This is a genomic window from Microbulbifer sp. A4B17 (assembly GCF_003076275.1).
Taxonomy (GTDB): domain Bacteria; phylum Pseudomonadota; class Gammaproteobacteria; order Pseudomonadales; family Cellvibrionaceae; genus Microbulbifer.
Genome location: NZ_CP029064.1, coordinates 115,344 through 346,029 on the forward strand (window position 1 = coordinate 115,344; position 230,686 = coordinate 346,029).

General features: G+C 49.8%; 205 protein-coding genes, 2 tRNA genes and 1 riboswitch (2 of these 208 only partly in view). Of the genes, 133 read left to right on the top strand and 74 right to left on the bottom strand.

What is annotated here, in order from left to right:
- The 3 genes from BTJ40_RS00540 to BTJ40_RS00550 form a co-directional block, all read right to left on the bottom strand.
- Positions 1-408 carry the 5' portion of a TldD/PmbA family protein gene (locus BTJ40_RS00540; RefSeq protein ID WP_108731289.1) on the bottom strand. It extends 1,224 nt beyond the left edge of the window, so 408 of the gene's 1,632 nt are visible here — the first part of the coding sequence; it begins with the start codon at positions 406-408; its stop codon lies beyond the left edge, outside the window.
- Between the two features lie 196 nt (positions 409-604).
- Positions 605-2,017 (bottom strand): nicotinate phosphoribosyltransferase, encoded by a 1,413-nt coding sequence (locus BTJ40_RS00545; protein ID WP_108731290.1) that lies wholly within the window; start codon positions 2,015-2,017, stop codon positions 605-607.
- 369 nt (positions 2,018-2,386) lie between these two features.
- Positions 2,387-2,587, bottom strand: coding sequence for a hypothetical protein (locus BTJ40_RS00550; RefSeq protein ID WP_108731291.1), 201 nt, complete (start codon positions 2,585-2,587; stop codon positions 2,387-2,389).
- Between the two features lie 149 nt (positions 2,588-2,736).
- On the opposite strand from BTJ40_RS00550, the gene BTJ40_RS00555 reads away from it, so the two are divergent.
- The 7 genes from BTJ40_RS00555 to BTJ40_RS00585 all read left to right on the top strand — a co-directional run bounded on the left by BTJ40_RS00555 (position 2,737) and on the right by BTJ40_RS00585 (position 8,661).
- Positions 2,737-3,399, top strand: a complete 663-nt coding sequence (locus BTJ40_RS00555) for a PspA/IM30 family protein (RefSeq protein WP_108731292.1) — start codon at positions 2,737-2,739, stop codon at positions 3,397-3,399.
- The gene (locus tag BTJ40_RS00560; protein WP_108731293.1) at positions 3,399-4,052 is read left to right on the top strand and encodes a YqiJ family protein; all 654 of its coding nucleotides are present in this window, start codon (positions 3,399-3,401) and stop codon (positions 4,050-4,052) included. Before BTJ40_RS00555 ends, BTJ40_RS00560 begins: the two co-directional genes overlap by 1 nt.
- A complete protein-coding gene (locus BTJ40_RS00565; RefSeq protein WP_192879366.1) occupies positions 4,053-5,762 on the top strand; it encodes a flotillin family protein in 1,710 nt (569 codons plus the stop codon).
- A gap of 126 nt (positions 5,763-5,888) precedes the next feature.
- The gene (locus BTJ40_RS00570) at positions 5,889-6,452 is read left to right on the top strand and encodes a hypothetical protein (RefSeq protein WP_108731294.1); all 564 of its coding nucleotides are present in this window, start codon (positions 5,889-5,891) and stop codon (positions 6,450-6,452) included.
- A 419-nt stretch (positions 6,453-6,871) separates the two neighbouring features.
- Complete coding sequence (locus BTJ40_RS00575) at positions 6,872-7,240, top strand: hypothetical protein (protein WP_202862845.1); 369 nt, start codon at positions 6,872-6,874, stop codon at positions 7,238-7,240.
- A gap of 141 nt (positions 7,241-7,381) precedes the next feature.
- The gene (locus BTJ40_RS00580) at positions 7,382-8,335 is read left to right on the top strand and encodes a DnaJ C-terminal domain-containing protein (protein ID WP_108731295.1); all 954 of its coding nucleotides are present in this window, start codon (positions 7,382-7,384) and stop codon (positions 8,333-8,335) included.
- Between the two features lie 5 nt (positions 8,336-8,340).
- Positions 8,341-8,661 carry a chaperone modulator CbpM gene (locus BTJ40_RS00585; protein WP_108735113.1) on the top strand — a complete coding sequence of 107 codons (321 nt, stop codon included), beginning with the start codon at positions 8,341-8,343 and terminating at the stop codon, positions 8,659-8,661.
- A gap of 6 nt (positions 8,662-8,667) precedes the next feature.
- On the opposite strand, the gene BTJ40_RS00590 is transcribed toward BTJ40_RS00585, so the two are convergent.
- The gene (locus BTJ40_RS00590) at positions 8,668-9,654 is read right to left on the bottom strand and encodes a glycerophosphodiester phosphodiesterase family protein (RefSeq protein WP_108731296.1); all 987 of its coding nucleotides are present in this window, start codon (positions 9,652-9,654) and stop codon (positions 8,668-8,670) included.
- A 139-nt stretch (positions 9,655-9,793) separates the two neighbouring features.
- A complete protein-coding gene (locus tag BTJ40_RS00595; protein WP_108731297.1) occupies positions 9,794-10,774 on the bottom strand; it encodes a calcium/sodium antiporter in 981 nt (326 codons plus the stop codon).
- A 348-nt stretch (positions 10,775-11,122) separates the two neighbouring features.
- Between BTJ40_RS00595 and BTJ40_RS00600 the strand changes: the two genes are divergently transcribed.
- From BTJ40_RS00600 to BTJ40_RS00645, 10 genes are all read left to right on the top strand, one after another.
- Complete coding sequence (locus tag BTJ40_RS00600; protein WP_108731298.1) at positions 11,123-11,374, top strand: hypothetical protein; 252 nt, start codon at positions 11,123-11,125, stop codon at positions 11,372-11,374.
- Positions 11,375-11,647: 273 nt separating this feature from the next.
- The gene (gene hppD, locus BTJ40_RS00605) at positions 11,648-12,727 is read left to right on the top strand and encodes a 4-hydroxyphenylpyruvate dioxygenase (RefSeq protein ID WP_108731299.1); all 1,080 of its coding nucleotides are present in this window, start codon (positions 11,648-11,650) and stop codon (positions 12,725-12,727) included.
- Between the two features lie 14 nt (positions 12,728-12,741).
- Positions 12,742-13,302, top strand: coding sequence for a VOC family protein (locus tag BTJ40_RS00610; protein WP_108731300.1), 561 nt, complete (start codon positions 12,742-12,744; stop codon positions 13,300-13,302).
- The gene (locus BTJ40_RS00615) at positions 13,299-14,306 is read left to right on the top strand and encodes a fumarylacetoacetate hydrolase family protein (RefSeq protein WP_108731301.1); all 1,008 of its coding nucleotides are present in this window, start codon (positions 13,299-13,301) and stop codon (positions 14,304-14,306) included. Before BTJ40_RS00610 ends, BTJ40_RS00615 begins: the two co-directional genes overlap by 4 nt.
- 548 nt (positions 14,307-14,854) lie before the next feature.
- Positions 14,855-15,640: a YopT-type cysteine protease domain-containing protein gene (locus BTJ40_RS00620; RefSeq protein ID WP_157953841.1), complete on the top strand. Its 786-nt coding sequence runs from the start codon at positions 14,855-14,857 to the stop codon at positions 15,638-15,640.
- An 885-nt stretch (positions 15,641-16,525) separates the two neighbouring features.
- Positions 16,526-17,263 carry a YopT-type cysteine protease domain-containing protein gene (locus BTJ40_RS00625; protein ID WP_157953842.1) on the top strand — a complete coding sequence of 246 codons (738 nt, stop codon included), beginning with the start codon at positions 16,526-16,528 and terminating at the stop codon, positions 17,261-17,263.
- A gap of 208 nt (positions 17,264-17,471) precedes the next feature.
- Entirely contained in the window at positions 17,472-19,256 is a 1,785-nt protein-coding gene (locus BTJ40_RS00630; RefSeq protein ID WP_108735114.1) for a DUF885 family protein, read from the top strand.
- Positions 19,257-19,639: 383 nt separating this feature from the next.
- Positions 19,640-20,683 carry a DUF5700 domain-containing putative Zn-dependent protease gene (locus tag BTJ40_RS00635; RefSeq protein WP_157953843.1) on the top strand — a complete coding sequence of 348 codons (1,044 nt, stop codon included), beginning with the start codon at positions 19,640-19,642 and terminating at the stop codon, positions 20,681-20,683.
- 302 nt (positions 20,684-20,985) lie between these two features.
- Complete coding sequence (locus BTJ40_RS00640) at positions 20,986-21,969, top strand: glycosyltransferase family A protein (RefSeq protein ID WP_108731305.1); 984 nt, start codon at positions 20,986-20,988, stop codon at positions 21,967-21,969.
- Positions 21,966-23,195 (top strand): glycosyltransferase family A protein, encoded by a 1,230-nt coding sequence (locus tag BTJ40_RS00645; protein WP_157953844.1) that lies wholly within the window; start codon positions 21,966-21,968, stop codon positions 23,193-23,195. Before BTJ40_RS00640 ends, BTJ40_RS00645 begins: the two co-directional genes overlap by 4 nt.
- A 97-nt stretch (positions 23,196-23,292) precedes the next feature.
- Here the strand turns inward: BTJ40_RS00645 and BTJ40_RS00650 are convergent, their stop codons facing one another.
- From BTJ40_RS00650 to rtcR, 3 genes are all read right to left on the bottom strand, one after another.
- Positions 23,293-24,066 carry a TSUP family transporter gene (locus tag BTJ40_RS00650; RefSeq protein WP_108731307.1) on the bottom strand — a complete coding sequence of 258 codons (774 nt, stop codon included), beginning with the start codon at positions 24,064-24,066 and terminating at the stop codon, positions 23,293-23,295.
- An 88-nt stretch (positions 24,067-24,154) separates the two neighbouring features.
- Positions 24,155-25,645: a C13 family peptidase gene (locus BTJ40_RS00655; RefSeq protein WP_108731308.1), complete on the bottom strand. Its 1,491-nt coding sequence runs from the start codon at positions 25,643-25,645 to the stop codon at positions 24,155-24,157.
- A 60-nt stretch (positions 25,646-25,705) separates the two neighbouring features.
- Positions 25,706-27,304, bottom strand: a complete 1,599-nt coding sequence (gene rtcR / locus BTJ40_RS00660; protein ID WP_108731309.1) for an RNA repair transcriptional activator RtcR — start codon at positions 27,302-27,304, stop codon at positions 25,706-25,708.
- 219 nt (positions 27,305-27,523) lie between these two features.
- On the opposite strand from rtcR, the gene BTJ40_RS00665 reads away from it, so the two are divergent.
- The 5 genes from BTJ40_RS00665 (at position 27,524) to BTJ40_RS00690 (ending at position 34,015) form a co-directional block, all read left to right on the top strand.
- Complete coding sequence (locus BTJ40_RS00665; protein ID WP_108731310.1) at positions 27,524-28,753, top strand: RtcB family protein; 1,230 nt, start codon at positions 27,524-27,526, stop codon at positions 28,751-28,753.
- 189 nt (positions 28,754-28,942) lie between these two features.
- Positions 28,943-29,014, top strand: a tRNA-Ser gene (locus BTJ40_RS00670).
- 357 nt (positions 29,015-29,371) lie between these two features.
- On the top strand, positions 29,372-30,544 hold the full coding sequence (locus BTJ40_RS00675; RefSeq protein WP_238152098.1) for a slipin family protein: 1,173 nt from the start codon (positions 29,372-29,374) through the stop codon (positions 30,542-30,544).
- Positions 30,545-30,724: 180 nt separating this feature from the next.
- Positions 30,725-30,943 (top strand): hypothetical protein, encoded by a 219-nt coding sequence (locus BTJ40_RS00685; RefSeq protein ID WP_108731313.1) that lies wholly within the window; start codon positions 30,725-30,727, stop codon positions 30,941-30,943.
- A 291-nt stretch (positions 30,944-31,234) separates the two neighbouring features.
- Positions 31,235-34,015, top strand: a complete 2,781-nt coding sequence (locus BTJ40_RS00690; RefSeq protein WP_192879367.1) for a S8 family serine peptidase — start codon at positions 31,235-31,237, stop codon at positions 34,013-34,015.
- Positions 34,016-34,716: 701 nt separating this feature from the next.
- On the opposite strand, the gene BTJ40_RS00695 is transcribed toward BTJ40_RS00690, so the two are convergent.
- Entirely contained in the window at positions 34,717-35,160 is a 444-nt protein-coding gene (locus BTJ40_RS00695) for an SRPBCC domain-containing protein (protein ID WP_108731315.1), read from the bottom strand.
- Between the two features lie 390 nt (positions 35,161-35,550).
- Here BTJ40_RS00695 and BTJ40_RS00700 point away from each other — a divergent pair, with 390 nt between their 5' ends.
- A complete protein-coding gene (locus BTJ40_RS00700; RefSeq protein ID WP_108731316.1) occupies positions 35,551-36,750 on the top strand; it encodes an alginate export family protein in 1,200 nt (399 codons plus the stop codon).
- Positions 36,751-36,863: 113 nt separating this feature from the next.
- Here the strand turns inward: BTJ40_RS00700 and BTJ40_RS00705 are convergent, their stop codons facing one another.
- Positions 36,864-37,541, bottom strand: coding sequence for a CHRD domain-containing protein (locus tag BTJ40_RS00705; RefSeq protein WP_108731317.1), 678 nt, complete (start codon positions 37,539-37,541; stop codon positions 36,864-36,866).
- 346 nt (positions 37,542-37,887) lie between these two features.
- A complete protein-coding gene (locus BTJ40_RS00710) occupies positions 37,888-39,738 on the bottom strand; it encodes a histidine kinase (RefSeq protein WP_108731318.1) in 1,851 nt (616 codons plus the stop codon).
- Between the two features lie 320 nt (positions 39,739-40,058).
- On the opposite strand from BTJ40_RS00710, the gene BTJ40_RS00715 reads away from it, so the two are divergent.
- Genes BTJ40_RS00715 through can form a run of 6 tightly spaced genes read left to right on the top strand, consistent with a single transcriptional unit; the run spans position 40,059 to position 48,338 of the window.
- On the top strand, positions 40,059-43,811 hold the full coding sequence (locus BTJ40_RS00715) for a nitrate reductase subunit alpha (protein WP_108731319.1): 3,753 nt from the start codon (positions 40,059-40,061) through the stop codon (positions 43,809-43,811).
- Positions 43,812-43,813: 2 nt separating this feature from the next.
- Positions 43,814-45,361, top strand: a complete 1,548-nt coding sequence (gene narH, locus BTJ40_RS00720; protein ID WP_108731320.1) for a nitrate reductase subunit beta — start codon at positions 43,814-43,816, stop codon at positions 45,359-45,361.
- Between the two features lie 19 nt (positions 45,362-45,380).
- Positions 45,381-46,115, top strand: coding sequence for a nitrate reductase molybdenum cofactor assembly chaperone (narJ, locus tag BTJ40_RS00725; RefSeq protein ID WP_108731321.1), 735 nt, complete (start codon positions 45,381-45,383; stop codon positions 46,113-46,115).
- A 4-nt stretch (positions 46,116-46,119) separates the two neighbouring features.
- On the top strand, positions 46,120-46,809 hold the full coding sequence (gene narI, locus BTJ40_RS00730; RefSeq protein WP_108731322.1) for a respiratory nitrate reductase subunit gamma: 690 nt from the start codon (positions 46,120-46,122) through the stop codon (positions 46,807-46,809).
- 55 nt (positions 46,810-46,864) lie between these two features.
- On the top strand, positions 46,865-47,689 hold the full coding sequence (locus BTJ40_RS00735; RefSeq protein ID WP_108731323.1) for a peptidylprolyl isomerase: 825 nt from the start codon (positions 46,865-46,867) through the stop codon (positions 47,687-47,689).
- A 1-nt stretch (position 47,690) separates the two neighbouring features.
- On the top strand, positions 47,691-48,338 hold the full coding sequence (can, locus tag BTJ40_RS00740) for a carbonate dehydratase (protein WP_108731324.1): 648 nt from the start codon (positions 47,691-47,693) through the stop codon (positions 48,336-48,338).
- 71 nt (positions 48,339-48,409) lie between these two features.
- On the opposite strand, the gene BTJ40_RS00745 is transcribed toward can, so the two are convergent.
- The 16 genes from BTJ40_RS00745 to BTJ40_RS00830 form a co-directional block, all read right to left on the bottom strand.
- Complete coding sequence (locus BTJ40_RS00745) at positions 48,410-48,751, bottom strand: hypothetical protein (RefSeq protein WP_157953845.1); 342 nt, start codon at positions 48,749-48,751, stop codon at positions 48,410-48,412.
- Between the two features lie 105 nt (positions 48,752-48,856).
- On the bottom strand, positions 48,857-49,411 hold the full coding sequence (locus BTJ40_RS00750) for a hypothetical protein (RefSeq protein ID WP_157953846.1): 555 nt from the start codon (positions 49,409-49,411) through the stop codon (positions 48,857-48,859).
- Positions 49,412-50,053: 642 nt separating this feature from the next.
- Positions 50,054-50,383, bottom strand: coding sequence for an energy transducer TonB (locus tag BTJ40_RS00755; RefSeq protein WP_108731327.1), 330 nt, complete (start codon positions 50,381-50,383; stop codon positions 50,054-50,056).
- A 95-nt stretch (positions 50,384-50,478) separates the two neighbouring features.
- The gene (locus BTJ40_RS00760; protein WP_108731328.1) at positions 50,479-50,841 is read right to left on the bottom strand and encodes a hypothetical protein; all 363 of its coding nucleotides are present in this window, start codon (positions 50,839-50,841) and stop codon (positions 50,479-50,481) included.
- Positions 50,842-51,369: 528 nt separating this feature from the next.
- Entirely contained in the window at positions 51,370-52,050 is a 681-nt protein-coding gene (locus BTJ40_RS00765) for an outer membrane beta-barrel protein (RefSeq protein ID WP_108731329.1), read from the bottom strand.
- A 216-nt stretch (positions 52,051-52,266) separates the two neighbouring features.
- Entirely contained in the window at positions 52,267-52,755 is a 489-nt protein-coding gene (locus tag BTJ40_RS00770) for an HD domain-containing protein (protein ID WP_108731330.1), read from the bottom strand.
- Positions 52,756-53,049: 294 nt separating this feature from the next.
- The gene (locus tag BTJ40_RS00775; RefSeq protein WP_108731331.1) at positions 53,050-54,228 is read right to left on the bottom strand and encodes an alpha/beta hydrolase; all 1,179 of its coding nucleotides are present in this window, start codon (positions 54,226-54,228) and stop codon (positions 53,050-53,052) included.
- A 406-nt stretch (positions 54,229-54,634) separates the two neighbouring features.
- A complete protein-coding gene (locus BTJ40_RS22995; protein WP_108735115.1) occupies positions 54,635-54,826 on the bottom strand; it encodes an MBL fold metallo-hydrolase in 192 nt (63 codons plus the stop codon).
- Between the two features lie 23 nt (positions 54,827-54,849).
- Entirely contained in the window at positions 54,850-55,239 is a 390-nt protein-coding gene (locus tag BTJ40_RS00790) for a VOC family protein (RefSeq protein ID WP_108731333.1), read from the bottom strand.
- Between the two features lie 82 nt (positions 55,240-55,321).
- Positions 55,322-55,600 carry a class I SAM-dependent methyltransferase gene (locus BTJ40_RS22650; RefSeq protein ID WP_238152099.1) on the bottom strand — a complete coding sequence of 93 codons (279 nt, stop codon included), beginning with the start codon at positions 55,598-55,600 and terminating at the stop codon, positions 55,322-55,324.
- A gap of 211 nt (positions 55,601-55,811) precedes the next feature.
- The gene (locus BTJ40_RS00800; protein ID WP_108731334.1) at positions 55,812-56,075 is read right to left on the bottom strand and encodes a hypothetical protein; all 264 of its coding nucleotides are present in this window, start codon (positions 56,073-56,075) and stop codon (positions 55,812-55,814) included.
- Between the two features lie 823 nt (positions 56,076-56,898).
- Positions 56,899-57,297, bottom strand: a complete 399-nt coding sequence (locus tag BTJ40_RS00805) for a nuclear transport factor 2 family protein (RefSeq protein ID WP_108731335.1) — start codon at positions 57,295-57,297, stop codon at positions 56,899-56,901.
- A 421-nt stretch (positions 57,298-57,718) separates the two neighbouring features.
- Positions 57,719-58,210 (bottom strand): GNAT family N-acetyltransferase, encoded by a 492-nt coding sequence (locus BTJ40_RS00815; protein ID WP_108731337.1) that lies wholly within the window; start codon positions 58,208-58,210, stop codon positions 57,719-57,721.
- 254 nt (positions 58,211-58,464) lie between these two features.
- The gene (locus tag BTJ40_RS00820) at positions 58,465-58,977 is read right to left on the bottom strand and encodes a hypothetical protein (RefSeq protein WP_108731338.1); all 513 of its coding nucleotides are present in this window, start codon (positions 58,975-58,977) and stop codon (positions 58,465-58,467) included.
- Between the two features lie 434 nt (positions 58,978-59,411).
- Positions 59,412-59,936 (bottom strand): hypothetical protein, encoded by a 525-nt coding sequence (locus BTJ40_RS00825; RefSeq protein ID WP_108731339.1) that lies wholly within the window; start codon positions 59,934-59,936, stop codon positions 59,412-59,414.
- A gap of 37 nt (positions 59,937-59,973) precedes the next feature.
- Entirely contained in the window at positions 59,974-60,309 is a 336-nt protein-coding gene (locus tag BTJ40_RS00830; protein WP_108731340.1) for a hypothetical protein, read from the bottom strand.
- 240 nt (positions 60,310-60,549) lie between these two features.
- Between BTJ40_RS00830 and BTJ40_RS00835 the strand changes: the two genes are divergently transcribed.
- Together BTJ40_RS00835 and BTJ40_RS00840 are read left to right on the top strand one after the other, a co-directional pair.
- Positions 60,550-61,266, top strand: a complete 717-nt coding sequence (locus tag BTJ40_RS00835; protein WP_157953847.1) for an AHH domain-containing protein — start codon at positions 60,550-60,552, stop codon at positions 61,264-61,266.
- A gap of 32 nt (positions 61,267-61,298) precedes the next feature.
- A complete protein-coding gene (locus BTJ40_RS00840; protein ID WP_157953848.1) occupies positions 61,299-61,838 on the top strand; it encodes a hypothetical protein in 540 nt (179 codons plus the stop codon).
- A 205-nt stretch (positions 61,839-62,043) separates the two neighbouring features.
- Here the strand turns inward: BTJ40_RS00840 and BTJ40_RS00845 are convergent, their stop codons facing one another.
- Both BTJ40_RS00845 and BTJ40_RS00850 read right to left on the bottom strand, forming a co-directional pair.
- Positions 62,044-62,502, bottom strand: coding sequence for a hypothetical protein (locus tag BTJ40_RS00845; RefSeq protein WP_108731343.1), 459 nt, complete (start codon positions 62,500-62,502; stop codon positions 62,044-62,046).
- A gap of 126 nt (positions 62,503-62,628) precedes the next feature.
- A complete protein-coding gene (locus tag BTJ40_RS00850; RefSeq protein WP_108731344.1) occupies positions 62,629-63,471 on the bottom strand; it encodes a hypothetical protein in 843 nt (280 codons plus the stop codon).
- 731 nt (positions 63,472-64,202) lie between these two features.
- Here BTJ40_RS00850 and csrA point away from each other — a divergent pair.
- Entirely contained in the window at positions 64,203-64,385 is a 183-nt protein-coding gene (gene csrA, locus BTJ40_RS00855) for a carbon storage regulator CsrA (RefSeq protein WP_108731345.1), read from the top strand.
- 113 nt (positions 64,386-64,498) lie between these two features.
- Here the strand turns inward: csrA and BTJ40_RS00860 are convergent, their stop codons facing one another.
- From BTJ40_RS00860 to BTJ40_RS00885, 6 genes are all read right to left on the bottom strand, one after another.
- Positions 64,499-65,599 carry a hypothetical protein gene (locus BTJ40_RS00860; RefSeq protein ID WP_108731346.1) on the bottom strand — a complete coding sequence of 367 codons (1,101 nt, stop codon included), beginning with the start codon at positions 65,597-65,599 and terminating at the stop codon, positions 64,499-64,501.
- Complete coding sequence (locus tag BTJ40_RS00865; RefSeq protein WP_108731347.1) at positions 65,599-66,222, bottom strand: pancortin-3; 624 nt, start codon at positions 66,220-66,222, stop codon at positions 65,599-65,601. Before BTJ40_RS00865 ends, BTJ40_RS00860 begins: the two co-directional genes overlap by 1 nt.
- A gap of 150 nt (positions 66,223-66,372) precedes the next feature.
- On the bottom strand, positions 66,373-66,975 hold the full coding sequence (locus tag BTJ40_RS00870; protein WP_108735116.1) for a hypothetical protein: 603 nt from the start codon (positions 66,973-66,975) through the stop codon (positions 66,373-66,375).
- Positions 66,976-66,983: 8 nt separating this feature from the next.
- The gene (locus BTJ40_RS00875; protein WP_108731348.1) at positions 66,984-67,406 is read right to left on the bottom strand and encodes a mCpol domain-containing protein; all 423 of its coding nucleotides are present in this window, start codon (positions 67,404-67,406) and stop codon (positions 66,984-66,986) included.
- A gap of 342 nt (positions 67,407-67,748) precedes the next feature.
- The gene (locus tag BTJ40_RS00880) at positions 67,749-69,521 is read right to left on the bottom strand and encodes a bifunctional protein-serine/threonine kinase/phosphatase (RefSeq protein ID WP_108731349.1); all 1,773 of its coding nucleotides are present in this window, start codon (positions 69,519-69,521) and stop codon (positions 67,749-67,751) included.
- 101 nt (positions 69,522-69,622) lie between these two features.
- Entirely contained in the window at positions 69,623-71,098 is a 1,476-nt protein-coding gene (locus tag BTJ40_RS00885) for a NarK family nitrate/nitrite MFS transporter (protein ID WP_108731350.1), read from the bottom strand.
- Positions 71,099-71,501: 403 nt separating this feature from the next.
- Here BTJ40_RS00885 and BTJ40_RS00890 point away from each other — a divergent pair, with 403 nt between their 5' ends.
- The 11 genes from BTJ40_RS00890 (at position 71,502) to BTJ40_RS00940 (ending at position 80,482) form a co-directional block, all read left to right on the top strand.
- Complete coding sequence (locus BTJ40_RS00890) at positions 71,502-72,812, top strand: nitrate/nitrite transporter (RefSeq protein WP_238152100.1); 1,311 nt, start codon at positions 71,502-71,504, stop codon at positions 72,810-72,812.
- A gap of 143 nt (positions 72,813-72,955) precedes the next feature.
- Positions 72,956-74,164: an alginate export family protein gene (locus BTJ40_RS00895; protein WP_108731352.1), complete on the top strand. Its 1,209-nt coding sequence runs from the start codon at positions 72,956-72,958 to the stop codon at positions 74,162-74,164.
- Between the two features lie 196 nt (positions 74,165-74,360).
- Positions 74,361-74,511: riboswitch (molybdenum cofactor riboswitch) on the top strand.
- The gene (moaA, locus tag BTJ40_RS00900; RefSeq protein WP_108731353.1) at positions 74,500-75,477 is read left to right on the top strand and encodes a GTP 3',8-cyclase MoaA; all 978 of its coding nucleotides are present in this window, start codon (positions 74,500-74,502) and stop codon (positions 75,475-75,477) included. Its footprint overlaps the riboswitch before it by 12 nt.
- Positions 75,478-75,481: 4 nt before the next feature.
- Positions 75,482-76,081 carry a molybdenum cofactor guanylyltransferase gene (locus tag BTJ40_RS00905; RefSeq protein ID WP_108731354.1) on the top strand — a complete coding sequence of 200 codons (600 nt, stop codon included), beginning with the start codon at positions 75,482-75,484 and terminating at the stop codon, positions 76,079-76,081.
- Between the two features lie 2 nt (positions 76,082-76,083).
- A complete protein-coding gene (gene moaB / locus BTJ40_RS00910; RefSeq protein ID WP_108731355.1) occupies positions 76,084-76,626 on the top strand; it encodes a molybdenum cofactor biosynthesis protein B in 543 nt (180 codons plus the stop codon).
- Positions 76,627-76,629: 3 nt separating this feature from the next.
- Complete coding sequence (gene moaC, locus BTJ40_RS00915; RefSeq protein WP_108731356.1) at positions 76,630-77,121, top strand: cyclic pyranopterin monophosphate synthase MoaC; 492 nt, start codon at positions 76,630-76,632, stop codon at positions 77,119-77,121.
- 21 nt (positions 77,122-77,142) lie between these two features.
- Positions 77,143-77,388, top strand: coding sequence for a molybdopterin converting factor subunit 1 (gene moaD, locus BTJ40_RS00920; protein WP_108731357.1), 246 nt, complete (start codon positions 77,143-77,145; stop codon positions 77,386-77,388).
- Between the two features lie 10 nt (positions 77,389-77,398).
- A complete protein-coding gene (moaE, locus tag BTJ40_RS00925; protein WP_108731358.1) occupies positions 77,399-77,878 on the top strand; it encodes a molybdopterin synthase catalytic subunit MoaE in 480 nt (159 codons plus the stop codon).
- The gene (gene modA / locus BTJ40_RS00930) at positions 77,863-78,645 is read left to right on the top strand and encodes a molybdate ABC transporter substrate-binding protein (protein WP_108731359.1); all 783 of its coding nucleotides are present in this window, start codon (positions 77,863-77,865) and stop codon (positions 78,643-78,645) included. Before moaE ends, modA begins: the two co-directional genes overlap by 16 nt.
- Entirely contained in the window at positions 78,642-79,364 is a 723-nt protein-coding gene (gene modB, locus BTJ40_RS00935; protein ID WP_108731360.1) for a molybdate ABC transporter permease subunit, read from the top strand. Before modA ends, modB begins: the two co-directional genes overlap by 4 nt.
- Complete coding sequence (locus tag BTJ40_RS00940) at positions 79,364-80,482, top strand: ATP-binding cassette domain-containing protein (protein WP_108731361.1); 1,119 nt, start codon at positions 79,364-79,366, stop codon at positions 80,480-80,482. The genes modB and BTJ40_RS00940 overlap by 1 nt, the downstream gene beginning before the upstream one ends.
- Positions 80,483-80,738: 256 nt before the next feature.
- On the opposite strand, the gene BTJ40_RS00945 is transcribed toward BTJ40_RS00940, so the two are convergent.
- Positions 80,739-82,352 (bottom strand): MFS transporter, encoded by a 1,614-nt coding sequence (locus tag BTJ40_RS00945; RefSeq protein WP_108731362.1) that lies wholly within the window; start codon positions 82,350-82,352, stop codon positions 80,739-80,741.
- A gap of 198 nt (positions 82,353-82,550) precedes the next feature.
- Here BTJ40_RS00945 and narL point away from each other — a divergent pair, with 198 nt between their 5' ends.
- The 7 genes from narL (at position 82,551) to BTJ40_RS00980 (ending at position 93,358) form a co-directional block, all read left to right on the top strand.
- Positions 82,551-83,216, top strand: coding sequence for a two-component system response regulator NarL (narL, locus tag BTJ40_RS00950; protein WP_108731363.1), 666 nt, complete (start codon positions 82,551-82,553; stop codon positions 83,214-83,216).
- 41 nt (positions 83,217-83,257) lie between these two features.
- Positions 83,258-84,499: a molybdopterin molybdotransferase MoeA gene (gene moeA / locus BTJ40_RS00955; RefSeq protein ID WP_192879368.1), complete on the top strand. Its 1,242-nt coding sequence runs from the start codon at positions 83,258-83,260 to the stop codon at positions 84,497-84,499.
- Positions 84,500-85,135: 636 nt separating this feature from the next.
- Positions 85,136-85,327 (top strand): helix-turn-helix domain-containing protein, encoded by a 192-nt coding sequence (locus tag BTJ40_RS00960; protein WP_108735118.1) that lies wholly within the window; start codon positions 85,136-85,138, stop codon positions 85,325-85,327.
- Positions 85,324-88,095, top strand: a complete 2,772-nt coding sequence (locus BTJ40_RS00965; RefSeq protein ID WP_108731364.1) for a class I SAM-dependent DNA methyltransferase — start codon at positions 85,324-85,326, stop codon at positions 88,093-88,095. The genes BTJ40_RS00960 and BTJ40_RS00965 overlap by 4 nt, the downstream gene beginning before the upstream one ends.
- Positions 88,088-89,395, top strand: a complete 1,308-nt coding sequence (locus tag BTJ40_RS00970; protein WP_108731365.1) for a restriction endonuclease subunit S — start codon at positions 88,088-88,090, stop codon at positions 89,393-89,395. The genes BTJ40_RS00965 and BTJ40_RS00970 overlap by 8 nt, the downstream gene beginning before the upstream one ends.
- On the top strand, positions 89,388-92,651 hold the full coding sequence (locus BTJ40_RS00975) for a type I restriction endonuclease subunit R (protein ID WP_108731366.1): 3,264 nt from the start codon (positions 89,388-89,390) through the stop codon (positions 92,649-92,651). Before BTJ40_RS00970 ends, BTJ40_RS00975 begins: the two co-directional genes overlap by 8 nt.
- Positions 92,648-93,358 carry a M48 family metallopeptidase gene (locus BTJ40_RS00980; protein WP_238152101.1) on the top strand — a complete coding sequence of 237 codons (711 nt, stop codon included), beginning with the start codon at positions 92,648-92,650 and terminating at the stop codon, positions 93,356-93,358. Before BTJ40_RS00975 ends, BTJ40_RS00980 begins: the two co-directional genes overlap by 4 nt.
- 542 nt (positions 93,359-93,900) lie before the next feature.
- Here the strand turns inward: BTJ40_RS00980 and BTJ40_RS00985 are convergent.
- Positions 93,901-93,977 (bottom strand) — tRNA-Arg (locus BTJ40_RS00985).
- A 191-nt stretch (positions 93,978-94,168) separates the two neighbouring features.
- On the opposite strand from BTJ40_RS00985, the gene BTJ40_RS00990 reads away from it, so the two are divergent.
- On the top strand, positions 94,169-94,594 hold the full coding sequence (locus tag BTJ40_RS00990; RefSeq protein WP_108731367.1) for a cytochrome c5 family protein: 426 nt from the start codon (positions 94,169-94,171) through the stop codon (positions 94,592-94,594).
- A gap of 91 nt (positions 94,595-94,685) precedes the next feature.
- Here the strand turns inward: BTJ40_RS00990 and rep are convergent, their stop codons facing one another.
- Complete coding sequence (gene rep, locus BTJ40_RS00995; protein ID WP_108731368.1) at positions 94,686-96,719, bottom strand: DNA helicase Rep; 2,034 nt, start codon at positions 96,717-96,719, stop codon at positions 94,686-94,688.
- Positions 96,720-96,872: 153 nt separating this feature from the next.
- Between rep and BTJ40_RS01000 the strand changes: the two genes are divergently transcribed.
- The 6 genes from BTJ40_RS01000 (at position 96,873) to bla (ending at position 100,614) form a co-directional block, all read left to right on the top strand.
- Positions 96,873-97,091, top strand: coding sequence for a DUF3565 domain-containing protein (locus tag BTJ40_RS01000; protein ID WP_108731369.1), 219 nt, complete (start codon positions 96,873-96,875; stop codon positions 97,089-97,091).
- Between the two features lie 2 nt (positions 97,092-97,093).
- The gene (locus BTJ40_RS01005; protein WP_108731370.1) at positions 97,094-97,546 is read left to right on the top strand and encodes a YaiI/YqxD family protein; all 453 of its coding nucleotides are present in this window, start codon (positions 97,094-97,096) and stop codon (positions 97,544-97,546) included.
- Between the two features lie 17 nt (positions 97,547-97,563).
- Positions 97,564-98,067, top strand: a complete 504-nt coding sequence (locus BTJ40_RS01010) for a GNAT family N-acetyltransferase (RefSeq protein WP_108731371.1) — start codon at positions 97,564-97,566, stop codon at positions 98,065-98,067.
- A gap of 10 nt (positions 98,068-98,077) precedes the next feature.
- A complete protein-coding gene (locus BTJ40_RS01015; protein WP_108731372.1) occupies positions 98,078-98,635 on the top strand; it encodes a GNAT family N-acetyltransferase in 558 nt (185 codons plus the stop codon).
- A 146-nt stretch (positions 98,636-98,781) separates the two neighbouring features.
- Complete coding sequence (locus tag BTJ40_RS01020; protein ID WP_108731373.1) at positions 98,782-99,732, top strand: alpha/beta hydrolase; 951 nt, start codon at positions 98,782-98,784, stop codon at positions 99,730-99,732.
- 15 nt (positions 99,733-99,747) lie between these two features.
- On the top strand, positions 99,748-100,614 hold the full coding sequence (gene bla, locus BTJ40_RS01025) for a subclass B3 metallo-beta-lactamase (RefSeq protein WP_369974277.1): 867 nt from the start codon (positions 99,748-99,750) through the stop codon (positions 100,612-100,614).
- Positions 100,615-100,645: 31 nt separating this feature from the next.
- Here bla and BTJ40_RS01030 read toward each other — a convergent pair whose 3' ends face one another.
- From BTJ40_RS01030 to BTJ40_RS01040, 3 genes are read right to left on the bottom strand one after another with little or no spacing between them, the layout of a single operon-like run.
- Complete coding sequence (locus BTJ40_RS01030) at positions 100,646-100,843, bottom strand: hypothetical protein (RefSeq protein WP_108731375.1); 198 nt, start codon at positions 100,841-100,843, stop codon at positions 100,646-100,648.
- On the bottom strand, positions 100,840-101,283 hold the full coding sequence (locus tag BTJ40_RS01035; protein ID WP_108731376.1) for a MarR family winged helix-turn-helix transcriptional regulator: 444 nt from the start codon (positions 101,281-101,283) through the stop codon (positions 100,840-100,842). Before BTJ40_RS01035 ends, BTJ40_RS01030 begins: the two co-directional genes overlap by 4 nt.
- 6 nt (positions 101,284-101,289) lie before the next feature.
- Entirely contained in the window at positions 101,290-101,577 is a 288-nt protein-coding gene (locus BTJ40_RS01040; RefSeq protein WP_108731377.1) for a putative quinol monooxygenase, read from the bottom strand.
- Positions 101,578-101,844: 267 nt separating this feature from the next.
- On the opposite strand from BTJ40_RS01040, the gene BTJ40_RS01045 reads away from it, so the two are divergent.
- A complete protein-coding gene (locus tag BTJ40_RS01045) occupies positions 101,845-102,582 on the top strand; it encodes a YopT-type cysteine protease domain-containing protein (RefSeq protein WP_157953849.1) in 738 nt (245 codons plus the stop codon).
- A gap of 111 nt (positions 102,583-102,693) precedes the next feature.
- On the opposite strand, the gene BTJ40_RS01050 is transcribed toward BTJ40_RS01045, so the two are convergent.
- The gene (locus tag BTJ40_RS01050; RefSeq protein ID WP_108731379.1) at positions 102,694-104,184 is read right to left on the bottom strand and encodes a YifB family Mg chelatase-like AAA ATPase; all 1,491 of its coding nucleotides are present in this window, start codon (positions 104,182-104,184) and stop codon (positions 102,694-102,696) included.
- Between the two features lie 29 nt (positions 104,185-104,213).
- Positions 104,214-104,456: an accessory factor UbiK family protein gene (locus tag BTJ40_RS01055; protein WP_108735120.1), complete on the bottom strand. Its 243-nt coding sequence runs from the start codon at positions 104,454-104,456 to the stop codon at positions 104,214-104,216.
- A gap of 426 nt (positions 104,457-104,882) precedes the next feature.
- On the opposite strand from BTJ40_RS01055, the gene BTJ40_RS01060 reads away from it, so the two are divergent.
- From BTJ40_RS01060 to BTJ40_RS01080, 5 genes are all read left to right on the top strand, one after another.
- Positions 104,883-105,608, top strand: coding sequence for a TorF family putative porin (locus BTJ40_RS01060; RefSeq protein WP_108731380.1), 726 nt, complete (start codon positions 104,883-104,885; stop codon positions 105,606-105,608).
- Positions 105,609-105,661: 53 nt separating this feature from the next.
- The gene (locus tag BTJ40_RS01065; RefSeq protein ID WP_108731381.1) at positions 105,662-106,000 is read left to right on the top strand and encodes a P-II family nitrogen regulator; all 339 of its coding nucleotides are present in this window, start codon (positions 105,662-105,664) and stop codon (positions 105,998-106,000) included.
- Between the two features lie 54 nt (positions 106,001-106,054).
- Positions 106,055-107,314 carry an ammonium transporter gene (locus BTJ40_RS01070; protein ID WP_108731382.1) on the top strand — a complete coding sequence of 420 codons (1,260 nt, stop codon included), beginning with the start codon at positions 106,055-106,057 and terminating at the stop codon, positions 107,312-107,314.
- 87 nt (positions 107,315-107,401) lie between these two features.
- Positions 107,402-107,740: a P-II family nitrogen regulator gene (locus BTJ40_RS01075; RefSeq protein WP_108731383.1), complete on the top strand. Its 339-nt coding sequence runs from the start codon at positions 107,402-107,404 to the stop codon at positions 107,738-107,740.
- Between the two features lie 415 nt (positions 107,741-108,155).
- Positions 108,156-108,380 (top strand): hypothetical protein, encoded by a 225-nt coding sequence (locus BTJ40_RS01080; protein WP_108731384.1) that lies wholly within the window; start codon positions 108,156-108,158, stop codon positions 108,378-108,380.
- Positions 108,381-108,467: 87 nt separating this feature from the next.
- Here BTJ40_RS01080 and BTJ40_RS01085 read toward each other — a convergent pair whose 3' ends face one another.
- The 4 genes from BTJ40_RS01085 to BTJ40_RS01100 all read right to left on the bottom strand — a co-directional run bounded on the left by BTJ40_RS01085 (position 108,468) and on the right by BTJ40_RS01100 (position 111,864).
- Positions 108,468-109,205, bottom strand: a complete 738-nt coding sequence (locus BTJ40_RS01085) for a DUF484 family protein (protein WP_108731385.1) — start codon at positions 109,203-109,205, stop codon at positions 108,468-108,470.
- 119 nt (positions 109,206-109,324) lie between these two features.
- Positions 109,325-110,155 (bottom strand): diaminopimelate epimerase, encoded by an 831-nt coding sequence (gene dapF / locus BTJ40_RS01090; RefSeq protein WP_108731386.1) that lies wholly within the window; start codon positions 110,153-110,155, stop codon positions 109,325-109,327.
- Positions 110,156-110,248: 93 nt separating this feature from the next.
- Positions 110,249-111,502 (bottom strand): diaminopimelate decarboxylase, encoded by a 1,254-nt coding sequence (lysA, locus tag BTJ40_RS01095; protein ID WP_108731387.1) that lies wholly within the window; start codon positions 111,500-111,502, stop codon positions 110,249-110,251.
- An 11-nt stretch (positions 111,503-111,513) separates the two neighbouring features.
- On the bottom strand, positions 111,514-111,864 hold the full coding sequence (locus BTJ40_RS01100; RefSeq protein ID WP_108731388.1) for a lipoprotein: 351 nt from the start codon (positions 111,862-111,864) through the stop codon (positions 111,514-111,516).
- Positions 111,865-111,971: 107 nt separating this feature from the next.
- Between BTJ40_RS01100 and cyaY the strand changes: the two genes are divergently transcribed.
- A complete protein-coding gene (cyaY, locus tag BTJ40_RS01105) occupies positions 111,972-112,298 on the top strand; it encodes an iron donor protein CyaY (RefSeq protein WP_108731389.1) in 327 nt (108 codons plus the stop codon).
- On the opposite strand, the gene argH is transcribed toward cyaY, so the two are convergent.
- Positions 112,295-113,719: an argininosuccinate lyase gene (argH, locus tag BTJ40_RS01110; RefSeq protein ID WP_108731390.1), complete on the bottom strand. Its 1,425-nt coding sequence runs from the start codon at positions 113,717-113,719 to the stop codon at positions 112,295-112,297. The two genes, cyaY and argH, sit on opposite strands and share 4 nt — an antisense overlap.
- A gap of 89 nt (positions 113,720-113,808) precedes the next feature.
- Between argH and BTJ40_RS01115 the strand changes: the two genes are divergently transcribed.
- Positions 113,809-114,966, top strand: coding sequence for a sensor histidine kinase (locus tag BTJ40_RS01115; protein WP_108731391.1), 1,158 nt, complete (start codon positions 113,809-113,811; stop codon positions 114,964-114,966).
- Positions 114,963-115,709, top strand: coding sequence for a LytTR family DNA-binding domain-containing protein (locus BTJ40_RS01120; protein ID WP_108731392.1), 747 nt, complete (start codon positions 114,963-114,965; stop codon positions 115,707-115,709). Before BTJ40_RS01115 ends, BTJ40_RS01120 begins: the two co-directional genes overlap by 4 nt.
- A gap of 71 nt (positions 115,710-115,780) precedes the next feature.
- On the opposite strand, the gene BTJ40_RS01130 is transcribed toward BTJ40_RS01120, so the two are convergent.
- The 3 genes from BTJ40_RS01130 to BTJ40_RS01140 all read right to left on the bottom strand — a co-directional run bounded on the left by BTJ40_RS01130 (position 115,781) and on the right by BTJ40_RS01140 (position 118,572).
- The gene (locus BTJ40_RS01130; RefSeq protein ID WP_108731393.1) at positions 115,781-116,089 is read right to left on the bottom strand and encodes an SDR family NAD(P)-dependent oxidoreductase; all 309 of its coding nucleotides are present in this window, start codon (positions 116,087-116,089) and stop codon (positions 115,781-115,783) included.
- A 236-nt stretch (positions 116,090-116,325) separates the two neighbouring features.
- A complete protein-coding gene (locus BTJ40_RS01135) occupies positions 116,326-117,477 on the bottom strand; it encodes a PilT/PilU family type 4a pilus ATPase (protein WP_108731394.1) in 1,152 nt (383 codons plus the stop codon).
- A gap of 60 nt (positions 117,478-117,537) precedes the next feature.
- Positions 117,538-118,572 carry a type IV pilus twitching motility protein PilT gene (locus tag BTJ40_RS01140; RefSeq protein WP_108731395.1) on the bottom strand — a complete coding sequence of 345 codons (1,035 nt, stop codon included), beginning with the start codon at positions 118,570-118,572 and terminating at the stop codon, positions 117,538-117,540.
- Positions 118,573-118,641: 69 nt separating this feature from the next.
- Between BTJ40_RS01140 and BTJ40_RS01145 the strand changes: the two genes are divergently transcribed.
- From BTJ40_RS01145 to BTJ40_RS01225, 17 genes are all read left to right on the top strand, one after another.
- The gene (locus tag BTJ40_RS01145) at positions 118,642-119,346 is read left to right on the top strand and encodes a YggS family pyridoxal phosphate-dependent enzyme (RefSeq protein ID WP_108731396.1); all 705 of its coding nucleotides are present in this window, start codon (positions 118,642-118,644) and stop codon (positions 119,344-119,346) included.
- A gap of 37 nt (positions 119,347-119,383) precedes the next feature.
- A complete protein-coding gene (locus BTJ40_RS01150) occupies positions 119,384-119,671 on the top strand; it encodes a hypothetical protein (RefSeq protein WP_157953851.1) in 288 nt (95 codons plus the stop codon).
- Between the two features lie 320 nt (positions 119,672-119,991).
- Positions 119,992-120,867 (top strand): pyrroline-5-carboxylate reductase, encoded by an 876-nt coding sequence (gene proC, locus BTJ40_RS01155; protein ID WP_369974266.1) that lies wholly within the window; start codon positions 119,992-119,994, stop codon positions 120,865-120,867.
- Positions 120,868-120,932: 65 nt separating this feature from the next.
- Entirely contained in the window at positions 120,933-121,541 is a 609-nt protein-coding gene (locus BTJ40_RS01160) for a YggT family protein (RefSeq protein WP_108731398.1), read from the top strand.
- 172 nt (positions 121,542-121,713) lie between these two features.
- On the top strand, positions 121,714-123,681 hold the full coding sequence (locus tag BTJ40_RS01165) for a dynamin family protein (protein ID WP_108731399.1): 1,968 nt from the start codon (positions 121,714-121,716) through the stop codon (positions 123,679-123,681).
- Positions 123,682-123,852: 171 nt separating this feature from the next.
- A complete protein-coding gene (locus tag BTJ40_RS01170; protein WP_108731400.1) occupies positions 123,853-125,055 on the top strand; it encodes a homoserine O-acetyltransferase in 1,203 nt (400 codons plus the stop codon).
- Positions 125,055-125,645: a methionine biosynthesis protein MetW gene (gene metW, locus BTJ40_RS01175; RefSeq protein WP_108731401.1), complete on the top strand. Its 591-nt coding sequence runs from the start codon at positions 125,055-125,057 to the stop codon at positions 125,643-125,645. The genes BTJ40_RS01170 and metW overlap by 1 nt, the downstream gene beginning before the upstream one ends.
- A gap of 139 nt (positions 125,646-125,784) precedes the next feature.
- Entirely contained in the window at positions 125,785-126,234 is a 450-nt protein-coding gene (locus BTJ40_RS01180) for a DUF4426 domain-containing protein (protein ID WP_108731402.1), read from the top strand.
- Positions 126,235-126,328: 94 nt separating this feature from the next.
- Complete coding sequence (gene rdgB, locus BTJ40_RS01185; protein ID WP_108731403.1) at positions 126,329-126,946, top strand: RdgB/HAM1 family non-canonical purine NTP pyrophosphatase; 618 nt, start codon at positions 126,329-126,331, stop codon at positions 126,944-126,946.
- A complete protein-coding gene (gene hemW / locus BTJ40_RS01190) occupies positions 126,930-128,153 on the top strand; it encodes a radical SAM family heme chaperone HemW (protein ID WP_108731404.1) in 1,224 nt (407 codons plus the stop codon). The genes rdgB and hemW overlap by 17 nt, the downstream gene beginning before the upstream one ends.
- A 148-nt stretch (positions 128,154-128,301) precedes the next feature.
- Positions 128,302-128,631 carry a thioredoxin TrxA gene (gene trxA, locus BTJ40_RS01195; RefSeq protein WP_108731405.1) on the top strand — a complete coding sequence of 110 codons (330 nt, stop codon included), beginning with the start codon at positions 128,302-128,304 and terminating at the stop codon, positions 128,629-128,631.
- A 365-nt stretch (positions 128,632-128,996) separates the two neighbouring features.
- Entirely contained in the window at positions 128,997-130,256 is a 1,260-nt protein-coding gene (rho, locus tag BTJ40_RS01200) for a transcription termination factor Rho (protein WP_108731406.1), read from the top strand.
- A 270-nt stretch (positions 130,257-130,526) separates the two neighbouring features.
- The gene (locus BTJ40_RS01205) at positions 130,527-130,796 is read left to right on the top strand and encodes an RNA-binding protein (RefSeq protein ID WP_108731407.1); all 270 of its coding nucleotides are present in this window, start codon (positions 130,527-130,529) and stop codon (positions 130,794-130,796) included.
- A 156-nt stretch (positions 130,797-130,952) separates the two neighbouring features.
- The gene (ubiD, locus tag BTJ40_RS01210; RefSeq protein WP_108731408.1) at positions 130,953-132,419 is read left to right on the top strand and encodes a 4-hydroxy-3-polyprenylbenzoate decarboxylase; all 1,467 of its coding nucleotides are present in this window, start codon (positions 130,953-130,955) and stop codon (positions 132,417-132,419) included.
- 184 nt (positions 132,420-132,603) lie between these two features.
- Positions 132,604-133,824: a serine hydrolase gene (locus BTJ40_RS01215; protein WP_108731409.1), complete on the top strand. Its 1,221-nt coding sequence runs from the start codon at positions 132,604-132,606 to the stop codon at positions 133,822-133,824.
- 86 nt (positions 133,825-133,910) lie between these two features.
- Complete coding sequence (locus BTJ40_RS01220) at positions 133,911-134,414, top strand: hypothetical protein (protein ID WP_157953852.1); 504 nt, start codon at positions 133,911-133,913, stop codon at positions 134,412-134,414.
- A 307-nt stretch (positions 134,415-134,721) separates the two neighbouring features.
- Entirely contained in the window at positions 134,722-135,051 is a 330-nt protein-coding gene (locus tag BTJ40_RS01225; RefSeq protein ID WP_108731411.1) for a hypothetical protein, read from the top strand.
- A 179-nt stretch (positions 135,052-135,230) separates the two neighbouring features.
- Here the strand turns inward: BTJ40_RS01225 and BTJ40_RS01230 are convergent, their stop codons facing one another.
- The 9 genes from BTJ40_RS01230 to gshB all read right to left on the bottom strand — a co-directional run bounded on the left by BTJ40_RS01230 (position 135,231) and on the right by gshB (position 143,837).
- Positions 135,231-136,292 carry an alpha/beta fold hydrolase gene (locus BTJ40_RS01230; protein ID WP_108731412.1) on the bottom strand — a complete coding sequence of 354 codons (1,062 nt, stop codon included), beginning with the start codon at positions 136,290-136,292 and terminating at the stop codon, positions 135,231-135,233.
- A gap of 59 nt (positions 136,293-136,351) precedes the next feature.
- Entirely contained in the window at positions 136,352-137,602 is a 1,251-nt protein-coding gene (locus BTJ40_RS01235) for a heme biosynthesis HemY N-terminal domain-containing protein (protein ID WP_108731413.1), read from the bottom strand.
- Positions 137,599-138,918 (bottom strand): uroporphyrinogen-III C-methyltransferase, encoded by a 1,320-nt coding sequence (locus BTJ40_RS01240; RefSeq protein WP_108731414.1) that lies wholly within the window; start codon positions 138,916-138,918, stop codon positions 137,599-137,601. The genes BTJ40_RS01235 and BTJ40_RS01240 overlap by 4 nt, the downstream gene beginning before the upstream one ends.
- Positions 138,919-139,038: 120 nt before the next feature.
- Positions 139,039-139,821, bottom strand: a complete 783-nt coding sequence (locus BTJ40_RS01245; protein WP_108731415.1) for a uroporphyrinogen-III synthase — start codon at positions 139,819-139,821, stop codon at positions 139,039-139,041.
- A gap of 1 nt (position 139,822) precedes the next feature.
- The gene (gene hemC / locus BTJ40_RS01250) at positions 139,823-140,740 is read right to left on the bottom strand and encodes a hydroxymethylbilane synthase (protein ID WP_108731416.1); all 918 of its coding nucleotides are present in this window, start codon (positions 140,738-140,740) and stop codon (positions 139,823-139,825) included.
- A 77-nt stretch (positions 140,741-140,817) separates the two neighbouring features.
- On the bottom strand, positions 140,818-141,240 hold the full coding sequence (gene ruvX / locus BTJ40_RS01255) for a Holliday junction resolvase RuvX (RefSeq protein ID WP_108731417.1): 423 nt from the start codon (positions 141,238-141,240) through the stop codon (positions 140,818-140,820).
- A 20-nt stretch (positions 141,241-141,260) separates the two neighbouring features.
- On the bottom strand, positions 141,261-141,845 hold the full coding sequence (locus BTJ40_RS01260) for a YqgE/AlgH family protein (protein ID WP_108731418.1): 585 nt from the start codon (positions 141,843-141,845) through the stop codon (positions 141,261-141,263).
- A 34-nt stretch (positions 141,846-141,879) separates the two neighbouring features.
- On the bottom strand, positions 141,880-142,788 hold the full coding sequence (locus BTJ40_RS01265) for an energy transducer TonB (RefSeq protein WP_108731419.1): 909 nt from the start codon (positions 142,786-142,788) through the stop codon (positions 141,880-141,882).
- Positions 142,789-142,880: 92 nt separating this feature from the next.
- Positions 142,881-143,837, bottom strand: coding sequence for a glutathione synthase (gshB, locus tag BTJ40_RS01270; protein WP_108731420.1), 957 nt, complete (start codon positions 143,835-143,837; stop codon positions 142,881-142,883).
- Positions 143,838-144,188: 351 nt separating this feature from the next.
- On the opposite strand from gshB, the gene pilG reads away from it, so the two are divergent.
- From pilG to BTJ40_RS01300, 6 genes are all read left to right on the top strand, one after another.
- A complete protein-coding gene (pilG, locus tag BTJ40_RS01275) occupies positions 144,189-144,584 on the top strand; it encodes a twitching motility response regulator PilG (RefSeq protein WP_020413651.1) in 396 nt (131 codons plus the stop codon).
- A gap of 236 nt (positions 144,585-144,820) precedes the next feature.
- Positions 144,821-145,183: a twitching motility response regulator PilH gene (pilH, locus tag BTJ40_RS01280; RefSeq protein ID WP_108731421.1), complete on the top strand. Its 363-nt coding sequence runs from the start codon at positions 144,821-144,823 to the stop codon at positions 145,181-145,183.
- Between the two features lie 16 nt (positions 145,184-145,199).
- Complete coding sequence (locus tag BTJ40_RS01285) at positions 145,200-145,739, top strand: chemotaxis protein CheW (protein ID WP_108731422.1); 540 nt, start codon at positions 145,200-145,202, stop codon at positions 145,737-145,739.
- Between the two features lie 160 nt (positions 145,740-145,899).
- A complete protein-coding gene (locus BTJ40_RS01290) occupies positions 145,900-148,041 on the top strand; it encodes a methyl-accepting chemotaxis protein (RefSeq protein ID WP_108731423.1) in 2,142 nt (713 codons plus the stop codon).
- Positions 148,042-148,203: 162 nt separating this feature from the next.
- Entirely contained in the window at positions 148,204-154,437 is a 6,234-nt protein-coding gene (locus BTJ40_RS01295; RefSeq protein ID WP_108731424.1) for an Hpt domain-containing protein, read from the top strand.
- Between the two features lie 34 nt (positions 154,438-154,471).
- On the top strand, positions 154,472-154,951 hold the full coding sequence (locus tag BTJ40_RS01300; protein WP_108731425.1) for a chemotaxis protein CheW: 480 nt from the start codon (positions 154,472-154,474) through the stop codon (positions 154,949-154,951).
- A 63-nt stretch (positions 154,952-155,014) separates the two neighbouring features.
- Here the strand turns inward: BTJ40_RS01300 and BTJ40_RS01305 are convergent, their stop codons facing one another.
- Positions 155,015-157,675 carry a penicillin-binding protein 1A gene (locus BTJ40_RS01305; protein ID WP_108731426.1) on the bottom strand — a complete coding sequence of 887 codons (2,661 nt, stop codon included), beginning with the start codon at positions 157,673-157,675 and terminating at the stop codon, positions 155,015-155,017.
- Positions 157,676-157,823: 148 nt separating this feature from the next.
- On the opposite strand from BTJ40_RS01305, the gene BTJ40_RS01310 reads away from it, so the two are divergent.
- From BTJ40_RS01310 to BTJ40_RS01360, 11 genes are all read left to right on the top strand, one after another.
- Positions 157,824-158,900 (top strand): pilus assembly protein PilM, encoded by a 1,077-nt coding sequence (locus BTJ40_RS01310; RefSeq protein WP_108731427.1) that lies wholly within the window; start codon positions 157,824-157,826, stop codon positions 158,898-158,900.
- A gap of 1 nt (position 158,901) precedes the next feature.
- Positions 158,902-159,477, top strand: coding sequence for a PilN domain-containing protein (locus BTJ40_RS01315; RefSeq protein WP_108731428.1), 576 nt, complete (start codon positions 158,902-158,904; stop codon positions 159,475-159,477).
- A 12-nt stretch (positions 159,478-159,489) separates the two neighbouring features.
- Entirely contained in the window at positions 159,490-160,107 is a 618-nt protein-coding gene (locus BTJ40_RS01320) for a type 4a pilus biogenesis protein PilO (RefSeq protein ID WP_108731429.1), read from the top strand.
- A complete protein-coding gene (locus tag BTJ40_RS01325; protein ID WP_108731430.1) occupies positions 160,104-160,634 on the top strand; it encodes a pilus assembly protein PilP in 531 nt (176 codons plus the stop codon). Before BTJ40_RS01320 ends, BTJ40_RS01325 begins: the two co-directional genes overlap by 4 nt.
- Positions 160,634-162,811 carry a type IV pilus secretin PilQ gene (gene pilQ / locus BTJ40_RS01330; RefSeq protein WP_108731431.1) on the top strand — a complete coding sequence of 726 codons (2,178 nt, stop codon included), beginning with the start codon at positions 160,634-160,636 and terminating at the stop codon, positions 162,809-162,811. The genes BTJ40_RS01325 and pilQ overlap by 1 nt, the downstream gene beginning before the upstream one ends.
- Complete coding sequence (aroK, locus tag BTJ40_RS01335) at positions 162,811-163,332, top strand: shikimate kinase AroK (protein ID WP_108735122.1); 522 nt, start codon at positions 162,811-162,813, stop codon at positions 163,330-163,332. Before pilQ ends, aroK begins: the two co-directional genes overlap by 1 nt.
- A gap of 67 nt (positions 163,333-163,399) precedes the next feature.
- Positions 163,400-164,485 (top strand): 3-dehydroquinate synthase, encoded by a 1,086-nt coding sequence (gene aroB, locus BTJ40_RS01340; protein ID WP_108731432.1) that lies wholly within the window; start codon positions 163,400-163,402, stop codon positions 164,483-164,485.
- Positions 164,486-164,826: 341 nt separating this feature from the next.
- Complete coding sequence (gltB, locus tag BTJ40_RS01345; RefSeq protein WP_108731433.1) at positions 164,827-169,275, top strand: glutamate synthase large subunit; 4,449 nt, start codon at positions 164,827-164,829, stop codon at positions 169,273-169,275.
- Positions 169,276-169,295: 20 nt separating this feature from the next.
- Positions 169,296-170,714 (top strand): FAD-dependent oxidoreductase, encoded by a 1,419-nt coding sequence (locus tag BTJ40_RS01350; protein ID WP_108731434.1) that lies wholly within the window; start codon positions 169,296-169,298, stop codon positions 170,712-170,714.
- A 160-nt stretch (positions 170,715-170,874) separates the two neighbouring features.
- Positions 170,875-171,954 carry a uroporphyrinogen decarboxylase gene (hemE, locus tag BTJ40_RS01355; protein WP_108731435.1) on the top strand — a complete coding sequence of 360 codons (1,080 nt, stop codon included), beginning with the start codon at positions 170,875-170,877 and terminating at the stop codon, positions 171,952-171,954.
- Between the two features lie 170 nt (positions 171,955-172,124).
- Entirely contained in the window at positions 172,125-173,477 is a 1,353-nt protein-coding gene (locus BTJ40_RS01360) for an HD-GYP domain-containing protein (RefSeq protein WP_108731436.1), read from the top strand.
- Positions 173,478-173,530: 53 nt separating this feature from the next.
- Here the strand turns inward: BTJ40_RS01360 and asd are convergent, their stop codons facing one another.
- The 3 genes from asd to rsgA are packed head-to-tail and all read right to left on the bottom strand — an operon-like array spanning position 173,531 to position 176,251.
- Positions 173,531-174,394, bottom strand: coding sequence for an archaetidylserine decarboxylase (gene asd, locus BTJ40_RS01365; protein ID WP_108731437.1), 864 nt, complete (start codon positions 174,392-174,394; stop codon positions 173,531-173,533).
- A gap of 25 nt (positions 174,395-174,419) precedes the next feature.
- A complete protein-coding gene (locus BTJ40_RS01370; protein WP_108731438.1) occupies positions 174,420-175,214 on the bottom strand; it encodes a sulfurtransferase in 795 nt (264 codons plus the stop codon).
- The gene (gene rsgA / locus BTJ40_RS01375; protein ID WP_108731439.1) at positions 175,211-176,251 is read right to left on the bottom strand and encodes a small ribosomal subunit biogenesis GTPase RsgA; all 1,041 of its coding nucleotides are present in this window, start codon (positions 176,249-176,251) and stop codon (positions 175,211-175,213) included. The genes BTJ40_RS01370 and rsgA overlap by 4 nt, the downstream gene beginning before the upstream one ends.
- Before the next feature lie 86 nt (positions 176,252-176,337).
- Here rsgA and orn point away from each other — a divergent pair, with 86 nt between their 5' ends.
- Positions 176,338-176,877 carry an oligoribonuclease gene (gene orn / locus BTJ40_RS01380; RefSeq protein WP_108731440.1) on the top strand — a complete coding sequence of 180 codons (540 nt, stop codon included), beginning with the start codon at positions 176,338-176,340 and terminating at the stop codon, positions 176,875-176,877.
- Between the two features lie 13 nt (positions 176,878-176,890).
- Here the strand turns inward: orn and queG are convergent, their stop codons facing one another.
- Positions 176,891-178,000, bottom strand: coding sequence for a tRNA epoxyqueuosine(34) reductase QueG (gene queG, locus BTJ40_RS01385; RefSeq protein WP_108731441.1), 1,110 nt, complete (start codon positions 177,998-178,000; stop codon positions 176,891-176,893).
- 134 nt (positions 178,001-178,134) lie between these two features.
- On the opposite strand from queG, the gene BTJ40_RS01390 reads away from it, so the two are divergent.
- From BTJ40_RS01390 to BTJ40_RS01450, 13 genes are all read left to right on the top strand, one after another.
- Positions 178,135-179,616: an NAD(P)H-hydrate dehydratase gene (locus tag BTJ40_RS01390; protein WP_108731442.1), complete on the top strand. Its 1,482-nt coding sequence runs from the start codon at positions 178,135-178,137 to the stop codon at positions 179,614-179,616.
- A complete protein-coding gene (gene tsaE / locus BTJ40_RS01395; RefSeq protein ID WP_108731443.1) occupies positions 179,616-180,110 on the top strand; it encodes a tRNA (adenosine(37)-N6)-threonylcarbamoyltransferase complex ATPase subunit type 1 TsaE in 495 nt (164 codons plus the stop codon). Before BTJ40_RS01390 ends, tsaE begins: the two co-directional genes overlap by 1 nt.
- A gap of 55 nt (positions 180,111-180,165) precedes the next feature.
- Positions 180,166-181,476, top strand: coding sequence for an N-acetylmuramoyl-L-alanine amidase (locus BTJ40_RS01400; RefSeq protein ID WP_108731444.1), 1,311 nt, complete (start codon positions 180,166-180,168; stop codon positions 181,474-181,476).
- Between the two features lie 45 nt (positions 181,477-181,521).
- Positions 181,522-183,408: a DNA mismatch repair endonuclease MutL gene (gene mutL / locus BTJ40_RS01405; RefSeq protein ID WP_108731445.1), complete on the top strand. Its 1,887-nt coding sequence runs from the start codon at positions 181,522-181,524 to the stop codon at positions 183,406-183,408.
- 70 nt (positions 183,409-183,478) lie between these two features.
- Positions 183,479-184,402, top strand: coding sequence for a tRNA (adenosine(37)-N6)-dimethylallyltransferase MiaA (gene miaA, locus BTJ40_RS01410; protein ID WP_238152197.1), 924 nt, complete (start codon positions 183,479-183,481; stop codon positions 184,400-184,402).
- Between the two features lie 191 nt (positions 184,403-184,593).
- A complete protein-coding gene (gene hfq / locus BTJ40_RS01415; RefSeq protein WP_020413623.1) occupies positions 184,594-184,878 on the top strand; it encodes an RNA chaperone Hfq in 285 nt (94 codons plus the stop codon).
- Between the two features lie 131 nt (positions 184,879-185,009).
- Positions 185,010-186,320 carry a ribosome rescue GTPase HflX gene (gene hflX / locus BTJ40_RS01420; RefSeq protein WP_108731447.1) on the top strand — a complete coding sequence of 437 codons (1,311 nt, stop codon included), beginning with the start codon at positions 185,010-185,012 and terminating at the stop codon, positions 186,318-186,320.
- A 186-nt stretch (positions 186,321-186,506) separates the two neighbouring features.
- Positions 186,507-187,658, top strand: coding sequence for an FtsH protease activity modulator HflK (gene hflK / locus BTJ40_RS01425; RefSeq protein ID WP_108731448.1), 1,152 nt, complete (start codon positions 186,507-186,509; stop codon positions 187,656-187,658).
- An 11-nt stretch (positions 187,659-187,669) separates the two neighbouring features.
- Positions 187,670-188,542, top strand: coding sequence for a protease modulator HflC (gene hflC / locus BTJ40_RS01430; RefSeq protein WP_108731449.1), 873 nt, complete (start codon positions 187,670-187,672; stop codon positions 188,540-188,542).
- Between the two features lie 198 nt (positions 188,543-188,740).
- On the top strand, positions 188,741-189,934 hold the full coding sequence (locus BTJ40_RS01435) for an ATP phosphoribosyltransferase regulatory subunit (protein WP_108731450.1): 1,194 nt from the start codon (positions 188,741-188,743) through the stop codon (positions 189,932-189,934).
- 112 nt (positions 189,935-190,046) lie between these two features.
- Positions 190,047-191,369 (top strand): adenylosuccinate synthase, encoded by a 1,323-nt coding sequence (locus tag BTJ40_RS01440; protein ID WP_108731451.1) that lies wholly within the window; start codon positions 190,047-190,049, stop codon positions 191,367-191,369.
- 141 nt (positions 191,370-191,510) lie between these two features.
- The gene (locus BTJ40_RS01445) at positions 191,511-192,164 is read left to right on the top strand and encodes a hemolysin III family protein (protein WP_108731452.1); all 654 of its coding nucleotides are present in this window, start codon (positions 191,511-191,513) and stop codon (positions 192,162-192,164) included.
- 178 nt (positions 192,165-192,342) lie between these two features.
- Positions 192,343-193,563 (top strand): lytic murein transglycosylase, encoded by a 1,221-nt coding sequence (locus BTJ40_RS01450; RefSeq protein ID WP_108731453.1) that lies wholly within the window; start codon positions 192,343-192,345, stop codon positions 193,561-193,563.
- Position 193,564: 1 nt separating this feature from the next.
- Here the strand turns inward: BTJ40_RS01450 and BTJ40_RS01455 are convergent, their stop codons facing one another.
- The 3 genes from BTJ40_RS01455 to BTJ40_RS01465 all read right to left on the bottom strand — a co-directional run bounded on the left by BTJ40_RS01455 (position 193,565) and on the right by BTJ40_RS01465 (position 198,640).
- Positions 193,565-194,587 (bottom strand): succinylglutamate desuccinylase/aspartoacylase family protein, encoded by a 1,023-nt coding sequence (locus BTJ40_RS01455; protein ID WP_108731454.1) that lies wholly within the window; start codon positions 194,585-194,587, stop codon positions 193,565-193,567.
- A gap of 93 nt (positions 194,588-194,680) precedes the next feature.
- The gene (locus tag BTJ40_RS01460) at positions 194,681-197,752 is read right to left on the bottom strand and encodes a DUF6531 domain-containing protein (RefSeq protein WP_108731455.1); all 3,072 of its coding nucleotides are present in this window, start codon (positions 197,750-197,752) and stop codon (positions 194,681-194,683) included.
- A gap of 24 nt (positions 197,753-197,776) precedes the next feature.
- A complete protein-coding gene (locus tag BTJ40_RS01465; RefSeq protein WP_108731456.1) occupies positions 197,777-198,640 on the bottom strand; it encodes a Stp1/IreP family PP2C-type Ser/Thr phosphatase in 864 nt (287 codons plus the stop codon).
- Between the two features lie 190 nt (positions 198,641-198,830).
- Here BTJ40_RS01465 and BTJ40_RS01470 point away from each other — a divergent pair, with 190 nt between their 5' ends.
- The 18 genes from BTJ40_RS01470 to tssH all read left to right on the top strand — a co-directional run bounded on the left by BTJ40_RS01470 (position 198,831) and on the right by tssH (position 223,136).
- On the top strand, positions 198,831-199,550 hold the full coding sequence (locus tag BTJ40_RS01470; RefSeq protein WP_108731457.1) for a transposase: 720 nt from the start codon (positions 198,831-198,833) through the stop codon (positions 199,548-199,550).
- 81 nt (positions 199,551-199,631) lie between these two features.
- Positions 199,632-201,128 carry a type VI secretion system contractile sheath domain-containing protein gene (locus tag BTJ40_RS01475; protein WP_108731458.1) on the top strand — a complete coding sequence of 499 codons (1,497 nt, stop codon included), beginning with the start codon at positions 199,632-199,634 and terminating at the stop codon, positions 201,126-201,128.
- Positions 201,129-201,217: 89 nt separating this feature from the next.
- Positions 201,218-203,008 (top strand): type VI secretion system-associated FHA domain protein TagH, encoded by a 1,791-nt coding sequence (gene tagH / locus BTJ40_RS01480; RefSeq protein WP_108731459.1) that lies wholly within the window; start codon positions 201,218-201,220, stop codon positions 203,006-203,008.
- Entirely contained in the window at positions 202,986-203,645 is a 660-nt protein-coding gene (gene tssJ, locus BTJ40_RS01485) for a type VI secretion system lipoprotein TssJ (protein WP_108731460.1), read from the top strand. Before tagH ends, tssJ begins: the two co-directional genes overlap by 23 nt.
- A 75-nt stretch (positions 203,646-203,720) precedes the next feature.
- Positions 203,721-205,058: a type VI secretion system baseplate subunit TssK gene (tssK, locus tag BTJ40_RS01490; protein ID WP_108731461.1), complete on the top strand. Its 1,338-nt coding sequence runs from the start codon at positions 203,721-203,723 to the stop codon at positions 205,056-205,058.
- A gap of 1 nt (position 205,059) precedes the next feature.
- A complete protein-coding gene (gene icmH, locus BTJ40_RS01495; RefSeq protein WP_108731462.1) occupies positions 205,060-205,923 on the top strand; it encodes a type IVB secretion system protein IcmH/DotU in 864 nt (287 codons plus the stop codon).
- Positions 205,924-205,980: 57 nt separating this feature from the next.
- Positions 205,981-209,523 (top strand): type VI secretion system membrane subunit TssM, encoded by a 3,543-nt coding sequence (gene tssM, locus BTJ40_RS01500; RefSeq protein WP_108735123.1) that lies wholly within the window; start codon positions 205,981-205,983, stop codon positions 209,521-209,523.
- A 14-nt stretch (positions 209,524-209,537) separates the two neighbouring features.
- Positions 209,538-210,215, top strand: a complete 678-nt coding sequence (gene tagF / locus BTJ40_RS01505) for a type VI secretion system-associated protein TagF (RefSeq protein ID WP_108731463.1) — start codon at positions 209,538-209,540, stop codon at positions 210,213-210,215.
- An 18-nt stretch (positions 210,216-210,233) separates the two neighbouring features.
- Positions 210,234-210,959: a SapC family protein gene (locus BTJ40_RS01510; protein WP_157953854.1), complete on the top strand. Its 726-nt coding sequence runs from the start codon at positions 210,234-210,236 to the stop codon at positions 210,957-210,959.
- Positions 210,960-211,113: 154 nt separating this feature from the next.
- Positions 211,114-211,884: a hypothetical protein gene (locus tag BTJ40_RS01515; RefSeq protein ID WP_108731465.1), complete on the top strand. Its 771-nt coding sequence runs from the start codon at positions 211,114-211,116 to the stop codon at positions 211,882-211,884.
- A gap of 178 nt (positions 211,885-212,062) precedes the next feature.
- The gene (tssA, locus tag BTJ40_RS01520) at positions 212,063-213,355 is read left to right on the top strand and encodes a type VI secretion system protein TssA (RefSeq protein ID WP_108731466.1); all 1,293 of its coding nucleotides are present in this window, start codon (positions 212,063-212,065) and stop codon (positions 213,353-213,355) included.
- A 44-nt stretch (positions 213,356-213,399) separates the two neighbouring features.
- Positions 213,400-213,921, top strand: a complete 522-nt coding sequence (gene tssB / locus BTJ40_RS01525; protein WP_108731467.1) for a type VI secretion system contractile sheath small subunit — start codon at positions 213,400-213,402, stop codon at positions 213,919-213,921.
- Complete coding sequence (gene tssC, locus BTJ40_RS01530) at positions 213,918-215,405, top strand: type VI secretion system contractile sheath large subunit (RefSeq protein ID WP_108731468.1); 1,488 nt, start codon at positions 213,918-213,920, stop codon at positions 215,403-215,405. Before tssB ends, tssC (BTJ40_RS01530) begins: the two co-directional genes overlap by 4 nt.
- A gap of 109 nt (positions 215,406-215,514) precedes the next feature.
- Positions 215,515-217,029, top strand: a complete 1,515-nt coding sequence (gene tssC, locus BTJ40_RS01535) for a type VI secretion system contractile sheath large subunit (RefSeq protein WP_238152102.1) — start codon at positions 215,515-215,517, stop codon at positions 217,027-217,029.
- 5 nt (positions 217,030-217,034) lie between these two features.
- Positions 217,035-217,508, top strand: a complete 474-nt coding sequence (gene tssE / locus BTJ40_RS01540) for a type VI secretion system baseplate subunit TssE (protein WP_108731469.1) — start codon at positions 217,035-217,037, stop codon at positions 217,506-217,508.
- Positions 217,508-219,337 (top strand): type VI secretion system baseplate subunit TssF, encoded by a 1,830-nt coding sequence (gene tssF / locus BTJ40_RS01545; protein ID WP_108731470.1) that lies wholly within the window; start codon positions 217,508-217,510, stop codon positions 219,335-219,337. The genes tssE and tssF overlap by 1 nt, the downstream gene beginning before the upstream one ends.
- A complete protein-coding gene (tssG, locus tag BTJ40_RS01550) occupies positions 219,301-220,431 on the top strand; it encodes a type VI secretion system baseplate subunit TssG (RefSeq protein ID WP_108731471.1) in 1,131 nt (376 codons plus the stop codon). The genes tssF and tssG overlap by 37 nt, the downstream gene beginning before the upstream one ends.
- Before the next feature lie 41 nt (positions 220,432-220,472).
- Positions 220,473-223,136, top strand: a complete 2,664-nt coding sequence (gene tssH / locus BTJ40_RS01555) for a type VI secretion system ATPase TssH (RefSeq protein ID WP_192879369.1) — start codon at positions 220,473-220,475, stop codon at positions 223,134-223,136.
- Positions 223,137-223,250: 114 nt separating this feature from the next.
- Here the strand turns inward: tssH and BTJ40_RS01560 are convergent, their stop codons facing one another.
- The 6 genes from BTJ40_RS01560 to BTJ40_RS01585 all read right to left on the bottom strand — a co-directional run bounded on the left by BTJ40_RS01560 (position 223,251) and on the right by BTJ40_RS01585 (position 228,571).
- Positions 223,251-224,420, bottom strand: a complete 1,170-nt coding sequence (locus BTJ40_RS01560; RefSeq protein ID WP_108731472.1) for a lipase family protein — start codon at positions 224,418-224,420, stop codon at positions 223,251-223,253.
- A gap of 225 nt (positions 224,421-224,645) precedes the next feature.
- On the bottom strand, positions 224,646-225,119 hold the full coding sequence (locus BTJ40_RS01565) for a DUF6795 domain-containing protein (RefSeq protein WP_157953855.1): 474 nt from the start codon (positions 225,117-225,119) through the stop codon (positions 224,646-224,648).
- Positions 225,120-225,121: 2 nt separating this feature from the next.
- Complete coding sequence (locus tag BTJ40_RS01570) at positions 225,122-225,415, bottom strand: PAAR domain-containing protein (RefSeq protein WP_108731474.1); 294 nt, start codon at positions 225,413-225,415, stop codon at positions 225,122-225,124.
- A 3-nt stretch (positions 225,416-225,418) separates the two neighbouring features.
- Positions 225,419-225,997: a hypothetical protein gene (locus BTJ40_RS01575; RefSeq protein WP_108731475.1), complete on the bottom strand. Its 579-nt coding sequence runs from the start codon at positions 225,995-225,997 to the stop codon at positions 225,419-225,421.
- Positions 225,998-226,010: 13 nt separating this feature from the next.
- The gene (locus BTJ40_RS01580) at positions 226,011-227,918 is read right to left on the bottom strand and encodes a type VI secretion system Vgr family protein (RefSeq protein WP_108731476.1); all 1,908 of its coding nucleotides are present in this window, start codon (positions 227,916-227,918) and stop codon (positions 226,011-226,013) included.
- Between the two features lie 164 nt (positions 227,919-228,082).
- The gene (locus BTJ40_RS01585; protein ID WP_108731477.1) at positions 228,083-228,571 is read right to left on the bottom strand and encodes a type VI secretion system tube protein Hcp; all 489 of its coding nucleotides are present in this window, start codon (positions 228,569-228,571) and stop codon (positions 228,083-228,085) included.
- Positions 228,572-229,159: 588 nt separating this feature from the next.
- On the opposite strand from BTJ40_RS01585, the gene BTJ40_RS01590 reads away from it, so the two are divergent.
- Positions 229,160-230,686, top strand: the 5' portion of a protein-coding gene (locus tag BTJ40_RS01590; RefSeq protein WP_192879370.1) for a bifunctional serine/threonine-protein kinase/formylglycine-generating enzyme family protein. 1,089 nt of this gene lie beyond the right edge of the window; only the first 1,527 of its 2,616 coding nucleotides appear in the window; it begins with the start codon at positions 229,160-229,162; its stop codon lies beyond the right edge, outside the window.

Here is a 230,686-nt window from a genome sequence, read left to right on the forward strand (position 1 = left end):
ACGCACGGGCTCAGTTTGGTACTTCGCATTGGCCTTAGCTACGGCAACTGCTTGGCGCGCGGCAAGGGCAACGCCATCCGCTGTAAGGTCGTTGGTGGCGGCGAAGCCCCAGGTACCATTGGCAATCACACGAATACCTGCGCCAAGGGATTCTGTGTTGACGATATTCTCCACGTTGGTTTCGCGGGTCATAACGTACTGGTTTAGATAGCGGCCGATACGTACATCGGTATAACTGGCCCCGGCCTTGCGCGCCGTATTCAGGACTACATCCGCAAGATGTCTTTTATGGGAGCTGTGCATGCCCTCATTGAGCAGCTGCTCGGCACTGACCTGAATGCCCTGTAGAGGCAACAAAATACCACTGGAGCCGACACCGGCGATCTTGAGGAATTTTCTTCTTTCCATTGGCTACCTTTACCCCGCCAAAGCACAAATATTCTCTGGGGGTGTTTATTGTTATTGCTACTGACGCTTATGGCTTTGTGTGCACGGAGGTCAGAATTTGGGTATCCACAACTAACAGGTCCAACATGGATTTGTAAAGTAGTTGCTCGATAAAGTGAAGCTTGGTAGGGGTAAGTTGTTATCGCTTGGGAGAGGCTCAAATGGCGGCGTTCCTACGAACCTCGTCGAAAGTAATATCTTTCAAAAGAATACCATCACGATAAACGGGTTTTAGAAGGCTAGTGTCTTGTTTCAGTTCACTCTGCTTTAGAGTTTGGAACGAACCGTCACTTTTGCGAATTAGTGCAAGGCGGCCGCCTTTAGATTTTTTTTCTGGTCCGGTTCTTGGATCTTTGAAAATATCGTACCAAGTACCATTGATACAAATGGCACTGGCTTTCATAGCGAAGCCAATCAGATCCCGATCAACTTTTTGAAGTAATCCTCCGCCCATACCAAAGGTAAGGTTTTCAGTGCTTTGTTTGTTTTCTTTCATTGCTTGCAGAATTTTGGGGATTGTAAAGCGGGTAATGCCGTCACCTTGTATAACCCGAATAAAGGGAGGCAACACTCGATAGCCTTTTTTATTTATTTCAGATCCAAAGATTCTCATCAACCGCTCTACTGTATCTACTACAATCTTCTCTGGGTCACCAGAGTCAGGTCTGATTACCAGTGTTCCGCCACTGTGAATAATCTGGTTCTTTAATTTTTTGCCCCAGATATTCTCTATAGCATTCCATAAGTCGTAACTATCACTGACAACTGCAACAGTTTTCTTGTTTCCAGAAAATTGATTCAGAATATTGAGATAAGCTTCTTCTTCATTTTCCTGTCCCCAGGCGATAATTGTGCTGTGCTCAGCTGCTGGAATGGAGAACCCTGGCCTAGTTGCGCTGTAGAATTTATTTGCGGCTAGTATGCCTGAAATCGTATCGGTTCCTTTAAAATTGACTAGGTGGGCCATTCCTCCCAGCATTGCAGTTTCCAGGCTACTGGCCCCCCTTGCACCAAAATCATGCAACCGAAGTTCCAGATTATTCTGACTGTCTGCCGTTTCGAATAAATATTTTGAGATGATTTTCTTAATTTCGCGGCTCTGTGTAGCAACGGTGGATGGATACCAGATACTACGTAAAAGTGCAGTCTCAATATAAGTGGTAAGCCAAAAGCAGGTGGGACAAGTATTTACTACCTGGGCCATGACATTTTTCACCGGTATAACTTGGCCTTCCTCTACTGCTGTAATTTCAATGGGCAAGAATCCTTTATGGCTGCTAACAATATGAGTCCACCCATCACGATTAAATGGTAATCCGTGAGATTTTAATATGTCTTCTGCCTCATCAACTTGATAGGTACAGACAGGAACACTTAAGTATTGTTTGATAAATGCCTGTAAACCGAAAAACATGGCAGCACTAAACTCACCACCACGACATTCAATATAACTACTGATATGAGATGTTCCTGGAGGATACTGAAGATAATGGCTGGTTTTATAGCTATCGACATTTAGTATTGGATTTCCCGATAATTGAAAAGGCGTATTAGAACTCTGTGTGTTCATATTTTGAAACCGAATATTGGCGTCTATTTTATGCCGTCACTTGCATTCTGTTATAGCGTGTCATTGCTTTTTGACTTGTAAACTAGCCACAATAATAAATTTTTTAAAAGCTATAACTTTCACTTTAGTAAAAGATAAAAGTAAGAGAGTTTATTTTAGGAGCTTCTCGCTTACTCAAATTATTGACCTTATGCGTTGGTATGTGTACATTTGTCTACATGGCAGGTAAAGGAACGGCATGCTCAATTAAACCCAGTAAAGTTCGGCGTGTTTATCGGCTGATGACTAGGCCTACCTGATGTCAATTGTCCGCAGTGGCACTGTCACACAAAGTGAAAAAAGACGTAGATGGTAGCTGTGACAAGAAGCTCAACTGAGTAAAATAATCTTCCCAGTCATATATTTCTTTCGCAGAACTATTTCTTCTAACAGCTCATTGTCTGGAAGAGCGTCATCACAGCTTATTAATAGAGGTGCATTGGAGTGGCTCGCCGAGAGTGCTGCAATGATACATTTCAGCATTACTTTTAACACGTTGCGATATATTCGATAAACATCTTCTGCAGGCATGTTGATGCCCTCCAGGGAAAATCAGTCATGCGATTGCGGCAGAGGAAATCACGAAGTATCCATCAAGAGATAGTGGAGAGCTTCGACATAGCTTGGCGTTGGCAGCTACTGACTAGATAGTGTTTTCTAATAGGAAAAGGGGATAGCTTATGAGTGAAGGGTTTATTAAGCGTATATCGCGCTTAATCTCTGTGTCTGCCAGTGCAGTAGTGGAATCAGTTGAAGCAGCTACCCCAAAATCGGTAATGGAGCAGGCGATTAGGGATGTAGATGATGCAATTGCAGATGTGCGAGACCAGTTGGGTAAAGTTGAGGCCTCCAGGTACATTAATAGCAGAGCATTAAACGAGGAGAATACCCGCCACAATAGGCTGGCTAAACAAATTGATATTGCCGTGCAAGAGAAACGCGATGATTTAGCTGAAGCAGCTATTGCTAAGCAAATGGATATTGAAGTCCAGCTACCAGTTTTGGAAAGAGCTGTTCGTGAAAATGATAGGGAAATACAAGAACTCAGCTCTTACATTCTTGCTTTACAGGGAAAGAAGCGTGAAATGCGTGAACAGCTGCAGGAATATATTGAAGTAAATAAAGACCTGAAACGTAGTGCTGTTGATGAAAGATATAGTACGAATGGAGATACGGCAGCTCAGGTGGAGCAAGCTTTAGAAATATTTAATCAGGCACATGTGAATACTGCTATATCTGCATTGGATTCCGGAATAGACGCCAGCAAATTGGCGGAGCTTGAGGAAATTGCACGTAGTAATCTTGTGAAAGAACGTTTGGCAAAAATTAAGTCGGGGGGCTGATGATATTTTTATTACAAGATCAAAATCTGATCTTCACTGGTGCGCTGCTTTTAATGTTTATGATAGCGCTCCTTGAAGGTGTGATGACATTGATTGGTGTTGGTATCTCAGATCTACTGGATAATCTCATGCCAGATTTTGATGTTGATGTACCAGACACAGGATTGTCGGGTGGGTTGACTAAGCTGCTGGGATGGTTGCGTTTTGGAGAAGTACCTGCGCTTATCCTATTAGTGACTTTTTTGGTTAGCTTCGGTGTAACGGGCCTGTTACTCCAAATGCTCGTTGAGTCTATCCTTGGGTATTTAGTACCGGGTGGTTTGCTTGCTGTAGCAGTTTTTTTCCTGGCGCTACCCCAGGTACGTTTTGTCGGAAATATTCTGCGGCGTTTTGCTGTGGGCGATGAGTCAGAAGCGGTTGAGAGAAACTCCTTCGTAGGTCGTATTGCGATTATTACGATCGGAAAAGCAGAAGCCGGTTCACCGGCAGAGGCACGTTTTAGTGATGAATACGGTACTACACATTATGTGATGGTGGAGCCGGATAAAAGTGAAGTATTTAATCAGGGGGATAAGGTGTTACTGGTGGAAGAGCTGGGAGCACATTTTCGAGTAACTCGCCCCAGCAGCATACATCTTATGGAGACAAATTAAATGGAGAATCCAGCAGTGATAGGAAATCTTCCCGTTGTGGTATTTATTGCCGGCGCCGTATTAGTTGCCTTGATAGTTATTGGAACTATTTTTGCTCGCCTGTATACCCGGGCCTCAAAAGAACGCTCTTTTGTTCGTACCGGTATGGGGGGACAAAAAGTCATAATGAATGGTGGTGCATTGGTACTACCGGTTTTGCATGAAATTATCCCGGTCAACATGAACACTTTGCGCCTTGCGGTTTCCCGCAAGGAGCACCAGGCACTGATCACCAAGGATCGTATGCGTGTTGATGTGCTTGCCGAATTTTACCTACGTGTAAAGCCGGATGTAGATGCTATAGCCAATGCTGCGCAAACTTTGGGCCTGCGTACTTTAGATCCCGAAGCATTAAAAGAAATGATTGAGGGTAAATTTGTCGACGCCTTGCGCTCTGTGGCGGCTGAAATGGAAATGGCTGAGTTGCACGAGCAGCGCAGTCAGTTTGTACAAAAAGTCCAGCAGGTGGTTTCTGAGGACCTATTGAAAAATGGTTTAGAACTTGAGGCTGTATCCTTGACTGGCTTGGATCAAACTCATAAAGAGTTTTTCAATCAGGATAATGTGTTTGATGCCGAAGGCCTTGCCAGTATGACCCGCTCTATTGAGGCGCGTCGTAAGGAAGTCAACGATGTTGAGCAGGAAACAATGGTACAGATCGAGAAGAAAAATCTCGAAGCTGAACGCCAGAAGTTAGAGATTGATAAAGAGAAACGCTATGCACATCTGGAGCAGCAGCGCGAGCTGGAAAATCGCGAAGCCGCACAGAAGGCAGATATTGCCCGCGAACTCGCTGAGCAGGAGCGCGCTGCTCGCAAGGCTGAGATTGAAGCCCAGCGTGAAGTGAGCCAGTCCCAAATTGCCGCAGAGCAGGCAACTAAATTATTGGAGATTGAAAAAGAGCGCCGTCTGAAAGAGCAGGAAATTGAGGGTGAGCGTATTCTTGATGAGCAGCGTATTTCCAAAGAAAAATCTGTAGAGATTGCTGAGCAGGAGCGTGCCATTGCTGTTGCGGAGAAGTCCAAAGAGCAATCCCTGGCTGATCAGCAGGCAAACGTGGCTCGGGCAGAAGCGGTAAAGGCCGAGGAGCAGGTACGCACTGCTAAGGATGTTGAAGTTGCCGAACGTGATAAGCGCATTGAAATTATTGAAGCGCAAAAAGTTGCAGAGCGTCAGGCCACCGGTATTAAGGTAATGGCGGATGCAGAGAAGTCTGCTGCAGAGGATAAAGCAGAAGCACTGCGCCTACAGGCTTCTGCAGAAGCTGAAGCCATTCGTATTAAAGTTGAAGCAGACCGTGAGAAATACGCGGTGGATGCTGAAGGTCAGCGCCTCATGAATGAAGCCTACAACAGCTTGAATGAGGCTCAGATTGCCCTGAAGAAGGTGATCAGCCTACACGAAAATTTACCCAATATTATCCGTGAGAGCGTCAAGCCTATGGAAAGCATTGAGGGAATGAAAATTATTTCTGTTGAAGGCTTGAGTGGTGTTGATGGTCGGGCAAGCAGCGGTATTTTAGATGGTGAAACTGAAACCAAAGGACAAAGCTTGCCGGAAGCACTGGTAGGTAGTGCCCTTAAGCATCGGGCCATGGCTCCATTGGTAGATTCTTTGTTAAAAGAAGCTGGAGTCGGCGATTTGTGCAAGACCACTGAGATTGAAAATTAACGTAACTTGAACTTTGTAAAATAGAGTTTATAAGTACTTTATTATTTGTTTATATAGAAATAAATAATTCCCTTAACCCGGATCTAAATATGCAGACCCGGGTTAATTGTTTTAAAGGTGAAATATATGAAGCGCTGTACCAGCTGTAAAAATGGCGTTCTTAAGTCAGGATTTATCGAAGAGTTATTTCGTGCGTATACTTGTTCTTCCTGTGAGGGTAACTGGATTCTTATTGAAGATTACCTAAGTTGGAAAATACAAAATCCTGAATACAAATTTTCAGAAGATGTTAGTAATCTTAATGATGTGATTGCCGAAGATACTAAGCGAGCTATCTTGTGCCCGGTGTCTGGCTCCATAATGCAAAAGATAAAAATTATAGCTAGTAGTGAGCATCGTATTGATTACAGCACTGTTGTCGGTGGAGTTTGGTTAGATAAAGGCGAATGGGATCTGCTGAAACTTGAAGGACTTGCTGGCTCACTTAACTTTTTAGTTACTCATGAATGGCAGAAAAAAATAAGAGAAAGCAAGGCTCATGAAACTTTCTCTGAAAGGTATAGAAGTAAATTTGGTGATGAGCTTTATGGAAAAGTAAAGGAAGTAAGAAAATGGCTGTATGAAGAAGCGCAAAGGATCGATATTTTGGCGTATTTAAATGCAGAAGATCCTTACTCTGCTGAAAGATAAATACTAATAGATGTCAAGTTTTTGCAGGGGGGGATTAGATTCCTTAGGTAATAAATACAGCAGAACCTATATGCTTATTATGTTTCAATAGATTTAAGGTAAGTGATAAGTTCTTTATTTTTCTGTCTCCAAATACTCATTTTTATTATCGATATTATTCTAATAATGCTTGTTGTTAGGGTTGTTTCAGATGTCTCCTGTTTGAACTTATTTATTCTTTTTTGTGTAGTGTTAGGCGCTGTTTATAGCGTTTGATATTAATAAATAATAATCGCCTGAAATTGAAGGTTGGTTCATGTTGTTTTTTTAATTTTCATTTTTTTGTTATGGGAAGCACTTATTGGCGGTGTTAACATCTCTGGTGTTGTTGATTGTTTTGTGAGTGCCAATAAATACATAATATTTTTAAGGTGATATACATGAACATCAAAAAATTATTAATAATATTTTCTTTGCTAGTAGGTCCGGTAGTTACACAGCCTGCTTTTTCTGCAGACTTGGAATGCACAATTTATGTTAAGTCTGGGGGATTTGAATTCGGCAATGGGACAAATTTTTGTGGTGGTTTTGATTTCAGTTTTGGATCATCGACTTCTGGAAACTGGGAAATAACAAATATTACAAAGTCTATAGATTATGTGAACTGGATTGAGGGTTGCAGTTCTGGGTTGTCTTGTTCTGTGACCGTGCGTGCTTATGCTTCAAATCCGGCTGAAGTGTATATTCACTATACAGATGGATCTATTGAGTATCTGACTGGCTCAATGACTTATGAGACAGGTTATTAACCTCTCATATTGGCGCCGTTTATTCGAACGGCGCCAATATATTTTTTTCAGTTAAAATCTTGAATTTCAAATAATATTTTTGCCCGCTATATCGCTATAAATATATGGCGAATATCCCCGTCATCGGCTTTTATTAAAGCCATGGAATACAAGGACTATTACAAAATACTCGGCCTGGATCGTGGTGCAGATCAGGCTCAGGTTAAGCGTGCCTATCGAAAGTTGGCGCGCAAATATCATCCCGATGTCAGTAAAGAAGAGGGCGCTGAAGAGCACTTTAAAGAAGTTAATGAAGCTTATGAGGTTCTAAAAGACCCGGAGAAACGAGCTGCTTACGATCAGCTTGGTAGTGGCTTTCAGTCTGGGCAGGATTTCCGGCCACCACCTAACTGGGATCAGGGCTTTGAGTTCCATGGTGGTGGATACACCGAAGCTGATCCGGAGGCTTTTAGTGACTTCTTTGAGAGCCTGTTTGGGCGCGGCGGCTTCCGCCAAACTTATGGGCACGGACAACGCCGTTCCTATAGTGCTCAAGGGGAAAATACCTATGCCCGCATCACCATAGACTTGGAAGACAGTTATCGTGGCGGCACGCGCCAAGTGACCTTAAAGCACTCAGTGTTGGGGGCAGATGGCCGGCCTCAATTACGTGAGCGAACACTTAATATTAAAATTCCCAAAGGGATCACAGAGGGACAACAGATCCGTTTGGCCGGGCAAGGCGAGCCAGGTATTGGTGAAGGTAAGCCCGGTGATCTCTACCTGGAAATTGCTTTTAATCCCCATCCCCTTTTCCATACAGAAGGTAAAACCGTTTACCTGGACCTGCCTTTGGCGCCCTGGGAGATAACACTCGGGGCCAAGGTTCAGGTGCCTACTCCCGATGGCCCCCTTAAAGTGACAATTCCAGCCAACAGTACAAATGGTAAAAAGCTGCGCCTCAAGGGCCGTGGTGTCCCGGCAAAGCAGCCAGGTGATTTGTATATAGTGATGCAAACAGTAACACCGCCGGCGACTAGCGATAAGGAGCGAGATGCATATCGTCAGTTTGGTGATGCATTCAACTTCAATCCGCGCCAGTCCATGGGAGGATAATTGTGATGCCTAAAAAGGTTGAACAGCTTAGCGGTGTTCTCCTGGATGAAGAGAGTGAGTTAACCCTGAGTGAGTTGTGTCGGGCCTGTGGTGTGCCGGCGGAGCGGATTATTGCGTTGGTAGAAGAGGGGGTTATCGAGCCGCGCAGCAGGGAACTGCAATGGCGCTTCAGTGGTATTTGTGTACGTAGAGTACGTCGAGTATATAGCCTGGAGCGAGATTTAGGGGTAAATCTTGCCGGCGCTGCACTGGCAATAGAGTTGCTGGATGAGATAGAGCGTCTTCAGGCGCATCTGGCACGGCTGGAGAAAGGTCGGAAACGCTAACACTATCTACTGCTTTCCTTGCAGGTATGGGCCAATAACCTCAATCTTCTCAATCCAAATAGCCCCGCTGTAACCTTTGGGTAGAAAACTGAGTTCTTCAGGTGTGTAAATACCAGGCAAGCCTCGCTTGCCATTTTTATTGTCTACTGCCATCACTAAGCTATTGGCTTTGGCTACTCGTTCAGAGTAACGATTGGGCCAACCCCACAAAGCCCATCGCCAGGTATTGGGTGCAATAACAATGCTGTTGCGGCAAGCCTCGGGAAAGTAACCGCTCCAACCGAACAGTAAATATCGCAGAGCACATTGTTTGGCACTTGTCTTGCTGAAGGCCAATGCACTTGGCCGCAATTGCCGTATCCTTTTAATTGGACGATCGCCACCGTAGACCATTAGCCGGGAATTAATAGGCAATTGGTGTTGGCGAAGATAGTTATCCAGTCGATCTGCTTCTGTTGGATTATTACTCTTAATATTGATCAGAAACTGCTTACCGGGAAAGTGCAGCGAAACCTCTTTTAAAGTGGGAAGTAAGCCCACTCCTTGGCCACGAAAGGGAAATGTCTTGCCGCCATCAAAGGTATAGCCGTAACCAATATCCAGCTTCTTTAAATCCTCTATGGATTGTTCCCGGGTGACGCCTTTCCCGTTCGTGCGACAGTCAAGGGTCCAATCGTGAAACACCGCGAAGTCACCATCAGTGGTGGGGTGAATATCGATTTCGACAATGTCCGCACCATGGGAAAAGGCGGCCTCCATAGAGGGAATAGTATTTTCCAGGTAGCGGTGTTCCGGGGGATATATGTGAACTGCTGTGCAGTCGTCACGACCCAAATTATCGCGATTATAAGTTTGATAGACACCGCGATGAGAAATCAGGATGGGCTGGCCTTGGGGGGGCGGTGCCAGCCAGGAGGCATTAAGTAGGTAAATAGCACCGAGACCGAACAGAGTAAGCAATGCGCTGATTTTGATAATGGCGCTTCTTTTCATTTGGCTTCCCTGCCACTTTTGCCTGAAAGTGATGCCAATATTAGCGGGTTTAGGGACAGAGAACCGGGCGCTGATAAGGTGAATTATGGCGAATTCGGACGGTGGGTCTGGGGTGGTGCACCCCCCCCCAAAAAAATTATCAGAGTGCGGCTTTGGTAATGGTTCCCACCAGGTAGCCGGTATATACGAGGTAGGCCAATAACAGGGCGGCTCCCTCCCAGCGATTGATCCGGCCCTGCCCTTTGAAGCCGTAGGCAAAAATAAACAGGGCAATTGTGAGGCCCAGAACCATCGGCCAGTCGCGGGACAGCACCTCGTGGGGTACGTTGGCCATGGGAGCAATGGTGCCGGCAATGCCAACTACCGCCAGAAGATTAAACATATTGGAGCCGACAACGTTGCCGATGGCGATATCGTGCTCTCCTTTTCGGGCCGCCACTAAGGTTGCGGCAAGCTCCGGCAGTGAGGTTCCCAGGGCAACAATAGTCAGGCCTATCACCAGATCACTGACCCCCAAAGACTCGGCAATGGTTACTGCTCCCCATACGAGGATTCGGGAGCTGACAATCAATAGCACCAGACCTGCTACCAACCAAAATATGGCAGTTCCGAGTGGCATAGGGTTGTCTTCCAGCTCAGTTTCTACTTCGCCCTCAAGCTGGTCACCTTTATTGCGCATGGCAGAAAAGATACTCCAGCCGATCAAGGCGAAGAAACCGAATAACAGAACAATGCCCTCCCAGCGCTCCAAGCGATCATTCCACAGGAAGGCGCCACTGAGCAGGGTGATCGCCAGCAACAGCGGTAGTTCCTTGCGTACGATTTTTGAATGAACTGAGAGAGGAATCAGCAGCGCACTGAAGCCCAGAATCAGGCCGGTATTAGCGATATTGGAACCGTAGGCATTACCCAGAGCCAGGCCGGGGTTGCCATTCAATGCGGCGATGGCTGATACCACCATCTCTGGGGCGGAAGTGCCGAAGCCGACGATCACCATACCAATTAACAGTGTGGGCATGCCGCAGTGTTTAGCGGTGGCGGCAGCCCCATCCACAAAGCGGTCGGCACTCCAGACCAGCACAATAAAGCCGGCAATGATGGCAAGAGCGGCGAGAAGCATAAGGGTTCCTCAATAAATACATTCCAGCCGGGGTCTTTACCCGACAAACGGGGGCCGATTGTACCGGCTCTGGCAAATACAAAAAGGTATTCAGTTATGTGGATGGGATATCAGGGACAAATTAACGCAAATGTCCCGTCAGTCAGATGGTTTCGCTGCCAGTGTAGGCTACAGTCAATGCATGGCCCGGTAAATCTGCAGGGTGGCAATGGGGTGGCGCGCCCAGTCGCAATATCCCTCAGCTGGTGGAGATGTCGGGTAAATCTACGCGGGTCGCACAAAGCAATGCGCGGCAGATTCCGCGATATCCATGTCACCGGCTGCTAAGCCGGTTATTTAGGAGGCCTTATGAGACTCAAAGCATCAGTTGGGATACTGGCCGCGGCGATGGTTTTGACCCTATCTGCCTGCGAACAGCGCAAGAAAGATGAAGGGATGAACAGCGGTCAAGGGATGGGTGCCACTGAAACAGGTTGCTGCCAGCATGCCGAAAACGCCTGTGCTGGCGATGTGACCAAATCCCAATGCGATCAGATGACCGGTAAATTTCACAAGGATCACATGTGTCATACCGATACCGGTAAATGCGCCCGTAAATAAAGCTGGTTGTGAGGGGTGTGACACAATCTTTGTGACGCACCCTTCTACAATTTGCTCTTCCAGTCCTGTCCAAAGACCCTCTGTCAGCAGGTCACTCCTCAGAGCATTAAAATTAGCAAGTAGTGACTAAAGAACCTCTTGCAGTACCCATTTACTAGCTGATTCAGAGTTTCTTGACATTAGTTACATCTGCAACTAACTTCGTTTGCGCTTTAAATCCACAATCCGCGGCTCTGTTATGAGGTACCGCGATGATAAGAAATGGAGGACCGCATGGCCGACTTATTTGAAAACCCGATGGGACTGAACGGATTCGAATTCGTAGAATTTACTGCGCCGGAAAAAGGCATCCTTGAAACCGTTTTTGCCGCCATGGGCTTTGAGAAAATCGCCCGTCACCGCTCCAAAGATGTCGAGCTGTGGCGCCAGGGTGATATCAATTTTATCACCAACTACGAGCCCAACAGTCACGCCTACTACTACGCTCAGGAACATGGCCCCTCCGCCTGCGGTCTGGCTTTCCGCGTAAAAGATTCCAAATTCGCCTACGAAGAAGCCCTGCGTAAAGGTGCGCAGCCAGTCCATGTGAATACTGGCCCGATGGAGCTGCACCTGCCGGCAATTAAAGGTATTGGCGGCGCGACCCTTTATATGATCGACCGCTACGAAGACGGTGAATCCATCTACGATATTGACTTTATCTGGGAAGAGGGCGCAGAGCGCCGCCCCGAAGGTTGTGGTTTCCACACTCTGGATCACCTTACCCACAACGTGTATCGCGGTCGTATGGATTACTGGGCCAAGTATTACGAAGACCTGTTCAATTTCCGCGAGATTCGTTACTTCGATATCAAAGGCGAATACACCGGCCTGCTGTCCAAGGCGATGACTGCACCGGATGGCAAGATCCGTATTCCGCTGAACGAAGAAGCAGCTGGTGGCGGTGGCCAGATCGAAGAGTTCCTGATGAAGTACAACGGCGAAGGTATCCAGCATATCGCTTTTGCCTGTGACGACTTGATCGCCTGTTGGGATCGCCTGAAAGAGCGCGGCATGGAGTTTATGACTCCGCCGCCGGACACTTACTACGAAATGCTGGAAGAGCGCCTGCCTGGGCACGGTGAACCTACTGAAGAATTCCAGAGCCGTGGCATCCTGCTGGATGGCACCACCGAGGGCGGCCAACCACGCCTGCTGCTACAGATTTTCTCCGCCAATATGCTCGGCCCGGTATTCTTTGAGTTTATCCAGCGCAAGGAAGATGAAGGGTTTGGTGAGGGTAACTTTAAGGCCCTGTTCGAATCCATTGAGCGCGACCAGCTCAAGCGTGGCGTCATTAAAGAAAAGGAATAATAACGGAGGCTTCAATGGGCATTAAGCGCATTCACCACGTGGCGTATCGCTGTAGGGACGCCAAGGAGACAGTGGAATTCTACCGCGATCTTCTCGGCATGGACTTCCAGTTGGCCATTGCCGAAAACGAGGTACCCTCAACCGGTGAGCCGGACCCTTACATGCACGTCTTTATGGATGCGGGTATGGGGAATGTGCTTGCCTTCTTCGAAATCCCCAACTCCCCGGAGATGGGGCGCGATGAGAACACACCCAAATGGGTGCAGCATATCGCTTTCGAAGTGGAGTCCATGGATGAAATGCTTGAGACCAAAGCACGACTGGAAGCGGCCGGGGTCGACGTACTCGGCCCTACCAATCACACTATCTTCCAGTCGATCTACTTCTTCGACCCCAACGGCCATCGTATTGAGCTGGCCGCCAATACCGCCAAGCCTGGTATGCACAAAGAGCTGAAGCGGGTTGCTGAGGATATGTTGGAAGAGTGGTCGCGTACTAAAAAAGCCCCAAGGCACGCCGCCTGGATGCATGGGGAAGAAGAATTTGTGGAAAAAACTGAAGGGGAGGCACAGTGAAGTTAGCGAGCCTTAAATCCGGCCGCGATGGCCAATTGGTTGTTGTTAGCGACGATCTTACCCGTATGGTGCCAGCTGGCGATATTGCCCCCACCATGCAGAGTGCGTTGGACAATTGGGCATCAGTCAGCGGCGAGTTGGAGAAGTTACACGAGCGCCTGCAAAATGGTGAGATTCAAGGGGAAGCCTTTGACCAAACTCTGTGTGCTTCGCCTTTACCGCGCGCATATCACTGGGCCGACGGTAGTGCTTATGTGAATCATGTTGAGCTGGTGCGCAAAGCCCGCGGTGCCGAGGTGCCGGAGAGCTTCTACAGCGATCCGCTCATGTATCAAGGTGGTTCCGATACCTTCCTGGATCCACGCGAGCCGGTAAAGATGCCGCAAAGCAATGGCTTTGGCATCGACTTCGAGGCAGAAATTGCCGTGATCACTGACGATGTCCCTATGGGAGTATCTGCCGAGGATGCACTGTCTCATATCAAGCTGGTGATGCTGGTCAACGATGTGTCCCTGCGCGGTTTGATTCCAGCGGAGCTGGCCAAGGGATTTGGTTTCTACCAGTCCAAACCCTCCAGTGCTTTCTCACCGGTGTGTGTCACTCCCGAGCAGCTGGGTGAAAACTGGCGCGAGGGCAAACTGCACCTGCCATTGCTTTCCCACCTGAACGGCGAGAAGTTTGGCGAGCCCAATGCCGGTGTGGATATGACTTTCCACTTCGGACAATTGGTTGCCCACGCGGCCAGAACCCGTCCTCTTTGTGCAGGCACCATTATTGGCTCTGGAACAGTGTCCAATAAGTTGGATGGCGGCCCCGGTAAGCCTGTTGCAGAGGGTGGTGTTGGTTACAGCTGCATTGCTGAAATTCGCATGATTGAGACCATTCAGAATGGCTCTGCAAGCACGCCATTTATGGACTTTGGAAATACCATCGCCATCGAAATGCTCGATGATCAAGGTCAGTCTATTTTTGGCCGTATTGAACAGATTGTAGAGCAGGCTTAATCAGGTTTTAAAAAACCAACCAAATAATAACTATTATGGTAAAGGTTTGGTTGGTTTTTTAGCATGATGCATAAATGGTCCATTTCAGGAAAACTTTTTTCCGTTTTAGTGATATTAAATAAATATAAATTTTTACCGCTGTAATGGAGCCATGGCTATTTTTATCTGACACAACACCAGCTAACGGTTGCCTTTTTGTACAATTAAAAAACTGGCTGGTTTTGTATATATTCTTAATGCAAATGGTAATTCCTCTCGTTATACGCTAAGGATAAGATTTTCATGTAGGGAATTTATTAAACTATTCCCATTAGCCAAATGTTCTTGGTTAGCCATCCTTTTTTCCTCACTGCAAATCTAATACTAATGCCTCGCCCAAAAATAGTGCCAGAGTCGATTTAATAATTTTTTTTCTTGCCTATTTCTCTGGGTATTTATCTGCTTCAATGCGGTCCAAATTTTTGACGGCGTTCCAAAAACTCCCACGGTTCTCAATAAAAGGATTTTATGAGCGTCTCTTTTACCTAATAAAAATGAGGGATTTAAAAATGCCAATGTGGCTTGATAAGGTTGTTTTGAACCTAACGGCAACGCGTGTTCCAGCGGTGCAACAGTCTGTAATTACATATAATGGAGCGTATATTCCTTTTAGTCAGTGTGAAGATCCAATTTATAGCCATATTACTTCCAATGCCGCTACCTGCGGTGGTATTTGTGAAGCATTAGCAGCATTTTGGATTAAACATCATGCTGACGGGAATGATTTATGGAGCTGGTTAAAACCTGATGGCGTTTTAAATGTAGGTAACTTAAATCAGGTAATGGCGTTACAGCGTCAAGGAATTAATCCGCCTCCTCATCAAAATCAAGATACGGTAACTGAACTTTGGTTACAGGGGCAAAACATATTGCCGGCTAAATATAGTGCATTCCAGTATACGCTTCCAAATGGTCGGGGTGGACGTCAAATTAGAGGCTATAACCAAAATCGAATTTCCACCGGTACGAGTGCTCTATGTAATGCTAATGCTCTGGCGCGAGAAATTATTTTGGATCATGGGGGTGCGCCTCACAGCGATACCCGAAGCGGTAGGAAAACCTCCGGAGTCTATAAAAAAATATCTATTGAAAGTACTGTTTTTGGATTTATGCACACAATGAGTGCTTGGGTAGCGGAAGATATTTCATTCTTTGATCCAAATTTTGGTGAGTTTTATTTTTCAACAAAAACTGATTTTGTTAACTGGTTTACCCAAAGTTTCTGGTTTAGTTCTTCATACGCTTTAGGCTTGAGTGGAGCTTATGAAATCTTCACTTATTCGTCTCGAGCATAATGCTGAAGAGATAAATTATTTTTAGCTTGAGCTCCAATTGACATTTAATTTACGTTATCGTATTTATTATTTTAATTGGGGCTATGTTTCATAGAATATTCTCATACGATTGAGGCAAAAATTACATTTATAGAGTCCATACTCCCGCCGGGTAAAAGGGCAAAGCGGTATTTTATCTCCCAATGTTTTGGTAAGGGAGTTAATTCTCGGCCAGAACCTCCGGTGTTGATTGCTACAAGATAGTATCTCTTGACTGTACTTTTGCCAGGTTTTCAGTGGCGTTGCCAGCGGTAGCAGCACACTACCAGTTTTCCCCTCTCTGCCCTTCCCCCATGGGCGCTCGGCAGCCGGGTCTTCCCCCCGGCTGCCTTTTTTCCGATAGTCACTTTCAGCTGTATCGCCAATTGCTGACGGTGTGACTTTCAATTGCGATTATAGATGTTTCTGTGTTCGCTTGCATTTAAACATATGAACCAGGTGTCATCTATTACAAAAAATAAACGGTTGTAAAGAAGGTAGCTCGCAAAATGAGTATTTTTTTATCCAAAAAATAGTACCAGAGTCAATTTTAAGATAGAGCCTGAACTGACTAGCGCAAGGAGTTGAGTCTAAACCCATGAGGAATTTGTAGTGGCATGGAATGGTGTCCTTGTCGATAAAAAATAGTGCCAGAGTCAAATTAAAATTCGTGCCAGAGCCAATTTAACCTTGCGATTTATTGTGCTGATAAAAAGTGCCAGAGTCGATTTTATAAAAATTTATACACCTATCTGACTTGTAATTTTTCTGTTTCAATTTAACGCATACACCGGAAAGCACTTCTCAGAATTAATTAACTGATCATTGAAAAAGTGTTTTTATTTTCTGAATACAGGAGAAATGGATATGCCGATTTGGTTTGATAAAACAGTACTTGCACTTACCGGAACACGGGTTGGACCTGTTCAGAGATCTGTGGCCCAACACGGCGGCACGCTTCAATATAATTTCAGTCAGTGTTTAGATCCGGTAAAGGCACAGATCACCATACATCAGGATACAGCTGGTGGCGTCTGTGAATCTCTTAGCGCGCACTGGATTAAATTTCACGCAGAGGATGATAGCCTTTGGAATTGGCTCTTTCCCAACGGTGCACTGAGTGAACAGCATCTTTTTCATGTAATGACCCTGCATCAGATTGGTGGAAATGCACCCAATCAAGACCAGGTTTCTGAGGCATGGTTGCAATCTCACAATGTTCTGCCATTGCAAAATAATGGCGGTGTAGGTATCGCTGGGCCAAATGGTCGGCGTCAAATTCACGTTGTTACAGGCCCCCGCTTGGATCAAGGGCAAACTACCATGCGCAACTCTGCGGCGCTTGCCGATGAAATTATTAGAGAGCCGACAAGAAGTGCTGGTTCTTACAAGAAAATCGGTATTTCGGGTAAGGTGGGTGCCCATGCTATGGCAGCCTGGGTTGCAGAGGACGTGCTATTTTTCGACCCAAATTTTGGAGAGTTCTGGTTCCCAACTAAGAACGCATTCCGCAACTGGTTTGTAAACTCCTTCTGGAATACCTCTATGTATGCCATTGGCCTGAGCGGAAGCTATGACGTGCGCTGTTATGCACATGCAACCTGAGTAGCCAATAAACTGCCTTACTGGTGGGTGGATGGAATTCTATTCCTCCACCTATCCTTTGGCGGTATGTTTATCCCGCCGAGCCCCCATCGTCCATCCTTCGTGTATAGTGCTGGCACAAGCTTGCCATCCCTACAGTCTCGTAGGGTAACCAATAGAGCAAGTTCTGTTGTTCTTTTTGGATACCAACAGCACTATGGAGCCCAGGGTGAAACCCAAGAGATCACTTACCTATTACCTAAAGTCCCTAGCGGGGTCGATTATTGCCGCCAGCCTCTTAATACCTTCGGCTTGGGCTGTGACTGCCACTAAAGAGTTACAGGACGTTATTGCCGACCACTGGCAGTACACGCTGAGAGAGGACCCTATTATTGCTGGCAGGGTTGGCGTTTCCGATTATAACCGCGAGTTGCCAAGAGTAACTGCCGAAGATCGAAAGCGTCGTATTAAGGCCGAGAAGGCTTTTATCGTACGCCTAAAAGCTATTGACAAAAGTAAGTTGAGTGCTTCGGATCGTGTTAATAGTGAGCTTCTTTCCTGGGTTCTCGCCAGTTCGATTGAGTCCAAAGAGCTGCTCCTCGATCGAATTCCCCTGAATACCTTCTCGAGTTTTTACACCAGTGCGCTAGAAGCAAATCATGGGTTGGCGATGAGGGATACGGCCGATTATGAAGACTATATCGCTCGCATTGGTCAGTTTGGTCGCTATTTCGATGAAAATATCGCGAATATGCGTGAGGGTATCCGTACAGGTTTTGTCTTGCCAAAAATCGTTGTTCAAGGCATAGCGCCAACCGTTCGAGCCCAGGTATATAAAGATCCCAGTAAGAGCAGTTTATACAAGCCTTTTGCTGAGATGCCGCAAACCATCGCGCCAGATGATCAGAAGCGCCTGCGTGAGCAGGGCTTAGCGGTGATTAAGCAAGTAGCTATTCCCGCATTTGAACGGGTAGCGAATTTCCTTGAGGGCGACTACCTCAAGGCTGCCAGTAAGACGTTGGGTGCTGAGCAGATGCCCGGTGGTAGCGACTACTATCGGCACAATATACGTTACTTCGTCACCTTGGATCTGGACCCTTCAGAGATTCATCGCACAGGTCTTGCTGAAGTGAAGAGAATTCGCGCAGAGATGAAAGCGCTGATTAAGGAGTCCGGCTTTAAAGGGAGCTTTACTGAGTTCACCCAGTTCCTGCGCACAGACCCACAGTTCTATGCCAAAACACCAGAACAATTGCTCAAGGAAACGGCCTATATCTCCAAGCGCATTGACTATGTACTGCCGGAGTTCTTTAACCTGCTGCCGCGCACGCCTTATGGTGTGGTACCAGTTCCCAGTGAAATAGCACCCAACTACACTACGGCTTCATATAATCCAGCGGCCATAGGTGGTACCCGTGGCGGAGCCTACTGGCTGAACACCCACGGGCTGGACCAGCGCCCACTGTATGAGCTGCCAGCTTTGACCTTACATGAGGCTGTGCCAGGTCATCACTTACAGAACGCTCTCTCACAAGAACTGGAGAATGTTCCAGACTTTCGACGTAACCTCTATTTAAGTGCTTATGGAGAGGGTTGGGCCTTGTATTCCGAGCGACTGGGCAAAGAAATGGGACTTTACACGACGCCCTATGAACATTTTGGCCGACTCAGTTATGAAATGTGGCGGGCTGCCCGTTTGGTGATCGATACCGGTATTCACTCCCAGGGGTGGACGCGGCAGCAAGCATTAAACTTCCTTTCCAATAATACGTCACTATCCCCGGCTAATGTGCGTGCGGAGGTCGATCGCTATATTTCCTGGCCGGGCCAGGCACTGTCCTACAAAATGGGTGAAATTAAAATCCGCCAGCTACGTGCCCAGGCGGAAAAAGAACTTGGTGACAAGTTTGATTTGCGAGCGTTTCACGATGCTTTGTTAAGTAACGGTGCTCTGCCTCTATCAATGCTGGAAGAGCAAATGCAGCACTTTATTGAAGAGCAAAAGTCAGCCTAATCCCGCCTCAGACCCCGTTCATAAGCTGTGAGTGGGGTTGTACTATTACAAGATACTCACTGTTTAAGACTAAATTTTACCTAATCTAGAATGTTTTCTTTTCGAATAACTTATACTTGATGTCCTCCTGCCTGGCGGAAAATGCAACATCATTGTCCTTTATTCGAGTGGTGACCTGATAAATAATCAAGATCTAATGATATCTCGAAAAAAATCCAATATTTTTATGTATCTAAGGGGCTTATACATAACTTTAGATATCTTCTCGGATCTTAAAAGTTGCAGTTATTAGGCACAACTCGCAATGAAGTGCTTGAGATATCACGGGGTTATTTAGAGCCCCATTAATTAGACTTGTTTTCTATATTTCTTTGAGGGCCAGAGTGAATAATTTTAAGTGGTTACTTTGTTTAGTTTTATCATTATTAAGTTGCGTAGCTTTGGCATCGCCAAAAGAATCTATTAATATAACAATCGATTTTGAAAGCGCTGAGATGTTAATTGATATTTTATCTGAGAATAAAGTATCTGACCAGCAACTGGAAAAGTTGGTAAATTTGCCGGGTATACAGGCAACAATCTATCAAACTTCAAGGTTTGATAGCAGAGCCAGTGAGAAGTTATTTAGATCAAGTTTAATAGATGCGGTAGAAGGAAAGCCGCTTTTAGATGATCCTTTCAGGTTACAAAAACTTAAAGAGAAGTTGCCTGAAGTAGAAAGTATTATCAGTATTCTTAAAGAAGATCCTCAGCAATATTTAAATGAAATACGTAAGGGAATTGGAGCTTACTCTCCTAAAGACATTTCCTTTGATGCCAATATTTTCATCGTTGTAGGAGGCACTTCTGATGGCTGGGCGAAAGATGGTAATTTCTATATTGCATTGCAGTATTTCAATGGAGATTATGAAGGCCTGCTGACACTTTCAATTCATGAGTTATATCATATTGCTCAATCCAATTTTTATGGAAAAAAAGAAAAACATGGCTCAATCTGTGAAAAAGTCTTAAATGAAACTCGGCTAGAGGGTATAGCGTCTATTGTTGGCTCGCCATTAAATATCGTGGAAGGAAAGAACTATACTGCCTGGTTCCAGAAAAAATTTAATAGGAATTTACAGCGTATAGATGACAATTTTTCACTATTTGAAGTTATATTGTTCCGCGGATGCAATGATCCTGAGATTGACTTTAATAAAATCTATCCTCTAGGGTTTTCTGGAGCATGGGATAGCCCACTTTACTTTGTAGGTTACTATATCGGTAGTGCGATTGAGGAGGCTAAAGGCAGAGAGTTTCTTATTTCAGTTTTAAAGGACTCCCCTTCTACAATGTTTAAAGCCTATATTGACATTTATAAAGATGATAAAAGCAAAAATTTAACAAGATTTGATAAATCGATTGAAGATATTATTTTGGCAATGTAGTGAGTGCTTAATTAGAACTACTGAAATTAGCTATAAGTTAAGTTGGGCGACAAATGATAGTCGCCCAATTCTTTCGTGATATACCTAGATATTCTTATAATTTCCTTCCTGTAGCAAATTATCTATTCATGGAGTTGAAAAAGTGTGTATCGCTGACTACTTTAAGTAGTTAGATGTCTATTCGGATTGATTGTATTCAAATTTATTTGCATAGATGGCGTGTATAAAACAATCTATTAAATATTTTATATGGTTTTAATTAAGGGTTGTAAGTAAAAGCGTTATCTATATAGAGAGCCTATATGCCTGACTGTCAAGTTGGGGTGGTGATACCAACATTTAATGAGCAAGAGAAGATCGTTAATACATTAAGTTCTATTATCAGAGATAATAGAGTTAGTGTGAAAATTTATCTATCCGATGACAATTCCTCCGATGGCACAGTTGCCTCAGCAACTGATTTCCTAAAGAGTAGTAATACCCCACACCAGCTTTTTTTAAATGATTGTGACAGGGGAGCAGGTATCTGTAGAAATCGTGCTCTTGATCAGATAGCAGAACCTCTTATTTTATTCTTTGATGCAGATGATGTAATTATTCCTGGTACGCTGGATAGAGCCGTCGCTATCGCTACGAAAATCGATAGTGACGTTTTGTTGATGGCCTATCAATGTAGATTTCCTGGCGAGAAAATAAATCTCGGGATGGCAGGGGATGACCATTCAATTTTCTATAGATCTCATAATACTTTTGGTAATGGACTATTTTCCGCTTTAGATTTTGATGCCATTCTCCTGTTAACCCCATATCCTTGGAATAAGTTAATTAAAACCAGTTATGCAAAAAGTATATCCCTGAGATTTTCGCCAACACCAGTTCATAATGATGTACTGGCACATTGGAACTTGCTGGTAAACGCCAGAAATCTTGCATTATTTAAATCTCCATTTTGTATTCATTATATTTATTCCACAGAAAGCCGATTATCAAATGTTTCAGATGGCAGACGTACATCTATATTACAGGTTTTTGATGAGCTTGAAGCTTTCTTTAATAAAAATTTAAATGCTAGAGAAAGATTTTATCACTTATATATAAAATTCAAGTTGGGCCTGTTTAACTGGTGTTGTCGAAACCTCTCTGAAGAATATAGAGCTAACTTTAAAGTCAATTTTTCAAGATCTTTTCTATCATTGACCTGTATGGACTACAGGATGCTCTTTGAAAGAGATCCGGATATTGCTAATGCTGTATTGGAATACCGAACATCGGTGGTATGTGTATGATATCAATCGTTGTTGTTTCAAGGGTGGATGACAGCCATCTCAATAATTGCCTGCAAAGCATCGTTCGACAGCAATACAAAGATGTTGAAATTCTTGTCTTAATGTTGTCAGAAAAGCATGAAAGTCAGAGTCGAGTTATTGATTTCTTAAGAATATTACCAAAAATCAGGTTTATTGATATACCAAATACCCCTCAGGTCGACACTCAGTTTATTTTTGAATTTGGAATAAAAAATACGTTTGGAGAGTATATAGTATTTATAGAAGGGAATGACTGTTTTTATCCGAATATACTTGGTAGTTTATACAATGCCATTAAGGGCGAAGATCCCGAAATAGTATTTTCTTATCATAATAGTGATTTTCCTAAATTATCTGGCACCTATAATGATAAGAAGAGGATTGTTTTAGGGAGCAATTCCAAAAATATCAGGAGGTTTTATCGCAGAGACTTTGCCTATGATAAAAAAATATCTGGCTACACTTCGAATTCCTGTGTAAATAGTCATATCTTGCATTGGGTATCCACGCTCAAAGCGAAATCTATATCGATTATTCTTGAAAGTGGATCATATAGTGTGGTTAATCCCAATGATATAAATAATGGGAGCACTTTTCAGAAATTGGTGAATCAATATGATTTTTTATTTGATTATCTAAATAATAACGTCAATTTCTCAGGTTACAAGAGCGATCTATTGGGAAGCTGGTTGGTCTACTTACTCAAGTTGCGACCTGTCTATGGTGATAAAAAAGTAAGTTATTTGGTGGTTAACTCAAACTTTATAAGTAAATATACCGAAAAAGATTTTTTCAGAGTTTCTGCAAACTTGCAAATTGAAAGAAGTGAGCAGAGCCTGCTAAGAGAGTGGTATTCCAATTGCAGTAAAAAGGCGAAGACAGCTAATATTTTTTATACATTATTACCGACCAAGTTATCCCGATATGTTCGCAAAAATGGTGTTAAATACTCAATAAATAAGGTGATTCAGCCTGTTTACTACAGGCTTCCCGATTGGATCAAATCACTTATTGATTTTATAGGAAAAAAATTCAAAGGGAGGGTTTCCAATCGTGAGTTGCTTGAGAAGTTGGAGTACTTGGTTAAGCAAGCTAGATTCGAACAGTATATGTCGATGATTAATGAGGAGCATGAGAAGCAGACATTGAAGCAGCTGGATGAAATCAGGCAGGAACTGACGGAGCTTAGAAAAGAAGTTCATTGACAATCTTTTCTAAAACCTCAGTAAACAATTGTAATTGCCTGCCTGATAAGAATCAGTTCATGAAATGTACAAGCTACTGTAACATTTTTAAATGGAATTAGCTTATCCATCCCATAGAGTGAGCATACTTCATTAACATTCCACTACACATAAGAACCACCAGTGCTCGCAAGTAGCCGGGATTTATTTTAAATAAGAAGTGAGATCCCAGCCATGCACCTATAACCTGCCCAGCCATCATCAAGATGCCTGCTACCCATAAAATTTGCCCAGCAAATAAGAATACAATTAAAGATGCGATGTTGGTGGAAAAATTGAGTGGTTTTGCGTTGGCAGTGGAGGTCAGTAGGTCTTGTCCCCGGCAGGCAACACCTGATAAAGCAAAAAATGACCCTGTCCCGGGACCAAACATACCATCGTAATAGCCAATAAGTGGGATTACTCCATATTGGTATTTCTTGTTTGAGATCTTGGGTTTATCACTACTATGTGTTAGTGATGGAGAAAAAATAAAGTAAATAGCGATAAATAGAAGAACGATAGGGATAATAAATGACAAAACATCAGTATTTATAAATTGCACTGCTATTGTACCCATGGTTGCGCCAATAAAGGCAAATAGCATTAGCTTTTTGATCCTATCCCAACTTATTTTTTTGTTTTTTAACATCATGTAGGTAGCTGTCGCAGTACCAATACTACCTTGCAATTTATTGGTGCCCAAAGCAGCTAGTGGCGGTACTCCACTAAGGATAAGGGCTGGTACGGTTATCAGACCACCACCGCCTGCCAGTGTATCAAGCAGACCTGCAATAATTGCAACGCAAAATAAAACAAATAGTAACTCTATAGAGAAGCTAGCGAACTCCAAGAAGGTATCTCCTTTCGCCCGGAATTAGTGGTAATTTTGTTAAATGCCAACAACAATTTATTGGCCGGTTTTTGCAGGGGTTCCTTATTTAATATGTTGAATTGCTTTCTTGCCACCATATCAGGAAATCCTCCCCTACTGAATATTGGGGCAGGGAGTGACGACTTTTTTTAATTCCTTGTTCCTGCTCCATCTCAGTTACTTTTAACTTGGCGGCTTCAAACCAAGCCTCAGGGTTGTAGACTCCCTGATTGAGGGCTTCACCGTAAAGTGCTGAGCTAAACCAGGTGCGTTCCGAATCATCGCTACACCCAAAGGAGCTGCGATCAGCAGCGGCTGAAGTAAATATGACCCTATTGGGGCTGTTCAGGGTTTCTATCCATTGACCGGAAAAACAGGCTGAAACAATAACCCATTGGTACTGTGCGTTAATATTTTCCAGCCATTGCCGCCCATCTTTCAGTGAGAAATCGTTTAGGGGAATTTCCCCCTCCGCAATTTTGAAATCTCCATTGCGAGCACCATGGCTGACCAGGTGTATCAGAAGTAAATCTTCTTTGGGGGCCATTAACTGATCAATAGCATTGAGGCTTTCCTGGATACTGGTGCGGGTAGCCAGGGGGAAACCGTATCCGCCGCCGTTACTGAGGCGCAGCATACGTTGGTCGATGCTGAAGGCTTCATCAAGGCGCTCCGCTACCCAGTCCAGCTCCCTGGCGAATACTGGTGAGGTGCCATCACCACCTACTAACAGGGTGTAAATATCGCGTACGCCAGGCCTCTGCGAGGGGAGGCTGGCTATGGCATTTCGTAAGCGCTCACTCTCGCTATAGAGACGGGCTTCTGCTTGGGCGCCAGGAATATTCGCCTGTGCGCGCCAGGCGTCTTCGCTGGGGTAATAGATGCCTCCGGAGAAATAGCCAGACTCCTCAGTAGTATTTCCTTCAGCATCCGTACTTATTCGTACACCTTCGCCTTCTGCTTCTCCATAGCGAAAAGTGGCACGGAATACCGTGCCGTCGGGCTGGGTGAGTTCACCTTCGCCGGAGTAGGAGCCGTATTCGAAGCTGCCGGTATAACGATAGCCTTCACTATCCGAATAGCTGCCCTGTATTAAGGTGCCGTATTCAAAGGTGCCTTGGTAAAGGCTTCCATCTTCTTTTGTGAGCTTGCCTTCGCCGTGGAAGCTATAGTTCAAAAACTCGCCGCTGTAAGTTTCGCCATCATTCCAATTAAGGGTACCGTTTTGTAACTCTCCCTCAAGGAATTCCCCCGCCCACTCAGCTTCATCGCAGCTATAGCGGCCTTTGCCATGGAGCTCTCCGTTGAGGAACTCGCCTTCGTAGCTACAGCCATCACTTCCAGTTAACTCACCTTCACCTGTCATGCGACCCTCTCGAAAGTCGCCACGATAATGGCTGCCATTGGGCCATTCGAGCTGACCCGGCCCATGAAACAGGCCGTTAAGCATCTCGCCTTTGTAAACAGAGCCATCTGGCAAGGCGGTACCACCTGCGAACTGGCTTGGTTCACAGGCGCTGAGTAAGAACATAAACGGCGTTAAATAGGTGTATCTCATTCCATGATCCAGCGTCCGGCTTTTGGAATCAGACTAACAAAAAATGATGCCAAGTGGCCTCTATGTTTTATTCAGCTGGTCGAATTTAAGACCGTATTTATCTAAAAGTTGGCGTACCCGGTGTGAGTCGTTGTTGGATTTTTTTGAGGTGCGGCTCACTTGAAATAATTTGCGTCCGGCCTCTGCCATCGAGTTGGATTCTTCACAAACCTGAATTAGCCCAGCAAGTTTGATTTGCTCGTAGTAATCCATCTGTTCGAAGTGGTCGCGGCCCAATAATGCTTCAATACGGGCAAGAGGTAGCGGTGAATCTGTTAGTGGGTTTTGCCATTTAATTCGCAACCTATGGATTTCCTCTTCCACTACCTGAGTCGTGATACGCCCACCGTCGGCGAGGGTACCCATACGCAGGATACTGGCGTTAAGGTCGCGAAAGTTCGCAGACCAGCTGGCCTCGCGGGAGCGCCCAAAACTCAGGTACTTTTCCCGTGCTGCTCTATTAAAGCTGACAAGATGCCCGGATTTCCTGGAGAAAGCCTCCAGCTCAAAATCTATATTGGGTTCCAGGTCTTCAATACGCTCTCGTAGAGAGGGCAGTCGGTAGGTCCACAGATCGATACGGGCGAGCAGGTCCGCGCGAAATTTACCTTCTTGGCAGAGCTGCACCAGATCCCGGTTGGTACCGGCAATCAATTGGAAGTGACTGCTAATTTCCTTATCTGAGCCGAATGGCATAAAGCGTTTGTGCTCAATCGCGCGCAATAGCATGGCTTGTTCATCCAAGCCCAACTCACCGATTTCATCGAGAAACAGCAGGCCTTTATCCGCTTCCATTAGCAAGCCTGGCCGGTGGGTGGTGGCACCGGTATAGGCGCCTTTACGGTGGCCGAACAGGGCGGACATGGCATTCTCGCCGCGCAGGGTGGCGCAGTTAACGGCTACCAGTCCGCCCTCCAGCTTGCCCCGCTGCTTGCGTAGTTCAAAGACACGCTGGGCCAGCTGGGATTTACCTGCCCCTGTGGGACCGGTAATTAGTATGGGGGCGTCGGAGCGAATCGATACCTGCTCCAGCTGCTCGATCATCTGGTTAAAAGCGAGATTGTTGGTCTCGATTCCCCCCTTCAGATAGGTGGTGCCCTCCTGGTGTTCCCTCTGGAAGCGCGAGGCAATCTGGTCGTATTTGGACAGGTCCAAATCGATGATTTGGTATTCGCCCGGCAAGCTACTGTTCTTTCGCGCCGGGGAAGTTTGCAGCAGACGCCCGGGGAAATACCCCGCCTCTGTTAACAGGTACAAGCAGATCTGAGCTACATGAGTACCGGTGGTGATATGCACCAGGTACTGCTCGTCATCCGGCTTGAAGCTATAGGCGCGGGCGAAATCCAGCAGATTGCTATACACGCTCTCGAAATCCCAAGGGTCATTGAAGTTCACCCGGTGGTGGACCACTTCGGTCTCTGGAGAGACCCGCGCAATATCTTCTGTGACCTGGTCGGCCAGGTTTTTTGAGTGGTTGTCGAAGAGGAGCTCCAGCCGATCGATCAATAGATCATCGTGCTGGCACATGGAAATGTTTGGGCGCCACTTATCCCAGCGCTTGTCGCCTTTGCCGCGCCGGTCCTTGCTGGTACCAAGAATACTGATAGCGATTGTCTTCATGCTATCTAAAATATGATTTAACTATCAAAAAAGATAGATATTTATCAATCCCTTGTCTCAAGAAATCTACTAAAAAACCCTGAGATAGAAAATAAATCGTTAAAAAACAATAAGTTATAAGTATTTTTCAGCTGTCTGCAAAAGTTGGCACCCAATTCGCTATATCAATAAATAAATGAAACACATGAATACCAAGCGCGGTTTCAAAAGGAGTGGAAGATGAAACCAATGCCATATGAAGTAATGCAGGCAGGTGGGGTACCGATTAAGTCCTGGACCCTGGGTGTGCCTTTTGAAGATGAAGCCAAAGCGCAGCTCAAAAATATCTCGCAGATGCCATTCGTCCATAAATGGGTCGCGGCGATGCCTGATGTACATCTGGGCAAAGGCGCCACCATTGGCAGCGTGGTCCCAACTCTGGGGGCAGTAATTCCCGCTGCCGTAGGGGTGGATATTGGCTGCGGCATGATGGCGGTTCGCACCAGCCTGACGGCGGCGCAACTGCCGGACAACCTGGCTGGAGTGCGCAGCGCCATCGAGCGCGCAGTGCCCCACGGACGTACTGGCCGACACCGGGGGAGAGGTCGGGATAAGGGGGCCTGGGAGAATCCACCGGACGATGCACTTGCCGGTTGGGTGCCTCTGGCCGCCCAGTTTGAGCTGCTCAAAGAGAGGCACCCGGTATTAAAAAATACTAATAATATCAATCACCTGGGAACGCTTGGCACAGGCAATCACTTTATCGAGATGTGCCTGGATGAACAGGGTAGCGTGTGGTTGATGCTGCATAGTGGCTCCCGGGGAGTGGGAAATCGAATAGGCACTTACTTTATTGAGAAAGCCAAGCGGGATATGGAGCGCTGGCATATCCACTTGCCGGACAGTGACCTGGCTTATTTCCCGGAAGGTACAGAGCACTTTGATGACTATGTGCAGGCGGTGGAGTGGGCGCAGGAGTTTGCCCGTATCAATCGCGAAGTAATGATGGTGCGAACTATCGGCGCGGTGAAGCAGGCCCTGGGGATGGATTTTGAGGCACGGATGGAAGCGGTGAATTGTCACCACAATTACGTTTCCCGCGAGCATCATTACGGCAAAGATGTGCTGGTGACCCGGAAAGGCGCTGTAAGAGCGCGTGCCGGCGAAATGGGTATTATTCCCGGTAGTATGGGGGCCAAGTCATTTATTGTGCGGGGGCTGGGTAACGAAGAAAGCTTCTGTAGCTGTAGCCATGGGGCCGGACGAGTGATGTCCCGTACCAAGGCCAAAAAGCTGGTCTCCCTGGAAGAGCATCGCGCGGCCACCGCCGATGTGGAATGCCGAAAAGACGAGGGTGTGATCGATGAAACCCCATCGGCCTACAAACCTATCGAGAAGGTTATGGCAGCACAGAAAGACCTGGTGGAAATCGTCTACACCCTCAAGCAAGTGGTTTGCGTCAAAGGCTGACGCGTTTTAGGCCAGGGATCGGCCGAACTAAAGCAATTGCCAAAGCATGCAGGTTGCCGGGCGAATTTGCCGGGTTGCCGCAACCGAGTTTGAGGCCTTTAGCCCGTCAGCGGAGCCGGTTCTGAATCCCGGCCCGGCACCACCGCCTATGGCGGCAGGTGTACCCACGGGATAGAAGTTCAAACGACTACTTTGTAGCTCATTTGGTAGAGCAGTCGATAACTTATCGATTTGTAGCAGGTTCGATTCCTGCCAAAGTCCTATCGTTATCCAAACGGCCTGGAAAGAGGCGAGAGCCTGGGGTTCGACTCCCCATTAAAAATCTACCTGGGGTCCGATAGCCTCTCGATACGGTAAATAGGATTTAGCGATTTACTGCGGAGGCACTCTGGCAACTGTGTCGTTAATTGTGGGTCTGCCCTGTGCGATCCAGCGGCAAGATTTACGGTTGTGTCTCCTGGCCAAGGATTTTGGCTGCAGGCTCAGGGGGAGCCATGTGGGGAAAATCGTAATTCCTCTGCCGCTGGGCCCCGCTCGGCACAAACGGTTTACCACCTGTCGCTGGACGGGCCCCACCCTTGCGGCCCATTGGGGTAGCGCAGTATGGAAATGGAATAAATGATAAGAACCATGATATCTCTGTTCAAAATATGGAAGAACGTGGATGTTGCGGATAGCGAGCGAGTGTTGCTATTTCGCCGCAACCGTTTTGAAGGGGTGCTGCCACCTGGCAGCCATCGTATATCCCTATTGTCCGGTGATGTACGGGCAGAAACTTATGATATTACCGATGTGGTATTCGATGAAATCAAAGCCAAATTTTTGTTAAACACCTATGGTGAGATCCTTGGTGAATACCTGCAATCCTATGAATTGTCAGACCATCAAGTGGGATTATTTTACCGGGATAATCACTTGGTCGATATTTTACCACCGGGTACTTTCCGCGCTGTGTGGAAGGGCGGTGAATCCGTGCGGGTGGAAATCGTGGATATCTCTGAGGAATACGCCATCGATAAAAAAGTCCTGGGTCTATTGGGGCGAGGTGTACGTGCTGGACAAATGCGCACTGCCCTTCAGGCGGTAAGCTACAACGAGATTCCCGATGAGCACGTGGGCCTGTTAATGGTCAATGGTAAGTTGGAAAAGGTGCTACAGCCTGGCTGTTATGGCTACTGGAAATACAACCGCTCTATCGAGGTCAAGGTACTGGACTTGCGGTTGAAAACCATCGAAGTCAGCGGCCAGGAAATTCTGACCAAGGATCGGGTCAGCCTGCGTATCAACTTGACCGGTGTTTACAAAATTACCGATGCAAAAAAAGTAGCGCTAAAGCTCAGCGATAGTACAGGTTTTATTTATCGCGAATTGCAGCTGCACTTGCGCGAGGCCGTGGGTACCCAAACTCTGGATAGCCTTCTGGCCGACAAGGACAGGCTGAATATTGTGATTGCGACCGACATCCGTGACAAGCTGGCCAAATATGGTATCGAGCTTACCAGTGTCGGGGTCAAGGATATTATTTTGCCCGGCGATATGAAGATGATCCTCAATCAGGTTGTAGAAGCGCAGAAGGAATCTGAGGCAAACCTAATTAAGCGCCGGGAAGAAACCCAGGCAATGAGATCGCTTCACAATACCGCCAAGCTGATGGATAACAACCCGGTACTGTTGCGCTTGAAAGAACTGGAAGCTCTGGAGCGGGTCAGTACCCGCATCGATAAAATTTCCGTATATGGCGGCCTTGATGGGGTGATGAATGAGTTGGTGAAGTTACGTCCCACTGCATAAATAAAAGATTTGAGCTTTAAGGAATTAGACAGTGATTGAGATAGACGGCGCCCAGTGGGCGGGCGGCGGAGAGATTTTACGGACTTCCCTCACCTTGTCCGTCTGCTTGAAAAAGCTGGTTCGAATTAACAATATTTGCGTGGGGCCGTAAAAAGCCCGTCCTGTTTACGCGCAGTCAAAGTGATTAGCCATGCCGAGGTCGGCGGCGAACCACTGGATGCAGCAGAGATTACTTTTGCTCCAGGAAAGGTGCGTTTCCAGGGGCCAGGTAATTTATTGTCGTTTAGCTTGCACTTTGAAAGGGTGATTGAAGCTTTTGAATTAATGAGTGAGCAGGGTCTGAATGCTGAGCGGATTGTTCAGTGCGGAATATTACTGGTATGGAAATACAACTTCTAGAATTTGGTGACAATGGTGGGTAAGTTTTGGTTGTGTGTCATTAAAGAATTCAAGGGCAAAAAATTAACTTTTCGGTTAAGAAAATATTTAGGTTATTATAGCTTTATCATAAAATCTTTTTGATTATTCCGTCCTAAAGGAGATTTCTGCAAAGAGGCAATGATGTCTTGGTACAAACTTGGTATTTATATTCCAGGCCTGCGAATGTCCTTATTTTGATTTCTCCTTCTGCGACAGTTTTTCAGTTTCTTGATGAACTTTATTACACACTTAAAAAGGGAATGTATAGGAATGAGTGCTAAATTCCTAAAGGTAGCAGTTCCTCTGCTAACTCTGATAACAACGGCATGTGGTGGCGGTGGAAGTGGAGGTGACGGAGGGTCATCTTCATCAGAGGAGAATCAGGCACCAGTAGCAAACTTTTCGTACAGCCAGCCAGATTCGAAATCCCGGTTGATTGTATTTGATGCATCAGAAAGTACCGATGCAGAAAGTACTGAATTACTGTACACGTGGGACTTTGGTGATGGCACCACAGGCGAAGGTGTGCAACCTGAGCATGAATATCAGGAAAATGGTCAATATGAAGTTCGCCTTGTAGTGGACGACCAAACGGGTCTCACCGATGACCAGTCCACTACTCTATCCGTCAGCAGCGGTGACTTTCATGTTTCGGGCCAGGTGTCGATTTTACAGGGTGTATTTGTCGACAGCGATACCAGTGACCCAAACACTGAGTATGTATCTAATGGTTCTATGAAAGAAGCGCAGGAAATTTCAAGTGTTAGTGAGGTAACCGGTTTCCTAACCTACTTGGATGGGAGCTCTTCGGAAGATCAATACGATTTTTACATCGCTAGCTTGGAGGAGGGTCAGGAAATATCCCTCAATATGGAGGAAGGGAGTGATGACCTTGCAGATATTGACCTTTATCTCGTCGATGAATCTGGAGACTTTGTTGATAGTTCCACGGGTTATAGCGATGAAGAGTCTGTAACGGTACCTGAAGATGGGACTTACTACGTGCTCGCTTATGCTTTTGGGGGCACCTCAACTTATCGAATGAGGTTGAATTCAGCCTCATCGGCAACCAGCGCAAGCAAGGGAATCCGGGCTAGTGATAAGTTTGTTGCAGGTCAACTTGTAGGCCGCCTTAAGTCCGATGTTAAAGCTGCTGGTATCAAAACGCTGACTTCGGCTGGTGCGATCAGGGGAGATTCAGGCGCTGATCGGCCCATGTTATTGGATGCAAACCAGGCTGCGACCGGATTTGGTTTGGATAAGTCAACTGGAACAGTCGAAAATTTAACTCGTGTTGGCATAACAATTCCCACTGAAGTACAGCGTAAGCTGGAGACCATTGATACGCTTAAACGTCTTCATGCAAGTGGTCAGTTTGAGTATGTGGAGTTAAACCGTATTCGACATAGCCAGTCGGTGAATGATCCCTTTTACCCGAGTATGTGGCACTACTCACAAATTGCTGTGCAGGACGCATGGACAACGTCTACAGGGGCAGGGGTTATAGTCGCGGTATTGGATACAGGCATTTTATCGGGGCATCCTGATTTGGAGGGCCAGCTGGTATCTGGTTACGACATGGTCAGTGACAGACTAATGGCGGTGGATGGGGATGGTATTGATCCCGACCCGGAAGACCCGGGTGACGATCCGCTCACTACTTCTGACTCCTGGCACGGAACCCATGTAGCGGGCACCATCGCAGCAGCGACTAATAACGGTGTCGGTATTGCCGGAGTAGCCTATGATGCCAAGATTATGCCTGTGCGGGTGCTTGGCTTTGGAGGCGGGACTGATTATGACATCGCGCAAGGAGTGTACTTCGCGGCAGGCCTTGATAATGACTCTGGCACAGTCCCTGACCGCAGGGCAGATGTAATCAATATGAGTCTTGGTGGATCGGGTTATTCCCAGACTCAACAGGACGCCATAAGCGCGGCTCGTGAGGCGGGTGTCATAATAGTTGCAGCTGCCGGTAACTCAGAAGAGGATGCCAGCGATTATTCGCCAGCTGGCCTCGATGGAGTTGTAACAGTGGCCGCCACCCGCGAGGGAGGTGGAGCTGCTTGGTATACCAATTACGGCTCCGTTGTTGACTTGACTGCACCTGGAGGAGAAACAGGGGAGTATGTTGTTGATGGAGGTGTGCTTAGCACTGTCGGGCAAGAAACTGACGATGGTGAAATTGAATTCACCTACGAGTGGATGCAAGGTACCTCTATGGCCGCACCCCATGTGGCCGGCGTTATTGCACTGATGAAAGAAGAGTGGGAGTCCATGACTCCTGACAACTTTGATGAGTTAGTCACAGACTTTAAGGTTTCTTACGGCGAAACACCGGACTCCCTTTACGGTTATGGCGAAATTGATGCAGAGCTTGCCGTCGCCTCGGCAAGGGCCCAGGCAGCTGGCACGACTCAGGCTGGCCGGCTCTATGTTAAGGATGGTCACCAACGTGAGTTGTGGACCCAGACGGAATTGGAGGTAGAGTTGCTCGCCAATACGACTGATGTTTCTGTAGCTGAAATCAGCTCATCGGATTCCTGGTTAACTGCTACCTACCTGGATGACGAGTCAACCGGGCTCGGCAGTTATAGTGTTGTTGTGGACGCAGATAGTCTGGAGGCAGGTCGTTACACAGGTATCCTGAGCTTTACCGCATCTACAGATACCCGCTTTGACTTGTGGATATCGGTGCAGGTTATCACCGAAGATGTAGATTCCGATAATTATGCTGGTGCTGTTTATGTGGAGTTTACAGATATTGAGACTGGTGGAACTGCTGGCCAAGCAACGGCAACTTTCGACGAGGAGAAGGGTGTCTACTACTATACATCGCCGTCACTGGATGCAACCTCAGAGTCCGGTTATGGAGTGATGGCTGGTACAGATATGGATAATGATGGTGTTATCTGCGAAGTTAACGAGCTGTGCCAACGTTTGGAAAGCGACGGTGGTTGGTATCCGGTGATTAGCGGATCTTCTCATGGGGACGTGGATGGCGTAGATATAGAATTGGAGGTGCTGTCGGACACCTTGGAAGACTTGTAATTTAAGGCTCGACATTGCCTGGTTGCGGCAACCCTCGACTCAGTGGAAGGGGTTGCCGTTCAATTTAATAACCTGTTTGCCATCGCTACAATAGCTATAAAACTTAGAGCATAATCGCCCAGGCAAATACCATTTTAACCACAGAGAGCACCAATAAATCGCCCGCTTCTAGTAATCCTTGTCACTTCACTTTACTCATTAATTTATTTTGTGGAATTTCTAAACCAAGAATCAGGTTTCACAATTTAAATTTGCCATTTTTGCATGACAGCTTACATGTAATAGCAAAGGTTGCCATACCTTGTAATCTCACTGTGTTAATTCTCTCATTGTGATTTGGTCCTATTTTTTAATATGCCTAGAAAGCCGCTGAGTAATTCTACGATGCATCTGGCTTTCAGAACGGCTCACAATCCAGATAAATTCTAGGAGGAGAGGCGTGCAAATGGTAGGTACATTGGTACATAGTAGCTCCTCATCCAGAGACACCGGACGCTTCAATTTTGTACCCTGTAAGCACGGGCGAGGTGGCGTAAAATGCCATCAGGAGTTTGGTAGAATTTATCTCTCCCCAAAAGCTCTTTAAAAACAGTAAGTTATATTTAGAGTGTTCCCCGCACCTGTGGGGCTAAACCGGCATCCCCCAATCTTCCGCATACCGCTTCGCTGTATTCCCCGCTTTTGCGGGGTCTGCCAAGTCGCTAGTAACTATTCGGGTTGCCGGTCCCACCCTTGAGATATTCCTGTAGACTTCCGGGCAGGTAGTAGTCCCAGCCGCTTTTACACATGTCCCAGCACTTCATCTCTGGAGACAGGCCAATATGGGTGAAAGTAAGGCGGGTTCCACCGGGTTCACTGGCAAATTCAAATCGGAGAGTACTGCCCTCCCACTCTTTGGGGTCATCGACCTGCTCAGAAACCATAAAAGACTCGATACACTCAAGTTCGATCAGTTTCTGCGGTACCAGGGCTTTGGCGCGGAATACCCAGTAAGACTGGCCGCCAAACCCGGTTTTGGCGGTATCACCCACCGCCAGGAAAGGGCCGCTGGTTGGAGTCCACCACTGGGACATCTTTTCAGCAACTGCCCGGTAAGCTTCTTCCTGGGTGACAGGGCTTAAGAAAGAGGTGGTGTAGTCAGGCATGATTGTCTTCCCTTTTGGTTAACATTGCTGGAGCAAATTTGAATATAACTTTTAGCAGCTGGCGCTACTTTCACAAGCTTGTATCCCCATTAATTTTGTTTGTAAATATGAAAATATTTATGGTTTTTGTTAATAGCCGCCACCTTTTATTTTTTTAACTTTGCTTAATCAATGTTATTTCCCAAAAGAAATTTTCATTCAAAAAGTTTAAAGACTTAGATTGGTAATCTTTCCAAAAGTGAGGCAACAATCTGATGTATATCAATAAATCGCTAGGTACTCCGCCTGCATAATGCATTCGCACTGGGATAACTGCTGTGATCGGGAATGGTTTCGGTCATATTTGTGCAGTTGCCTTCCACCCAAAATATTTTTGCAAAGGAACGGCGAATGAAACAACAGAAATTGTCCACCGTAATCGCGGCCATCATCCTTGGAGTTTCCAGTTATCAGGCAATCGCAGCAGAGAATGAAAGCGCAACATTAACTGACGCTCTCAATTCAGGAGAGGTGGGAGTGAATCTTCGCTACCGGGTAGAGCATGTTGATCAGGACAATATTGATGATGTAGCCGTCGCCTCAACCTTGAGAACCCGGTTGAACTGGACCAGTGGCAGCTACCGTGGTTTTGATGCATTCTTTGAGGTGGATAACATCAGTGAAATCGGTAACGACAATTACAACTCCACGGTAAATGGCAATACTGAGCATCCCGTAGTTGTTGATCCCCAGGGCACTGAGGTAAATCAAGCCTATTTAAAGTACAACGGATTTAACTCCAAAGTAATCGCCGGTCGACAGCGGATTAACCTGGATGGCCAGCGCTTTGTCGGTGGCGTGGGTTGGCGCCAGAATGAACAAACGTACGATGGCTTGCGTTATCAGTTTGGCGGAGAAGGGGAGTTGCAGCTGGATTACAGCTATATCTACAACGTAAACCGCATTTATGGTGAAGATAGTGCTCGCTCGGACCTGGACGGAGATATTCAACTGTTTCATGCCAGCTATCCGCTGGTAGAAGAGCATAAGTTGACCGCCTTCTTCTACAACCTGGACCTGGATAACGCTGTGAACTTTTCAGCGCGTACTTTTGGTGCCGGTTATCGAGGCGATTTTGGCCTGTTTGAAACCCAGCTGAGTTATGCCCGCCAGGAGGATATTGGCAGTAATCTCAGTGATTTTTCCGCGGATTATTACCTTGCGGAAATTGCCGCTCCATTGGGGCCAGTGAAAGGCAAACTGGGCTATGAGGTGTTGGGTTCAGACGATGGTGTTGGTTTTAGTACCCCACTGGCAACACTTCACAAGTTCCAGGGATACACTGATAAGTTTATAGAAACTCCTGCAGATGGTGTTGAGGATTTATATCTCGGTGCCAGCCTGGCGCTTGCCGGTGGTGACTTGGGTATTACTTATCACAGTTTTGAAGCCAATGAAGGTTCAGCGGATTACGGCAGTGAGTGGAATATCAGTTACGGCCATGAATTTAATGAATATTTCTCCGCATTAGTGAAATATGCTACTTACGATGCAGAAGATTACAGTGCAGATACTGATAAATTTTGGTTGATGCTTACAGCCAAATTCTGATTCTTTTGAGTTGGCAATTCGTAAATCGAGTTTGAAAGTGCTGGGCTCTGCTATTTAGGTAGCGGAGCCCAGCGCTGTCTTATCTCATCAGTGAATTTACAAGGAAAGGGAGTTTACTGTTCCATTTTTAAAAGGCCGGATACCTCACCTTTTGGGTCCAGCTGAGTATGTAGGTTAACAAAGACCTTTCCATCCATTAGCCCCTTGCGATAGGGCTCTTCCACCATCCATTTTCCCATAATATATCCACTGGTGCCTTCAGCGCATTTTTTTGCCAAGCCGTGTTTATCCTTGTCAGTTTTAGTCTCGGGCCAGTCGGGGACCATACCGGGGTGAGTGGGCATTCCACAGATGGTTTGGATAATGGGGCCACTGGGCTTACCTGGTTTGCAAATAGGGGGCTCTTGGCCTTGTCCAGTACATTGCATATGGAAATGTGACATTGCCACACCGCCCTTTGATAGATCGCTATAGCCAACCATAAAATTCAGCATATGTGTCTTGTTGTTGTAAGCGCCAATAAAGAAGCCACCTGCATCTTTGGGAGTTTGTGGATTGACTTTTTTACCGAGCATATTTTCATTGGCGGTGGTTAAATCAGATTTAAAAATGGTAAACATCTTGTCATTTCCTGCCTTGGACCAGGCTTTCTCACCACCAGCCCCATGTTTGGCACCTGAGGGATCTTTTTCTTTTTTATTGTGGCTATCGGAAACCGTGAATGCGGAATAGGCCAGCAGAAATACTGCCAACATTAAGAAAGTGGCTCTGGGCAATGAACTCAGTTTCATAAACCTCTCCTCTCTATTAAATCGATATAGTCATTGCTTGATGGAATGGTTGGATGCCGGGCCATCGAGGAGGCTGATATTCACTAATATGAATTGGTGTGAATCACGGGATAGGCCAGCGATATGTACTTGTAGCATATGAGCTAGCTATTGCCCCTTGAGGGTCAATTTAGGAGTCAGTATTTTTGCTGCTGGCTAATTGGGTGAGTGGAATTTGGCATGAGGGGCTGCTTGGGTTTGCCGTTAGATCTGTGAAGATTATTAATAAAGATATTGGCCAGCTTAAAAAATAGGGGCTGCAATTAGTTGCTCACCCCTAATAACTTTTTATGAAGGTTGGGTGCTGTTACCCCACATCCTTCCAAACCAATTCCCGCTCGCGGGCATAGAGGGGAATAAAGTCGAATTGCACTTCGGTGCCCCCTTCATCGCGGCGACGAATATCCAGTTTTCCATTCAAGTTACTGGCGCGCTCCTGCATGATCGACATACCGAAGTGGTTGCGTTTTTCCGGCGCGCTACTGATGCCGATGCCGTTGTCGCGGATGCGCACGTTGAGGGAGTGGTTGTCGGCCTGGGTCAGGCTGATTTGCACCATATCCCCCTGGGAGTGGTACACGGCATTTTGCGAGGCCTCGCGCACCAGTTGAAGCAGATGAATTTCCTCGTGGGGAGTTAACGGCACTTCGTCCAGATGGTAATCCAGCAGGACATTAATCTGTGGGTGCTGTTCGCGGTAAGCGAGAATAGATTGCTCCAGGATACTACGCAGACCGCCTGGGCCTATTTGTAAGCGGAAGGTTGTAAGCAGTTCGCGGAGCTGGCGGTAGGAAGAATCCAGGCCCTCTTTCAGTTCTGTAATAATTTCCTCTACCTTGGACTTATCCACCTGCTCGCTGCGATTAGCGCGATTGAGTCGGGTGACCTGGATTTTCAGGTAGGACAGGGATTGGGCCAGGGAATCGTGCAGCTCGCGGGCGATGATCGCGCGTTCGTCCAACAGGGCAACACGGCGCTCCTGGGCTTCGCGTTCATTGATGGCGATGGCAGCGGTGACGCTGTCGGCAAAGGTGGCCAGGCGCTGTTGTTGCTCTTCATCAAGGCTCTCACCTCGGGGCAGGGTGCAGGTGAGTACACCATAATTGCGCTTGTCCACTTCCAGTGGGAATCGGTACACGCGTTGCTGGTCTTCATCGGAGGGGCCGCAGGTATTCACGCAGATATGGCACTCACTTCCTGTGCACTGGGTATTGCCAAGCCCCTGTACCAGGTGCTCATAGGGCGCCTCGCCCTCCGGGGTCATCAGGCACAGGTCCAGGTTGTCCAGGTCTGCGACATTGGCAAATTCCCCCAGCCACTGGCCCAATTCCGCCCCCGTGAGTGGCCCTTCGCTAATGCGCCGCGCCAAACGGTATTGAAAGTCGAGCGCTTCGTGGCTCTTCTGCAGCTGGGAGGTTTTCAATTCCACGCGGTGGGCGAGGTCCTGGTGCGTCGCGTGGATTTCATCACTCATATAGTTGATGGTACGTGCCAGTACCCCCAGCTCATCCTCGCTGTTAATCTCCAAGCGGTGCTGGTTGAAGTCCCCCTGGGCGATGCTCAAGGAGCGATTGGTGAGTTGCTTAAGAGGTTGCTCCACAGAGCGGTGCAGTATGCACAGAGACAGGTAAACCAGGGTCACAATGGCAAACAGGGAACCCACCTGGACCAAACGCAGCAGGCTTATTTTTTCCTCGGCGATGGTTTGATAATCGAATACCAGGGTATTCACATCGCCGATAAAGGGCTCCAGCCGCTTGGCTAGTTGCAGGGAGTTCATGGCGGTGTGCCCAGCGGCAATGGACTCCAGTAGTGGGCGAATCTCACCCTCCCAGCTTTCGATCACCTTGCGGTAATTGCGCGCCGCGCGCAGGTTATCGCTGGCGGTGAAGTCGGAAATACTGAGTACCCGCGTCAGGCGCGCGGCTACCTCGTCGGCAAGTTCGGTCGTGGCCTCAATGTCTCCGGAGGGAGCGGTAGCGGCGAGTCGGTAGCTCATTGCGCGCAGTGAGCCGGCCAGGTTCACCGCGGCGGCATCGTTTTCGGCGGCATCGGAGATAATATAGGACGCCACCATAGAGCTCAGTGCTACCAGTACGGTGAGCAGCATCAGGGTGCCGATGCGGTAGACGATGGACTGTCGAATTCGGTTCAGCATTTCGGATTCACTTCGCCCTGGGGCGGTTGTGGATGGCTGATCTCTATTGTGCCGTCCATTGGCGCACAAAGTTGTGAGTACCACTAAAGACCGCCAGTTTTGCACATAATTTAACCTGACGCCTGTTTTTTACGCAGAAGCCCTGTTATTGCTGGGGTAGGGCACCACCATAACGGCCCGCTGGCGCTGTTTCCCTACCCATTCGGGGGTAGATCGTCGCTTTTCTACCCCTTTTTGGTCAGGTGATCCTGCCGTCCCCCCCTTTTATATTCCCGTTAAACCGATGCTTTAACCGCATTTCGATGCCCTGGGAGTACCGCATGAGCCATTTCCTGGACCGACTGAAATATCTGAAGAAACAAAAAGAGCCTTTTTCCGGAGGACACGGGGAAAAGACCAACGACGACCGCAGCTGGGAAGACGGTTATCGTCGCCGCTGGCAGTTCGACAAGATCGTGCGCTCCACCCACGGGGTGAATTGCACCGGCTCCTGCAGCTGGAAGATCTACGTTAAAGACGGCCTGGTCACCTGGGAGACCCAGCAGACCGATTACCCGCGCACCCGCCCGGACCTGCCCAACCACGAACCTCGAGGCTGCCCCCGTGGTGCCAGCTACTCCTGGTATATGTACTCGGCCAACCGCCTCAAGTACCCGAAGATCCGCAAACGCCTGGTAAAACTCTGGCGCGAAGCCAAGTTGAGATACAGCGACCCGGTAGAGGCCTGGGCCAGCATTGTCGAGGACCCGGCCAAGGCCAAGTCCTATAAAGAACGCCGGGGAATGGGTGGCTTTGTACGGATCAAATGGGATGAAGCCAATGAGCTGATTGCCGCTGCAAACGTCTACACCACCAAGAATTACGGCCCGGACCGGGTGACCGGCTTCTCGCCGATTCCCGCCATGTCCATGGTGTCCTACGCCGCCGGCGCCCGCTATCTGTCATTGATCGGCGGTAACTGCCTGAGTTTCTACGACTGGTATTGCGACCTGCCGCCCGCCTCTCCACAGATTTGGGGCGAGCAGACCGACGTGCCCGAGTCCGCCGACTGGTACAACTCCAATTACCTGATCGTGTGGGGCTCCAATGTGCCGCAGACCCGTACCCCGGATGCGCACTTCCTCAGCGAGGTGCGTTACAAGGGTGCCAAGACCTGCGTAATCACTTCCGACTACTCAGAGTGTTCCAAGTTTGGCGACACCTGGCTGGCACCTCGCCAGGGTACCGATGCGGCCCTGGCGATGGCCTTCGGCCACGTGATCCTGAAAGAATTCCACGTCGACAAGCCCAGTGCCTACTTCACCGAATATGTGCGCACCACCACCGATATGCCGATGCTGGTGACCCTGGAAGAGCGCGACGGCAAGCTGGTACAGGGCCGCTTCCTGCGCGCCTCCGATCTGGCGGATGACCTCGGCCAGGACAACAACCCGGAGTGGAAGACCATCGCCGTCAACCATGATGGCCAGTTGGTTTCCCCTCAGGGCTCAGTGGGCTATCGATGGGGCGAGCAGGGAAAATGGAATATTGAGCAGCGCGATGGCCTCAGTGGCGAAGAAGTGGAGCTGAAGCTCAGCCTGAAAGACTGCGCTGATGAAATTGCCCAGGTGGCCTTCCCATACTTTGGTGGCCAGACTCACGAACACGACTACTTCCAGCACACCGACCACAGCGATGTGATCGACTACAAGGTGCCGGTGAAGTTTGTGCAGAACAAAGACGGCGAGGTGCTCAAGGTTGCCAGCGTCTACGACCTGACCCTGGCCAACTACGGCGTTGAACACGGCCTCGACGATCCCAACTGTGCCCACAGTTACGACGAAGACAAGCCCTACACACCCGCCTGGCAGGAGAAGATCACTGGCTGTCACCGTGAGAACGTTATCCAGGTAGCGCGCGAGTTCGCCAATACCGCTGACAAGACCCGTGGACGCTCCATGGTGATTGTGGGGGCTGCCCTCAACCACTGGTACCATATGGATATGAACTACCGTGGCCTCATCAATATGTTGATGATGTGCGGTTGTATCGGTCAGAGTGGCGGTGGCTGGGCCCACTATGTGGGGCAGGAAAAGCTGCGCCCGCAAACCGGCTGGACCCCCCTCGCTTTCGGCCTCGACTGGCAGCGTCCGCCGCGCCATATGAACGGCACCTCCTTCTTCTACAACCACGCCAGCCAGTGGCGCTACGAGAAGTTGGAGATGGACGAAGTGGTTTCGCCGTTGGCCGACAAGAGCAAGTGGCAGGCTTCCATTATCGATTACAACAGCCGCGCCGAGCGTATGGGCTGGTTGCCCTCCGCACCGCAGCTGGGTATGAACCCGCTGCAACTGACCAAAGATGCCGCCGCTGCGGGTATGTCCGCCAAGGATTACACCGTACAGCAGCTCAAGCGCGGCGCGCTCAAGTTCGCCAACCAGGACCCGGATAATCCGCAGAACTACCCGCGCAATATGTTCATCTGGCGCTCCAACCTGCTGGGTTCCTCCGGTAAGGGCCACGAGTACATGCTGCGCCACCTGCTCGGCACCAAGCACGGCCTGATGGGTAAGGACCTGGGCGAAGCCGGCGGCAAGAAGCCGGAAGATGTGGCCTGGCACGATACCCCCAGTGAGGGCAAAGTCGATCTGCTGGTGACACTGGACTTCCGTATGTCCACCACCTGTCTCTATTCCGACATCGTGCTGCCAACGGCTACCTGGTATGAGAAGGACGATCTCAATACTTCCGATATGCACCCCTTTATCCACCCGCTCACCAAAGCGGTGGACCCGGCCTGGGAAGCGCGCAGCGACTGGGACATCTTCAAAGGTGTGGCGAAGAAATTCTCCGAGCTCACCGATGGCCACCTGGGGGTGGAGAAGGATTTGGTAACCCTGCCAATCCACCACGATACCCCCACCGAAATCGCCCAGCCCTTTGGGGTGAAGGCCTGGTGGAAGGGCGAGTGCGACCTGATCCCCGGCGTTACTGCGCCGAGCATGATCGAGGTGGAACGCGACTACCCCAACACCTACAACCGCTTTACCTCTATCGGCCCATTGCTGGAAAAACTCGGCAACGGCGGTAAGGGCATCAGCTGGAATACCGATGACGAGGTGGACTTCCTCAAGAAGCTCAACCGCACCTGGAATGATGAAAGCGCCCGCGATGGCCGCGCCCGTATCGACAGCGCCGTAGATGCCGCTGAGATGATCCTGTCACTGGCCCCTGAAACCAACGGCCAGGTAGCGGTGAAGGCCTGGGAAGCCCTGGGCAAGATTACCGGTCGCGATCACACCCATCTGGCCAAGCCCAAGGAAGACGAGAAGATCCGCTTCGCCGATATCGTGGCGCAGCCCCGCAAGATCATCTCCTCACCCACCTGGTCTGGCCTGGAAGATGAGCATGTGAGCTACAACGCCGGCTACACCAATGTGCACGAGATGATTCCCTGGCGCACCATCACTGGCCGCCAGCAGTTCTACCAGGATCACGAGTGGATGCGCGACTTCGGTGAGAACCTGTGTGTGTACAAGCCGCCCATCAACCTGAAAACCGTACAGCCGGTGCTGAACCAGAAGCCCAACGGTAACAAGGAGATCCTGCTGAACTGGATCACCCCGCACCAGAAGTGGGGCATCCACAGCACCTACTCCGACAACCTGCTGATGCTCACCCTGTCTCGCGGTGGCCCCATAGTGTGGATGAGTGAGAACGACGCCAAGCTGGCGGGTATTGAAGACAACGACTGGATCGAAATCTTCAACGTCAACGGCGCCATTGCCGCCCGTGCGGTGGTGTCCCAGCGGGTGCCCGACGGCATGGCCATGATGTACCACGCCCAGGAGCGCATAGTGAATACACCGGGAGCGGAAACCACCGGCACCCGCGGCGGTATCCACAACTCCGTAACCCGCGCGGTGATGAAACCCACCCATATGATCGGCGGCTACGCCCAGCAGTCCTATGGCTTCAACTACTACGGCACTGTCGGCTGTAACCGGGACGAGTTTGTGGTGGTGAGAAAAATGAACAAGGTCGACTGGCTGGATGGCGAAGACGTCAAAGAGCCGACCCGAGAGGAGGTGTAGCAATGAAAGTTAGAGCCCAGATCGGCATGGTGCTGAACCTCGATAAGTGTATCGGCTGCCACACCTGCTCGGTGACCTGTAAAAACGTCTGGACCTCCCGCGAGGGGGTCGAGTACGCCTGGTTCAACAACGTCGAAACCAAACCCGGCGTTGGCTACCCCAAAGAGTGGGAAAACCAGGACAAGTGGAACGGCGGCTGGACCCGCAAAAAAAATGGCAAATTGCAGCCGAAGATCGGCAGCAAGCACCGGGTGCTGGCCAATATTTTCGGCAACCCGGATATGCCGGAAATCGACGACTACTACGAGCCGTTCGACTTCGACTACCAGACCCTGCACAAGGCGCCGGAGCAGAAGCACCAACCGGTGGCCCGCCCGCGCTCGCTGATCAGTGGCGAGCGTATGGAGAAGATCGAGTGGGGGCCCAACTGGGAAGAAATTCTCGGTACCGAATTCGACAAGCGTAAGAAGGACAAGAACTTCGAACAGGTCCAGGCGGATATCTACGGTGAGTTCGAAAACACCTTTATGATGTACCTGCCGCGCCTGTGTGAGCACTGCCTCAATCCCGCTTGTGTGGCCTCTTGCCCAAGTGGCGCCATCTACAAGCGCGAAGAGGATGGCATCGTCCTGATCGACCAGGACAAATGTCGCGGCTGGCGTATGTGCGTATCCGCCTGCCCCTACAAGAAGATCTACTACAACTGGAAAACCGGTAAATCCGAGAAGTGTATCTTCTGCTACCCGCGTATTGAGGCGGGCCAACCAACTATCTGTTCCGAGACCTGTGTAGGCCGTATCCGCTATCTGGGGGTACTGCTGTATGACGCCGACCGCATCGAGGAAGCCGCTGCGGTAGAAGACGAAAAAGCCCTCTACCAGGCCCAGTGCGATATCTTCCTCGACCCCAGCGATCCCAAGGTCCAGGAAGCTGCCCGCGCCGAGGGTATACCCGAAGCCTGGCTCGAAGCTGCGCAGAAATCCCCGGTGTACAAGATGGCCATCGACTGGCAGATCGCCCTGCCGCTGCACCCGGAGTACCGCACCTTGCCCATGGTTTGGTATGTACCGCCGCTGTCTCCGATCCAGAACGCAGTGCAGGCCGGCCAAGTGGAAACCGTCACCGTGGGTCGCGGCGCCGAGATCCCCGATCTCTCCACCCTGCGTATCCCGCTGCAATACCTCGCCAACCTGCTTACCGCCGGCGACGAGAAGCCAGTGGCCCGAGCCCTGGAACGCATGATTGTGATGCGCGCCTATATGCGCGGCATCCATGTGGACGGCATCCAGGAGCGTGAACTGCTGGAAGAGGCGGGCCTGACCGTACAGCAGGTGGAAGAAATGTATCGCTACATGGCCCTGGCCAACTACGAAGACCGCTTCGTGGTGCCCTCCAGCCATAAGGCCTACGCAGAAAACGCCTACGACATGAAGTCCTCCTGTGGTTTCAGCTTCGGCAACGGCTGTAGCACCGGCAACGACAGCACTAACATCTTCGGCGGCAAGCAGCACGCAGTGCGCGAAGTTATACCGGCCAAAGTGGTCGACTGAGGTCGAGGGGAGAATACCGATGAAAGTGTTAAACCTAATTGCCCGCCTTCTGGATTACCCATCCGATGAGCTGGTGGCGCACCTGGATGAACTGACCGGCTGGCTGGCGGAATCTGAAGATCTGGATAAGCCCCTGCGCGATTTGCTGCTGTCATTTATCTCCCATTACGAGCGCATGGATGCGCTCGATTGGCAGAGTGAATACGACGGCCTGTTCGAGCGCGGCCGCGCCGTGTCCCTGCACTTGTTCGAGCATATCCACGGCGAATCCCGCGACCGCGGCCAGGCCATGGTGGACCTGATGAACCGCTACCGGGATGCGGGCCTGGAACTGAATGAGCGCGAACTGCCGGATTACTTACCCACCTACTTAGAGTTCTGCGCCACCCAGGGTGAAGCAGCCTACGGCTGGGTTCACGATATTACCCATGTGATTGCCCTGTTGAGCGCGCGCCTGTCCAAGCGCGAGAGCCCCTATCACCTGTTGATGGATGCGCTCTTACAGATGGCTGGCGTCTTCGTTGATCTGACCGCGCTCAAAGAGGAAGTCGCTAATGAGGAGCGCGACGATACCCCCGAGGCGCTGGACAAGATCTGGGAGGAAGAGGTGGTCAGCTTTACCGGCGCCAACAATTGCGACCAGTCCATAACGCGGCCCAGCGCTGCGCAGCTGCGCGACGGCCAGCCCCTCACCTGGGCCCCCAGTGCCAAAGATGCCGCGCAGAATTCTGCCCAGCCTGCACCACAGGAGTAACAAGATGAACTATCTGAATACGCTGCTCTTCGCCATCTACCCCTTCGTCGCCCTCACGGTATTTCTGGTGGGGAGCCTGATCCGCTACGACCGCGACCAATACACCTGGCGCACCGGCTCCAGTCAGCTACTGGAGCGCAAACAATTGCGTATCGGCAGTTACCTGTTTCATATCGGGGTGATCGCTATTCTCGCGGGCCATTTTGTCGGTCTGCTCACACCCAAAGCGGTGTGGCACTTCCTCGGTATTGAAGCCTCCACCAAGCAGATGATGGCAATGGGGGTCGGTGGTTTCTTCGGGGTGATCTGCTTTATCGGTCTCACCATTCTGATTAAGCGCCGTCTCACCAATCCAAGAGTGCGCGCTACTACTTCCAAAATGGATCTGGCAATTCTGCTGATGCTTTACGCCCAGTTAATCCTCGGCCTGATCAGTATCCTGGTTTCCGCCGGCCATATGGACGGTGCCGAAATGCTCAAACTGATGGCCTGGGCTCAGTCCATAGTCACCCTCGATGGCTCCGCAGCCGCAGCGGCTATCGCCGACGTAAATATCATCTACAAGCTGCATATTTTCCTCGGCATGACCCTGTTCCTGCTGTTCCCTTTCAGCCGCCTGGTACACGTATGGAGTGTTCCGGTGCAGTACTTCCGCCGCAATTACCAGGTAGTGCGCGCCAAAGCCGCGCGTTAATCCCAGCAATCGTTAACCAGGCCCGCCAAGAGCGGGCCTTGTGTGGAGTAGAGTCATGAGTGCATTACTGGCTTCCGACGCCGCCGGGCGCGAATTCGAACTGGCTGAAGCCGTGGCCGTTAACGGCAATGAAATCCCTGCAGACCTGATTTACCAGGAGATGCAATATCAGACCGCCAACTCCCCGCGCCAAGCGATTTACCGCGCCGCACGGGCATTGGTTATCGGTTGGCTGTTACGGGAAAAGGCTGCAGGGCAGGGGCTTTGCGCTGCCGATGAAGACCTGCACAGTGAGGCCTTCGATCACGCCGTTTCAGATCTTTTGAAAGGTGAGTTGCAAGTGAGCCCGGCCAGTGAAGCCGAATGCCGCGCCTATTTCGAAGCCCACCCACATAAATTTCGCTCCGATCCTCTCGCCGAAGTGCGCCATATCCTGATCCCGGCCGCACCGGATGATTCCGAAGCCTGCGCCAAAGCGCGCGCCGCCGCCGAGGATATGCTCAAGCAGATCCGTGCCGATGCCAATCCGCTGCAAGCCTTCGCCCAGTTAGCGCAATCCCACTCCGCCTGTTCCTCCGCCGAAGCCGGCGGCAGCCTCGGCCAAGTGGGGCGCGGTGATACCGTCGCCTCCTTCGAGCGTGCAGTGTTCGAGCAGGGCATTGGTTTGGTAGAGGAACCCGTGGAGACACCCTACGGTGTACACCTGATTTATGTAGAGCAATGCGAACCGGGCCGCCCACTGGAATACGAATATGTCTCGGAGCGAATCGAGGAATACCTGACCGAAAAACGCCGCCGCCAGATGACCAGCGACTACCTGCAAAAAATGGTGCAGGCCGCGCAAATCTCCGGCCTGGATTTATCGGGGGAGGCCCACTGAGGTGGCAGAGATTCGCCAACTGTTCGCACGCAATCGAGCCTGGGCGGAGGATAGGACGGCACAGGACCCGGAGTTTTTCCAACGCCTGAGCCGCCTGCAAGTACCCAAGTATTTATGGATCGGCTGTTCCGATTCCCGCGTGCCCGCCAACGAGATTGTGGGCATGGCACCGGGGGAGTTGTTTGTGCACCGCAATATTGCCAACGTGGTGGTACACACAGACTTTAATTGCCTCTCAGTGCTGCAATACGCGGTAGAAGTGCTTAAGGTTGAACACGTTGTGGTGTGTGGCCATTACGGCTGCGGCGGAGTACAAGCAGCTATGGGCCACAGCGAATGTGGCCTGGTGGATAACTGGCTGCGCCATATCAAGGATGTTTACGCCCGACACCGGCAGGAACTGGAATCCCTCGATAAAGAATCGCGTTCGGCACGATTGTGCGAGTTAAATGTGATGGCACAGGTACAAAACCTGGCCATGACCAAAATAGTCCAGCACGCCTGGGATCGAGGCCAACGCCTCAGCCTGCACGGCTGGATCTACGATATTCGCGATGGCCTGATTAGAGATCTGGGAATGCGGATGGACGACCGTGGCCAGGTACCGGAGATTTATCATGTTTATGGTGAGGTGCAGGAGGAGCGGTGAGATTCTCCTCTCAAGTTCATGGCCTCTAAAATAGTCTTTTGCCTTGGAGGAATTTGAGTAACTGGTTATATCTATTCACTGCCCATGAATTGAATCGCCAAATAGAACCACAGAAAGATTGACGTAAACCCAACAATTGCTCCAGCAAGCTCTTTCAGAAAACGCCACTTTTCAAACTCCACTTTTGATCTATAAAACTTCTTGCCTAAATGCCTAATAAATAGATACAAAACCGCAAATGTGACAAGTGGTCCCAAGACAGCAATAGGCAAGAATAAACTGCCGCTATTCGGGCTGAGAATCAAAATATAGATAGGCAGGGCCGATCCAAGAACCCCGCACCAATACCCCTCTAAAACATAGTAGAGCTGCAACTTCTGCCCACAGTCAGGGCAGAAACCGTACAAGGACATCCTAATTTCGTTACTATTGAATTGTTTACTACATTGATCGCAGATCATTGATATGTAACGCCTACACTAGTATTGCGACCCATTATCAGTCCCTGAAAAGTCAGACTAACCTGCTTGAGGTTGTAAAGCCTGCTCCCCACAGGTTGTTGACACATATCGATCTCCAGCCAAAGTCTGAACTTTAATGTAAGGCTTGGAATTTATAGAAAGGAATTCAATTTTGCCACCACGATTAAGCCAGAGTTGATGTGATATACTTTTTTCTAAATGTTCACCAATATTAAAAAAAGAACCATTTTTTGATATAGCACAGTCTTTTTTAGATATCTTAACGACGGGGTAGTTTTCTCTATACCAAAATTCAACATAGACAAATATCTCACCGTCATCTGACAGTATTCCCTCTGAATATCCATGGTGATCATAGGCTCTAGACCAAACTGGAACAAAATCTGGTCTAGGGAATGGATATTTAAAACCCTCGTAGACAGAAAGCATCCAGTTATCTGTCCAGGGATCTTGGGTAATATGGTCTCTACTTATTAATGCAGTCCATTTCCGGTTTTCTGAAGTAACAATATAGTCTTGCCAATCAGGCGGCTGATCGGCTGATACTTTTATAGAAAGTATTAGCGCTATAAAAAGTATAAAAATTTTCATGAATGGCTTGATAACCTTGTAATTGATGAGCGGAATTATGGTGCGAAGCACCAAAAGTATTAGTAAATACATCACTTACAAATTGGTGTCAGCATTCATCCTTAGCATAAGGGGCAATAATTTATTTAAGCTTTCTTGCTATTGTGACTGGAATTTAACTTCTTAGGATAGTAACACTCTCCTCTCTAAAATAACTACCCTGAGTGCCGTCGTAAAGACCACAGAGAAGCAATTATTACTAACCCACAAAAACCCCAATATATTATTTTACCGCTCAAATCTTCAACATCAACACACTGCCATTTTTCACATTGACGTATTATAAAAACATTTCTCGGATCACGCCAAAAAATGATAGATGCCAATGCTGCAAAAAATACTACTGGGTAGGATCTTACTTTGGGGGTAACCTCGGCCAAGAAGGTCGCAAGCCAAAAAGTGAAGAGTGAGGCTAAGTATAGTTTTAAGTAGCTCTCACCAGACAAAATCAAGCTGGCGATTGTACTGAAAAAAGCACATAGCCCTATAAAGAAGCGGAGCCCACTCAACCTAGATAGCCCGCCATCATCTTTGGTGAATCTGTAACCGTATCTTTTCATAGTTTATATTAACGTACTTGTAAGTGACTTAATCATAAAATGGTCAGCCACTAAATACGAAGCTAATCTTAGTTCTATATTTACACCAACTACCCGACCAGCCGAACTTCCAACTTCTTGCAGCCTTTAAAACAGATCGATCAAAAAATTTATCTGGCACTGCTTCTACAATGTTGATCTCTTCTAACCCTCCATCTGGATTAAGCCAAGCGGTTAGAACTACCCAGCCATCTACAGATCGTCGGTTCTCTCTGATTGGATAACCAGAGTCATATCCGTCAATTCGCTGAAGGTGTTGGGGGCAATTGGTAATTTCTTCAGAATGGCTAAATGTAGCTAAAAAAAGCAATATAAATAATGTAACTGTTCTCATAGCGTAATGATTTTCTCTTACCCTATTGGAATGAAAACGTCCTACTCCAGCATGGTGAAAGGCGTGTTAGCCATTGGAGACAGAAACTTGCTATGCTATCGAACCTCGAAAATATATAGTTTCTTAGGTTCGCCTTCTATTGGGACCCAAACTTCTTTCATGCCTTTAAAATCCAATACTAAATCTGCCTCTTCTAAAATCTTTTGAGCATATAGGGATTCGTCCCAGTAAATTCCACCGCATGCATAGTAATTTGGTGCTTCTTTTTCCGGTATATTTACGGTGAATTCGCCACTATTTGGCCTGCTGATTTCTAATTCATACTCTTTGAATACATTTGCAGAAATAAAATTCTTACCTTCAATTTTCATAATCTTAGGTAGCAAAATTTCTCTCGGCTCTTGAGAAGCACAGCCGCCAATGGTAAGGAAAATAAGAGTTAGGAGTAGACATTTCATTTTTCTTCTTCTTTAGTTTAAGGCTGATGTTAGTAATTGATTAAGATCTAGCTGTTCAATAGTGCCATTTTTTCGAATTTCTATTAACCGCGTTCATTGAAGTCCCACCATGTCACTTTAGCGCCGGCGACAACAACAAACTTTATGTGTTGAGTATCAGATCTATAAAGAAAACTTGTTTGGCAACAGTTATTAGGATTATCTATTGGAGTCAGATGCTTTATTGGCCAACCTTTAGATTCAATATGTTTTACAACAAGCGACTTTTGGAACTCGTAGTCTGTACTGCAAGCTATGGGACTTGAAAAGAGGAATACCCCCCCAACTAGCAACACTCCAAAGCAACTAACAAACATTGATATTTTAAGCAGCTTTTTCATTGATACATATGACCTTTTACTCAGCTGCCCCTAATAAGGAGCAACTCTCTGATAGCTTAGCGTAAAGGGCAAGACAAGGAAATATGTAACTGTCAGATATAAGATCAGCATGCTACCTTCGAACTAACGCATTTAGATGGATAACAAACTAGAAATGATATTGTGCTCCGAGAGAGGCTGAGTAGGATGAATCGGCGGGATCATTTAGAATTCCTTTTATCATAAATCGTGTAGAAGTATTTTTGCTAAGATTATATTGAAGACCCACTCCGTATTGAGGCCGTGTACTTCTATTGCTATCACTATCCTTAGTTATTACGTTGGGGTTGCATGAGACCTCATTTATACAGCCACCTTCTGTTTCATACTGTACTTGAGACTCAGCCTCCCTTGAAATTACTCCTAAATTGCCAATTAAGCTCAAATTGTTGTAGTTTTTAAATGTATATTTTCCTAGTAAATCAATTCGTAGATGTTTAAGTTGAGCCTCACTAACGCCATCTAACAAGCCAATAGTTGAATTAGTAAAATATTCTTTCTCATTTTTACTTTGTGAGTATCCTGCCTCAATTGAAAAACCGGGATAGAACTCATACCCTAAATAAGCTCCCCAGGAACCGTATGACGTAGCTAGTATTTCCGATGATTGATATTGCTGGGAATATCTCATATCGCCGGCTAAAGTCACTGTGTTAATGCTGGTTGTTAGGTTGCCATCAATGGAATCGTACCGATGTTCCAGTCCTACATAAAAGCTACTAGTTGCATAACTTTCTGAAATAGTACCAACTAATAGTATAGATGTAGTCATTAGTTTTAATAAGTTCATATTTTATCCATTTATATGATGCTTTTGAATCAAATATAATGTAGGGAGTCACAGGGCTTACTATATGCAACAAGATAGCCGGCACTTTCTAAGTACCACAATTAATTAAGTAACAGAATATCAGTTTAAAACTATAAGTAAATTATCAATATTTCTACTCTGAGGTCTTATTTATCTCCTGTGCCCCTCAAAAATCATAGTCTCTTGCCTATTTTGTTATGCATTTTGTATTGCTTCTATTTCTGACCAAATGCTTTCACAGAGGTTTGGCCGATAGGCTGACTTACGAAAAACCTCATGCTCCGCTCTATACATGTTAAGGAACTCTTCATCACCAGAGCGAAGGCAAGCTCTCATATTAGCTAGGCGGTCAGCGGCTTTAACTAGCAAAGCAAGCTCCTCTGACCCGGAAACCCTTGACATTTTTTGATATGTTGCAGACTTTCTTATTTTTCTGGTTTCTCCAGGCTCATCGCTGAGTATGCTCACACATCTGGATACAAACTCACCAAAGGAAGCTTCGATCTCTTCAGCCCTTACATCGGTATCCTCAATCACGTCGTGAAGATACGCTATTACTTCAGCTTCTTCGCCATACTCGCTAGCGATCTTTGCTACTTCATCAAGATGAACCGAATATGGGAAGCTACCATACCTCTGATCTCCGTGTGCTTGGATAGCGAAACTCCGTGCTTTATCTCTCATATTTGCCCTTTAGAGTGATGGTTTCTAATACTTTCCATAATTGGCTTGTCTGGGAAGTCGTATAGTAACCATACTTGGATGATTTTACTTTCAAGGAGCGCCTCCTTATTTATGAGTGTCCAAAATCAATGAATACAGCTCAACCCATTCACGGCAGTGGTCGGTTTCGGATGGGGCTAAAAGTTCGGCGTGATACGGACGCACTGGTCCATTCAGAGCCCAGTTCGGATTTTAATTAAAGCCTTCGAGCAATTTGATGGAGGGGCGTGTTAGTTTTTTTCAGGACAAGCAATACTACGGTGTATTAAGTTTAGCCACAGACGCCTCAATAGAAGAGAGGACATTTTCCACACGTAAGCGCAACATCTCGACCTGTGTAACTGTTTCACGTGCTCCGACTTCACCGTACCAAAAGAAGTGATTGCCAGGGACACGAGCGTTTAGTGCTCCGGAGGTTGTGTAACTCAACTGATCCATTAAGTTCTGCCAATTCTCGGGGGCAATTTCTTCAGATTTTGACAAAGCAGGAAGCACGATATTTCGGTATAAATGCTGAACCTGGTAGAGTCCCCAATTGCCTCGATCAGTCAGCGCGTGGTCATTGTCTAGCACCTTGTTACCAGAGATTGTGACGACCATAGGGAAGTCGTTTACCTTAAGGGCACCTGTATCGGCAATTGCCCAATCCAGATCTTGCACAAAGTCACCGTTTTCATAGCGAGACGCAATCATAATCGCATTTAGGGCGACCGGAATTTCTCCGAGTACATCACTCTCGAACGTCTCCCAAGGAATAATAACGTGCCCGTTCATCTCGTTCTGAGCAGTCACGTACCTCTTAAACAGCTCGTAGAATTGGGGGGCTTTCGAAAGACCGTTCTTTGACTTTGAGATTGCACCCGGTGCAGCCAGTAGCAAAGGGATAGGTGGGGTTGATGCAATTGAAACGTAAAGGCTCATATCCAGCCCGGCCGCCTGTGAGGCCTCGTAAACTGACTGGGTAATCTGTCCGCCTGCGCTCCAGCCAAGAACAATGATCTCACCCGAAAGCCCATGCTTGTCCACGTAGTGTTTGGCGACCGCAGCTACTTGCCTGCCCCAGTCACGGATCGAGAACCCAGGGTAGACCTTGGAATATACCTTGTTTCCGGTCGGATAAGACGCGCCAAGAAAAGAAAAACCCTTCTGCCCAAACCAATAGGCTAGAAAATCCTTCTTGTCGCCGCCCGGGTAGCCATAGGCGACACGAGCTAGATGAAACCCACCCGGAACGAAGATCACCAGAGGTTTTTGAGGATCGCCAGCTTTAAAATAATTCAGTGTTTCTATGCCATTGGTTAGTAGCATCTCCTCACCTGGGTAAAGGTGAGCATTTACCTTGGTGTTTTCGACCGTCCAACTCTGCACAGCCTGGGCTCCCAAAGAAACTAAAGAAAAAAAGAACGCATACAATACCTTGATATATAGCCTCATTTTTAGCCTCCTATATGGGTTTAATACCTATTTATAAGCTTTTCTCGTCATTAATCACTAAAATAGTTCTTTCTATAAATTTTCTATAAGATTTTTGGGGGAGGAATGGGGATTTGTTCTTTACATTGAATTTTTCCAAAATGCCCTTAAATTGTGTATCAATCATTATTCCTTCCACATTGATCCCTTTTTGATGAAGCTCTTGAATTTTGTTTGTCCACTCGAAAGTATTTCTCCTGAATTCAAGTAGTGAGGATTTGCTTGATGGAACACCATGCCCCGGTATTATCAAGCTTTGCTCATCACCTAGATTTAAAATAGCATCAATCGCTTCATTAAAGCCTTTAATTCCGCCAGAATAAAATGCTGGGTGCCAGCTGGTATCGAATACATCACCGACAAATATTCAATTACTTTCCTTATGGTAATAGATATTGTCGATTGCTGAATGAGACTTGACTTTAATGTGAATGAAGCTATCCAAGTTAAAGGTATTCTGAACAAGTTTTCCACCTTGCTTTTCAAAGTACTCGTTTCCACCGGTGTGGTCAGAATGTGCGTGTGTGTTTAAAATGAAAGAGATTGGCTTGTTGTGAATTAATGTTTGCTAGTGAGAACTAGCTATTTCATTGAATGAAAACCGATATTATTTCCTTCGGTATCTTGCGCTATTGCGATAAAACCATACTCTCCAATAGACATTTTAGGCACTACTACCTTCCCACCTGCTGGCTCGACTCTGGCCAGTTCAACAGAACAATCTTCGCTATCAAAATACACCAGAGTGCTATTACCTCCAGCTTCAACACCATCCATTTTACAAATTGCTCCGCTTGCACCCGGCTCTTGTTTCATTGGAAATGCCCACATCTCGGGCTGAGGAAAATCTTTTACTTCGTCAGGATTGTCTAGTCGAGTTAACTCCTCCTTGAGAACAGCTTCATAAAAGGACTTTGCGCGCACCATATTATTTACATAAATTTCAAACCAACAAACTGCATTTGTATTCATTTGACTATCCTCTATGTTAAGTATCTAAGTATGGTTTGTATTTCTGGAGACATAACGAAGTTTTAGAAAGATCATCCATATTTTACGTTGGCGCGGAGCTAGGCTCTATTTGACTAGTATGGCCAATATACCCGCCGCCTTCAGCCCACCACAATACTTCATCAAAAATTGTAGACTCAGCATTGAGTTCGGTTAACGTAGCTCTGGTAAATATAATATTATCGATGCAGGCTTCCCTGGCCTTAGTTCGACCAATCTCGAGCATGTTTTCGGATATATCTACCGCTTCAATATGTTGCACATGCGGAGCGTGGTAAATCGCCGTAGCCCCTGTTCCACAACCAAACTCCAAAATATTCATATCGGGCGTAAAGAATTTCTGAGTATCTGAGAGATTCTTCTGATAACTTGCCTCATCAGCGATAGGGCTCCGAGCATATTCCTCTGCTTTCTATCCCAGAACTTATCAGATCTAGCCATATCAGTTCTAAGGCATTATCGGCGCTGATTCCTGACTCATAACGTCTCAAGCTGCGGCCCGAAGCGCCCGACAGTCTTAACATTTTATGTTTTTAAAACCCATTAAGGACACCCCACAACTTATCCCAACGTTCAAGCTTTTCACCGGCACTCAACAGTCTTGGCTGAATTTGAATAGGGTTGCCAAGTTTATTCACGTCTTGCAATAAATTGGAATTTACTGCTCCGCGAAGCTGACCATTTATATTGCAGCCTACGGCTAGTAGTTCATTACAAGCTTTGCAATGGTAGAAATTAGCAAGCTGATCACCATTTTTTTTAGTTGAAATCCCATCACCAATGAAAACCACTGACATATTCGGATCACTTATAATGCGTAACCGGTTGGCTTGGCAATAATCACAATCGCAAACGCGTGGATTCAAACCTTCGAGCGGTCGAGCTAACTGAACTTCAACCTGCCAACGGTTACATTTACATGATCCCTTAAAGAGCATAATAAATAGCGCCAATTACGATGAAAGATACGCTCGCCTCAATTGCCGGAAAGTACTGGCGCCTTTTTGGTAGGGTTTTGGCAAAAAAGGTGACAGCAACCGGAGATCAGATTGCAGGCACTTGGTACGCCCAGCATAGGCCTGAACTAATAGGGCGAAAGTCCCCTGTAGGAAGATCACCATTTAATGGCATTCCATTACATGCTAACTACCAGCGAATGGCAACTGTAACACAGTGAGGTCTTCGGGGGAGGGTGCCGCTGGCAAAACTACAAATTGACGAATAGAAACATCACTTAATGCTTAGCCTAGAGACGAGGTAGTCAAGGGCACTGAAGCCATGTGACCTAATGGGTAGAGTAAATGATGAAGTTGTGTAGTGAAAGTCAAACCCATATCTGGGGAGATCTGTGTAACCTGCTGATATGAAGCTGTCAGCATGGCTGCTGACTCATAAGAAGGCCCAACCCACTAACTACCAGCGCGGGGATAAAAAATGGTTGAACACAGCGGCACCTCGGTCTGCACTTGGGTGTTGCCTTCGATGACCATGAATCTCTGGGCGACTCGTAAGCTGATTAAGCAATTCGAGAGGAAGTTGGAGGACTTCGCCAAAACGATACCCGGAGGCGGTTTGCGTTATCGTCTCCAGTGAAACCGAGATCGGGGCCGGCCTATCGGCTCACTCGCCACGCACGAGTAATTGCAGGTCCTCCGGATTCCCTTCGATAAGGCGGCTAAGGGATTCGGCGCGCGAGATCCGACCGTCTCTTAGCGTGTACAGGCTGATTACCTTGATTGTGAGCTGTTGGCCATCTTTCGCCTTCGCGCGCACCAGATGCACATCAGCTATCCGATCGCCCTCGCCAATTACGGAAAGGTAATCGAACCTGACGGCCGAGTACTCCATTCGGAATAAATTGATACGCGAATCGAGTTGCGATCGTCCAATCGTCGTGTCATCGATAACCTGCACGAAGTCTTCGGTAAAGTAGCGGTCGGTGACCTTGGAATCAGCGTTCGGATCACATACCGCTTTGGCCATCTCATCCAGAAACGCTTCGGCCTGTTCACTATTCATTTTTCGATTCCTCTCCGTTCGCGTCCGATTGTGGTCGAACGCATGGACAGACACCTACCACTGTCTAACGCTAAGGTTGACCGAGCTGTCATGCAGCTTAAGAAATTTAACAAACTAGGCGGAGCCTATCCCGCGAGTTTGATTATAGCGGCTTTGGGCCAATGCTCTGTGATGCGCAAGTGGGTCAGCTTAAACCTTTGGTATCCGGGTGGCAGTAAAGAGGACCGCAATTTGACACTTATGTATGATGTTCAAATCAGACTGGTGTGCTGAGCCAGATGATGCATCCTCAATCGCCTGGCGCCAAAAGGCGACTGGCAATCGAAGCATGCAAACTTATGTAAGAACTCAGTCATAGTGTATAGCCTGTGGTGGAGGGGTGGGCCATACAATGAACCATTGATCTTGACTTCAAGTATCCTCATTCACTAATTTTTGAATATAAATATTCGTCGAAGTATTGGCCATTTTTACATGACGCTTTTCGAAGAGTACCTTCATACAAATAGCCATTTTTCTCTAGGACTCTAATAGATGCACCATTTATGGAAACTACAGAAACAAATAACCGGACGATATCTGTATATTTAAAAAGCATATCCGTAAAGACTCGAACTGCCTCAGTAGCAATTCCATTGTTCCAGAACTTCCTTCCAATCCAGTAACCCAGCTCAGCGCCGCAGCTATATTCAAATTCACCTACCCTAGCCGATATACATCCTACAAGCTCTCCATTGTACTCGATCGCTTTTATTAGGCTTGAATTCTCACTATTTTCAACCCACCAACGAGCATCACTCTCTGTATAGGGTTGAGGTATAGCATCTGTTATATATTGCGTTACCTCATTATCATTAAGGTACAACATTAGTGAATCAATATCAGACTTATCAAACTGTCTTAGCTTAAGCATTTTTTAGAAACTCTACCGTAGAGACTCATGAACGACAGCAAATTAAGAAGGTGATCCTATGTGAAGGACCGTATTATATCCTTGTCAATCGTAAGTATCGGGCGTTTACGAGTAATGTCATTCTCTCATTATAAATGAGATCCGAGACCCAGGGATGAACCTAGGTTTTTTCACACATCTATCCTAGTATTCAACAATTATTTCATGCGTAACAAGGGAATTGAAATCTTTAGAATAACGTTGAAGCATATGTCTTATGTGCAAACCGTAATCCTTAATCCCTCTGATTCCAACCTTATGGCCAACAATTTTTTTGCTAGTGGGTGTAAAGTCGAAGTGTCTATTTCTTTAAGCCTACGTTTTCCTAAGCGCTTATCTAGTGTTGCTAGGGATTGAATCAATGGATTTTCGGAGTTTATAGCTTCATCAACTTTGAGAGTATGAACGAATTCCCAGCAGGCTTGATAGGCATCTTGTCGAGATAACTCTCCATACTCCACCTCACCATAGGATAGTTTCTGCTTTTCACTTACATACTCAGGCACATCGGAATCAGTAACCCAGCGATTATCTTTTCTATAGAAATTACCACTCGCTCTATTCCAAAAGGCCCTTGTACAGAAGTTTGCTATGACCTCCTTATCAAGAGTCAACCAAGCATGTCCACATGAACAGTTTCCATATCTGGTACTGTTGATCGAAATTCGGCCATCCAAAGATGGAGAAAATTTTTCTTCAACTAGAGATTTAAGCTTGCTCCATTTCATTGTGGGGTATTCCTAATTACACATAATTCTATTAGTTCACTGTATTCTGTAAACAATATTCAAAGTTAAAACTACTTATTATACAAAGTAGGGTATAGCCTTGGTAAATCGTCTTCACCCCCTGCCTCGCCAGTCGGATCACCAGCACCTTCACCTTCAGAAGTAAGGTGACCATATGGGAACTCGTCTCCCGTGCCCCTCTCTTAAGCATCATTGGCCATGTGCATGAAGCCCTCGGCTTCGGAGCCTTATATTTTTGGATACCACTAACACTTAAATTAGTAACTATCCTTAGTCCTTCAGCTTATGAGGATCAAAGATTACATCAGATTCTCCGTATACCCCATTTTAGTTTTAAAATTACTTCTCACATGATGAAGCGGGTCAGACATTAAAAAGCTCTATGACAGCAGGGGTAGAGGTTGATTTATTTTCTAATAAAACCTATGAAGTATTAAGTCAAAACCTTTTATTGAAAATTTTGCTCTTTCCATGTCTTCTGTATATTTGCCGAGGTTATTCCCATCAAGATCCCAGACATTTTCTTTAGCTAACCACGTATTTAATTCGTGATCATGACATCTGAACTGGCTTTGTGGGACTACCTTACCGTTTTTCATGGTCGGCCCAAAATTCCTACATTCTGTGCCCCACCTCCACCACTTTATATCTGGCATATTTACCATGCCTTCTCTGAGGGGAACACTAAAAACTGTGATTTCGGATTCATAGTTTTTATAAATTATGTATCTATAGCCCCACTTCCCTCCCCCCTCATAATTTACATCCTGAGTAAGTATTTCACCCGGCTCTAGATCAGCTATATCAATACTAGAAGATTGCTCACCAGCATTTGCTGGAGGCTTAAGAGCGCTGCCAAACATACCAAGTATGAATCCGACTCCAATTAAAGAGACAGTAAGAAGGCTGAACCAAAGTAATTTCTTGAGCTTTTTCATTTGATGTTCACAGAGTATTCAAACTAAGCATATCATATCACTTACTGGCAAATATCAAGAGTTTAAAAGCTGCCTGAATAGTGCGATGTTGTAAGAACTCACCAGATGAATTTAGAATATCTTTTAGGGCTGAAAATGCTCTAGGGCTTAGAACTATATTTCCTAAAGCCCATATAGTAATGTCTGGTATAGATTCTTCTTTACCTGTGTAATTATCACTAGCGTAGAAGTGCGCTTTGGGAGCTACCCATTTATCTAGCCTCGGTTTTGCACGAAATCGCTGACTATAGGATGGCATTTTCTTTGCAAGATCTGAGACATCTAGCGCAAGTGAATAATACTTTTCAAAATCACTATCAACTAAATAACTCATAACTAACGACTCCATTTTGAAAGTGTATTATCTATGAGGTACAAACGTGCAAGAATCAGCCTGATTTTATTTATCGCATTCTATACATATCTGATACTTCTAGTTTCATACTATTCTAATAATGATATTTTTGATAATTGGGTCTCATATCGAGCTTGCCAAGCTATTAAGTCCCTAGACTCACTTGTCGTGTCCATCGACAATTTAGCCATAGTTAAAACCACCTTACCGAGAAGACTGATGGAATACGACCACGGTAGACGTGTCACTCCCCATGTTTGGGAGCTCTCCCCACTAGACCTTTGCATTCAACAATATGAGAATCGTTGTAAGAATTACCACTATCGTAAGCTGAAAGTGGCGGGTGAAACCGAAGAGCAGCGGAAGGAGCGCTTGGCTGGTCTCAAGGTGGAAATGGAACAATTAAAGCGTGAACGTCGAACCATCATGACAATGGTTTCGGTTCAGAGTCAGCTTCAGCAGTACCGAGACGAGTTTCGGGGTATAGAGGACGATGAAGAGCGTATAGAAGCCTATGAGCAGGAGAGGCACCACCCTACTGAAGTTCTTGAAACAAACCTACGTCTAGTTGGTAGGGCCAAGCCTAGTAAAGAGTACACAGCTCACCATATTGTTGAAGGGAAAGGCAAGCTACCTGCTACCGCCGATGTCCGACTGACACTTTTCATGCACGATGTTAGGATAAATGATCCTGATAACGGTGTGTGGATGCCGCGCTCAAGCGAGCAGAACGGTCATTGGGCAATGCCTAAAGCAACTCCTCATAGTAAGATCCACACGCACAATTATGAGCGTTGGGTTTACGGCCAAATCAATAACCTTAATAGTGAATCTGAAATACGCGCTAAGTTGACCATTATTCGTACACACCTGAAGAATGGTACTCAACCGGAGAAGGTGACAGCGCCTTCTGATAAGAATTGGAATGGGCAATGACTTATAGGATCAGTTTTAACCACGAAGACTTTTTGAATCTCAGTATTGACCTCAAGAAGCTAATGTTCACCGTGGGTAAACGAATGGGCGGTATGAAAGCCTTTAAGAATTATCCTTGGGACAATAAGTCTATCAAGGATATTTGGGAGGATCATGGAGGGGCTTTTATCCAGATAGAAGGTTTAGATCAGAGCGTTAAACCTGATATCACTACTTGGAATGGAGCACACTTAGTGCTCTCATCAAAAGCCCACTCAGTGCTTTCTAAAGAGCTTGCGCCGTATGGGGAGTTTCTGCCTATTACCCTGGATGGTGAGCCCTATGTGATCTTTAACTGCTTGAATGCGGTTGCCGCGGACAAGTCTATCAGTGAGGCTGATATTCAAGATGACCTTTGGATGGGAATTAAAAACATCGGCTTCACCGATGAAGATGTTGCTTCAAATTTAATTTTCAAGACTCGATTTGACCGCTGTGCGAATCTCTATTGTGGAGACCGCTTCAAGACTCTGATAGAAGAGGCTGAGCTGAAAGGATTGAACTTCTCGGAGAATCTCGTAGCAGCGTTCTAACTTGGGTTAAAACTTTATAGCAATATAACCTAGTGGGGCTAATAAGAAGCCCCACAATATCTTTGGTTACAGGGAGTCTCCTAAATGTGGGAAGTCTTATAATTAACGCTTTATCCAAAAGGTGTTTCTATTAGAATAGAAGAGTGCTAAATAAGTGTTAGTAAATACTAGTTTTTGGAGCTAAAAATTTGGCTTCATACTTTTATTAAGTTTTTGTGATTTCAATGTTAAACGAACCATTATCATAGTCCAGCCATTGCCCATTTCTAAACCTAATTGACCACTCAGGATACTTCTTATCTGTCATAAATGTCAGTAACCAAAGGTCTTTGCTCAAGGATATTTCTAACTCGGGTATTCGGCCAAAGAGTTTAATCGTTTCTATCTTTCTCCCGACTAATAATGCTGGAAGCTGGTCAATTTCAGTCTGATCACTCCAACTCCCCAGTACTATTGATCGCTTGTCTTCTAGTCTCCATGACCATTCGATCATTATTGTTTGTTCACCGGAAGGATTATTCCCTCGTTTCGGTGGTGTGAGTTCTCCAAATTCTAAAAAGATCGCACTTCCATGTCCTATCCAGGCATGAGATATTTTTGCTTCCTTAAGTTCTGCTAACCTTGCCTTTGCTTGCTGTTCAGATATCGGGATGATTTTCTTCATTTAATTACTTCTATGGTCGATTCGAGAGGATCATGCTTACCCTACAACCAATTCATTTGAAGCTTGTTACAGAAAGGGAGATAGGGTAGTGAAGCGCCCCATTTATAAGTCTTGTATGCGCTTGGTTTAAACCTTTTTGTATGAATTGCATATTTCGTATACTAATTCAGGCTCAACAGGTGTGTTGGGGTGCCTTAACTTTTTCCAGTCACTTATGCCAAACACTGAATTATCGTAGTAGCGTGTAGTAACTACCGTTCCAGTATCTTTTTCACAGTTAATCCATAGCTCGTTTATTTGGCCATAAAACCCATTTTGGTCGGGATCATCAAAAGTTACTTTCAACCAGGTGGAAATTTGAGGCCAGTTAATGTTGCTGTGCTGAAAACTTATACTTGCTGTACTGTCTTGGACTAGGCTTTCTATACCTTCCCATTTAATTTCATCTTCTTTTGTCTCAAACAAGTTCAGAATCAATTCCAATATACTGTTTGATTCTAGTGAGTCGGTATAATAGTAATCATGAAATGATACCGTGTAGAATTTACTGCCCAGATGTATTCCTTTGCTATATAGCCTCATTTCATTCTTTAGGTCTATACCATCAAGCTCGTAATAAGCATTGTCGTTTTTTTCATAACTCTGCTCTTTTTGAAAATCAAAAAGATACCCCGGCCTTGAATATTTTCCAGACTTAAGATGCTTAATCTCCTCGTTGCCCCAGGCTATGCTGGGTGCAGATGCTGAGGCGGTATAAACCGTGATATAGAGCGCATATTGACCTTCTGGAGATGTGGCGATGATCATACCCTCACTATCTTCATAGCTCCACTTGCCCGGCAGTGAGACGCTCCAGTATTCATGATCAAGGTGTGTTCTTGCTTCTAAACCACTTAATTTTTCTACCGGTATATTTGTAGCGCAGGCAGATACAAATATTAACGCTAATAACCCGAAGTACTTATACACTTTTACACCCTACCGAAGGTAAATCAGAATACTCAAAAGAAATTGCATCATATCATTTGGTCCACTGATTCCAAAAATCGGAAGCTTTTCTATCCAGAAAAAACTATCTATCGATAGGATCGTCCGGGTTGGAAAAATTACTTATGAGTAGAAAGGGACTTATGTACCGGATATTGAGGCCTGAAGCACTTAATAGAAAGGGCATCGCCATCAAAAATATAGGCACAAAAATGATCTTATTAGATTTTATTCAGTTTGTTTTAGTGTCAAAGCTGCGTAAAATCGATTGATATTTATTGGTATTTTGGCCGGAATTGAGTGGCCTTTTGTGGGCCGATGAGCAAAAACCACAGGGATTCGAGAGAATCAAGATATCTTAGAGTTTTCTAAAGAACCATTTTCTCACAGGAGAACGGTAGCGTGACGTAAGAGACAGTAAAAGGCGCTGACCCAAGGTGCAGCAACACCAGGGGCCAGCTAACCAAATTGATACACAGACTATCAAAGTGGCTACATGCATAGTACGCTAGAAACCCGCTCGTCTTCAATAAAGTGGAGTACATTCAGCGGCTTGGTGCGACTCCCCAAGCTCTGGAAGCGTTGTGCCTGCCTTTTCTTCTTCTATGCCTACCGTTCCCGCGCACCACCCCGTATTTCCTCACAATGTTACTTTCTCAGCCTTCCATCGTGGGAAGGTCTACCCATGGTTTGACTATCACTAGGAAATAATTATGTTGATCTTAAAACGCCGGACGGGTGAAAACTTAAGAATTGGAGCCAATGTTTCAGTCACTGTATTGGAAGTTAAGGGTAATCAGGTGAAGATAGGAATACGTGCTCCTAAATCTCTACCTGTTCATCGCGAGGAAATATATAACCGCCTCCAAAAAGAATTGGCGCTGCGGAATTCTTGATAACTTAGTCGCGACTATAGAATGCCAGCATCATAGGCCGCGGCCAAGCGGAGGGCCTATGCATGCGTTTACTCTGGGTCTAATACTTGAAACTAACCTAGGTATGTTCTAGGTCAAATATAGACAGCTCTATTGTTTAGATAAACTCTTCCGGCACTCTCGTCAAGATTTGGTGCAGTATCTTTAAGCAGATCTCGATATAAAGAATTCACTTCCAATGTGAGCGCTAGAACGCCAGCTTGCCTTTCATCGCTGTCAAGAATACGCCTGCTTCCATCAGGAGTAATAAGCTGATTTCCTAAATAACAATTGTTTGCACATATGCTTTGCATATAATCATTAACCCGCCCTAATAACCCTAGATCATAAAAACTTGGGCTATTTAACTGATCATCCATATGATAAACCAATCCAGCTATGTCATAGCTACTCAAACTTACCAAAATTTCTTTGTGATTGGATGCATCAGCTTTAATATTCTTCAGTAGCCTGCATACTTTTTTAACATTGCCTGAATAACGTATGTCCCTTTGATCTATCAGGTGCATGTGCTTAAATGGCCAGTTTCCAAAGGTTATATCTCTCTCCTTGTCGTATAGCTGTACTTCTCTGTCCTCGATTTGATTACTATTCTGATATTTAAGCGTATCATGCCAATGAGCCGGTACGATATCCACTTTGCGTTGTAGTGAGCCACCCTCCATGGCTATGGATTTTGCCCCATTAATATTCACTTTGGCAGCTGGATATCTGCCTTTTAATATTGCCTCTGAATTTAACCTTAATTTTCTCATTCGGACACTCATTGAAATGCCCTCTTTGCAAGGAATATATGATTTATGTGAGGCCATGGGTATTTCGTATGTTATATAATTATGGAAAATCAATACATCAACATCACTGGCGCCTTTAATATGAATATCCAAAGGGACGGAACCTTGAAATTTATGTGTTGAATATATACCATGATTTTCCAAATCTTGGTTCAAAGCCCGTGCTACCCTGTTTCCTTCTTCAAAACAAATTTCTGTATACCTACTATTTACTGGCTGCATGGCGCCTATAATATATTTAACAATACCGCTTTCATTTATTTCCTGATAATCTTCTTTTATTGATTTTGAAAATTCGCTATCGAATGTCATTCCTTCTTTTATATGCTGAGGTAAGGCCCGCCTAGCATTTAGTTCATTCAGCTTTGATTCATAGTTCATTAAGTATCTCCCTTTAATTTATTTAACTTCATATTTCCTATTGTTCTACGTCCGTGTGAATTGAAATATGTTCCTTTTGCGTATCCATCTTTGATGCAAAACCTCAATTCACAAAAACCTTTGTGTGAATTGAGTTCATGAACTTGATTAAGATCAGGCTGGTTGCAATAGCTGTATGAAAGCTGCCAAGAATTATCGGGAAGTTTTAAGGCCGTTGCAGTATAACTATAACTTTCACTCTGGTCCGTTGCTAACTTAATTGAGATATTATCCCATGTTTGAACAATTGTAATTTTTGCATTCCATACATATAGAGTATCTCCCGTATCATTTATTGTTTGTCCATCAACAATCCATTCGCCAGAAAAATCTGGTATTGATAAGAATTTTCCAACTATTCTGACTTTCCATATGAAGTTATCGAAAATCCAATATAAAGCTAAATATATTATTCCAGCTGTAATTATAAATGTACCAGTAAACTTCGCACCTGTTAGTGAAGTGATAGAAATGAAAAAATTAGTTATAATTGGGCTTAAAATAAAAGATGCAATGCCTAGAAATCGGCCAACAATTTGCCTCTTGTGATCAAAAATAGCATATGGGTGTACAGATTTCTGCATCTCAAACCACCTCTAAATTTAATGTTTTCCAAGCGAAACATTGCAATTTATATTTTTTCTTTCAAGGAAAATTTAATGAATAGTTCCTCAAATATAGAATGCTTGTATTAGGTGATGCCGTAGGCTTCACCTGAAATTGCACATCAGGTATTAATAGTACGAAACGTCGGCATTACTATCCGTTGATACCCGTTTTATTGATATCCTGCCAACTGATTTTCGATCAGTGTAATACTTGCCTGAAAGTGTTAGTGCATTACTATCCTCGATAACATCGAAAATAGTTGATCCTATGTACTCTCCCCAAGATGGATTCTTAGGCGTCGAACGATAAACGTAATATAATTTCTTTTTATTAAGCTCAATTGTTGGTGTCGTTTCAAGAGTGATCGATTTTACTGTCTCACCATGCATATCTATTTCAGTAATAAGTAGTGCTTGTCTTATAATTGCCCTTACTTCAAATGTTTTTCCGTCTTCAGTGATAACTTGCCCAACCCAAACCCCATTTAAATCAGGGTATAGATCTTTTTTAAAAAACTTCACTAAGCGCCAAATTTGACGAGATATAAATGGCGATAACAATATAAACATTACAACAGTTGATGCAGCTACTGAAATCGTCGTAAGTTTAAAAATGCTAACATCAATGCCAGTAAGTTTTTCAATAATTACGTAAGCTGCAACTCCAATTAATATTGAGAGTATGACAACAATTTTTAAAAGTAAATCAAATCTAACTATTCTAAACATGCATTGCTTCACTTAAGTGTATCAAAGTGCGACAATTGATTTTTTCCATTGCTCTTCGAGTTTAATAAAGCAATATATGCTTCTCTTAAGCTAGTTCCTACTCCAGCAGAAAATGTAATTCCTTTTGATGAGCATGAGCAAATACAGAGAAAAATCTCTTCAAAATTACAATCACTTTCAGTTCTTGCGACAACGCCATCGGCGGCACTAAAAATTACATCAAAACCTCTGCTTAATAATAAGTCAGCAATTTTTTTTGTGGACTCTTCAAGTTGCTTGCTAACTGAGTGCAATTTATCCTCATCGTTATTCAAATAACAGGATGTTATTTTTCTTCCTACATCATCACCATCAATAGATATATATTTCAAAGACGTTTCCCACTGAAAAAACAAAGCATTGATTGTATCAAAGTTTACATAGGTTACCATTTATGTATACCCGTCAGTATGGAAATAATGCTTGATGAGAAATGTATTATTGAGTGTGTTGAGACTGGAAAGGGGCAGGTTAGTATATGTTTATATGAATTTATATGCCTATAAATCAATAGGTTAGCGTTTTATTAGTATAAATATTTTAAATTGATTCTGAGTTTTAATTTTGACTACATGCGAAATCGAGAAAGATGGGCCTGTATATGTATGATGGCAGAACAACCGCAATATAATAGATAATATCCCTCCATTAGTGCCCGCTAGACCTGAGTGTTTTATAAATGTTACAAGCCAGTAAGTTTAAAAATGGTACTGTTATACCAGCAATGTCTAGTCTCAACCACTAGAAGAAAACAACGCCGCCACCGCCAATAAAGTAGCCACCCAAATCCCACAAAGAATCTTCCAAAACAAAGACGCATCCCCTTTCTCAGTAGGATCTTCCCTTAGGTAATCGGGGTTAGGGTTGGCCAGGTCGCGCATAAATTCAGTCAGCGTGGAATAGCGCTGTTCCAGGTCGATACTGCATCCCCGTTCCAGGGCGCGGTCGAACCATATGGGGACTACCGGATTGAACTGGCTGGCGGTGCGGTAGCGCAGGCGTTCGAAGTCGGCGTGGGAGCGGCAGTTTTCGATTTCCTCGCCGTAGGGCAGTTCGCCGGTAAACATTTCGTAGGCAATAGTGGCGAGGGCATAGATATCGCCGCGAATGCCGCTGTTATGCCCAAGGATATAGTGGGGGTCGGAGTAGCTGGCGGTGCCCAGCGCTTCGGGGTGCTCCAGGGGGCGGAAAATCTCGGCACTGCCGGCTACGTAAACTGAGCCGAAATCGATAATTTTTACCCGCCCATCGCCGTCGATCATGATATTGGCTGGGCGCAAATCCTGGTGAATGGTTTCCTGATCGTGGAAGGCCTGTAGTCCGGTGGCAATCTCTTTAAGGATACGAAACGCTTCCGCCGGTTTGGGAAAGCGGTTGTTGGTGATCCACTGCTCCAGGGTGCTGCCCTGAACATACTCCATCAGGTAATAGAGCGCGGTGCGCGGGCGGGTCTGGCGGTGCAGGCGCACTACCTGGGGGCTGCGAATACGCAGGCCTATCCATTCCTCCTGAATAAAGCGGTCGATATAGTGGATATCGTCCTCGTAATTAACCGAGGGGGTTTTCATTACCAGGATTTCCCCGGTGGCACTGTCGCGCACCAGATACAGCTGGCTGCGTTGGGAGGAAAACAGCTCCCGCTCTACCTGGTAGCCATCCAATACCATGCCCGGTTCCAACTCCGGCGGGAAGGGCAGGCGGGTAAGCTGGCGGCTGTAGTCGTCCAGGGTGGTTTGTGGCAATGCTTTTACCTTTACCACTAATGCGGAGAGGTTATCGTCACTGCCGTTTTCCTCGGCGAGGCGCACCAGGGTTTCCGCTGTTTCCTGTTCGCTTAGTTGGGTATCTGCCAACAGCTCCCGCAGTAAATCCTGTTTGATAAAGTCGTGCACGCCGTCGCTGGTAATCAGCAGCACATCGTCCTTAGCCAGGCTGAGCTGGCCGTAATCCACTTGCAGGCCAGTATCCATTCCCAGCGCGCGGGATAGCATCTGTTGGCGGTGGGCCAGGGTGATGTTGTGGTCCCGGGTGAGGCATTTAAGGTTGTCACCGCGCAGGTGATAGATACGGCTGTCGCCAATATGGAAATAGTGGGCAGTGCGGGATTTAAAAATCAGGGCAGAGAAGGTGCAGAGGAAGCCCTTTTCCTGTTGGGGAAAGTCGTGGCTCTTGCGGTATAGCTTGCTGTTAATGGAGGCGAGGATTTTCTGTCCGGCGTGGGCCACAGACCAGGTATCCGGCACCTTGTAATAGTCCCGCACAAACTGCTCGGTGGCGGTGTGGCTGGCTTGGGCGCCGGCTTCGGCAGAGCTGACGCCGTCTGCCAGTGCGGCTACCGCGCCCAGGTATTCCTGCAAGTGCGGGTTGTCTGGCCAGTGGTAGATTGCGGCATCTTCATTCTGCGGTTTGATGCCGGCACTGGTGCAGAGGCCGTGGCTCAATCGCGGTGTCTGGGCTTCGGGGTTTGCCTCGGTTTCTGTTTGCACCCCGGAATTGGTTTCGCTCACAGCTTTCTCCACTTTCTTTTCGTCCCCTCAGATCAACGGCAAAAAACAAAGAAGGGCCATTGGCCCTCCTTTGCGTTTGTTGCTGGATAACTGCTTTCCGATCACTCCACGCTGATCAGCTGCACTGTGCCATCCGGTAGCACTTCGGCGATATTGCCTTTGGGCTCTTCCAGGAACAGGCAGGCGAAGAAGATCAACGCCGCTGCGCCGCAGATAATCAGGAAGAACTGGCTGTAGCTGACATAAGACAGGGCGGTAAGGAAAGTAACCGCACCCACGTTGCCGTAGGCTCCGGCCATACCGGCGATCTGCCCGGTCATGCGACGCTTCACCAGGGGCACGATGGCGAATACGGCACCCTCACCGGCCTGCACGAAGAAAGAGCAGCACATGGTGGCAACTACCGCAGCGGGAATCCACCAGCCGCCGTTGATCTGGCTCAGTACAAAGTAACCCACTGCCAGGCCGCCGATCAGGAACATCAGGCTGCGGCGGCGTCCCAGTTTGTCAGAGAAGTATCCACCGGTTGGGCGAGCCACCAGGTTCATAAAGGCGAAGCCAGAGGCGAGCAGGCCGGCCTTCACCGGGCTCAATCCTTCAAAGGTTTCCAGGAAGAACAGGGGCAGCATAGAAACCACGGCCAGCTCTGAGCCGAAGGTGACGAAGTAGGCCAGGTCGAGGATGGCTACCTGCTTGAAGTTGTATTTCTCCAGCTCGGGCACACCTTCGCGCAGGTGGTCTTTGTTTACATTCCAGATCATACGGGTCTGGAAGGCGAACAGTACTACCAGCAGTCCCCACATTGCGTAGGTGGCATTCTGGCTCAGCAGGGCTACGCCGCTGGGAGACAGTTTGTAAGCCAGCGCTGCCAGTGCCAGGTACATGGGCACATTCATCAGCAGGTAGAAGTAGAAATCCCGCTTGCTGGTCACTTCCAGGCCGCCGCTTTTCTTCGGCTTGAAGTAAGTGGAGCCTTTAGGGGTGTTGCGGGCAACGCGGTAGTAGATGATGCCGTACAGGCCGGCGATGATGCCGGTGAGGCCCAGGGCATAGCGCCAGCCGTCTTCACCGCCGAACAGCAGGGCGATGGTGGGTAGGGTCATGGCACCGGCAGCAGAACCGAAATTTCCCCAGCCGCCGTAAATACCTTCTGCCAGGCCTACCTGCTTGGCCGGGAACCATTCACCCACCATGCGGATACCAATGACAAAGCCGGCACCCACAAATCCCAGCAGGAAGCGGAACAGGGCCAGGGATTGGTAACTGTCTGCGGTGGCGAAACCCAAACAGATTAAAGATGAGGTCATCAGCAGCCCGCTGTACACCAGGCGCGGCCCCAATTTATCCACCAGCATACCGATAATGATACGGGCGGGGATGGTGAGTGCCACGTTGAGGATTAACAGGGCTTTTACTTGCTGGCTGGTGAGGTCGAACGCTTCCTTGATAAAGACCATCAGCGGAGCGTGGGAGAACCACACCACGAAAGTCAGGAAAAACGCAAACCAAGTAACGTGCAGCGTCTTTATTTTGGGATCGCCCCAATTAAATAAATTGAGGCCGCTGGATTGACTCATGACTATTTTCTCCGGCTTCTCAGAAATTTTTAGAGGTGGATAGGGTCATGACCGATAGTATTTGAGCAGCGCCAGAGGGAAAGTGCGCAAAAGGGGTAAGTGGAAGGGAAATCGATTTGTATATGGAAGGGAGTAACCCCTTGGGGTTAGTAGCTCGGAGTGGGTAGGGGCGGTTTTTAGTGTGTTTCTACTCCAGTGGGGGTAGTTGGTGGAAATTGATAATGATTAAAAAGGGTTTTTGGGAGTAATTGTCGCTAGCCGATTTTTTGTGCATCTTGCCAATAGTTTGCCTCTGTAGATTTCTCGCCCCCGCTGTAATTCTGTGATCACTTTTCTCGGGCGGGGGCTCAATGCAGTGAATAACCGGGGTGGCAATTAATTTTCGACAGCCAATATTTTGGAGATGACTGCCGTGCAATATACACAGCAACTCGCCGGGCGCGCGCTGATATTTGCCTCGGCCATGTTCGCCGCGAACTTTTCTGTTTGGACGCTTTATGCGGTATTGGGGGTAGAGATTCGCGGGCAACTGGACCTGTCTGCAACTGAATACGGGGTTCTACTGGCTGCGCCGATTTTGAGCGGGGCGCTGCTGCGTTTTCCGGCGGGATTCCTGGTGGAATATTTTTCTGCGAAAAAGCTGATTTTATTGCAGATGCTGTTATTGCTGCCGGTGCTCTTTTTGTTGCCCTTTATCGGTAGCTATGGGGCCCACTTGCTGGCGGGGTTGTGGCTGGGTATTTCCGGGGTGTCTTTTGTTTTGGGGATTCGCTATATCAGCCCGTGGTTCGAAAGAGGGCGGCAGGGTACTGCGATGGGCATTTTTGGTGCAGGAAATGCCGGAGCCGCAATTACCCTGGCATTGGCTCCAGCCATTCAAAATTGGTTTGGTCGCGAGTGGATAGGGCCGGCTTATGGAGCCGGGATTATCCTGATGATGGTTTTATTCGAATTTTTTGCACCAGAGGAAACCCGCTATATGCGCAGCCGGGGAAAACCGGATCTACGCAGCCATTTAAAGCCTCTAACGCAAATCCGGGTTTGGCGTTATGGGCTCTACTATTACTTTGTTTTTGGCAGTTTTCTCGCGCTTTTATTGTGGTTGCCGAATTACTATCTGTCGGTGTACCAAGTCAGCACACCGGTAGCAATGGCACTTACCCTGCTGTTTGTGGCCCTTTCCAGTTCACTGCGCGCTTTGGGGGGCTGGTTTGCCGATCGCTATGGTGCGCGCACCGTCAATTGGAGTGTTTTCTGGACCTGCCTGGTCTGTCTTTTCTTCCTCAGTTATCCGCCCACCAGCATGACAATTCACGGGGTGGAACGGGATGTGCATTTAAATATTGAAGTGGGTATTGAGCTGTTCACTTTACTGCTACTGGTTATCGGTATCGCCCAGGGATTTGGCCGTGCGTCTGTTTACAAAGCGCTGCACGATAATTTCCCCGCGCATATGGGGAGTGTTGGCGGTACCGTAGCCACTATTGGTGCCCTCGGTGGTTTTACCCTGCCTGTTCTTTTTGGTATCGCTCAGGACTTAGTAGGTATCCACAGTGCGGCCTTTATGCTGCTCTACGGTGTGCTCGCTATTTGTATGTTGGTTATGTATTTGGCGATTCAAAGAGAAAATTATATGCAGCGTTTACAGTACGCACAGCAAAATAATTTCCTGCTTGAGGAAACCAGCGAAGCCGAGGCTTTGCCGGATAGGTAGTGCCCACTACCAATAAGGGATTACGCCTGAGTAAAGGCTAGGGAGTAAAGATTAATTAAGCAGGAAAAAATCTATGGTTTCAGTCGAGTCTGAAAAATTGTAATTTGTCACTGTTCACTCCGTTGTTGCAAAGGAAAAGCGTCATGACCGTTTCCAAATTCCCAAAAATTCTCGGTGCCTTACTGTTGGGGGCATGCAGCACTGTCGCATTGCAGGCCGCTGCGCAGGAAAGTGAAAATGCCACTCTGGTGGATGCGTTGAAATCCGGTGAAGTCGGATTGAATCTGCGTTACCGCGTAGAGACTGTTGATCAGGATGGTATTGATGATGAAGCAGTTGCATCCACTTTAAGAACCCGCCTCAACTGGCGCAGTGGCAGCTACCGTGGCTTTACCAGCTTCCTGGAAATGGATGATGTTACTGCGATTGGCAATGACAGCTACAACTCCACCGTTAATGGTGAAGGCGAATACCCGGTAGTGGCTGATCCGGAAGGAACTGAAATTAACCAGGCCTATATTCGCTACAATGGTGACAACTCCATAATTACCGCCGGTCGCCAGCGCATTAACCTGGACGGGCAGCGATTTGTCGGCGGTGTTGGCTGGAGACAAAACGAGCAGACCTACGATGGTGTTCGTTATCAGTATGGCAGTGCCGATAGTTTCCAGCTGGATTATAGCTACGTCTACAACGTTAACCGTATTTTCGGTGAAGACAGCTCCATTTCTGATATCGGCGGCGATATCCAACTGCTACACGCGATTTATCCAGTAGCTGAAAACCATAAAATCAGCGCTTTTGTTTACAATCTGGATCTGGAAGATCTCACCGATAATGCCAGCCGCACTTATGGGGTAGATTACAAAGGTAAATTTGGTCCGGTAAAAGCCAACCTGAGTTATGCGCACCAGTCAGATATTGGTGACAACCAGTATGACTATAGTGCTAATTATTACCTGGCAGAGCTTGGCGCTGATCTGGGTCCAGTTGCGGCAAAACTCGGTTATGAGGTTTTGGGTTCCGATAACGGGGTTGGTTTTAAAACCCCGCTGGCAACCCTGCACAAGTTCCAGGGCTTTACTGACAAATTCCTCATAACACCCGAAGACGGTGTCGAAGATCTGTATGTTGGCGGTTCTATGAAAGTGGCCGGTGGCAAGCTGGGCTTGACCTACCACAACTTTGAGGCTGCCGAGGGTTCCGCTAGTTACGGTGACGAGTGGAATCTGAGCTACGGGCACAAAATCACCGAGGATATTTCTGCACTCGTTAAATACGCAACTTATCGTGCCGATGAGTACAGCACTGATACCGATAAGCTTTGGATCATGGTAACCGCTAATTTCTAAGCGGCTGAAAGAACTCCTTAGCGAGGCCCCCGGCTTCGGCCGGGGTTTTCCCCGCACCTTGAACCTGTTTTTATAATTTATAAATTTTAATCGACTGAAGCTCCACGTTTTGATGTCTCCCCGAGGAGCATCAGTTCGAGCACCAAGGGAGTACCACCTTTGCCCCAAGCATAAATTAACCAGCTTGATACACTGACATCAGTTTAAACACCGAGTCCCGCTACCTAAACCGCGTCGTTTTTTATTGACGTTGCAAGGTGCCGGGACCGTGGCCGTACCGGCCACCAGGGTCTAGCGGGAAACTGCGCGGCCTCCCGACATTGGAAAGGCGTTTAATGTTACAAGACAATTTTGGCCGTAGGTTTTACTACCTGCGCCTGTCCGTGACGGACATCTGCAATTACCGCTGCAACTACTGCCTGCCCGAGGGCATCGGTTGCGGACGTTCCCTGGAAGGGGAAAATCCTCTCTCAGTCGCTGAGGTGGGCACATTAGTGCGCGCTTTCGCTTCACTGGGTACGGAAAAGGTACGCCTTACTGGCGGAGAGCCCTCCCTGCGCAAAGACCTGGTGCCGCTGCTCGAAGCCGTGCGCGCTAGCGATAAGATTCGCCGCTTAGCCATCACCACCAACGGTTACCGCCTGCCCAGTCAGATAGACGACTGGCACCACGCGGGCCTGGATCAGGTGAATGTCAGTATCGACAGCCTCGACCCGGATCAATTCCACCATATCACCGGGCACAATCGCCTGGATAAAGCCTTAGCCGGCCTGGATCGCGCCCTGGCCTTGGGTATCGATACCAAGGTCAACGCAGTGCTGATGCGCCAGTACAACCTGGCCGAGCTGGATAATTTCCTCGCCTGGATTCGCGAGACTCCGGTGACCCTGCGCTTTATTGAATTAATGCGTACCGGCGATAACCGCGAGTTCTTCGCCAGCAACCATGTCTCCGGCGGCGATATAGAAACCCTGTTGCTGCGGGAAGGTTGGGAGCAGGTGATCCGCACCCGCGATGCCGGTCCGGCGCGGGAGTATTTCCACCCGGATTACGCCGGTCGTATCGGCCTGATTACCCCTTACGGCAAGGACTTCTGTGCAAGCTGCAACCGCCTGCGGGTATCGGCTCAGGGCAAGCTGCACCTGTGCCTGTTCGCCGACCAGGGCTTTGATATGCGCGAAATCATCGCCGATGGCGATAGCGAGGCGCTGGCGGCCCATATCCGCGAGTTGATTGTGGATAAGACCGCAGGCCACCAGTTGCACGAAGGTTTTACCGGTGCTACCCGCAACCTGGCGATGCTGGGGGGCTAGGGTTATGGCCAGGGCTTTCGTTGGCAAATCGACAATCGGCGTGGTGTTGGCCGGTGGCCGTTCCAGCCGGATGGGCCGAGACAAGGCCCTGCTGGCACACCCCCAACAGGGCAATTTTTTGCAGCATGCCGAGGCCTTGCTGGGTGGGCTGCCGCTGGCAAAAGTCGTCACCAGCGGCGCCCGCCCCGGAGCGATTGAAGACCTGGTGCCAGAGCGGGGCCCACTGGGCGGCCTTTATTCGGTAGCCCTGGCAACCGGTGCCGATGCGGCCCTGGTGATCCCGGTAGATATGCCCCTGCTTGGGCGGGAGCACCTCGCAGAGTTATTGGCGGAGGGGCAGGCAAGTGGCCGGCCCTGTTATTTTGAAAACTTCTTTTTTCCCCTGTGGCTGCCTTTAAATGGCGACTGCCTGGATTACTTGCGCCGTGCCGTTGAGGGCTGTGCGCGCAATTCGGTCGGCTCGCTGCTGCGTCACCTGGGGGCCAAATCCATACCCATAAAAAGTGCTGGCGATTGGCATCGCAATATCAATACGCCGGCAGATTATCTCGGCTTGAGTACGCCGGATAAAACTCCAGAAAACAGTTTTTTGAGAGACCACTGATTATGTCCGCACACGCTAGCAAAGAATTTGTACCGCTCAATATCGCGGTACTTACCGTATCCGATACCCGCAACGAGCAGACCGATACCTCTGGCCAGTACCTGGTGGAAGCCCTAAAAACTGCCGGCCATCAGCTCGCGGATAAGCGCATTACCCCGGACGATGTTTACCAGATGCGCGCGGTGGTCTCCGCCTGGATTGCCGATCCCAAAGTACAGGTGGTATTGGTGACCGGCGGTACTGGTTTTACCGATCGCGACTCCACGCCGGAGGCCCTGAGCCCGTTGTTCGATAAAACCGTCGACGGCTTTGGCGAGCTGTTCCGCCATATTTCTCTGGGGGATATCGGCAGCTCTACCGTGCAGTCCCGCGCGCTCGCCGGCCTGGCTAATCGCACGCTGATATGTTGTATGCCCGGTTCCACCGGAGCCTGTCGCACAGCTTGGGAAGGCATATTGCTGGAGCAGCTGGATGCCCGGCACAAGCCCTGTAACTTTATTCCTCATGTGCGCTTTGCCAGCGCGCCCTGCGAGAGCCGGGGGTAATTTGTGAGCCACTTAACCCATTTAAACCAGCGTGGCGAAGCCAGCATGGTGGATGTTACCGAGAAGGACATCACTGACCGCAGCGCCCTGGCCGAGAGCAGTATCAGTATGAGTGCAGAGGCTTTTGCACTGCTGAGCCAAGGGGCGCACAAAAAAGGCGATGTGCTCTCTGTAGCTCGTATCGCCGGCATCCAGGCCGCGAAGAAAACCTCGGATTTAATTCCCCTGTGCCATCCACTGGCGTTGACCAAAGTAGCGGTGGATTTCGAATTGCAGCCGGAAAAACACGGTGTGCATATCACCGCTTTCTGCCGCCTGGCCGGGCGCACTGGGGTAGAGATGGAAGCGTTAACCGCAGCTTCGGTAGCGGCGCTGACCATTTACGATATGTGCAAAGCCGTGGACCCGGCGATGGAAATCGGCCCGACCCGCCTGCTGCAAAAAACCGGCGGTAAGCGCGGCCACTGGCGCGGCGATGCCGCGGACAAGGCGTAAAAATTTCAGAGGTGTAAAGCGATGGTAAAGGTTCTGTTTTTCGCGCGTCTGCGCCAGCAATTGGGCATGGGCGAGATTACCCTGAAGGACTTTTCCGGCAGTCTCAGCGAGTTGCGCAAAACCCTATGTGAACAGCACCCGGACTGGAGCCCGCACCTGCAAAGGGATGATATTCGTATGGCCCTGAACCAGGAGCTGGCAGAAACCGGAGCCCAGGTGAAGGCTGGGGATGAAGTTGCATTTTTCCCGCCGGTTACCGGCGGTTAGTGGTGCCAATATGACAGCTGTTGATCGTATCGAAGTCTGTGAAACGCCCCTCGACGTAGCGGCTGAATATACTGCGCTGCAGGGCAACAGTGGTGATGGTGCCTGCGCTCTGTTTGTGGGTTCGGTGCGGGACTTCAATGCCGGTAGTGATGTCTGTGGCCTGGCCCTGGAACACTATCCGGGCATGACCGAAAAAAGCCTGCAACGGATTATCAATGATGCCCGCGACCGCTGGTCCCTTGGGCGTGTGACTATCGTCCACCGTGTTGGCCCCATGCAGATCAACGACGAGATTGTTTTTGTCGGCGTTACCAGCCCCCACCGCCAGGCCGCCTTTGCTGCCTGCCAATACATCATGGATCGCCTCAAAACTGAGGCGCCTTTCTGGAAGCGCGAAGCGGTTGCGGATAAATCCGGTAATCCTTCAGAGCGCTGGGTCGAAGCCCGGGCCAGTGATGCTGCGGAGATGGAAAAGTGGTCCGCCGGCTGAGCCTGCTGCTATCCGCTTTACTGGTGGCCATCGCGCTGCCGGTTAATGCGGATAACTGCACCTTGCGGGTGGCGGTAGCGGCCAGCTTCCGCCCGGCACTGGAAGAGGTACTGCCGGAATTTGAGCGTCGCCATGCCTGTGTGGTGCAAATCAGTAGCGGCAGCTCCGGGGTGCTCTACCAACAAATAGCGCACCGCGCGCCCTTCGATTTATTCCTGTCTGCGGATCGTGAGCGACCTGAACTGTTGGAAAAGCAGGGCGGGGCACTGGCCAACAGTCGTAAGACTTACGCCCTGGGTTTACTGGCCCTCTGGCACCCAAAATCGGAATCGAATATCGAGCAGTTACTGCAAACCTGGCCCGATAAAATTGTATTAGCCGATCCGAAAGTAGCGCCGTTCGGCAGTGCCGCACGGCAAGCGCTGCAAAGCCTGGATTTGTGGAAGAAAAAACAAACTCAATTAGCCCGGGCCCACAATGCAGGCCAAGCCTATTTAATGCTGGATTCCGGCAATGCGCAGCTGGGCTTTGTCGCCGCCAGCCAGATGCAAGCGGCCGGCCGCGATAACTATTGGCTGCTGCCGCAGCATTTGTACAAACCCATTGAACAGCAGCTGCTGATTCCCACCCAGAGTCGCCGACCTAAAGAGGCACAATCCCTCGCTAACTATTTGCGTTCAGGGGAAGTGCAGGCGCAGTTATACCACTTGGGTTACGGTGTTTTGCCAACTCAAGATCGAAGTAGAGATGGAGGGAGTGGCTTATGAATATCGCCACTGCCGACTGGCAGGCCTTGTGGCTAACTTTAAAATTGGCCGGATTAACCACCTTACTCCTGTTTATTATCGGCGTGCCCTTGGCCTGGAAATTGAGCCAATGGCAGAGCCGCTGGCGCCATGGCATAGAAGTATTAATTACCCTGCCGTTGGTACTGCCACCCACGGTTTTGGGTTTTTATTTACTGCTTTTATTTTCCCTCAACTATGCCCCCGGGCAGTGGCTGTCACAACTTTTTGATGGCCCTTTGGTGTTTTCCTTCACTGGCCTGGTGTTTGCGTCAGTGATTTATTCCCTGCCGTTTATGGTGCAGCCGCTGTTGGCCGCGTTTAATGCCAATGGCCAGCGCCTGACCCAGGCTGCCGCAGCACTGGGTATACCGCCCTGGGCGGCATTATTAAAAGTTCTTTTGCCGGCGAGTCGCGCCGCTATTGTGAGTGCCTGCGCTTTAACGTTTGCCCATACCCTGGGTGAGTTCGGGGTAGTGCTGATGATTGGTGGCGCTATTCCCGGTGAGACCCAGGTGGTTTCTATCGCTCTTTATCAGCATGTGGAGGCGATGGAATACGGTGCGGCGCACCGGCTGGCTTTGATGTTGATGGGAATTACTACGGTACTCTTACTCGCTGCCCGTTGGCTGGGATATAGTTTGGCCCCGCGCGGATCAAACAACGAGCAGGCTAAACCGGTAATGGGGGTGCTGGGCTAATGGAAATCACCTTACCCCTTTTCGGTACTGCGTCTACCACTTCTGATTCCACCGGATTGAGTGTTTCAGGGCTGGTGACTCCGCTTAACGCTGCGACTCCCTGGCAATTAGAGCTGCCAGCCTCTGGGATTTTTGGCCTTACCGGCCCCTCCGGCAGCGGCAAGAGCACATTACTGGCTGCTTTGGCTGGCCAACGCCATTGCCGTGGCAATATCACTTTTGCCAATACGGTTTGGCTGCGCGGACGCCGCGCCCTGGCTACCCACAAAAGAACGCTTTCTTTGGGCTTTCAGGACAGCCGCCTGTTTGCCGGCCAGTCGGTGGCAGATAACCTGGCACTGGCCCGCCGTTACAGCCGCAGGCCATTGCCCGAGGAAGAGTGTGGTCGGCTGCTAAAGGCTTTTGGTATTGAACCGCTACTCCATCAGCCGGTAGAGCTATTGTCTGGTGGAGAGGCCCAGCGTGTGGCTGTATTACGTCAGCTTTTTAACAATGCGCCGCTGCAATTATTTGATGAGCCGTTTTCAGCGGTTGACCGCGCCCAGGTACTGCGGCGCCTATTGCCGACCCTGCGGGATTTCTGGGCCCGATATCCGGCACTGGTAATCTGGACCAGTCACGACTTTGATGAAATCCAGCTGCTGGCCCAGCGCTGTTTGTGGATGGATTCTGCCAATTTGTCCGCACCACTTTCTTTACCTGAAATTGCCCAGCGCCTGGATAGCCACGGCGTAGGGGATAGTTGTCGCAGCCGGATTGAAGCGCGGGTGGAATCCCTAAGCGATGGTCTGCTCACTTTGGATTTAGGGGGGATTTCCATCTTTGCTGATAGGGTGGCGGGCCATTATCGCAGAGGCGATACCGCAGCTTTTCTGCTGGAAGCTGGAGATATCAGCCTCAGTGTAGAGAAGCCGGGCCTGTCCAGTATCCTCAATTGCCTGCCGGTAACTTTAGTTGCCAAGCAGAACCTTACCGACGGCCGCATTCGTTTACAGTTAGCCGCTGCTGATCAAATGTTCTACGCAGATATTTCCCGTCTCTCCTGCGAGCGCCTAGAGCTGCGTGAAGGCACTACCTACTTTGCCCAGTTTAAGGCCGGTAGTCTTGCCGGTTTGTAAATTTCCTATTTTTCATTGAACTTGCCCCGCTAGCCTAGTATTGAAGATGACTGCGAGATGTAGGGAATTTAAATATGGCTGGGGGGATAACCTTTCCCAAGACTACTTAAGGTATGGGTGCCGATTAAGATTCTATAGGGATGTATTTATTGTGGGTCTTGGGAGAAGGTATTCCTTTCCCAACGGTGCATAGCAAAAATAAAAAAGGGGAGGTTAAACCTCCCCGCAAATGCGGTTTCCCGCCTGTGAGACCAAATTAAGGATTGTAGAATTCGCCGTTCTTGCGCAGGTAGAACCAGTAATTAATCACCAGGCATACCGCGTAGAAGATGGCGAAACCTGCCAGTGCGTATTCCGGGGTAGTGGCTTTGATCTGCTCACCGAAAACCTTGGGAATGTAGAAGGCACCGTAGGCGGCAACGGCTGATGTCCATCCCAATACCGGGCCTGCCTGTTCTTTCGGGAACACCATGGCGATGGTGCGGAAGGTAGAACCATTGCCAATACCGGTAGCGGCGAACAGCAGCAGGAACAGCAGGAAGAAGGGCAGGAAGAACTCTTCCGGAGTGGCTGATCCGTAGGCAGCCTTCATGTAGTAGGCCACACCCAGGGCGCTACCCACCATTACTGCTGCACAGATCTGGGTGACCAGGGCACCACCGATGCGATCGGAGATCCAACCACCTACCGGGCGTATCAGGGCGCCGATAAACGGACCCATCCAGGCGTACATCAGGGCACTGGGGCCATTGTTGTTGATGGTATCGTGAGTCATAACCCCGTCCACCATTACATGGCTATAACCAAAGATTACCTTGATAGCCAGCGGGAAGGCCGCCGCGAAACCGATAAAGCTGCCGAAGGTCATGGTGTAAATCACACTCATTACCCAGGTGTGCTTGTTGTTGAAGATACGGTACTGACGCTGCAGGCTGGTTTTGATCTCACCGGGTAGCAGCTTCAAGCCGAATACTGTGGCAGTGATTACCAGTACCAGCACGATTTCCTTGGGCACACCCCAGCCTGAACCGTTGGCCGCTTCAGGAAGCAGTAGCCACAGGCCTACCACTGCGGTGAACAGGCCGATTCCCAGCATCATGGTCATCTTCACCATTGCGCCGAGAGAACTGCCTACATCCGGGGTAACTTCTTCGGTACGCAGATTGTTCATACCTAACCAGCCGACAAAGGCCAGCGGTACCAGGAACAGCAGCCATACAAAACCGGCATTCTGAATCCACGCCTCAGAACCGGCCGGTACCTTTCCAATCAGGGAGCCAGAGCTGCTCACCAGGGTCATGGGGTCGCCGCCAGCAGCGCCGAATGCACCGAAGGTCATAAACAGCGGTACCAGGATCTGCATGGTGGTAACACCGAAGTTACCCAGGCCCGCATTCAGGCCAAGCGCCAGCCCCTGCTTTTCCTTGGGGAAAAAGAAGCTGATATTGGACATGGAAGAGGCGAAGTTACCACCGCCGATACCAGACAAAAGTGCCAGCAACTGGAATACCCACAATGGAGTTTCCTTGCTCTGCAGGGCGATACCGGTGCCGAGGGCAGGAATCATCAGTAGTGCAGTAGTAAATACGATGGTGTTGCGCCCACCGAACAATCGAATAAAGAAACTACTGGGTATTCGAAGGGTAGCGCCGGTGAGGCCGGCAATTGCCATCAGGGTAAATAGATCGGCTTTGGCGAAGGGAAAGCCGAGATTGAGCATTTGAACGGTAATAATGCCCCAGTAGAGCCACACGGCGAAGCCGCACAGTAAACTGGGAATGGATATCCACAAATTCCGGTTTGCGATTTTCTTGCCCTTGGACTGCCAGAATTTGCTGTCCTCTGGGGCCCACTCGTAGATGTCAGACACGGCGGCCACTCCTCCTCGAAATGATTCGTCCAGCCACTATGGGCCGGGGCTTATCCCTGCTCAATTACCAACAGTAAGTAACCCCTTTGCCCCCGCGCGTATTAGCTACCCCTTTGGGGGTAAGCGCAGGCGCTGAGCCCTGTGTTAAAGTCACTGTTCAGAATTAGTACAATTTACAGTAATGAAGCAGGACACCCCATGACTTCTTCTGCCACGGTAATGATGGTTGATGACCATCCTCTGTTTCGTAAAGGTCTCAAGCAGTTGTTTGCTATGGAGCCGAGCCTGGAGTTGGTTGCCGAGGCCAGTAGCGGGGAGGAAGCGCTGGAACTGGCCAAACAGCACGAGCCGGACCTTATTCTGTTGGACCTGAATATGCGCGGTATGGACGGGCTGGATACCCTGCGGGCAATGCGCGCAGCCGATGTAGCCTCACGTATCGTGATACTCACAGTTTCAGATAACAACGCGGACGTAGTTTCCTGTATTCGCGCCGGTGCCGATGGCTATCTGCTGAAGGATATGGAACCGGAAGATATTCTCGACCAGGTCATCCAGGCCACGCACGGTAAGCTCGCCATCAGCCAGCGCCTCACTGAAATTCTCGCCTCAGCTCTGCGCAAGCCGGACAATTCCGGTGCGGATACCCTGTCGACGCTTACCAGTCGCGAATACCAGATCTTGCAATTGATCGCCGATGGCCTCAGTAACAAGTTAATCGCCCGCGAACTGGATATCAGTGATGCCACTGTAAAGGTTCACGTTAAACACTTATTGAAAAAGTTGGGCATGCGCTCCCGAGTGGAAGCTGCCGTGTGGATGGTTAATCAAAAGCGACCGGAATCGCAAAACCGCAGCCACTGATTTGTCCCAACTGCAAAGGAATGAAGTAAGAGATATTGTCCATGCCCACTATCGACTGCTGTAGCCAACCGGGCCTGATGCCCATCGAAAGCGCCCGCGAAAAACTTCTTGAGGCACTGAGCCCAATCAGTGGGACTGAGACTTTGCCCTTGGCACAAGCCGCCGGTCGAGTATTGGCTGAGGATGTTATCTCCACAGTAAACCTACCGCCCTGCGACAACTCCGCAATGGATGGTTACGCCCTGCGCTTTGAAGACCTGGCCAGTGGCTTGCCGCTGGAACTGATCGGCAAATCTTTTGCCGGTGCACCTTTTGACGGTGTGGTGAACCCGGGCACTTGCGTGCGCATTATGACAGGAGCCGCAGTACCGGCCGGTGCAGATACGGTGGTGATGCAGGAAAATGTTGATGCCCAGGGGGAGTCGATACGAATAAACGGCAAAGTTCGTGCTGGCGACCATATCCGCCGCTGCGGTGAAGATGTGGCAGAAGGGGCTAGCCTGCTTAAGGCCGGAGAATGCATCAGCGTTCCCCATATCGCCCTGCTCGCCGCAGCCGGTGTCGGCATAGTGGAAGTAGTGCGCAAACCAGCGATCGCACTTTTCTCCACGGGCGATGAACTGCGCCAGCCCGGCGAGGCCTTGGGCAAAGGCGATATCTACGATAGCAACCGCATTGCTCTGTTATCCGCCCTCGAACAGCTGGACCTGGATGTTTTGGACTTGGGTATATTGCCCGATAACAAACAGGCCATTACCAATGCCTTGCAACGCGCTTCCCAAGAGGCCGATGCCATTATTACCTCTGGTGGAGTCTCCGTTGGCGAAGCGGATTATACCCGTGAAGTATTGGAAGAACTGGGAGAGATCGGTTTCTGGAAAGTGGCGATGAAGCCCGGTAAACCTTTTGCCTTTGGTCTCCTACAGGGAACTCCCTTCTTTGGCCTACCCGGCAATCCGGTTTCTGCCCTGGTAACTTTCTATCAGTTGGCCGTGCCGGCTCTGAGTGTGATGAAAGGCGATCAGTGGACTGGCCTACAGACCTTACAGGCAAAACTGTTAAAACCCCTTAAGAAAAAGCCCGGTCGTACCGATTTTCAGCGGGGTGTTTATCGCAGTGATGAAAACGGGGCATTGGTAGTTGAACCTGTTGGTACCCAGGGGAGCCATATTCTTTCCGGCCTGGCTGTTGCTAACTGCTTTATTGTTTTGGCGCGAGAGAGTGGCAGTGTAGAGGTTGGGGAGCAGGTGGTGATTGAGCCTTTGAGGGTGCCGTTGGGGTAGGGGAGTGGCCCCTGCCCAAAACTGCAGATTGATGGGAGTTTTTGTATATCTGTAGAAAAAACTACCTGCATAAAGATTGATTTATAGCGTTATATTCTAGGGAGCTCTCTCTGGACTATTAGCAATAGTAAAATATTGAGAGGAATGAGTTTAGGGAGTTACTTAGCCAATCAAACCCAATTATCTCTATGAGATAGTCGATATTTATACCTAATTTCTGGACAGAGAGTCTTTTTATTACTTTTAACCGTTGCCGACCCTTAGTTTGGGAGTCCTAAAATCCCAGCGCTTTATATTAGACCATTTTGTTCGTTCAGCATCTCCTAGGCCATGGCTTAGAGTGAGCTTATGGATTGGGGCTCTTGCAAGTAGAGCTAAAGAGAGTCATAGAGTATTTCGTATCAGGAGCAATCAGTTAAATTAATGACGGTTGCCACGTCTATAAAACTAAGAACGTCTGTTTGGTTACCAGCCTTCCCTTAGCCCTCTTGACCTGACTAATATTGCAGGTCAGTTTTCCAATCGAATATCAATTAATTGGCTTTTGGTTCGGTTTGCAAGGCGCTGACTCAGCCAGGATAGCCACTTCCTCAATTTTCCCCTATTCTCTCAACAAGAATAATGGCGGAACCTGGCATGATTGATCAAATATTAACCTTGAAGCAGGTCGCAGAATATTTACAGCTTGCGGAAAAGACCGCATACCGGCTTGCAGCGGAGGGAAAACTCCCAGGCTTCAAGGTAGGGGGAAGCTGGAGATTTAAGCAGTCAGATCTAGAAAAGTGGATCGAACTACAAAAGCAGAATATCAACGAGGACAATAAGTGAGCTTTAAATTAACCTTGGGCAAATTAGAGAGCCTACTACTCACCGCTTGTGACGATCTGCGTGGCAGTATGGATGCTACCGAATATAAAGAATATATATTTGGAATGCTTTTTCTTAAGCGAGCGAGTGATCTATTCGACCAGCGTCAGGAAGAAATCCGGTCAGAGATGGCTGGTAAAGGTATAGATACTGAAGATATTGAAATTGAGCTTAATGACCCTGATCGCTACTCAGGGAAATACTTCTATGTACCCGAGCGTGCCCGCTGGAACACACCTTGGGACGAAGAAGTTGTCCAAAATGATAAGCAGGGCAAGCCAATACTAGATGATAACGGTAAACCAAAAACTAAAACCGTTCGTCACCCTGCACTCAAACACGTTAAGGAAAATGTTGGCACAACATTAAACAAAGCCTTAGAGGCTATTGAAGATGCCAACTCTGATGCACTACAAGACGTACTCAAAGGCATCAACTTCAACCGCAAGATCGGCCAGCGCACACTAGACGACGACACATTGGTTAATTTTGTTCAAAACTTTGAGAAGATCCCTCTCAAAGATGAAGACTTTGAATTCCCGGATCTACTAGGCGCGGCATACGAATGGCTGATCAAATACTTTGCCGACTCCGCCGGTAAAAAAGCCGGAGAGTTCTACACCCCGGAAGAAGTCGTGCGTATTTGTGTAGAAATCTGCGATCCACAGGAAGGAATGAGTGTTTATGATCCCACTGTAGGCTCGGGTGGCATGCTGATTCAAATGCGTGACTACCTGCGTGAAAATGGTGGTGATGCCGGCGAGCTATCCCTCAATGGCCAGGAGAAAATCGGTACCACCTGGTCGATTTGTAAAATGAATATGCTACTGCACGGCATCTCCCATGCCGATATTCGCCAAGAAGACACTATTCGAGAGCCGCAACACCTTGGTGAAGATAACGAACTCAAACGCTTTGATAGAGTACTGGCTAATCCACCCTTTAGCCAAAACTACATCAAGAAAGACTTAAAATTCCCTGGCCGCTTCCCGGTGATGATGCCCGAGAAAGGCAAAAAAGCGGATTTGATGTTTGTTCAGCACATGCTGGCTGTACTTAAACATAACGGCCGCCTAGCTTCTGTTATGCCTCATGGCGTGCTCTTCCGAGGTGGTGAAGAACAACAAGCTCGCAAACACTTTATTGAGCAAGGCTATCTGGAAGCCATTATCGGCTTACCCAGTAACTTATTTTATGGCACAGGTATCCCTGCCTGCATTCTGGTGATGAACAAGGCTGGCGCAGCCGAACGTGACCATGTGCTGTTTATCAATGCCGACCGTGAGTATCGCGAAGGCAAGGCGCAAAACCACCTCCGCCCGGAAGATATCGATAAAATCATCCATGCCTACCGTTCAGGCGAAGATATTCCCGCTTACGCGAGAAACGTGCCCAAAGCAGAAATTGCAGCAGAGGATTACAACTGCAATATCCGCCGTTACGTCGATAACGCCCCACCGCCTGAACCCCATGATGTTCGTGCTCACCTACACGGCGGCGTCCCGTTAGTCGAGGTCGATAGCTTAGAGCACTTCTGGTCTAACTACCCCGGTCTTCGTGACGACTGCTTTATTCCAAAAGATGAAATCTATGTAGATCTCGCGCCAGCGATTAGCGAAAAGCGAACCATTGCTGAGTTCGTCGCTAATCACCCCGGCGTGGTGAACCGTCACCAGGAGTTGATGCAACAGTTGGAAGCCTGGTGGCAAGGCAGCTTGCCTTTAGTCGAAGCCATGGCCGCAGACCCTGAAAACCAGCACGAGAATGCGGGTAATGTGTACATGATGCGCAGTGCCATGCTCGATAGCATCGAGAAAGAACTCGCTGGGCAACACCTGCTCACTCCCTCACAAGTGCGCGGCGCTTTTGCCAATTACATCGCAGTACTCAAGGCAGACTTTAAATCCATCGCCGCCAGCGGTTGGGGACCCGAGTTAATCCCAGACAATGAAATCCTGCTGAGCCAATACCCCGAAGTGCTGGAAGAGCATGAACAAGCCCAAGCTAGGCTCGCCGAACTACAAGCGCTCTTTGCAGCGGCCAGCGAAGAAGACTTTGAAGACACCGAAGACACGGGTGTACTACCCGGTGAAGAAGTTAAAAATAAAAAAGACGAACTCAAAACAGCCAATGCCGATTGGAAAGCACAGCTAAAAGCTGTGAAAGACCTAGCGGGCAATATCTTCGCCGAAATCAAAGTCGCAGAGCTGTTACCTAAAGGTATCAAAAAAGCTTTCTATTGCAGTGAAGGTCTTACACAAAAAGAGCCACTGTTTGAAAACGGGCAACGTATTTTAGATCTAGCGACTGAAGTTGGCCATGCATCAGAGTATGCAGAATCGCTCATTGAGGTGATGGATCAAGGAAAATTAAGCCTTGAGCGCTTCCAATCCATCAGCCAAAGCCTTGAGCGTCATAAACTTCTAGAGGATGAGATCAAAGCGCTTAAAGCCACCATTAGAGGCATCGAAAACAAACGCGATGCATTAGTAGAAAGCGCTCGAGAAAAGATTACCAGCAATGACGCCCGCGAAGTAATTATTGAGCGCTTAAAACAAACGCTACTCATAACATATCAATCCTATTTACATATAGATCAACGCGCTTGCATAAAGGCTATTGAGAAGCTTTGGAAAAAATACGCTGTAACCACCAAAACCATTAAAACTGAGCGCGACAATGCCTCTAATGAGCTACAAGCATTTTTGGTGGAACTAGGCTATGAGTAAAACGACCATTAGAAAATTCAAACTCAAGGAACTTGTCTTTCGACATATGTCCGGACCAAGCCCGACGTGCGAAGAGAGATCCATATCGGACACGCAAGAGTGGGGACTTTTAAAAACAACGGCTGTAGTTTGGAACGGATGGAATCCAAGCGCTCACAAAGTGCCACCTAAACAATACTGGAACAATAAGAATATTGAAGTAAAAAAGGGAGATGTGATTGTAACTAAAGCCGGTCCTAGGCAGCGAGTTGGCGTAGTTGTTTATGTCGATGAAACCCCACCTCAGCTGATGGTAAGTGGAAAAATGATAGGGCTGCGTCCGGACCCTAAGGTCGTCGACGGACGTGTTCTTGCCGCCGCTCTTTCATCTGAAAAGGTCCAAAGATATATCGACTCTAGAACCACAGGAATGGCCGAGTCTCAACTTAACTTTACAAACGAATTTCTATTGAATACTGAGGTAGCAATCCCAGATTTTGAACAGCACCCTCGACTTGGAAAGTTAATATCCCTTCTCAGTGAAGAAGCCCGGAAGACCGAAGAATTAATATTTAAATATCAAAATATTAGATTAGGTATTATGCAGGATTTATTCACCAGAGGAATCACTGACACGGGATCTCTTCGCCCGAAACACAACCTTTCCCCTGAATTATATCAAAAGCATTCTGGCACCTTACTTCCAAAAGAATGGAGCATAAAGACACTGGGGGAAATAACCAATCCAAACCATCCTATATGCTACGGGCTAGTTCAACCAGGGCCGCATGATTGGAATGGTGTGCCAATAATCGCAATACATAATTTGAAAGGAAGCTACGAAAAGCTTCATTACTCATCAAGATCTATAGAATCTAAGTTTTCTCGAAGTCGAGTTAAAGAAGGCGATGTATTGTTATCAGTAAAAGCCACCGTAGGGAGAGTAGATGTTGCACCAGATGGATTTTCTGGGAACGTAAGTAGAGATGTCGCCAGAATTAGGCCGATAGACAATGTTAGAAGTAAGTTTCTAAAATATCTATTGCAAAGTGAGCACATGCAAAAAGAGCTTATGAAGATTGTTGTAGGCTCTACGAGAATGGAATTATCGATCAATAGACTAAAGGAAGTGCCAATCTATATTCCTCAACCAAAAGAACAAGAGCAAATAGAGAAAAAAGTAGACGCCATTAATCAACTTATATACTCCGAAGAACAATATCTTGAAAAAATTAATCTAAGTAAAAGCGGACTAATGCACGACATATTAACCGGGAAAGCTTCGATCGCAACCAGAAAACCTGAGGAAGCTCATGTCTGAATACACGGAAGTTGAGCAGCCGTTTCTACAGCAGCTTGAAGGGCTGAAGTGGTCTTGTATCGACCAGGGTCAGGAAGTCCCCCAAGAGCCTAGGAATAGCCTTCGTCAAAACTTTCGCCAGTGGATTCTACCCGAAGTCTTCAATACCGCCGTATCCAGTATTAATAAAACTAATACCGGAGAAGAATGGCTGAGTAAGAAGCAGCTACATGACCTTCATGACCAGATCTCTCGCCAGCCGAATCGAACCTTGCTGGAAGCCAACGAAGCTATCCAAAAGCTGTTCTTTAAAGCACAAGTTGATGTTAATGAAGTGACCAGCGAGCAAGACCCGGTAGTTAAACTGATAGATTTCGCAAACCCAGAAAACAATACCTTTCATGCCATCAATCAGTTCCGCATCGATACGCCGGGCTGCGTAAAGCAATTTATCATTCCAGATATTGTGCTGTTTATTAATGGCATTCCATTGATTGTTGTGGAATGCAAAAAAGGCGGGCCTAATTGTGCCAACCCAATGCCCGAAGCCTTTGAGCAATTACAACGCTATATGAACCAGCGTAAGGCCACCCAACAGCAAGGTTTAAAGGAAGGCGAACCGAAATTATTCCACACCTCAATGATGCTGATTCGCACCTGCGGTTTAGAGGCTGATTACGGCACCTTCACCTCGGGCATTGAGCACTTTTTCCCCTGGAAAACCCAGTGGCCCGCTGATGATACCACTGCGGAGGGAATGACACAGCAAGAGCAGTTGATTAACGGCATGCTCAACAAGACCAATCTGTTAAGCATCCTGCGCAGCTCCACCGTATTTATGGATACCGATGGCGGCCCTCGCATTAAGGTCGTTTGTCGTTACCAGCAATTTCGCGCCGCCAATAAGATTATTGAGCGCTTGCGTAGCGGTGAAACAGCTGCTGAAAAAAGCGGCGTGGTTTGGCATACACAGGGCTCCGGCAAGAGCTTGACCATGGTGTTTGTAGCACGCATGTTACGCGCCTCCAAAGACTTAAACGATCACAAGATTTTGCTCGTTAATGATCGGGTAGATCTGGAAGATCAGCTTGCTGAAACCGCGACTATTATTGGCGGCCGGGTTAACACCATAGAAAGCACCCAGACTCTGCGCCGTGATCTAGCGACTGATAGCTCTGACATCAATATGGTGATGGTGCATAAGTTTCAGCAACGGGAAGAAAACCTCCCCCTCAAAGTCGCTGAAGCACTGGGAACCTATCAGGCAATGCCGTCGGGTCAAACCTTTGGTGTAGTAAACGACTCCGCCCGTATTGTGCTCATGATCGACGAAGCCCATCGCACACAAGGCTCTGATCTCGGTGATAACATTTTTGAAGCTTTCCCAAACGCAGCGCGTATTGCCTTTACAGGCACACCATTAATTACTGAGCGTCATGGCGAAAAGAAAACTCATAAGCGCTTCGGTGAGTATATAGATACTTACCGACTGATGGATGCGGTTAATGACGGCGCCACCCTGCAAATTCTCTATGAAGGCCGCACCGCAGACTCCGCCCTAAACGACAAACACGGCTTTGAAACCGAGTTTGAAAACCTCTTTAAAGAGCGCTCAGACGAAGAACTGCTAGCCATCAAGAAAAAATATGGCGCCACGGGCGATATTCTTGAGGCCGAAGAACGTATTAAGGCCATAGCCAAGGATATGGTCAATCATTACCTGGAGCATATATTCCCTAATGGCTTTAAGGCCCAGGTGGTCTGCCATTCTAAGTTAGCGGCAGTACGTTATCAAAAAGCTATAATGGATGAACTGCAAAGCCAGGTTGAAACATTAAAGGCAGAAAATGAACCCGACTTAGAACTCATCGATAAAATCAATTTTCTAAAAGCCGCTGTAGTGGTATCCGGCGATGGCACCAATGAAGCGGCATATATCACTGAATCCCGTAAACAGGCCAGGGCCTGGAATGCGGTCGATAACTTTTGTAGATCTTTTGATTATGACGACCCAGACAAGGCCTATACCGGCATCGCATTTTTAGTAGTCTGCGATATGTTGCTCACCGGCTTTGATGCCCCAATCGAGCAAGTGATGTACATCGACAAAAAGATTAAAGAACACACCCTGCTGCAAGCCATAGCACGTACTAACCGTATCAAAAAAGGCAAAAAACGGGGCTATATTGTTGACTATATTGGCTTAACGGAAAACCTAACCGAAGCGCTGACCCTGTACGCAGCCGCTGACGAGCAACAGGAGTTGGCACAAGGCCTTAAAAGCATTACCTCAGAAATGCCGGTACTGGAGGAGCGCTATCAACGTCTATTACAGCTGTTTGCCGACAACAAAATTCATCAAGTCGAAAATTTCGTTCAAGGCAGCTTATCCGATATTGAAGCCGATGCCGCTGTGGTACATGAGGCCGTGAAATTACTTAAAGACGAAAAGATCCGCGCTGATTTTGATGTTTATCTAAAAAAATTTCTGATGAGCATGGATATTATCCTTCCTCATCAAGCCGCCCATCCTTACCGAATTCCAGCCAAGCGATTCGGCTATATACTCCGCGTTGCCAAAGAGCGTTATAAAGACAACAGCCTGAGCCTCGGTGATGCTGGTGAAAAGATTAAGGGACTAATCAACGAGCATCTAATCAACCTGGGTATTAATCCTAAAGTTGCTCCAGTTGAACTGCTTGCCGATGATTTTATTGAAAACCTCAACAAGCATGCGGGGAGTAATGCCGAGGCAAAAGCCAGTGAAATGGAGCATGCTATTAGAAAGCACTGCACCGTTCACAACGATGAAGATCCTGCTTTTTATAAAAACCTATCAGAAAAAGTCGAAAATCTTATTGACCAACACCAGAATGACTGGGAGAAGCTCGCTGAGGAGCTTGAAAAATTAAGAAGCGAAGCGCTTACAGGGCGTAAAACTGGCGAGGAAGGGATGAGTAAGGAGGCTACAACCTTCTATGAACATATCGCCAATGAAGCCTTTGATGATGGAAAAGTACCTGCTGAAGCTAAAGAAAAAATGAAGGCTCTAATGGAATCGATAGTTGATACTTTGCAATATAGTATTGGCAGTATCGATTTTTGGAATAATGCTGACAAACAAAAAAAAACCCGCAGTAAAGTAAAAACTGCTCTAACCTTAACAGGTATTGCAGAGCTTAAGAAGAATAGAGAACGCGTTGCTATTGAAGTTATGAAGCTGGCAAAAAATCGTCATGATGAGCTCATTAAAGGCATGAGAGCAGGTAAGGTATGATGAATGCTAGAAGAGTCCGTGATATTGATTATCATCTGATGCCGGGTAGCAGCCGCTCTACTATAGACATAATAATAGAACGCAATGGCTCAATTATAGTACGCCCCCCTAAAAATTTTACTGAAGAACAAATCGACGCTGTTGTTGAAAGTAAACGAATGTGGATTTACCGCAATCTAGCCGAATGGCGGGACTTGAATGCTACAGCTGTCGTCCGTGAGTGGGTAAACGGCGAGACTTTTCTCTACCTGGGTAGGTCTTATCGACTCTCTCTTGTTTCTGATCAAATCTGTGACATTAAGCTGCATGAAGGAAGATTTTGTCTAAATCGTACGCTTATCGATGTTGGAGGCATAGAAGCTGCCAAGCGAGCTTTCGAGCAGTACTACACGGTAAAAGGCATGAAGCGAATTCAAGATAGAGTGAAACTTTTTGCTCCAAAAGTAGGAGTTAGTCCAATTTCAGTAAGAGTGAAGGATTTGGGTTACCGCTGGGCTAGTTGTTCGAAAGCTAATGCTCTCTCTTTTCATTGGAAATGTATGATGGCTCCACTTAAGATAATTGACTACATAGTTGTTCATGAACTTTGTCATATTCATGTGAAAAATCATTCAGATAGTTTTTGGAATGAGGTGGATAAAGTTATTCCAGACTATAAAACACGAAAAAATTGGCTTAAAAATAATGGGGCTAGTCTAGATCTATAATCAGTGTTTTAATTTTTCTGTTGCGTATTGCATGCGAATTGGTTGTTAATTTTTTATATATCTTCTTCAGTACATTCAAAATTACAAATTAATAATTCATATTTACTTCCGTTTTACACTACTTAAGCTTTCTATTTGCCTTCCATGAGCTTAAGTATGCTTCGCTATTTTGGTTTCTTGTACTGTCTTAGCTCGATTACGTACGAATCGAACCTGAGTTTGAATGAAGCCTGGGAGTTGGCCATATACAAAGAAGCCTGCATAAGCGGGGAGCGTGCGTGAGGATTAGCTTCGCCCTTTGGGCTCGCTGCTCTGCGGCAGCTATGCTGCCTCCGAGTCGAACCGGAGTTCGAACGAAGTCTGGGAGTTAGCCATATATATAGAGCCCCGCATAAGCGGGTAGTGCGCGCGAGGATTAGCTTCGCCCTTTGGGCTCGCTGCTCTGCGGCAGCTATGCTGCCTCCGAGTCGAACCTGAGTTCGAACGAAGCCTGGGAGTTAGCCATATACAAAGAAGCCCGCTTATGCGGGCTTCTTTGTATATGGCCCGCCCGAGAGGATTCGAACCTCTGACCTTCGCCTCCGGAGGGCGACGCTCTATCCAGCTGAGCTACGGGCGGTTTAATTGGCTATCTGTGCCAATGGGAGGCGGATTATACAGAAGCTGGGGGGCGGGTTAAAGGACATTCTGTTGGCTTATATAGTCTTTGGCAGGTGGCGGTGCAGTGCTTATAATGCGCGGCGTAGGAGTTTGCGACGATATTTTGAACGTTTGTGGGCCAACTCACTTCGGTCCTTTTGGGGGAATATGATGAAGCGTATTTTGGGTATTGTGGCGGCACTGGCCGTCAGTGCGGCTGCGGCAGTGGCCCAGCAGTCTGTTGATGAAGAAATCGCAGAGCGAATTGCTCCGGCAGGTGAAACCTGCATGAAAGGTGAGGAGTGCGCGGCGGCGGTAGCGGCGGCTCCTGAGGCTGCCAGCACCGGTGGTGGTGCTCGCAGTGGTGAGGATATCTACAATGCCAGCTGCCAGACCTGCCACGCTGCAGGTGTTGCAGGTGCTCCTAAATTCGGTGATGCCGCAGCTTGGGCACCGCGAATTGCCAAGGGCATGGATACCCTGTACACCAACGCAATTAACGGTATAGGCGCTATGCCTGCAAAAGGTCTATGTATGGACTGTAGCGACGATGAGATCAAAGCTGCTGTGAACTATATGACAGAGAACAGTAAGTAAGCTGTTTCACTGTTGGAAAAAGGCTGCTCATTGAGCGGCCTTTTTTGTTTTGGATAACTGCTTTTGCAGGTATGGCAATACTGGAAAATATTTAATCAAACATACTCAACAACGACCCCAAGGTTTCCTCTCCCTTCGCCTGATTCTGCTCCGGTGTCGCCTTACCAAATCCTTCCAACAACACATCCTCTTCCGGCAATTCGTCAATAAAGCGGCTGGGTGTGGTGTCCTGGGTTTCGCCGAACTGTTTGCGCTTGCCCGCCAGGGTCATGGTGAGGGTTCGCTGGGCGCGGGTAATGCCCACGTAGGTGAGGCGGCGCTCCTCTTCGATGTTGTCGTCTTCAATACTGTTGCGGTGGGGAAGTAAGTTCTCTTCCATACCGATCATAAACACGTGGGGGAACTCCAGGCCTTTGGCGGCGTGCAGGGTCATAAGGCTGACCTTATCGGTAGCTTCCTCTTCTTCCTGGCGCTCCAGCATATCCCGCAGGATCAGTTTGGAGATGGCCTGTTCCAGGCGGATATCCTGCTCCAACTCATCGTCCGTGCCCTCCATAATCTTGTTGAGGCTCTCCAGCAGCCAATACACATTTTCCATGCGCTTCTCGGCCACCTTCTCGCTGCTGGCGTTTTGTGAGAGCCAACCGGCGTAGTCGATATCTTCCAGCATTTCACGCAGGGCACCATTGGCGGTGGTATCGCGACAGTTGCGCTGTACCCCTTCGAGCCACAGGGCGAAGCGATTCAGGCGCTCGTAGCCCTGCTCGTTGATATGCTCCTTAAAGCCCAGTTCCGAGCAGGCTTTGAACATGGAAATCTCGCGGCCCTTGGCGTAGTTGCCCAAGGCTTCCAGGCTGCTGGTACCTATTTGGCGACGCGGGGTATTGATAATGCGCAGGAATGCGTTGTCATCATCCGGATTCACCAACAGGCGCAGGTAGGCCATCACGTCCTTGATTTCAGCGCGGGCGAAGAAGGACGTGCCGCCGGACATCTGGTAGGGAACCTGATGTTCCTGCAGTTTCATTTCGATCAGGCGCGCCTGGTGGTTGCCGCGATAGAGCACGGCAAAATCCATAAACTTGCAGCCGCGACGGCTCTTTTGCAGAAAAATCTCGTTGGCGACCCGCTCCGCTTCCTCGTTTTCATTGGCCACCTTGAGCACGCGGATCTCCTCACCCAGACCGCGATCGGACCACAATGCCTTGTCGAATTCGTGAGGATTGTGGGCGATCAGGTGGTTGGCCACTTTCAGGATGCGGCTGGTAGAGCGGTAATTCTGCTCCAGTTTGATCAGACGCAGATTGGGGAAGTCGGTCTTGAGCGCACTCATATTCTCCGGGCGCGCGCCGCGCCAGGCGTAGATAGACTGGTCATCATCTCCCACCACAGTGAGGCCGCCGCGTCCGCCCACCAGCAGTTTCACCAGCAGGTACTGGGAGTTGTTGGTGTCCTGATATTCGTCCACCAGCAGGTAGCGAATCTTCTTGCGCCAGCGTTGCAGCAACTCCAGATCTTTGTCGAACAGCTGCACCGGCAGCAGGATCAAGTCGTCGAAATCGACGGCATTGTAGGCTTTAAGGGCTTCGCAGTAGCGATCGTAGGCGATAGCGATGGCCTGCTCACCGGGGCTCTGTGCCTGCTCCAGGGCGCGGCGCGGGGTGAGCATATCGTTCTTCCAGTTGGAGATCTGGTTCTGTACCCGATCCAACAGGTCTGTATCCAGGTCGCCATCCCTGAGCATCAACTCCTTGATCAGGGCGCGGGCGTCTTCCGCATCGAAGATGGAGAAGCCGGGCTTAAAGCCGGCGGCGCGGTATTCCTTTCGCAGGATATTCAGCCCAAGGTTGTGAAAGGTAGATACGGTGAGGCCGTGACTCGCTTTGGAGCGCTTGCCATCTGGGCCCGCCAGCAGTTTGCTGACCCGCTCTTTCATCTCCCGTGCCGCCTTGTTGGTGAAGGTGAGGGCGGCGATATTGCGCGCGGCGTAGCCACACTGCTCGATCAGGTAGGCGATCTTGCGGGTAATTACGCTGGTCTTGCCGGAGCCGGCACCGGCCAGCACCAGGCAGGGGCCATCGACATACTTCACGGCTTCGGATTGGCGGGGATTGAGCTGGGTCATAGATGGGGCTGCATCTTCGCGTCGCGGAAAAGCGGGAGATTCTAGCAGTCTTGGCTCGAATCATCCCAGTACCAGTGCGAACCACCGGCCACACGTATACTTTGCCCTTGGGATTGGCTATAACTGCGCCTTATTCCCTGCTTGTGTAACCCCATGCAACAACCCATCGCCGGCTACCACCTGGATGAAGAGGATCACTGGGTGGCGGAGCTCGCCTGTGGCCATTTCCAACATGTACGCCACAATCCTCCCTGGACCAACCGGCCCTGGGTGATCACTGAACAAGGGCGCGAGTCCATGCTGGGATTCCAGCTCAATTGCAAGAAATGCGATGAGGGTGCACTGCCCGATACGCTCGAAAAGGTTGTATAACCATGACAAAACTCTGGGTTGATGCCGACGCCTGTCCGGTCGCCATCAAGGAAATCCTGTTTCGCGCTGCTGAGCGCACAGCCACAGAACTGACACTGGTTGCTAACCAAGCGGTGCGGGTGCCGCCGTCGCGCTATATCCGCTCCGTGCAAGTGACAGCGGGTTTTGATGTGGCGGATAACGAGATAGTGCAGCGCTGTGAGTCGGGGGATCTGGTTATTACCAGCGATATCCCTCTGGCCGCAGAGGTGATCGACAAGGGTGCTGAAGCCCTTAATCCCCGTGGGGAGCGCTATACCAAAGCCAATATCCGCGCGCGTCTGAATATGCGGGACTTTATGGATACCCTGCGCTCCAGCGGCGTGCATACCGGCGGACCGCCGGCTCTGAGCCAGGCGGACCGCAAGGCTTTCGCCGATCAGTTGGATCGGTGGCTGGCAAAGAGTCGCAAGTAAGTTTAAGGAGAATTGCCATGGAGAATTTAAGGCTGAAGCCAATGGAGGAGCGGCAATTCCCAACATTGATGTCCTGGCTGCCAGACAGGGAGCAGTGCCAGCAGTGGGGTGGTCCCGATTTCAGGTTCCCATTCGAGCAGAGATCTTTTTTGGAGGATTGTCGCTGGCCGGAGTTACCCAGCTATGCACTTCAGGACAGCAGTGGTGATGTACTGGCTTTCGGCCAGTATTACCAACACCTGGGCCGCTGCCATCTGAGTCGCTTAATTGTCACTCCTAATCATCGTGGAGCCGGATTAGGGCGAGCCCTGGTAGCACTGCTTGCACAAACCGGTGCTATAGCCCTGGGTGCAACAGAGTGCTCTCTATTTGTTCTGCGTACTAATTTAGTGGCACGTAATCTTTACGAGAAGTTGGGGTTCGTGGGGGCTGCATATCCAGGGCAACGTGAATGGCTGGAGCAGTGTGATTTTATGATCGCACCGTCTAAAGCTTTCCTGCAGAAACAAAAAACGAAATAGTTATTTTCCAATGCCTGAATTAATACAACCCATTACCGAACGCTTGCAGCTGCGCCAGTGGCGAGAAGGAGATAAAGCCATATTTGCCGAAATGAATGCTGACTCTAGAGTGATGGAATTTTTCCCCTCACTGCTGACGCGGCAGGAGAGTGATGCCGGTGTTGATCGTATTACTGTGCATATTGAGAAGTACGGTTGGGGCTTTTGGGCATTGGAGTTGAGAGAGACCAAAGAATTTCTCGGATTCGTCGGTATAAAAAATGTGGCTGAAGATTTGCCCTTCTCACCGGCGGTAGAGATTGGCTGGCGCTTGGCTTTTCCCCACTGGGGAAAAGGCTATGCCAGTGAGGCTGCACAGGCATCTTTGGATGTAGCTTTTAATACCCTGAATCTCAGCGAAGTCGTTTCTTTTACTGCGCTACAAAACCTTCGTTCCCAGCGGGTGATGGAGCGACTGGGTATGCGGCGGGATTCTCTCGTCTTTGAACATCCACTAGTCCCCAGCGAAAGCCATCTGCAGCGGCACTGCCTTTATCGCTTAAGTGCTAATGATTGGAAAAAATCTTGATGTGATTAGCTTCAGTTAGCTCGGGAACCATTACTTTTTCTTGGGTTCGGATAGGTGGGTGAATATGAGGTTCACCCCCTCTCCAACAATAACCAAGCAAATATAGCCCCGCCTTTAATTTTAGGTGAGGGCAGGGAGTTCTCGCTATGGGTTTTCTTAAACCGGCCTTTATAACGGCAACTGGTTTTCTGCTAGCGGCTTTGCATATCGGCGTGTCCGCCGAACCTCTACTTAAAGTCAGTAAACGCCCAGATGGATCAGCGCTTTACTGGTCTTTAGAGCAGCCATCGGCTAATGGGAACTATGGCTTGTTTCTGATAGCCCAGGGATCTGGCTGCCTACCTGCTGTTAAAAATACTACTATCCAACAGGCTAAAGAGTTAGCGGCAGGATATGTTGTTTTAATGGTAGAAAAATATGGTGTAACTCACTCTGACAGCCCGGAAGAGCAATTTAAAGATTGTTCAAAAGAGTATGTAGCTAACCATACAGTTGAGCAGCGTGCAGTAGATGTAGAGCAGATTGTCGACGAACTGCGCGGGGCTGATTGGTGGAATGGCAAACTGGTCTTGTTCGGCGATTCCGAGGGTGGTGATCTTGTTGCACGACTGGCGCCGAGGCTAAATCCCGATGCGGCAGTGGTATTTTCAAGTGGATTGGGGGAGTCCTTTGCTCAAGTGTTAAAGAGTTTGGTTCCGCCCCACGTAGCTAAAGAGGTAGATGCCAAACTCGCCTATGCCCGAGCTAACCCAGAAAGCGCAGAAGTCTGGGGTGGTAATTCTATGCGCTGGTGGGCCGATGTCGTCGATCGGGTACCGGTCAATGATTTATTGAACAGCCATGCCCCCGTATTATTGATCCAGGGTACAGAAGATAAATCTGCCCCGGTCAGTTCCGGCCGAGCAACACGAGATGCCTATGCATCAGCCGGACGTTGTGAGCTGACTTATTGGGAGTACCCCGGTTACGATCACTATATGACAGATAAGGATGGCGTAAATCACCGGGAAGAAGTCTTTAAAAGAATTGCTGGATGGATTAATAAGACTGCACTAAATGGGGCTCCCGGGTGTATCCCTGGTGCCGGTAAAAGTTGAGACTGATCAATGAATATAAGAATCCAATTAGCCGCAATAGTAATGGCAGCTTATTCCAGTTTTTCGGCAGCGGAAAACTATGCTGTCTTACCACAACTGGAAACCTACAAAGTACCAGAATCCTGGCGTCAGCCAGTAGCGCCTCTAAAGGTTGCAAGTAACACGTGGCAAATAGGTACCGAGGGAATTACCTCACTGTTATTAAAAGGCAAAGAGGGATCGATTCTAATTGACGGCGGTATGGAGCAGACGGCCGAGCATTTATTGGAGAATATGCGCAGATTGGGAGTTGCCCCCTCGGATCTCAAATTAATCTTGCACAGCCAAGCTCATGCAGACCACATTGGTTCTATAGCTGAGCTAAAACGCGTAACTGGTGCACAGGTGGTAACCAATGCCGAGTCAGCGGTGTTAATGGCTCGCGGTGGTGCCAATGATATTCACTTTGCCGATAAAATCTTATATCCGCCAATAAAGGCGGATCGTATTCTGCACGATGGTGAGCAAGTGGTTTTAGGGGATTTGCGCCTGCGCGTGCATTTTATCCCAGGCCATACCCCGGGCAGTATGGCCTGGACCTGGGAAGACAAAGTGGATGGTAAAATTACAGACATAGCCTATGTTGATAGCCTTTCAGCGCCCGGTTATCAACTGATTGATAACCGCCGCTACCCCAATATCCTAGAGGACTTCCGTGCAAGTTTCGCCCGTGTGCGCGAGTTACCTTGTGATTTACTACTTACCCCCCATGTACCTGCCAGCGGCTGGGAGTTTAAAAACACAGCTATACAGAAAAAATCAGTAAGCTGCCTTCAGTATGCACAGAAAGCGGAAGAAAAATTAAATGAACAGCTAGAAGCTGAGAAAGATTCTGCTGACTAGATATTGGCGACATAAAATATGGTCCGGCAAACTAACGCCGGGCCAAAAATTGATGTACTTTTGGCACAAGATAGAAATACATTAATGGGACCAGAATAGCGGTCATTATTAGCGCTTTTAAACCAATTGCAATTTGTAATTCCAGTGCCTGCATCCCCAGAAGTAATAGAGTAACAATAGGGTAAACCAATGCCCAGATGCATAGGGCATGTAGTATCGGTTTCTTCATTTGTTCAATTCCTCCATAAATTTAGAAATTGTCTTAAAATACCCGGGCAGTATTTTCTGTAAAAATTGTTTTCCACTCTTGGTGAGGGCTACACATTTTGCCCTGCCATCGCTAGAATCTGTCTCCATAGCGATAAGCTCATCTTCCACCATACTTTTCAAGGTTCGTGTCATTACCGGCCGAGAAACATCAATGCGCTCTGCAATTTCTGAAGCCAGCAAACTGTCTCTTTGAGGCTCCCGGTCGATAACGATCATTACCAGGAAACGCAGCTGGGAGGTTCCGTGCTCGGAAAAATAACCCTCCAGCTCCCGCAATAGCAGACTCGCATCGCGCATCATGGTAAGGGCGCCCTGAACGGCAGCGGGATTTTTTACAGAAAATCGTTTGGCATACCCATCAACCATCTGTTGCGTGGGAAGTTCTTTGAGAAAAAACATCGGGGGTTACGCTAACCTCTCCAGCTTATTAATTTCCACAGGCTCTTTTAGCCACTCTTGATAGGCTTCGAATATCGGAGCGATATAGGGCATAGCGTAATGCTTGTCTAAGTCTTCCTGGCTACGCCACTCTTCGTATAAAAACAGGTGTTTCCCATCCTCGTGCACAGCAAACTGCAGGCAGCCCTCTTCCTTCAACGTATTAGCCACTATGGATAGGATGGCCTGCTTGGCTCGCGTAAAGAACTCCGCCTTGGGAGAAATCTTGGCAATAATGAATAGATGCTTGTTCATACATAGTGCCTTTATATAAAAGTGGTTACCATGATAACCATATGGACGATTATGTCAAATGATCACCACGCCAGAAAAATGATGGGCTACTACCAAATGTGGCGGAAAGAAAAGATTGGGGTACTCAGAGTTAGGTGGCCAAAAATAGTTTGCCACTACAGTAGCAAGAAATATCAAAAATCAACGTAGGTATTTTTGTATGCTCAGTTTCGATTGTTTACATGTGTGTATTAAAACACAAAGTGTTCAATAATTGAGGATACGATAGTGCCTTTTAAAAACAGAAAAGCAGCTAACCCCCTATTCTCACCTGAAGAGGTTGCGGAAACCCACAGAATTCTAGCCAGAGTTCGCAGCCAGGCATACGGTAGAACCAGAATTAAATTATTTTCACAGTCTCCTGGAAGCGGAGTTCACACTGTGCTGGCAAGGAATCAGGTTAAGGGGGGGATTTGTTGTGCGCTGTCGCTTTATTGGCTTAAAGGCCAACTTAGCGACCCAGTTAACAATCAGGGTTACTTAAACTCTTTAATGGGACAAGGCGGAAGTGGCATAACTAATGCCATAATGCCAGCAATACAATTGAATAATGCGATAAAGGCCCCGGATACTCAGCTACAAGATGCCAACATTTGGTTGCACGATAGTGGTTTCACTGGAGCAGTGAAACGTAAAAAATCCGTAAGCTGGGTGTCAGCAGGGGTCAGTGACTATTTTTGTGAGGCGCCATCGATTAATCCATATCGTTTGATCGCTATCCGAGGAGGCTATGACCATGCTATGGCCCTGGATCTTGTAAATTTAGAATTTTTTGATCCCAACATAGGTGCATTTCAATTTAAGCACCTGATGTACCTTAAAAATTTTTTGAACGACACAGTTTTTCCTCTTTTAAACCGAGTAATGGGAAGTAAGGAGTCAAATTATTTGGGGAGACACTATTTTTCGTTGGTGCAGATGGGGTGCTACAGAAAAAATATAAATAGACAGTATTTCAGCGTTTGAAATGCCTAGGTCCTAAATGCTCTGAAGGCTCCCTAGATCGGACCTTCTTGTGGAGTTGTTCAGAGACTCCTAAGCTGTTGCCCGACCCGATATGTACATTGTATTGGCAAATTAGGCTTTAGCCGTTTGACGCCTATCCAGATTGCGGTAGGCAAGTGCCTCGGCAATTTGCGCAGTACTTATACTCTCTAAATTAGCGAGGTCTGCCAGGGTTCGAGCTACTTTAAGAATACGGTGGTAGCTACGCGCGGATAGCCCCAGTTTTTCCACCGACTGGCGTAAGAGGTGCTTTTCCTTTTCCCCCAAGGCACAGCACTTTTCCAGCTCTGTGCCTTTTAACAGGTTATTTGTCTTGCCTTGCCGCTGTATTTGTTGCTGGCGCGCGGCACAAACTCTCTCTCTCACGGCATCGGAAGTTTCTCCGGGAGCTGAATCCTGTAATTGCACAGCATTCATAGTGCCCACCTCCACCTGCATATCGATACGATCCAGCAGGGGGCCAGAGAGTTTGTTGCGATATCGATCTATCTGGTCCGGCGTGCAGCGACAGCGGGGCTCACCTAAATACCCACAAGGGCAGGGGTTCATAGCCCCGACCAGCTGAAAGTGGGCGGGGTAGGTGACTTGGGCTCGGGCGCGGGAGATTCGCACTTCACCATTCTCCAGGGGTTCCCGCAGTATCTCCAGGGCGTGCCTGGGGAATTCGGGCATTTCATCGAGGAATAGGACTCCCCGGTGCGCGAGGGAGATCTCACCGGGCCTTGGGGTGCTGCCACCACCGACCAGCGCTGTTGGTGAGGCGCTGTGGTGTGGGGCCCTGAAAGGGCGCAGGCTCTGGTGAGGTAGGCCTGCGCTGGAGTAAACGCTCGCTACCTCTAATGACTCTTCAGTTGTCAGCGGGGGCAATATACCCGGCAGGCGGCTGGCCAACATGGTTTTGCCGGTGCCGGGAGGACCGTAAAAAAGCAGATTGTGGCCCCCGGCTGCTGCCACTTCGAGAGCGCGGCGGGCCTTTAGTTGGCCGCGTACATCGGCTAAGTCCGCGCACAGGTGCTCTTCGGCAACAGGCTCTGCAACAGCTTTAGGCATAGATTCACGCCCATGAAGTTCGGCGCAAACCTGCAGTAAGGAGCTGGCGATTCTGACTTCGCCGGTTGCCAGCGCGGCTTCCGCACCGTTCTCCGTAGGCACAACCAGTTTACGGTCTTCATTGGTGCAGGCTACCGCTGCCGGTAAGCTACCACTTACTTCCCGCAAGGCGCCGGTGAGTGCTAGCTCGCCAATAAATTCATAGTGTTCCAGAATCTCGGTGGGAACCTGCCCCGAGGCGCTGAGAATACCGATGGCGATGGCCAGATCGTAGCGGCCACCTTCCTTGGGTAGGTCGGCGGGGGCGAGGTTGACGGTAATACGGCGCTGGGGGAAGTCGAAATGGCTGTTGATTAGGGCGCTGCGGACACGGTCGCGGCTCTCCCGCACTGCCGCTTCCGGTAAACCCACAATATGAAAAGCAGGGAGTCCATTTGCCAGGTGGGTTTCTACGGTAACCAGAGGTGCAGAGACCCCGAGCTGAGCTCGGGAGTAGGTGACTGAGAGGCTCACGATTTCATCCTTGAAGTGGCTCCCTGGGCTTAGTCCTTGGCGGCGCTGTCTCTCTGCGCCAGGGCCTGCTCCAGCATTTCGACCTTATCTTCGAGTCGTGCCAGCTTTTCCCGGGTCCGGCGCAGTATCTCTACCTGAGTGTCGAACTCTCGCTGGGAGACCAATGGCAATTTATCCAGTGATACTTCCAGAGCACTGCGCAAGTCGCTGGTCACCACGGCGCCCTGTTGTTGTAGCTCTTTCAGCAGCTGTTGCAGTTTATCTGCTGCCACGGGCATTTCCTCGCTAAATAAGATGGATTTGAATAGCACGGGATTGTAACCCAGTGCATTTTTTGGAAAAAGCAGCCTAACAGCGCACCGTTCTGAGCGCACCTTAATCTTTACCTCCCCACTTCAGTGCAAAGGAAGAAAGGCAGTTCCATGTTGGTGCAGCACTTTGTCTCTGAGTTTCTATTCGTACGAATTTTACTAATTCAATTACTCCTAACTTATTGATTTTGCTTGCGGTTGCAGTGTTGGCATCAAGTCTGCAAACAATCTGTGCAGGTGTCCCATTAACGATCATTGGGAGTCTGGGAAAGTAGCAGTTCACGAGACGCAAGCGACCCTCTGTCACACCCGACAGTGAAGGACTGATTGCAGGCGGCGCCATAAAAGCACTCGAAAAAACAGCTTCAAAAGCCTTGGAGGATCAAAGTGGAAAATAAAATGTATAAAGTTGCCACTCTCGTTACCGGTGCCGTTCTCGCACTGGGCGCCGCAAATTTATCGATGGCTGCCGAGGGCGGTCCCAGCATTAGTGCCAATGTGGGTCTTGTTTCTGACTATAGATTCCGTGGAATTAGCCAGACTGATGGAGGCCCGGCATTACAGGGTGGTGTCGATGTCGATCTTGGAAACGGCATTTATCTTGGCACCTGGGCATCCCAAGTGGATTTTGATTACGAGACTGATCAAACCGACTACGAACAGGATTTTTACGGCGGTTATAGCGGAGATATCAATGACAGTGTCAGCTTTGATGTTGGCTACATCTATTACGCCTATCACGGCGGAAATGCCGATGAAGATTACCAGGAAATATACGGCAGCCTGAGTTTTTCAGATTTAACGTTGGGGTTTGCCTATTCCGATGATTATTGGGCGGATACCGGTGAATTTTATTACCCTTATGCGGAATATAGTTTCGCTCTTCCCTCAGATCTTTCTCTTGATCTACATCTGGGATTAAACCTTTTTGAAGAAGAAGGTTTTCTCGATGGATCTGATTCCTATATCGATTACTCCGTTTCCCTCAGTAAAGAATTTGGCGGCTTGAGCCTGAGTGCTTCTTTCGTGGGCACCGATGTCAGCGATAAAGAGTGCTACGAGACCGACTGGTGTGAACCTACATTGCTCGCCGGTGCGACTTATACCTGGTAATACAACAGGGTCTTCGCTAATGCGAGGGCCCGTTTTTCTTTAGGGGAAATACCATGAAATTAATCACTGCAATCGTTAAACCCTTCAAGCTGGATGCTGTGAGAGATGCCCTGCGGGAGTCGGGCGTAAATGGTGTAACGGTCACTGAAGTGAAGGGCTTTGGTCGCCAAAAAGGGCATACGGAATTGTATCGCGGCGCAGAGTATGTGGTGGATTTTCTTCCAAAAACCATGCTGCAAATAGCGGTGGCAGATTCGCAACTGGATGCGGTTATCGAGGCAATTGGTTCCAGCGCGCAGAGTGGCAAGATCGGCGACGGAAAAATATTTGTCACTGAACTTGAGCAGGTCGTGCGCATACGTACCGGGGAAACCGGTAGTACAGCAATTTAATTAACAACCGAAAACATAATTTTAAAAAATATCCAGATTTGAACGGAGAGGAATATGGAGAACCAAATTTTTCAATTGCAATATGCAATTGATACTTTTTACTTTCTGATGTGCGGAGCCTTGGTAATGTGGATGGCCGCTGGCTTTTCCATGCTGGAAGCCGGCTTGGTACGCTCCAAAAACACCACGGAAATTCTGACCAAGAATGTGGCTCTGTTTGCGATTGCCTGCATTATGTATCTGCTGACTGGCTACGCCATTATGTACGATGGTGGCTGGGCATTGTCCGGTATTGAGGCGTTTAGTCTGGAAGGTGTTCTCAGCGATTCAGCTGAAAATGGTTTTGAAGGTGACTCCGTTTATTCTGGAGCTTCAGACTTTTTCTTCCAGGTGGTTTTCGTAGCTACCGCAATGTCCATTGTTTCCGGTGCAGTTGCCGAGCGTATGAAATTGTGGAGCTTCCTGGCCTTTGCAGTAGTTTTGACCGGTTTTATTTACCCGCTGGAAGGTGCCTGGACCTGGGGTGGTAAAGAAGTTTTCGGCCTGTATAACCTGGGTGATCTCGGTTTCTCTGACTTTGCCGGTTCTGGCATCGTGCATATGGCGGGTGCGGCGGCTGCGCTCGCCGGTGTCCTGCTACTGGGCGCGCGCAAAGGTAAATACGGCCCCAACGGCCAAGTGTATGCCATTCCCGGTGCTAACTTGCCGCTGGCTACCCTGGGTACCTTTATCCTGTGGATGGGCTGGTTTGGCTTCAATGGTGGCTCGGTATTGAAGCTGGGCGATGCTGCCAGCGCACACTCTGTCGCTATGGTCTTTGTAAATACCAATACTGCTGCTGCCGGTGGGGCTATTGCCGCACTGGTCACTGCCCGTATCCTATTTGGCAAGGCTGACCTGACCATGCTGTTGAATGGTGCCCTGGCCGGCCTGGTGGCAATTACGGCAGAGCCTTCAACCCCGACTGCGCTGCAGGCAACCCTCTTCGGTATGATTGCCGGTGTGCTAGTGGTCTTCTCTATCATCACCCTGGATAAACTGAAAATTGATGATCCGGTAGGAGCAATTTCCGTACACGGTGTTGTCGGTTTACTTGGCTTGTTATTGGTACCTGTGACTAACGATGGTTCCAGCTTCAGAGGGCAGTTAATTGGTGCACTGACTATCTTCGGCTGGGTATTCGTCAGCTCTCTGGCGGTGTGGTACCTGCTTAAGCTCGTCACTGGTATCCGTGTGAGCGAAGATGAGGAGCAAGAGGGTGTTGACTTGACCGAATGCGGAATGGAAGCTTACCCGGAATTTATGAGCAAATAAGTTAACAGTGTCGGTGCTGCCCCATAACCGGGGCAGTGACCTGGGTAAGGTTCTCTCGACGAGGACGAATCAGGGGAAATACTCAAGATGAAATTGATTACGGCTGTAGTAAAGCCCTTCAAATTGGATGATGTACGCACTGCCCTGTCTGAAGTGGGCGTGCAGGGAATGACCGTCACCGAGGTAAAAGGTTTTGGGCGCCAAAAAGGCCATACAGAACTCTATCGTGGCGCCGAATATGTGGTGGATTTTCTACCTAAAGTAAAATTGGAACTCGCTGTTGATGACGAGATGGTGGATTCCGCTGTTGAGGCAATCACAAAGGCGGCGCAAACCGGCAAAATCGGTGACGGTAAAATATTTATCACGGCTCTCGAGGAAGTCATTCGTATCCGTACCGGTGAAACCGGTAGCGAAGCTGTGTAGCCGTTGATAGCTCTTTCTCAACCTAGCGATTGAGTATCACCAGGGAGGCTCTGAGTAACTCCTTGACGCCTCCGAAAGCCCCGTAAGGGGCTTTCCCAAACTTATGGTAAGCCCCACCATCTCGCCTTCTGCTCTTTGTTCTCTATCTTTCATTATATTCCCGCTATTGGCCTGGCATGGAAATTTTCATAACTAACTGAAATATATCCATTCGCTTTCCCAGCAAAAAACTCTACAGGCCCCTCCTTATGTTACTGGCACGGGGGTTGGTAACTGCCTATAAATTAATCGCCGCTTTTTACGCGGTAGGGGATTGCCACTGGGAAGTGGTTGTCAGTCTTGTTGGCGCCGCAGGAAAGGGGCGGCACAGAGGTACTCCCTCTGTAACAGGAGTAAAGGTTACAGGGTTTTAGCTATGAAAGATGGTTATGAAGATCAGGGTAAGAACTCTCGCAGCAAGGACTCCGAGGAATTTGCAGAAGAACGCAGTATCACATCTCGTCAGCGAGCCCGGAGCCAATTGAGCTCCGATGTAGAGGAGTTTCTCGCCGGTGGTGGTGCAATTAGTGAAGTTGATCCAGAAGTTACCGCCGATCCCCCGCGTAAACCGCAGCCGAAATACGGAAGCCGCCCTATCTAATCTCAGGCTGCTATCGCTCCGCCGAAAGGCGGGGCGATAGTTATCATAGCCATCTAACCCACTCTTGGGGCCACAATTTGTTAACCACTACTTGTCGAGTAGCTTAGGCAGCAGGCGCTCCAGGACTTCGGCGATATAGGACAGGAACAGGGTTCCCAGACTGGATCGATAGTATTGGGGATCAGGTGAGCCGACTGCCAGGGCGCCAACCTGATTAGCTAGTGGCACTACCGCTGCCGAAGCTATGTGCTCGGCATCTTCTGCAAATAGAAACTCTTTCTCCCGCAGACGTAAAACACCACAAATAGGGCGTCCGTTGCGAATTATGCCGCCAATCGCCGTCTCCGCATCCGCGAATGTACTGGTATGTACCTTGCCCAAACTCTGCCTTGAAACCGGTATTGGTTCGAATAGGGTCAGGCTGGTGAACTCCACATTAAAGTCTGCAGAAAAGCTGGAGTAGAGAACCTCTGTGACTTCGCCAATATTTTCCGCTTCCAGGAGTGAGAGAATCAGTCGGCGGCTGTTGAAAAACAGCTGGTCGTTATCGCGGGCATTGTGTAGCAACTGGTCAAGACGCTGGCGCATCTCAATATTCCGCTCCCGCAAGAGATTGGTCTGATGTGTCATCAGTGATACGGTTTTGCCATTATCTCTGGGCAGCTTAATGGTCTCCAGAAGCTCCATACGCTCTTCGAAAAACTGAGGGTTTTGAATCAGGTAGCGGGCCACCTGCCGCGCCAGCAGTTTATCGTCGCGCTGGTTTTCCTTGTGTGTATCGGCGGCAATCTCTTCAGGGGGCTGATTGGCGTCTGTGTATTCCATTGTGTTTGCTTTATCTGGCGCGGGTGGGGCATGGGACGATCGGGTTGGGGAGAGCCCAACGCCCGTAGCTGCCCCTGACGTATAAATGATAATTCAGTGCCAACCACCCGGACTTTTGTTTAGAGAATAATCTGCCCGTGAAAAACCGTAGTTGCGGGCCCGGTCATAGTAACTGGCTGGCCCGGTCCGCTCCAGTGAATTGTCAGCGCGCCGCCGGGTAGATGAATGCGGACTTTGTCATCCACCAGGTTGCGCAGGTGGGCGTAAACCATAGCGGCGCAGGCTCCGGTGCCACAGGCGCGAGTTTCACCAACACCGCGCTCAAATACCCTGAGTTGGGCTTCATCACGCGTTTCTATTTGCAGGAAGCCAGCATTGACCTTTTGTGGGAAACGCGGATGGCGCTCAATCAGTGGGCCCAGTCTTTCCACTGGTGCCGAGGTGATATCTTCAACCAAGAGGACGGCGTGAGGATTGCCCATCGATACGGCACCAATGGTAAAGGTCTCCCCATCTACATCGAGAGGGTAGGAGTCTGCACGACGATCGGCAGCAAAGGGCACCTTCTGGGGCTCGAGAACCGGTGCCCCCATATCGACACTAACTTGATCACCATCGAGCACTTTCAGGTGCAGTAAACCTGCGGCAGTTTCTACTTTGATATTTTTCCTGCCGGTGAGGCGGCGTTCGCGCACGAAGCGGGCAAAGCAGCGGGCGCCATTGCCGCAATTTTCCACTTCACTGCCATCGGCGTTAAATATGCGATAGCGGAAATCTGCCTCGGGTGTGCGGGGCGGCTCCACCAGCAGTACCTGGTCGCAGCCCACGCCGAGGCAGCGGTCAGCCAGGCGACGAGTTTTTTCCGGGGTCAGTTTAATTTTTTGGCTGACGCCGTCGAGCATCACGAAATCGTTGCCGAGCCCATGCATCTTGCTGAATTTAACGCGCATTCCATTTCTCTGTTCGTACTGATTTTCCGCTGCTTAGGCTGCGGTTTGGGGCCCGGGCTGAAAAATGGACCCCACTGCGATGCAAGTAGCTGATCAGGCTTTTTCGGGGACAGTGGTTTCGCCGCGAACCAAGTCGGCAAAAGTCTCCCGCTCACGCACCAGGTAAGTTTTGTCGCCATCCACAAGCACTTCAGCGGCGCGGCAGCGGCTGTTGTAATTGGAGCTCATGGTGAAGCCGTAGGCACCGGTCGACAACATGGCTAACAACTGCCCCTCTTTCAGTGATTGGGAGCGGTTCTTACCCAGGAAGTCACCAGTTTCGCACACCGGACCGACAATATCCCACAGGGTACTTTCACTCTCGTCCGGTGTCACTGGCACAATATCCTGCCATGCCTGGTAAAGGGCAGGGCGCAGGTTGTCATTCATGGCGGCGTCGACGATAGCGAAGTTGTGCCCTTCGGTGCGCTTGAGGTATTCGACTCGAGTTAAAAGGGCTCCACCATTGGCGGCAATGGAGCGCCCAGGTTCGAGAATCAGTGATAAATTGCGCTCGCCGATACGCTTGTGGACTTCTGTCAGGTAATCTCCCACAGGAGGGGGCTCTTCACCGCGATAGCGCACGCCGAGGCCACCACCCAGGTCCAGGTGTTCAAGGGTAATCCCCAGCTCGGCGAGCTGATCGATAAGAATCAGCAGGCGATCCAGGGCATCCAGGAAAGGAGCGACTTCGGTGAGTTGAGAGCCGATATGGCAATCCACACCGGTAATTTTCAGGTACTCGGAATCTGCAGCGCGCTGATAAACCTCGATAGCCTTCTCAATGGCAATACCAAATTTATTTTCTTTGAGTCCGGTAGAGATATAGGGATGGGTCTGGGCATCCACATCGGGATTGACCCTGATAGAAATCGGGGCGCGCTTACCGCACTCTGCGGCCACCCGCTCCAGGCGGTCAATTTCTGCCTCCGATTCAATATTGAAACAGTGCACTCCAATATCCAGGGCGCGCCGCATTTCCTCTGAGGTTTTGCCCACACCGGAAAATACGATTCGGGATGGATCGCCGCCGGCGAGCAGTACCCGCTCTAATTCACCGCCAGACACAATATCAAAACCCGCACCCAACTGTGCCAGCAGTGACAGAATACCCAGGTTGCTATTGGCTTTAACCGCGTAGCAGATAAGACCGGGGCGATCGCCGAGAGCCTCGGCGTAATCCCGGTATTGCCGCTCAAAGTGCGCGCGGCTGTAGACATAAGTTGGGGTGCCGAATCGCTCGGCAATTTGTTCCAGTGAAACCTGTTCAGCCCACAGGCTACCGTCACGATAACTAAACTCTCTCATATTACCGGTTCTTACTCTTCTAAATCTTCCTCGACATTGGAGTCATCCGCTGTGCCCGATTCGTCGTCGACTTCGATAGTCGGGCCGGTCTCAATAGTGTCATCAATACCGAAGTCGGGCTCATAGCCGTCTTCAGATTCAATTTCGTCAACAGTTTCCACTGCCTGTTCTGCTGCAGAGCCGGGTTCGCCGGGTTGTGCAGCACCGCTGGTGGGTACTGTCTCTGGTGGACCGCCTGGAATATTGGAGGCGGGCATGGCGGGGTCCTGGGGAAGATAGAGAGGACCTTTTTGGCCACAGCCCAGTAACAGTGCAGTGGCACCGATGGTAATGGATAATAGAGAGAGTCGTTTTTTGAGCATCGATAACATCCTGAGAGTCGGAGATTCGCAGCGGTAACCGGCAAAAGCCTGATAGTATAGCGGCCCACCTGATTCAACACATTACTCGGTAACAGAAGTAACCAAAGATGAGCCAAGCGGAATATGATGCGGCTGTGGAGCAGACTCTAATCGGTATTGAGGATGCACTCGATCACTGCGATTGGGATATTGACTACGAACGCAGTGATGCGGTGCTGACCCTGACTCTGGAGGGCAATGGCAGCCAGGTAATTCTCTCGCGCCAGTCCGCCAACCGGGAGCTGTGGGTCGCCGCCAAATCCGGTGGCTACCATCTATCTTTTGAAAATCCCGGCTGGAACTGCACCACGACCGGTGAGGATCTGCCCACTTTACTTGACCGCGTATTGAGCGAGCAGCAAGGCGAACAGGTTTCCCTCGGCTTATCCGCTTAAGCGCGCTGAGAAATTTCCTCCCGTGCGCGCTTGCAGGCCGCGCGCACCTGGTTCGGTGCGGTACCGCCAATATGGTCGCGCGCCGCAACTGAGCCCTCTAAAGTCAGCACCTCAAATACATCTTCGCCAATTTCTGTTGAGAATTGTTGTAGCTGGGCCAGGCTGAGTTCGGATAAGTCTTTATCCTGTTCAATGGCAAAGGATACCGACTGCCCGACAATCTCGTGAGCATCGCGGAAGGCCACCCCTTTACGCACCAGGTAATCGGCCAGGTCCGTCGCGGTGGAGAAGCCCTTGGCCGCAGCTTCCAGCATATTTTCTTTTTTCGCCTTCAGTGCCGGCGCCATATCGGCAAACGCGCGCAGGCAATCCAGTGCGGTATCAGCGGCATCGAATAGCGGCTCTTTATCTTCCTGGTTGTCTTTGTTATAGGCCAGCGGCTGGCTCTTCATCAGTGTGAGCAGTGCAATCAGGTGGCCGTTAACCCGACCGGTTTTTCCGCGCACCAGCTCCGGAACATCGGGGTTTTTCTTCTGCGGCATAATTGAGGAGCCGGTGCAGAAGCGATCGGGCAGGTCAATAAAGTCGAACTGGCTGGAAGTCCACAGCACCAGCTCTTCACTGGCCCGAGACAGATGGGTGAGCAGCAGCGCGGCGAAAGCACAGAATTCGATAGCGAAATCCCGGTCGCTGACCGAGTCGAGGGAGTTTTCTGTGGGGGCATCGAAACCCAGCAACTCCGCCGTGCGTGCGCGATTGATCGGATAGCTGGTGCCGGCCAGTGCTGCGGCCCCCAACGGTGAGCGGTTAACCCGTTTGCGGCAATCCATGAGGCGCTCGAAATCCCGGCTCAGCATGGCGTTCCAGGCCAGTAAGTGGTGGCCAAAGGTCACCGGTTGCGCGCTCTGTAAGTGAGTAAAGCCGGGCATAATGGTATCGGCTTCGCGCTCCGCTAAATCGACCAAGCCATTTTGCAGGCGGGTCAGTTCGGCAGCAATCAGATCGATGCGCCCACGCAGCCACAGGCGGATGTCGGTTGCCACCTGATCGTTGCGCGAGCGGCCGGTATGCAGTTTCTTGCCAGTGGCACCAATGCGTTGGGTCAGGCGCGCTTCGATATTCATATGGACATCTTCGAGCTGCACAGACCAGGGAAATTCACCCGCTTTTATCTCTTCGGCGATGCCCTTCAGGCCGTCGGCTATCTTGTGATATTCATCAGCACTTAATACCCCTACTTCTGACAACATCTGCGCGTGGGCAAGTGACCCCTGGATGTCTTCCATTGCCATACGCTGATCAAAAGTCACTGAGGCGGTAAATCGCTCAACAAAGGCATCGGTGGCTTCGCTAAAGCGGCCACCCCAGAGTTTGGCGGCAGGATTGTTGGAGGACTCAGAGAGGGATTTTTCGTTACTCATGGTTTTCCTGGCTGCAGTGAGGTGAAAGGCTGGGGAGCTTGGTGGTATCTTGCGCTTGGAACTTTGGGACAATCAAGAATAACAACTGCATGTCATCCCCCTGGCCGTCGGGCATTATAGCGCAGAAAATTCGAAAATATTGCACAGGAAATAAGGATTCTGCGCTATCTGGGCAGCTTCCGTTTCTGCCAGACCTCTGTAGTGTCACCTCTCTGGCGGTACTGGTGTTGATGGGGGAATTGCTGGCATTGGTGCTGGTCCTGGCCCTGGATGGTTTACCCGAATTCAGTTGGCAGCGCCTGGGGCTGATCTCTCTGGTGATCCAATGGGTGATATTGCCCTCGGCCGCGCTACTTTGCCGGCTTCGGCCGAGCCTGGCGAAAATGCCCCACAAACTCGCTGGCGGCTTGAGTTTTATTGCAGTGCTGTCGGTGCTCATATTGGTGATGGCAGTGCAGCGCTCCCTGCGCGCGGTGCTGTTACAGACCAGCTTTGACAGTTGGGGGTTTGCGGGCGACTGCCTGCTTGGGGCTATTTGTGCGGGGGTGGTATTGCGCTACGCCTATCTTCAGCAGCAACTCTACAACCAGCAGCAGGCGGAGCTCGGTGCCCGAATTGAGGCACTTCAATCGCGGATTCGCCCCCATTTCCTCTTTAACAGTATGAACAGCCTGGCTAGTTTGATCGCTGTTGATCCTGATCGCGCGGAGCGGTTGGTAGAGGATTTATGTGCATTATTTCGTGCAAGCCTCGCCGATCCAAAGCTGGTGCCTTTAGCGCAAGAGATTACTCTAGCCCAACGCTATTTGGAGATTGAAGCCCTGCGTCTGGGGGAGCGTTTGCGCCAGAGTTGGCAGCTAGACGAGGGCCTGGATAAGGTTCAGCTGCCCAGTATGTTGCTACAACCCCTATTGGAGAATGCGGTGTTGCACGGTGTGGCACAGTTGCGGGCAGGCGGAGAGATCAGTGTACAACTCTCGCAAGAGGGGGGCATGTTCAAAGTTGTTATTGAAAACCCATTGCCACAGGACAGTGCAGTTCCTGCGAAGACTGGTAATGGCATGGCGACAGAGAATATTCGCCAGCGTCTCACTGCATACTACGGCGATCGCTTCAAATTTACCGCCCGTCGGGAGGCGGGCCGGTACCGGGTCATACTACAGCTACCCTTATCACCCCGGGAAGTGGACCGGCGGGAAATAGAGTCCACCACAAATTCCAAGAAAACGATCGAGGTGATGGAGTGACCCAATTGCGCGTACTGATTGTTGATGATGAGCCTTTGGCTCGTGCCCGTCTGCACCGGCAGTTGGAGAGGATCGATAATTGTATTGCTGTGGGAGAAGCGGCAGATATTGAAGCCGGACTATCACAGATCCGCGAACTCGACCCGGACCTTGTGCTACTGGATATTGAAATGCCCGGTGGTAGCGGCCTGGAATTGGCTCAGCAGTTATCCAGTTTCGCGTGTCCGCCGGCAATAATTTTCTGCACTGCCCACGATGAGTTTGCTTTGCCCGCTTTTGCCACCTCAGCGGTTGGGTATCTATTAAAACCTGTGAATGTCGAACAGCTGCGCGAGGCGGTTTCCAAAGCGCAGCGTCTGAGTAAGCCGCAGCAGCAGTTGTTAACCAAGCAGGATCTGGAGGAGCCCAGTGGCCGTAGCCGTATTAAGGCGATAAGTCGCCTGGGGGTGGAGTTGCTGGATGTAGATTCCATCCGCTGTCTGGTTGCGGACAGCAAGTATGTTGTGGCCCATCACTCTGCTGGAGAGACCATTCTGGATGAGTCTCTAAAAGAGCTTGAGAGTGAGTTTGGACAGCGTTTCGTGCGTATTCATCGCAGCGCGCTGGTGGCTGTGCAATATATTGTTGGGTTGCGCAGGGACGGTACAAATTACCGGGTAGAGCTGGATGGCGTAACAGCAGCGCCGCTGGTGAGCCGGCGCATGCTGCCCTCGGTAAAAGGATTGATCGCAGAGATGTGTTAGAGCTTAAATGCTTCCGCGGATAAAAACAGCGATTACGGCTGCCACCATTAATACCGCAAAACATACCCTGATTATTCGCGCTTGCCTGGGTTTATGGAAGACAGGCCGCAGGCTTCCTCGTTAACCAGGCAGCTAATTGGGCCTAGTTGCTCGTCGATCGCATTGAATAGCTGAACAATATCTTTCTCCGAGGAGATATCGGCGCGAACGGCTATTGCTAAAACACCAAAAGACCGAAGCTCGGCGATCAGTTCTTCCGCTTGCTGCTTGCGCTGCCGGTAGCTAATGGCAATCAGGTACCCCCTATGGGCAAGTAATTTGGCTGTCGCGGCACCAATGCCCCGGTTGCCACCAGTGATCAAGGCGACTTTTTTATTCATATTGATTGGTCACTCTTTAAACGGGACATTGCGCAGGAAAATAGAGGCTTATTGAAAAGCTATTTTCTTCCAATAAAAATGCTGCAGAAAAGAGCCTGCGAGATCATTCAATATCGGGCGGGATCAGCTTTTGCATCGCGGAAATATCCGCAGCGGATTATACCGGGTGAAAACCGTTTACAGGCTGGGGACCTTTGATATGCCTGTAAACGGTTTTGATCTGGCTGGATCGGGGGCTAGTAGAGCTGAGGACCACCGTCTCCGTACTCTGAATCATTTTGTAGACTCAACTCACCAGCGGCACTATTTAAGTACTCGGCATCGGATTCGGATTTGAGCTTAATCATCAGGCGCAAATCGTTGGCAGAGTCGGCGTGGGAGAGGGCATCCTCATAGGTAATTTCTCCCCCGTCGTAGAGCTCGTAGAGTGCCTGATCGAAGGTTTGCATTCCCTGCTCACCAGAGCGCTTCATCAACTCCTTGATCTTATCAACTTCGCCCTTGCGGATCAGGTCCGACATCAGTGGGGTATTGATCATGATCTCCAGGCAGGCACGGCGGCCATCGCCATCGGGGGTCGGTACCAGCTGCTGGGCCACCATCGCCTTCAGGTTGAGGGACAGGTCCATAAACAACTGTTTGTGGCGGTCTGCCGGGAAAAAGTGAATGATCCGGTCGAGGGCCTGGTTGGCATTGTTGGCGTGGAGGGTGCACAGACACAAATGGCCGGTCTCGGCGAAAGCGATGGCGTGGTCCATGGTTTCGCGGGAGCGTACCTCACCGATCAGAATAACATCTGGCGCCTGACGCAGAGTGTTTTTCAGGGCTACATCGAAAGACTCGGTATCCAGGCCCACTTCGCGCTGGGTCACAATACAGCCGCGATGCTGGTGGATAAATTCGATCGGGTCCTCAATGGTGATGATATGGCCCTTGGTGTTCTCATTGCGGTGGCCGATCATGGAGGCGAGGGATGTGGACTTACCGGTACCGGTGGCGCCGACAAAAATAATCAGCCCGCGTTTGGTCATGGCCAGGTCTTTGAGTACATCGGGTAGTCCGAGTCCATCGATAGTGGGGATTTTGGTTTCGATGCGACGCAGCACCATACCCACCAGATTGCGCTGGAAGAAGGCCGATACCCGGAAACGCCCCACGTTGCGCACTGCAATCGCGAAGTTCAATTCCTTTTGCTCGGCAAACTCGCGCCGCTGTTTCTCGTTCATGGTTCCCACCACCAGCTCGCGCGCCTTCTCTGGCGTGAGCGCGGTGCTGCTGCAGGGCACCACTCGGCCGTGCAGTTTGATGGAGGGCGGGACGCCCGCCGTGATAAATAAATCCGAAGCGCCCTTCTCTACAACCAGTTGTAGAAGTCTTTCAATATCCATGGTGTTTACCGCGTTTTATCTCGACTTTTCTTCCCCAGATTGGGGGCGGGTTTTGGCCGTTTAGAAGTTCTCCGGCATCTTGGCTTTCTCGCGAGCCACTTCGCGGCTGATAATGCGGCGTGCCACCAGGTCTTCCAGACATTGGTCCATGGTCTGCATGCCGACGCTGGCTCCGGTCTGGATGGCCGAGTACATCTGCGCGATTTTGTCTTCGCGGATCAGGTTACGGATGGCTGGGGTACCACGCATAATTTCGTGGGCAGCGACCCGGCCACCGCCGTTTTTCTTCATTAGCGTCTGGGAGATAACGGCCTGTAGGGATTCCGACAGCATTGAACGCACCATGGCTTTCTCCTGCGCCGGGAATACATCCACCACACGGTCAATGGTTTTGGCGGCGGAAGTGGTGTGCAGGGTACCGAATACCAGGTGACCGGTCTCTGCCGCAGTCAGCGCCAGGCGAATGGTCTCCAGGTCCCGCATCTCACCCACGAGAATAATGTCCGGGTCTTCACGCAGTGCAGAGCGCAGTGCCTCGGCAAAGCCGTGGGTATCCCGGTGTACCTCACGCTGGTTCACCAGGCACTTCTTGGATTCGTGCACAAATTCGATCGGGTCCTCAATGGTGAGGATATGCTCGTATTTATTGTCGTTGATGTAGTCCATCATCGCCGCCAGGGTAGTGGACTTACCGGAACCCGTGGGCCCGGTTACCAGCACCAAGCCGCGGGGAGTATCTGAAATCTGCTTGAAAACCTGGCCCATTCCCAGGTCTTCCATAGTGAGAACCTTGGAGGGAATGGTCCGGAATACGGCGCCGGCACCCCGGTTGTGGTTAAAGGCGTTTACACGAAAGCGGGCGACACCGGGGACTTCAAAAGAGAAGTCTGTTTCCAGTAGTTCTTCGTAATCCTTGCGCTGCTTATCGTTCATGATCTCGTAGATCAGGCCGTGTACCTGCTTGTGCTCCATCGAGGGCAGGTTGATACGACGCACGTCGCCGTCGACACGAATCATCGGCGGCAGGCCCGCCGAGAGGTGTAGGTCCGAGGCGTTTTGCTTGGCGCTAAAGGCGAGGAGTTCAGTGATATCCATACTGCTACCTTATGGTTCTTGTTTGGGCTCAGGTAAAATCGCCGCTCAAATCGGTAAGGGCACCAGTATATGCGCAAAGAGACAATCGTCGAAAACCTGAATGCAGTAGGTGAGCGGATTGTGACATGCTGCAACAACTGCGATCGCAACCCCGCAGAAATTACCCTGTTGGCGGTTTCCAAAACACGACCGGCGGAAGACCTGCGGATTGCTTTTGCAGCTGGCCAGCATCACTTTGGCGAAAACTATTTACAGGAAGCCCTGCAAAAACAGGATGCCCTGTCCGACCTGGATATTCACTGGCATTTTATTGGGCCGCTTCAATCGAACAAAAGCCGCGCTGTGGCGGAGCGATTCCAGTGGATGCACACGGTGGATCGCTTAAAAATCGCCCAACGTCTGTCGGCACAGCGTCCCAGTAATATGGCACCACTCAATATCTGCTTGCAGGTGAATATCGATGGCGAGCAGAGCAAGTCTGGCATAGCTCCACAGGATTTGGTGGCTCTGGCGCGTGAAGTGATGATATTGCCAGGGCTGCGCCTGCGTGGCTTGATGGCGATTCCCGCTGCTCGTGACAATGTATTTGAGCAGGAAAAACCGTTTATCCAGTTGGCAGGGCTGCTGCAAAGTCTTCGCGAAGAATTTCCCGAACAGGCCCTCGAAACACTATCCATGGGTATGTCTAAAGATATGGAGGCTGCTATTGCCTGCGGCGCCACTATTGTGCGTATCGGCACGGATATTTTTGGGGCACGAAACTATTCTGCATGACAGAATTAGTATGCAAATAGATTTTTTTGGATATGGAATGACAAAATCTGAGACTGTAGATGTAGCGCTGCTGCTTTTATCGGTGAGTGCAGTATTGTCTCTGTCTGTTACGAATAGTGTACTGGTGACCTGGGTAGCACTTGAGTGGTTGGCTTTTATCTGCCTGCTTTCATTTGTCTCTCCCAAAATCTCATTGATTACCGGCTTTTTGAATTCGGCAGTTACCGGAATACTCGGAGAGGAGAGCCGTTATTGGCTGTGGATTCTGGCGATTGCTCTTAACTTGATTGCGATTGTGGAAACATTTCCCTTTTTGTTTAGCTAATTACAAACTGTTAAATCAGCTTGATTCTGCAGCGAAAACGGCCGTAAAGGCCGTTTTCTTTTACTTGTAATTAAACAGTTATTGCTCAGTCGCGGTGAGCTGTTTTTCAGGAAGGCACGCATCTTTGGAGCTTACCCGTCACCATATTCGACCCGACGCAGGTCCCGGCGATAGCTCTTGGTATTGGTTAGAAAGGTGACAAAAATGCCATCCTTCTTGCATATCTCCGTACCCCCTTTGGAAGGGGCCACCTTGATGTGGCACTCTTGTTATTCCCATAGAGTGACCACATATTATCGAATTCCTCCAAAGGAGGAATGGTGAAAAACCTTTTACCATCTGAAGCTACCGAGGTGATGAGAGTGAGTGCCGCAGACCCTAAAATCGTCTTTATCGGAGGTGCCGGCAATATGGCTGGTGCGGTTATAGGTGGTTTGGTGGCTTCTGGCCATCCAGCAGATAAGATTATTGCTACGGGTCGCGACCTGGCCAAGCTCAATGCTTTTGCGGAAACTCATGGTGTCAGCATCAGTGATGACAATGCTGCTGCGGTTGCAGAAGCAGATGTGATTGTTCTATCTGTTAAGCCACAGGTTATGCGCGCACTGTGTGAGGAGTTAAAGCCACATCTTGCCGAGCGAACGCCGCTCATTATCACTTTTGCAGCGGGCATCCCTCTGGCTGCTTACCAGCGTTGGATGGGAGAGCACCTACCCATTGTCAGGGCAATGCCCAATACTCCCGCATTGGTACAAACCGGGGTTACCGGTCTCTATGCCGATAGCCAAGTAACAGATGAGCAGAGAGAGCTTGCCGAGCGTATCGTTGATGCAGTGGGCATCTCTTACTGGGTTGACGAAGAACGCGGCATTGATCAGGTAATTGCAGTAGCGGGATCGGCACCAGCTTACTTTTTCCAGTTTATGGAGGCCATGATTGATGCGGCCTCCGCTGGTGGTCTCGCTCGCGCTGATGCGGAGCGCCTTGTGTTGCAAACTGCTCTGGGCGCCGCCAAACTGGCCGTCGCCAGTGATGTAGATGTCGCGCAATTAAAACGCAATGTAATGTCGCCGGGTGGCACTACTGAGCGTGCCGTTCAAAGATTTGAGCAGGGTGGATTGCCACAATTGGTAGCCGATGCCATGCGCGATTGTGAGGAGCGGGCTGCGGAAATGGCAAAAGAATTAGACAGTTAATAGTACGAGTCTAAGTTGTGGAAGCAGCATGGGCTGCCGTTAATCTTTTTGTTTAGGGTTTATCCATGGTCAATACCTTTAGCAGTATCGGCGTTTATGTCGTAGGCATAGTGGGCATTTTGTACCTTTTTGCCGTGTTGTTGCGTTTCTTATTGCAGTTGGCCCGCGCGGACTTTTATAACCCCTTATCCCAGGGTATTGTGAAGGTAACAAACCCTTTGCTACTGCCATTGCGCAAAGTAGTGCCGGGACTTTTTGGTGTCGATATGGCGTCGGTGGTGCTGGCGTTGTTAGTCGGCTGGGTGATGATTATGGCTTGCGCCATGATTGCCGGTTACGGTGTGGTTAACCCCCTCAGTGCACTGCTGTGGTCATTGATTGGCTGTATATCCACTGTGATAGCGGTGGTGTTTATCGGCTTGTTGATTTCTATCGTTGCCAGCTGGATTGCTCCGAATAGTGGCCACCCGGTTTTGATTCTATTGCATCAACTCCTGGAGCCCTTCTGCGGCCCTGTGCGACGACTGATTCCACCATTGGGAGTGATTGATATCAGCCCGATTTTCGTCTTTATCCTGCTTACCGTGGCCGACAAGCTGTTATTTGGCTTTGCCCAGATGGCCAATATGCCCGCCTTTGTCTATAGCCTGTTCTGGCATATACCCGGCTTTTAAGGAGTAGTTCAAAGGTTCCTTAAATTGTGATCGGCTGAACATTTCTTCAGCCGCGCGCACTGGATCGCATTTGGCGCGGTGTTAGACTCATATACTATCGATTGACGGCCTTTTCCCTCATCCCAGGGGTGGGTCGATAGTCACCAGGTCTCAATAACAAGAACACCGTGAAATGGAAGACGCACTTTTACGCCAGCATATTTCTGACTACGACCGTTGGAAAAAGAACCTCGATCGTCAGTTCGCCCACTTCAGCCAATGGCTTGAGCAGCACTTCTCTAACTCTGCAGGCGCATGCCAGGTTGTACAGCAGGCCCGCGCCCTGCTTGCCGATGACCAGTTCACCTTGGTTCTGGTAGGGGAATTCTCACGGGGGAAAACTGAATTGCTCAATGCGCTGTTGTCGCAAACTTACGGCCAGCGTTTACTTCCTTCGAGGCCCGGGCGCACCACTATGTGTCCCACGGAAATCTTCAGCGATGGCAGCGAACGCGCCAGTTTGCGGCTACTGCCGATCGAGACCCTGGCGACGAATACCAGCCTGGAGAGTTTCCGTCGAATTCCGCAAAAGTGGGTAACTCACGAGTTTGATGCCAAGGATGCGGAGTCGACCCGTGAAACTTTATTAAAGGTTGCCTCGACTAAGTCGGTGATGCCGGAAGAGGCCGCTCGCTACGGTTTTGACCGGCGCCACCTGGATGGCAAGGGGAATCTTGTCGAGATCCCCGCTTGGCGCTTTGCTCTGATCAGCTTGCCGCATCCACTGCTGGACCAGGGGTTGCGTATTATCGATACCCCTGGACTGAACGCCCTAGGCAATGAGCCGGAACTGACTTTGAGTACATTGCCTGGGGCCCAGGCCGTCGCCTTCCTGCTGGCTGCCGATGCCGGGGTAAGTGGCACCGATATGAGTATGTGGGAGACTCACCTGGCGCCATTGCAGGAGCATCGCGGAACATCCGTGATGGCCCTGCTCAACAAGATGGATGTGCTCTGGGATGATCCCGAGGAGGATGCGGAGCTGCTGTTGCGCCGCATGCGCGCTGAAGTGGCAGGTCTGCTGTCTCTACCTCAGGACAGCGTTGCTGGCGTTTCTGCAAAAATGGCCCTGCTAGGCCGACAGCAGCGTGATCCGGATCTGCTGCGAAATAGCCGCTATGGTGAGTTTGAGCGGATGTTAGTGCAGCGCTTGTTGGAGCATCGCCATAAAATGGCCGAACATCGCTCACTGCACCAGGCGCTGACATTGATGGCTGATACCCGCGACCTGCTCAAGCGTCGTTTGAATAGTGGACGCGCTGCACTATCTCACTTGCAGCGTAATAGTGGCAGTACCTCTGAGCAGTTGGCAGAACTGGAGCAGCTACAGACAACTGTTCGCGATCAACACAAGCTTTGTCACCAGGAGTTGCTGACGCTCAAATCGAGCCAGCGAATGCTTTCGCGACAAAGCACCTCTCTGCTAGCGCCAATTTCCAAACAGCAATTACAGTCGCTGATCGACGATACCCTGGCTACCCTCAACCGCCGCTGGACGCCCATGGGTCTGGCCAAGGCTATTGACACATTTATGGAGGGGGTGGACCTCCAGCTGTCCAACCTTGAGCGGGAGGTAGATCAGGCTAACCGCTTGCTTGATGCGGTGTTTGAACGCTCCAGCTTGAAGAAAGTTGACGATGCAGAGCAGTATTTCACTATCCGCAAATTTCGCTTTGCCCTGCGCGGCCTGCATCGGCAGGCCGCGCAGCTACGACGTTCCCCGCAATTACTGCTTGCGCGTCGCAGCCGCCTCAGTGAGCGCTTTATTACCACGCTCGCCAGTGAAGTGGGCAGGCTCTACGACGATATGAGTAACAAGGCGGAAAACTGGCTGGAGCATGCCCTTGAGCCTCTTAAACAGCATGCGCAGTATCAAAAGCAATTACTGAACCGCCACCTGATTAAGCTTACAGAGCTGAAACAGAAAACTCGCAGTCGTCGCACGGATCTTCGAACTCTGGAGGATGAAGTGCAGCGCAATGATAAGGCTCTGGTGGCGTTGGAAGATTTGCTGCGGCACAGCAGTTCGGCACCGCAGCCGGTTGCACCTGCACCGCGCGCTCACAATGTGACACCTTTGAAGGCCTCCCATACCACCTGAATCGGGTGCTGAGGAGTTTCTGAGAGCCCGCCAGGGATTTTACGGAATTAGCCAGAGGCTCCCAATTGTTATTGGTTCTGACTGGCATTTGTTATAAGTTGCAGTGTTCTCGTTCACTGATTGCTTAGGCATTTGCCAAGCAATACCTTTCAACATGACAGATACAGTACCTTGTCAACGGAAAATTCTACCGCTTCCCCGAAAGCTCAAGCTGCCACTACCGATGATGCTGGCTCAGTGGGTCTTGTCGAGCCCAAAAGTCACAGCTTTAGTGAGCCGCTGGAACTGGCCTGTGGCCGAGTGCTCAAAAATTACACTCTGGTTTACGAGACCTACGGCGAACTCAATGGAGCAAAGAGTAATGCAGTCCTGATCTGTCACGCGCTTTCGGGACACCATCACGCTGCAGGGCGACACAATGCCGAGGATAAGCGTCCGGGTTGGTGGGACCATTACATCGGTCCAGGCAAGCCGATCGATACCGATCATTTTTTCGTAGTGTCCGTTAATAATCTCGGTGGTTGTCACGGGTCTACGGGTCCCATATCCATAAACCCGGAGACCGGCACTACCTGGGGGCCGGACTTCCCATCGCTGCGCGTGCGCGATTGGGTTCACAGCCAAGCTCGCCTGGCGGATATTTTGGGTATTCATCAATGGGCAGCTGTGATAGGTGGCAGTCTCGGCGGGATGCAGGCGATGCGCTGGTCTCTGGAATACCCCGAGCGTCTGCGCCATTGCGTGGTTATTGCCTCTGCCATGAAGTTGTCTGCACAAAATATCGCCTTTAATGAGACGGCGCGTCAGGCGATTACATCCGACCCGGATTTTTGTGACGGGCACTATCTGCAAGAGGGTAAGTTGCCCCGTCGAGGCCTGGCCGTTGCGCGTATGATCGGTCATATCACTTATCTTTCCGACGACGGCTTGGGGCGGAAGTTTGGCCGTGAATTGCGCAGTGGCAGCTTTCAACAGGGGTCGGATGAAGAAGTGGAATTTCAAATACAGAGCTATTTACGCCACCAGGGAGCGAGTTTCTCCAACACTTTCGACCCCAACACCTACATCCTGATGACACGAGCGCTGGATTTCTTCGATTTGGCGCGGGAGTACGATGATGACCCGGTAGAGGCCTTCTCCCATGCAAAGTGTCGCTTTTTATTGGTGTCATTCACTTCTGACTGGCGCTTTGCACCTGAGCGCTCCCGGGAAATTGCCGATGCACTGATGCATGCGGATATACCGGTGAGTTATGCCGAGGTGGAGTCGGCAATGGGGCACGACGCCTTCCTGCTACCCAATACCCGCTATGAAGGGGTATTTCGGGCCTATATGCAGCGAGTTGCGGCCGACATTGCTGAGGAGGTGTGCTGATGAGGATAGATTTGGATGTGATCCAGGGCTGGATTACACCTGGCAGCCGGGTTCTCGATCTCGGCTGTGGCGACGGTGCGCTGCTCGAGCAGCTAGGGATAAACAAGAACGTTAAAGGCTATGGCCTTGAAATCGATCCCGAGCAAATTGAGCGTTGCGTTGCCCGTGGCGTCAATGTTGTCGAGCAAAACCTGAATACGGGGTTGGGCAATTTTGCCGACGGCAGCTTTGATGCCGTGGTCATGACCCAGGCACTACAAACCCTGAGCAAGCCACACTTGGTTGTGGAGGAGATGCTCAGGGTCGGCCGGGATTGCATCATAACTTTTCCCAACTTTGGACAGTGGAAGGCTCGCTGGCACCTCGCATTTTCCGGGCGTATGCCGGTATCTGATTTATTACCTTACGAGTGGTATAACACGCCCAATATTCATTTTTGTACTTTTACTGACTTTGAGGTGTTGTGTCGGGAAAACAGCTGGACCATCCTGCATCGCCAGGTGGTTTCTGAGTCCTTGGCGGGCCGGGCACTCAAAGACTTTTTACCAAATTTGTTTGGTGAGACAGCCATATATCATCTAACTCGCTAAACTAAGATTTGCGCCAGCTCTTTTGTGGAGGACTTTGGCGCGAGGGACAGATTGAGTGAAGGGCACCCAGGGGCCCTGACTGGAGTTGACCACCGAACTTATTGGTAGAGGTGGCGGCTATAACAACTGGAGGTGGAGTGTGAAACGTATCCTTGCCGTGGCTGCTTCTGTGGCCCTGCTATTTTTGTCTGCCGGCGCTGCTGCGCAGGAAGCACGTATAATTAAAAATTATGTTGATTTTGGCGACTATCGAGTGGTCTATTCAGTGTTCAACAGCGATTTTATCCAGCCGGACATCGCGCGTCAGTACCAGTTGGCGCGGGCAAAAGACCGGGCCTATGTGAATGTCTCTGTAGTTAAGAAGGATGGCGGAACACATGGTCTCAGCGCTGAGATGTCTGGGACAGCAACTAATCTGATCCAGCAGTCGAGGCCGCTTAAGTTTAAGGAAATCCGGGAAGGGGATGCTGTGTATTATCTCGCGCCCCTACGATTTGAGGCTGAGGAAACCCTCACCTTTAACGTAGATGTCAAACTGCCCAATGGTAAAAATGAGACGATCAGCTTCCGTCGCAAACTGGATCGCTAGTAATGCAATGAGATTCCGCTGGCTTGGGTGCCCGCCGAATCCACTCCCTATGAATTGTAATGCGGGCTCAGGCCCGCTTTTTATTTGAAGTGACATGTTAAATAAAATTGTTCTTGCCAGTGGTAATGCCGGCAAACTTCGCGAATTTTCACAGCTGTTTGCCTCGTGGGAGGTAGAGGTTCTGCCCCAATCTGAGTTTGGGGTGAATGACGCTGATGAAACTGGGCTGAGCTTTATTGAAAATGCCTTGATCAAAGCTCGCCATGCCAGCCGCATCAGTGGCTTGCCGGCGTTGGCGGATGATTCAGGCTTGGCGGTGGATGCATTACGCGGCGCACCGGGAATCTACTCTGCGCGTTACTCGGGAGTAGGAGCTACGGATGAGAAAAACAATGCAAAGCTGTTGGAAGCCCTTAGCGATGCCGAGACAGACCAGCGCACCGCCAGTTTCCACTGTGCCCTGGCTTTTGTGCGCCAATGGGACGACCCGGTGCCATTGGTATGCAGCGCTAAGTGGAGCGGTACGATTTTACGGGAGCCCGCAGGGGATCAGGGGTTTGGCTATGACCCGCTGTTCTTTGTTGAGTCCGAGGGGATGACTTCTGCTGAGTTGCCGAGGGAGGCGAAGAATCGCCTGAGCCACCGGGCCAAGGCCATGGCCCAATTTGAACTTTTGTGGCGACAGAATATGCAGGGTGCCGACCTTGCCTGATAACAGCGCCGTATTACAACTGCCGCCGCTCAGTCTGTATATTCACATTCCCTGGTGTGTACGCAAATGCCCATACTGTGATTTCAACTCCCACCAGGCCGATAGAGATCGCGTTAACTCAGATTATGCCCTGCCGGAATCTGAATATGTGGAGCAGTTGCGCCTTGACCTGGTAAGCCAGCTGCCCTGGGTACAGGGGCGTAAATTGCAGTCCATATTTTTTGGCGGCGGCACACCGAGCCTGTTTTCCCCACAAGCAATTGGGAAGATCCTGGAAGGTGCCGAGCAAGTGGTCGGATTTGCGGACGATATCGAAATCACCCTGGAGGCTAACCCCGGCACTTTTGAACAGGCCAAGTTCACCGGCTACCGGGCTGTCGGGGTTAACCGCCTGTCCATTGGAGTGCAGAGTTTCGACTCCAACCAATTGCAGCAGCTGGGACGTATTCACAGCGGTGAAGAGGCCGAGAGTGCTCTGGCAATGGCGCGCCGAGCAGGCTTTGAGAATATTAACCTCGACTTGATGCACGGATTGCCCAAACAGACTGAAGAGGAAGCCCTCAATGATTTGCGTCGGGCAATTTCCCTGGCCCCAGAGCATATCTCCTGGTACCAGCTAACAATTGAGCCAAACACGGCATTTTACAGTGCGCCGCCGGTTACCCCCGGCTCGCAGATGATTGCCAGTATGCAGGGCAGTGGGCGAGAACTGCTCGCGTCGGAGGGTTATTGCCGCTACGAGGTGTCGGCTTACAGTAAATCCCAACTCGAGTCCCGCCACAATATTAACTACTGGTCTTTCGGAGACTATTTGGGTATTGGTGCCGGTGCTCATGGCAAGGTGACTCTGGTGGAAAGTGGACAAATTTTGCGCAGTCGACGTACTCGCACACCGAAGGATTACCTGTCCATTGGCAGGCAGCAACCAGGGTTGCTGCACAGCGCTTTATCTGAACCCCATACTGATCAGGTTGAGAGTGAGGATTTGCCGCTGGAGTTTCTGATGAATACCCTTCGCCTAGTGGGGGGGGTTCCCAGCGAGACTTTTACACATTACACCGGGTTGCCACTGTCTGAACTGCAAAAACAGTGGCCCACTCTGATAGCTATGGAGCTTGTGGAGTGTTTAGACGAGCGAATTGCCGCCAGTGCTTTTGGCTTTGACTATATCGATGAGGTCCTGCAGCGTTTCCTGGAACAGACGTAAGTCTGTTGGCAGGAGAGACTTGAAATCCCATTTTGCGCCCCAATTTTGAGGGCAATGGTGCATCGCAGCTGTAAAACCACTGCTGTGACCGTGAGAAGATGCGTTGGCTGTGCCCTCGCATCGAGAAACTAAAGAACAGGAATGCAATATGAGCGAGCACTCAATCATCAACGTATCTGACGCTGAATTCGAAGCAGAAGTTCTCAAAGCTGAAGGCCCTGTGCTGGTAGACTTCTGGGCACAGTGGTGCGGCCCGTGCAAGATGATCGCTCCAGTGCTGGAAGACCTGGCTGGCCACTACGGCGATAAGTTGAAGATCGTAAAAGTAGACGTTGATGCCAACAAAGAGAGCCCGGCAAAATATAATGTCCGCGGTATCCCCACACTACTGTTGTTCAAGGGTGGCAATGTAGAAGGCACTAAAGTCGGCGCATTGTCCCGCGCACAGCTGACTGAATTTATCGACAGCCAGCTGTAAGACTGTCGTTTCTATCCTGCAAAGGGGTAAATTTCTTTGCAGGATGGGAAACACCCGTTATACTGGCTGTAATTCTGAAATAGTTCAGCGGTCTTGAATTAAGTGAGACGAGCTGACAAAACGCCCCTCCACAGGGTCCCTGACCATCCCCGGTGCGTATACTCCTCGAGTTGAACTTGTTCTGATAATGCTCCATAAATTGATTATGGAGAGCATAAGTTTACTGAGTACTGTGGTCTTGGTAGAAAAAGGTACCTAGGTGTTTCGGGTAAATAGACGAGCTAATCTCTAATTATCAAACCCCTCCTCAAAATTTCAGGCGTGTCCGCGCCAAATGACAACAGAAACATTAATAAGCAATTGGTATGAATCTCTCCGAATTAAAAACCAAACCCATTGAAGAGTTGATTGAAATAGCCAAAGGCATGGGCCTGGAAAACCTGGCCCGTTCTCGCAAGCAGGATATTATTTTCAATATTCTCAAGCGACACGCCAAAAGCGGTGAAGATATTTATGGCGACGGCGTATTAGAAATCCTTCAAGACGGTTTTGGATTTTTGCGTTCTGCTGACTCCTCTTATCTCGCGGGACCGGATGATATATATGTATCTCCAAGTCAGATTCGCCGATTTAATTTACGTACGGGCGACTCAATTTCCGGAAAGATTCGCCCACCGAAAGAAGGCGAAAGATATTTTGCTTTATTAAAAGTTAACGAAATTAATTTTGACAAACCGGAAAACGCACGTAACAAAATTCTTTTCGAAAACCTCACTCCTCTCTTCCCCAACGATCGCCTCACCCTCGAGTGCGGAAACGGCTCCTCCGAAGACCTGATTGGTCGTATTATTGATCTTGTTGCTCCGATCGGAAAAGGCCAGCGCGGTTTGATTGTTGCGCCGCCGAAGGCGGGTAAAACGATTATGTTGCAAAATATGGCGCAAGCCATTACGCGCAATAATCCAGAATGCCATTTGATCGTATTGCTGATTGATGAGCGCCCTGAGGAAGTGACAGAAATGCAGCGCTCCGTGCGGGGTGAGGTTGTTGCCTCTACTTTTGATGAGCCACCGGCGCGTCACGTACAAGTAGCGGAAATGGTAATTGAAAAAGCCAAGCGCCTGGTAGAGCACAAGAAAGATGTGGTTATCTTGCTCGACTCTATCACCCGCTTGGCTCGCGCTTACAACACAACAGTTCCTAGCTCCGGTAAAGTATTAACCGGTGGTGTTGATGCCCACGCCTTAGAGCGTCCGAAGCGCTTCTTTGGTGCTGCGCGAAACATTGAAGAAGGCGGAAGTCTATCTATTATTGCTACTGCGCTTATCGATACCGGCTCGAAAATGGACGAAGTGATTTTCGAGGAGTTCAAAGGTACTGGTAATATGGAATTGCAGCTGGATCGCAAGATTGCTGAAAAACGCGTATATCCAGCCATTAATGTGCGCAGATCCGGCACTCGCCGGGAAGAGTTGTTAATGCCAGAGGGCGAGCTACAGCGCGTGTGGATTTTACGTAAGCTGTTACACGATATGGAAGATGTGGCATCGACTGAATTCCTAGTGGATAAATTGAAAGATTTCAAGACAAATGATGAATTCTTCCTATCCATGAAACGGAAATAATTGTTGTATATAAAGTTGCGTCTATAAAGGCGCTCTTTATTTACTTAAAGCAGAATAAGGCGGTTAATTGCGTCTATTACTGTTGAAAAGGCGAGCTATAAGGCATATAAAGTTCCACATTGTGGCGCTTGATATGGATTTTAGGCAACGCGCCTTACTGAATTGGCCCAGGAGTTTCTCCGAAAGGGCCAATCTCAAATGGTTAATCTGGTGGAGCTGGTTATCCATTTGTGACTGCACGACAGCCCACACACCTAGTGAGAACCTTTTGTGAATATCTATATTGGAAATCTGGCCTACGCGGTAACCTCTGACGACCTGCACGAAGCTTTCGGTGCATTCGGAGAGATCTCTCGGGCTACTGTTATCACCGACCGTGAGACTGGCCGCTCTAAAGGCTTCGGTTTCGTAGAAATGCCTAACGACGATGAAGCACGCAAAGCTATCGAAGAGATGAACGACCAGCCTATGTCTGGCCGTAACATCCGCGTTAACGAAGCTAAGCCTCGCGAAGATCGTCCGCGTCGCCCCCGCTTCTAAGCTGTTACAGGCTTATTATTTCCGCGGCTCGCAGCCCAGGCTTGCGAGCCGCGACTCCCTCCCTCCTCTCCCTGCATTCCAATTGGTGTGTTGTTACCTATCCTGCGCCTTCTGTTTTACACTGCGCTCTGGTTTATAGTCACGCCTTGTTAGCCCATGAAATATAAAGATCTACGCGACTTTATTAAGTTGCTGGAAAAGCGCGGCCTACTAAAACGAATCAAGCACCCTGTTGACCCCATTTTGGAAATGACAGAAATTTCCGATCGCGTATTGCGAGCTGAGGGGCCAGCGTTGCTGTTTGAGAGCCCGGTAGGCTTTGAGACCCCAGTTCTTGCCAACCTTTTCGGAACGCCAGAGCGAGTTGCTCTGGGGATGGGAAGAGAAAGTGTCGCCGAACTGCGTGAAGTGGGAGAACTTCTGGCTTTTCTCAAGGAGCCACAGCCACCGGAAAATCTACGTGATGCCTGGGAGAAGTTGCCGGTCTTTAAGCAGGTCCTGAATATGGGGCCAAAAGTCGTAAAAGGTGCCGCTTGCCAACAGGTAGTTATTGAGCGGGACCAGGTCGATCTGCAAAAACTGCCAATCCAAACCTGCTGGCCGGGAGATGCCGCCCCACTGGTCACTTGGCCCTTAGTGATTACCAGGGGACCCGAGAAGAAACGGCAAAACCTGGGCATATACCGGATGCAATTAATCGGAAAGAACCGCCTGATTATGCGCTGGCTCAGTCATCGCGGAGGAGCGCTGGATTATCGGGACTGGTGTAAGAGGCACCCCGGTGAACCCTATCCGGTAGCTGTTGCCCTGGGTGCCGATCCCGCTACAATTCTGGGGGCTGTTACCCCCGTGCCGGATACCTTGTCCGAATACGCTTTTGCCGGCCTGCTGCGCGGTGACAAGACTGAAGTCACCGAGGCCTTTCTCAGTGACCTTCAGGTACCCGCTAGTGCTGAATATGTGTTGGAAGGCTTTATCTATCCCGATGATATGGCGGACGAAGGCCCTTATGGAGATCACACGGGTTACTATAACGAAGTGGATAGCTTCCCGGTATTTACGGTGGAGAAGATCACCCATCGCAAAGATCCCATTTACCACAGCACCTACACAGGGCGCCCGCCAGATGAACCTGCAATTCTGGGAGAAGCTTTAAACGAGGTTTTTGTGCCAATACTGCAAAAGCAATTTCCCGAAATTGTGGATTTTTATCTGCCGCCGGAGGGGTGCTCTTACCGTCTCGCAGTCGTCACTATGAAGAAGCAATACGCCGGTCACGCCAAGCGCGTAATGATGGGGGTCTGGTCTTTCCTGCGTCAGTTTATGTATACCAAATTTGTTATTGTCGCCGATGAAGATGTTAATGCCAGGGACTGGAAAGATGTAATCTGGGCGATGACCACACGTATGGATCCGGCGCGGGACACAGTGATGGTAGAAAATACTCCGATTGATTATTTAGACTTTGCTTCACCGGTCTCCGGTTTAGGCTCAAAAATAGGTTTTGATGCGACTAATAAATGGGAAGGTGAAACTAGTCGTGAGTGGGGCGTACCTATTGAGCGCGACCAGAATGTGGTTAAAAAGGTAGATGAAATCTGGTCTAAATTAGGACTCGAATAAGCACAGCGTTATATTCTCAGTACCCCGCCCAAATAAGCGCCCCTGGCGGCGCTCAGCAGAGTGACCGCTTAGCGGTCACTCTTTATTTTTTTCTCTTTCTTTGCATCTATAGCTTTTATTGTTGGCGTCGCAGTCAGGTACGGGCTCGACCGTGGCCCTGAATTAACTATTAAGGAATGCATTAATGAGGAAAATTTATTTAGTGGGCCTGATAGCGACAGGTATTTTGACATTTTTGCTAGTCGTACCAGGTGAGCAGGAGCAAAGTGTCGGAATTGATAATATCGAAGAATTTATACCTGCAGTTATGCGTGAGGCTGCCATACCCGGAATAGCCGTTGCCAGAATAAAAGAGGGTGAACTCGCGCTTCAGCAAGTGTACGGGATGGCCGATATTGAGGCTGGCAAACCAGTTACTCAGGATACGTTATTTAATATTGCCTCGATAAGCAAGCCGATTATGGGCGTAACACTGTTGCAATTGGTGGACGATAATAAATTGTCGTTGGATGAGGATATCAATAGTTATTTACCATTTAAGGTGGACAATCCACATATAGAGGGGGAAAAAATTACACTGAGACATCTGGCGAGTCATTCTGCAGCAATTAAAGATTATTTTGACTACGGCACTTACGCTGAAAATCGTGATCCCTCTATCAGTTTGGAGCAACATCTACACTCCCTTCTGGTTAAAGGGGGAAGCCTGTACGGTAGTGGGGATTATTATCTGACAAACAATCCAGGAGAGCACAGGGAATACAGTAATCTTTCTGCGGGTTTAGCTGGGTTATTGGTTGAGTCAGTAACCGGCCAGTCTCTTGCTAACTACAGCCGGGATACTTTATTTTACAGCCTGGATATGGAGACTGCCAGTTGGAGACTCAATGAAATAGATCTGAGCTCTATCGCAGTCCCCTACAAAGTAGAGCAATGTGTACCATATGTCGGTCTTTGCGTAGATAGTGAAGCCGAGAAGATGAACTATTTAATTGGCCGATTTATTGATCCTCCTTTTGAGTACAAGCAATTTCACCCGTATGCACACAGTGGTAATCCGCAGTATCCTGATGGAGGTGTTCGTGTAAGCATTGCTGACCTCAGCGATTTCTTGCTAGCGCTGCTTAATAATCGGGATAAAGCTGGAGCTCAGATCTTATCAGATGTGATGTATCAGGAAATGTTTCGTCTGCAATTACCGGTGTCCGTATCAGAGTCGCAGCGCTTCTTTTGGCGCGATCGCAATGGCCGTATTGGGCACATGGGAACTGATCTGGGCGTATTTGTAGCTATGTATTTTGAGCCGGAAAGTAAGGATGGTTTTATTATCTTGATGAACAGAGATATGGATATTAAATCGGCCGATGCGATGAAGCGTATTGCGATTCGTCTCATGAAAATATAAAAACAATTGTGGGATGACCACTCCTGAAATCCTTATTTTAAGGAGGGCCTTTCTTGTTGTGTATTTTTCTAAGATTGGATGGGAATATGATAGGGAATTTATCAAAACTAGTAATTCTACTTTTTGGGGTCGCAATATTTCAGCCCGTGATTGCCAGCCAGGATAATGGCGCAGAGGCAACTTTTGAGAAGATCAAAGGGCTAGCTGGAGAGTGGAAAAAGGAAGGGACGGAAAATGACGATTTTATTATTAGTTTTGCCGATACAGCTGGGGGAAGCGTAATACTTGAAAGTTGGCTCTATAAAGGGCGCCAACATTCCCTGACTGTTTACCATTTGGATAACGATAATTTAATAGTGACGCACTATTGTCCCCAAGGTAATCAGCCCAGGTTAAGCTGGCAAAAAAACAGTGCTGAAGATACTTTGGCATTCTCTTTCAAAGATGTAACTAATTTTATTTTGGACAGTAAGAGTCGTCTGGATAGCCTCACTTTTACCTGGTTAGGTAACGGCAAGTTACAGCGGGAAGAGACTTACTTAAAGAACGGGGAGCAGTTACCCTCATCCTTGATCCTGGTACGTAAATAAGCTGCCAAATCGTTATTAACTGATAGTTTAGATGTATTATTTCTCAAAGCTGGAGCGAAATTCGCGCCAGCTTTTTTATTTGTGAACTTTATTGTGGTTTTGGTTTATATAAGTATGATTCACGACTGAATTTGCATACTGCTGCCAGTATATTGGCATAGGATGACAGTGCACGCTCTGCCTGGGTTGTGTTTTTGCGTATGACGACATCTTGCATTGAGAACAAGTTGATATCTAATTCCTGGGGTTGGGAAACGGTGGAAGTTGGAAGCGAGTAAATAACTAAAATTAAATGGAGAGGTAACAAATGGAATTAATTATTTTTGTGATTATTATGGTGGCAGTTCTTGTTCTGCCTCTGAAGTTGGCAGCTGCCATGTTGGGAGCGAAGAATACGGGTGTATTTTATTGTCTTTTCGCTTTGCTGTTGGCCCTGATTATTCAAAGAATTGTTGGCGGCATGTTGCCGGGTGTGACGGATAGCGCTGGGATTTTAATGACAATACCGCTGGCAGCTATTGCTTATATGCTTGTGCTTGGTACGGGCTTTTTAAAGGCTATCTTAATCGCTCTGTTGCAGGGAGTAATTACTTATTTTGCAATGTTGCTTTTTGTAGCTTTGCCTTGGGCTGCTTGAGGCCTGCTGTGAAATTTATGCAAGCGGAGACTTGGTGGGGGTTAAATCGCCATTTACACGATCACTTATTATTGATGAAGTCCCAGAGATCAAGCTATTTATTTTCTGATAAAAAATGTCCCACTTCACTATTCTGCTAATGCTTCGTTAGTTGGGCTTTCACTAAACCAGCTTAAATACTATCTATTTTCCACTGGTGCCTCAAGAAATTTACTTAGAGCACCAAAATAAGCAGGGAAAGCTTCGAATTGTGGCAGGTGTCCAACGCCCTCCATTTCAATTAATTTCGCGTGGGGGATTTTTTCAGCGGCACTTTTGCCCAATTGGTCGTAACGCCCCAATTTAGATCGGACTGCTTCAGACGCACGGACGCGACCAATGGCTGTGCGATCCCGAATACCGATAATCAGCAGGGTCGGCACCTTGATATCGGCAAATTCGTAGAATACCGGTTGGGTAAAAACCATTTCTGAGGTTAGGGCATCTACGGTTGCCATATGATCGGCATCGGGCCCTTGAGTCCAACCAGCCTGAATATCCAGAAGTGGGTTGTATTTATCTCGCCACTGACCAGAAAAGTAAGCTTTGCTCATATAGTCCTTGATAGCCTCTGGGTTTTGTTTTCTTTCACGCGCAATGGCCTTGTCCAGGGGTTCATACGGGACCCAGCGCTTCCAATCTTCAAGGCCAATTGGGTTCACAAGTGCCAGTTTTTCGACCCGCTCTGGATACATCAGGGTAAACCGGACAGCCAGCATTCCTCCCATTGAGTGCCCAACTACTAAAACCTTTTTAATTTTCAATTTATCCAGCAAAGACTTGGTATTGTTGCTGAGACCCTGAAAAGTGTATTGGGTCAGCGGTTTGCTGGATTTTCCAAATCCGATTTGGTCGGGTGCTACAACCCGGTATCCCAGCTGGTTGAGTTGGCTGATAGTGTCCTGCCAATAAGCTGCCGAAAAATTCTTACCGTGCAGCAGGAGTACCGTTCCCCTTGGCTTTTTACCCTGAGCAGGTGGTACATCCATATAGGCCATGGTCAGTGGCTGGCCCCGTTGTTTGAATTGGAAATGATTAACCGGATAGGGGTATTGGTAATCACTTAAAGATTTATCTTGGGGGGTTACTGAATATTCAGAAGATACGGTGACGGAAAAAAATACACTGATTATGAGGAAAAGGGCAGCTGTATAACGCGCTGGGAAGATCACAGCGAGGTCCTTATTTGGTAAGCGGGACATCACTATAGGCCTATTCGGGGAGTGACTGAAAGGCCTCCGGGCCCTTCAGTCGCGATGGCTCAAGCGTGCGCTCCTAGCAGGGGTGTACCCTGACTGGGCATAGGCAACTTGGGTAGATCTGTGACTGCTTGTAGCAAGCCCTCTTCGTAGAGTTTTGCGGCTTTGTCTTTTTCTCCCAGGGATTGAAATAAGCGGGCGAGTTCGGCGGAGGTAATGGGATCTCGGCGCAATAAAAGGCTTTTTTCGAAATATTGCTGGGCTTTACCCCAAAGTTCATTGCGCATTGACAGGCGCCCTAGGCAGGTCAGCAGACTGGCACTCTCACCATACTCTTTTAGCCAACCTTCAGCTGCAGATATTTGTGCTGCCGGGTCTGCCCCTACCAGGCAGCCATAGAGTTCGGCAAGATCGGAGTCCCAGGCCCGGTTGAGCAGCCAGCGTAGGTGCTTTTCGGCCTCAGTATCTTCTCCAATACGATGAAGCTGTTGTGCGTAGAGGCTGCGCAGGGCTTCGCTGCGTTGCCAGCGACCACTCAGGCTCTGCCAGGTAGCTTGTAATTTGTCGATGTCGTTGCGATTGGCCGCTTCTGTCAGTTGATGTTGATACACCTCAAGTTCAAGCTGGTGAAACTCTGCTTCGGGCATATTGGCGTGCTTCTCCAACTCGGGAAGCAGGGCGCGAAGCCGGCTCCAGTCGCCCAGAAGGTAATAAGCCTGTTTGAGAAGTTGCAACAGGGCGGGGTGTTTTGGTTCGAGCTGTTTGGCGCGTTCCAGGCTGGCAATACACTGCTCGTAGTGTTTATCCAGAAGTTGCATACGCGCTTGGCTCAGGGCTACTGCGAGACGGGTATCCTCACCGCAGGCTTCTGCTTTGGCGAGTAACTCGTTGGCCTCTTCACGGAAGCCCAGCTCAAAGGCGCTGCGCGCCGCCGCTAAATAATTGATGAGAGGGGCTTCAGATCGCGGGGCGCTCTTGAGTAGCTGCCGGCGTGCCCGGGACCAGTTGCCCTCCATAAATTCTACCAGTCCACTGGTCAAGCGTCGGCGCGCTACGCGCTGGCGACCAAATCGCAGCCGGTCGACACTGCCCCTGAATCCACGGAGCAGGCTACGAGCTAACCATATCAGGAAGAACAGAATAATCAGGGCTGCCACCAGAGAGAAAATGGCGAACCAGAGATTCATCTCGTAGCCTTTATTGAGCTCTCCGCCAATACCGATTACCAGATAGCCCGGATAGTTGTTGATGGCCTCCGGTAGAAAAGCACCGAGTAACAGTAGTACCAGGGCGGTGAAGAACAGTCTTTTCACTGGCTCTCCTCCTGTTGCGGGGCAGCTGGAGCGGTTCCAGATGTTTTGTGTAGGCGCTCAATATAATTGCGCAGGGCCACCTGGGAGGCGCTGAGATCCGGCATTTCGACCTGGATGCGTTGTTCGCTCAGGTCTGCCAGTTGTTGGGCCAGTGTATCCCGCTGAGGACTGGCAGTGCCGTAACTGAGTAGCAGCGCACGCGCACTATCCAGAGCATCCTTGTAAACGGTGGTGTCACCGCGAAGCAGCGCCAGTTGGGCTTGCTCCATATACAGGCGGAGGGTCTGACGAAAGCGAGCTTCACTCTGCGGGGATAGCATCACCGGATTGATATCTCCATCAATGGGGCGCACGGATTCGCGCATGAAGCGGGTGAAGTTGTCCCATTCCCGCTTCCATAGAGGGGCATTTTCCTCGATGCTGGGTTGTTCTTCACTGGGCTGCTCAACTGAAGCCATATCGAATTGCGGCTGGATGTTTGTGCGGATCAGTTGTTCTTCCAGGGCGCTGAGTCGTAGGTATAAGCCTTGGCGGTCCACATTTTGCACTAATTTCAGGGCTGTGATGTCGCGAGCAAGTTGCTGGCGTACGCCGTAGAGATCCGGTAAGTCCACATCACGCAATATCTCGTCTACCCGTTCGACCAGCCCCAGCGCGGTGCGGCTGTCGTCCTCAAGAAGCAGGCGTTGGTTGGCGAGGCGCAACAGGTAATCTGCCTCAGCCAGTTGCCAGTCGTCGCGGCTTACATTTCCCAGCTGACCCAACCGATTGCCCTGTGCGGTGACATTGCGCTGCATAGATGCCAGTTGCTGTTGCAGTTGGGCGATAGTGCGATCCTGACGTTCCAGTTGAGAGCGCAGACTGGCGTCGGCCTGCTCTAACTGGTTGAAGTCTATTGAATAATCGGGAGCCTGGGGTTCAGTAGAGCCGGGAGCGGGGGCTTCCGGGGCGATCGTAGTTGTTGGTGCTTGGGTGGTTACTTCGCTATTGGTTGTTTCTTGAGCTTCCCCTGTAGGACTGGCGGTGCTCTCGGGAGCGGTTGTCGCTCTGGGCAGGAAGTTCAAGTGAGTGCCTATACGCTCTCTCAGCTGTGGCGAGTTGAACCAGGTGAGGGAGGCCAGAGCGATCAAAACAACGATAAATAACAGCCACCACCAAAGCCCATTGGATTTAGTGGCTGCCGCGCCGCCGCTTGCATTACTTGTCGAGGTTTTTTTCTCTGCGGCTTTGGCGAAATTGCTTTTACCTTTTACAGACTTTATGTTTTCCGGGGGTTCACTAGTTGCGGCTACATTTTGATCTTTTTTGTCGGTCATGGGTATGGCGGCGCAGGTGGAAAATGTCGTCAGATTATAACGAGTGGCGCGAGCCTTAATAGCGGACGCAACGCCGTTTTAAGATTTTTAACGCAAAGCGATCGAAAATTTGCTAACAAATCAGCCGAGCGCCTTACGCAGTGTTTCCAGCATAGCGTTATCACCGGCATTTAGCGCACTATGGCAATGGGTAAAACCAAGCCCTTTAGCCTGTATGGCAACCCGCTTACTCGGGCAGATAAGAGTGGCCTGGAAAAGTGCGCTGCGGCCGATCTGGTGAATGCAGGCAACCAGGTTGTCGAGAGTCTCCCCACTGTGAACGCTAATAACATCGGGTTGGAATTTATAACCTGCCAGAGTAGAAGCAGCTTCTGGTGGAAGAACTCGCTGGTAGAGTTCGCAATAGGCTATCCTCGCGCCCCTCTCGCTCAAAGTCTCGCCAATCAGGGGGCGGCCACCGACACCGCGAAAAATAAGAACCCGCTGCCCATCCAGTTGCTGCAGCCAGGGCAGACGCAGCAACTCTTCGGAGTTCATCGTGTTGCCATTTTGTTCACAGGCTATGCCCCGGTTTTTCAGGGCGTTCGCCGTTGCCGCGCCAATAGCCAGAAAGCGTGGACCCTGAGGAAGCTGTGGCCAGTAATCCTCCAGCCAGTCCACACCGAAACGCACGGCATTCTGGGAAACAAAGATGGCCACATCTATCTGATCGAAATCGAGAATGGAGTTTTTTAACGCCTGTATAGCGGCCTGTTCTTCAATAGGTTCTATACCGAGCATGGGGATATTGTCTACCTGGGCCCCCAGGCTGCGCAGTAGCGCACACCAATTATCAGCCTGCTGAGTTGGCCGCGTACTGAGAATACGTTTGCCCTGCAGCAGGTCGGGGGTGAGATCGCTCATATCAGATAGCGGCGAGGATTTTATCAGCACCATCGGCCAGCAACTGTTCCGCGAGCTCAGTACCCAGGCGCTCTCCCTCAGCGGCAGGGCCACGACTGTCGGCATGTATCATGGTTTTGCCATCGGGACTGCCAACGAGTCCGCGCAACCACAGGGTGTCACCTTCCAATTCTGCGTAGCAGCCGATAGGCACCTGGCAGCCGCCGTTGAGGCGCCTAACCAGGGCGCGCTCCGCACTGAGTCGGGCCGCAGTCTCAGGGCAGTGGAGTGGTTGGATCAAGGCATCCAGTTCGCTGTCGCGGCGCGACTCGATACCTACCGCGCCCTGTCCGCCAGCGGGCAGCAGGATGTCTGTTGCCAGGAAGCTGCGGATGCGCTCCGGCATTTCCAGCCGCAGCAGACCGGCTGCAGCGAGGATGATTGCGTCGTAATCGCCGGCATCCAACTTGGCCAGCCGGGTATTCACATTGCCGCGCAGGAAGGTGACTTTGAGGTCCGGGCGACGGGCAAGTAATTGGCACTGGCGGCGCAAGCTGGAGGTTCCTACAACTGCGCCTTGGGGCAGGTCATCAAGGTTGTCAAAAAGGTTGCTGACAAAGGCATCGCGAGGGTCTTCACGCTCGCAAATAATCGGTAGGTGAAGTCCCTCGGGGAACTCCATGGGGACATCCTTCATCGAGTGAACAGCGATGTCCGCACGGCCTTCGAGCATCGCCACTTCCAGCTCTTTAACGAACAGGCCCTTGCCGCCAACTTTGGTTAGGGGGATATCCAGAACCTGGTCACCCCGGCTGGTGAGGGGCAGTAACTCGATAAGAAGTTCAGGATGTGCCTGCTGTAGGCGGTCTTTGACATAGTTGGCCTGCCACAGAGCCAGGGCGCTCTGACGGGTGGCAATGCGAATACGATCTATAGACATGCGGCTCAATCACTTATTGGTTGAAGGAGCCATTCTAACAGAGTCGCAATGCGCTGAGGCTTTCTGCCGCAGAGGAGTTATCCCTGTGCGCGCAACCAGTCCTCGAGGATAATTCGTGCGGCGATAGAGTCCACCGGGTCTCGTGCGTAGTTGCCTTTGTGTCCTCGTTCATTGGCCTCCTCCTTGGCTGCCCGAGTACTTAAGCGCTCATCGATCAGCTCTACAGGCAGGCCATAGCGACCGTGCAGACGCTGGCTGAATTTGCGCGCGCGCAGGCCAAATTCACTTTCACTACCATCCATGTTGAGGGGTAGACCAACCAGTAAAAGGTGGGGTTGCCACTCCTTTATCAGGCCTTCGACAGAGTCCCAGTTAGGTTTGCCATCTTTTGCGGGCAAGGGGGGCAGCTCCCTAGCGCTTCCGGTAAGACTTTGCCCGTAGGCAACGCCAATAGAGCGGGTGCCGAAGTCAAAGGCGAGGGCCGTGACAGGTTTGTTCATACAGGTCTGTGGTCTCGATGTTAGGCGTGGCCCGCTTGGGAGCCGAGTCCGGAAAGGTCAATGCCGTGGCGGGCGGCGGCGCTTTGCCAGCGCTTCTCGACCGGGGTGGCGAAAAGGGTTTCAGGTTCTGCGGGCAGTGTGAGCCAGGCATTTTCAGTCAGCTCCTGCTCCAACTGTCCGGGACCCCAGCCAGCGTATCCGAGGGCGAGTAGCACATCGTCGGGGCCGCGCCCGGCGGCGAGGGATTCAAGGATGTCTTTTGAGGCAGTCAGGCTGATATCAGTATTGATTTCGGTCGTCGAATCAAAGTGCATACCGGTGCCATGCAATACAAACCCCTGTTCTGGGGACATAGGGCCACCAAGGAGAACTGGCTCGTCACCGCGCATGCTCAGGTCTTCCAGAGAAAGTTGTTCGAAAACTTCATGCCAGTGCACTTTGCTGGGCATATTGATCACTATTCCCATGGCGCCTTCGCTGTTATGTTCAACAATCAGCGCGATAGCGTGCTTGAATCGGGGGTCTTCCATGCAGGGCATAGCCAGGAGGAACTGGCCGCGCAGGCTCCCATGGGTCAGGTCGCTATCGATATTCGAATTAGGCATAGATCAGTTATAAACCGCCAGTTGAAGGCCTATTTTAGCCTCGGTTAGGCAGATCCCCCGCAGAAGTAGAGAACCCGGTCAAGTCGAATCGCCAGGTTCGAATAATTTCCAGGCGGTCCACTTCGCGCCGAATCTCTGTTGGAAAAGGGGCGAAAGGTGCAGCCAGGCGCACGATTTGTTGGGCCGCATCGTCGAGAATGCGCTCACCGGAAGATTCAAGAATAACAACATCCTCCACGGCTCCGGTGGGCAGGAGCCTTACCATCATACGCAAGCTACCGGTAATTTGGTTTTCCAGAGCCTCCTCGGGAAAGTTGTCACTGCCGACAGCTTCTACTTTTTGGCGCCACTCGTGTAAATAAGCTGCATCTGCAGAAGCTTTGGTTGCCACTGAGGTGAGGCGACGAACGCGAGGGCGTTGGGCAATGGTTTGACGAATCTTATCCAGGCGCGCTTGCAGGCTGGCTATTTCTGGATTGCTCTGCGCCAGATCACTGGGTGCGTTGCCGCGTTTTTCCTCAGAAAATTTATCTTCTGCAGGAAGTTCTGGGGCCTGTACTGGGCTTTCACCAATAGTGGTAATTAACTGGCGGCGCTGCTCCGTCGGGCGCGCGGCTTGTTGTTGTGGCAGCGGATTTACATCGTGAATTTGTGTATCGGCAAACTCTGCATGACGGTTAGTGGATAACTCTTGTGGGGAATCAGCGGTGCCACTTGCTAATTGGTTATATTGTGCCAAGTAATCTGCATCTTCGGGAGCCTGGGCCGAGTGGTGCTGTGCCAGGGTAACTTCTAAAGTCGGCGGCGCTTGCGCGCCGTCTGGAGAGCCAAAAGTCAGCTTAAAGATAATCAGCACGTGCAGGGCGACGGCAAGAAATAATGAGAACACAAAGCGATCACGCTGCATTGCGTGAAATTGTGTCGCGTTGGCAGAGGAATTCATTATCTATTATCAACTACTACTTATTCGGGCATGCGTTTCACACAGCCTTTTACCCAGTGGTAAACCGCCCTGAGGGTTATCAAACGCCCAGTTTACCTTTTTTGTGCCAGCAGGTGTGTGATGCCGCTCATTAGTCGCGCGCCTATGTCTGTATTGTAAGCGGCATCGATTTCCCGCACACAAGTGGGACTGGTAACATTAATTTCTGTCAGGTAGTCCCCGATAACATCCAACCCGACAAATAGCAGTCCTTTTTCTTTCAGGGTGGGAGCAACCTGCTCAACGATCCAACGGTCCCTATCGGTTAGTGGGCGTGCTTCGCCGCGCCCGCCGGCCGCAAGGTTGCCACGGGTCTCACCCGCTTCCGGAATTCGCGCCAGGCAATAGGGGATCGCTTCACCATTAACGACCAGGATACGCTTGTCACCGTCTTTGATTTCGGGGATGTAGCGTTGCGCCATAATCTGTTGGCGGCCGTGGTTGGTAAGCATTTCCAGAATTGTTCCCAGGTTGGCGCCGTCTGGTTTGCAATGGAAAATTCCTGCACCACCCATACCATCCAGAGGTTTAAAAATGACATCTTGATGAGTTCGATGAAATTCCCGCAGCTTGTCCATATCACGACTGACTAGAACCGGTGGGCAACACTGGGGGAAACTTGTCGCAAAAATTTTCTCATTGCAGTCCCGCAGACTCTGGGGTTTGTTTGCCACCATCGCGCCTTCGCGCTCTGCCGCTTCGAGGATATAAGTGGAATAAATATATTCATTATCAAAGGGGGGGTCGACGCGCATAAGAATTACATCCAGGTCGCCTAGCGGCATCTCTCTCGATTCTTCCAGAGAAAACCATCGATTTTCATCATCGAAAACCTGCATCGGGCAGCCGCGTCCAGTTGCCCGGCCGTTCTCCAGGTAAAGATGCCTTTGCTCAAAATAAAACAGCTGGAAACCACAATCTTGTGCGGCTTGTAACAGTGCAAGCGTCGTATCTTTTTTAAAATTGATCTGGGCGATGGGGTCCATCACCACACCGAGGGAATAATTCATACGGGTTTCCAAATCGTGGGGTATTTCTGTCCCGGCTATCACTGGTTTTGCTCAGCAATTTGTAGCTGCTGCCAGCGTTCGTTGGATAGATAAGGTAAGAGCAGTATGGCGAAGGTGCAACCTTCTTAACGCAATACCTACAATGAATGCGCAAGTGGCGATAATTTGAACTGAGTCGCCTGCTGTGTGTCGACTCAGCTAGATTCGCCTGGGGTTCTGTGATAAAAGTTCGTCTCAGCGTGCGACCTTCGCCAGGCTAGGCGCCCGGACCCCGCAAGCGGTTTGAAAAAAAGGCGCAACTAAAGTTTTCGCGTGCCCGAAAATAAGTAAACAGGGGATTCAAAAAAGACTATGGAGCTTAACTGGGAAAGTCTGACTGTAATGGTGATCGACGACAGTAAGACAATTCGCCGCACAGCGGAGACGTTGCTGCAAAAGGCGGGCTGTACAGTGGTCACTGCGACAGACGGTTTTGATGCGTTAGCAAAAATCGCGGACTCCCGTCCGGATGTCATTTTTGTCGATATTATGATGCCTCGCCTGGATGGCTATCAGACCTGTGCACTGATAAAAAATAATAGCGAGTTCCGCTCCACTCCTGTTGTAATGCTGTCGAGTAAGGATGGATTGTTCGATAAGGCAAAAGGGCGTGTAGTTGGTTGCGATCAATATCTGACCAAGCCTTTTAGTAAGAGTGAGCTGTTGGGCGCTATTTCAGCCCACGCCAAACCACATCACGCTGCGTAAGTGGCTAACAGAAAAAGAAAATACAGATTCCATTGTGGGCTCTATGCCCACAAGCTCGGTACCAAAATTTAAAATAGAGTACAGATGTTCCGGTTGTCATTGGCCGGTTAATTCTTGTACCCAGACCGTCGGTAGTCATAGTGCATCCCGGCACGTGCTAGCGAGGATAATCACAACAAAACCGCCGAGCGCAGTAGTTGTTGCGTAGTAGCCGAATAGATGTCATGGGGGAAATGATGGCAAGAGTATTAATAGTTGATGACTCTCCTACAGAAACACACAAACTGACGACCATTCTTGAAAAAAATGGCCATGCAGTAATCACCGCACCCAATGGCGAAAGCGGAGTAGAAGTAGCCCGCGCCGAGCGCCCCGATTTGATCCTGATGGATATTGTGATGCCGGGCCTCAACGGTTTCCAGGCTACCCGCCAATTGAGCAAAGACAGCAATACCGGAGAGATTCCGATCATTATGGTAACTACCAAAGATCAGGATACAGACCGTGTCTGGGGTATGCGCCAGGGAGCCAGGGCTTACCTGACCAAACCTGTCGATGAGAGCAAATTGCTGGATGCGATCGGGGAGGTGTTGGCCTAATAGCCAGCTGCGAAAAGTGCAGTCACAAACACCTTATTTAGCTCTGGTTGATATTGCACGGCGCGCCAAAGCGCAGGCCACTGGTCTGCCTGGCCGCCGGGAAATCAAACCCTACTGGACCGGTATCGGTTTCTCTCTTCTGGATAACCACTTTGTCGCCTCCATGGATGACGTTGTGGAATTGCTCGAAGTGCCACAGCACACCTTTATTCCCGGCGTTCAGCCCTGGGTAAAAGGGGTGTCTAATGTTCGTGGCCGCCTGCTTCCCCTTATTGATCTCGCAGCTTTTTACGGCGGCTACCTCTCAGGTCCACGCCAGCAACGTCGTGTTTTGGTGCTCGAGAGGGATAAGACCTACGTGGGGCTTATTGTCGACAAATTGTATGGAATGCAGCACCTGGCGTTCGAGTATGCCCGTGAGGCGCCGACAGATTTGAGTGAGCCATTTGCGCCAATGGTGCACGGCCAGTTTGTTTTGCAGCAGCGTCGTTGGCTTGTTCTGGATATGCGAGCACTGATCAAGGATGCGCGATTTATGGATGCAGCTTTACGCTGAGCAGTCCGGCTCTTTCTCTCCGGTTGCCGTGGATGGTCAACCGGTTGGCCCACAATTAGTGCAGGGATGTACGGCACTGACTGAGGGGTCTTGTCATTAAAGCGTTAAAACTAAAGTGGTATTAAACCGGCCTAATGCAATGGCCCGCTAGGAGTAAATTATGAAACCAGGCTCCCAGAGTTCCTTTTCCGCGCTGCGCAGTAATCCTGCCGCGTTGGTATTAGGTCTACTGGTACTCGCCACGCTGGCGGGGCTTATTGTCAGTATTTATTTGGTACAGACCCGAGACGAGCAGGACAAAGAGTACCTGCAGCAAGTCGCCGAGTTGCGGGCTCTTTCCTATCAGGTAGTTTCCTACGCTCCGGCGGCAACCGCAGGTGACAGCGAGGCTTTCACTGAGCTGGAAAATGTAACCGAAGAAATGGCTAACGCCTGGAATCAGCTCCAGCGAATGGACGACAGCAGTCGCCGTGCCCTGGGCGCTCAGCTTTCTGCTTATGATCAGGTTTGGCGCAACTTGCGCGAACAGGTTGACACCATTATCGGTAACCAGGAAACCATCGTATTCCTTAATGATATCGCTTCAACGCTGAGTGACTCTCTGCCTGAACTGCAGGCCGAGCACAACAATATCGTAGAAATTCTGTTGGCTAACAACGCCCCGGCAAACCAGGTTGAGCAGGCCCAGTTGCAGGTATGGCGTGCGGAGCGTATTGGTCGAAATATCGATAAAATGCTCCAGGGTGGTCATGATGCCGAAGCCGCTGCAGACCAGTTTAATACCGACGCCAGCCTTTTCGGTAAGGTGGTTGACGGCATGAAGAGCGGCGATGTGGTGATGGGGATTTCCCGTATCACCGATGAAGAGGCTCGCCACTCATTGGATGAAATTACTGAGCTGTTCGGGTTCGTAAGCACCTCCGTACGAGATATCTTCGAAGCGACTCCGGCCCTGTTTGCTACCCGCCAGGCTTCCGATGGCATTATCGCGTCATCTCCCCAGCTTATCGAAGCATTGAGTACGCTGAATGATCGAATCGTAAACCTGTCCGACGATCGCCAGCCCAATAACTTGACCATTGCCGCATTGGCTCTGGTATTCGTGTTGTTGATCTTCGGTATGATGGCGATGGCCTTCTCCGGTACCCGCCGAAACCTGAAAAAAGAGGAAGATACCAACGAGCGTAACCAGCACGCGATTATGCAGCTGCTGGACGAACTGGCCGACCTCGCCGACGGTGACTTGACCACCTCTGCAACGGTAACCGAAGCCTTTACCGGTGCGATTGCCGACTCCATTAACTTTACTATTGACCAGCTGCGTGTGCTGGTATCGCGGATTAACGGTGCTGCGCAGGAAGTATCTGGCCTGTCCCAGGAAACCCAGCAGACTGCACTGCACCTCGCCGAGGCCTCTGAGCACCAGGCACAGGAAATTGCCGGAGCTTCCGCCGCGGTTAACGAAATGGCGGTCACCATTGACCAGGTATCTGCCAACGCCTCCGAATCTGCCCAGGTAGCCGAGCGCTCGGTACATATCGCAAGTAATGGCGCCAAGGTGGTACAGAACACCATTAAAGGCATGGATAACATCCGCGAGCAGATTCAGGATACCTCCAAGCGAATTAAGCGCCTGGGTGAATCCTCCCAGGAAATTGGCGATATCGTAAGTTTGATTAACGACATTGCCGACCAGACCAACATTCTTGCATTGAATGCCGCGATCCAGGCGAGCATGGCCGGTGATGCCGGTCGAGGCTTCGCGGTGGTTGCGGATGAAGTACAGCGACTTGCGGAGCGCTCCGCCGCTGCTACGAAGCAGATTGAAGGCCTGGTAAAAGCGATTCAGTCCGATACCAATGAGGCGGTAATCTCCATGGAACAGACCACCAGTGAGGTGGTTCGTGGAGCTCGCCTGGCCCAGGATGCGGGTGTTGCCCTGGAAGAAATTGAAAATGTATCTAACAACCTGGCATCGTTGATTCAGAACATTTCTAACGCTGCACGTCAGCAGGCTTCGTCCGCGGGCCACATTTCCAACACGATGAACGTGATTCAGGAAATTACCTCGCAGACTTCTGCAGGTACCCAGGCTACCGCCCAGTCCATTGGTAACCTGGCACAGACTGCCAGTGCACTGCGCGAATCCGTTGCCGGCTTTAAGCTGCCGCAAGAGGAAAGTGTTGAGAGCAACAGCGAGCTGTATGACGTGGAATTACCTGAAATGGATACAGATACCTTCACCATTGAAGGTGAAGACGCTCATTCACTGGAGTCCCGCGAAGATCGGGCCCTGGCCTAACCCACACAATAATGCCCGGCCATTGCAAAAGTTGGCCGGGCGCAAAGGAGCGCACGGAATTGCTTCCGACAAATCCGCGGGTTTTGCCCGCAGAAAACTGTAGCGCTTGAGTACTGAATAAATTATTGGGGACTTGGCGTGAGTCACGACAATCCGAACTTCATGGCCTTGGATTGGCTGATCGGTGAAATTAACGAGACCTTGGCGCAAGCGCGCCAATTTCTTGAGACATTCGCTGTAGAACCCGATGCGGGTGCCTCTCTTCTGCAAAACAGCTTGTCACTGGTGCATCAGGTGCACGGTAGCTTGCATATGGCACAGCTCAGTGGTGCCGCGATGTTAGCTGAAGAGATGGAGCAACTTATCCAGGCCCTCGCCACTGGTGCGGTTGAAAATACCGATGAGACGCGCGAATTTTTGATGCGCGCATTGCTGGAGTTGCCCCTTTATCTCGAAAAGGTTTCTTTTCAGCGTCGTGACAATGCTGTTCTCTTACTTCCGCTGATGAATGACTTGCGCGCAGTGCGCCGCGAGCGATTGATCAGTGAAGGAGCGCTTTTCTCGCCGGAATTGTCTTCGCTGGCAACGGTGATTGGAAAGCGCCAGCCCCTCGTTGCCGATAGCGCCCGCTTAAATGACCTGGTTACCAAGCTGCGCAAGATGTATCACGTTGCGGCTGCTGGTCTGATCCGGGATGTAAACAGCGGCGAAAGCCTGGCTTACCTCACCAAGATTATTGAGAAAATGCAGCTGCTTTACAGTGGCAGCTGTCGCCAATCCCTGTGGGAAGTACTGTTCGGTATTTTGGAGGCGCTCGGCGAACACCGTATTAATGTGCAGCCTGCACTGCGCCATTTACTGCGCAAGGTGGATATTGAATTCAGGTTGTTGCAGGGGCGTGGCGCAAAGGTATTGGATGCGCGCCTGGATCAGGACTTTCTGCGCAACCTGCTTTTTTATGTCTACCTCGCCGGTCCGAATGGGCCGCACTGCGAGAAACTCTACCAGCGCTTCGCACTGGATAAGGCAGTTCCCGGTACGCCTCGCCCGGATACTGAAGACGTATTGGCGATGGGGCCAGAAGCCCTGGGCAGTGCAATTGCTGCAGTGCGCGATGAACTGCAGTTGGTGCGTGAAGCACTGGAGCCCAGTACAACCGACACAGAACAACCCTCGCTGTCTGACACTGCCGCTGTGGCCAAGCGTCTCGCGGATACACTCGGTATTTTGGGATTGGAAGCGCAGCGGGTTCGCGCTCGCAGTGTCTACGAAGACCTTCGCGATGCTTCCCGTGGTACTGACGTTGAAGAGTACCTGATGCGTGCCGCTGGGGAATTGGTTCAGCTCGATTCAGCGCTTGCCGCCACCGTCGATCGCAATAAAAAAGTTGACGATGAGCAGCCCCTTATGGGCGACGCCACTGACTCTGTATTACGCGAGGCCAGACTCGGTCTGGAGGCGGTAAAAGAAGCGGTCATGGAGTATGTGGCCAGCCATTGGGATATCAGTTACCTGAGCCGTGTACCGCAGCGTTTACAGGAAGTCTGTGGTGGTCTCGAAATGGTGGGTTACCAGCGAGCGGGTGAAATTATTTCCGCTTGCAACCGCTATATTAGCAGCTCCCTGATTGAGGCTGGAGAACAGCCCGAATGGACAATGCTGGATACTCTGGCAGATGCCATTACCAGTGTTGAATACTACCTGGAGCGCCGTGCGGAAGGTCTGGCTGATGCAGAAATGCTTTTGGCACTGGCTGAAGATAGCGTAGAGGCTTTAGGCGTTCCGCTGAAGGTTACTGAAGAAAGTGAGACCGATGTCAGTCTTGAAGCCTCTGCGGTGTCAGAATCCGAGCTGCCAGATCTTATCGATTACGATTTAATCCCCGATGACGAAGCCACTGCGGTTTCTGAGGAATCTCTGGACTCTCAAGCTGAAATAAGTGCGGAAGAGTCATCTGCCGTGACTCTGCAGCTGCCTGTCGATGACGCAGGTTCTGTTGTGGAGTCCGAGCTGGAAATCGACGGGGAGTCAGGGCTGGAGGAGTCATGGTTCTCTACCGAGGCTCCGCAGGTTGAAGCAACCCCAACACTTGAAATTGAAACTGGGATAGAGGCTCCTGAGGCTGAGGAAGCGCCTGTTGAGGTTGCTGACTTTATTGAAGCTGCACCGGTAGTAGAGCCTGCTGAGGTTGAGCCGGTTGCTGCAGTTGCAGAGGTCGTGGACACGGCGGAGGAACTCGGTGATGACACTGAGAGCCTGATTGACGATGAAATTATCGAGATCTTCCTGGAAGAAGCCGGAGAAGTTCTTGCGCATATCAGTTGCTACTTCCCGGAGTGGGTTGCCAATTTTGCCAATCAGGATGCCCTGGTAGAGTTTCGCCGGGGCTTCCATACCCTGAAGGGGTCGGGCCGTATGGTCGAGGCCCTGGATATCGGTGAGCTGGCCTGGTCCGTGGAGAATATGCTCAACCGGGTTATCGATGGCAGTGTGAAGCCCGGGCCTGCCCATGTATACCTGATTGAGCAGGTGTATCAGAAGTTACCCTCAATGATTGAGGCGTTTAAACTCGGCCAGAGCGACCCCGATCAGCAGCTTACCCTGCAGTTACAAGCTTGGGCTGAGCAGCTGAGTGCGGGAGAGATGCCCACTGATCTGGAAGCCCAAAGTGCAGGTGGTGTCGCGGCAGTTGACGCTGTTGAGGACACCGGAGAAGACCTGGCTCAACTCTGGGAAATTTTTGCTCAGGAAGCAGAGACGCACCTCAATGTCGTAGATGAGTATCTGCAGGATATGCAGGCTGCCGCGCCTTTGTATGGTGTTCCCAGCGATCCAATGCACCGGGCACTCCACACACTTAAAGGCTCCGCACATATGGCGGAAGTCAAAGTGGTTGCCGAAATTATGGCACCACTGGAGCGCTTCGCTAAAGAGCTGCGTATTTATCAGGTGCCTATCGATGCAGATATTTTTGATCTGATCAATGATAGCGCCACCTATGTGCGTGAGGTGCTGGAACAGATTCGCTCTTCAGAGCCTCTCGCAATAGAGAAATCGGAACAGTTCCTTGCTCGCGTTGCTGAATTGCAGGAGCGCTCCGTAGGTCACTTGATTCGCGAGCGCGAGGCGAATGAACCTCGCGCGGTCGATCCCCAGCTGCTCGAAGTCTTGATGGCTGATGGTATGCGGGTGCTGCTTGATGCGGACCAAATGCTGATGGAGTGGCGCGCCGACCCGGCAGATAAAAGTCGCGTTGTATTGGTCGCTGACGAGCTCAATGTTCTGCAGGAGGCGGCAAGCCGGGCTCAGTTGCCGATCCTGGCTGAGCTCGCTGAGCTGTTGCTGAATGTTTATCGCAAAGTCCTTGCCGGTGATCTTGAGCAAGAGCCCGCGCTATGGGCCTCTCTTGAGCAGGGACACAACGAGCTGCTCGATTTAATCGATGCAGTAGCAGCAGCACAAGACCTCCCTGAAGTCAGTGAAGCTGTGGAAGAGGCGCTTCGCTACCTGGCTCAAGGTGAGGAAACCAGCTCTTCAGCTGAAGATGACTACGACCTCAATGAACTGGGAATCGACAGCGAAGCACTGGCTATTGCCGAGCCTGAAGAGCAGGCGCCGGAGCCTGCGGAAGCAACCGAGCTAGAAGCATCCCCTGATGAGTGGATTGAGCCACCTGTATTACAAGTGTCACACGATAGGGAATCTCTTGGTGGTGAGGCTAAGGATTCGGAAATTCCTCAATTGCAGGCCATAGAAGTTGAGGCCGCCGTTGAGGACGTTTCTCAGTTTGAGGAACCCCTATCTGCACCGGAAGCCGAACCTGCTGGTGACCTGGTTATCGAGCAACCGGGTAGCGAGGTGCCATCACAGGGTTCCGCTCAGTCTGTCGATTTGCAGAAGTTGCTGGCAGACATTGATCCGGATGTTGTCGACGTCTTTATGGAGGAGGCTGGAGATCTTACCGATGAGCTGGAGGAACTGATCCAGAGTTGGGAAGAGGAGCCAGAAAGCCGTGAGCAAAGTGAAGCCCTGAAGCGTGTATTGCACACCTTTAAAGGTGGTGCACGCATGGCTGGCCTAATGGGGTTGGGTGAAGTAGCTCACCGTTTTGAAACGGTGATCGAAGGCATGCGTGACAACGATCGTCCCTCTGCAGATTTCTTCGCCAATGCTCATGGTATCCACGATCGTCTCGCCGATGGAGTAGAGACAGTTCGCGCCTGGATGGCTGGTGAACAGCTTGATGCTTTTGTACAGCTGGTCAGCACTGATTGGGCGGATCAGAAGCCGGCTAACTCGGCAGCTGCAGAAGCAGTGATTGAATCTGAAGTTTCAGACGAACAACCTCAAGAAACTGTGCTTGTAGCGGATGCGGAACAAGGTGATGAAGTCATTGCGGCCGAGAGTACTCAGCCGGATGCTGATGTAGTTGCTACGCAGCTGCCAGAGATTGCTGTAGGTCAGGAAAGCGATAACGTTTTGCCGTTTATTCGCAAGGCCGGTAATGCAGAGCAGGAGGTAGCGGCACCGACCCGGAACCAGCCCCAGGAGATGGTGCGTGTCGCTGCTGAACTTCTGGAGGAGTTGGTAAACCTGGCCGGTGAGACTGCAATTTCCCGTGGTCGTCTTGAAGAGCAGATGAGTGAGTTCGGTCTCGCCCTAGACGAGATGGATGTGACGCTGGTGCGTCTCAACGAACAGCTGCGCCGTCTGGACCGCGAGACCGAGGCCCAGATCCTGTTCCGTCAGGAGCAGTTGGCAGAACAGGACGGCGACTTCGACCCGCTGGAAATGGACCGTTACTCCTCTATTCAGCAATTATCCCGTTCCCTGCTGGAGTCCACATCTGACTTGATGGAGCTGCGCTCCACCCTTAATAACAAGGCGCGTGATACCGAGACCCTGTTGCTTCAGCAGTCTCGGGTAAATACCGAATTGCAGGAAGGTCTGATGCGCAGCCGCATGGTACCTTTCTCCCGCCTGGTACCGCGCCTGCGTCGTATCGTGCGCCAGGTAAGCGCTGAGCTGGGCAAGCAGGTCGAGCTGGGATTCTCCAACGTTGAAGGCGAGCTGGACCGGTCCATGTTGGAGCGTATGGTTGCGCCACTGGAGCATATGCTGCGCAACGCTGTGGACCACGGCATTGAAATGCCAGAGGAGCGTTTGGCTGCCGGCAAGTCTGAGCGTGGGCGTATCGATGTGGCGCTGAAAAGGGAGGGCAGTGAAGTTGTCCTCACCATCCGCGATGATGGTGCCGGTGTCAATTTGATCCGGGTGCGTGAAAAGGCGGTGGAAAATGGCCTAATGAGGCCGGATGCTGAGCTCTCGAATAATGAGATTCTTCAGTTCATTCTGCAGGCTGGTTTTACCACTGCGGAAAAAGTTACCCAGATCTCTGGCCGGGGTGTGGGAATGGACGTTGTATCCGCCGAGCTGAAGCAGATCGGTGGCAGCGTCCATATCAACTCAGAGGCAGGCGCAGGAACAGAATTTGTCGTTCGCCTGCCGTTCACAGTTTCGGTTAACCGCGCTTTGATGGTGCGAATTGGCGATGACCTGTTTGCACTGCCGCTGAATACTATCGAAGGTATTGTGCGCCTCAGCCCATTTGAGCTGGAGCACTACTATCGCTCAGATGATGCGCGTTTCGAATACGCCGGAGAACTCTATCAGGTTAGCTATTTCGGTACTCTGCTGAAGTCTGGTGCTCAACCCAAGCTCAGTGTCGATGATATGCAACTGCCCGTTTTGTTGGTGCGCTCTGAAGGGCACGCTATGGCGTTACAGGTAGATGCCATCAGAGGCAGTCGAGAAATTGTAGTAAAAAGCCTTGGCCCACAGTTTTCGGGGGTTCAAGGGGTATCAGGTGCAACGGTAACAGGTGATGGTAGCGTCGTGGTGATTCTCGATGCACACGCCCTGCTGCGCCGTCAGGCCACTCAGTTGGCCAGACCGGAAGTGCCGTTACTTCAAGTTCAGGAAGAGCCAGAAATACAGCCCGAGCAGGAAGCGCGCCAGCAGACCGTTATGGTTGTGGATGACTCGGTTACAGTACGCAAAGTAACAACGCGCTTCCTGGAGCGAGAGGGCTACCTGGTTAGCACCGCAAAAGATGGTCAGGATGCTGTTATCCAGCTGCAGGATAAGATCCCGGATCTGATCCTGCTGGATATTGAGATGCCGCGTATGGATGGCTTCGAAGTTGCGCGCCATATTCGCTCCAGCAGCCGCCTCCGAGATATTCCAATCGTAATGATCACCTCGCGTACAGGTAATAAGCACCGCGATCACGCTATGTCTTTGGGAGTTAACCACTACCTGGGTAAGCCCTACCAGGAAGATGTACTACTGGCGGCTATCCGTGAATATGCGGATGCCGAGGCTGTTGGAAGCTGAGACGGGCAGATATCAGGACAAAAAGAGATAGGCAATGAGTGAAGTTGAAGCGCTGCCCGTAGACGTTCCCCAGGAAGTGAGCAGCCTGTTGTTGCCCCTGGACCGGGGGCAACTGCTGGTACCGGTGGACAGCCTCTCTGAGGTTGTTGCAATGCAGACGCCAATGGCAGTTCAAGATGTACCTGAGTGGTATTTAGGCGATTTGATCTGGAGGGAACAGCGCCTGCCAGTAATATCCTTCGAGGTGATGCGTGGCGGTACCCTTGGAGTGGTTGCAGAGGAAGGGCGCATTGCAGTACTTAGTACCGGAAACCCCGATGGTGATTTGCCATATTTTGCACTGTTCCTGCATGGTACACCACGCCTGGTGCGAGTGACCCCGGAGGAACTGGCACTGCGCGAGCAACCACTGAGCCCGGGAGAGCTGATGCATGTGGCGCTGTCCGGTGAGGAAGCGGTTATTCCAGACCTGCAGGGCTTGGAACGTGCCTGCCTGCGCTATCGCAGCAGCTAAGTTGCCCTGCTGATTTATCATTAAAAAAGGGGCCACAGGCCCCTTTTTTAATGAGCTGTTCGCTTAGAACAGCTCTTCCGGTAAAGAATTTTCTCGGCCATCCTGGCTGGGCATATCCCTGTCTTCATCGGTGTAGCGATTGCGGTATGGGTTATACACCTCGCGGCCGGGGACCCGGTTGGTTCTGAAAATCTCAAACATACCTCCGTAGGAGGTGCGCAAGCCATTTTGAGGGTTGATACGCACCGTGACTATGTCATCCGGCTGTGCCAGATGGCGCTCCGGGAGCCCCTCCAGTGCACTGGTCATAAAATCAATCCAGATAGGCAGGGCGGCTGAGCCACCGTATTCATTTTTGCCCAGCTCACCGTAGGAGTCGAAGCCAACCCAGGCACTGGTAGCCAGGTAGGGGCTATATCCCGAGAACCAGGCATCCCGGGGACCATTGGTTGTTCCTGTCTTACCGGCAATATCACCGCGTTTCATCGCCAGAGCGCGGCGTCCAGTGCCCTTCTTGATAACATCCTTGAGCATTGAGTCCATTATATATGCTGTTTCTGCCGACATGGCTCGTGGTGCGCGAGGGCGAGCCTGGCTTTTATTCGGGTCGAGGGGGCCTACAGGGAGTACGTGCAGCTCTGCTGGTTCCTCACCCTGATCGACACTTTGCCCTTCCAGTTGTAACTCTGCGAGATCGACTGGCTCGCTGGACAGGGATTCAGAGCCGGTGCCCGGCTCAGGACAGTTATCACATACCGTTAGAGGCAGTGCCTGATATAGGACTTCACCATTAACATCCAATACTCGATCAACCAGGTAGGGCTCCACGCGGTAGCCACCATTGGCGAAGGCAGCGTAGCCTCGCACCATCTCCAAGGGCGTGAGAGCGGAGCTACCCAGAGCGATAGTCAGGTTGCGGGCGAGCTTGCTGCGCTCAAAACCAAACCCCTCGACAAAGCCCAGGGCGTAGTCCAGTCCTAGGGATTGCAGCAACCGAATTGAAACCATATTACGTGACTTGTACAAAGCCATACGCAGGCGGGTTGGGCCTAAGAAGGTACCCCCGTCATTTTCAGGCCGCCATACATCTTGCAGGTTGGTTTCTTCAAAGATTATCGGGGCGTCATTGATGATGCTTGCCGCTGTATATCCGCGCTCGATTGCCGAGGCATAAATAAAGGGTTTAAAACTGGAGCCCGGCTGCCGCGCTGCTTGCGTGGCGCGGTTGAAGTGGCTCTGGCGGAAGTCGTAACCGCCGACAAGGGCACGGATAGCACCATCTTCGGGCTCAATAGACACGAGGGCGCCCTGTGCTTCCGGGACCTGGGCGAGAACCCACTCCTCGGTCACCTGGGGTTCAGCAGACTCGATGTCACCGCCTTCGGGGTCAGCAAATGGATCGGCCTGAAGGGGCTCATCTACAGCGGTGGCGATCATTTCGCTACTGGAGTTGCTCTCTTTCTTTTCCTTAACTACCTTGCGCAGTCGAATAACATCTCCGGGAGCAAACATTTTCTCAGCGGACTGAAGGCGTGCGCCCCGGGCACTCTCAGAAATATAGGGCCTGATAGAGCTGAGCCCATTGCTCCAAGGCAGTTCAATTACGCGTCGATCCCTCAGTTGAACCTGAAGCTTCTTGGGCTCTACTGCGGTTACAACGCCGGGTTCCAGGCCGCCAAGAATCGGAATCTCGTTGAGTAAATCGATAAGTTGGTCGCTATCTTGCAGTAACTCCGGGGCCAGGCGCTGCTCTGGGCCGCGATAGCCGTGGCGGGCGTCGTAGGTTTCCAGGCCGTGCTGTAGAGCGTTGCGTGCAGACTCCTGCAGGCGACTGTCTACTGTTGTTATGACCTGATAGCCATCGGTATAGGCGTTATCGCCGAAGAGATCGACAGCTTCTTTGCGCGCCATCTCGGCAATATAAGGTGCATCCAGGTCGAGGTCGCGGCTGTGATAGCTGGCTGTTACCGGCGCGGTGATTGACTGGTTGTATTGATCCTGGTTGATATAGCCAAGATCGAGCATCCGCATCAGAATCCAGTTTCGTCGAACCAGGGCCCGGGAAGGATTAGCCAGTGGATTGAACGTCGATGGCGCTTTGGGTAGTCCCGCCATCATGGCCCACTGGGCCAGGTTCAGGTCCTTGATATCTTTGCCGTAATAGACCTGTGCGGCAGCCTGGAAGCCATATGCGCGGTTTCCGAGGAAGATCTTATTGATGTATAGGGCGAGGATCTCGTCCTTGGTCAGCTCCTGCTCGATTTGCAGGGATAGCAAAATTTCATTGAACTTGCGCACAAAACGCTGTTCCCGGCTGAGAAAGAAGTTGCGCGCCACCTGCATTGTCAGTGTACTACCACCTGACTGGATAGAGCCGGTTTTAATCAGCTGCGAGGCCGCCCGCATCAAGCCTTTGATGGAGACACCATTGTGTGAGTAAAAACTTGCATCCTCAGCGGCGAGAATCGCTTTGATAAAGGGTTCTGGCGTTTGCTCGATCGTGATAGGGTTGCGCCGCTTTTCACCGAACTCACCGATCAGTTTCATATCCCGTGAGTAGACCCTCAAGGGGGTCTGTAAGCGGATATCGCGTAGGCTTTCCACCGAGGGCAGCCCCGGTTTGAGGTAGAGATAGATGCTGGCCAGGGCCATTGCTGTAGCGGCCACACCGGCAAGGCCGAGCCAAAGCAGTGCGAGCAGACGATTGCGGGCTTTTACGGTCATGAAACTGCTTCTGTGTACTTCATCAAAGAGATTAGGTGAATAATTATACGAATATTGTGCGCTATTACCTATGCAAATGCAGGTTGAAGCGTTAATTTAAAGTGCTATAACATCAAACCCTCATAACCCACGGAAAAGATAAGAAAAAATGGGAATTTTCCCTTTTCTGAGCAAAGGCCCCAAGGCCATGTTGGGACTCGATATTAGCTCTACTGCAGTCAAGTTGCTGGAGCTAAGTCGCAACGGCGATAAATATCGTGTCGAAAGTTACGCCGTGGAACCTCTCCCCCCCAATGCCGTAGTTGATAAGAATATCAACGATGTGGGGGCGACGGCTGAGGCTATCCGCAAAGTTGTACGACGCTCCAAGACCCGTCTGCGGGAAGTCGCAGTTGCAGTGTCTGGTTCGGCTGTGATCACCAAGACTCTCGAAATGCCGGCGGATCTCAGTGATGATGCTTTAGAAGCCCAGATTGCAATCGAAGCCGATCAGTATATTCCCTATCCGTTGGAAGAGGTCAGCCTGGATTTTGAAGTGCAGGGACCTTCTGAAAAGGGGGAGGGCCAGATGGAAGTGTTGCTCGCAGCTTGCCGCACCGAAAATATTGAGCAGCGCATCTCTGCGCTGGGTGAGGCTGAGCTGGAGCCCGGTGTTGTGGATGTTGAAGCGTACGCCATTGAGCGAGCTTACACTCTGCTGGAAGACCAGCTTCCCCCGCAGGAACAATTAGTCGTTGCCGTTATTGATGTCGGGGCAACAATGAGTGCCCTGTCTGTCCTTGTGGATGGCAAAACGGTTTATACCCGTGAACAGCTTTTTGGCGGACGTCAGCTTACCGATGAAATACAGCGTCGCTATGGACTTTCAGCGGAAGAGGCTGCGTTGGCAAAACGCCAGGGGGGCAGCGGTCTGCCGGATGACTATTTTGCTGAAGTGCTGGAACCCTTCCGTGATGCTGTTGTGCAACAGGTAACCCGCTCCTTGCAGTTTTTTTACTCCTCTACATCATATAGTGACGTAGATCATATTCTTCTTGGCGGTGGAGTCGCGGCTATGGAAGGAATTGGGGAGCTGATTAGCGAGAAGCTGGGTCGCCCGACATTAGTTGCTAATCCATTCCAGAAAATGAGCGTCTCTTCACGGGTGAATCGTCAGGCGCTATCAAGTGAAGCCCCTTCACTAATGATTGCCGCTGGCTTGGCGATGAGGGAGAAGGACTACTGATATGGCAAAGATTAACCTTCTGCCTTGGCGCCAAGAGTACCGTGCGCAGAAACAAAAAGAATTTCAACAGATTATTGTTATCGTTATTCTTGTTGTTGTGGGTGCCGTTTTTGGCTGGGTAAAAACTGTTGATAAGCAAATCCTTGATCAGAAGAGTAGGAATCAAGTTCTAACAACCAGGATCAAAAAGTTAGATATTCAGGTAAGAGAAATTAAGGAGCTGAAGAAGCGCCGGCAGGAATTAATCGATCGTATGAGGGTAATTCAGGAATTGCAAGGCAACAGGCCTCTCGCTGTACGTTACTTTGATGAGCTTGTACAGGCTACTCCAGAAGGCCTGTGGCTTAATTCAATTGAACGTAAAGGAAATAAGTTGTCCCTTTCCGGTGTGGCAGAGTCAAACAATCGAGTTTCCTCTTTTATGAGAAACCTGGATCAGTCTGACTGGTATGAGTATCCCGCTTTAGCTGGCGTTACTGCCAGCCCAAGGTTTGGTGAACAGGCTAGTGCTTTCCAGCTCACTGTGAATGTCACAGGCAGAAAGCAGGATGACGACCAGGATGCTGTAAAGAAATAAGGGGCAGGGATCATGGCACTGGCAGATACGCTAAAGCAGATAAATGAACTCGATATCAGTGATATCGAGTTTTCCCGAATGGGAATTTGGCCCCTACCTGGGCGTATAGCATTGTTAGCTATTCTTTCAGCGATCATTATTGGGGGCGGCTATTACTTTTTTATCAGTGATCGTTATAGGCAGTTGGAACTTGCCGAAGGTAAGGAGCAGCAACTTTTTAAGCAATTTGAAGCAAAACAGGAACAGGCTCGAAATCTAGATGCCTACAAGGCTCAATTAGAGGAGATGAACGAGACCTTTGGTGCATTGCTTAAACAGCTCCCTAAAGATACGGAAGTGCCAGGCTTACTTGAAGATATTGATGAGTACGGCAGAGGTAGCGGTTTGACGATAAATGATATTGACTTGCAGAAAGAACGAGTTGGTGAATTTTATGTCGAGCTGCCGATAAGAATATTTGTTAAGGGCGGCTACCATGAGTTTGGTGCATTTATTAGTGGTATTGCAGGTATGCCCCGAATAGTCACTTTACACGATTTTAAAATAGCCAATGACGGGGACGGTGGCTTACTGAAAATGACCATCAATGCCAAGACTTATCGCTATAAAGATCAGGGTGAAGAGGGATGATAAAATACCTCTCTGTTATTGTTGTCTTGCTATCCATTGCAGGGTGTGGTGCAAGTTCAGATCACAATGACTTACTCAAGCGCATGGCTGAAGTAGAACGTCGGCCCAAGGGGCAAATTGAGCCTATTCCAACATTTATGCCTTATAGTCCATACGTATACAGTGCAGCAGCACAGCGAAGCCCATTTACACGCCCTGTGCTTGAGTCAGAGCAGCGGATTGTTGGGCGTAGACTTGATGTTGCTCCAGATTTAACTCGACAGCGGGAGCTGTTAGAGGGGGTTAGCATCGATGCATTATCCATGGTTGGTAGTTTGTCACGAGATGGCCAGATTTGGGCTTTGATTAACGATGGTTCTGGTGGGATTCATCGTATAACTATTGGTAATTACCTCGGAAAAAATCATGGCAGAGTGGTAAACGCCACTAATGCGCAACTCGATATTTTAGAAATTGTACCGGATGGCACTGGAGGCTGGATTGAGCGGCCACGGTCACTGGCGTTGGAAGAGAGGGACAACAGATAATGAACAATAAACAGTTCGCCTTTTATATGGCTCGATTCCAACTATTAATTCTTGGTTTGTTGTTATTTCCATTATCTTCCAGTGCTCAGCTAAATCAGCTGGATGATATCCAGTTTGCTGAGCTCCCAGGTAGCAGAGTCCAGCTGCGATTAACGTTCAGTGATACTCCCCCCGAGCCAACGGGTTACACGATAGAGCAGCCGGCCCGAATTGTGCTGGATTTTGCTGGCGTAGAGAGCAGGCTTCCGCAAAAGAAGTACTCTCTGGGTATAGGTGTTGCACGAAGTGCAGTTATTGTTTCTAGTGAAGATAGAACTCGCCTTATCGTTAACCTGGACCAACTCCCGGTTTATTCCAGCGAGCGGCAAGGTAATCAGCTGTTGATAGAAATTGGCGCTGAGTCTTCTGAGAATGAAGTTGTGGCTGTTAGTCCAGCTCCCCACGACAGTGGGTTAAATCTTGGAGGCGATAAGCAGTTTCATGCGTCAGGGAAAGCAGCAGTCAATAACGTTGATTTTCGTCGAGGTGAGGAGGGCGAAGGTAAAGTTATTGTTAGCCTGACAGATCCTGCGGTGAATATTGATGTTGAGCGCACAAGCGGGAAAATCTACTTAACTTTCCTCGGAGTTGAACTTCCTGAGACTTTACGGCAGAGATTGGATGTAACAGATTTTGCCACCCCCGTAAGTTCAATTACTGTCGATTATGACGGGCGCAATACTGTTATTTCAGTTGATCCCACTGGCACTGATTATGACTATTTGGCCTATCAGGCTGATACAGAATATGTTTTGAGTGTTAAACCTCTCTCTGCTCAGGAAATTCGGGAAAAAGAAAAAGAGTTTCAGTTCGATGGAAAGAAACTGTCATTAAATTTCCAGGATATCGAAGTTCGTTCAGTTTTACAGGTAATAGCAGACTTTACCGACCTGAACTTAGTGGCGAGTGATACTGTTCAAGGTCGTATTACGTTACGATTGGACGGAGTTCCTTGGGATCAGGCGCTGGCACTTATCTTAAAGGCAAAAGGTCTAGATAAGCGTCAGGAGGGCAGTGTTATTATGGTCGCTCCAGCGGCTGAAATTGCCGAACGTGAACGTCAGGAGTTGGAAACCCGTAAACAACTAGAAGAGCTTGCACCTCTCAGAACAGAGTACATCAGTGTGCGTTACGCTGATGCTGGAGAATTATTTGAACTTTTCTCTGGTAAGCAGAATAGCGGTTCCAGCCAAGGAGGTTTTGCCGGGGGTAACAACAGTGGATCTTCAAACAATCCAACTATGCTGTCTTCCCGTGGAAGTGCGATTGTTGATGAGCGAACCAATACCATTATCCTTACAGATACTGAAGAGAAAATTGCCCAGTTTAGAGAACTAATAGAAGTCATTGATATCCCTATTCGCCAAGTTATGATTGAGGCGCGAATCGTTACTGCCACTAGTGACTTTCAGCGTGAGCTTGGTGTGCAGTGGGACTTTGTTGATGGCTCTGAAATCAATGACAATACTTTTGGAATTGGCTCTGGCTCCAACAACCTGGAAGACGGAACCAGTCTTAGCGACCTGAATACTGAGTTTGACCCAATGCTGGTAGATCTTGGAGTAAGTAACCCAGCGGGTAGTCTTGCTTATGCCATTTTGAAAGAAAACTTCTTCCTCGGTTTGGAGCTATCTGCTTTGGAAGATAGTGGGTTGGCTGAGGTTGTTTCTCAGCCCAAGGTGGTTACTGGGGATAAACAGGAAGCTAATATCCAGTCTGGTGTCGAAGTCCCATACCAAGAGACAACTTCATCTGGTGCAGCATCGATTACTTTCCGTGAAGCAGTATTACAGTTAAATGTGACCCCACAAATTACACCAGACAACAATATTATTATGTCTCTGAATATTGAGCAGAATAGTATTGGGGAGTACGTCAGTGTAGGTGAAGGTGAAGTTCCCTCCATCAATATCAACACATTGGCGACCAAGGTATTGGTTCGCAACGGTGAAACTATTGTCCTTGGTGGAATTTTTGAAGGCACGGTTGTGGAAAGTGAAACAAAGGTGCCTTTACTGGGTGATATCCCCTATGTGGGCAACTTGTTTAAAAAGACTATACGCACGGACGATAAACGTGAGATCCTGATGTTTATCACGCCGCGTATTCTTGAAGATGAGGCTTTTTACTCTAAGTGATCACCCGCTCTATTTTCCTGGTCGGCCCCATGGGGGCCGGCAAGTCTACTATCGGCAGGTTGTTGGCAGCTCAATTGCAGCTGCCTTTTGCCGATACCGACAAAGTGCTGGAAGAGCGCACTGGTGCGGATATTCCCTGGATTTTTGATGTGGAAGGCGAAGCCGGATTTCGCCGCCGAGAGAGTGAAATATTGGAAGAGCTCTGCCAGGGTGAGTGCCAGGTTATCGGTACTGGTGGCGGAATAGTTTTGCTCGAGGAGAATCGACGCCAGCTACAAAAATATGGCCATGTAGTTTATTTGCAGGCCAATATCGATCAGCTTCTGGAGCGCACTTCAAAGAATACCAATCGCCCGTTGCTTCGTGTACCCAACCCCCGTCAGCGTATTGCGGAAATTTTGCAGGAACGCGAGCCTCTGTATCGTGAGGTTGCAGATATTATTTGCGACACCAATGACCTCTCCCCCAAACAAGCATCCTTCCTGGTCGCAGAACACTTAGGCAGCCTGCTGTCCGATTAGTCCCAAGCGTCTGTGCTAAAGTGCGTCTCACTTCTGTTGAGATAAGCACTAGGGGATAGAGAGCAGTATGCAAAGCCTAAACGTAGAACTCGGCGAGCGTAGTTATCCGATAATTATTGGTTCAGGTTTGCTCGGTGACCCGCAATATATTCTCCCTTACATCAAAGGCCGGCAAGTTTGCATTGTAACCAATGAAACTATTGCTCCTCTCTATTTGGCAACATTATTGGAAGGGCTAAAAGGGCTCGATAAAGTGGATGTTGTCGAGCTTCCCGATGGTGAAGCTTTCAAATCACTCGACACAGTGAATCGAATTTTTGATGTGCTGCTGGAAAAGCGTCACAACCGCACTACGACACTAATCGCGTTGGGCGGTGGTGTCGTTGGAGATATGTGCGGTTTTGCCGCAGCCTCTTACCAGCGTGGGGTTAACTTTATTCAGGTACCGACTACCCTGCTGTCTTTGGTTGACTCCTCTGTTGGGGGAAAGACCGGCGTTAACCACCCTCTTGGTAAAAATATGATTGGCGCCTTCCACCAGCCCCGGCTTGTCCTTGCGGATACCGATACCCTTGCCACATTGCCCGCACGTGAATTTTCCGCAGGCCTCGCTGAGGTCATTAAATACGGATTGATCTGTGACAGTTTATTCTTCGAATGGATCGAGGAGAATTTACAAAAGTTATTGGCGCGGGAGCCCGATGCACTGGCTTACGCCATTCAGCGCTGCTGTGCCGACAAGGCGGATGTTGTTGCCAGTGATGAGCGCGAGAGTGGTCGTAGGGCGATACTGAATCTTGGCCATACCTTCGGCCACGCTATTGAGGCAGTGCAGGGGTATGGCAGTTGGTTACATGGTGAGGCCGTTGCCGCCGGCATGGTTATGGCGCTGGAGTTATCCAGATTGCGCGGGGATATCGATGCGGAGCTGGTGGAACGGTTACGAGAGATGCTAGAGGCGGCTGATTTGCCGCAGCAGGCACCAAAAGATATGACAACAGATGAATTCCTCCAAGTAATGCAGGTGGATAAGAAGGTGCTGGATGGAAAATTGCGTTTGGTACTCCTAAAGGCGCTGGGAGAAGCAATTATTGTCGATGATACCCCCAGAAAAATGATTATAAATGCACTGAAAAACTGTGGTGCTGAGTGATAACCCTGCTCTTATTGTCTTAAAAATAGGATTGGGTACCAGAAAGATCATTTACTAGAAGATAAGTTTGGTTTTATTTAATTTGACAGACTAATACACTGCTAAAAGTTGAAAATGTAGTGTTGGGCAAGTAATATTGCGCCCCCCCGAAAGGAAAGGCGGGGCAAAAAACCGCCAATAACAACAAAAAAAGCCCCACAAGAGGGCTTTTTTTATCTCGGGATATTTTTCCAAGGGACCGCAGGAGAGCGTAGCGCGAAGCTTAAAGTGACATTCGCCCATAACAGGCACTTCTTTTTTAAGCGCCAGTGGTCCCCCAATCGATAGCGACGAGGAATTCTATGGGTAGCAGTCTGTATCAGTTGGATGAGTTTAAGGACAACTGCGGTTTTGGTCTGATCGCTCATTTGCACGGTGTGGCAAGTCACAAGTTGGTGCAGACGGCCATTGAATCCCTCACTTGCATGACCCACCGGGGCGGTATTGCCGCCGATGGTAAAACCGGTGATGGTTGCGGTCTTTTGCTGCAAAAGCCGGATACTTTCCTCCGCGCAGAAGCCAAGACCCTGTTTGCTGCTGAGCTGACAGCAATCTACGCAGTGGGATCAATCATGCTCCCACTGGATCAAGCCGAAGCCGATAAAGCCCGCAAAATTCTCGAAACTGAGTTGGAAGCTCAGGGCCTAAAGACAGTCGGCTGGCGCACCGTACCGACCAACCCGGAATGCCTGGGCCCCATTGCCAGGGATTGCCTGCCGCACTTTGAGCAGTTGCTGATCAACAATGCGGACGAGCCCCTCGGCGAGGCGAAATTCAATGCCCGCCTCTATGTAGCCCGTCGCAAAGCCGAGTTGCGCTTAAGTAGCGAAGTTTACATCGCCAGCCTTTCAACCAGTGTCCTCTCCTACAAAGGCTTGATGATTCCGGCTGATCTGCCCAAGTTTTTCCCAGAACTGGCCGACCCGCGCCTGGAAACCGCAATCTGTGTTTTCCACCAGCGCTTCTCTACCAACACCATGCCCCGCTGGCCCCTGGCTCAGCCATTCCGCTTGCTGGCGCACAATGGTGAGATCAACACTATTACCGGCAACCGCAACTGGTCTGTTGCCCGCACCAGTAAATTTGCCACTGACCTGATTCCAGAGCTGAATGAGCTGGTGCCCCTGGTTAACCGTGAGGGTTCCGACTCCTCCAGCCTGGACAACATGCTGGAGATGCTATTGGCGGGCGGAATGGAGCTGCACCGGGCCGTGCGCATGCTAGTGCCGCCGGCCTGGCAAAATGTAGAAGGAATGGATGCGGATCTGCGCGCCTTTTACGAATATATCTCCATGCATATGGAGCCCTGGGATGGGCCGGCTGGGCTGGTGATGACGGACGGCCGCTATGCGGTATGTACCCTGGACCGCAACGGCCTGCGCCCCTCCCGCTGGGTGATTACCAAGGATGACCTGATCACTGTGGCATCCGAAGTTGGCGTGTACGACTATGCCCCTGAAGATGTTGTGGCTAAGGGCCGCCTTGGACCGGGGCAGATGCTGTCGGTGGATACCCAGGAGGGCAAGCTCTACCACACCGCTGACATCGATAATATGCTCAAGCGGGCACAGCCCTATAAGCGTTGGCTCAAGGATAAAGCACGCCGTATCCGCTCTACTCTGGTCACTGCGCCGGTGGACAACAACTTCTCCCACCAGCAATTCAAAGTCTACCAAAAGCTGTTCAGCTCCTCCCTGGAAGAGCGCGATAAAGTCGTCCGGCCCATGGCTGAGGCGGGCCAGGAAGCGGTCGGTTCAATGGGCGATGATACGCCGATGGCGGTTTTGTCCCGCTACAATCGCTCGCTCTACGACTACTTTCGCCAGCAGTTTGCCCAGGTAACCAACCCGCCAATTGACCCCCTGCGGGAAACTGTGGTGATGTCTCTGGAAACCTGCCTGGGTCGAGAGAAATCAGTATTTGAGGAAACTCCGGAGCACGCGGACCGGGTAATCCTGTCTTCGCCAGTACTTTCCCATATGAAGTACACGGCACTGTTATCCCTTGATCGCCCGGGCTTCGAAGCGGAGATCTTCGACCTGAACTACGACCCCACTGAATTGGATCTCAAGTCGGCGATTGAACAGCTCTGCGCCAAAGTTGAGGCCTCGGTGCGGGCGGGGGCTGTGATTGTAGTGCTATCCGATCGCGATATTCGCGAGGAGCACTTGCCAATCGATGCACTCCTGGCGACGGGTGCGGTGCACCACCACCTGGTACATGCGGGCTTGCGCTGTGATTCCAATGTTGTGGTGGATACCGCCAGCGCCCGCGATGCGCATCAGTTGGCCTGTTTGGTCGGTGTCGGTGCCACCGCAGTACACCCGTATTTCTCCTACAGCATTATCAATCACCTGATCGATACCGGTGAATTGCTGCTGGACGCCGCTGAGGCGCAGAAAAATTACCGTAACGGCATTATCAAGGGCCTGTTAAAGATCCTATCCAAGATGGGTATTTCCACCGTTGCCTCTTATCGCGGCGCACTGCTGTTCGAGCTGGTGGGTATTTCCAGGGATGTTGTGGACCTGTGTTTCCCCGGAGCACCCACTCGCATTGAAGGTGCCGGCTTCCCCGAGCTGCAAGCCGATATGGCGGCCCGTGCCGATATCGCCTGGAAAGCCCGCAAACCGGTTTCCCCCGGCGGTCTGCATAAGTTTGTTTACGGCCAGGAGTATCACGCTTTTAACCCGGATGTGGTGACTACCCTGCGGCGCGCTGCCAGCACCGGTGACTATGCTGCGTGGCGGGACTATGCGGAGCTGGTTAACCAGCGCCCGGTGGCGACATTGCGGGATATGCTGGACTTCAAGGAGAACATCGAACCGGTAGCTCTGGAAGACGTGGAGCCGGCAGAGCAGATTTTGCGTCGCTTTGATACAGCGGCCATGTCTCTGGGGGCCCTGTCCCCCGAAGCCCATGAGTCTCTGGCCCAAGCGATGAATCGCCTGGGTGGGCGTTCAAACAGTGGCGAGGGCGGTGAAGATCCAGCCCGTTTTGGTACTGATAAAGTCTCCAAGATTAAGCAAATTGCCTCCGGTCGTTTTGGCGTAACACCGCACTACCTGGTAAATGCGGAGGTATTACAGATCAAGGTAGCCCAGGGCGCCAAGCCCGGTGAAGGCGGCCAGTTGCCCGGTGGCAAGGTTAACGAACTGATCGCGCGGCTGCGCTATTCGGTGCCCGGCGTGACCCTGATTTCCCCGCCGCCTCATCACGATATCTATTCCATCGAGGATTTGGCGCAGCTGATCTATGACCTCAAACAGGTCAATCCCGATGCCTTGGTCTCGGTAAAACTGGTATCGCGGCCCGGGGTTGGCACCATTGCTGCGGGTGTTGCCAAAGCCTATGCGGATTTGATCACCATCTCCGGCTACGACGGCGGCACAGCGGCGAGCCCAATCACCTCGATTCGCTATGCCGGGTCGCCTTGGGAGCTGGGATTGGCTGAAACCCACCAGACCCTGCGTGCCAATGATCTGCGCGGTAAGGTTCGGGTACAAACCGATGGCGGTCTGAAAACCGGCCTCGATGTGATCAAGGCGGCAATTCTCGGTGCTGAAAGCTTTGGCTTTGGTACGGCACCCATGGTGGCGATCGGCTGTAAGTATCTGCGCATCTGTCACCTGAATAACTGTGCCACCGGTATCGCCACCCAGAAGAAAGACCTGCGTGACGAGCACTATATCGGCACCGCAGAAATGGCGATGAATTTCTTCCGTTTTGTCGCCGAGGAGACCCGCGAGTGGATGGCGCGTCTGGGAGTGCGGACCCTGGAGGATCTGGTGGGGCGTGTGGACTTGCTGCGCGTGCTGGATGGCGAAACTGACAAGCAGAGGAAGCTGGATCTCGCGCCTCTGTTGCATACGGATGAGCTGTTGGACAGCAAGCCGCAAACCTGTCAGTCCGCGACGAATGATCCCTGGGATAAGGGCGAACTGGCGGAGCGGATGGTGGCGGATATCCTGCCAACTATCGAAGGCTTTAAAGGTGGCGAGTTCAGCTACGACGTGACCAACTGTGACCGATCCTTAGGTGCGCGCCTGTCTGGTGAGATCGCCAAGCGCTACGGTAACCAGGGTATGGTTGAAGCTCCGGTGAAACTGCGCCTCAAAGGGGTCGCCGGCCAGTCATTCGGTGTGTGGAATGCCGGTGGTTTGGATATGTATCTGGATGGCGATGCCAACGACTATGTGGGCAAAGGTATGGCTGGCGGCAAGCTGGTTATACGACCGCCGCAAGGCAGCTCATTCGCCTCCCAGGAAACCAGTATTGTCGGCAATACCTGTCTCTACGGTGCCACGGGCGGCAAGTTATTTGCGGCGGGCTGTGCCGGTGAGCGCTTCGCCGTGCGCAACTCCGGTGCCTTTGCGGTCGTGGAAGGGGCGGGAGATCACTGCTGTGAATATATGACCGGGGGTATGGTCGCGGTTCTCGGGCGCACCGGATTTAACTTCGGCGCCGGTATGACCGGTGGCTTTGCCTATGTCCTGGATATGGAGCGGGATTTCTTTGATCGCTGCAACCATGAGTTGATCGAGCTGCGCCGAATCAGCAGCGAAATTCTCGAGCCACACCAGAGTCACCTGCGCGAAGTTATCGAGGAGTATGCGGCGGAGACCCAGAGCGCCTGGGGCGCCGAGTTGTTGGATAACTTCGATGATTACTTGAGCCGTTTCTGGCTGGTTAAACCAAAGGCGGCGAGCCTTGCAGATCTTCTTTCCGACGTGCGCAAGCGCGGCGAATAAAGGCGGGGTGGAGAAACAGTATGAAAGACAGACTGAACAACGACTTCCAGTTTATCGACGTAAGTCGCATCGATCCGCCGAAGAAGGACATCATCACCCGCACCGGCGAGTTTGTTGAAATTTATGAGCCTTTCAGTGAGCGACAGGTGGCCAGCCAGGCACACCGCTGTCTGGATTGTGGCAACCCCTATTGCGAATGGAAGTGCCCGGTACACAACTACATTCCCAACTGGTTGAAGCTGATCAGCGAAGGCAATGTTATTGAGGCAGCCGAACTCTGCCACGAAACCAATACTCTGCCGGAAGTCTGTGGCCGGGTGTGCCCCCAGGACCGCCTCTGTGAGGGCGCCTGTACCCTCAATGATGGCTTTGGTGCGGTCACCATCGGCAATGCGGAAAAGTACATTACTGATACAGCCTTCGCCCTGGGTTGGCGCCCGGACTTAAGCCATGTTGAGAAAACGGGTAAACGAGTAGCGGTGATTGGTGCCGGCCCGGCGGGGCTGGGCTGCGCTGATATTTTGGTACGCAACGGCGTGCAACCGGTGGTGTTCGACAAGCACCCGGAAATTGGCGGCCTGATTACTTTTGGTATTCCCGAGTTCAAGCTGGAAAAGTCGGTAATGCAGCAGCGCCGGGAAGTGTTTACTGAGATGGGCGTTGAGTTCTGTCTCAATACTGAGGTGGGTAAGGACATCAGTTTTGAGCAGCTGCTCAATGACTACGATGCTGTCTTTATGGGGATGGGTACTTACAACTACATGAGAGGTGGCTTCCCCGGTGAAGATCTGCCCGGTGTTCACGATGCTTTGCCATTCCTGATTGCCAACGTAAATCGCAATATGGGCTGGGAGCGGGATGCTTCCGAATTTGTTTCGGTTGAGGGCAAGCGCGTGGTGGTTCTCGGTGGTGGTGATACCGCCATGGACTGTAACCGCAGCTCGATTCGACTGGGCGCTAAAAGCGTCACCTGCGCCTACCGCCGCGATGAGGAAAATATGCCCGGCTCACGTCGGGAAGTGGCTAATGCCAAGGAAGAGGGCGTACAGTTCCTGTTCAATCGCCAGCCCGTTGAGATCGTTGGAGATGGCAAGGTGGCCGGGGTTAAAGTGGTCACTACGGAGCTCGGTGAGCCCGATGAAAATGGTCGCCGCCGCCCTCAGGTGGTACCCGGTTCTGAAGAAATTATCCCAGCGGATATTGTTCTGGTGGCCTTTGGATTCCGTCCCAGCCCGGCGGAGTGGTTTCCGCAGCACAATATTGAAGTTGCCGACTGGGGTGGTGTTATCGCTCCAGAAAAACAAAAATACAAATTTCAGACCTCCAATGAGAAGGTATTTGCCGGCGGCGATATGGTGCGCGGCTCGGACCTGGTAGTGACCGCTATCTGGGAAGGGCGCCAGGCAGGTGAGGGTATTCTCGATTACCTGGATATTTAATCGTTTCCGATTTGCAGTGGGGGCACTGTCCCTCACTGCCCAATTATCCCGTGCACATTTGTGCCAGTCCCAATAGGCACCTCGCAATATCTTTGCCACCCTGTGTATAGCGGCCAAGCCCCTGTACAATGCCCGTTTTTTTAGCCCGCTCGGTGTGCCTATGTCTGATACCAAACCGTCCGAATTGAAAAACGACCGCTTTCTTCGCGCCCTGCTGCGCCAGCCAGTGGATCGAACGCCTGTGTGGATGATGCGACAGGCGGGGCGCTACCTGCCAGAATATCGAGCCAGCCGCGCCGAAGCCGGCAGCTTTATGGATCTGTGCCGCAATACCGAGCTGGCCTGTGAGGTAACGCTGCAACCCTTGGAGCGCTACCCGCTGGATGCCGCCATTCTGTTTTCCGACATCCTGACTATTCCCGATGCCATGGGCCTGGGCCTCTACTTCTCTGAGGGAGAGGGCCCCAAGTTCCACAAGCCCCTGCGCACAGCGGCCGATATCGAAGCCCTGGAAGTGGTGAACAGCGAAAAGGATTTGGACTATGTGATGAATGCCGTGTCCACCATCCGCCGCGAGTTGAATGGTCGCGTGCCGCTTATCGGCTTCTCCGGCAGCCCATGGACGTTGGCGACTTATATGGTTGAAGGCGGCTCCAGCAAGGATTTTGCCCGCTGTAAGGAAATGCTCTACAACCGCCCTGAGCTGATGCACCAGTTACTCACGGTGCTGGCCGACTCTGTTACCGATTACCTGAACGCCCAGATTCGCGCTGGTGCCCAGGCCGTACAGATCTTTGATACCTGGGGCGGGGCACTCAGCCACAGTGCTTACCGTGAATTCTCCCTGAAATATATGCAGAGAATTCTCCAGGGGCTGATTAAAGAAGTCGACGGTCGTCGAGTGCCGGCCATCCTGTTCACTAAGGGAGGCGGTCAGTGGTTGGAAGCAATGGCTGATACTGGCGCTGACGCCCTGGGCTTGGATTGGACGACAGACATTGGCAGCGCCCGCGCCCGAGTGGGAGACAAGGTGGCCCTGCAAGGCAACTTGGATCCAGCTGTTCTCTACGCGAGTCCCGAACGAATTCGCACAGAAGTGGCGGCTGTTTTGAAGTCTTTTGGTCAGGGTAGTGGCCACGTTTTCAATTTAGGTCACGGAATTACCCCGAAGGTAGACCCCAAACATGCCGGAGCCATGATTGAAGCTGTGGTAGAACTGTCAGCCCAATATCACGCCTAAACTGGCCACTGATCTCTGAGTCTGTGAATACAGTCTCACTTTGGGCGGGTGAACCTTAATATCTCTCCATGATATAAAGGTGAGCTTGCCCAGAGGACCGAGGATCTTACGCCACGGGGTCTTTCAGGGCAGCGTTTTAGCGTTAACTACAGTTGTCGGCACCTTCCCCAGTGGCAATCGAACAAGCAAAAATTTCTGTCGGTGATTTACAGCGCGGCATGTTCGTCTCCAAGCTTGACCGGCCTTGGACACGAACCCCATTTGCGCTGCAGGGTTTTTATATCCGCGATTTGGAAGAAATCCGCCAGCTACAGAAATACTGCCGGTTTGTTTATGTCGATGTCCACAAAACTGTCGGTAGTGCCGGTGTTACCCTGCGCCGATTGCTCGGAGGCAGCGACACTTCCGCAAGGGGTCGTTCTTCTGGCCGCACAGCGGTCACTATCCCTTGTAAGCCTGTCACTGTTTCCCATAAAAAATACCCCCCTCCGCAGCCGGCGCAGCGAGAAGCCAGTAATGCGCGTAAGCTTCACGGCCAGATCCTCTATGGTATGAGTGAAGTGATGGGGTTTGTCGCTAACAACAGGCCCATACCGGTACAGCAGGTCAACCAAGTCGTTGAGGATTTAGTAGAAAGTGTGCTGCGCAGTCCCGATGCGTTTGCCTGGCTGGCTCGTGTACGAGATAAGGATGAGCACACCTACAGTCACTCGGTACGTGCCAGTATTTGGGCGGTGCTATTCGGCCGCCATATCGGTCTTTCACGCAGTGATTTACTAAAGCTCGGGGTGGCTACTCTGCTGAAGGATGTAGGCAAGCTGGCTATCGACGGGGAAGTGCTGCAGATGAAGCAGCGCGATCCGCGCAGTGAATTGGAGTATCGAAAGTTTGTGCAGCACAGCGTCAAGATGCTGTCGGCAGACCCACAAATAGATCCGAAGGTTATCGAAGTCATTAGTGCCCACTGCGAGCGCCACGATGGTAGTGGCTACCCTGAGGGCTTGCGCGGTGACAGGATTTCAGTGTTGGCGCGCATGTGCGGAATAGTGACTTTCTATGATGAAGCCACTAACCCAAGAGGTTCCAGTGAGCCGGTAGCGCCATCCCGGGCAGTTGCCAAGTTGTATGACCTGCGGGGTATCGCCTACCAGGAACAGTTGGTAGTGGAGTTCATTCAGGCTATTGGTCTCTATCCCACGGGTACTCAGGTAGAGTTGTCCACCGGAGAAGTCGGCGTGGTCGTGGAACAGACCTACGACCGGCGCTTGCGACCAAAGGTAATGATCGTTCTCGATGGGCAAAAACAAACGCTCAGCAAGCCTCGCCTGTGTGACTTAGCTGAAGTTGAGGATCGAGAGCAGAAGCTTATCGAGCGTGGCAAGATGAGTGTCGAGGAAAAGATCAGTATCCTCAGGGATATAGAACCCGGAGCTTACCCCCAGGTGGATGCGGCGAATATTCGCGACAATTATTTATTCCGCGGTGGCCGATTGGGGCAGCTGCTGACGCGCCTGACAAAGTAAACGCTCTCTTTTTCAGAGGCGGCAGTGAAAACTGCCGCTGTCCCTTACTAATATCAGTCCTTGCCGGATAATAAATTACCGAAATGCTCACCCATGCGCACGGGCGACTCGGCTTCAAGCTGGTCGAGCCAGCTCACCTGGTCTGCGCCAAATAGCATAATGACGGTAGAGCCCAGCTTAAAGCGTCCCATCTCCTCACCTTTCTCCAAGTGGATGGGTGCCTTATCCATATAATCCGTGCTGATAACCTTGCGCTGGATAGGAGCGACTTGTCCGGCCCAAACGGTTTCGATACCGGCAACAATCATCGCACCCACCAGGATCATTGCCATAGGGCCCGCTTCCGTATCGAATACGCAGACCAGACGCTCATTGCGCGCGAACAGGCGCGGCACATTTTCTGCCGTTACTGTATTTACAGAGAAAAGCTGCCCGGGCACATAGGTCATGCTGCGCAGGGTGCCGGCCATGGGCATATGCACACGGTGATAGTCCTTCGGTGACAGATACACAGTGGCAAAATGTCCGTCATTAAATTGTGCTGCTACCTTGGGATCACCGCCCACCAGTTCCACCAAGCTGTAGTCGTGACCTTTAGCCTGGAAAATACGGCCGTTATGGATCTGGCCCAGCTGGCTGATGGCGCCGTCGGCAGGGCTGGCGAGGGTGTGTTGCCCTTCGATAATGGGGCGGGCTCCGTCTACCAGCTCGCGGGTGAAGAATTCATTGAAGGTGCGGTAGGCAGTGCAGTCGCTCTCTTTGGCCTCCTGCATATCCACGCCGTACTTCTCAACAAACCAGCGGGTGAAAGGATCTTTGATCCACTTGAGTTCTGTATTCGCCAACCAGCCGGCAGCGCGGGAGAGCGCGTGTTGCGGCGTTAGGTATTGCAGGGCGGCAAAAAGTTTAGGGTTCATAAATCTACGTCTTTTCTCAATGTATCTACTGCTGTACCGGAGTATTGGGCAAATTGCCCCACTCACTCCAGGAGCCTGGATAAGCGCGAATATCAAATCCCAGGGACTTGCCCACTAACCAGGTAAAAGCGGAGCGGTGATGGCTTTGGCAGTGGGTGACAATCTTGTGTGAGCTATCAATTCCCTGTGCAGCGAGGAATTCGCGGGCATCCGATCTAATGCGCAGATCTTTTTGCGGATCCATCAATTGAGTCCACTCGCAATTGATTGCTCCCGGGATATGACCGCCCTTCATGGCCAGGACCCGCTCACCGCGATATTCCTGGGGTGAACGAGCATCCCAAACAAGGAATTCATCATTGCCCAGTTGATCCTGGATTTGTTGGGCGTCCATCGCAGCTGTGCTGTTGACGGTGATTTGAATATCACTCGGCTCGATATCCGGTGCCTCGGTAGTGAGAGGAAGGCCGGCGCCTCGCCAGGCCAACATGCCACCATTCAAGTAGCTGTAATTGCGGTGGCCTATCATTTCCAAGGTCCACAAAAAGCGCCCAGCCCAACCGCCGCCTTCGTCGTCACAGGCGACCACATGTTGTTCCGGCTTCAAGCCAATAGCTTGAAAAATCTGGGTCAGCTGTTCGATACCGGGAAGTTTGCCCGGTGCGGGCGCGGTGCCAGCCATCAGCGCCTGGAACGGCAGATGAATAGCCCCTGGAATATGGCCGTTGAGGTAATTGTGGGGTGAGCTGAGGTCTACAATCAGCAGTTCTTCGCGCTCAAGCTGAGTCGCGAGTTCTTCCGCTTCGATGATCAGTTTCAAAACTTGTTCTCCGATTCCAGGCTGTTGCGCAAATGCAGAAAACTATTCATGCGGCGCTCGCTAATTTTTCCATCGGTCAGAGCCTCCTGGATAGCGCAACCGGGTTCGCCCTGGTGGCGGCAGTCGCGAAAGCGGCAGTGTCCTATAAATGGTCGGAATTCGACAAAACCTTCCAATAGGGCGGCCTCCTCCATATGCCAGAGTCCAAATTCGCGAATCCCGGGGGAGTCTATCAGATCACCCCCACTGGGCAGGTGAAACAGTTCCGCCGCTGTAGTGGTGTGAGTCCCCTTCTGTGTGGCCTCTGACAAGGCACCGGTGCGGGCGCCGGCACTGGGAAGCAGTGCGTTGACCAGGGATGACTTGCCCACCCCGGACTGCCCTACAAAAACGCTACATCCTTGCGCAAGGGTTTCCAGCAGCTCCGGCAGGCCCTCGCCAGTTTTGGTGGATAACCGTAAGACCGGATAGCCGAGCTCCGGGTAGGGGGCGAGTAGCTCCTCTAGTGAATCGCGATTGCGCTCATTAATCAGGTCGGTTTTGTTGAGCAGCAGCATGGGTGCTATGCCGGTGGTCTCTGCGGCTACCAGGTAGCGGTCGATGGCATTGGCAAAGGGTTCGGGGTAAGGGGCGATAACGATCAATATGCGATCGATATTGGCTGCGACAGTTTTCAGGTCGCCGTAGCGATCGGGTCTTTGCAGCTCGGAATTGCGCGGCAGGCGCGCGCCGATAACACCAATGCCTCCGTCGCTATCTTCACTGGCAGGGTGCCAGGCAACGCGATCGCCGGTCACCAGGGTTTCGATATTGGCGCGCAAATGGCAGCGCTGGCGCAGGCTCGGATCACTCTCGCTCTCCACTAAAACCTGTGTGCCATAGTTGGCGATAACCAGGCCAATCTGTTCCTGCCCCAGTTGCCCCTCTTCCAGGGCCTCTTCGGCAGATTGCTCGCGCTTGCGGGCGCGGGCTTCGCGTTCCTGCTGGATTTTGTTGATACGCCACTGTTGGCGGCGATTTAATTTGCGTTTACTCATGCACTAGCACCTGGAGACTAGCGGCGGATTATAGCTATTGCAGGGTAGTTGCGGTAACTTGCGCGGAAAGTTTGAGGAGACCCGTTGTGGATCAGAATAACCTGATCTGGATTGACCTGGAGATGACAGGCCTGAATCCGGACAAAGAGCGCATTATTGAAATTGCCACAATCGTGACGGATTCACGCCTGGAGATTCTCGCCGAGGGTCCCTCAATGGTCATCCACCAGAGCGATGCATTGCTAGATGCAATGGATGAATGGAATACCGAACAGCACGGTGGTTCCGGGCTGGTAACGCGGGTTAAAGAGTCCAGTATTTCCGAAAGGGACGCGGAAAGGGAGACCCTGGAGTTCTTGCGACAGTGGGTCCCTGAGGGAGCATCTCCCATGTGTGGCAACTCTATCGGCCAGGACCGCCGCTTCCTGGTGAAATATATGCCGGAGTTGGAATCCTATTTCCACTACCGCAATCTGGATGTCAGCTCGGTGAAGGAATTGGCTCGTCGCTGGCGCCCAGAGGTTTTGGATGGAGTTAAAAAACACAGCAGCCATTTGGCGCTCGACGATATCCGTGATTCTATTGAGGAATTGCGCCACTACCGCGAGACTTTTTTCCGCCTCTGACCCCCACTCCCGATTAGCCAGCGGGCTTGCGTTTGATTTTACGCTTGCGCCTGCGCCCGCTGCGCAACCGCTCCAGCGCCCAATCGATATGCTCCAGAACCAGGGGCGTGGCGTTGGCGCGCGCACTCTCCAGGGTATTGATGACTTCGGGCGTGGTCTCCCCATTGCCTATGGCAACAGCCAGGTTGCGCAGCCAGCGCTCGTGGCCGATTCGGCGAATCGCCGAACCCTCAGTCTTGCGCAGGAACTCCTCTTCGCTCCAGGTAAACAATTTCAGCAGCTCACCATTGTCCAGTTCGTGTCGGGGATGAAAATCTTTTTCCTTGGTGGGCTTGGCGAATTTATTCCAAGGGCACACTATTTGGCAGTCGTCGCAGCCGTATATTCGGTTGCCGATGGGCTCGCGAAATTCCTCAGGGATTGGGCCTTTGTTTTCAATAGTGAGGTAGGAGATACAGCGCCGCGCATCCAGGGTGCGGTCATCGATAAAGGCATCAGTGGGGCAAACCCTGAGGCAGGCGACACAGTCGCCACACTGATCATGTTCCTCGCTGATATCTATGGGGAGCGGCAAGTTGGTGTAGATTTCGCCGAGGAAAAAGTAAGAGCCGGCAGTCGAATTCAGTACCAGCGTATTTTTACCAATCCAGCCCAGGCCGGCCTTGGCTGCCAGGGCCTTCTCCATCACCGGGGCGCTGTCGGTAAAAGCCCGACCTTTCGATTCAATGCCCCGCTCGGCGCAATAGGTATCAATTTGCTTTGACAGGTTGGCCAGGCGTTTTCGGATCAGCTTGTGGTAATCGCGGCCATTCGCGTAGCGGGATACATAGGCCTTACTCGAATCCTTCAACACTTTAATCGGCTGGGTGTCCGGCGGCAGGTAGTCCAGACGCACGCTGATTACCCGCAGTGTTCCCGGCTCCAGTAATTCGGGGCGCCAGCGTTTCTCACCGTGAGCGCCCATCCAGTCCATGTCAGCGTGATAGCCCGCATCAATCCAGGCGCGCAGGCGTTCCCCTTCCTCCTCCAGCTGGCAATCGGTAATACCCACTTGTTGGAAGCCCAGTTCTCTGCCCCAAATTTTGATCTGTTGGGCTAAGTCGGCGAGCAGTGATTCGGTCATAGATAAAGCGGCTCGATATTCCCTGCAAGCACAATGCCTGGCCGGGGCGGTATACTTTACGGTTGGCGCAAACGATGGCGATGTAATTGCCTATTTTGCCACAGATGAATTCTTGACCACATCGCGGGAGCTGCATGGACACGCCTCAACCTCTATACAGTGCCGAGTCGGTACGTGAGCTGGATCGACAGACGATTGCTGCACTGGAAATCCCCTCCATTCAACTGATGAAGCGCGCCGGTCGCGCGGCTTTTTCACATCTACGCAGGCACTGGCCGGAGATCGGCCGCCTCCAGGTTTTCTGCGGTGGTGGGAACAACGGTGGGGATGGCTATGTGATTGCCGCCCTCGCCGCGCAAAAGAAAATCCCGGTCACCGTCTATGCGTGTACCGATCCTCAGCACCTGAGTGGCGATGCCCGGGAGGCCTATGAGTACGCCTGCCGGGAAGGTGTCCAGGTGGTGAACTCTCTCGCAGAACTGGATACGGCGGATGCCAATACACTGATTGTGGATGCATTGCTGGGAACAGGCTTTAGCGGTGAGCTGCGCTCCGGCGTGGCGCATGCGGTTGAGCGAATCCGCAAAAGCCCCGGCCCGGTGTTGGCTGTGGATATCCCCTCCGGTCTGAGTGCCGATACCGGCAGTGCCGGCGAGGCGGTCAGTGCCGATATGACGGTGACTTTTATCGGCCGCAAAATGGGGCTCTACTGCGGTCGCGGCCCGGCGCTCTGCGGAGAGGTAATTTTCGAAGACTTGGGGGCACCTGAGGCTGCCTACCGGGCAGTTGAGCCTTTGGCTATGCGTTACGAGGCTGATGCCATCCGTCGCCTGCCAGCGCGTGCCGCCGATAGCTTTAAAAACCAGTTTGGCCATATTTTGGTTGTCGGCGGTGATACCGGATTTGGCGGTGCTGCATTGATGGCTGCGCAATCCACAGCGCGCTGTGGAGCCGGGCTGATTTCCCTGGCGACCCGCCCTGAGCATTTGTCCGCAGCGTTAACTCGCAGTCCAGAAGTGATGGCCCATCCGGTGATTTCCGGGCAGGAGCTGGAACCGCTGCTCGAAGGCCCCAGCGTAATTGCAGTGGGCCCCGGTTTGGGACGCTCCCCCTGGAGTGAGCAGCTGCTGGCGCGAGCCGGCCGAGCTGAGGCGCCCTTGGTCGTAGATGCCGATGCATTGAATATTCTCGCCGAGGGCCGGGTTCTGGCCGGGGTCCGGCGGGATGACTGGGTGTTGACCCCACATGTGGGGGAGGCCGCCCGCCTCCTGGGTTGTGATACCGCCGAGGTGCTCGCCGATCCTCGCGCCGCTGCTATTGCAGTTCAGCAAAAATTCAGTGGAGTAGTGATATTAAAAGGCGCCGGTACCCTGATTGCACATGATGGTGGTGTTGACCTTATCAACAGCGGTAACCCGGGTATGGCTTCCGGTGGTATGGGAGACCTCCTCACCGGTATTGTTGCAGCATTGATTGGCCAGCACTTGCCGCTGGTGGAGGCTGCCCGACTGGCGGTGTGGTTACACGGAGAGGCGGGTAATCGCGCTGCCGAAGAGGGTATGCGGGGATTACTCGCTACGGATTTATTGCCCTGGATTAGACGTTTGGTAGATTGATGGCGAGTGAATTGAAATTACATTTGGCCGATGAAGCAGCCACCGTATCCGGCGGCAGCTCGCTCGGGCAGGCCTGTCTCGCGGCGGGCCTGCAACAGGGACTGACGCTGTATTTAAATGGTCAGCTGGGCGCGGGAAAGACAACTTTTTGTCGGGGGGTACTGAGGGCCTTTGGGCACGAGGGTGCGGTAAAGAGCCCCACCTACACCCTGGTGGAACCTTACGAACTTGAGGCTCACCGGGTTTACCACTTCGATCTTTATCGTCTGGGTGACCCGGAAGAGTTGGAGTTTATGGGGGTGCGGGATTATTTCTCTGCGCAGAGCTTGAGCCTTGTAGAGTGGCCCGAGCGGGGTGAGGGCATATTGCCGGCTCCAGACTTGGAAGTTGAGTTGGAAGTACCGGAAAGTGGCCGCCAGCTCAGGTTAATTGCGCACTCGCCCCAGGGTGAGCGCGTAATAGACCTGCTGCAAAAGCTGCTGCGAGCATCCTGAAAACGCCTGAACACAGGGAAATACTGATACCAATAAGCAAAGGGGCTGGGAAGTAATGAGTTTTATGTGGCGGTCTCTGTTAGTTGTCGCGCTGTGGCTGGCAGTTTTCCTGCCAGCTTCTGCGACGCAAGTGGAAGGTGTGCGCGTCTGGCGAGCACCCGACCATACGCGTCTGGTTTTTGATTTGAGCGGCCCGGCAGAGCACAAGTTATTCACCCTCAAGAGTCCCCACCGGGTGGTTGTCGACCTCTCTGATACCGAGTTGAAGGCCGAGCTGGACAAGTTGGACCTGGATAAGACGCCGATCGCGCGGGTGCGCCACGCCCGTCAGAATAAAAAAGATCTACGGGTTGTATTGGACCTAAAGCAGCAGGCCAATCCGCGCAGCTTTGCTTTGCGGCGCCATGAAAACCTGCCGGATCGATTGGTGATCGACCTTTACGACGAGGTTAAAGGCAGCGAAAAGACGCTGGAGCAGGTCAGTAGTGAACGCAATATCATTGTCGCTATTGATGCAGGGCACGGCGGGGAAGACCCTGGGGCTTCCGGTCCCGGCCGCTTGCGGGAAAAGGATGTGGTGCTGGCGATTGCCAAACAGCTGCACAAAAAGATAAACGGTGAGAAGGGCTTTACCGCCAAACTGGTGCGCACAGGGGATTACTATATTCCTTTGCGGGAACGGGTAAAAATTGGGCGAAATATGCGTGCGGACCTTTTTGTGTCGATCCACGCCGATGCCTTTACCCGTAAAGATGCCCGTGGCGCTGGGGTCTACGCGGTCTCCTCCCGGGGTGCAACCAGTGAAACCGCCCGCTTTTTGGCCGCGCGGGAAAACGAGTCCGATCTTATCGGTGGCGCCGGCAGTTTGAGCTTGGGTGATAAGGATGACACCCTTGCCGGCGTATTGCTCGACCTCTCCATGACTGCCACCATGAATGCCAGCCTGGATATCGGCGCCAGTGTGCTGTCACAGATTGGCACCGTCACTCACCTGCATAAAAAACAGGTGGAGCAGGCCAATTTCTCGGTGCTGCGTTCGCCGGATGTGCCTTCAATTTTGGTGGAGACGGGTTTTATTACCAATCCCCAGGAAGCGAAACGCCTGCGCGATCCCAGTTTCCAGCGCAAGCTGGCGCAAAAGCTCAGTGACGGTATAGTGGCGCACTTTAAGAGTCGCCCCCCGGCGGATACCTGGCTCGCCGCCAACCAGAGCGATAAGTCTCGCAACCACGTTATTGCCCGCGGGGAGACCCTTTCGGGTATCGCGGCGCGATATAATATCTCCGTCGCCGCTTTGATGAGAGCGAATGGCATCAAGAACTCCGTGATTCGAGTGGGGCAGACCCTGAGCATTCCTTCCGGCTGAGACCTCAGTGTCGAGCGGTCCTTGCAGCATTAACAGGCCAGATTCATGCACGATAAAATCCAGCAACTCTCCCCCCGCCTCGCCAACCAGATTGCCGCCGGTGAGGTAGTTGAGCGCCCGGCATCAGTAATCAAGGAGTTGCTGGAAAACAGCCTGGATGCGGGCGCTACACGGCTAGAGGTCGATGTGGAAGGCGGTGGTAGCAAGCGCATGAAAGTGCGCGATAACGGCAAGGGTATAGAGCGGGAAGACCTGCCAATGGCCCTGGCCCGCCATGCGACTTCCAAGATTCACGCTTTGGAAGATCTGGAGGCGGTGGCCACCCTGGGCTTTCGCGGCGAGGCCCTCGCCAGTATTTCCTCGGTGGCGCGTCTGGCATTGACCAGCAGCCGCGATGAAAGTGGCAAGGGGTGGCAGGTAAGTGCGGAGGGCCGCGACATGCAGGCGCAGCTCGCGCCCTCGGCTCACCCCCGTGGCACCACGGTGGATGTGCGCGACCTGTTCTTCAATACGCCCGCTCGGCGGAAATTCCTGCGCACAGAAAAAACAGAATTCAATCGCATTGATGAGACGATTAAGCGCTTGGCGCTGTCCCGATTTGATGTCTCTATCAGCCTGCGCCACAACGGCAAGGGTGTGCATAATCTGCGCGCGGGCACCGGGCGGGTGGAAATGGAGCGCCGTGTCGCCCAGGTGTGTGGGCCGGCGTTTATGCAGAATGCGCTGCATATCGATGTAGAGCGCAGCGGCCTGCGCTTGTGGGGGTGGGTTGCGGAACCTGCATTCTCGCGCTCCCAGGCCGACTTACAATTCTTTTACGTCAATGGTCGTGCTATTCGCGACAAGGTGGTCAGCCACGCGGTGCGCCGGGCGTTCGCCGATGTTTTGTACCACGGTCGCCATCCGGCATTTGTACTTTACCTGGAGCTGGACCCGGCTTCCGTCGATGTGAATGTGCACCCGACCAAACACGAAGTGCGTTTTCGCGATAGTCGCCTGGTGCATGACTTCCTGTTTGGCAGTTTGCACCGGGCCCTGGCGGATGTGCGTCCGGGGCAGAAAGAGGAAACAGAAAGCGAGCCGGAGCAGGAGCGCCAGGAACAGGTCACGGGTTTACAGGCCGGTGAATTTGCCGGGCAGCATAAAATGCCACTCAGCAATCGCCCCTCGCCCTCAAATCTGCGCGAGCAGATGAACGCTTACGGCGCTCTGCACCAACCGTATCAGGACTCATCTCCGGCGACACAACAGCCGCAGGATGCCCCTACCAGCAGGCCAGTGCCTGTGCCCCAAGCATCTTCCGGGACGACCATAGGGGCCGGTGCGGGCACTGAAAGCGAATCAGAAGTGCCGCCGCTGGGCTTTGCCCTGGCGCAGCTGCACGGGATCTATATTCTCGCGCAAAACGAGCACGGGATGGTTGTTGTTGATATGCACGCTGCCCATGAACGCATTGTCTATGAGCAGATGAAAGTGGCTTATGCGGCCGGTGGAATCCAGGCTCAGCCCCTTCTGGTTCCTGTAAGCCTGGCCGTCAGCCAGCGGGAAGCGGACTGCTTCGAGGAGCGCAGCGAGGTGTTTACCGCGCTTGGTTTCGTATTGCAGCGGGCCGGTCCGGAGACCTTACTGGTGCGCCAGGTACCCACAATGCTGCACGGCGCGGAAGTGGAACAGCTGGTGCGCGATGTACTCTCGGACCTGCTCGGCGAAGGCGACAGCGCCCGTATTGGTGAGCGTATCAACGAAGTGCTGGGGACAATGGCTTGCCATGGCTCTGTTCGCGCCAACCGACGTCTGACCATTCCGGAAATGAATGCTCTGTTGCGGGATATGGAGCGCACGGAGCGCAGTGGTCAGTGCAACCACGGTCGTCCGACCTGGACTCAGGTTAAACTGGCAGATATGGATAAGTGGTTTATGCGCGGCCAATAGTTACGCGGCAGAAGTGGGTGGTAAGTTGAATAACAGTTCGCCGGGTGATAAGCCCCGTGTAATCTTCCTGATGGGTCCAACGGCCTCCGGCAAAACGGATCTGGCCATGGCGCTCGCCGATCGTTTGCCCGTGGAGTTAATCAGTGTTGATTCCGCGCTCGTATATCGAGGCCTTGATATCGGCTCGGCCAAACCCTCAGTAGAAGAGCTAATTGCATACCCTCACCGCTTGATCGATATCTGTGACCCTTCTGAGTCTTATTCGGCAGGTCGTTTCCGCAAAGATGCGCTGAAAGCTATGGCAGAAATTACCGCTGCTGGTAAAGTGCCATTACTGGTTGGCGGAACTATGTTGTATTTCCGCGCTCTGTTGGAAGGCATGGCAAAATTGCCTGAGGCAGACGCAGCGGTGAGAGCAGAAATTGAAGCTCGCGCAGAGCGTGAAGGGTGGCCTGCATTGCATGCGGAGCTGGCCCAGGTGGATCCGCAGTTGGCAGCAGAGCTACATCCCAACCATTCGGTGCGTATCGAAAGGGGGCTGGAAGTTTACCGCCTCACAGGTGTTCCGCTTTCGCAGTTGCGTCGCGAGCAGGAAGCTGGGGGAATACAGGAGCAGTACCAGGTGTGTCAGATGGCCATTATGCCCCGCGATCGATCCCTGCTTCACCAGCGTATAGAACTGCGTTTTCGCAAGATGCTCGCAGCGGGCTTTATTGATGAAGTCCAGGGCCTGCTGGACCGGGGAGACCTGCACGAGGACTTACCGGCAATTCGCGCGGTGGGATATCGGCAAGTTTGGCAACACTTGCAAGGCCAAACCGATTACGATGATATGGTAGCCGCTGGAATTGCGGCGACGAGGCAGCTTGCCAAGCGCCAGTTAACCTGGCTGCGGCGCTGGCCAGACCTGCTAACTTTGTACACTCAGGATGAGCAAGGTGGGGTGCGTGAGAATGACGAAATATTGGCAGAAGCCTTGAAATTTCTCGCTTAAGCATCCATAACGTGGTTGGGCTATTAAACGACAAGCCCGTTCAGTCAGTTTTCACAGAGTCCGGCCTTTTCCGGCTCGCTACTACACTACTTATACGCGTATTCAACCTCAGTCGTTTTTTGATCCGCGCTCTTCGCGGGTGCGATTGCGGCCTGCATACCGCATTCAGCTTTTTGACAAGGAGAAAAAAGATGTCAAAAGGGCACAGCTTACAAGACCCTTACCTCAACGTATTGCGCAAAGAGCGTATTCCGGTTTCTATCTATCTGGTAAACGGCATCAAGCTCCAAGGGCAAATTGAATCCTTCGACCAGTTCGTGGTGTTACTCAAAAATACTGTGAGCCAAATGGTGTATAAGCACGCCATTTCTACGGTTGTTCCGTCGCGTGCAGTGCGCGTACCGCTATTGAATCCCGCAGCCCAGCACGGCGGCGAGGGTAATGGTGAAGGCGGTGAGCGCGAATCCTTTAGCTAAAAGATCCGTATCAATTTCACCTGCACCCCGTTTTGTCGGGGCGCCAGCAACTCGGTGAGCCCCTTGCAGGGCTTGCCGGTTGTTACCTCAGTCAGGGCTTATCGCGCCCTTTTCGCAATAGAGAATTCCCATTGTTTTTCGATCGACCGGAATCCGGTGAGCTTGCAGTACTGGTACACCTAGAACTCTCCGCCATCGACAGTCCCGACGACCCTCGTGAATTTGAGGAGTTGGCCCTATCTGCCGGAGCAGATCCTGTCAGTTTTATTTTCGGCCAGCGCGCCACTCCAGACCCAAAGACCTTTGTTGGCCGAGGTAAATTGGAGGAGATTCGCCAGGTGGTCAAAGATCAGGAAGCCGCCCTGGTTATCTTTGATCACACCCTGTCTCCAAGTCAGGAGCGCAATATTGAGCGCGAATTAAAGTGCCGAGTGCTGGATCGCACAGGACTTATTCTGGATATTTTTGCCCAGCGTGCGCGAACTCACGAGGGTAAGCTTCAGGTGGAGTTGGCCCAGCTCCGCCATATGGCAACGCGGCTGGTGCGAGGCTGGACCCACCTGGAGAGGCAAAAGGGTGGTATCGGCCTGCGTGGACCCGGTGAAACCCAGTTGGAGACAGACCGGCGATTGCTGCGCGCACGCATAGATTCCATCGAGAAGCGATTGGAAAAGGTACGCCGCCAGCGGGAACAGGGGCGCCGCGCGCGTTCCCGGGCAGAAATGGCCACAGTATCTCTGGTTGGCTACACCAATGCGGGCAAGTCGACCCTGTTCAATCGACTGACCGATGCAGAGGTCTATGTCAGGGACCAATTGTTTGCCACCCTCGACCCGACCATGCGCAGGGTTGAATTACCTAATGTTGGCGCCATGGTATTGGCTGATACTGTGGGATTTGTCTCCCACTTGCCGCACAAGCTGGTAGAGGCCTTCCGTGCAACACTAGAAGAGGCGGCTAGTGCGACGTTACTCCTGCATGTGGTCGATGCTGCGGCAGATGATAGATTACACCTGATGGAAGAGGTGCAAACGGTTCTGGAGGAGATTGATGCCTCGGAGCTGCCGCAACTGGTTGTATACAACAAGATTGATCTCCTGGCAGATTTTGAGCCGCGCGTAGACCGGGATGAGGAGGGCGTACCTCGGGCAGTTTGGCTCTCTGCGGCAACTGGAGCGGGCTGCGAGCTTTTGATCGAAGCTATTGCCGAGCGCCTGGGGGAGCAGATGGTGCGGGGGCAACTGGTGATAAAACCCCACCAGTCCCGACTGCGAGCACAGCTGTTTGAGATCAATGCGGTGCAGTCTGAGGTCTATCGGGATAACGGTGACTGCGAACTGCAAGTACTGTTGCCACGCAGTGATTTCCAGCGTTTGCTGGCGCCACATATCGCCGGCGATGATGCGCCGGAATGGCTACCGGAAGAACCAGTTGCCGAGTAACCGTTGTATAAATACTGACTTTTAAATTCAGGTCATATAGTCGCCTGTAGTCGAATTTACTTGGAGTTAGTCTCCGCAGACTGCCCACTTGCCTCAGGGCAGGCCCTGCCGGCGATATTTTGTCGGCAATGGATGCTAGAATCCGCCGAAGAGAAAGATTAAGTGATCATAGTTGGAGTAAGTTAAATGGCCTGGAATGAGCCGGGTGGTAACAACAAAGACCCCTGGGGTGGTGGCGGTAACCGCAATAACGGAGGCCCGCCCGATCTCGATGAACTACTGCGAAAAATTCAGCAGCGACTAAGTGGCCTTTTTGGCGGTGGCGGCAGTGGCCCAAGTGGCGACTCTGTCAAATTCCCTTGGGTGCTGGTTATTGGCCTGGCCGTATTGATCTACGGTGGACTGGGTATTTACCAGGTTAACGCTAATGAGCAGGCGGTTGTTTTGCGCCTGGGTAAATACCATTCCACGGAATCTGCCGGTCTACACTGGAACCCGCCGCTTATTGATACCGTGACCAAGGTCAATATGACCGAGGTGCGTACTGAGCGCACTACCGGCCAGATGCTGACTGAAGACGCGAATATTGTAGAGGTGGTGCTTACCGTACAGTGGCAGGTCGGAGATGCAGAATCTTTTGTACTGCGCGTTCGCGATCCGGTTAAGAGCCTGCAGGAAGCAACTGATAGCGCCCTTCGCCATGTAGTGGGCTCTCTCACCTTAAACGGTGTGATTTCCCAAAACCGGACTCAGGTATCCACTGATACTCAGCAGCGTCTGCAGGAATACCTGGACCTATACCAGACTGGTATTCGCATTGATGTGGTTAACTTGACTGATGCGAAGGCGCCACGTGAAGTGCAGGATGCGTTTGACGATGTAACCAAGGCCCGTGAGGACGAGGTGCGTCTACAAAATGAGGCCCAAGCCTACGCCAATGAAAAAATCCCCGTAGCCCGAGGTCAGGCACAGCGAATTATCGAAGAGGCTGAGGCATACAAGGCTCGCGTCGTCGAGAGTGCTCGAGGTGAAGCTGTGCGCTTCGAGAAACTGCTGACTGAGTACGAGCGTGCCCCGGAAGTTACCCGTGAGCGTCTCTACCTGGATGCGGTGCAGGATGTGATGTCCAGTACCTCCAAGGTGATGGTGGATGTCGAGGGTGGCAACAACATGATGTATCTGCCTTTAGATAAGTTGACGCAAGGGGGCGCAGGTGCGGTGCGAGCGGCCCAAAGCCAGGACACCTCGCCTGTAATGATTGAGGAAGTCTATCAGCGTATTGTTGAGCGCTTGCGCCAGGATGCCGCCAGCAACCGTCGCAGTCAGACTATTCGCTAGGAGGGGATGATATGAATAACAAAACACTGGGTATTATTGTTGTCATCCTGCTTGGCGTACTGGTCCTTTCTTCCAGCGCCTTTGTAGTAAAAGAGACTGAAAAAGCCGTGTTGCTGCGCTTCGGTGAGCTGGTGCGTACCTACACCGAGCCGGGTCTCTACTTCAAAATTCCTTTTGCGGAAAGGTTGCGCAAGTTTGACGCGCGTATTCAAACGGTGGATTCCAGCCCCGTGCGCATGCTCAACAGTGAAAACAAGTTCATGATGGTTGATTCATACGCGAAGTATCGAATCTCCGATGTGGATAAGTTTTACATTGCCACTCGCGGTGATGAGCGCAATGCGGTGCGTCTGCTGTCAGAGCAAATCAATGACCGCCTGCGTAACCAGTTTGGTGTGCGCGATCTGCACGAAGTGGTCAGTGGTGAGCGCGACGAGCTAATGTCTGAGATCACCAAAAACCTGAATCAGGTCGCTCAAAAGAACCTGGGTGTGGAAGTGATTGATGTACGGGTTAAGCGCATCGACCTGCCGCCAGAAGTTTCCGAGTCCGTTTTCCAGCGTATGCGCGCCGGTCGTGAGCTGGAAGCGCGGGATCACCGCGCGAAAGGTGAAGAGGCCAGTGAGCGTATCAAGGCCAACGCGGATCGCCAGAAGGTGGTGATTGAGTCCGAGGCCTACCGTCAGGCCGAAGAGCTGCGCGGTGCAGGTGATGCGGAGGCGGCGGCTATTTACGCTGCGGCCTACAGCAAGAACCCCGAGTTCTATCGTTTTACCCGCAGTCTGCAGGCTTACAAGGAGTCCTTCCGGAGTAAGTCGGATATGCTGCTGGTCGATCCGGATAGCGAATTCTTCCGCTACCTGAAAGACCCGAAGGGAGAGTAGGGCTTAGAATCGCCTACAGCACCGGCCACCCAGTGCTGCAGGCGTCGGGTTAGTTTTAATAACCCTACCTTCCTGTCAGCACTTGATGCTAAAATCACGCAAACCGGGCCCAGCCCGGTTTTTTTGTGGGAAGTGCTGCGGCTTATTTGTGGGAAGCGCTGTAGCACCGCAATTTCTTGCTGACGAATTCATTTCATCATGACTCAAGCCGATCGCTGGATGTTACCGGATGGCATTGCAGAAATTCTGCCTGCCGATGCCGTCCAATTGGAGACTCTGCGCCGCCAACTACTGGACCTCTACCATTGCTGGGGGTACGAGCTGGTGATACCGCCGATGTTGGAATTTACCGAGTCCCTTTTGATTGGGATGGGACATGATGTGGATCTGAGCACCTTTAAGGTCACCGACCAGATGTCTGGTCGCACCTTGGGAATACGTGCGGATATGACTCCGCAAACTGCTCGAATCGATGCCCATAGCTTCCCTCGCCGAGGCGCCAACCGCCTCTGCTATGCCGGGCAGGTGGTGTACACCAAGCCGCGAACCCCAATGGGCTCGCGTGCGCCGATACAGGTCGGTGCCGAACTGTTTGGTGTCGATAACCTCAGTGCAGATCTCGAGGTGATCTCACTGATGCTGCAAAGCCTGCAGGTTGCCGGTATCAGCCAGGTGCACCTGGACCTGGGTCACGTAGCTATATACCAAAGCCTGGTTGAAGCGGCGGGGCTCAATGATGAGCAACGCAGTGACCTGTCGGCGATGCTGCAGAGCAAAGCGACCGCAGATCTGTGTGAGTGGGTTGAAGAGAATGTCGTCGATCAGAAAGCTGCAGAGTGGCTGAAGGCCCTGCCGGGGCTGGTCGGTGATCGGGAATGCCTGGACAGAGCTCGCGAACTCTTTTCTGCGGCCCCTCAAAACCTGTTGGCGGCGGTCTCCGACCTGACGCAGGTAGCTGAGGCCCTGAGTGAGCGCTACCCAGAGGTAACGCTGTTTTTCGACTTGAGTGAAGTGCGTGGCTACGACTACGAGACGGGCCTGGTATTCGCCGCCTATACACCGGGTCATGGCCAAGCCTTAGCTAACGGTGGGCGCTACAACGGTATCGGTGCTGTGTTTGGGCGCGACCGCCCGGCAACGGGCTTCAGTAGTGACCTGGTGGCATTGAGTAACCTGGGTAGCGCCACTGTCGACGAGCGCGCTGCAATATTGGCACCAGATGTGTCTGGTTCCATGGGCGCTGAATTGTGGAAGGTGATTCACGATCTGCGGAGTCGCGGTGAAGTGGTTATCACTGCCCTCGCCAATGGCGCCGATAGTGAACTGGATTCCCGCTGTGACCGAGAGTTGGTTACAGAGGGCGATTCGTGGGTGGTTAAACCACGAGACTGATTTTTCGGGCGCAGTGGATGTGCCTATTATTCCGCGGGCCAGCCCGCAGACATCCATTTATGTGGGGCCCCGGCTCCTGCAGAGAAAAACCTGAGTTTAGAGATTTATACAGATGGGCAAGAACGTAGTAGTACTGGGTACCCAGTGGGGCGATGAAGGCAAGGGCAAAATTGTCGACTTGCTAACCGAACAGGTCTCGCTGGTAGTGCGTTTCCAGGGCGGTCACAATGCGGGCCACACCCTGGTAATCGATGGCGAAAAAACCGTACTGCACCTGATTCCCTCCGGCATCCTGCGCCCCAGCGTTACCTGCCTTATCGGCAATGGTGTGGTGCTCTCTCCCGAAGCGCTGCTGAAAGAGATGGCTGAGCTGGAAGAGCGCGGCGTACCCGTGCGCGAGCGACTGCGTCTGTCGCCGGCTTGCCCGCTGATTTTGCCCGTTCATGTTGCCCTCGACCAGGCTCGAGAAAAAGCACGTGGCGCCAAAGCAATCGGTACAACTGGTCGCGGCATTGGTCCCGCTTACGAAGATAAAGTAGCGCGCCGAGGCTTGCGTCTGGGTGATTTGTGTAACTGGGATAACTTCTGCAACCAGCTGAAAGAGCTGATTGATTACCACAACTTCGCCCTGACCGAGTACTACAAAGTTGATCCGGTCAGTTACGAAGATACCGTTGAGCAGGCCAAGATCTGGCGCGATCAACTGGTGCCGATGATCACCGACGTGGCGGATCATCTGCACAAAGCGCGCGAGAACGGTGAGCATATTCTGTTCGAAGGTGCCCAGGGCTCCCTTCTGGATATCGATCACGGTACCTATCCATTCGTGACTTCCTCCAACACTACTGCCGGCGGTACTGCCACTGGTTCCGGTTTTGGCCCCCTGTATCTGGATTATGTGCTGGGTATTACCAAGGCCTACACCACCCGTGTCGGTGGCGGTCCCTTCCCGACCGAACTGGATTGCGAAGTTGGTCGCCACCTGGGTGAAAAAGGTCACGAGTTCGGCGCTACGACTGGTCGGCAGCGCCGCACCGGTTGGTTTGATGCGGTTGCTGTGCGCCACGCGATCCGCATCAACAGTATCTCCGGTCTGTGTCTGACCAAGCTGGATGTTCTCGATGGTCTCGAGGAGGTGAAGGTTTGTGTAGGTTACCGCAACAGTGCCGGTGAAGAAGTGCCAGTACCCTTTGATGCCGCTGGCTGGGAAGGTGTTGAGCCGGTTTATGAGTCTATGCCCGGTTGGACTGAGAATACCTTCGGTGTACGTCGCGAAGCGGATCTGCCGGCCAATGCACGCGCCTATATCGCCCGCATCGAAGAGCTGGTGGGTGCTCCTGTAGATATTGTTTCTACTGGTCCTGATCGCAACGAAACTATTGTTCGTGAATCTTCCGCTCTTTGCGAAATGGGTATTCACAACGCCAGTGTTTAGGCCCTGACCGCCCGGTTGTGAATAGGCAGTCTGGTGATGGCCTTGCTATTTTAAGTGAGGCCTTTGATCATTAGACCTGTTCCAAGTTATTGGTCGTGCACTTTCCGCAGGCTTATGACCTGAATTTAACCGGGCTAATCTATGTCATCTTCCGTTTCCGTTGCCAGTCGTTACAGTTTTGCTGAAGAGATCGCCAACAGCGTGACACATGGCGTTGGGGCCCTTTTGGCAATTGCCGGTCTGGGTGTATTGACCGGATTTGCTGCCCTGCGCGGAGATGCATGGCATATCGTCAGCTCCAGCGTCTACGCCTCTACCCTGATACTCTGTTTTCTTGCGTCCACCCTGTACCACGCGGTCAGTCATATCGGCGCCAAAGCGATTCTGCGGACTCTGGACCATTCGTCAATCTTCCTTTTAATTGCGGGAACCTATACCCCCTTCACCCTGGTTACCTTGCGGGGCCCTTGGGGATGGTGGCTGTTCGGGATTATTTGGGGGCTTGCACTGGTCGGATTGATTATCCAGTTCACGCCCTTGAAGAAAATACGTGCTCTGTCGATCACTCTCAGCGCTTTGATGGGCTGGGTGGTCGTCGCTGCAATCAAGCCTTTGGCAGACAGCCTTGAGACTGGCGGCCTCTGGCTGCTGGTTCTGGGGGGACTCTGTTACACCGGCGGTATCGTTTTTTATCTCTGGCGCAGCCTGCGCTTCCATCATGCCATCTGGCACCTTTTTGTTTTAGCTGGCGGTATTTTGCATTTCTTTGCGGTGTTGTTTTACGTCATTCCCTAATCTTCCCTGTTTTGCGGCAGGGCTCACTCCCAAGGTGCGCAGCGCGAACTTCCCTCATGAGCCACTGTCCAGTCTAATAGCAGGTGGGAAGTTCAACGGTTACTGGCCGGTCCACCTTTCGGATAAGGGTGGCTCGTTCTACCCTTGAGCGAGCAAAAGTTGTCTCGAAGGTAATTCCATGCCCAGATTGCAATGGTTTCAATATCTATCCTGGCTCCTCGCTATCAGTGTGGTGCTCATGGTTTCCAACACTCATGCCCAAGAGAAAGCCGACCCGGCCTTTGAGCAGTGGGTAAAGGAATTCCGAAATACCGCGATTAAAAACGGTATCTCCGCGGAAGTTTACGATAGAGCCTTTGAGGGCATCACCTCTCCAGACCAGTGGGTTCTGGATCGCGCTGCTTACCAACCGGAGTTCAAGGCGCCGGTATGGCAGTACTTTGATAACCGGGTGCAGAAGAGAGCGATAGAGCGAGGCAAACAGGAGAAGGAGAAAATGAAGCCCTGGCTGGATAAGATCCAGAAGCGCTTCGGGGTGGACCCCAATATTCTCCTGGCGATCTGGTCGGTGGAATCCAGCTTTGGAGGGATTCTTGGCAATGACAAGGTGATGCGAAGTGTTATTCGCTCCCTGGCAACGCTGGCTTATGCGGACCCCCAGCGCAAGAAGTTTGGTCGTCAGCAGCTGCTGGCGGCACTGAAAATTTTGCAGGCCGGTGATATTGAGGGACAACATCTGTTGGGTTCCTGGGCCGGGGCCATGGGACATACCCAGTTTATCCCGACCAGTTATCAGGCTTATGCTGTAGATATTGATGGTGACGGTAAACGGGATATTTGGAACTCTGTCCCGGATGCACTGGCCACCGCCGCTAACCTGCTATCCAGTAACGGCTGGCAGCGGGGTAAGCCCTGGGGTTATGAAGTGAATATCCCCACCCGCAAAATGCCGGCAGGCAAGATGTCGGTGGCAGAGTGGGAGAAGCTGGGTGTGACGCGAGCCAATGGAGAGGCCTTTCCCAATAAAAAAGCTATCGCAGAGCTAAAGCTGCCAGATGGAAGAAATGGCCCTGCATTTTTAGTGTTCAAAAATTTCTTTGTCCTCAAGCGTTACAACAACTCCGATCGATATGCGATCGCCATCGGCCTGCTGGCAGACCGGATTGGCGGCGGTGCTCCTTTGGTAAATGACTGGAAACGCCCCTTTACTCCACTGGATAGTGTTCAGGTGGAAGAGCTACAGAAGTTGCTCAAACAAAAAGGGTTTTATACCGGCGAAATCGATGGAAAGGCCGGGCCTGGCACTCGTAAAGCGGTGAGTGAATTTGAAAAGCGCGCCGGCGTTGAAGTTCAAGGGTATCCGAGCAAAGAGGTCCTGGAACTTTTGAAGCAGCAATAGCTTAGAAGTTCTCATCCGGTAAGAGGGTGTCCTGGAGTAGCTCCAGGTTTTCGACAACGCCCTCGGGTTCGCGGAAGTAGGCGATGTGGTACATCGCCTCACCCTCCTGTACAAGGGGTATATTCTGTCGCCCAATAATTATTCCGTCTTCATTGCAGAACAGCTGGTCGAGTTCCTGGCCGTACGGGTCTGCAATTGTTGCCAGTAATTCCCCCCGGTAGACCTGATCCCCGAGCGCCTTAAGATGATTGGCGATACCACTATCCCCCGCGCGCAGCCAACCGCTTCGGCGAGCGACAAATGGCTCTATCACATTCGTTTTCCGGGTTTGCGGCAGCATCTCCAGGTGTTTCATCACGTTGATCACACCTTTAACACCCGCGCGGATACTGAGTTCGTCGAAACGGAGGGCTTCACCTGCCTCATAGAGCAACACTTTCACACCGAGATCTGCGGCCGCTTGGCGCAGGGACCCGTCACGAATAGAGGCGTTTAGCAGCACTGGAACACCAAAAGCCTTGGCGAGCTTGCGGGTTTGGGTATCGTCCAAGTTAGCGCGAATTTGCGGAAGGTTGCTGCGATGGACTGCGCCTGTGTGTAAATCAATGCCATAGTCACACTTGGTGACTATCTCTTTGAGAAAAACGTGGGCCATGCGCGCGGCGAGAGATCCCTTTGCCGATCCGGGAAATGAACGGTTTAGATCCCGTCGATCAGGCAGGTAACGTGTGTGTTGCAATACCCCGTAAACGTTAACCATTGGAACGGCAACCAGGGTCCCGCGTAGGGATTTTAGGCGGCCACTTTGGATAAGCCGGCTTATTACCTCAATACCGTTGAGTTCGTCACCGTGCAATGCAGCACAGACGAACATCCTGGGACCATCTTTTTTGCCCCGCTGCACATACACCGGAATCGCCATTTCTGTGCTTGTGTACAGCCTTACCACGGGCAGATCAATATGGCGGGACTCTCCCCTGGCAACATGGATCCCACCGATCTCAAAATCTGAGCGCTCTTCCATAACACTCACGGGCCGATAGATATACCCATAGTGTATAGGCAGATAAGACGTGTCTCGGCCAGTGACTGTTGAGTTAGCTGCCCGAATACTCCGCTAAAGTTGCCCGATTGATGGGGCTGAAGTGGCTAAGTTGTGCGAGCGATCCCCATTGAGCCAGATACCAAGGGCAGGGCTCCAGTAACCTGAAGGGTGATACCAGAGCCCGGTCTCCACATCCGCGAGCAAATTAGTCCCCCGCCAAGCGCTTGGCCCCTGGTTGTGCGGGTCTGTACCCTCCCCACCTTGAGACCACTGAACGGTGCCTTGGGCATCAAAAATCGCCAGTGGCTTGCCGTCGGGATTAGAAAGGTAATACTCGGTACTGTCAGCGGTCCACTGGCAGAGAATGGCATTGGTTTGGGGCTGATGAATCCAGTGGCTTAAGCCCCGGGATTTTCCATCAATATTATGAACCTCTCCCCAAATACCAAGGCTGCTCCAGATGGTGACAACCCTGCGTTGACGAGTTGATTTCCGATGGGTGCAAGTCTTGCTCAGTCTTCGACCGAAAGGGTCATAGCGGAAGTAGGTTTTAAATTCACCACACTCTGCATGACTCATCAGCCCCCAGCCGTCGTACTGGTATTGATAATCCTTGCGGCCGGGTATATTGCGCTCACTGGTAATGTTGCCGCGCTTATCACTTTCAGTTTGGGGTTGGGAAGAAATTTGTAAGGCCCGCAATGGGTTGGTCAATTGAACGGTGGGCGTTTTGTCGAAGCGCCAGGAAAGTGCTTGGCCATGTTCCAGTCCCGTCAGGCGCCCAAACAGATATTTGTGATTACTGCGGACCTCCCCTTGAACCTGGATTTTATCCTGCCCTTTGGACTCAGTACGAAGTACAGACTCACCGTTGGCATCAATACCGTAGAGGGCTCCGCAAGGGGCGAAGGTATAAGATAAATCGAGATTGTCGGAACTGGCACTCTTTAGCCAGCCGCGACTGTCATACTGGTATTGAAGACTGAAATCTCTGACCTCTGCACTGTCGTGGTGTTCGGCAATCACCCGGTTGCGACTATCGTATTTGAAGCGCACCGACGATAGGGAATTATCTGCCTGTACCAATCTGTGTTGCTGGTCGTAGTGGAACTCACTGTTTTGGCCACTATTATTGCGGATACCAGTTAATACACCATTGTTGTTGTAGTTGAAATACCAGCGGGAGTCATTATCACAATACTCATGCAGGCTGCCGTTGTTATTGTAGTGCCAGCGCCAGACTCGATCTTGAAGTGCTTTGTGACTGACTAATTGCCCGTAGCAGTCATACTCCCAAAAGTAGTTGCCCGCCGGGGTTTCCAGACAGGTTAACTGACCCCTTTCGTTGTAGTTGAGTTGCCAATTGTTACCATCGGCGAAATTGATATGGCAGGGCCTGCCAGCGTTGTCGTAATCACAAAGAATACTTTGTCCGCTGTCTCCGTGAACGGCATTGGGCAGACCGCGTTCGGAGTAGTCCAGACCGTATTGGTGAATCCCGAGGTGGGCTTCGCGCAATTCACCCGCATTACCGTAGCTCCACTCACGCCACACTTCTCCATTCATTTTTAGTGAAGTGATTCGTTGCCAGTGATCGTATTCAAAGGCCAGAAGCTTCTCGCCCCTGCGCACCGATTGTAGCTGGCCTTGCCCATCCCAGCTGAAGTCTACTTTGCCTCCCTCTGGATCCTGGATCTGCTTGAGCTGGCCCCGGTCCGTGTAAAGGAAATTCCAGGCTTGTTTTTCCGGATCGATGATGAGTTCTGGCCGACCTTTATCATTGAACTGGTATTGCCACAGTATCTCATCGTTAATAAGTGCTGCTCGCAAGTAACCACGGTCGTCGTATATATAGCGATTGCTAATGCTGTGAGAAGTGGAGCGGACAAGTCGGCCGAATTCATCGTGACGGTAGAAAAGCCTAAGCCCATCTGCCTTGATTTCTTCACAGAGATTGCCGTAGGAATCAAATAGCCAACTCAGTGAGCGAGAATCCTGCTGCTCGGAAATCCGCTGGCCGAATTTATTGAAGCGTAGATAAATGGGGCCAGATAAATTTGAGTCGATGGTGCAGGTATTGTTACTCGCGTGCCAACTTAAATGAGTAACGAGACCATTATTCTTTAATATGTGGCACCGGTTATGTACATCATATGTAAATTGACAATCTCCGGAATCGCTATTATTTAGCTGGGTCAGCTTTGTATTTTTATATTGATAACTCTCTTTGTGAAGCCCACTGCAGCTTTCGAATAGTTGTCCTTCCTCGTAGTTATAGCTGCAAAGGTTATTTTGCCCTTCGACAGCATGGCTATTCACCAAATTACAGATATGACCGTTTTGACAATTAAATTCAATAACCCGGCCCCAGGAGCTAACTATTTTCTGGGGCAAGCCCTCTTGGTAGTCAATGGTTAAAGCATTACCAAATTGATCCCTGATCTCTGCAAGTGGTAAAGCGCTATTTACACCGTCGGCACGGAAAATTTTGTGATGCTGGTTAAATGTCGTCAAGCGGTAACTATGCAGGCTCTGCCTGAACAGTAACAAGCGTTCAAATCGGTTGTAACACCCGTGGCCAATGGCGGGCAGTTTAAACTTTACAGACCTGCCCTCAGCGGTAATCAGGTTGACGGTATTGTCGTGTACAACCAGTTTCTCACTTAAAGAGTGCCGCCAACCCGCACCGATACCGATATCTTCGTTAATTGTTGAACGAAAGTAGCGTTTCCACTCAAAAGGCAGCGGCCCAGGAATAACAACATCTGTCCGCTCAAAAGCAACTTCCCCAGTTGCGCTGACAATGTGCCTTGCAACCTGGTGGCAGCGATCCAGAGCTGGCACCAGATCATTTGCAGGATTGACGCCGGGGATATTGGTTAATTGGGTGGGACTGTTATCAGCTTCATACAGAAGAGGCACTGCGGGTGCCGAATCGAGACTGTATCGATTGGCTGTGATATGCGGCAGCGCTGGCCAAAAATCTTCTCGCTGCAGATTGTGAGTGGTGTTTCCTGGTAATTGTTCAACTTGGGAGAGCCAGCGTGCAGCTGATGCAGGGCTCTCATGAGAAAGGGTAATTGGTGGGGGGTTAAGTGTATCGAGTAAGTTGGGTATCAGCTGGGTAAGACGTTCCGGTGTCATATTGCAGTATCCGGTAAATCAAATTTAGCGGTGTAACTTTCTAATTGTTACGTCAGGAGATTCGGGACGTTCGGTAACACTTTGTTCGTGGGGGAGTATTTGGTGTAGTGATTGTGAAGAATATTCCAGTATTCCGGCAGTAATATTGTCACGCCCTCCGAGGCGATTCGCATCATCAATAAAGCGATATACACACTCCAGTGCCGGTCGATGAGTGGCTAGCACTCGCTCAATGGCATGATCGTCGAGATATTCAGTGAGGCCATCACTACATAATAAAAGGAGTGCATTCTGGGTGAGCTTCCAGCTGTTAATGTCTGCCTCGACATTATTGGAAACACCTAAGGCACGGGTAATGTGATTGCGAATATTGGATTCTTTGGCCTGTTCGGGGGTTAATTGGCCAGAATCAATCATCTCCTGTACAACGCTATGATCTCTTGTAAGGCGCTGCAATCCATAATTGTTCCACAGGTACGCGCGAGAATCACCGATATGGGCAACAATCAAAAAGTCGCGCCACATGACCGCGGCAACCAACGTTGTTCCCATATTAGAGAACTGGGGATTTAGGTTTTTTGTGTTGATCAGGGCAGTATTTGCACTGTTTACTGCGTCGATAAGGGTCGCGCGCAAAATAAGCTGTTGCTGTTCAGATGTGCAGGAGAAAAACGTGTGTTTCAGGAGGTCATCGAGATGGGCTTGAACTGTTTCAGCCGCAATTTTACTGGCGGTGGCGCCACCGGTATAGCCACCCATACCGTCAGCTACAACGATATATGCAAAGGGCTGTTCCGCCGATGCATGCCAGCGAATACTATCTTCGTTTTCCTCACGAACCTGACCAATGTCAGTACGCCCGTTGACTGCCAGACTAATTTGATCCATGTCTGGTGCAACTCCCCTTTAATAAAAAGCAATACAATGCGGCGTAATATTATTACAACCGATCACCGAGGGTAATGTTAACTTGCTCGCATACCAAGTTTGAAATACTTTTCACTCATTTGCGATAATAATGGCTTTACCTCTCTACAGAAAAGGGTGTAAGCCCGCTAAAAAAGGACCCATAGGCAAAATGCCCCGTTTGCCCAGGCTCAACTTGATAAATGTTCCTCAGCATATTGTGCAGGTCGGCCACAACAATCTGCCCTGCTTCTTTGATGATGAGGATTTTCAATATTATTTGATTAGTTTGCGTAACGCGTCAGACCAGTATGGCGTTGATGTTCACGCATATGTTTTATTGCCCAATATGATCCAGATCATAGCTACGCCCACGATACCTGATGGGATATCATCCATGATGCAGTCCCTTGGGCGTCGCTATGTGCAGTTTGTCAATCACCGTTACAAGCGCTCCGGGACTCTGTGGCGTGGGCGTTATAAGTCCAGCTTAATTGATTCTGATGCGTACTTGCTGACCTGTTACCGGTATGTGGAATTGCGCCCCCTGTATTTGGGTTTGGCGGAATCCCTGGAGGATTATGAGTGGTCAAGTTTTAATCACCACGCAAACATTAAGAAAGATAATTTGATTAAAGATCACCGTTTGTATCTGTCTTTAGGAGATACTGTGGTGGAAAGAGCGCAATCCTACAGGAAGTTATTTCAGTATAGTTTTGATCGAAAGTTGCTCGACTATATCGCTGAAACGATTAAGTTAGGTCATGTGCTTGGCGGGGATGCGTTTAAAGAGAAAATAGAGCAGATTGTTAACCAGAGGGTACGACCACTGAAACGCGGCCGCCCCAAAAAAACAAATAAAGTCGAAAAAGAATCTAAAGAAACTGCCTAGATAGACTCCGAAGTTGAGTTGAGGGCGTTAAAAGGCCATAAAAAGCAGGGCTATTAAGCCCCTGTCAGCAGGTGACAAATTGTGAGTAGGCCCAGCATTTCAGCGGGATTTCAAATCCTTGGCGATAACAATAAGGAAAAACCAATTATGGATTTTGGCACTGATAGATTGAAAGTTGCGATCCTGGGTGATTTCAGCGGAAGGGCGAGCCGCCGCCAGTGTGAGCCTGATTCGATTTCCAGCCGCAGGGTATACCTGTTGAACCGCGATACTTTTGAGGGCGTATTTGCAGATCTTGGGGTGAGTTTGCAGTTGCCCGTATTGGATCGTCCCTTGGGTTTACCCTGCTTCGATGATTTACACCCGGACTACCTGTATAGCCGCCTGCCACTGTTTAAGAAGTTTATAGAGCTGGAGCGCAGGCTGCTGGATCCAAGCCAGTTCCAGCAAGCTGCCGAGGAAATTCAACAGTGGAAGCCTGAGCTGGCGACTCAGCCAGGCTCTGGGCAACGCGATAGTGAGCAGTCAATATTGGATGAAATTCTCGCTGCCGGCCGTGAACGCAATGCAAAAGAAGGTCAAAATACTTTCCAGGTTGACCAGCTGATCAAAGATATTGTGGCTCCCTATGTGCAGAAAAGCGAGGACCCACGTCAGGCAGAATACCTGGATGCTCTGGCAGAGGCTACTTCTGATGCGATGCGCAAATTGATGCATCACAGTGATTTTCGTCAATTGGAGGCCAGTTGGCTGAGTCTGCAATTGCTATTGAGGCGTGTTGAAGAGCACGGAAATCTGGAATTTTACTTGGTAGACGTCAGTAAAGAAGAGCTTCTTGCAGATTTTGCTGAGGCTGAAAGTGACCTGGAAAAATCGCAGACGTTTAAATTGCTCGTTGAGCGTGAAACTGCATCGGGAAATATCCCTTACAACCTGGTCGTGGGGGATTATTTTATTACCGATGAGGAGCGGGACCTGCACCTGCTGATAGATTTATCGACAATTGCAGAAGCTGCCGGGAGTGCACTTTTATTGGGGGGAGACCCGAAACTAGCGGGTTGTCCAAATTTGTCAGGCTCAGTAGATCCCGATGACTGGTACTACCCCTTAAGTGATCAGTTTGCGGAAAGCTGGCAGGCGGTACGTGAATATTCCGCTAGTGAGCATGTGGCGCTAGCGGCTCCCAGGTTTATGTTGAGACTGCCTTTTGGGAAAGATACTTCAACCACAGAGTATTTTAATTTTGAAGAATTAACTCTTGAGCAGGGGCATGAATATTACCTCTGGGGCAATAGCGTTTACCTGTTGGCCCTGGCCGTTTGCCAAGGATTTTCTCAAACAGGCAAATTACAGCCCCCATTATCTGCAAGCTATGAAGATTTACCTCTTCATTTGCGCAAGTTACCTCATGGTGAATTATTAACTCCCTGTGCAGAGGCTCTACTGACAGATCGCTCAGCGGCAAAATTTATGCAAGCGGGGATTAGTACTATGCGATCGGTGCAGGGGCGTGACCAGGTAATGCTTCCACGATTTAGCTCTTTGGGAGGCGGTACACTCAAAGGTCCCTGGGCTTAATTGTCCTCGGTCCGAAGTACCACAGAGTTACGTAAAGATAAAATAAACCTGAAGACTGTGATCAAACCACTATTGTGAGTCAGGAATAAATGGATCTAATTCTATCTGTATTGGCCGACCCTTCCGGTGCCAATATGCTTAAACATACAAAACTGTTCACGAAGGCTGGTGGCAGTCTAGGTCGCTCTGCCGATAATTATTGGGTTTTGCCGGATCCAGATCGAGTGGTTTCCTCAAAGCATGCACAGATTGCCTTCGCGGAAAATCAATACTTCCTGGTAGATACTAGTACCAACGGAACCTACTACAACGAATCAGAAAATCCGCTGGGTAAGGGTAATCAGGTCCCATTAAAAGAGGGCGATATTATCGTCCTCGGGGAATATAAGTTAAAAGTTTCACTGCGCAAACCTAAAGAGGAAGGGGATCTTCCCAAGGGCTTGGGCAGTGCAGATTTTCTCGATACTTCAGATCGGACAACGTTCAGTGCGGATGCTATGGCAAAAATGCAGAGCCAGGCTGAGGCAAAGGAATTGGATAGTTGGCTTGAGCCTGGTTCCGGCGCGCCCGCAGATGCGGCTCAGGCCGGAGAGTGGGGTTCGGTGGGGCTGAGCAGCCAGAGTAATACCCCAACTGGTGATAGTCTTTTAACTACAGAATCTGGTCCTCTTGATCCGCTCGCAGCATTTGGTCAGTCCAATGGTATGTCTGAGGCGTCGACAATGGGTGGCTTAGTGGGCTCTGCAGAGCAGCAACAATCTGGAAACCAGTGGTCTGATGATGAGTGGTGGAAAGACGGTAGTGCAGAAGACCATGTGCCAGCGGACCAGCACTCTATGCAAATAAACCCTCAGCAGGTACCAGAGCCTATCGTTGAGGCAGTTACAGCGCCAGAAGCGCAGGTGCCCCCGCAGCCCCAAGCTCCGATGGGCGGTTTCCAGGGAATGTCACAGCAACCTGTGGCCCCTTCTATACCGCCGCAACCTCAGGCTTTGCAGCCCCAGGTCCAGCCTCAGCCCCAGATCCCGTCTCAGCCAATGCAGTCTCAGCCGCCGGGACAGTCCCCCTCGGCTTTTAACCAACAGCCAGTTTCTCCGCAGGTTCAAGGCAACCCTTTCGCGGATTCTTTCGCTGCAATGCAGGGGCAGCAAGTTGATGGTGCTCCGGGGTTTGGTTCTGAGCATGCTTCCACGCCCACGCCCACGCCCACGCCCACGCCCACGCCCACTTCCCCGGATTTGGCAGCTCAAGCTCAGCAATTTTCGCATTTGCAGCAGCCTCCGGTCACAAAGCCAACAGGTTCTACAGGGGGGAGTGTTTTTGCCTCAACGCTCGGTTTGAGTATGAATCCCATCCAGTTACAACAGGCCGACCAACAGGCCGCTGAAATTGTACGAGAGACGGTGGCTCGTCTTATTGACCTATTGCGCGCGAGAAACAGCATTAAGAATGAGTTGCGTGTGCAGAGAACCATGATTCAAACGGAGGCCAATAACCCGTTGAAATTTAGTGCCACAGAGAGAGACGCTCTGGAGGCTATGTTTGCGGGTACCGGTGCTTTTATGAATCCGGCTGAGGCAGTGAAGGATAGTTTTGATGATCTGTCGGATCATCAAGTTGCAGTATTGGCTGGAATGAGAGCTGGTTACGGTGCCATGCTCAAATTCTTCAGTCCGGAAAATATTGAACGTAGACTGGGAAATACTTCCGGTGTTTTTGGTAACAAAAATGCAAAAAAATGGGAAGGATTTACTGCAATTTACAGGGAATTGGTAGGTGATCCAGATAATTGTTATCGCAAGCTATTTGGTGATGAATTTGCAGTTACATATGAAAACCAATTGTCAGAGTTAAAAAATGCGCGAAGCATTAAAAATTAATAAGTTGACGGAAAAGAGGGAGTTACTTGTGTCGATTAAAAAACTATTTCAGGTCGGTCTAATTGGGTTTTTAGCAGTTGCGATTGCCGGTTGCCAAACAACAAGGCGGACTTTAAATCTGGATACCAGTCTCGAATTGGTTGTAGAGACACAAAATGATGTAAACCCGGACGATGATGGCCGAGCTTCCCCCGTCGTTATACGAGTATTTATGCTTGCAGATGAGCGCCAGTTTGCCCGTGAAGACTTCCTTAATCTTTACGAAAATGCCCAATCCCGTCTCGGTAAGGATTTAATTGATACTGTCATTCTCAAAGAGTTTGCGCCCGGAGAGCAGCGTATAGAAGAGTTGGCACTAACACCGGACGTGAAATATATCGGGCTGTTGGCTGAGTTTGTACAGTATCAGGATGCCGAGGCATTAATGGTTCTGCCAATTACTGATCACAAGAAAAATGAATATGAGGTGTCACTTGCCGATGTACGAATTGGCTCACCTGATGATATTGCCAAACGCCGCCGGGCAAAATTAACTACTCGAAGCAGTGATGATGACAGTGGAGATACGGTAACAATCTCCAAAGAAGACTATGAAAGAATGAAAAAAACGCTCCCTGATATGCAGCAATCTCAGTAAGGCAAAAAATTATTGCCACGGGGGATAGAAATTTATGCCCTGGAAATATTATGCGAGCTTTTCTAAGGAACATTTATGTCGGCAAACAATAAGGTGATCTGGAGCGAGGGCATGTTTTTACGCCCTCAGCATTTTCAACAACAGGATCGCTATCTCGAACAGCTTGTCGAAGCGCGTACGGCCCCTCTTGGACCTTACACTTGGGGAATTGTAGAGCTGGCGATTGACAGTGAACCTTTATTGATGGGGAAAATTTCTCTGTCGAAAGTGAAGGCTGTTTTTCCTGATGGCACTCCGATACTTGCCCCTGAGAATGAACATTTACCGGATGTTTTAGAAGTTCCGGTTAATACTCGCGATGAGATAGTTTATCTGTGCGTGCCAATGAAACGCCCAGGTAGCCAGGAGTCCATTCGAGATCAGGAGGATTTCCCTCAGGCCCGTTATCAAGCTTCGAATTTTGATGCCCGTAATAGTGCGGCATCATCCGGCGAGTCCGCCCGTATCCAGATCGGAAAGTTAAGGGCTTGTCTGAAATTGGGCAGTGATGACCTGAGTGGCTACGCGGCGGTTGGTGTTGCGCGGATTAAAGAACGTCAGCCGGAAAAGCCGGTGGAGTTGGATGCTGACTATATACCACCGTTGTTAAATGCGGAGACCTCTTCAGTAATTAATGCTTATATTGAAGAAGTTAAAGGGCTGCTCGATCATCGCGGCTCTGCTCTTGGCCACCGCCTGAGTGACAGTGGCAGGAGTGGCTCTGCAGAGATTGCTGATTATTTGCTACTGCAAGTTATTAACCGCTTTGAGCCCTTACTGAAGCAGATCACAGCTCAGCCCCGATTACATCCACACAACTTATTTCTTGAGCTGCTACAGCTGGCAGGTGAACTTTCGACTTTTACTTCCCAGTCCAAGCGACCACCAGAAATTCCAGTATATGCTCATGAGAATTTACAGGTAAGTTTTGCTGGATTGTTTTCAGCGTTGAGGCAATCTCTCTCCACAGTTCTTGAGCAAACTGCAATTGCAATGGAGTTGGTGCAGCGCAAGTTTGGAATTTATGTTGCGCCTGTTACCGATCCTTCACTATTAAAATCTGCCAGTTTTATTATGGCTGCAAAAGCAGATATGCCTGGTGATCTATTGCGAAGTCGCTTCCCAACACAGGCGAAGGTTGCCCCGGTCGAGGCAATTAGAGAGCTTATCTCTGCACAATTACCGGGCTTGTCATTGCGTCCGCTTCCAGTGGCTCCGCGACAAATTCCCTACCACGCGGGGTTTACTTACTTTGAGGTCGAGCGGAGTGGAGAGTTGTGGCAGGCGATGACTCGCTCGGGCGGTTTTGCGGTACATCTAGGCGCAGAGTTCCCAGGGCTAACTATGGAGCTCTGGGCCATAAGGAATAATTGATATGAGTAATGACAGTTTTACTCCGCCGCGAGCCCCCAATGCAGGCGATAGAACAGTATTGATACCTACACCCGGTGCCGCGGCGGCACCGGCAGCAGCTCAGGCTCAGCCGCAATTCTTTGCCAGCCAGAATGCCCCGGTTGAGGCTCAAGTTCGCAACAGCCTGAATCCATTAGTCTCAGCTGCCTCAAAATTGTTAGGTGTAATTATTAAATTACGCACAACGATGAATCACGCTAATGTGCCAGATCTGCACAAACGGCTTACCACGGAAATCCAGAGCTTCGAACGAGAGGCAAAGCAGCTTGCCCTAACACCGGAGTCAGTTTTAACTGCCCGATATTTACTTTGTACTGTCGTTGATGAGGTGGTTTTGACCACGCCTTGGGGAACCGCCAGTGGCTGGAGTCAACACTCTTTGCTCAGCTTATTCCACAAAGAGACTTTTGGCGGGGAAAAGTGTTTTGTCATTTTACAGCGTATGCTGGAAACCCCTGCAAGTCATTTGGAACTCCTTGAACTCTTTTATCTGTGCCTAAGCCTCGGTTTTCAGGGTAAGTATCGACTGGTGCAGCGCGGACATGAACAGATAGAACAGATTCGCGATGAGCTTTACAGAACAATTGAACAGCATAAGCAGCCGATGGACAGAGATCTTTCACCGCGCTGGCAGGGATGTGTGGAGCGAAAATCTCGACTGATCCATTACATTCCCTTGTGGGTGATTATGAGTGTTGTATTGGGATTGTTAGTTGCAACTTACAGTGGTTATCGCTGGTGGCTCTATGAAACGACGACACCAGTCTCTGACCAAATTTTAGATTTGTCCAATAGTGATAATGAGTCTCCGCAAGGGGAAGGGTAACACTCGGGCTGATATTGATCCGGGGTGCAGAAGATGCCCTGGAAGATGGAGCAATTGATGAAACGCTTGCGTAACTTTTTTACCAATAAGTGGGTGCTGGGGCTCATAGGACTGTCAGCTCTCTCCCTTCTAATTTGGTTTGCGGCTGATTACATTAAGTTTGGTAGTGATAACGCCACGCTTTCTCACACTGTCCGACTAACTATAATTGTCTTTATCTTTGCTATTTGGCTGGTATGGAATATCAGCCAGTGGCTTGTAGAACGACGTCAAAACCAAGCATTAATTAAGGGTATTGAGGAGTCGCAAGAAGCTGACTCTGAAGATCCAGACGAAGAGCGTTCTCGTGAAGAATTAGATACCCTTTCTGGCCGCTTCCGTGAAGCGATGGATGTATTGCGCAGTGCACGGTTTAAGTCCGATAAAGGCCAGGTTTCTCTCTATCAACTTCCCTGGTACATCATTATCGGCCCTCCGGGTTGTGGTAAAACAACAGCTTTGGTGAATTCCGGGTTGGAATTCCCTCTGGCTCAGAGTCATGGCAAAGAGGCTTTGGGGGGAGTGGGCGGTACTCGTAACTGTGATTGGTGGTTTACTAATGACGCTGTTTTAATTGATACCGCAGGACGTTATACGACTCAAGACAGTCATCGGGTTTACGATAATAGTGCCTGGAAAGCTTTTTTGAGTTTGTTAAAAAGATATCGTCGCCGTCGCCCGATTAATGGTGCTCTGGTTGCAATTAGTTTGCAGGATTTAATGGTACAAACTGAAGAGCAGCGCCAGCATCAGGCAAAAATTATTCGCCAGCGTGTGAATGAGCTGCAGCAAGAGCTCGGTATTCGCTTCCCTATTTATCTCACTTTTACCAAGTGTGATTTAGTTGCCGGTTTTACAGAATTTTTCGACAACCTCTCTCAAGCAGAGCGTGAGCAGGTTTGGGGCATGAGCTTTCCCCGAGAGGCTAACGCAACAGTTGGAGCACCCCTCGATAATTTTAAGGCGGAATTTGAACAGCTGATAGAGCGACTGAACCAGCGTGTTTTATGGCGTGTTCATCAGGAGCGAAATGTAGAAAAGCGGGCATTGCTACAAGGCTTCCCCGCCCGGATGGAGAGTCTCACGGACATTCTGACAGATTTTGTAAAGCAGACTTTTGGTCCTAACCGTTATGAAACAGTACCAATGGTCAGAGGCATCTATTTTACCAGTGGCACCCAGGAAGGTAGCCCGGTAGACCGTATGATGTCTTCGGTGACTGCTGATTTTGGTCTGGAGCGCAGCGTAGGTCCCAAATTCCAGGGGGTCGGGAAGAGCTTTTTCTTACACCGATTACTTAAGGATGTTGTTTTTCCAGAAGCTGAATTGGTGGGTGTTAATCGCCGGATTGAATCCGCAAATCTTTGGCTGCGTCGAGGAGTTTTTGCCACCCTGGCGGCAGGATTTGTAGGTGCTGTATTCTTGTGGAGTGGTAGTCTCGCGCAGAATAAATTATCCATGGGTGAGGTAAGCGAGAATCTGAGCGCTTACAAAGAAGCGGAAGGTGAGCTGAAGGGCAGAAATATTAACCCCATAAGCGCATTAAATTTACTCGAACCCCTAAAGCGCGCCAGCGCGGTCTACGACCGTGAACAGCATCCATGGATAGCTAACTTAGGTCTTTATGACACCAGAATAGATAGGGCGGCAAACGATCTTTATCGTCATAAATTAGAAAGTATTTTCCTGCCCGCTTTACTGAGAGATATAGAAACAGATCTTAGTCGCCTCAGCAGTAATGATCCGGCGCTGGTAAATACACTCAAAACCTATTTAATGTTTTTCAATGAAGAGAAACTAGACCTTGAAACTATAGAGGCCTATTACACAGCTCGCTGGGAGAGTCAGTTACCAGGGGAAGCGGCTCGACAGGAAGAGTTACGTTTCCATCTAGATCAATTGTTTACTCAACCATTACCCAGTTCAATTGAAGAAAATGAGCGAGTTGTGGCTCGAGCAAGACAACAGCTGCGCCGTATCCCGGTGCCACAGCGCTTATTTGCCCAGCTGCAAAATAGTGACTTTGGGTTGACCCCTGTAGACCTTTATCAGGAAATTGGTGGTGACACCCAGCAAATTTTTGGTATGAATGCCAATAACCCGAGCTTCTCTATTCCCTTCCTTTATACTAAGGCAGGTTATAAAGAATTGGATTTTGGAGCAGACTCTCAGCTGATGACCAATATGGCTGAAGAGCGTTGGATTTACGGTGGAGATCTGAGCGGTGAGGACTTTACTGAAGCCGATAGGGAAAAGCTTGGCGAGGAGGTAAAACGAATTTATCTGGGTGAGTACTTACAGCGCTGGCAGGGATTCCTTGGCGGGTTCAAGATTCAACGGTTTGGCAGTACGTCCCAAGCGCTGGATATTTTATCGAAGCTATCTGATCCAATTTACTCCCCATTGCTTGCGATTACGGAAATCACTTCTGACAACACTCGTCTGACACTCCGTCCCGAGGTCCCTGTGGATGCTTCAGGAGTACCTTTACCTGTATCCAGCACCACTCGAAAGTTAGGGCAAGCAGCACTGGGTAGTGCCACCAGTGCCCTGCAGGACCGATACAAGCCAAATATTGTCGATGTTAGGTTTGAGGAGATTCAGCGAATCACTCAGAGCGAAAAGGGACGGCCAGCACGTATCCAAGAGTACCTGGATACTATTAATAAAATTCAGGAATACCTAACTGAGATCGACAGTGCTCCTGATTCGAACCAGGCAGCATTCGGTCGAGCCAAGGCTCGCTTTGCTGGCGGTAGCGATGCTATCAAACAGTTGAGAGTTAAGGCTGCCAATGCGCCAGCGCCTTTTGATCAATGGTTGACAGATATTGCTGACAGCGCCTGGGGACTTGTGATGGCCAAGACGAAGGCGCATATCAATCGCGTCTGGCGAGAAGAAGTCTATCAAAGTTACAGCAATAGCCTCGCAAACCGATACCCTCTGCGCAGTGATCGAGAGCAGGAAGTACCGGTAATGGAGTTCAACCAGTACTTTAAGCCGGGTGGTATTGAAGAGAAATTTGTGAACCAGTATCTGAAACCATTTGTGGATACCAGAAACTGGAAAATTAAATATGTAGAAGGGCAGGGTATCAGCCTTTCGCGGGAGGCTCTTTCTCAGTTGCGCAGAGCCGAGCGTATCCGAAAAACTTTCTTCAGTGCCGGTGAGGGGGCTTCCTACTCCTTCCGTATTGAGCCTACGAAACTGGACTCCAGTGTTCGTTTGTTTGAGCTTGAGCTTGGAGAGCAACGCGTTCCTTATTCCCACGGTCCCAAAACAACTAAAAAGCTGACTTGGCGTGGCGGTGAAAGCAATCGTGTGCGAATCATCTTTGAAGACTTGAACGAGACTGTACACCGTAAGCATTTTGAAGGGGATTGGGCGTGGTACAGATTGCTGGCTAGCTCAGACCTGGAAGCTGGGAGAAGCAATGCGGAACATTTTGTTACTTTCTCCGAGGAAGGGCGTAAGGCTCAATTTAAATTGATTGCATCCAATGTAAATAATCCTTTTGACCGCAGTTTGCTGCGTGGATATCGATGCCCTGAGACACTGTAGACGGAGTAAGTAATTTGCAAAATACAGTAGGTATTTTTGGTAAGTTGCCGGGACACGGGGACTTCGTTCAACGGCAGCTGCCTGGAAGCTTTGTCTCTGTATGGGATGGCTGGTTACAACGTGCAGTGTTTGGTTCGCGTGAACTTGTCGGTCAGGAGTGGCTGGATTACTACTTGACCAGTCCTGTTTGGCGATTTGTTCACTGTAAAGGGATTATCGATGCTAATGCCTGGGCTGGAATTATAGTACCTAGTGTAGACAGTGTTGGGCGATATTTCCCATTAACATTTGCTGCCCCGTTATCCCCGTTGGTGGATGCATTCGCATTTATGTCAGATGCTAAGAGCTGGTTCCAGAACTTATCTGAGCTGGCGATTACAGCACTGCAAAATATGCTGCATGCAGATCAGTTATGCGAAGCATTTAGTGCCCCTCCTGACAGAGCTGGAATTATCTCCCTGCCTCCTGCGCAGGGGGACTTTATTGTCTCCACGGGACAATCTAATAGCTTGGAAAGGGGTTTTGCTGGATTGCTGGGGCAAATGAGCAAGAAGAGTTATTCAACTTACAGCCTTTGGTGGAGTGAAGGTTCGCAACACCTGGCACCAACGAGTTTACTTTGTCCATCGCTGCCGAGCCCCGAATTATACAGCTCAATGCTCGGTGTACGATTACAGCAAAATATTAATTAGGGCCTGGGGACGTGTAACGTGAGACAGCTGGTTGTTCTGGATACTAAAAAGCACCGCAATTGCCAATTACTAAAAAATGATCTTTCACATAGTAAAGATTTACATATTTGTTTAATTTTTTTGCCAGAGTTTCTTCATATAGCACGTACATGCCCCATTATATTTACTCGATCAAAAGAGACTGGAAAGCTTGAAAGCTGTGCGCTATTGGGTGTAAATCCTGGAAAAAATCTTTTTTGGCAGGAAGGGCAGTGGCAAGGGGATTATATACCTGTATCTGTTCGCAGCTACCCCTTTTATTTAAAGTATAACCAAGATGATTTTTCCAGTGCATACGTTTGTGTTGATTCTTCACAATTGTTTGTGGGCGAAAATGGCAGTCAAGGTATAAATTTGTTTGAACACAATGGAGAGCCAAGCAAATACCTGTTGGAAGCGCAGCGTCGTTTAGAGGATATACATCTTCAAAAGTTAGAGATATGGAAATTTGTGGGCCTTCTACAGCAGTTAAATTTACTGCAAGAGCAAGAAATAAATATAGACTTACCTGGTGGTGTTAAACATAAATTTAAGGGCGTTTATTGTGTTTCGGAAGAAAGGTTGGCAAAGCTTAAGTCAAAAGATTTTTTAAGGTTGCGAGACTCAGGGTACTTACCTTTTATATATGCACATTTGTTTTCCTTGCAGCAGTCAAAAACTTTAAGTGCACTACATAAGAAAAATCATTCAAAAATTATTCACTGATCGAGAAGTGAGTTTTTACTATTTTTAAATAAAGCTTGGTTGATTCAGAACATTTAAGTAAGAAAGCGTGTTAATTCTGAAGAGGTTCGGAAATAGCGTGGTATAGGTCTGGAAAATCAAGAAAGTATCAGGGCAGGAAGCTAAGGTTACTGGTATGTCTTACGGGATAGTTTTTACTGGGGAGATAAGAGATTCTGTAGAGCGGCGCTATGCAATAGCTGCATTGGGGCGCGAATTTGGTTTGGGATTCAGTCAGATAAAGGGACTTTTGACTGGCGCTAAATCTCAAATCAAAACTACCGATGATAGAAGGGAAGCCTGCCAGCTGATGAAGAAATTTTGGGAGGCCGGGTGGCATACACAACTCTGCCTAAATGATCAGCCAATACACTGTACTGAAAAGTCCAGTAATTATGGCGACCCTCCATTGCCCCCTGCGCTTGAGTTCCTGGAAAATAGAGAAGGAACAATTTCTATCGGTATCCCAATCGGTTGGAGGGAATTCGATAACTTGAACAGGGAGGCTGTAATTCAAGCGGGAAGTGCAGAGTTAAGCCGTTACCTGATTGTATTGAGGCAGGATCGATCTCAGCTTCCTCAGGGATTGTCAGTTGATCATTTTGGCAAAGCTCAAATTCAGCAATGCCTGGCTAGGGTGGAGAACGGTGCTCTTGTATCGGGACCTGATCCACTAATAAGTAACATCCAGAACGGTCATATTTATGAGATGTCCGCTGATATTACAAAAACGCCAGTCCGCTATCTGGTCACATTTTTTCAGTGTCAGCACAGTTTCTATTCTGTGTTTTTGTGGTCATCTCTTGAGAGCTTTGAAAAGAGCAGGTCTGAGTTCTTGCATATTTTTGCCACATTTAAAGTTATGAGCGGCACGGGTGGTTGCGATTCGACAGTGGTTCCTATGTAATGGCATGGAATAAGAAGCCAAAATCTAACAAAAATAAATAGCGTAAAATTGTCAACTGTGCATGTTTTTTAAAGTAATAGGTACCAAGCGCATTATTTGCCTTGATTAGATATCTACAACGTGTACTCTTCTCAGAATTCTGATTAAAGGATTTGATTCGGTATAAGGGCCTTATTTGATGGCATTCCCAAATACGATAAATATCGATGAACTAGTTGCTCCAATCTCAGCGGATAGTCCTGTAGGGGAAGATATCCGAGAGGATCGTTCGCCAACTTCTGACTATTACTCGATCAAAGATGCACGCAATAGTGCGCGAGCCGCTGAGCGCTCGGCAATGTTTGATGATGCAGATACGGACTTACTTGCACCTTGGAGAGATGTGGCTAAAGCTGCTGAAAGTATCCTCGGTAAAAAAAGTAAGGACTTGGAGGTTGCCAGTTGGTATACCGAAGCCTTGATTCGCTTACACGGCTTTGTAGGCTTGAGAGATGGCCTGCAATTGATCGATTCATTGGTCGAGCAATACTGGGAAGGCCTATACCCCCTACCGGATGAAGATGGTCTTGAGACCAAAGTTGCCCCCTTGACTGGTTTGAATGGTGATGGCGGTGATGGCACTTTATTAATGCCAATTCGCAGTGCTGGCATCACACCTGAAGGAGATTATGGGGACTACTCATTCTTCCAGTTTCAGCAGGCTCGCGATGCTGACAAGATCGCGGACGATGATGCCAAGGCCGCTCGAATAGAAACGCTGGGTTACAACCTTGAACAAATTGATCAATGTGTGAACAGTGCGAGCGGTGAGTGGGCCCAAAACCTGGTGCAGACCATCGAAGATGCGCTGGGACATTTTAAGGCCATAAATGACAGTCTGAGACAAAGCTGTGGCCATGATGCCCCTCCATCTACCAATGTTTCATCCCTTTTGGATGAAGTACTTCGGACAAGTCGCTTTATTTATAAGGCCCATTTGGAGTCAATGGAGCAGGTTCAAGAAGATCTGGCGCCTGAATCTTTAGATGAATCCGCTGGGGAACATGTTGGTGGTGCAGCGGTTACTGTAGCCACAGCCAGTGTTGTAGCTGTTCCTGCAGGCCCGGTGGTATCCAGAGAGGATGCCTTAAAATTGCTTGAACAGGCGGCAAAGTATTTCCGCACCTATGAGCCTCATACGCCACTGGCACCCGGTTTGGAAAGATTGATAGTCTGGGGACGAATGACCGTTTCAGAACTGATGTCCGAGTTACTGCCCGATGATCAGTCGAAGGCGCTTTACTCGCAGTTGACGGGAGTTCGCCTCGATGGCACAGATACACAAAAATATATAACCCCACCAGTGACTACAAGTACCACTTCATCAGCTCCTGCGGTTGCCGCAGATGCACCTTCCGAAAGTGCATCTGCGCCAGTCTCTGATGATGGTTGGGGTGAGCAACCGCAAGAAGAAGCCAGCACTGGTTGGTAATTAACTAAGAACAGCAGTCCCTAAAGTCGGAAAGGAGACCTTAGATGTCTGAAAGCATCCACAACAAACTCAAGCGTGTGCGCAAGCCTCGTGTACATATTACTTACGATGTTGAAACTAACGGAGCCGAAGTCAAGAAGGAGCTTCCTTTTGTGGCTGGTGTTATGGGTGATTACTCTGGCGATAATGCAGAGAACCGCAAGGCACTGAAAGATCGTAAGTTCATCCAGATTGACCGCGATAACTTCAACGATGTAATGGGTAAAGTTAATCCGAAGCTGGATCTGCAGGTGGAAAACACTTTGTCAGGTGATGGCAGTAAGATGGCTGTTAATCTTGACTTCAACAACATGGACGATTTTTCGCCAGAACAAATTGTCGAGCAGGTTGAGCCCCTAAAACAATTACTCGAAGCTCGCAGCAAGCTGCGTGACCTGCTGAGTAAAGCTGATCGTTCAGAAGAGCTTGAAAAAGTACTTGAGGATATCCTCAAAAGTACGGAAAACGTCAGCGCTATTTCAGAGCAGCTGGGTTTGAACGAGGATAAAGGAGAGGATTCAGAATGAGTACTGAAGTAGAAAACGTCGCGGGCAGTGAGGCAGAAGAACAGTCGGCGAGTCTTCTGGATCAGGCGATTGCCGCCACCAAACAAACTGAGCCCCAAGAGGCTCAAGACCTGCTTGCTAACCTAACCGAGCAGGTAATGAAAGGCACAGTTACCTGGGACCGCAATCTGACCCAGACAATTAAGACCGCTGTAAGTGCCATCGACAAAGCGATGTCCAAGCAGTTGTCTGCTATTTTGCACGATGAGAAATTCCAGAAGCTGGAAGGGTCATGGCGTGGTCTGAACCACCTGGTTATGAATTCAGAAACCGGTGCTACTATGAAAATCCGCATGCTCAACCTGAGCAAGCGTGAGCTGTTCCGCGATCTGGATAAAGCTGTTGAGTTCGACCAGAGCCAGACTTTCAAAAAGATCTACGAAGAGGAGTTTGGTACCGCTGGTGGTGAACCATACGGCGTAATGATTGGTGATTTTGAATTCACCAGTCATCCTGAAGATATCGAGCTTCTGAGTAAGATGTCTAATGTTGCAGCTGCCGGCTTCTGTCCGTTTGTTGCCGCTGCTGGCTCCGGTATGTTTGGTTTTGATGACTATACCGAGCTTTCCAAGCCGAGAGATCTGGGTGGTATTTTCGAATCTGCCGAGTACATTAAGTGGCGCAGCTTCCGCGATAGTGAAGACTCTCGTTTTGTAACTTTGGTAATGCCGCGTACTCTGGCCCGCACCCCTTACGGCGCAAATACCAAGCCGATTGAAGCTTTTGACTTTGAAGAGTTTGAAGTGGATGAAGATGGCGTGTCCCGTCCAGCAGAGCATGACCAATACTGCTGGATGAATGCCTCTTATGTTATGGGTACCACCATGACTAAAGCATTCGCAGAGAACTCCTGGTGTACTGCTATCCGTGGTGCTGAGGGTGGCGGTAAGGTAGAGGGACTTCCATCTCACGTATTTAAGAGTGACGATGGTGATCTCGATCAGAAATGCCCAACCGAGATTGGTATTACCGATCGCCGTGAAGCTGAACTGAGTGCTCAAGGCTTCTTGCCTCTGTGTCACTATAAGAACACAGATTACTCTGTATTCTTCGGTGCTCAAAGTGCGCAAAAGCCAAAGGCGTACGATGATCCTGATGCAACTGCTAACGCAGCTATCTCTGCTCGCCTGCCTTATTTGATGGCTACTTCTCGTATTGCACATTACCTCAAGGTAATGGCGCGTGATAAAGTTGGTTCCTTTATGGAAGCCGGTGACTGCGAGCGTTGGTTGAATAAATGGATCTCCCAGTACACTAACTCCAACCCAGAAGCGAGTCCTGAAATGAAAGCGAAGTACCCGCTTTCTGAGGCTCGCGTGGAAGTAAAAGAAATTCCGGGTCAACCTGGATGCTACAGTGCAATTGCCTATCTGAGACCCTGGTTGCAGATGGAAGAATTGACGACTTCCTTGCGTATGGTGGCCAATATCCCATCTGCGGGATAAGGTTCCGAGCTCACCCCTTTAGGGGTGGGCTCCCTCTTCACAAGGCTTTATTCAAAGCCTGAGTTTTACAGTCATTTATTCAAATAATAATTCTTGTTGGAGTATACCGGTGCCCCGTGCAGCACATGACCAAATATCGGAAGATCAATCTGATGTTCTACCGGAAAAATTGGCGAGAGGGCAGCAGAGTGAGTTACGTAAATTTCTGCAGGAACCGGATGATCTATTTGCATTTGAGTACTGGTTGACTGAGTTGTGTCCTTGTACGAATAGAGAGAATTATTCTGTTCGCCAGTATTTAAGTAGGATTATCGTTGAGCTGGACGAGATAATCTGTGACCAATTAAACCGTATTATTCATCAGAAAAAATTTCAGAGACTTGAAGCGAGTTGGCGAGGTCTGTCGCTATTGGTGTTTGATACGCCCCATACTGAGAATATAAAAATTAAGCTTTTGGATGCCAGCTGGAAAGATCTTGCAAAAGATATAGAGCGGGCTCCGGATTTTGATCAGTCTGGTCTCTTTCACCTTGTATACAATGAAGAATTCGGTACCCCGGGAGGGGAACCTTTTGGCTTGTTGCTAGGGGATTACTACGTATCTCATCGCCCTCTGCCTGATCATCCTTATGATGATGTCTTTACTTTGCAGGGGATTGCACATACCGCAGCTGCGGCATTTGCACCTTTTGTCTGTGCTTCAGCACCACAGCTTTTTGGAGTTGACTACTTCTCCGACTTGGCAAAGCCTATTAATTTTTCTGAGGTTTTCCGTCAAAAAGAATATATTCGATGGAACGGTCTTAGGGACCTGGAAGATAGTCGATTTATTGCTTTGACCCTCCCACAGATTCTGATGAGAGATCCCTATAATCAGGAGTTTTCCTCTTATCGAGGACTGAGATTTCAGGAACAGGTACGGGCAACACATAATCAAAACTACTTATGGGGTAATGCCTGCTTTGCTTTGGGCGCTGTATTGCTCAGAGAGTTTAGCGAAGTCGGATGGTTTTCACATATTAGGGGAGTTGCACGTGACCATTTAGGTGGAGGGCTTGTGACTCAGCTGCCGATGATACCTTACAGACCAGACAGCACTCCAGGCATGATCAAAATGGCCACCTCTATTTTGATAACTGATTTTGCAGAGCGGGACCTAAGTGAATTGGGCTATGTGTGTTTGAGTCACTGCTATGACACTCCATACAGTGCTTTTAATAGTGTTCCGTCATTGCAAAGGCCGAAGCAATATACTTCAAAAGCCGCTTCAGCTAATGCTCGTATTAGCTCAATGTTGCAACAAATACTTTGCGCTTCTCGATTTGCTCATTATATCAAGGTAATGATTAGGGATAAGGTGGGTGCCTATATGAATGCCGCAGACTGTGAGCGGCAATTGCAGCGTTGGCTGGATGAATATACGACAGGTAGAGACGACCTTTCTTGGGAAATGCAAGCTCGTTATCCATTAAGGGAGTCACGTGTCCAAGTGGCAGATGAGCCGGGAAAAGCTGGAAGCTATCAAAGTATAATCCATCTGAAAAGTCATTATACCGTTGATCATCTTGTATCTGAGTTAAAGCTGACAACAGCATTGGCCACAATTGGCGTCGGAGCTAGTTAATTACTATGGTGAGAGAAAAACGCTTATTGGCCCCGGTATTGGACCGCTTATTACAGTCATCCAGTAAGTTGGACGTTCACCAGTCCCATCAAGTGTTGAGACAGTTGCGTGAAGGAGTGCGTCGCGATTTGGAATATCTATTTAATACTAGATATAAATGTATTTCTGCACCGTCAACACATGAGAGTTTACAGCAATCAAATATTAACTATGGGTTGCCGGATTTATCGACAGTAAACTTGTCTTCAGCAGCAAGTCGAAAACAGTTTTGTCGAGATATTGAGAAAACGATATTAAATTTTGAACCAAGGATACGTTCGGTCAAAGTAACAACTCAAGACAAAGTGGATGTTGAGGATCCCAGTATACGCTTTCGTGTTGAGGCTGTATTACATGTAAATCCAGCATCGGAAATTATTGTATTTGATTCGGCACTCAATCCAGTTACCCAGCTGGTGGATGTCTCTGAGATTATGTGATGAGTGAAAAATTAATAGACCTCTACGAGCGAGAACTCGCATTTATTCAGCAAACATCTGCTGAATTCGCAAAAATGCATCCTGCTGCAGCATCCAGGCTTCAATTGGATGCAGACACAGTCGATGATCCTCTGGTCGGACGACTGTTGTCCGGCTTCGCTTATATGAATGCTCGAGTACAGCAAAAGCTGAGTGATGATTTTCCTGAGTTGACAGATGCAATGCTGGAGACTCTATATCCTCATTATCTTCGTCCTATTCCGTCCTGCGCAATTGTCCAGTTTGAACCTGAGAAGGACCTCGATGCCATAACCCAGGTAGAAACAAAAACATTATTGGAAAGTGATAGTTTTCATGGCCAAACCTGTCGCTTTACAACCTGTTATCCGGCTGAAATTTGCCCATTCCAGGCCGTAAGTGCCACGCTAATGCCAAGGCCTTTTATAGCGCCTGGTTGTAATGATATCCAGGGAGCTAATGCGGTTTTAAAGCTATCTTTGAAAACTTTTAGTCCAAGCATAAAGTTTTCTGAATTGAATCCGGAGAGTCTCCGTTTCTTTTTACGTGGCCAACCATCCCATATCTATAGTTTGTATGATTTACTTCTTAGTAAATGCGTGCGACTGGTTGTTGCTAATGGAGAGAGTGACCCAAAGCCAACTTTCCTTTCTCCAGATGAAATAAGCCAAGTGGGTCTTAGCCCAGATGAGGGTTTGTTACCGTACCCTGATACCGCATTTGTAGGATATAGACTCCTAACTGAGTATTTCGCGTTTCCAGAAAAATTCCTATTCTTGGATATATTGAACATTGGTGAGGCGCTAAACGAGAATTTTGAAGATACGTTAAATCTTTATTTCTATCTTTCTGAAACTCATGAGGAGTTGGAGAAGCAACTTAGCCCAAGTATGTTTGCTTTAGGTTGTGCACCGGCTGTTAATTTGTTCAAGCAAAGTGCAGACCCAATTCCACTTAATCACTCCCAGTATAGTTATCATGTGGTTCCCGACGCTCGTCGAAGTGATGGTTTGGAAATTTATTCAGTTGATGAAGTTGCGGCTACAAATGGTGATGGAGAGACAAACAAATACCGCCCTTTTTACGGTATCCAGCACAGTCAGCATCATGCTGATCAGTCTGCTTTTTGGTTTAGTCGCCGCAGAGATGTTATTGAAGGGGAGCACCGGAATGAACAAGCATCAGAAATTGATATTAATTTAGTCGATCTTGATTTTAACCCGCATAGAATTAGTGACCAAACGCTAGATATTAAGCTAACTTGCTGTAATCGAAATTTAGCCAAGAAGCTACCCAGTGGTAATGCCCAACCATATTTAGAAGTAGTTGATGGAGATTTACCGGTAAGTAGAATCAGCTGTGTGGTTTCTCCAACAGCGACGGTGAGACCGCCTAGGCGAGAGCGAGGATATTGGCGGTTAATTTCTCACCTCAACCTGAATCACCTTTCTCTATCTGGTCCTGGGGGCTGTAATGCCCTTAAAGAAATTTTTAGGCTTTATGATTTTCGTGATTCAGCCAGTACACGCAATCTCATTGAGTCATTATTAAAGCTTAATACGAAACCAGTTACTGCTCCGATTCAGATTGATCAAAGTGTAGTTTTATGCCGTGGCACAGAAGTTGAGATCGAGCTTGATTCCATGATGTTGACCGGAACAAGCCCGTTGTTATTTGCCAGCGTAATAGAACGCTTCCTTGGTTTATATTGTTCGATTAATTCATTTACAAAATTAATTGCCACTATGAGTGGTCGAGATGGGGAGTTGAAGCGATGGCCACCTCGCGCCGGCGAAAAAGCTTTACTGTAATTGAGCGTTTACGCCGAGAACCTTATAACTTCGATTTTTTTCAAGCGGTAAGGTTGGTCGAGCGTTCGGTACATTTGGCAGGTACCGACTTTAGTAAAGAGCCTATAGCCAGTGCGGCTCCTCCGGCTAAAGAGTTGATACGGTTTAGTGCCCAGTCCGGGTTGTCTTTTGTAAGCTCGGATGTTTTACGTCTAGAAAAAAAGACTGTTGAACACGAAGATCCTGGTGAAAGCGAAACGCATCAATGGCATATGGAGGTGGGGTTTACTGGGTTAATTGGTAGTCAGGGTGTAATGCCTTATTACCTGACAGAGCTGGTACAAAGAGAGCTTCGAGAAAACAATACTGCATTGCGTGATTTTCTGGATATGTTTAATCACCGCAGTATTTCACTTTTTTATCAAGCTTGGCATAAATACCAGTTGCCGGCGAATTATGAACGGCAGCGCTTACAAAATTCCCGAGAGCCAGACAAATTTACCCAAGCTCTTGCATCGCTGGCAGGCCTTGGTACTACTGAGATGCGCTATCGCATGCCCATACCAGACGAAGCTCTTGTGGGAATGGGGGGGCACCTTTCCAGCGGGCGCTGTTCTGCCACCGCTTTATCTAGCATGATCAAGCATTATTTTGATTTAACGGTAAGTATCGAGCAGTTTCAGGGGCAGTGGGATGAGTTGCCCGATGACATTTTGTGCCGATTACCCAGTATCCAGGCGCCCAAAGGTATCAATAACTGTCTAGGAGTAAATACAATTCTGGGTACTCATTGTTTTCAAGCTCAGAATAAATTTCAGGTAATTATTGATTCGATGCCTTATGAGCAATTCATGACTATTGCGCCCGGTACAAAAAAGTTAGAGGCACTCAAGGAATTTATACGCTTTAGCGCCGGCGTTGAGTTGGATTTTGAGTTGTCGGTGACACTTTCAACGAGTCAAGTAGCACCGATTCAGTTAAATAGAAAAGCTGAGAATGAACCTTTACTTGGATGGAATACTCACATGGCCAGTGAACAGGATGGTGAAAAACTGGTTCAGATAACTTTGAGTGCAGACAATATTTCACCTGATGAAGCTTTACCTGCTGCATAAGTAAAATTAACAACATCATTATTTAGGAAAGGATATTCAACGTGATCAATATCGATTTGAAGCGATTGGTTGATACCATGACCCCCCATATGCGTGACTCACTTGAGGGTGCCGCTGGACTTTGCCTGTCGCAAAACCAGTATAACGTTGAGTTAGAGCATTGGTTGCTGAAACTTTTGGATCAGTCAGATACAGACCTGTATCACCTGTTGGAAAAACACGACTGTAATCCTGCAAATTTTGCTAAGCAATTGGCTACTGCAATTGCCGGATTTCGGGCTGGCAGCAGTCGTCCTCCCGCGCTGTCTCCTACCATTGTAGAAGCAGCAAAGAATGCCTGGATGCTCGCTTCTATTGACTATGGACATAGAGCAATCAGCTCTGGTCATTTTTTGGCTGCACTATTACTGGAAGAGACCTCCCGTCGCCAGATCTTAGAGTCCTGTCCCGAACTGAAGGAGATAGCTCCTGAGTCTATTCGTGAAACAGCTCGCGCGATGTTTGGACAAAGTGGTGAATCCAGCCATATTGGCGCTACTTCGGATATGGATGATGGGGCCGCTGCAGTTGCTGCTGCAGCTACAAAGGCACCGGCGTTAGATAAATACACGATCAATTTAACTGAGAGAGCAAAAAAAGGTGAGATTGATCCTGTACTTGGGCGTGATGAGGAAATTCGCCAATGTATCGATATACTTACCCGACGTCGCCAAAACAATCCAATTCTCACTGGTGAAGCAGGTGTTGGTAAGACCGCAGTTGTTGAAGGTTTTGCTCTCCGCATTGCTAGCGGCGATGTACCTGAGCCTCTTCGGGGCGTTGCAGTACGCACACTGGACCTGGGGTTACTTCAAGCTGGTGCAAGCGTCAAAGGCGAATTTGAAAATCGTCTGAAGTCAGTAATTTCAGAGGTACGAGCTTCCGCTACGCCAATAATTTTATTTATTGATGAAGCACACACGATGATTGGTGCTGGTGGTAAGGAAGGCCAAGGTGATGCAGCCAATTTACTGAAACCAGCCCTGGCTCGTGGAGAACTCCGCACTTTAGCTGCGACGACCTGGGCGGAATATAAAAAATATTTTGAGCGCGATCCCGCTTTAACACGCCGATTCCAGGTAGTAAAAGTTGAAGAACCAGATGAGAGTAATGCCATTGATATGATGCGTGGTATTGCAACCTCTCTGGAGGAACACCACAAAGTTCGAATTCTCGATGAAGCTATCATCGCTTCGGTGAAGTTATCCCATCGCTATATTCCAGGGCGCCAACTGCCTGATAAGTCTGTTAGCCTCCTGGATACAGCTTGTGCCCGTGTCGCCCTCAGTCAGTCTGCTACACCAGGGGCGATTGAAGATGCTCGTATTAATATTGACCGTACAAATACTACCCTGGCAAAGCTCGAGCGTGAAAACGCAGCAATGGGTGAGCATGAGGAGCAACTAGCTGAGCTTAAAACGTTTAAAGCTTCTGAAGAGCAGCGATTGGAAGTTCTCGAGCAGCAGCTCCTTAAAGAAAATGAACTAATTGGACAGATTCAGCAGCTTCGTGATCAGATTGATATTGAATTCATGAAAGCCCAAGGCAGTGAAGAAACTCCTGATGAGGCCCTATTGGCTGATTATCAGCAACAGCTCAAGACATTAACTGCTGATTTGGAAGTAATCCAAGGAGATACACCGTTGATGCAGCCTGCGGTTGATGAACAGGCTATCGCTGCAGTAGTTGCCAACTGGACCGGAATTCCAGTAGGTAAGATGGTTAGCGATGAAATTATCGCGGTAAAAACTTTAGCGGAGCGCCTTAACAAACGTGTTATTGGCCAACCCCATGCAATAGAGGCGGTGGCTCAGGCTATTCGCACCTCTCGTGCCGGATTGACTGACCCGCGTAAGCCGGTGGGTGTGTTTATGTTCTGTGGTACCAGTGGTGTGGGTAAAACAGAGACAGCTCTCGCTTTAGCGGATGAGCTGTTCGGTGGCGAGCAAAATATCACCACAATCAATATGGCTGAATTCAAGGAAGAGCATAAAGTATCTATGCTGTTGGGCTCTCCTCCCGGCTATGTAGGCTACGGAGAGGGTGGTGTACTTACTGAAGCTGCACGCCGTAAGCCCTATTCTGTAATCTTGCTGGATGAGATGGAAAAAGCTCACCCGGGTGTACAGGATGTTTTCTATAACCTGTTTGATAAAGGGACTATTAAAGACGGTGAAGGGCGGGATATTGACTTCAAGAACACCGTAATTATTATGACCTCCAATGCAGGAGAGGATGCAATTAGGGCTATCTTTAATCAGGTTGAAGAAAAGCCCGAGCCAGATGTCTTAATGGATAATATCCGTCCGCAGCTGCTGCAAAAATTCAAGCCCGCGTTCCTTGGTCGAGCCAATGTAATTGCTTACTACCCTCTCGATGATGAAAATCTGGTAGAAATTTGCAGAATTAACATGCGTAAAATTGAGAAGCGTGTTCATGAGCATTACGGAGCTGCCTTTAGCTATGATGAAGACGTTCTGATTAACATTGTTGCTCGTTGCCATGAGGCAGATACCGGTGCTCGGAACATCGAAGTTATCCTGAATAAAACGCTGTTGCCAGAATTGGCCAGTGAGTGTCTGGATAAAATGGCACGTGGTGAGGAAGTTAAGACAATTAAAGTATCTGCTACAGAGGAAGGGGACTTCGCATACAGCGTATCTTAGATTTTTGAGTTGGCTCGGTGGGATAAAATCCACCGAGCCCTTGCTGATTTTTGAATTCTGAATTTCCTTTTTTTACTTAGTTATTCTACAAGTCATATCTAGAATAATTTAGTATTACTCATCTCTAAAAATTGATCGCGCAGCCTTTTCAACGAGGAGGTCTATTTTCTGTTTTAACGAGGTAAGAATGTGTCTAATAAATTGATAGGTAAGGCTGATATCTTTTTTGATTTTCATGCCTAAAAGAATCATTATTTTCTTTATTAAGCTGTAGACCCATAATGAAAGTGATTTGGAAAAATCAATTCCTTGCTGTAGAACATAAGCCAGCATATCCAATAGCGTCACACCAGATGCCAACCCCAGTTGAATGCTAATTCCTGTAAGCTTTAGGATTTTCAGAATTACATAGGATATAGCTTTGTTTATCATATCCATTGTGTTAATTGTAAAACTTATCGGTCCATCAGATTTCAGCCAGTTTTCAATTACCGATGGTGGGGTAGTTGGTTCTAATTCAAACATGGTATTCCAAGAGCTGGCTTTGTTTACGCTTTCAATATACCTAACCATCTTATGATACTCGCCTGAAGGTGAGTTTCCAGGGCTGTTAAGGCAATAAGCTTTTTCACCATAGGGTAAATGGTAAAAAGGCCACATTGGAACCATAGGGACAACATCAGTTTTATGATATACACGGTATATATTCTTACCCTTGTCTAACTCACTTGTCATAAGTTTAACAAAGCTTAAGGCCCCAACCCTTGGGCTGCCAAAAGTATATAGCTTTATATTATCAGTAGGGGATAAACCTGATTTCTTTAGCCACTCACTTGTGAGAGTTGCTAGGGCACCTCCAAGGCTATGCCCCACGCAATGGATCGTTCTAATATTGTGACCTAGAGAAATAACTTTTTCTTTAAGTTCTGGTAAGATACTACCGAAACATTTATTGAATCCGGTGTGAACAAATCTCCCTGTTTCAGATGGAGAAAATCCGACGGTTGCATCCGTTGCCCAGTCAAAATTATTGTCCGTCCCTCTTAGAAGAATGAGTACATCATCCTTAAATTCTCCCTTCCCCCTTGCTATAACCCCAAACCCTGTTCTTTTCTTTATGACCCACAATGTGCCAGAAGAGCCTTCAATTACATCATCATGATCTGAAAGATCCCATTGGTTTTTAAATCGATCAATAGTTGGCGGGGTGAATTTATCGTTTTGAATTTCGTAAACTGAGCTTGCTAATAAAGCAGCATCTTTATGCGTAATTGTACTTCCCATCTTAGTCCTCCTAACCGTGATATGAAATACCTCGGTGGTTTGTTGCTAATTAACTCCGATAAATAAATATGAAAGAATATATATCGTGACCAGATGGTTTTCTGCTCATGATTAAGTGTTTACACGTAGCATACGTGCTGATTATTAGGTCTTTATTATTAAAGACTCATTATTTTTATAAGTTGGAAGATAATATGTAGGTAATTGATTGATGCTTGAGAACTATTAACTATCTTGTGTTTTAAGCTTGCAGTTGGTGCCCACAGAATTAAATGTCATATGAATAAATTTGTATTCATCTGTTATTTCACATTCAAAATCCAGTTTTTGACCCTCAAGTTCAGAATTCAATTCTTCGCTTCTTTTTACTGTTTCCCAAATTAAATAATCTTTCCCTTTATGGTTGACTATTATTTTTTGATGAGAAACAAATTCTTTGGGTAGCAAATTTCTCTCAAGTTTTGTTAGCGGTTCAAAAGAAAAATGACCGTAACTATCGGTTACCGTAATATCTTCATAAGTTTTCCCATCGCATTCCACTACTCTTTTTACTGATGTATTTTGAGTTGGTGAGTTTTCATATGTTAGATAGCCATTTACGGGAGAAAAAAGGAAAACCTCATCTTTTGTAAAAAGTGACATAGATACTCCGCTAGTGGATGAAAGTATTGTTACAGCCAATAAAAGAAATCTAGCCATATTCAGCCGCCAATTAATACCGTCGGGCAGCCAATAACTATTTTTCCACCATGTCCCGTAGTATCGCCCATTCGAGCGGCTGGCTTTTTTTGCAACATAACTGTAGTGCTTCCCATAGCGACCGTATCGGGTGGGCCTACACAGGTACATGTGCTGCCTACCGTTGCTGAAGGCATTCCACCGATAATAACAGTGGGAGCCCCAGGGCTCAGTACAGGACCACCTACATGAGGGACTGTGCCGGTGACCATTGGACATACATGCATATCGCCTATACGAGAAGCTGGCTTACCCATAGTTTATCCCTCAGCCCTGCCGTTTCCGCCCCGAGCTAGGTCGAGACCTTGCTCCATATAGCGCATGAATCTTTTATTTGGATCAACTGGGTCAGATAGCACAGCAGCAAGTGTTACACTGCCAGCAACCGCGTGCGCATAAAGGTGCTCAGGTGGTTCAACCACCGGTTCACCTTCAGCGGCCAAACTTCCATGGCACCAGCTTGCTGCAGTAGCTGCCCAGCTCGCTGGTGTTTTATGCTTTGTCTTCTCACCGAATAGCTTGCAGCGTAAGCGGGCTTCTTCACTGGGTTTTTTGGCCCAGGTCTCAGCGGCGTTAAGCGCGTTTACATTGTCTTCGTCGGTTTGTGGGCCTTGGATATCTCGCGCAGCAAGGCAAGCCCACCACACGGCTTCACGTTTTGGCAGCCCATGGGCAAGTAATTTGATTGCGTCAGGAAACAAGCCTGCATCCACGAGGCGATTTATACTGACCTCTGGTGCAGTATCTGGTACCAAGTGTTCTTCCGCTTCGTCACTAACTTCAAAATTTTTAAGTAGCTCATCCGCTGTTAGAGCTTCTACTTTAATGAGGTCTGTCATTGATATATCCCCATCAATTAATCATGGTTACGCCGCCTTTCAGGGTCAGCATTCCGCCACCCTTAACCTCCGCGGTAGCGTCGCCCTTACAGGAGAGCATTGTTCCTTTGATGGTGATACCAGCAGGAGTCAGTTTGATGCTGCTGCCGCCCACTTTTAATTCAATAGATGCTTTTGAGGAAATCTTAATTGCGCCCATTGCATCCGTAGTTTGAGAGCCTTTACTGACTTTGAGTGTATGATTTCCTGAACCGATAGTGACAACCTGATTGCCCTTGCTGACATTGAGCTTTTGATCACCCTTTGAGATGGTGACAACCTCATTGCCATCAGTAACTGTGATAGATCGGTCCTGCTTAACTTCAAGGGTCTGCTTGTTTTCTATTTTACCTGTTTGATCATTATGGACGACAAAGTTATGGTCTTTGCCTGCCTCCATATAGACCTCTTCGCTTCCACCTTTATCGTCAAATCGAAGCTCATTAAAAGCGCTACCTTCATATTCGGTTTTCCAGCCACTTTGAGTTGCTGTGTAGTTAGGGCCAGGATTATCGCCGTTGTATACAGCCCCGGTTATTAGCGGCCTATCTGGGTCACCATTAATGTAAGTAACAATAACTTCCTGATTTACCCTGGGAACAAAGTTTGCTCCCCAATTCTTTCCGGCAAATGACTGCATCACCCGTACCCAGCAACTGTTCTGCTGTGAATTCCATGGGAACTTCACCTTGATTTGGGTGTAGGGATCTTGGGAGCTGTCAGAGGTGGTTGCCTTAACTTCAAGAACACGCGCGACTTGCGGAGAGTGAACCTTCTTAGCAAATATATTGGGTTCAGGTCTCGGGGTTACCGAGGAGGGTATGCAGCTAAAGGTATTGTGAAAATGTGTTTCGGTATTATTGCCATCTGCAGCAGAGATGTGCACGGAAGTAATAAGGTACTTTCCTTTCTCTGAAGAGAGTGTGTGGTCAAAATTAAAACGGCCGCCAGCGGTAAATGAGGGACAGTCGCTGCGGCCGTGGCTTACATCAAATAAAGCTTCTTGCGCTTCCATTGAGCGTTCAGCAAGTGCTTTATGATAGCTATCTGTGAATTTATGTTTGTTTTCACCATCAGCCTGGAAATGATTAAGTCCGTAAAGACTACGCATATAACTGCTGACGTCATTTAGCTGGCTGGTGGTTTTCACCTGCTGCTTGTTGTCTTTTGTTGCTGTGAATTCGCAATAATCTTTCAGTTCAAAGCCACCGCCGTGATAGTTGAAATTTCGCTGCCAACTACTTACGGTATTTTTTGTGGGATGGCTGCCACTTCCATCGTATTCTATCTGTTCGCTTTCGCAGTCATAGAAATCCTGGCTATCATCACAAAGAACAAGCTCGTGTTGCCCATTTGAGTGCTTAAAGTAGTAGGAAATACCTTCTTCAGCCATAAGGCGATTGATAAATTCAAAATCACTTTCATCAAACTGTACGCAATATTCACGAGTTATATATTCAGCATTTAACTTAACGCTCAACTTAATAACTTTACTGTACTCGCCTAAAACTTCTTCAAGAATCTGTTTTGCAGATTTCTTTTCAAAAATTCTGTTGGAGCCTCCGAGGCTGGTAAACCAAAGGCCCGGTTGAATCGTGGCACTATAGCTGCGTATCCCTTCAGCGTTGACATCGCGAAGGGATAATTGAGTAACGTAACCATTAATATAGCGAGGCGTTTCTGAGTGATGCACAGAAATGGTAACGTCCTTGCCAACAATATCCTTCTGGCTTATTGCATGATCATCAGATAGGAGTTGAACTTCATAGCGGAATAGCTTGGATATATGCTCTTCGCCTTGCAAACTGGTAGCGATTACCGCATCGGTACCGAGCGGGCTGTCGACCTCAATCAGTCTTCTATCTTGATTTAATGTAGTCATGGGCAGCCCCTACTATCCCTACGGTGCCTTGGAGAATAGTACTAGTTGTTATACGTTCAGATATTTAGCTGAAAACTCAATAAGCGCTCAGCTAAATAACTGTTAAATAATGGTCTGCAGAAGTTTCTGCAGACCATTGTATATACAGATCAGGTTCTGCTGTCTTACAGCGGCTTGGCTGTTTCCAGGCAGTATCCAACACGCATATTTTTGGGGTTCTTGTTAGTTTTATCTGCGTGGTTGAGGTCCGCTTCAATTTTGGCGTAGCTCAGGGACACAGATTCAGCCGGGGCGCCGCCAGCGGAAGCACCGATGCTGTAGGAGGAAATCAGAGTGTTTTCCAGTTTGTATACAGCGTACTTCTCTACAGAGTTAGCACCGGTTTGTACTACGTGGATCTCTACGGGTACACCTTCGTCACCGGTTACGGAGGACTTGAACAGACCGCCGGAAGCAGCATCAATGCGCTTGGTGAAGCTTACTTCGCTCAGGCTCGGACGAGAAGCTTCACGGTTTGACATGGCGCCAGCTTCCATGGTAATGCCGCGCCCAACACCGAAGTTGAAGCTGTCAATTTCGATCCAGTCCTCGTAGCCGGAAGCAGTAACATTGCCTTTGATGGCTTTGTTGTTGAAGTTCATGTAGATAGCCATGGGATGTCCCTCATTAGTTGGCGTGTGATGTTGGTGGTTAATCCCTTACCACCGCGATTTGCAGTAGTTCAGGTTATCGTCGCGGTGGCAACTGTGATGATTTAAACAAAGAGAAAGCTAAAAACAAACTTATTTTCGAGTTATTTAATCGACTCTGGCACTAATTTCGAGAAGCTATTTTAAGCAGTTACGGGTTATGCCTGTTTGCACTATTTGACTCTGACACCTTTTTTGATTTGTAAAACTTAACAAATTTTTAATGGGGATAAGTGAACGGTTTTAGTCATGGATATTGATTGACAGTCAAATATCAATTTGAAAGCATTTAGCGGTATTTTTTTGATAAGCTTGCTTTGTAATAATATGTAATTCAGTGCTGAATCTAGGCGATACTCAATGATTCCGGGGGCTGGATAAAAATAATAGTTTGATGGCATGTTAAGGCAAATTTATTTGAATATTGATTCGTTGTTGCCCCAAAGGCTGTTCGATATACTTCGCAACCTACTTTATTGCCTTGCCCATTAGATCAATAACAAAGCTTTTGCGGATTTGGATGTGTCGTAATGATTTCCCATGGAGGCGGAATTGAACGATAAGACGCGTATTGTTCGGCCGAGTGACACTCCGCCGGGCTCGGGCCAATCAACCAGCGGGCTGACAGAGGATGGTGATATCACCGTTGTTGTTCAGCAGGATAAGACTGGAGCAAATGATCACCCCCCTGTTAAAGGTGCCCAACCTGTAATCCCCTCAGCTGCTGCCAGCTTTAGCTCAGATGCTACTGTCTTTGCGCCCCCCCCTAATAGGGGAGCTAGTGGACCTGAAGCCAATGAAGTATTGGGCGGAGTTTCTGCCGATTCGGCTGTAATACCTGAGCCCTTTGAAGCTTCTGGCTCAAATGCAGTGACTAAAACTGTAATCAAGGGTCGATTTGAGCTTGATAAGCTCCTGGGTGTTGGGGGCATGGGGGCGGTTTACAAGGCCCTGGACCGCCGCAAATTGGAAGCCAGTGATAGCGAGCCTTATGTTGCTATCAAACTGCTCAATGATGATTTCCAAAAGCACCCGGATGCTTTTATTTCTCTCCAGCGGGAAGCGCGTAAGTCACAAACACTCGCACATCCAAATATCGTAACAGTTTACGATTTTGACCGTGATGGCGATCGCGTATTTATGACAATGGAGTTCCTCGAAGGTGCTCCTTTGGACAAGTTGCTGCGCGATCACGCCGATGTAGGGCTGGAGCCCGAGCGTGCTCGATCGGTGTTTTGGGATATCTCCCAGGCTCTGATATATGCCCACTCCCATAAGATTGTTCATTCTGACTTTAAGCCAGGTAATATCTTTGTCACCAATAAGAAAGGTGCAAAAGTATTTGATTTTGGTATTGCCCGAGCAGTCTCCGAGGGCGGTATCTCCAATAAAGTTGGCGAGACGACTGTATTTGATGCGGGCACCCTTGGAGCTCTCACCCCGGCATATGCAAGCCTTGAGATGCTTAAGGGGGCAGAACCAGCACCGAGTGACGATGTATTTGCATTGGGGTGCGTTGCCTATGAGCTGTTCTGCGGGCGACACCCTTATGACAAGACGCCTGCAGACAAAGCCTTGGAGCAAGGCCTGCGGCCCAAGCGGATTAAAGGGCTCAATCGCCGGCAGTGGCGAGCACTTGAATCAGCTTTAGAGCTGAAGCGGGAAAACCGTACAAGCACCGTTGAGAAGTTCGTACAGGCATTTTTTGTTAGCCATACCTGGAAATGGGTTCTCGGTAGTGCGTTTGTCATGGTCTTGGGTGGCGCTGTCGTGGGCTATGGCCACCTGCAACAACAAAATGCGGTTGAGCAAGAGCGAGTAAGGATCGAGCTTGAACGCAAGCACGAACAGGAGCTTTTGGCGCGGCGTATTGCTGATAAGAAAGAAGCCATCACCCGCTTGATTGGTTTGAGTATTCTGACTCCGGCCTGGGAGCGGGATCTTCAGCTTGAGTTGAAGGAATACTCCGATTTGAACCCTGCCGATAGTGAATTCTTGGACTCCTCCCGCCGCCAGGTTTCAGAACTTTTCCTGGCTGCCGCAACCGGTCAGTTAAACCTGGGCAATCTGGATCAGGCT

What these genes read in the sequence shown, in the direction of transcription:
- BTJ40_RS00545 (WP_108731290.1), bottom strand. Translation starts at nt 2,017, where the DNA reads ATGAACACACAGAGTTCTAATACGCCTTTTCAATTATCGGGAAATCCA.
- BTJ40_RS00550 (WP_108731291.1), bottom strand. Translation starts at nt 2,587, where the DNA reads ATGCCTGCAGAAGATGTTTATCGAATATATCGCAACGTGTTAAAAGTA.
- BTJ40_RS00555 (WP_108731292.1), top strand. Translation starts at nt 2,737, where the DNA reads ATGAGTGAAGGGTTTATTAAGCGTATATCGCGCTTAATCTCTGTGTCT.
- BTJ40_RS00560 (WP_108731293.1), top strand. Translation starts at nt 3,399, where the DNA reads ATGATATTTTTATTACAAGATCAAAATCTGATCTTCACTGGTGCGCTG.
- BTJ40_RS00565 (WP_192879366.1), top strand. Translation starts at nt 4,053, where the DNA reads ATGGAGAATCCAGCAGTGATAGGAAATCTTCCCGTTGTGGTATTTATT.
- BTJ40_RS00570 (WP_108731294.1), top strand. Translation starts at nt 5,889, where the DNA reads ATGAAGCGCTGTACCAGCTGTAAAAATGGCGTTCTTAAGTCAGGATTT.
- BTJ40_RS00575 (WP_202862845.1), top strand. Translation starts at nt 6,872, where the DNA reads ATGAACATCAAAAAATTATTAATAATATTTTCTTTGCTAGTAGGTCCG.
- BTJ40_RS00580 (WP_108731295.1), top strand. Translation starts at nt 7,382, where the DNA reads ATGGAATACAAGGACTATTACAAAATACTCGGCCTGGATCGTGGTGCA.
- BTJ40_RS00585 (WP_108735113.1), top strand. Translation starts at nt 8,341, where the DNA reads ATGCCTAAAAAGGTTGAACAGCTTAGCGGTGTTCTCCTGGATGAAGAG.
- BTJ40_RS00590 (WP_108731296.1), bottom strand. Translation starts at nt 9,654, where the DNA reads ATGAAAAGAAGCGCCATTATCAAAATCAGCGCATTGCTTACTCTGTTC.
- BTJ40_RS00595 (WP_108731297.1), bottom strand. Translation starts at nt 10,774, where the DNA reads ATGCTTCTCGCCGCTCTTGCCATCATTGCCGGCTTTATTGTGCTGGTC.
- BTJ40_RS00600 (WP_108731298.1), top strand. Translation starts at nt 11,123, where the DNA reads ATGAGACTCAAAGCATCAGTTGGGATACTGGCCGCGGCGATGGTTTTG.
- hppD (WP_108731299.1), top strand. Translation starts at nt 11,648, where the DNA reads ATGGCCGACTTATTTGAAAACCCGATGGGACTGAACGGATTCGAATTC.
- BTJ40_RS00610 (WP_108731300.1), top strand. Translation starts at nt 12,742, where the DNA reads ATGGGCATTAAGCGCATTCACCACGTGGCGTATCGCTGTAGGGACGCC.
- BTJ40_RS00620 (WP_157953841.1), top strand. Translation starts at nt 14,855, where the DNA reads ATGCCAATGTGGCTTGATAAGGTTGTTTTGAACCTAACGGCAACGCGT.
- BTJ40_RS00625 (WP_157953842.1), top strand. Translation starts at nt 16,526, where the DNA reads ATGCCGATTTGGTTTGATAAAACAGTACTTGCACTTACCGGAACACGG.
- BTJ40_RS00640 (WP_108731305.1), top strand. Translation starts at nt 20,986, where the DNA reads ATGCCTGACTGTCAAGTTGGGGTGGTGATACCAACATTTAATGAGCAA.
- BTJ40_RS00645 (WP_157953844.1), top strand. Translation starts at nt 21,966, where the DNA reads ATGATATCAATCGTTGTTGTTTCAAGGGTGGATGACAGCCATCTCAAT.
- BTJ40_RS00655 (WP_108731308.1), bottom strand. Translation starts at nt 25,645, where the DNA reads ATGAGATACACCTATTTAACGCCGTTTATGTTCTTACTCAGCGCCTGT.
- rtcR (WP_108731309.1), bottom strand. Translation starts at nt 27,304, where the DNA reads ATGAAGACAATCGCTATCAGTATTCTTGGTACCAGCAAGGACCGGCGC.
- BTJ40_RS00665 (WP_108731310.1), top strand. Translation starts at nt 27,524, where the DNA reads ATGAAACCAATGCCATATGAAGTAATGCAGGCAGGTGGGGTACCGATT.
- BTJ40_RS00675 (WP_238152098.1), top strand. Translation starts at nt 29,372, where the DNA reads ATGATAAGAACCATGATATCTCTGTTCAAAATATGGAAGAACGTGGAT.
- BTJ40_RS00690 (WP_192879367.1), top strand. Translation starts at nt 31,235, where the DNA reads ATGAGTGCTAAATTCCTAAAGGTAGCAGTTCCTCTGCTAACTCTGATA.
- BTJ40_RS00695 (WP_108731315.1), bottom strand. Translation starts at nt 35,160, where the DNA reads ATGCCTGACTACACCACCTCTTTCTTAAGCCCTGTCACCCAGGAAGAA.
- BTJ40_RS00700 (WP_108731316.1), top strand. Translation starts at nt 35,551, where the DNA reads ATGAAACAACAGAAATTGTCCACCGTAATCGCGGCCATCATCCTTGGA.
- BTJ40_RS00705 (WP_108731317.1), bottom strand. Translation starts at nt 37,541, where the DNA reads ATGAAACTGAGTTCATTGCCCAGAGCCACTTTCTTAATGTTGGCAGTA.
- BTJ40_RS00710 (WP_108731318.1), bottom strand. Translation starts at nt 39,738, where the DNA reads ATGCTGAACCGAATTCGACAGTCCATCGTCTACCGCATCGGCACCCTG.
- BTJ40_RS00715 (WP_108731319.1), top strand. Translation starts at nt 40,059, where the DNA reads ATGAGCCATTTCCTGGACCGACTGAAATATCTGAAGAAACAAAAAGAG.
- narH (WP_108731320.1), top strand. Translation starts at nt 43,814, where the DNA reads ATGAAAGTTAGAGCCCAGATCGGCATGGTGCTGAACCTCGATAAGTGT.
- narJ (WP_108731321.1), top strand. Translation starts at nt 45,381, where the DNA reads ATGAAAGTGTTAAACCTAATTGCCCGCCTTCTGGATTACCCATCCGAT.
- narI (WP_108731322.1), top strand. Translation starts at nt 46,120, where the DNA reads ATGAACTATCTGAATACGCTGCTCTTCGCCATCTACCCCTTCGTCGCC.
- BTJ40_RS00735 (WP_108731323.1), top strand. Translation starts at nt 46,865, where the DNA reads ATGAGTGCATTACTGGCTTCCGACGCCGCCGGGCGCGAATTCGAACTG.
- BTJ40_RS00745 (WP_157953845.1), bottom strand. Translation starts at nt 48,751, where the DNA reads ATGTCCTTGTACGGTTTCTGCCCTGACTGTGGGCAGAAGTTGCAGCTC.
- BTJ40_RS00750 (WP_157953846.1), bottom strand. Translation starts at nt 49,411, where the DNA reads ATGAAAATTTTTATACTTTTTATAGCGCTAATACTTTCTATAAAAGTA.
- BTJ40_RS00755 (WP_108731327.1), bottom strand. Translation starts at nt 50,383, where the DNA reads ATGAGAACAGTTACATTATTTATATTGCTTTTTTTAGCTACATTTAGC.
- BTJ40_RS00760 (WP_108731328.1), bottom strand. Translation starts at nt 50,841, where the DNA reads ATGAAATGTCTACTCCTAACTCTTATTTTCCTTACCATTGGCGGCTGT.
- BTJ40_RS00765 (WP_108731329.1), bottom strand. Translation starts at nt 52,050, where the DNA reads ATGAACTTATTAAAACTAATGACTACATCTATACTATTAGTTGGTACT.
- BTJ40_RS00770 (WP_108731330.1), bottom strand. Translation starts at nt 52,755, where the DNA reads ATGAGAGATAAAGCACGGAGTTTCGCTATCCAAGCACACGGAGATCAG.
- BTJ40_RS00775 (WP_108731331.1), bottom strand. Translation starts at nt 54,228, where the DNA reads ATGAGGCTATATATCAAGGTATTGTATGCGTTCTTTTTTTCTTTAGTT.
- BTJ40_RS00790 (WP_108731333.1), bottom strand. Translation starts at nt 55,239, where the DNA reads ATGAATACAAATGCAGTTTGTTGGTTTGAAATTTATGTAAATAATATG.
- BTJ40_RS22650 (WP_238152099.1), bottom strand. Translation starts at nt 55,600, where the DNA reads ATGAATATTTTGGAGTTTGGTTGTGGAACAGGGGCTACGGCGATTTAC.
- BTJ40_RS00800 (WP_108731334.1), bottom strand. Translation starts at nt 56,075, where the DNA reads ATGTCAGTGGTTTTCATTGGTGATGGGATTTCAACTAAAAAAAATGGT.
- BTJ40_RS00805 (WP_108731335.1), bottom strand. Translation starts at nt 57,297, where the DNA reads ATGAATAGTGAACAGGCCGAAGCGTTTCTGGATGAGATGGCCAAAGCG.
- BTJ40_RS00815 (WP_108731337.1), bottom strand. Translation starts at nt 58,210, where the DNA reads ATGCTTAAGCTAAGACAGTTTGATAAGTCTGATATTGATTCACTAATG.
- BTJ40_RS00820 (WP_108731338.1), bottom strand. Translation starts at nt 58,977, where the DNA reads ATGAAATGGAGCAAGCTTAAATCTCTAGTTGAAGAAAAATTTTCTCCA.
- BTJ40_RS00825 (WP_108731339.1), bottom strand. Translation starts at nt 59,936, where the DNA reads ATGAAAAAGCTCAAGAAATTACTTTGGTTCAGCCTTCTTACTGTCTCT.
- BTJ40_RS00830 (WP_108731340.1), bottom strand. Translation starts at nt 60,309, where the DNA reads ATGAGTTATTTAGTTGATAGTGATTTTGAAAAGTATTATTCACTTGCG.
- BTJ40_RS00835 (WP_157953847.1), top strand. Translation starts at nt 60,550, where the DNA reads ATGGAATACGACCACGGTAGACGTGTCACTCCCCATGTTTGGGAGCTC.
- BTJ40_RS00845 (WP_108731343.1), bottom strand. Translation starts at nt 62,502, where the DNA reads ATGAAGAAAATCATCCCGATATCTGAACAGCAAGCAAAGGCAAGGTTA.
- csrA (WP_108731345.1), top strand. Translation starts at nt 64,203, where the DNA reads ATGTTGATCTTAAAACGCCGGACGGGTGAAAACTTAAGAATTGGAGCC.
- BTJ40_RS00860 (WP_108731346.1), bottom strand. Translation starts at nt 65,599, where the DNA reads ATGAACTATGAATCAAAGCTGAATGAACTAAATGCTAGGCGGGCCTTA.
- BTJ40_RS00865 (WP_108731347.1), bottom strand. Translation starts at nt 66,222, where the DNA reads ATGCAGAAATCTGTACACCCATATGCTATTTTTGATCACAAGAGGCAA.
- BTJ40_RS00870 (WP_108735116.1), bottom strand. Translation starts at nt 66,975, where the DNA reads ATGTTTAGAATAGTTAGATTTGATTTACTTTTAAAAATTGTTGTCATA.
- BTJ40_RS00875 (WP_108731348.1), bottom strand. Translation starts at nt 67,406, where the DNA reads ATGGTAACCTATGTAAACTTTGATACAATCAATGCTTTGTTTTTTCAG.
- BTJ40_RS00885 (WP_108731350.1), bottom strand. Translation starts at nt 71,098, where the DNA reads ATGAGTCAATCCAGCGGCCTCAATTTATTTAATTGGGGCGATCCCAAA.
- BTJ40_RS00890 (WP_238152100.1), top strand. Translation starts at nt 71,502, where the DNA reads ATGACTGCCGTGCAATATACACAGCAACTCGCCGGGCGCGCGCTGATA.
- BTJ40_RS00895 (WP_108731352.1), top strand. Translation starts at nt 72,956, where the DNA reads ATGACCGTTTCCAAATTCCCAAAAATTCTCGGTGCCTTACTGTTGGGG.
- moaA (WP_108731353.1), top strand. Translation starts at nt 74,500, where the DNA reads ATGTTACAAGACAATTTTGGCCGTAGGTTTTACTACCTGCGCCTGTCC.
- BTJ40_RS00905 (WP_108731354.1), top strand. Translation starts at nt 75,482, where the DNA reads ATGGCCAGGGCTTTCGTTGGCAAATCGACAATCGGCGTGGTGTTGGCC.
- moaB (WP_108731355.1), top strand. Translation starts at nt 76,084, where the DNA reads ATGTCCGCACACGCTAGCAAAGAATTTGTACCGCTCAATATCGCGGTA.
- moaD (WP_108731357.1), top strand. Translation starts at nt 77,143, where the DNA reads ATGGTAAAGGTTCTGTTTTTCGCGCGTCTGCGCCAGCAATTGGGCATG.
- moaE (WP_108731358.1), top strand. Translation starts at nt 77,399, where the DNA reads ATGACAGCTGTTGATCGTATCGAAGTCTGTGAAACGCCCCTCGACGTA.
- modB (WP_108731360.1), top strand. Translation starts at nt 78,642, where the DNA reads ATGAATATCGCCACTGCCGACTGGCAGGCCTTGTGGCTAACTTTAAAA.
- BTJ40_RS00940 (WP_108731361.1), top strand. Translation starts at nt 79,364, where the DNA reads ATGGAAATCACCTTACCCCTTTTCGGTACTGCGTCTACCACTTCTGAT.
- narL (WP_108731363.1), top strand. Translation starts at nt 82,551, where the DNA reads ATGACTTCTTCTGCCACGGTAATGATGGTTGATGACCATCCTCTGTTT.
- moeA (WP_192879368.1), top strand. Translation starts at nt 83,258, where the DNA reads ATGCCCACTATCGACTGCTGTAGCCAACCGGGCCTGATGCCCATCGAA.
- BTJ40_RS00960 (WP_108735118.1), top strand. Translation starts at nt 85,136, where the DNA reads ATGATTGATCAAATATTAACCTTGAAGCAGGTCGCAGAATATTTACAG.
- BTJ40_RS00970 (WP_108731365.1), top strand. Translation starts at nt 88,088, where the DNA reads ATGAGTAAAACGACCATTAGAAAATTCAAACTCAAGGAACTTGTCTTT.
- BTJ40_RS00975 (WP_108731366.1), top strand. Translation starts at nt 89,388, where the DNA reads ATGTCTGAATACACGGAAGTTGAGCAGCCGTTTCTACAGCAGCTTGAA.
- BTJ40_RS00980 (WP_238152101.1), top strand. Translation starts at nt 92,648, where the DNA reads ATGATGAATGCTAGAAGAGTCCGTGATATTGATTATCATCTGATGCCG.
- BTJ40_RS00990 (WP_108731367.1), top strand. Translation starts at nt 94,169, where the DNA reads ATGAAGCGTATTTTGGGTATTGTGGCGGCACTGGCCGTCAGTGCGGCT.
- rep (WP_108731368.1), bottom strand. Translation starts at nt 96,719, where the DNA reads ATGACCCAGCTCAATCCCCGCCAATCCGAAGCCGTGAAGTATGTCGAT.
- BTJ40_RS01000 (WP_108731369.1), top strand. Translation starts at nt 96,873, where the DNA reads ATGCAACAACCCATCGCCGGCTACCACCTGGATGAAGAGGATCACTGG.
- BTJ40_RS01005 (WP_108731370.1), top strand. Translation starts at nt 97,094, where the DNA reads ATGACAAAACTCTGGGTTGATGCCGACGCCTGTCCGGTCGCCATCAAG.
- BTJ40_RS01010 (WP_108731371.1), top strand. Translation starts at nt 97,564, where the DNA reads ATGGAGAATTTAAGGCTGAAGCCAATGGAGGAGCGGCAATTCCCAACA.
- BTJ40_RS01015 (WP_108731372.1), top strand. Translation starts at nt 98,078, where the DNA reads ATGCCTGAATTAATACAACCCATTACCGAACGCTTGCAGCTGCGCCAG.
- BTJ40_RS01020 (WP_108731373.1), top strand. Translation starts at nt 98,782, where the DNA reads ATGGGTTTTCTTAAACCGGCCTTTATAACGGCAACTGGTTTTCTGCTA.
- BTJ40_RS01030 (WP_108731375.1), bottom strand. Translation starts at nt 100,843, where the DNA reads ATGAAGAAACCGATACTACATGCCCTATGCATCTGGGCATTGGTTTAC.
- BTJ40_RS01035 (WP_108731376.1), bottom strand. Translation starts at nt 101,283, where the DNA reads ATGTTTTTTCTCAAAGAACTTCCCACGCAACAGATGGTTGATGGGTAT.
- BTJ40_RS01040 (WP_108731377.1), bottom strand. Translation starts at nt 101,577, where the DNA reads ATGAACAAGCATCTATTCATTATTGCCAAGATTTCTCCCAAGGCGGAG.
- BTJ40_RS01065 (WP_108731381.1), top strand. Translation starts at nt 105,662, where the DNA reads ATGAAATTAATCACTGCAATCGTTAAACCCTTCAAGCTGGATGCTGTG.
- BTJ40_RS01070 (WP_108731382.1), top strand. Translation starts at nt 106,055, where the DNA reads ATGGAGAACCAAATTTTTCAATTGCAATATGCAATTGATACTTTTTAC.
- BTJ40_RS01075 (WP_108731383.1), top strand. Translation starts at nt 107,402, where the DNA reads ATGAAATTGATTACGGCTGTAGTAAAGCCCTTCAAATTGGATGATGTA.
- BTJ40_RS01080 (WP_108731384.1), top strand. Translation starts at nt 108,156, where the DNA reads ATGAAAGATGGTTATGAAGATCAGGGTAAGAACTCTCGCAGCAAGGAC.
- BTJ40_RS01085 (WP_108731385.1), bottom strand. Translation starts at nt 109,205, where the DNA reads ATGGAATACACAGACGCCAATCAGCCCCCTGAAGAGATTGCCGCCGAT.
- dapF (WP_108731386.1), bottom strand. Translation starts at nt 110,155, where the DNA reads ATGCGCGTTAAATTCAGCAAGATGCATGGGCTCGGCAACGATTTCGTG.
- lysA (WP_108731387.1), bottom strand. Translation starts at nt 111,502, where the DNA reads ATGAGAGAGTTTAGTTATCGTGACGGTAGCCTGTGGGCTGAACAGGTT.
- BTJ40_RS01100 (WP_108731388.1), bottom strand. Translation starts at nt 111,864, where the DNA reads ATGCTCAAAAAACGACTCTCTCTATTATCCATTACCATCGGTGCCACT.
- cyaY (WP_108731389.1), top strand. Translation starts at nt 111,972, where the DNA reads ATGAGCCAAGCGGAATATGATGCGGCTGTGGAGCAGACTCTAATCGGT.
- argH (WP_108731390.1), bottom strand. Translation starts at nt 113,719, where the DNA reads ATGAGTAACGAAAAATCCCTCTCTGAGTCCTCCAACAATCCTGCCGCC.
- BTJ40_RS01115 (WP_108731391.1), top strand. Translation starts at nt 113,809, where the DNA reads ATGTCATCCCCCTGGCCGTCGGGCATTATAGCGCAGAAAATTCGAAAA.
- BTJ40_RS01130 (WP_108731393.1), bottom strand. Translation starts at nt 116,089, where the DNA reads ATGAATAAAAAAGTCGCCTTGATCACTGGTGGCAACCGGGGCATTGGT.
- BTJ40_RS01135 (WP_108731394.1), bottom strand. Translation starts at nt 117,477, where the DNA reads ATGGATATTGAAAGACTTCTACAACTGGTTGTAGAGAAGGGCGCTTCG.
- BTJ40_RS01140 (WP_108731395.1), bottom strand. Translation starts at nt 118,572, where the DNA reads ATGGATATCACTGAACTCCTCGCCTTTAGCGCCAAGCAAAACGCCTCG.
- BTJ40_RS01145 (WP_108731396.1), top strand. Translation starts at nt 118,642, where the DNA reads ATGCGCAAAGAGACAATCGTCGAAAACCTGAATGCAGTAGGTGAGCGG.
- BTJ40_RS01150 (WP_157953851.1), top strand. Translation starts at nt 119,384, where the DNA reads ATGACAAAATCTGAGACTGTAGATGTAGCGCTGCTGCTTTTATCGGTG.
- BTJ40_RS01160 (WP_108731398.1), top strand. Translation starts at nt 120,933, where the DNA reads ATGGTCAATACCTTTAGCAGTATCGGCGTTTATGTCGTAGGCATAGTG.
- BTJ40_RS01165 (WP_108731399.1), top strand. Translation starts at nt 121,714, where the DNA reads ATGGAAGACGCACTTTTACGCCAGCATATTTCTGACTACGACCGTTGG.
- metW (WP_108731401.1), top strand. Translation starts at nt 125,055, where the DNA reads ATGAGGATAGATTTGGATGTGATCCAGGGCTGGATTACACCTGGCAGC.
- rdgB (WP_108731403.1), top strand. Translation starts at nt 126,329, where the DNA reads ATGTTAAATAAAATTGTTCTTGCCAGTGGTAATGCCGGCAAACTTCGC.
- trxA (WP_108731405.1), top strand. Translation starts at nt 128,302, where the DNA reads ATGAGCGAGCACTCAATCATCAACGTATCTGACGCTGAATTCGAAGCA.
- rho (WP_108731406.1), top strand. Translation starts at nt 128,997, where the DNA reads ATGAATCTCTCCGAATTAAAAACCAAACCCATTGAAGAGTTGATTGAA.
- ubiD (WP_108731408.1), top strand. Translation starts at nt 130,953, where the DNA reads ATGAAATATAAAGATCTACGCGACTTTATTAAGTTGCTGGAAAAGCGC.
- BTJ40_RS01215 (WP_108731409.1), top strand. Translation starts at nt 132,604, where the DNA reads ATGAGGAAAATTTATTTAGTGGGCCTGATAGCGACAGGTATTTTGACA.
- BTJ40_RS01220 (WP_157953852.1), top strand. Translation starts at nt 133,911, where the DNA reads ATGATAGGGAATTTATCAAAACTAGTAATTCTACTTTTTGGGGTCGCA.
- BTJ40_RS01225 (WP_108731411.1), top strand. Translation starts at nt 134,722, where the DNA reads ATGGAATTAATTATTTTTGTGATTATTATGGTGGCAGTTCTTGTTCTG.
- BTJ40_RS01230 (WP_108731412.1), bottom strand. Translation starts at nt 136,292, where the DNA reads ATGTCCCGCTTACCAAATAAGGACCTCGCTGTGATCTTCCCAGCGCGT.
- BTJ40_RS01240 (WP_108731414.1), bottom strand. Translation starts at nt 138,918, where the DNA reads ATGACCGACAAAAAAGATCAAAATGTAGCCGCAACTAGTGAACCCCCG.
- BTJ40_RS01245 (WP_108731415.1), bottom strand. Translation starts at nt 139,821, where the DNA reads ATGAGCGATCTCACCCCCGACCTGCTGCAGGGCAAACGTATTCTCAGT.
- hemC (WP_108731416.1), bottom strand. Translation starts at nt 140,740, where the DNA reads ATGTCTATAGATCGTATTCGCATTGCCACCCGTCAGAGCGCCCTGGCT.
- ruvX (WP_108731417.1), bottom strand. Translation starts at nt 141,240, where the DNA reads ATGAACAAACCTGTCACGGCCCTCGCCTTTGACTTCGGCACCCGCTCT.
- BTJ40_RS01260 (WP_108731418.1), bottom strand. Translation starts at nt 141,845, where the DNA reads ATGCCTAATTCGAATATCGATAGCGACCTGACCCATGGGAGCCTGCGC.
- BTJ40_RS01265 (WP_108731419.1), bottom strand. Translation starts at nt 142,788, where the DNA reads ATGAATTCCTCTGCCAACGCGACACAATTTCACGCAATGCAGCGTGAT.
- gshB (WP_108731420.1), bottom strand. Translation starts at nt 143,837, where the DNA reads ATGAATTATTCCCTCGGTGTGGTGATGGACCCCATCGCCCAGATCAAT.
- pilG (WP_020413651.1), top strand. Translation starts at nt 144,189, where the DNA reads ATGGAGCTTAACTGGGAAAGTCTGACTGTAATGGTGATCGACGACAGT.
- pilH (WP_108731421.1), top strand. Translation starts at nt 144,821, where the DNA reads ATGGCAAGAGTATTAATAGTTGATGACTCTCCTACAGAAACACACAAA.
- BTJ40_RS01290 (WP_108731423.1), top strand. Translation starts at nt 145,900, where the DNA reads ATGAAACCAGGCTCCCAGAGTTCCTTTTCCGCGCTGCGCAGTAATCCT.
- BTJ40_RS01295 (WP_108731424.1), top strand. Translation starts at nt 148,204, where the DNA reads ATGGCCTTGGATTGGCTGATCGGTGAAATTAACGAGACCTTGGCGCAA.
- BTJ40_RS01300 (WP_108731425.1), top strand. Translation starts at nt 154,472, where the DNA reads ATGAGTGAAGTTGAAGCGCTGCCCGTAGACGTTCCCCAGGAAGTGAGC.
- BTJ40_RS01305 (WP_108731426.1), bottom strand. Translation starts at nt 157,675, where the DNA reads ATGACCGTAAAAGCCCGCAATCGTCTGCTCGCACTGCTTTGGCTCGGC.
- BTJ40_RS01310 (WP_108731427.1), top strand. Translation starts at nt 157,824, where the DNA reads ATGGGAATTTTCCCTTTTCTGAGCAAAGGCCCCAAGGCCATGTTGGGA.
- BTJ40_RS01315 (WP_108731428.1), top strand. Translation starts at nt 158,902, where the DNA reads ATGGCAAAGATTAACCTTCTGCCTTGGCGCCAAGAGTACCGTGCGCAG.
- BTJ40_RS01320 (WP_108731429.1), top strand. Translation starts at nt 159,490, where the DNA reads ATGGCACTGGCAGATACGCTAAAGCAGATAAATGAACTCGATATCAGT.
- BTJ40_RS01325 (WP_108731430.1), top strand. Translation starts at nt 160,104, where the DNA reads ATGATAAAATACCTCTCTGTTATTGTTGTCTTGCTATCCATTGCAGGG.
- pilQ (WP_108731431.1), top strand. Translation starts at nt 160,634, where the DNA reads ATGAACAATAAACAGTTCGCCTTTTATATGGCTCGATTCCAACTATTA.
- aroB (WP_108731432.1), top strand. Translation starts at nt 163,400, where the DNA reads ATGCAAAGCCTAAACGTAGAACTCGGCGAGCGTAGTTATCCGATAATT.
- gltB (WP_108731433.1), top strand. Translation starts at nt 164,827, where the DNA reads ATGGGTAGCAGTCTGTATCAGTTGGATGAGTTTAAGGACAACTGCGGT.
- BTJ40_RS01350 (WP_108731434.1), top strand. Translation starts at nt 169,296, where the DNA reads ATGAAAGACAGACTGAACAACGACTTCCAGTTTATCGACGTAAGTCGC.
- hemE (WP_108731435.1), top strand. Translation starts at nt 170,875, where the DNA reads ATGTCTGATACCAAACCGTCCGAATTGAAAAACGACCGCTTTCTTCGC.
- asd (WP_108731437.1), bottom strand. Translation starts at nt 174,394, where the DNA reads ATGAACCCTAAACTTTTTGCCGCCCTGCAATACCTAACGCCGCAACAC.
- rsgA (WP_108731439.1), bottom strand. Translation starts at nt 176,251, where the DNA reads ATGAGTAAACGCAAATTAAATCGCCGCCAACAGTGGCGTATCAACAAA.
- queG (WP_108731441.1), bottom strand. Translation starts at nt 178,000, where the DNA reads ATGACCGAATCACTGCTCGCCGACTTAGCCCAACAGATCAAAATTTGG.
- BTJ40_RS01390 (WP_108731442.1), top strand. Translation starts at nt 178,135, where the DNA reads ATGGACACGCCTCAACCTCTATACAGTGCCGAGTCGGTACGTGAGCTG.
- tsaE (WP_108731443.1), top strand. Translation starts at nt 179,616, where the DNA reads ATGGCGAGTGAATTGAAATTACATTTGGCCGATGAAGCAGCCACCGTA.
- BTJ40_RS01400 (WP_108731444.1), top strand. Translation starts at nt 180,166, where the DNA reads ATGAGTTTTATGTGGCGGTCTCTGTTAGTTGTCGCGCTGTGGCTGGCA.
- mutL (WP_108731445.1), top strand. Translation starts at nt 181,522, where the DNA reads ATGCACGATAAAATCCAGCAACTCTCCCCCCGCCTCGCCAACCAGATT.
- miaA (WP_238152197.1), top strand. Translation starts at nt 183,479, where the DNA reads ATGGGTCCAACGGCCTCCGGCAAAACGGATCTGGCCATGGCGCTCGCC.
- hfq (WP_020413623.1), top strand. Translation starts at nt 184,594, where the DNA reads ATGTCAAAAGGGCACAGCTTACAAGACCCTTACCTCAACGTATTGCGC.
- hflK (WP_108731448.1), top strand. Translation starts at nt 186,507, where the DNA reads ATGGCCTGGAATGAGCCGGGTGGTAACAACAAAGACCCCTGGGGTGGT.
- hflC (WP_108731449.1), top strand. Translation starts at nt 187,670, where the DNA reads ATGAATAACAAAACACTGGGTATTATTGTTGTCATCCTGCTTGGCGTA.
- BTJ40_RS01435 (WP_108731450.1), top strand. Translation starts at nt 188,741, where the DNA reads ATGACTCAAGCCGATCGCTGGATGTTACCGGATGGCATTGCAGAAATT.
- BTJ40_RS01440 (WP_108731451.1), top strand. Translation starts at nt 190,047, where the DNA reads ATGGGCAAGAACGTAGTAGTACTGGGTACCCAGTGGGGCGATGAAGGC.
- BTJ40_RS01445 (WP_108731452.1), top strand. Translation starts at nt 191,511, where the DNA reads ATGTCATCTTCCGTTTCCGTTGCCAGTCGTTACAGTTTTGCTGAAGAG.
- BTJ40_RS01450 (WP_108731453.1), top strand. Translation starts at nt 192,343, where the DNA reads ATGCCCAGATTGCAATGGTTTCAATATCTATCCTGGCTCCTCGCTATC.
- BTJ40_RS01455 (WP_108731454.1), bottom strand. Translation starts at nt 194,587, where the DNA reads ATGGAAGAGCGCTCAGATTTTGAGATCGGTGGGATCCATGTTGCCAGG.
- BTJ40_RS01460 (WP_108731455.1), bottom strand. Translation starts at nt 197,752, where the DNA reads ATGACACCGGAACGTCTTACCCAGCTGATACCCAACTTACTCGATACA.
- BTJ40_RS01465 (WP_108731456.1), bottom strand. Translation starts at nt 198,640, where the DNA reads ATGGATCAAATTAGTCTGGCAGTCAACGGGCGTACTGACATTGGTCAG.
- BTJ40_RS01470 (WP_108731457.1), top strand. Translation starts at nt 198,831, where the DNA reads ATGCCCCGTTTGCCCAGGCTCAACTTGATAAATGTTCCTCAGCATATT.
- tagH (WP_108731459.1), top strand. Translation starts at nt 201,218, where the DNA reads ATGGATCTAATTCTATCTGTATTGGCCGACCCTTCCGGTGCCAATATG.
- tssJ (WP_108731460.1), top strand. Translation starts at nt 202,986, where the DNA reads ATGCGCGAAGCATTAAAAATTAATAAGTTGACGGAAAAGAGGGAGTTA.
- tssK (WP_108731461.1), top strand. Translation starts at nt 203,721, where the DNA reads ATGTCGGCAAACAATAAGGTGATCTGGAGCGAGGGCATGTTTTTACGC.
- icmH (WP_108731462.1), top strand. Translation starts at nt 205,060, where the DNA reads ATGAGTAATGACAGTTTTACTCCGCCGCGAGCCCCCAATGCAGGCGAT.
- tssM (WP_108735123.1), top strand. Translation starts at nt 205,981, where the DNA reads ATGAAACGCTTGCGTAACTTTTTTACCAATAAGTGGGTGCTGGGGCTC.
- BTJ40_RS01515 (WP_108731465.1), top strand. Translation starts at nt 211,114, where the DNA reads ATGTCTTACGGGATAGTTTTTACTGGGGAGATAAGAGATTCTGTAGAG.
- tssA (WP_108731466.1), top strand. Translation starts at nt 212,063, where the DNA reads ATGGCATTCCCAAATACGATAAATATCGATGAACTAGTTGCTCCAATC.
- tssB (WP_108731467.1), top strand. Translation starts at nt 213,400, where the DNA reads ATGTCTGAAAGCATCCACAACAAACTCAAGCGTGTGCGCAAGCCTCGT.
- tssC (WP_108731468.1), top strand. Translation starts at nt 213,918, where the DNA reads ATGAGTACTGAAGTAGAAAACGTCGCGGGCAGTGAGGCAGAAGAACAG.
- tssE (WP_108731469.1), top strand. Translation starts at nt 217,035, where the DNA reads ATGGTGAGAGAAAAACGCTTATTGGCCCCGGTATTGGACCGCTTATTA.
- tssF (WP_108731470.1), top strand. Translation starts at nt 217,508, where the DNA reads ATGAGTGAAAAATTAATAGACCTCTACGAGCGAGAACTCGCATTTATT.
- tssG (WP_108731471.1), top strand. Translation starts at nt 219,301, where the DNA reads ATGGCCACCTCGCGCCGGCGAAAAAGCTTTACTGTAATTGAGCGTTTA.
- BTJ40_RS01560 (WP_108731472.1), bottom strand. Translation starts at nt 224,420, where the DNA reads ATGGGAAGTACAATTACGCATAAAGATGCTGCTTTATTAGCAAGCTCA.
- BTJ40_RS01565 (WP_157953855.1), bottom strand. Translation starts at nt 225,119, where the DNA reads ATGGCTAGATTTCTTTTATTGGCTGTAACAATACTTTCATCCACTAGC.
- BTJ40_RS01570 (WP_108731474.1), bottom strand. Translation starts at nt 225,415, where the DNA reads ATGGGTAAGCCAGCTTCTCGTATAGGCGATATGCATGTATGTCCAATG.
- BTJ40_RS01575 (WP_108731475.1), bottom strand. Translation starts at nt 225,997, where the DNA reads ATGACAGACCTCATTAAAGTAGAAGCTCTAACAGCGGATGAGCTACTT.
- BTJ40_RS01580 (WP_108731476.1), bottom strand. Translation starts at nt 227,918, where the DNA reads ATGACTACATTAAATCAAGATAGAAGACTGATTGAGGTCGACAGCCCG.
- BTJ40_RS01585 (WP_108731477.1), bottom strand. Translation starts at nt 228,571, where the DNA reads ATGGCTATCTACATGAACTTCAACAACAAAGCCATCAAAGGCAATGTT.